Genomic DNA, 230,686 nt, shown 5'->3' with positions numbered 1-230,686 from the left:
GCGCCAATGATTCCAATTTTCCCAAGACCCTTCAGCTGGAAAGTAACATCCTGAAGGGAGTATGCCCCCTCTGCTTCATGCTGAACCTGAATATCCTTCAGCGCTAATCGGCTATGCTCTCCCCAAGATGATGAAGTTGCCACATCATACATCTCATGTTTATCCCTGTTAAATACCACTCGCAGTTGTGAAGAGGAGACAGAACCATTTTCATTTTCACCCAACACTTCAGCTTGATCCAATGCACTTGCATAAGCCTCTGTCTGACGTTGTTCTGCGGCCTTGCCTCGTTCAATCACTTGATTAATCGCTTCGCCAGCTTCCTTGCCATCCAGAGTCGCGTGGTAATCTGCACCCAACATGCGTACGGGCAGGAAATACTCAGGTGCTAGAATTAATACCGTTAGAGCAGGAAACAGGGACATATGTCCTTCCGTAAGCCGGAGTCCGAGACCTACTGCAACGGACGCAACCGACAACATGGTGAAGAAATCCAGTGCAAATGAGGACAGAAAGGCCATACGTAGTGTGGACATCGTTGCTTTTCGGTATCGCTGGCTTACTTGCATGATGGAGCCTTCGTGTGTTTTGCTTTGCCCCAGCGTTTTCAACGTTTCCAGTCCACGCAGTGTATCCACAAAATGATTCGCCAGCGCTTTGTAGGACTTGAATTGTCCATCGATCTTACGCTGAGTCGCCAGACCAATGAGGATCATAAATACGATCAGAATCGGTAGCGTCAGCATTAATATCACACCGGACATCGTATCCAGTTTGAATACATAAAGCAGAAGGACAACAGGTATAAACCCCATGCCCAACATACGCGGGATAAACAGCTCCAGATACGTTTTATATTGGGAAACCCCTTCACGTGCCAGTGTCACCAGATGTCCCGTACCTTCTGTCTTGGCATAACGTGGCCCGAGTCTAAACCATTGTTCCGTCATCTGTTTACGCAGATCGGTTCCGGTTCTCTCCGCATACCGCGTAGTGACAAGTTGTAACCAGAATGACAAGGCATAGCGGGCGGTAAAAGCAGCCAGAAACAGCAGCAGCACCGGATACTGTGACGAAACCGTGGCACCTTCGAACAACGCCGTAATCGCCTGTGCCAGCCATTTGGCCTGCATAATAATCGTCATCGCCTGCAAGAGCACCAGCGCAGATGCCAGTGCGAGTACCGGCCGGATGCCCGGCAGCTTCATTAGCCCGCGTCCCATGTCAGTACTCCAGGTGATGCTGTTCGTTCAGACGTTTGCGGAAAATATAATAACTCCAAATCTGATATCCAAGTACAAACGGTAACAAGGTGCACGCAACAATAGTCATCACTTTTAATGAGTAAGGTCCCGATGCTGCGTTATATACGGTCAGATCAAATGCCGAATTAATGGAACTCACCATAACTCGCGGGAACAATCCGATAAATACGGAGGCAAAAGCAATGGCAATAACCGCACCTGTCATCCCGAAAGCCCAACCTTCTCGTTGCTGACGAATGAAGTAAGCCGCAAGAGCCAGTGCCGTGGCACCAAGCAGAACCATAATCCAGAGCGCCCAGCCACGAACAGCAAACACATCGGTCATCAGATAGGTCAATAATGCGTATATCGCAAGCACTGCAACCAGCGGCATCATTACCTTTTTCGCCAGCCTAAGTGCCCGTTCTCTCAATTCACCTACGGTACGCAAGGAAACAAATAACAGCCCGTGAACCAGACACAATAACGTTACACTCAAGCCACCCATAACGGTGTACGGATTCACAATATCCAGGAAACCGGCATGCATCTGCATGTTCTCATCAATGGGCAGACCTTTCATCAACGTTGCAAAAACAACCCCAAACAGGAATGGCAGTAAGGTACTTGCCACTACGATAATAATGTCCCATGTTTTACGCCAGCGCTGCTGTTTCATTTTACTGCGGAACTCAAAGGCAACGCCGCGTCCAATCAACAACAGCAACACAACCACCAGTGGCAGATAGAATCCGCTGAACAGTGTTGCATACCAGTGCGGGAAAGCAGCAAACATGGCACCGCCTGCGGTCAGCAACCAGACCTCGTTTCCATCCCAGAACGGACCAATCGAATTGATTAATGTACGACGTTCACGATCTGTTTTGGCAATCAGACCCGTAGACATCCCTACCCCGAAGTCGAATCCTTCGAGAAAGAAAAAACCGATAAACAATACGGCAATCAGTACAAACCACAGCTCACTTAGTAACAACGGAATACCCCCCATCTACGCCAAACGGATCGGCAGGCTCATCATGCTCTTCGGACTTATCGACGGCATACGGCCCTGCTTTGATTTTGCGGACAAACAGGAACACCATCACGATGCCAAGAACCGTATACGCCGCAGTAAAGGCAATCGTGGAGAACAAAATCATTCCTGCGGAAACATTAGGTGACACACCTGCTTCGGTCGTCATATACCCGAACACCGTCCATGGTTGCCTGCCGACTTCAGTCATAATCCATCCTGCGGAATTCGCAATAAACGGCAGGGAGATCGCAAAGACCATCAGACGCATAAACCAGGGTTTCGCCACTTCCAGCTTCTTGCGCCAAGCCAAATATGTACCATACATCGCAAGCAGAATCATCAAGCCGCCTGCAGCAATCATGACACGGAAGCTCCAGAATGTGGTTCGCACTGGTGGAATGTAATCTCCGGGTCCATACGTTTGCTGGTACTCGGCATTCAGTTCTTTCATACCTTTGACACTACCGGAAAATTTACTATAAGAGAGATAACTGAGTAATCCAGGGATTTTGATCTCACCGGAGTTCTCCTGTTTATCCGGGTCAATGGAGGCAATAACCGTCCACGGTGCCGGGTCTTCGGTTGTTGTCCAGGTTCCCTCACTTGCAGCCATCTTCATCGGCTGTGTTTCCACCAGATATTGAGCCTGGAAGTGCCCCGAGAAAGCTACACCCAGCGAGGATACGAGACCGATAATAACGGCAATGTTGAAGGATCTGCGGAACACTTCCACGTCTTGTTTTTTCATCAACTTGTAAGCACTAATGCCCGTCACCACAAATGCTCCCGTCATTAAAGCACCAAAAATCGTATGCGGGAATTCAACGAGAAACTGCCCATTGGTAATGAGTGCAAAGAAGTCATTCATCTCCGCCCGGCCATTATTAATGGCGAATCCAACGGGATGTTGCATAAACGAGTTCGCTGCCAGAATCCACACCGCTGACAGGAATGTGCCGACAAATACAAGCCAGATACAGGCCAGATGTACTTTTTTGGACAAACGATCCCAGCCGAATATCCATAAACCGATAAATGTGGACTCCATAAAAAATGCCAGCAAAGCCTCGATCGCCAGCGGCGCACCGAAGACATCACCAACAAAGCGGGAATACTCCGACCAGTTCATACCGAACTGGAACTCTTGCAAGATACCGGTGACCACACCGACGGCAAAGTTGATCAGGAACAACTTGCCCCAGAACTTGGCCATCGTTTTGTAAATCTCTTTTCCCTTCGCAACATACAACGTCTCCATAATGGCTACCAGCAGCACGAGGCCAATGGATAGCGGTACGAAGAAAAAGTGGAAAATCGTTGTAAGTGCATACTGGATACGCGATAGCATAATCGGATCCATACCTTTACCCCTTCTTTCTGTTCGCTTTAGCAAGATACGTAAATGGCTTTGAAGCGGGCTTCTTCGCTGTCTGTCCTCCAAATACGTTGATGAACGTATTGTGCCAGATTACCTAATTTTCACATGTGATAATTATCACTAACTCGTCCCTCTTACGTAAAAAAAGTGACCTCGGTCACACAATAGATAAAATTAAGCCTATTTATCAGGCTTGTTCGTTGCCTGATTGGTCTTGACTGATGCACGTATTCATGGAAGTTGTTCATGTTTGGAGACAAATGCCCATATGTTAGTGTCAGACGGAGATATGTGAAGTGCTGCAACGGCTTTTTTACATACCAAAAATCCCTTGTCAAAGTGTGGTGAGTTACAGATGGAACATGCGGAATCATTAACAGATACTGCTTCAAAGCCAAAACCAAAGCATGCAGAGGACTTGGAGAAGGCAGCCACCGATCTGTCTGTGTCCACAGACATTGCAGTCCAATATGTGCTTTTCCCGCGAAAAGGAGGCTGGTCATCCTTCCCTTACCCGGACATTGCTGCTCTATTTGCAGCTCAAGAAGGTACGATCTTTTATGTCAGCAGCCGTACAGCTGAGGATGAGGAATTGCCAAAGGCCATTCAAGTAATCTCCCTTGCGGAAGCGGAGAAACGACTACAGGAACCTCACACAGCTGCAATCGTTGCACATCCATACTGGCTTATGGCTGTAGCTTCACTACAACCGGAAATATGTATTGCACTATTGCCTGAACCGGTAGGAGATGAAGCAACATCTCCACTCTGGGAGAGCAGTATCTCCAGACTTGTCGGCATTGCCGATCTGGTTGCCACATCCTCGGAAACCCGGTACATGAAGTTGCTCTTCCAAGGTGCCCGTGCCATCTGGCTAGGGGGAGAAGACACTTCACCAGCCGGTTACATCCAATATGACGGTACACGTATTCCACTGCGGGATTATGAGATATTTTTTATGCATGCACTTCAGCAGGCACTGACTGGTAAACCAGACCGCATTACCACGCTTCAATGTCGTGTGCGAGCCGACTACTACAGACAGCTTCGAGCCAAAACAGGTGCTCATGAAACCATCTCGTTTCTTCTGTCCGCATATGAGTATTTACTGGAAGATTCCCGTGCCGCCGCCTCACTCAAGGAAGCATTCACTCATGCTGTCATCAACGGAAGGCAGGATTGTGTGGTGTCTCATTACCGGTTCCTCTCCGCCATCTATGCGAGATCAGGTCAGATTGAAGAAGCTCTGCAGGTGTTTGGCATCAGTGCAAATAACGAGCAAGAACGTCATCATTATGAACAATTGTGCCGCTGGCTTGAAGCCGGAGAAGAACAGTTGGTTCAAGCAGAACTGCTGCGTATCAATGATGATTATGGCAGTGCTCTGCGCGTTCTGGATGAGCTTGGCGGGGAAACGGCAAGGCATTGGAAGTTCCGTATCTATCAGGAAACAGAGTGTGTGGAGGATGCGCTTGCGCTCGTTCATGCCAGTGATATTCAGGATGCGACCAGCCTCCTGCAATATCGACAACTATCCGGGACAGCACTGGCTCTTCGAGGCGAACGTCACGGTGCGGTAAGGCTGTTTCTGGAGACAGCTGCGGAGGATGAAGAGGCCTTGGCCCGGATTATGGAACTGGAGTTGCTGGATCAAGCCGTACAGCAGTTGCTTGGGGAGGTGCCTTAATGATAGACCCGAAGAAGCGCAGAACCCCTGGAAGTAGGCCCGTTATGCATGATTTGCTTCAAACGTCTTCGAGTTCCGAAGCCCAAAGCCCCTCAAGTCAAGTCCATCGCATCGTGAACTCACGGATCGAAGAGGAAACGAATTCTTCCGCGAGCCGGGATGTAGAGATAGACGCGTACGAACAAAACTCTCCCGTACGTCGGGTGCGCAAAAATAAAAACAACAAGCTGACTGCCATGCTTCAGGTACGTAATGAGCAAGGACGTTATCTGGAAGAAGTGTTGCAAAATCTGAGTGAATTCGTGGATGAAATCGTCATTGTGGATGATGCCAGTACAGATGGAACACCGGAAATATGCAGAGCTTTCCCAAAAGTAGTTCGTCTTGATGTGTTAGAGAAGCCACTGTTTGCCGAAGAATGGCGCCTTCGCAACACGTTATGGCAAGCTGCCGTCAGTACAGATCCAGACTGGCTTCTCTCGGTAGATGCCGATGAACTATACAGCGCTGAAGCCAAAAAGGCAATGCGCAAACTCATTGATCAGGACTACGCAGACTGGTTTGCCTTCCGATTCTACGATATGTGGGGTTGCCGAACACATTATCGGGAGGATGAGCTGTGGTCCATGCACAAACGTCACACTGCCTCCCTTGTCCGTTATATGCCGGGCTATCCTTACTTTTACCCGCAACAGAATCACCATGTTCCTCGTCTTCCCGCGTCCTGCACCGTGTTACCAGGGGTATGCACTGAACTGAAAGTTCAGCATCTCGGCTGGGCAGGCAGTTTGGAGGATCGGGTACGCAAATACTTACGTTACAAACGAATTGATCCGCATGGGGAATGGGGCAACCCAGCGCAGTATGAGTCCATTCTGGACCCTGAGCCGCGCCTGCTCCCCTGGAAGGAGGAGTCGTAATATGGGTGTGGTCAGCATACTGACCCATAGTTTTACCGATGGTTACAACCGGGAGTTTGGCCGGGTATTTGGCGGCGGGCTGGAACGTTATATTCTCGATCTATGCAGTGTCATCCGCGGACTCGGACATATTCCCGAGGTACACCAACTGTCCTATTTCGAAGCATTCCAGACCCGAACCGAACAGATCGACGTCTATGGTTACGATTACGACATGGAAAATGTACCGGAAGCTTTTGACCGGATGGCCGCAGCCGCTCGCGGTCCAATCATCTATGCCAGTTGCCTGTGGCAACCCATCACCTATAAACCTGGCAGTCTCGGAATATGCCATGGAATTAATTGGGATCGCCCCCGTCTGCCGCTTGAGACGAAACGCCAGGTTGCCGATCACATTCAGCTCGCGCTGGACGGACTGGTTCGCATCGTTTCGGTAGACTCTCATTTCCAGACTTTCTGCCGGGCAGCTTGTATGTATACCGATTCAGAACAAATTGTGCTGATTCCCAACGCAGTGGACACCTCTTATTTCATCCCGGCTCCGCCAAGGAGGACACTCCCACAGCAAAACGAAGAAGATTGGATGGCTGCTTGGAAAAGAGACACGGCAATGTCGGCTGAAGATGAAGACATCCTTGTTCAGGAATACAAAGAGGATGCAGCAGATCATCTTACAACAGGCCTTAATGATTCAGAGTTATATCGCAGTTCAGGAGAAAAAGCCAGAACGAAGAATTTTAAGCGAGAGCAAAGTGAAGACTCCGGCGCTGATGCTGTTTCTTTCGAAAACGGGTTTGCGGAAATCACTCCTCATCAAGGTCAAGGTCATACGAACAACGCTGTAGATGTACCAGTCCCACGTCCAATACGCATTCTATATCCACGCCGCATTAGTAGCGAGCGCGGTATTATTCCTATGATGCTGGCGGCAGATAAGCTGCTCGGGGCTTTTACAGATGTGGAGGTTGAATTTGCCGGAGAACTGGTCGAAGGCAGTACGGTGGGCAGAGCCTTTCGCTATTGGCAGCGTACACATCCGCATACAGCCCGCATCTACCAGCATACGTACGATTTCAAAGATATTCGTGACGCTTACCATCAGGCAGATATCGTTGTCATTCCTACCCTATTCTCGGAGGGAACCTCCTACGCATGCCTGGAAGCGATGAGCTGCGGTCTTCCGGTGATCGCTTCCAATGTCGGCGGACTCAATGATCTGATTCAGGATGGGTTCAACGGATTGCTCGTACCTCCGGGTGAGCAGGCACTGACTGCCGCGCTCATCAGGCTCGTTCAAGATCGCTCCGAGCGGGAGCGACTTGGCATCTATGCGCGCGAAACGGCGCTGTCTTATGATCTGTCCATATGGCGCAGCCGGTGGAGCAGGGTACTGGAATCTTTTTTAGCTGAAACAGGATTGAAGGAGGCGATTCAAACATGATGGACACACCCGACACCACGGCAATGATGGAATCAAGGTACATCCGGCAAAGCGATCCGAAGACAGACACGCTCGTTTTTCCGCTTCATCCCGCATGGTGGAGCCGTCCTTATGAGTATGAATGGGCAAGGCAATTCGCGCGTTCAAGCGACGTAGTGCTGGATGCAGCCTGCGGTATTTCGCACCCGTTCAAGTTTTGGCTCACGGAACATTGCCGCGAAGTTCACGCATGTGATTGGGATGAACGCATCTTGTCGGAAGAGGCGATTCGTCTAGATATTGCGGCTGATTTTGGCGAACAGGCGGCTCTCCATCTGCCCGAACATTACCTTACCCGGCTTCACCGCGCTCAGGCCAATCTGGCTCAGCTTCCATATCGTCCCGAGCAGTTTGACCGCGTATTCTGCATCTCTGTTCTGGAGCATCTGGACACGGGCACGATGCTGCGGGCTTTTCGCGAATTCGCTCGGGTGTTGAAACCACGCGGACAGTTAATCGCCACTTTTGATGTGCCCGAGATGCGACCGGATTTGCTGGAAACGATCATGGCTGTCACAGGGCTGATGATTGAAGATAAGTTAACTGTGGAAGAGCCTACGGACGCCATCTCCTCGGAGATGTACGGCGCGCCCATCCGCTGTTTCAGAGCTGTCATATGCAAGACGGGAAAGGGATAGTGTCGTTAGTGAGGCACAACATTTTAATACACCTATCTTTACACACGTTATACAGTACTTCATCTGATCTATATAATTTGAACTAAAGATTTTACATAGTCCACTCCGATGACAGAAGAACCTGGAGAGTAGCGGTTATCCCCAGATTTTTTGGATTCCCTTTTCTAAAGGGAAAAATCCGGTGATAAGCATATGCTTCCGATGTAGCTTTCTTACAGAAAGCTTTTAGGCGAGCGCTTCGCTTTTCCAGGTTTTTTCTGTCCTCTCGTTATTGTGTAAAAGAATAGTTCAACTTATATAGCATCTAAATAAGCACTCTCATAGAGGCTTTTGATAAGAAAACGATCGGGTATCCAAACGTAATATGAGGAAACGGTAGTGTTACGGATTGCATAACGAATTGCATAGTTATATGTTTATCCGTCTGAACCAGCAGGCCAAACTTGTGGGAAATGCAGTGTGTGCCGGGATACCCGGCTTTTTTGTTGTGCTGTGAAGTCGGGGCATCCCGGGAGTATCCGGCGCTATGGGTACGCCGGATTACAGGTATACCAGCAGCATGTTGCACTGCTGCTGGAAGGCTGGGGCATGGGCTGCGCCAGAGGCCGTCAGGCGCAGCAGGGTCTGTAGGCCCGGCGGCGGGGTCTTCGCCGGGCGGCCTTGGGCGGCAGCATGCCGTGCCGTGATCCGGGCCGCGTTATCGGCCCAATCACGCGCCAGGCTCTGCCGCCGGGCGAGCAGCGCGAGCGTGCCCGCCAGGAGCGCATGCGCTGCGAGCGCCGGGGCGGGCACTTCGTCCGCGCAGGGCTGCTGCGCGCCGCTAGGCGTGCCGCATAGCGCAAGCAGCCATGCGCGGACGTGAGCGGGCGCGCGCAGCAGCCCGCAGCGGGCCGCAGGCGGGAGCGCTGCAAGCAGCGCCAGCGCGCCGCCCGGCGGCAGGGCCTGCAGCAGGCGCAGCCATGCGGGCCAGGCGCCCACGGCGGCGAGCGCTTGCGCGGGTAGCGCCATGCTGCTCGCGTAAGCGCCGCACGTTGCTGCGCCCTCGTCTTGCAGCAGCGCCTCGGCCGCATGCGCCACCTCCGGCACGGCTACACGCTGGCGCGTTGCCGCCGCACGCCCGGGCACGCCGCGCTCACGCTGCTTGTGGCCCAGCGCCCACAGTGCCAGCGCAGCCTCTGGCCCATGCTGCGCATGCGCTGCCCACAGCCGCAGTGCCGCCCTTGCGGCTGCATCCTCGCCGATCTGGGCCAGCGCCAGCCCCTCGGCAAGTGGCTGCTCGCGCTGCACCGGGCCCAGCGTCCATGCATGGCGCAACAGCCATTCCGGCCGATGCGTCGCCAGCGCGACAGAGACCAGTGCTTGCCACGACGCTAGCGGCAAGCTCCCCCACTCGGCTACGCCAGCAATGGCCTGCGGCCGTCCCGTAGCTGCCCCAAGGAGCAACATTCGCTGCCATGCTACCACGCTACCGGGCTGTATGCACAGCGCTTCCGTATAGGACGCTTCCGCTTCTGCCCAGCGGCCATCCTGTTCATGTGCCATGCCTTCCAACGTTAGGCTGCGGTAGCTTCCGGCACCGGACACCGAGGTATATCTCCCTGCTGTCGATGCGGCGGATTTCGCCTGCTTTAACCATTCTAATGCACGATCTGCACGGTTCTGATCCAGTTCCAACACAGCGGCAAGTTCAAGCAGGTCCGGGAAATCATCATATACCGTTACCCAGTTCTCCACCACAGAGAGCGCCAGCTCAATCTGCCCCAACTCTCTCCACGTATATGCTGTTTTTAGTACCACATCCGAATGATATCCACACGTCGGATCAAGCTTTGCCAGCAGCGGCAGCAGTAATCGAATTGCTTCATCATACTTCGCTTGCTGAAACCACTCTGCAGCCAGCGCATAGAGCAGTTCCTGCTGATCTGGTGTCTGTTGCAGAGCCAGCCGAATCAATCTCATGTTACGCACATCTTTTCGTTTAGTAGCAATCACTTTATCCAAATAACCGTAATGGACAACCTCGATGTCCGAATGATGAATTCCTTGCGGCATCAACGCAAGAATAGAAGAAGCGACTTCCTCATGGATTCTCCCATGAAAAGCAATTCGGGGGTCATTTCGAAATAAACGGCACACCTCGTCCGTTACACGTTCTTCGCCTGAGTTACCCAGCAGACTCGTCACCTTAACCCAATACCCCCAGCTCTCTTCACTCCCCGCTTCGAGCCATTCCATTAGCTCTGACTTTGTCCATAACGTATGCATCCACATTTCATCGGCATCCAGTACCAGAATCCATGTAAAACTTGCGGCAGCAAGTGAAAGATTACGCGCCTGGCTAAAGTCTCCGTTCCACTCTGTACTAATGATGGTTGCATCATATCGCTGAGCAATAGCTACGGAATCATCCGCCGAACCTGTATCCACGATAATGATCTCGTCTATGATTTCACGTACAGAAGCCAGACAACGTTCCAGAAACTCACTTTCATCCCTCACGATCATACATAAGCTGATACCTTCCTTCACCCGTACCCTGCCCTCCTTCCGTCAAAACCCTCCCTGCATATCCTTCGCCTTCCATGTATTGTCCGCCGCTCTTCCGACTCAGCCCTCGAATCCGTCTGCTCCAGGCAACTCCAGCCGAATATGCTGAATGACAGGCCAGTATGCAAGACGCTGCCTTTTCCCAGGCTCCACCTGTTCCTTATCAGACGTCAGTTGCGCCAGATGGTGATCTGCGGCACGAATTAGTCCTTTAACTAGCCAGCTCGTTCCGCTAAGCGTATCCGAAGCTCCTGTAAACGGTTCTCGAATCAACTTTCCGGCATCGATTATCTCCCGTTTAACTTGTTCTCCCTGACTTCTCTCCTTCGCCAGTCTTTTTTCAGTTGCATCATGCACTTCATCCAGCAGTTGCCTCCCCCGTTGAATCAATCCATGCAGCGCCTGCCATCTTCCAGACTGAACACAGCCTTCCAGCATCAGCCCAAGTGCTTGCCATCCGTCGTACAACTCTGCATGGTCTGCGTCCGCCACACCCTCAAGTGTAGCTGCATTCTCCAAGTTCGATCTGTTCCCCATCTCTACTGCGAGCTTTCCCCATCCTGTAGACCCTGACTCTTCCTCAGATGCACTCTCCCTGCCCTCGCCTACCTGTGAGCCGTTCATCAGCCAACGGGTGAAGGCATCCTGGAATTTCATTTCCTTCCCCTCTTTCCCACTCAGCCATTGCAAACGTTCAAGCCAACGGGCAGCCATAGGTGCAAATGAGCCCTTTTTTCGCTTCACCGTTTCGAGTTTCAAACGCGCGCTACTCCAGTCCCCTCGCTGTACATGCAGAACAGCCTCAGCTATAGAACGTTTCTCCCGTTGCTCGCCGGAAGAAGCAGACGGTAACTCCCCGAGCAGTTCAAGCGCCGCATCGTAACAATGGCACTGTTCCAGAATACCTAGTACTTTAGATAAAGCTTCCTCCGAGCTCATGGCAAAACGCGACTCCATCACCGCTGGAATCTGCCCCTCCTGCCCGGATACCCGCATGATTCGAAATAGGCGATACAGTGGCGGTACCAAGCTGGATTTTGCCCGCACCGTTTCCACATAAGCATCGACCGCTCCCTCAAGATCGGCCTTTCCTTCCAGCAAGCGGCCCAGCGTGTACCATGTCTGGTATGTGCCCATGCCTTCCTCTGTGTGAAAAATCGCTGGCGGTGGCCCCTGCTGAACGGCTTTACGAAGCCACATCTCAGCAGCATCCGTATCCCCCACAGCATCCGCACATATCGCCCGATGATGCATCAGGTCTGTGTATTCTGGAAAAAGTTCCAGCGCCGCGTCCACACATTCCAATGCCTCCTGCCAGCGCTCTAAATGCTCCAGACAGCGGACTTCGTATTTCAACAGCAGATGAGCATAACTGGTCACTGCAGGATCGATCATCTTCCGGGCTTTACCGAACGATTCCAGTGCCTGCTCCGCTTCACCCACACGCAAATACTCCACGCCCAAGTTATAGTGATGGAACGGTTGATCTGGCTCTTCTTCCACCGCCTGTTGTAGCAAACGCACGTTGCGATTCACCTTGTCCTTGCGCTCCACAACAACCGTCTGATACCCGTAATGGTGAATCACCATGTCCGTGATATGAAACGCGGCCTCCGGATTTCGCTCACAGATCGCCGCCGCAATCTGCTCATGGATGCGACCTTTGAACCGATGCTCAGGATGACTGCGAAACAAACGTAGCACCGGATTGACCGTTGCGCCCTGCTGACCCGAACCCGTATAGTTATGAATATTTAAAAACAATCCGTCGCATCCGCTGACTTCCGTCCAGCTCCTGATCTGCTCCCGAGCTGTCGCTTCCAGCGCCTCGTCCGCATCAAGAAAGAGAATCCAGTCGCCGGAAGCCTGCTCCAGGCCAGCATTTCGCGCGGCGGCAAAATCATCGCACCACGCAAACTCAACCACCGACGCGCCATACTCCCGCGCAATGGCCACACTGCGATCAGATGATCCAGTATCTACTACAATGATCTCATCCACCACATCCCGCACACTTTCAAGGCAACGTGGCAACATCTCTTCCTCATCCTTGACGATCATGCACAGAGAGATCCGCTCGGCCTGACTCCGCTGTCTCTGATGCTGATGTGCCTGCATGATGATTCCTCCTTTCTTTTGCATGATATACTGTCCGCCAAGGTATCCCCTCCGCTATTCGCAACTGTTTCTCCAAAGCCAGCTGCTGATCCGCAAGCACCCTAACCTCGGAAGAACGATTCCGTTCCTGACGAATTAAACCAAGAGCCATCTGCAAGTAACAGATAGCCGCTCCAGCACGGGCTTCACTGAAATCCGGTTTTTGCTCCAGTGCCTGTTCCAAGAGCGACAGTGCTTGATCCAAATGTCCTTTGGAGTACAGCGTTTCTCCCAAACAGAACAGCCCTTCCGCATCCAGTTCTCCTTCCGTCATACTCTGAATCAGCATCTCGGCGGCAATCATCGTGTATCCATGCTGGTGCAACAGACCCGCATAATTTCGCCGAATCTCTGTTTCTGTCCTCTCAGGATCTGACATGATACGAACCAGTCGCTCATGCAACTGCTGTGCGATGACCAAATGCCCGCTCTGAATCGCACGAGCCACTAACTGCCTTGCGATCATTTGCACAGGTTCACTCCATTGCAGAAGCTGCCCATCCGGTACAGCAGGTACAGGAGCGATAGAAGAACTAGCTGATAGAGCTGCAGGCTTATACTCAAACAGTAATCGGTCCGCTACCTTCCACATTCCCCTCTCTAGAGGAGATACTTTAGCGAAGAAAGATGAAGGCAAACGCCTGCCACTCGCCCAACACGCTAGCGCCCAATCACTTCGCTCATCCGATTGAAGGCTCATATCAGCAGCATCCTCCACTCCTGACGTGATGACAGACGAGAAAGAGGTCCGTTTATGATCCTCTCTATCCGCTTCTCCCCAGCTACTCTGAGCGAGATTCCATGCATCGGTAACTTGGCCTGCACACAACATCCAGTGAAGTTGATCACCTACTGGAATATGAATATGGGATGCCTCACCACCCAGAAGAAGTAGTGCTTGTTTATACGCTCCACAATTAGCGAGGGCATAGAGCATATGCATCAGCACAATCTTCGTTTCCTTTCCCAAAGAGGGATGTGGTCGGTTCATTTGATCTGCATGATCTGTCGTTACATGGATCTGATGTAATCGATGAGCTAGATGAAGCAACCGATCTGCAATGGATTCGTCCGAAACTCCCTGCTGTTGCAGTGCATCCGCCAGCCCCATCCAAGCCGGTCTGTAGGTAGATAGATGCTCCAGGGCAAGCTCATATAGCCGAACCGCTTCCTGCCCGAATCCCCGTTGCTGTGCCAGCCGAGCCATCGATGTATATGCCCGGTAACTGCAAGAGCCTGCTTCTGTCACGTAAAAAGCTTTGACCACGGCTTCACCGCCACCAGACCTTCCGTGATCATTTGGACTGGAGGCACAGGTGCTCGCCCGTGCATAGGCACGATAAGCCCGTTCCTGCAAGCCTTGTCGCTCCAACACTTCACCGTATATCAAATGCAGATCAGCGTATGCAGGGTAACGTTGAGTTTCTGCGGAAAGCAACAGATGTGCTTCTTCGTAACGCTCCAGTTCTACCAGCACTTTGGCCAAATCTCTCACAAGGGTGGAGCGATAGGGAGCTTGCCATTTGGCCCGTTTCAGTGACTCACGAAATGCCTCCACCGCCTGTTCCAAATCACCCAACTGGCAGCGTGTTACGCCCAGATTATACAGGTGAAAAGGATCTGCAGGATGATCGGCAAGCTCCCGCTCGATCAGGCGCAAATTACGCTTGCTCTTATCCCCTTTGGCGATTACGGTAGCGAGATAACCATCATGCCCCAGACGCAAAGGAGCAAGCGGCTCTTCTTCGACTTCTACATCTATTTCTACTTCAACAGCTGCTGAATGATCTACTGTACTTATTTCCAGTGAATCCAAGTGTATACCGCTCTCTCTTATGGACTTGTTTAGGGTAACATCAGAGCTTTGATAGTCCGTGTTTTGGCGAAACAACTGCTCATGAATGCGCCCTGTGTACTGGTAACCGTGATGAGCCCGGAACAGCCGTACCGGATGAGACAGGATCTTGTCCTCTATCCCTTCGCCGTATTGATTTTCGATCGTGATGCGTAATCGGGTGATGCTTTTATGGACGTTTGGCAAAACATTCATCAATTGATCCAAACCTTCGATGACATACTCATCGGCATCCAGACAGAGAATCCATTCGGTCGTTGCCAGGGGCAGGCTAATATTTCGGGCTTTAGCAAAATCATCTTCCCAACTGGCGTGTAGCACTGTCGCACCATATGTTCTGGCCATATCAGGTGTCCGATCGGACGAGCCTGTATCCGTAATGAACCATTCCGAACCCGCTTGCTTCAAGCTGTCCAGACAGCGGGGCAGGTGATGCTCTTCATTTTGCACAATCATATGAATGCCGAGTAACCGGTTCTGCATCCGCAGTGACCTCCAATACAAAAAAATACATGAAGCCCACTTAAAGTGAACTCCATGTACCTATATGACAGCAGAGCAGGTTATGTGCCTTGTCCATTGAAGAACACGTCAATCGTGCTTGGTGCACCGAGCAAGCTTGAGCGATAAGAAAGACGTGTGTATTTCAGGAAACGTTGCGGTACCAGAACATCTACAGAACCGGATAGAATCCCTGTTACCGTAGTCACATCGGTGTACCAGTTGGTTCCGTTCGCACTGATCTCCACTTGGGCATCCACCCTGTTCACACCTGGTCCCCTGTTATACACGAAAAAGGAGTATGTGCCGAATACACTCGTGGTCACAGCAGGTAGCGATGTAAATGTGTTAGCAGTCGGTGTGCCGACAAGTTGGTTCTCCTGAAAACTTTTTTGCGAGATGGAGGTTACGCTGCTCAGTGTACCCGCCGTAATCGTTGCGCCAAGCACGCTGGTAATGGTCCCGTTCAACAAGTTGGTTAACGTTCCGGCTGTGATCGTGGCACCGAGAACACTTGTGAGGGTACCATTCAGCAAGTTCGTCAATGTGCCAGCCGTCACAGTGGCACCGAGCACGCTGGTTATCGTTCCGTTTAACAGGTTCGTCAGCGTTCCGGCCGTCAAGGTAGCACCAAGCACACCGGTAATCGTTCCGGCAGTGATGGTTGCTCCAAGCACACTCGTAATTGTACCTGCTGTAATCGTCGCACCGAGTACATTCGTAATCGTTCCGTTCAACAAGTTCGTTAACGTACCTGCGGTAATGGTCGCGCCCAGTACACTGGTGAGCGTACCATTTAACAGGTTCGTTAAGGTACCTGCCGTCAACGTTGCTCCGAGCACACTGGTTATCGTTCCGGCGGTAATCGTAGCACCTAATACACTCGTAATGGTTCCCGCCGTGATCGTTGCTCCAAGCACATTGGTTATCGTACCGTTCAGCAAGTTCGTCAGGGTACCCGCAGTCACCGTTGCTCCAAGTACACTCGTGATTGTCCCAGCTGTAATCGTCGCGCCGAGCACGTTCGTGATCGTACCATTCAGCAAGTTGGTCAGTGTTCCAGCCGTGATGGTTGCACCGAGTACGCTGTTAATTGTTCCTGCGGTGATCGTTGCTCCGAGCACACTGGTAATTGTACCGTTCAACAGATTAGTTAATGTTCCGGCAGTGATTGTTGCACCGAGGACACTCGTGATGGTACCGTTTAGCAAGTTGGTCAGGGTCCCCGCTGTTACTGTGGCACCTAGCACACTTGTGATCGTTCCAGCTGTAATCGTCGCGCCGAGTACGTTCGTGATGGTACCGTTCAGAATGTTGGTGATTGTACCCGCATTAATGGTAACCGTGGTCAGACCTGAAATGTTGCTGATCGTCCCGTCTAGAATGATACCTACCACATTCCCGCTTGTATCTGTTCTGACGGGCTGAGCCGTACCTGTACTATCCTGACCAAAAATCAGTGTTCTCAAGTTATCCGGATTCGTATTAAACGTTGTAAAGTTAGGCATAAGCCTCGTCCTCCTCCCTGGACAATCTGGGTAATGAAACTACCTTACGAGCATACGCTGTGCCTGAAAATATACATCAAGCCGAGTAGGCTGAGCCGGATCTACAGGCAGGAGCACAAGCCGGGTATAGTGTAGAAATCGCAAGGGAACCAGCGCCTTCGTCTGTCCACCCTCAATGACTTCCTGACTATCCACTGCGTAATCTACGGCATTCGGACTGACCTGAACTTGAACGATCGCTGGATGTTTTCCGCGATTCACCACGCCATAGCTGTACATGCTCAGAGATGAGGTATCCTGCGGCGGGAGGGCATGTTCACCCTGACCTGTCTCTGCTCCAGTGTAGGTATGCTCTGTAAAACAGTGAGTAGCACCAGGGAGTTTCGTGCGTGAGAAAGCACCCTGTTTGAACCTAGGACGGGTAATCCGGGAACAAGGGGGCTTCAGCAGTTTGGCGCGGCGAGAACAACGGGATGGGCGGCGGCTGACATATTTAGTTTTTGGTTTCATTGTCTGCTTGGCTGAGGGTTTCGTTCTCTTCCTGCTTCGCTTGGCTGTTCGACTCATCTCGATTTCCCCTTAAAAAATGTGCTTACGCATCGTATGCCCGGAAGGAAAATACGGGCACGGCATCCGCCGTTATTTGGGAATTCGGATGTAATCCCCAAACGCTTTCTCTTCCTTTTACATATCATGCTAGTAATGAGGACAGGCGAAATAACGCAGTCTATAGGCTTTTTTTCATCTATTCCATGGTTCAGAGGAGGTCAAGCGGGATGACCAATACGAATGTGTTCAACCAGTCCAATGGCCCTTTATTTACACAGCTGACCAACACATTTGCGGCCCCGGGAATTGGAGCAGCTCCAGACACCGGTGCGGCTGCGGCAGGCAGTTTTTTCGCCCTGACCACGAACAATACATTGATCCCCTCCAACCAAAATCTACTTCTGCAAATTTTGAATGCAGCAGGTAGCGGCAGAACGATACGCATTGCGAGCCTCTCAGGAGGGACAACAGCAGCAGCTACACTCGTAGTCTATTCCGGCGGAACCGTGACTGTCGGCAGCACACCCGCGCCTGTCAATACACTGCTGGGCAATGCCAATACCAGCATCGTAACAACAAGGCAGAACACAGGCACACTTGGTGGAACCTTCACAAGCCTGCTCAGTATCCCGCTCACTGCAGGCCTATATGCTTTGGATTTGAATGGCTCCATTGTTGTTCCCCCGGGACAATCGTTATCCATTAGTTTGGGCATTGGTAATCAGACCGGAGCGATAAACCTGTTTTGGTGGGAATTCTAACCGGATTTCAGATCAAAGGTGGTGCACAACGTGCCAAATAATAATGTGTTTAATCCATTAAATCGCCCCGTCTATACGTCGAATACAAACACATATATCTCGCCCGGTATTGTTGCCCCACCCGAGAATAGTGCGGGCAGCACAGGTAACCTGTACAATGCAGGTTCCACTAACTCCACCACACTGGGGTTGCTTGGAGGGAGCGTAACGGCCACTTTGCAACTCGCCAATCCAACCGGAAGCGGCAGAACATTGTATGTTTCCCGTTTGTCTGGTGGAATTACTGTTGCGCTCAATCTGCTGTCCTCGTTCAGCGGCACGTTGACCCTGACTGCAAACGGTACACTCTCATCGCCAAGTACACTTACAGCCGTAAACAGCAATCTGTCCAGCAGTAACACAAGTGTTGCTCTTGTTCGATTTTCTACAGCAGCCCCATCCGGTGCTACCGCTATCATGTCCATGCCTCTGCAAGTTGGTCCATTTCAATCCAACGAGTTCGGTAAATACGTGATCCCTCCTGGTCAGGCCATAAACCTGTCCGTAACCGGATCACTCACTGTTGCCGGCTTGTTAGCCTCCACAACGTATTTCACTTGGTGGGAAGTGTGATAATCTATAGCCGTGCCTCTGTGCAGGCCAAGGAACAGAAATAGCCACATTCGGATGAGTGCCGAATGCGGCTATTTCGTATGTCAGGATATGGAACGATCCAAACAAGCAATTTAGGAGACGCCTTGCTGTGCAGATCCCACCTTTTCACTCGAAGTGGATCTTCTGTTAAGCGACCACAACATACGCTGGAACAGGATGCCTGTCAGACCAATGGCTAGCGTAGCCAGACCGATCATTTGAAAAGTCGGACTTGGTCCCGCCGAGCGGATAATCGCACCGCCTGCCAGCGGGGCAGCGACCAGCACAACGCTGTATAACGAGTTTTGAATGCCGAATACACGTCCTACATAGTCAGGAGAGGTCTCTTTTTGCAGCAAATAATTCATCGTGACCATAAACAGTCCATTCCCCAGACCTGTACACAGGCCCAACATAATAATCCATGCCGTCGACGTATCCGGACCAACCCAGCCGAGTCCCGCAATTCCGGCCCCAATGAGAAAGTAGCCGCCGCCAAGCCCCCACCCGTACCCTAATCTCGGCAATCGGTTTAACAGCAAAATGATAAACACTGCTCCCGCACCTACGGATGAACCGAGCCAGCCGAGCATAGATTCATTACCTGGCTTGATTTCCCGAAACAGAGTCGTAAATTGATATTCGACCATTAGAATAGACATGAGGCCAAGACAGCCAAACACGATGGTATTCCTGACTGTGTGGGTGTGGCGTAAATACTTCCAGCCCTGTTGCCACTGCTTGAAGAAAGTCTCGGGTTCCTTCTGATTCTCTTCGTTATGCTCATCGGTTACTAAAGCTTCTTTCTTCTCTACCAAACGTCGCAAAGGCCATAATACAGCGCCAGATAACAGCCGAGCACTCGCATTGATCAGAATGCAGATTTGTGGAGAGAAAAAGGCCAATACAACCGCACCCAGAAGGGGGCCTGCTATCTTGGCACACTGATTCACAAACCCGTTCAGTGACGAGGCTTGGAACAGCTGCTCCTCTGCCACGATCTGTCGTGTCAATGCCTGCTGGGCAGGAACGTGAAACACACTCATCATCGCACGCAGAGCCAGAAGTGGCAGCAGCCATGCCGGGCTTGGTGCGAATAAAATGCCCACCGTTAGCGCAATGGTAATGCCATCACAGAGAATCATAATTCTCACTTTATGCAGCCGATCAGCGAGAGCACCAGCTACCGACCCAAATAAGATACCCGGTACAGCCATACAGACAGGGATCAGCGCGATAATCAACGGATCGGCTCCCCATCGGTAAGCCACCATGATTTGAATCGCGAGCGCATCGAACCAATCGCCAAAGGTAGCGAGTGCGTAAGCCATAAACAGACGCACAAACTTAAGATTAGTCCAGAGGCTTTTTGAGCTTTTGGTAGCAGATTCACCAGATGAATTATCTGGTGTAGATGAAGGAAATACGTCGTTTCTTGCTGAGTTCACTGGACGAGATGGATTCTCTACATTCGATAAGTGGGGTTCTTCCGTCCTTGATGATTGTTGCTTCATACTTGATTTTCCTCCCTTGATTACAACCAACTTGTAAGATGGATTGCTCCTTGGCTGTAATCATAGAGGGGTTATGTCAGAGGAAGATCAGAGGATTTGGAATCCGTTGATAAAAAGTTAATAATGGTATTTACGATCTGCTGCCCATATACAGGAACACCATACGACTTACCGATCTCTGTATATATCTGCTGATATTTATTGCGAAGTCTTCCCGGGGTTCGATGGTGATCTATATACAGGAGGATCTGATAGGCTGAATTCAGATATAACGGAGCATTGAGCGACATCTTTAATACATCCAGACCGTCATCCATTCGTAGTTCTGCCTCTCGCACCCGTCCCTGTCGAAGTAGCCATAAACCCTCCATCACCTGAAAACGACCAATTTCTCGCAGGTAGGGAGCATCCTTTAATTCAGATCGTAGCGCAGCCAGTTGTTTCTCGGCAGCTTCTCCACTCCCACCCCACAGTTCAACCGATAACGCGGCAAGACCTACGGGTAATTTGAAATAAGTCAGCTGTTCTGCTTCCATTACCCGATATGTCTCTTCCAGCAGCCTCTTGGCTTCCTGATACTGTCCCGTCTCCGCGTAGATATCAATAATATTCAGAATGCGCAGTTCCTGACGATACTCGGCGGGCAACACAGGTGATTGGATCGCTAGCCTGTACAATTCCAAACTATCGGCTGGCTTAATGAGAGCATGCACATAGATCAATAGCCAGTACAAGCGCTCTTCCAAAGGGAAGTCATCTGTGCTCGTCAGCCACTCCAGGTCTCCCTGAATAAAATGCATATACAATTGGTAGTACGGTGAAATCTTCAAGCCAAGTGCTTCCTGCTGGTGAACCAGCATCTGGATTGAATTTCCCTGACCGAACAGATGATATTTGCGAAGCAGTCCATGAATCACTTCCTGCATCTCTGGATCATGAACCGAAGGATTAGAAGGCAACATCGATTTATTCTCCCGTAAAGCAAGCCGATATCCATAACCACGAACCGTATCCAGACTGACTTCATCCCAGCGCTTCAACTTCTTACGGAGACGATAGATGTGATCATCTACGGTGCGCTCCACCGGATATTCTAGCGGCCAGACCCGATCCAGCAGTTGGCTGCGTGTGAAGGCCTTATCTTTGTTTTCGTACAGAAAATGCAAAAGCGCAAACTCCTTCGCCAGCAAGCGAATCGAATCCATTTGCTTAGATACCGTATAGGTTCCCTCATCAAATTGAAGAGACATTCTCGTTCCTCCCTTGTGTGCCCTCATATATGTCATACGTAGATCAGCAATCTGCTTTATCTTTTTTTTCTAATGTATCTATGTATCTCTCAAGTATTTTTCCAATTCTCACTCTTCAACAACATACCATAAAAAAAGCCCCTTGCGATAACGCAAAGGGCCCTGTTTCTCAAGCGATAGTTGTGGATGTGACTTCACATGAATTCAACCTTATCCCAATACTACGCGGTCATCCGCCATTTTTTTGCCGCTGATCCGCTCGAATTCGCCGAGCAGTTCCGGCACCGTAAGTGTGCGCTTACGCTCTTCACTGACATCGAGGATGATTCGTCCTTTGTCCATCATGATCAGGCGGTTGCCTAGGCGAATGGCCTGTTCCATATTGTGCGTTACCATCAGCGTGGTAAGTCTCATCTCGCGGACAAGGGTCTCTGTCAACTCGGTAATCAGCTCTGCGCGAGATGGGTCAAGCGCCGCTGTGTGTTCATCCAACAGCAAAATCTGTGGCTGAGTGAAGGTTGCCATCAACAAGCTGAGCGCCTGGCGCTCACCGCCCGACAGAAGACCCACCTTGGCATTCGGGCGTTTCTCCAGCCCGATTCCCAGTTTCTCCAGCTGCGCGTTAAAGATTTCACGTCTCGCACGGGTCACACCAAAACCAAGTCCGCGTCCCTTGCCGCGTTTGTACGCCATTGCCATATTCTCTTCAATGGACATATGCGGGGCGGTTCCAGCCATGGGGTCCTGAAAGACACGACCGATCCAACTGCTGCGTTTATGCTCTGGAAGATTTCTGATTGAACGGTCGTTGATGAGCACGTCACCCATATCCGGCTTCATGACACCTGAAATAATGTTCATCAGGGTCGATTTCCCAGCTCCGTTACTGCCAATGACTGTTACAAAATCACCCGGATTCATGATCAGATTCACACCAACCAGAGCTGTTTTCTCATCCGTTGTGCCCGGGTTGAACAGTTTGGTGACTTGTGTAATCTCTAACATGTTACATGCCCCCCTTTGCCTGTTGGCCGCCGGAACGCATCAGCTCTTCGGTCCGCTTGCGGGCAAGACTTCGCTGTTTCATGGAACGCTGCATCGTCGGGAAGACGAGTGCAATAATAACGATAACGGCAGTGATCAGCTTCAGATCAGATGTATCGAACCATTCCACCTGCAAGGCAAGTGCAACCACAATCCGATAGATAATGGAACCGACTACAGCTGCCAGCGTCGCCCAGAATACCGTTCTGGCACCCAGAATTGCTTCGCCAATAATGACGGAGGCCAGACCAATGACGATCATGCCAATGCCCATTGTAATATCAGCAAACCCGGATTGCTGAGCAATAAACGCACCAGATAAGGCTACCAGCCCATTAGACAGACTGACACCAATAATGGTTGTTACATCCGTATTCGCACCAAAGCTACGAATCATGCGTTTGTTATCCCCTGTAGCGCGAAGCGCGAGTCCGATATCTGTTTTCATGAACAGATCAAGCATGATTTTAAATACCAGCACAACAATAATGATAATGATCATGACATGTTCGCCTGAAAATGGCGTTTCCACGCCCATAATCGATTTATTCGGTGCGCCAAGAATACGCATGTTGATTGAATACAAAGCGATCATCATCAAAATCCCGGACAGTAGTCCGTTAATTTTGCCTTTCGTATGCAGCAGACCCGTGAGAGCTCCAGCAATCATGCCGCCAGCCATAGCTGCCAAGCAGGCCAGCCAAGGGGAGTAATCATTGGAGATCATGACCGCCGCAATAGCGCCTCCTGTTGTAAAACTTCCGTCTACGGTAAGATCGGGGAAATCCAAAATGCGAAACGTTATATACACACCAAGTGCCATCAGTGCATATAACAGTCCCAGTTCAATGGCCCCTTCAATGGAATTCCAACTTATACTCACACTGCTTCCTCCCTGTCTATCTCTCTATCTGAAAAGAATGAGGCGAACCCAACTGCACGTTCGCCTCACCTCCATCTGCCGAAGTATTGTTTTACTGTTAGGTACTCAATAAATCAATCTGGCCGCTGATTCATTGGTTCATTATTGAATAATATTGTTTGCCTGATCTTTCACTTCGGCCTTCATCTCATCCGTTACTGTAATGCCTTGAGCTTCAGCTGCCTTCAGGTTCAGGATCAGATCCAGCTTGTCCGGAACAGTCACCTTCATATCGCCCGGTTTGGTTCCATTTTTCAAGATGTCCGCAGCCATCTCACCGACTTGGTAACCGTGGTCATAATATTTAAATCCTACGGTTGCAAAAGCACCCTTCTCTACCGTATCCCGATCACTGGAGAAGAACGGAATTTTGTTGCTATTTGCCGTCTGAATGATCGTATCCACAGCACTTACTACAGAGTTGTCGAGTGTAATGTAGAATGCGTCGACTTTACCAACCAGCGAGTCTGTCGCTTGTTTAACTTCCGATGTATTGGTTACTGGCGCTTTAACCAGCTTGATGTTATGTGTTGCCAAAGCCTTCTCGGCATTGTTAGCCATAACAACTGCATTCGGCTCACCTTCATTAATGACCAATCCGACCGTCTTCACATTCGGCAGATTTTTAGCAATAAAATCAGCCAATTGCACGATTGCCTCTGGGTTCGTATCCGATGCACCGGTTACATTGCCGCCCGGTTTGTCCATGTCACTCACGAGCTTCGCACCCAGTGGGTCCGTCACAGCTGCAAACAAGAGCGGCTTGTCCTTCACTTGTTGTGCCAAAGCCAGTGCTGATGGTGTAGCAATCCCGAGTACGAGGTCGTTTTTGGAATCACCCGCAATTTTCTGGGCAATGGACAGGTTATTCGTGGAATCCCCTTGCGCATTGTTATAATCAATCTTGAGGTTTTTGTTCTCTTCAATGCCGGCATCCTTCAGAGCAGCGATGAAACCTTCACGTGTAGCATCCAGCGAGGGATGTTCCACAATCTGGGAGATGGCAATCTGGTAGGATTTCTCTGCGCTTCCGCCCCCTGTTGTGCTGTCTGAACCTTTGGACTCCGAGCCCGCACCACTGTTATTTCCGCAACCTGCCGCTACAATCATCGAAGCAGCCATCATCAATGACATCCAAAACTTCTTTTTCATCTGTAAGAACCCCTCTCCAAATGTTAAAAATGTGGTCTTCCCGGTTACACTCCATCTTGTTTCCCCTCAGGTACGATAGAGCGGAACAAAACAAACGCTTCAACGCATTGTTGCTTTGATCGACAAAAGCAGACAAATCTAGACTTTTGGCATGCGACTGAAGTCCATGCCGTGTTGCTCTTTTATTGTTTTCCTAATATTAAAGGGCATCCCGGCTTCCGTCAATGGTTGAACCGCTTCCATTTTTGTTTCACTCAGATTCGTGATAGAAAACTTTACATTATCAAAAAAAGACAACCCCAAATAATGGGTTGCCTCATTTTTTATATCTACTTTAATCCATAAGCATCGATCTAATACGTTATCTCCATCTACAATTTAAATTTCTCAATCTGTGACCGCAGTTGCTCTGACATATTAGCAAGTTCCGCTGATGAGGAAGCGACTTCCTCCATAGAAGCCATTTGTTGCTGTGCCGCTGCGGAGACATTTTCAGTCTCTGCTGCTGTCTCGCTAGCCGAATCAGCAATGAGGCGAATAGAGCCCACCAGGCTTCCCGTTCCAGAGACAATCTCCTCTGCCGCCGCTGTGACACTACGGATACTGTCAGCGACCTGTTCCACGGACGAGCGAATATTCGTAAACAGCTCACTTGCCACTTCGCCCGCCTGTTTGCCTTGAGCAGCCTGCTCAACGGTTTGCTCAGAAGCACGAAGTGTACGCTCAATCTCCACCTGAATGCGCCCAATAAATCCAGCAATCTGCTCTGCGGATGCAATCGACTGTCCGGCAAGATTACGAACTTCATCGGCCACGACGGCAAATCCCCGGCCAGCCTCACCAGAACGTGATGCTTCAATTGCCGCATTCAGAGAGAGGATATTCGTTTGCCGGGCGATGTTGCTGATTACACCTACAACCTCACCGATAGAGGTGGACAAACTGCTGAGGTTCTGGATCGTACCGGACAACTCACGAATGCCATACTCCATCTCATCCATCTTCCTACCCAGATCATGCATCGCTGTAGATCCATCCGTCGCGAGTACATTCGCTTCCGAAGCAACGGTAGATACATGAGAGCTATGTTCTGCGACACCATTAATCTGCATCGCAATATTTTCCGCTACATCGCTACCATCTTGTACACTTGACGTTTGACGCTCCGAGCCCTCGGCAACCACCATAATAGCCTCCGTAATGCTCTGTGATGCATTGGAACCTTGCTCAGCACCTACGGCTAACTGTTTGGCAGAATCGGTTAATTGTCCGGAGAGATCCGAAACATTCGTCATCAACTGATGTAGTTGCTCACTAGATCTATTAAATGAATGTAGGGCTGTGCTAATATCCGTTTTCCCTTTTACAGGAATGCGATACGTCAGATCGCCTTGTGCCAGTAGATCAATCCCGTGTGTGAGTTGACGAATGGGCTTTACAATTTTTGTCGCGATTAAAATACTGAGTAACAATGCTGCCGCAACGATAATGATTCCTACAGTTAGTACAAGTACGAGCAGATCATTAACCGGTTTTGAAAATTCACTCTCATCCATATATGTAACAACAACCCAGTTCAGTTCTGTTTGAGTCATGTACCCCAATCTTTTAACACCATCTATTTGAAAATCAAATGCAAGATAATTGCCTTTTACCGCTTCAGCAAATGCTTCATTCATATGGGTGTTACCCATATCCGTAATATTACTATTCATAATCTTCGTCTCATCTGGAGAATAGATAAAGATTCCACTCGCTGTCGTCAACACTGCTTGTCCCGTGTTGCCGTGCTTAAATGCAATTACATCTTCGACCAATTCATTAATCTGATATCCAGCTGTATAGAAACCAACCGGTTGACCATCTTTCATAATCGGCGACCCAATGGCAACGCCAAGTTTATTATCTACTACAGAAATCAACGGTTCAGAGACATACGGACGACCCGCCTGAATTTCTTTTACATAAGGCCGGCTCGATAAGTCATATTCTTTACCTGCCGCGTCCATCGCAAACTGTCCTGTTACATCAGGTGAATACAGAATCGTAGTAAACTCAGGATGTTGTTCTTTTAAACTGGAGAGAAATTGCATCTGTTGCTCTTTATTGTCCTCCATTGATGCACCTTGCTCGGCAATCATTCTAACGACGGTTTGTTGCTCTTTCATTTTGATATCCATTTCTTTGGCCAGCAATTTCGTATCTAATACGAGCTGTTTCGTTGAATAACTTTTGACCTGATTCGATGTAGGAACATAGAAGGTAACCGAAAGGACCGCAACACAGACAATAACAATGATCAGGGAAGACAACATGATTTGTCCTGCCGTTTGCCTTAATGAACAAAATGTGAGTATTGAACGAAGAAAACCTGATTTTTTCCGAGCCATAACCTATCCCCTTTTTTTTAGAAGCTATAATTTTTATATTATGTATATCGGTATAATCACGAGTGTTTTTAATCCGAAAAATACCGCTTCTAAAAAAAGTTTTGGATCATAATTCATATAACAAGAAGTTTAACTCACATATGTTCATAATGAGATATGGGTGTGTTTATTCATATCAGAGTGAATAAACGTGTATAAAAACTATGTACAAGTGTTTTTTTAGATAAAAAAAAAAGACTGCTTCGACAATTCGAAACAATCTTATAAATGACCGGCTATGATGACTTCCCCGATACCTCACGAATCTGGTACTTGCACTTCTTGCCGCCATCAGCATAACATTCAGTGCGCTCGACGTCCGCTTGCAATAGGGATCGAAATAGCTCCAGCTCACAACGACAAGCCTGCTTGTACACACTCGCAACCTGCACGATTGGGCAGTTCAGCTCGGTGATGACATACGTACCATCTTCTTCGATAGATGCATCGGCCATATACCCGTTGGCATTCTGAATTCGTGCCAGTTCCTCGACACGTCCGGCGAGATCATGCCCCTCCATCTGCGGCAAGCCGCTGCGAAGCAACTTGTCACGGCGACCTTCGAAAAGGGCATCCACGACTCCACTGCCTGCCGTATCAGACAGTTCATCAAGCAGTTCCAGCGTTAGAGAAGAGTACGACTTCGGGAAATAATTGTCTCCTCGATCCGTCAGATGATATACCGAGGAGGGACGTCCTGCTGTTGCACGAGCCTCACGCACCTCGATCCAGCCTTCCTGCTCCAGTGCTGTCAGATGGCGACGAATCGCCATTCCGGTCAGCCCTAGCTCGGCCGTGATTTCACGAGCCGTCATCGTTCCTTGCTGCTTCAGCATGAACAGAATCCGTTCACGCGTTGTACGTTCTTCTTCACGCTTCATGTTCAGCACCTGCTCTCCTGCTTATGCCTGTACGGGCGCTGCCTCCCGGCAAGCATCCGAGCAAAAGCGGTTATGCGTCTCTTCGCAATCCTCACAGCAGACATGCTGCAGGTTGCAGGTCGGACAATTAATATATCGGTCATGTGTCGTACCACAGTGATAACAGCTGGCGATAACAATATCCTCATCGGTACGGTTGATCGGTACGGAAATCCGCTCGTCAAATACATAACATTTGCCATCAAACAGACGTCCCTGTACTTCGGGATCTTTCCCGTAGGTCACAATTCCGCCTTCCAGTTGGGCAACATCCTGGAAACCTTCCTTGATCATAAATCCAGTCAGCTTCTCACAGCGGATACCGCCTGTGCAGTACGTAATGATCGTCTTGTCTTTCATATCGCCGAGATTCTCGCGAATCCACTCCGGAAATTCACGGAATGATTCGACATCCGGGCGGATCGCACCGCGGAAATGACCGATCTCATACTCATAATCATTGCGTCCATCAATGACGATAACGTCATCCCGTTGCAAATGCTCATGAAATTCCTTCGGTGAGAGGCGTTTACCGCTAATCTCATTCGGATCAAGTTCATCGTCTACGCGGAAAGTCACCAGTTCTGCTTTGTGACGCACAAAGATTTTTTTGAACGCATGCTCTTCCACATCATCAATTTTAAACACCATATCCTTGAACAGCGGATTGGCATGCATGTCCTTCATATATTGCTCTGTCTGCTCCGGTGTTCCTGATACTGTGCCGTTGATACCTTCGGAAGCAATCAGAATACGGCCTTTCACCCCTAGGTCTTTGCAGTATTGCAGATGCTCCTGCGTAAACGTCTCGGGGTCTTCGATCTTCACGAACTTATAATATAAAAGCACGCGATACGCGCTGTTACACATGTATATCACCTGTTCCTCTTCCATGTTGTTGGCCGGTTCCTCCGGCGAGCCACCTACATTGCACCCTGACTTGCAGAAAAAGAAAAGAAACAGCCGCCCGAAACATCGTCTCGAACTGCTGTCTAACCATTCGACTTTATATTCCTGCATACTAGTTTATCGGAAGCGCAAGGACTTAGTCAATATAAATGTATAGAAAGGCATGAAAGATATGGAACACGCCTTCCACGCCGCCACTATACTTTGAATTGGCATCTATTCCGAAATCGTAATAATCGAGGTCACAAAGTGATATTTTTCATTCTCCATCACGGATTGTGACAGCAAAATTTTGTTCCCCTGCGGGCTCCAGGCTAACGAATCAGCCACATTGTCCATCTCTGCGGAGATCTGGAATTGCTCTGCCGATTCCGTGTTGGAAACAAACAATCCTTTTTCGTTATCCTTATCGGAATTAATCGTGTACGCAATCTTGGAGTCGTCACCCGACCAGCTTGTGCCGAAAATCTGCGTGCCTCTGGCGAGTGTGGCCTTCTCATTACCTTCCAGATCGGTGAGCACCAGCGCCCGTTTAGTATCCGCTGTTCTTTTTACAATCGCAAGCCTTGTTCCGTCGTTCGAAGGGATAACCCACTCCACGCTTTTGAGCACCTGTTTGACTTCCCCCGTCTTCGCATCATAGGTGTTCAGTTGACCGTCTTCTCCGGTAATGTAATAGATCATGTTGCCCGACACCTTGATGCTGCGTACATTAAAGTTTCCCGTCTCTACCAATACTTTAGTGGTGCCGTCCAGTGCAGCCGAGATCAGATCTCCTTTCATATTGGAAAAAACAACATGTTCATTATCGAGCCAGGCACCTTCCTGAACAAATCCATCCTCTTTACCCGCAGCAACCGCTTCTCCGCTCTTCAGGTTCAGAATGAAAGGCCAGCCTGTCGTTTCCTCCGTCTGCCAGTAGAACAGATGCTGTCCATCCGGCGATACCTGCGGTGCTCCCAGGTTAACCTCGCTCTCTATAAGCGGTGTATCTGTGCCTTTCGTCAGATCATACATGTACAGGTTGTGCGGATAACGTTCCTCTCCCTCTACACTAACAGGTTTCATGGACGTGTTTTCTTTATCTGTCACAATCGAACTCTCGCTCAACCAAGCGATTCCGCGCATATTAGGTAATTTATCTATTTTCTCAAGTTTGAAATTCTGGTAAACGGACGTGTTCGTGTTATCTTTGACCGTAATGTCTGTGCCTGTTTTTGCACCTTGTGTATTGCCAGACGGCTCTGTGGTGCTTCCACAGGCAACAGTGGTCAATAACGCAACTGCCCCCAGTGCTCCAAACGTGACTTTCATCCATTTCATCATGTCGTGATCCCCCTCAGTTACTTATGCTATACACCCATCATAAAGCCGGCATACTTCCAAAGTTATTCAGACTTGTTTCCAACTTGTAAACTTGTATCTATGTCTTGATCTACAAGCGGGAATACAAGTTGAAATGTCACGCCTTCTTGATGCGCTGGATCGCTCGGTAATAAAGTAATCGTTCCGCCCTGTTTCTCAACAAACTGTTTTACGAGGGATAGACCGAGTCCGGTTCCGCCTGTTTTGCGAGCTCTGTCCTTATTGACGGTGTAAAAAGGTTCAAAAATCTTCTCCCGTGCCTCTTCAGGGATCGGCGTACCTGAGTTATAGATGCGAATTACCGCCTGATGTTCCTCTGTACGCCGCTCATTCTCCACTCGAATGATGCCTCCAGGAACGTTATATTTGATCGCATTGTCCAGCAGGTTGATGAAAATGTGCATCAGACTTTCCCGGTCACTGTGAATGACGGCAGGCTCCAGATCGAGCTCCATGTTCAGTGCAAACTTTTCAACCTTACCTCGCATTCGTCCGCAAGCGTCCGCAAGTAATGCACCGATCTCCACATCCTCCGCCTGATTCTCGAAATCATACTTTTCCAGCGCGGACAGGTGCAGTACCTTCTCCACCATTTCATATAATCTTTCGGTTTCTTTCCCGATATTATTCGTCGCATCATCCAGCAGTTGTGGATCATCCTTGTACATATTTAAGAGCTCCACGTATGCCTTGATGGACGTCAGTGGTGTCTTGAACTCATGACTGATGTTGCCGATATATTGCTTCTGCTGCTGCTCCAATGCTTGCAACTTCTCAATCGCCAGTTGCAGTTTCTGCTGCTCGGCATGCATGGCTGCAATATTTTGCTGAATAGACGTGCTCATATAATAAATCCCTTGTCCCAGCTCGCCTAGTTCATCCTTACGTTTGACCGGGGATTCGGTAATATAGTTCCCTTCTTGAATGGAGGCTGCTGATTTCTTCAATCGGGTAATCGCTACAGCAAAACGGTTGTAGAACAGATAACCTAGAATGAAACTAAGCGCAACCACCGTGATGCCTGCCCATAAGAACAATTGAAGAATCCGCGCGTAGAAGTCCTGATAACTCTGCACGGAGTATTGAATCCAGATGGCACCAATCTGTCCCTCCGGGCCGTCCAGCGGAGCGGCATAAAACAATGTCTCTCCCTGCTCGTGATAGGCAATTTTATTCTTCAATGCGTAATTCAGAGTCTCCTGAACGAGTTCATTCTCACTTGGCGCAAAAGAAGCTCCCACTTGTTTGCCACTCATGTCATATAGTGCAATTGGCAGGCCTGTTGAGTCAGAGAGAGCTTGCGCCAATCTACGTCCATTTTGCTGCAGGAACTGTTCCGGCTCCTGACGAATGGCCTCCGTATAATATGCCTGGCGCACATTCAGATTAATGAGACGCGTCTGTTGCGCGAGAGTACGCTCTACCTGTGATTGCTGATTAAGCTCAATGCCTCGGAGTACGAGGGAACTGAGCACAACCACCGTGAGGATGAGCAATGCGGCCAGAAACACGCTGAATTTTAGCTTGATGCTAACTCTCATACCGTTCCGCCTGTTTCAGGAGCAGTTGCCTTGTACCCAATACCGTATACCGTTTGCAGCATTTGCTGATCGGTATCCCCGATTTTTTTGCGCAAACGCTGGATGTGAATATCTACCGTCCGTGTCCCCCCTGCGTACTCCATGCCCCACACTCGATCCAGCAAATCATCCCGTGTGTACACCCGTTCCGGATTGGACATCAGAATGGTCAGCAGGTCGAACTCCTTGGGCGTTAAATCCAGCTTCTCTTCACCTACCGTCACAGTGCGATGAGCAACATGAATACGCAGGGTTCCATTGACAATTGCTTGGCTCTTGGAGTCGTCCTGCGGTGGGGTACTGCTTTTCTCTACCCGACGCATCAGTGCCTTCACGCGGGCGAGCAATTCGCGGATTTCGAACGGTTTGGTCATATAATCGTCTGCGCCCATTTCAAGACCGACAATTTTATCCACCAGTTCGTTCTTGACGGTGAGCAAAATAATGCCGATATCCTCCCGATCCTCCAGCCTGCGGCAGACGCCATATCCGTCCAGTTTGGGCATCATCACATCCAGAATCATGACTTGAGGATGGAACAAAGCCACCTTCTCCAAGGCCTCTTCGCCATCATTCGCTGTCTCTACTTCATATCCTTCACGCCGCAGTGCGTACGCAATGGCACTGACGATGCTGGATTCATCATCCACAACAAGCACTTTACTATTCATCGGATTCATCCTCTTTATCTGTGTCATTGGTTTATGCGTTTATGTTAACAAGTTCGCGATCATTACGCGATGAAAATTTGGTTGTTCGCATTACCGTATGGATACCTCGCAGTAGGTACGTTGCTCTTCTTCTTTTATACCCCAAAGACGGCAAAAAGAGCCGTTCCACCGATGGATTGGCTCAAAATTTCTCTAATACATGTGGACTGTAACGATGAAATTGACTGATAATATTTAAACTCTAATCATCTTTGTTGGTACCTATTGAACTTACGGATTTCTTCTTCGGAAAGACCGGAGGCTTTCACAATGGCGGACATGTCCACTCCAAGGGCTAACAGCTCACGGGCCATCTCTTGTTTACCTTCCCGTAAACCCTCCAGCCTACCTTTGGCTGTCCCTTCTGCCCGCGCTCCCTCAATCATGGACTTTTCATCGCTCAGGGCCTTCATACGGGCATCATACGCCATACGGGTAGCGGCATCATGACTCAAAAATTCCAGCGTATCCATCGCTTTCTTCAACATCGGTTCATTCATCGCCAGCACCTCCCAGTTTGATATGTCGATCCCTTTCAGAAATAACAGCCAATTCACAAGTCCGCCCTTCTCCAGCGGAATAGGGTGTTGCTCCAGCTTCGTTAACTCCATCACATGGATTTCAATGTCATCCGTCAGGCTAATCCCTGTGTGGTCTTCCCGCAAATGAAACACATTGTGGTAACGTTCATTATCCAAACAGGAGTAGTTCAAAATGTTAATAGTCACACACTTTTTAAGCAGATTATAGTTCTCACCCTTTTTAATCTGGTGGAAGTACATCTCACTCCAATAGAACAGTGTGCGCTTCTCCATATGGTACGGGTTGAACAGCTGCATCTCAATATTAATGAGCTTTCCTTCGACCGTCTTCGCCTTAATATCCAGAATGGACTGCTTATCCTCTGGACTATCTTTATCCGTGTACGTGTTAATAACCGTAATCTCCGTTAAGGGAGCCTCGCCAGTTTCAATAAACGTGCTGTTCAGAAAAGCTAACAAAACATCTTTATTTTGCTCACTTCCAAAAATGCGTTTGAACACAAAATCTACCCGTGGATCAAGCAGTTCCGCCACACATCATCAGCTCCATTCTTCACCAGCATTATACCATAATTCCCATCCTTCCTTTTGTTTAAAAATAATGAACTAAAGTATTTACACAATCCACTCCGATGACAGAACAACCTGGAGAGTAGCGATTATCCCCAGATTTTTTCGATTCCCTTCTCCAAAGGGGAAAATCCGGGGAACAGCGTATGCTTCCGATGTAGCTTTCTTGCAGAAAGCTTTCAGGCGACCGCTCCGCTTTTTCAGTTTTTTTCTGTCCTCTCCGTTAACGTGTAAATGAACAGCTCAACTTATATAGCATCATTTGATTATTCATTCCTCAAACGACAAATTTAACGGCTCGTCCGACATCTCATATTCCGTCTCCATATGCGTCACAGGTGTGTTTAGATCCACCTCTTCGAAGCGGAAGCTGTCCACCCAGACCTTTCCTTTTCCGTTCAGAATCACCCCAAATGAAATCACTGCACTCTCTGCTGGTACATCCAGTACAATGCTGTACTGATTCCATGGCTGCGTACCGGTAATCGGCCGGTCATGCATATTATCAAACTGCAGTACATCCTGCACCTGATTATCCACACGCATCCATAGTCCGCAGAATGCTTCTACACGATCCGTTTTAACAAATCCCGTCAACTTCATTCGTTTACCTACATACTTGTCTGCCTTGAACTGTTGCATCATCGTAGCAAATTCATTTGGTTCCATCGGTGTAACGGCCTTCAAATACCCTGAGGCCTTGCCTTGATGTACCTCGGCAGGATCAAGTCCCATCTCATAGTTTTGCGGGTGACTCCCTGTTAACATCCAACCTTTGATTGCCGTTGTAGTATTCATCTCTATTTCTCCTCCTCTGGTTTTCCCAGTGAATAGTTTAAGATCAAATAATTTGCGAAACCGCCCAGGTGGCATCCCATACATTTTGCGAAAAGCCCGAGTAAACGCTTCCTGACTTTCGAATCCGCAGGCCAGCGATATGTCCAGAATCCCTGCATCCGTAGAACGCAGCGCGGTGGATGCCAGACTCATCCGCCGATGGCGAATGTAATCAACCACCGTCATGCCCACCTCATCCCGGAATACCCGGTGATAATGATAAGGCGATAATGCCGCCTTGGAAGCCACGTCTTCCAGCCCAATCTCTTCATGCAGATGGTTCTCGATGTAGAACAAGCTGTCCTGAATCATCTCCTGATATCGACTCAATTGAAGATGTCCCCCTTCCATATCCTTACTATACGTGTTCACGAAGGAGCCGTTTTGATCATTTTTGCGGAAAATAAAAAAAGAAGAGCCTGATCAGGGACAACCATGTCCCTAACCGACTCTTCATAACTCTCATTTAAATGTGCTTCTCGGCCAAGTACAGCCAGATCAGACTGCCGGAACCGGCTGTACACCAGTCTCTTCTTCTTCATGCTCTACCAGCTCGTGTTTCTCCCAAGCACGGCTCTTCCAGCGGAAGTACATAATGACCGCACGTGTCCATTCATCCGCAGCAATGGCAAGCCACACGCCTGCCAGCCCCATATTCAACTGGAACACCAGCAGATAGCCAAGAGGCAGACTCATGCATACCATAGAGATCAGGCCCATGTATACCGGGAATTTCGCATCCCCTGCAGCACGCAGGGAACCGATAATGACGATATTACACGTACGCCCGGTTTCAAGCACCAGACTGAGCAGCAACACCTGTGCGCCGAGCCTGATAATCTCCGGATTTTCCGTAAAGATGCTCATCAGTGGCACGCGGAAAATGATGATGATCACGTCAATCGCAACGGTAGCCAGAAGCGCCCACTTTACACTGTCGAATACACGTTTGTACGCATCATCCTTGCGCCGAGCACCGACAAGCCGGCCAACGATGATAGATGTTCCCATGCCGATCGCCATACTGAACAGATAAATGTAGCTCGAAATGTTACCTGCATATTGTTTGGTTGCCATCGCTTCCGCGCCCAAATAGGTCACGTACAGCGTGAATACGAGCTGGCAGGAGTGATACACCATCGATTCCATCGCAGAAGGAATACCAATGCGCAGAATTTTGCCAATAAAATTTTTGGACAATTTAATGTAATATTCAAAATCGACACGAACCTCGCTTACACGATACAAGAGCCAGAAAAAGATCAGCAAGCAGACGAAACGGCTACCTACCGTCGAGATCGCTGCCCCTTCCACACCCAGCTTCGGCAAGCCGAAATGTCCAAAGATCAGAGCATAGTTACCAATCACGTGGATGACGTTCATAAATACGGACACATACATCGTTTCCTTGGTATAACCGTGTGTACGAATCGTTGCCGCCAGTGCATTAATGAGGGCCTGCAAGAAAATTCCGCCCCCGACAATGCTGATATAGGAACGAGCATAATCATAAATTTCACCTTGTATATTCAAAAGCGACAGCAAGTGTCCACCAAACACCAGGAAGATCACACTCAGAATCAATCCAACCGCAAGGTTAAGCGTGATGGCATTACCTGTAACCTGAGCTGCTTCAGTCAGCTTTTTCGAACCGATATATTGGGCTACAACAATCGCAGCGCCATGTCCAATAACTTCGAGTACAAGAATCGCAATGGAAATAATCTGGTTGGCTGCACCCACCCCGGAGACGGCATTATCCGATACCGAGCTAAGCATGAGCGTATCCACGCTCCCCATCAACATAAACAAGAAGAGTTCCAGGAATATAGGCCAGGTTAACCGAATCAGCTTCAGATCCTGGGCATCTGAACGGAGAGACTCTTTGGTCGAGGATATTGCTGTCATTTTCTCACCTTTCCAACGTTTGCTTTAATTCATAGGGTATGTTAGCACAGGTGGTTTGAAAATGCAGTAGTTTTGCGAAAATAATTGAAAGTTTTTTGAAATTCCAGAAATAGGAATTATACCGTTTTCATAAAACACGTCTCGCTACTCCTTTCGAGTGGCGCTCGATGATGCCCCCAGGACATAACAAAACCCTCCCAGCACGCGTATTAAGCGATTAGTGGGAGGGCTATATTCTCTTACGTTTATAATCAGTGGAAGCACTGGCAAGCAATTAGCCTTTGACCGAACCAGCCGCAATCCCTTCGACAATTCGTTCACTCAACACCAGGAACGCAATCAGAATCGGCAAAATGCTGATCATCAACGTTGCACCAATGGCACCCCAATCGGTAGTGTACTGTCCAATAAAGTTCTGAACCCCGACGGTCAGCGTTTTGTATGCATCCGAACTAATGAAGGTGTTCACAAAAATAAATTCATTCCAGTCATAGATCATGTTAATGATCGCGGTTGTTGCAATGACCGAAGCCGTCATAGGCAGTACAATGCGGAAGAAGATGCGGTTCACCGAGCAGCCATCCATCACAGCGGCCTCTTCTACCTCTCTCGGAAGCGCATAATAAAATCCCAGCAGAATCATAATCGTAATCGGCATATTAAATGCAATGTAAGAGAGTATGACCGATAACGGATGATCGGTGAGATTTAACTTCAGAAACAGACTGAACAACGGAATCAGCGTAGAATGTACCGGGATCATCAGACCCACCATGAACAGTCCCAGCACCAGTGAACGTCCCTTCCAGCGCATGCGTGTGATCGCAAAGGTGACGAGACTTGCAAACAGCACCGTGAACACCACTGAAACGACCGTAATCCATACACTGTTGAAAAAATATAAGCTGATATTGCCTTCCGTCCACACCTTGACATAGTTCTCCCAACGCGGCGTAGCCGGGAGCGCAAAAGGAGCCATGTCGAATACTTCCTGATTATTTTTCAGTGAAAATAACAGCAACCACACTAAAGGCAAAATCTGAAGCAAAGCCACCAGAGACAGAAGCACATATAACAGGACGTATCCAAGCCTTCTCGCCCATACCGGGCTATGACCTGTCTCCGGGCCAACGGGTAACCGAACAGCCGGTTCCATCTTCAACGGGATGACCTCCTTTCATTATAAGTAAGCGTCAGGAATATTGAATTGTATCTTTGGATGCGGTTGCCTTACGCAGTAACCATGTCACAACCAGACAGATGAGAAGCAGGAAGAAACCTACCGCACTGCCGTATCCAAAGTCAAAACTGCGAAACGCCTGACGATACATGTAGGAGGCCATGACTTCACTGGAGCCATTCGGACCGCCATCTGTCATGACATAGATGAGGTCAAAATATTTCAGTGAGCCAACCACGGCGAGCACCACGGTCACTTTAATCACTTCCGTAATGAGCGGCAGCTTAATCCGGAAAGCAATCTGCCACGGGTTTGCACCATCAATACGCGCAGCCTCGATGAGTGATTCAGGGATATTTTTGAGTGCCGCGTAATAGATCAAAATATAGAAACCTGCATACTGCCACAGAATCGGAACGAACAATGCATACAGCACCAGTGATGGCTCCGCCAGCCAGGCTGGCGGATTGCTAAATCCGATGGCTTCCAGAAAGCTGTTCAGTACACCATTACTGGGGTGATAGATCTTCAGCCATAACTGGGCAATCGCAACGGATGACAGCAACATTGGAATCAGATATATTTTGCGAAAAAAGTTTGCACCCTTGATCTTGCCTGACAGCACGAGTGCAATCATCAGATAACCGATGAGACTCAGCGCAGAGAACAAGGCTAATAAAAAGGTATGATTCGCACTCTGCCAGAACGTACTGTCCTGAAGCAATCTGGCGTAGTTATCCAAACCTATAAACGTCATTGCCCCAATTCCATCCCACTGCATCAAACCGTAATAGCCCGTAAGTACAATGGGGATGTAGACCAGAACCAGGAGCAGAAGCAGCGCAGGAAGCACGTACAGCGCAGCCACCAGGCGGTTCGACATGACTTTGTCCAAGACGTATTCCTCCCTTCAAGCGTTCAAACATTCATATGGTGTACGTGTCGGTGAGGTCTACATCAGTTGCCTTTGTCGATCGCAGCCTGATGATTCTTCACAAAGTCTTCCGGTGTTACTGCTTTACCAAACAGTGCCTGAATCATATCGAGATGCGCCTGAGCAGCAGCAGGTTTCATCTGCACATCTGCAAAGAGGGTCAGGCTGCTCGCCTGATTCAGCTCGTTCAGCAGATCGATGTATAGTTGTGGCAGCTGTACAGCAGCGGTATCCACTTTAGTTGCTGGAATGACTCCAGCTTCAGTCACCGAGCTTTCGCCCCATTTTCCCACAAAGTATTGAATGAATTTCTGCGCTTCGTCCTTCACTTTCGAGTTCTGAGCCGCAAACAATCCTACGCCCGGTCCGCCTACCCAGCTGTTAATGTCGCCTTTGCCGCCGTCAATCGTCGGGAATTTGAAAAATCCAACCTTATCCTTGAAGTCCTGCGGAATGTCCGGGTTCGTTGTAAAGTTTGGCAATTCCCACGTTCCCATCAGATACATAGCCGCTTTTTCATTCATGAATTCGGATTTGCCCTCATCGTTGGACAAGCCGTTAAAACCTTTGTTGAATGCATTCATATCCACCAGCTTCTGCACTTCAGCCGCAGCCTGTGTCAGTGCCGGATCATCAAACTTACCGGAGCCGTTAATGGCTTTCTCCAATGCATCCCCGCCCACACGATTCGCCAGGTACATGTACCAGAGTGACCCCGTCCAGCGGTCCTTGTTCCCCAGTGCAATCGGCACTTCACCGTTATCGGTCAGCGTCTTCACCACGTTCAGGAATTCATCATAGGTGGCTGGTGTCTGCAAATTATATTTTTCAAATATCGTTTTGTTGTAATAAATAGGAGAGATATTCAGCTCAATCGGCAGTGCATACGTTTTACCGTCTACCGCGTAAGCCTCGGTCGTTCCGGCGATAAACTTCTCGCCCAGATCCCCTTTAAGCAAATCATCGAGTGGTGCAAACAGGTTACCCTTCACATAAGGCTCCAGGAATCCCGCAGCCCAGGTTACGCCCACATCGGGAAGTTCATTGGAAGCAGACAGAATTTTCAGTTTGTTTTTGTATTGTTCATTCTCCAGCACTTCCTGCTTGATCGTCACATTTGGGTTATCGGTCTGATACTGCTGGATAATATCGTTGACCAGCTTGTTCTGTTGTGCGGAGCTGCCTGCAGGCCATAGATGCATGAATTTCAGAGTAACCTTGCCATCTCCGCCACTGTCACCGCCGCCTTCATTACTACCGGAATCATTGCCCGCCCCGGAACCTGCATTGTTGCATCCAGACAAAATGACAGCCAGAATCAGCGTCCATGACAGGATCATAGCCAGTGTCTTTCTTTTCATATTTCCAACCCCCAATAGTGGAATTTCGGTTTTTGTAACCGCTTTAATAAAAGTGTAGCATGGGCATCATCCGCCTATAAGGGTAGAATGATTTGGAAAAACTCCACTATTTTGAGTATTCATTCCCTTTTTGTTGAAAGAGTGAACTCTGCTTAATTCCATCTGTTAATCCTTTTCGTTCACAGAGTGACGATATTTACTCGGACTGATATTCTCCAGGCTTTTGAATACTTTGATAAAATATTTATCGGTCTGATAGCCTACTCTCTCCGCAATTTCGGAGATGGGCAGGTTCGTCTGCACTAACAACTCCTTTGCTCGCTGTACCCGTTTGCGCATGAGATATTCGCTGAAATTCAGCCCAACTTGTTCTTTGAACAGCACACTGAAATAACTGGAATTCAGGTGCAGGGAATCGGCAAGCTCACGCATCGTCATCGGTTCACCCAGATGTGTCTCAATATATGCCAAAGCTTCTCCAATCGGTGTATTATCCTGTTGCTCTCTCCGTTCCCGGATGTCTACCAGCTTCGGGTCAACGATGTCTTGCATCGCTTGGATACGTCGTTGCTGCTCATGAAGAAAAAGTGCCTTCTGTACCGTCTGAAGCAGCTGCTCTTTATCAATCGGCTTGAGCAAGTAATCCACCACACCCAGCTTAATCGCTTGCTGCGCATAATTGAAGTCTGCGTATCCTGACATGATCAGCACCGCTGGTTTGCCAGGAAAATGTTGAATAGCTTCCACCAGAGACAAGCCAGACAACTCCGGCATGCGTACATCCGTAATCAACAGGTCAGCCGGCTGGCTTGCAAGCCACTCTCTGGCCTCCACACCACTCGCAACCGTCTGAATCCGATTCTTCCCGGCAGACCATATTTCAAGTGTTTTGCGTATACCTTCTCTTGTACGTGGCTCGTCGTCCACAATCAAAATCGTTTTTTCATGAATCATGTCTAGCCTCCGTTCCCCTCGGAATGCCGAACCGGATCACTGTTCCTTTACCAACTCCGCTCTCGACCGTAAGTTTGGCCTGCTCAGCGAGCTGATCGCCAAAATAAAGCCCGAGACGTTGATGTACATTAATCAACCCGACACCTGCTCCTCTTCCGGGAGCTACGGGCTCACCACCATTTAGTGCCTGTTTAATATTCTGAAGACGTTCCTCGTTTATTCCTGGTCCATTATCGCGCACCTCCACACACACGATATCTGTTATCGATGAAGGTTGTACGCTGATCTTTACCATTCCAGGTTTTAACGTATTCTCGATGCCGTACAGAACGGCATTCTCCACAAGCGGCTGAATCAACAGCTTAGGCATCGGCGTGCTGCGCAACTCCTCGCTCATCCTGATCTCCCACTGCATCCTATCACCCAGCCTCATCTGCATAATGTTCAGATACCGTTCTACATGTTCAAGCTCGTCCGCCAGCGTAACCCATTCATCCTGATGGGGGCTGGAAATGATGTAGCGAAATAACCGAGACATCGCGATAACCATACGCGCCATCTCCTCCTCTCCTTTTTCATCCAGTGACCAGTAGAACGCTTCTAATGTATTGAACAGAAAATGAGGGTTGATCTGGGATTGTAGTGCCTTCATCTCAGCCCGAGACTGCATGACCTCTTTCTCATGCACCACCTGCGTCAATTCATTCTGCCTGTAGACCATCTGGTTATACACCTCGTTCAACTCATTGATCTCCAAGGTAGAACTCACCATGAGGTTAGGTCTCATTGCCCCCGGTTGTGCCCCGCGCATCGCCCGCATCAGCCGGATTAGTGGACGGGTAATCATCGTGGAGAGGAAGAAGGACATGACTAAGAAAAGCACAACGCCGATAATTCCCGATACAAGCAATGCCGTTCTCAGGATTGACACTCCTTCGGTAGTCTCTCGTAGTGGTGTCAGTACAGCCAGTGTCCAGCCGGTTAACTCAGATCGTTGCTTCACCACGATATAAGATTCTTTGCCATTCTGAACAACCGATTCACTGTTCATCACTGCCTGAGGATCGAGATGCACATCCAAATTAGAGGTCACCACTTCACCGTCAACGTCCAGCAGCATGATTGAATCCTGGGAGCCGTCTGCCCCAACCGAATCATTCAGTTGAAAAAAACTGCGTTGCATACGTACAACCACGTATCCCCCGTGCTCAAAGGAACGTTCCAGCAGACTGATTCGCCGAACAGCCAGAAGAATGCTCGGATCGTCGGGATCGGAGCCAGCCCACACCAGTCGACCCTTACCCTCGTCCGCTTTGACAATCCAGTTCCGCTCCAGCCTATGACTTAATGAACGATCATCCATCGGAAAGATACGGCTATAATCTGTCGTGTAGATTTCCATGCTCTGCGCACCATTAATGAAGGATTGGTAACTACCTGCAATCTGCAGTAGCGCCTGCCGCTGATTAAAACTCGCCTTCTGCCCTCGCTTCTCTTCATTCAGCAGACGTTGCACATAAGCATCATCTGCAACCTGAGCGGTCAGGGAATTCACCTGTGCAATCAGTGCATCCAACCTGCCACTGGCCTGTACCGCGGTCTGGTGGATATGCTTCTCGGCATTGTTTTTCAACAAAGCCGCCACACGGTCATAGGCTGTAATGCCTGCGAGCAGCAGGACTATGAGCATGACCATTACAAAACCGACAAAGATCTGATTACGAAGCGAGTTAAAATGCCTTGTTTTCCGCTGCACTATCTAGACGTCCTCCTCTTTCTGCATGTAAAAGAAACCACCATCTCACGCCCGTATGTTACATAACGGGATACACTCGATGCCGGATTCATCTACGTTATTCTGTTAAGGTTATATTGAAGCGCTTGCAAAAGAGCCGACAAATTAAACTCTCTTATGTTTCTTTTCCTCTTAGCGGATCAACCTTTGTTTATCGATTAAATTAACTCATTCAAGATAACATAGTTTTATTTGGGGATCAATGGATTTCAACTGATCTTTAATAGATTAGAACATGATAAGAGGAGGACATGGAGCAATGGAAGATCCACCCCCCACGAAACTCCTTAATATGTAATTATATATAATATTATGAAATATTCTATTATGATAGACAATATGAAAAATGATATCAAATACCTAACTTTCTAAGGAGATTCTTAACTTATGAAAAAAATGAGCCTAAAAAATTGGATTATCATTTTAACACTTACTCTTTTAGCCTCCTCTCTAGTTGCAAATGTTGTTGGGTATAGTTCAAGTAATGGAAGACTAAAAGATTATTTAAATCAACAATACAGTCAGGTGCTGTCAGATTACGAACGCAGCATTCTTTCCACTTCAGATTCAATCTTGTCAACTTTGCAGAGCGCTATAGATAAAAAGAAGATTAGTAAAGAGGAATTATTATTGTTATACAAGAGCTATGAACAGTTAAATCAAAATCAGATTCAATATGCAAACTATGTGCTGATCTATAACTCTCCTGATGGGAAAGAGGCTTTTTCTCTGGACAAGAATGAACCTATTACTCTTAATTATCTTCCTGGTTTTATCTACTTTAATTCAAGCAAAGCTATGTTTGAAAAACTTCTTTTGCAAAGCGAACTAGCTTCTGACTTAGTTGTAACTGCTAGCTTAGATAAGAGTCTAAAACTTGCAAATGAAATCGTTCAATTAAATACAGCCATTTATAAAAAATATATCAATGAAAATTTCGCTCAATTGTCAAACGAGGAGGCAATCATGACCCGGCTATACATACAAAAGGATCTGACCACCTCGTCTGCAAAACTAGCCGATCTTGATGCAGAATTATCTAAATTGAATGACTAAATCCCTTTTAAAAGTCGCCATAACAAAGAGCCGAAACAGGACTAACCTCTGCTTCGGCTCTTTTGCAACCATACATTAGAACATTCGTCACCAATCATTGCTTATATCCATCAATGTTACCCTTTAGGCAGCGCATTACGTAGACGTTTCTCCCGATACCTCTGATAGGCACGAATCAGCATGCCGATGATGATCATTACCACACCGATGTTAATCGCCACATCCGCCAGATTCAATATGCCCCGCCCCGACGGAAACACCAGAAAGTCCGTCACACGAGCATATACAAAGCGATCTATGGCGTTGCCGAGTGCACCGCCGACCATGAAACCTGCCCCGGCCTGCATCCAGAATCCCCGTATCTCACCTTTGCGCCGATAATAGAGCATACCTACGATAAACAGCACGGCAATGACCCCGAATAAACGTGCATTCCCTTGAAACATGCTTCCGGCCATACCGCTATTTTCGTAATGTTGCAGCTGCATCCCTGAATCCCCAAGCCGCATCACTTCGCCAACCTCCATATACATCCGAACTGCAATTTTAGTACCCTGATCCACAAGCGTAACCAGCAACGCGATAAAATAAAACAACATCGTTTTCCCCCTGCCTGCCTAAGCCGCTCTTTATGTTCAATTGCAGAAAAATCATTATAACGTTCTTCTTACTCTACCACAGCGGTTATAACGTCTCCAAATGATCCAGCCTTAAGTCTCTTCTAACATCCGTTAAAATCAGCAATTTACTTCAGGCAGGTAGGACCCTGATCCGCGTCGAATGTAGAGCTTTATCACACATACGAAGGAGATGTCTTTCATTTGAATTCGATTAATCCCGAAATCACTGCAAGACTTGCACAGATGCAACAGGAAGAACAGGAACTGATATGGGATACATTCAACTCCGAAACAGCACTACAACTCGGCCTGTATCTAGTTCAGGAAGCGAAACGCCGCTCACAAGCGGTGACCATTGATATTACGCTAAAGGGACACCGTCTCTTTTTGCATGCGATGGAAGGCACCCACCCCGATAACGAAAACTGGATTCGGCGCAAAAACAACGTGGTCAACCACTTCGGCTCCAGCTCCTGGCATACGGCCTTACGACTACGGAGCGAAAATAAAATATTGGAGCAAGATTACCAACTATCTGACTCCGATTATGTACTGGCTGGTGGCGCATTTCCGCTGATACTAAAAGAGGAAGGGCATGTGGGGACAATCACAATATCGGGTCTGCCTGATGAGGAAGATCATGATCTCGTCACCACAGGCATTCGCTCATTTTTAGAGAGGTAATACATACTCCGTACTCATAACTGCGTGTCCTGGAACGTTGTGCACGTGAAAACCCGCCTTATATGATTGAATAAGGCGGGTTTAGTATTTTTAACTTTTCCGATCCAGAACGCAGTTAAGGAATCAGGATGGCTTTTTATTTTTCATCATGTGATATACATTGCTAAAGCTGCCGGAGAGAATGCCGACAATCGGGAAAATCGCCCAGTTAATGTCCCAGCGCTGGTAGACGAAACCGGTAAAGAGGAAGAACGCTGTCGCGAGTGGCCAAACCACAGCCTCAACGGCTCGCACTGCTCGTGCCTCTTCTCTCTTGGCTGCATTCAGATGCTGATCCTCAAGCAACGTCGTATAGGAACCCTGAATATTACCGTAATAGACAAACAAAAACACACCGATCCCCGCTGTAGCCAAGAGAGTCGATACACCGTAAGCCGCATACGTATCATTCACATAGGCCCCTGCAAATATGAAAACAGGAGACAGGATGCACAGACACACGCCCGTAATAAGAGCCACACGATATGTGAGTGCAAAGCTTACCTTACTGCGCTGGATAGTCATCAACAGGGAACGAGGGAGCTGGAACCCTTTCTCCATATACTCAAACCGTCCCAGCTTCATGCCGCTATAGATGAACATACCCACAGCAACAGCCGCCAGCACAAACATACCACTCATGCCAATTACAGAGCCAATGCCGAACGTACCTTGATCTGATGAAGATCCTAAGCTCTCGAACAGCGTATCCATTAATATGAGAAAAGCTATTCCCGCCGAGGACAGCCACACGCCCAGCCCCGTCCAGAAGCCTGCACTTCGCTTAGCCGCGAGATAGGCCTGAACCTCTTCTTCGGTCAGCACTGGATAGGTTTCCGCAGCATCCTCAGTCTGAATTCCGAGCTCTTCCATCAATTCTTCGATGTTGCCAAACTCAGAGATCACAATGCCAACGGCCTCATTCTCTGATCTGCCCTCCTGTTTTAACTCCAGATACTTATCTTCCATACCCGAAAGAAGCTCCTGTTTCATGCGCTCCACCTCAGGACTTCTCGGCAATCCCGCAAACATATTGTCCAGATATACCATTATTGTCTCCATGTCCGATCACAGCTCCCTGATAAACAGATTAACGACCTCTTGCGTAACCTTCCATTCCTCGCATTTTTCTCTGTAGTAGTCCAGGCCAGCTGGCGTGATCCGGTAATACGTGCGGCGTTTGCCCAGACTTTCATCCTGATAAAAAGATTCAATATATCCGTTTTTTTCCAAGCGGGTAAAGGCCGAATAGAGTGTAGTTTCCTTCATGACATACTTTTCATCGGTTAGCTGCCGGATGTTCTTGGAAATCTCGTATCCGTACGATTCTCCTTCAAGCAACATGTAGAGGATCAGCGTATCATTATACCCCCGTATTACGTCACTGCTAATCACAAAAGGTATTCCCCCTCATTACTTCATCTGTCGTAGTAGTTTGAGTATAGCACAGTTACTACGACAGATGAAGTAGTTTAGTTAAAATAGGCAAAATAAAAATCCGCACCTGGTTAGAGGTACGGATTTAAGAGCTGTAACCTTAGTCTATGCATGTTCAGTCAACCATTTAACAAACGGTTCTCCTGCTCTGCGTTTAACGATGCATTTACTTAATTGCAGACAGCACATCCAGTAGCATGGACTTGAACTTCGGACGATCAATCGCCTCACAGACACGTACATTTGGCGCTTTACCAAAACGTCCGTTGATATCCACCACGCTGTATCCTCGTGTCAATTCTCCTGCCGCTTCAACATCGACATAGTAATGACCAGACTTCGTCATGAGTGACTCTTCTGCAGCTACCGCCATTAACAGGGTATCAGGATGCGTTGTTCCGTTCAATTTATGTACCGACTTGTTGAATTGCATGACCACTTTATTGATCGCAATGAAGAAATCGGAGCCCGAGGTACGGAGTGCTGCAATCTCTGCATGATCGTTATCATCCATAACGGAATATTGAGTACACATCTCCCAGCCAACCATCGTAATAGGGATGCCTGCATGCAGTACAATTTTGGCTGCCTCAGGGTCTACGTAAAAGTTATACTCCGCCGCCGGTGTGATATTGCCCAGTGCATTGTTCGTTCCACCCATGATATATAGATGAGCAATCTCAGGGATAATCGTTGGGTCCTTCTGAATCGCCATCGCAATGTTCGTTAGCGGCGCAATCGCCAGCAGTTCAATCTCCCCAGGATGTGCGTGAACCTTCTCGATAATAAAATCAACCGCATGCCCGCTCTCGGGACGTTGATCCGCCTTGGGGAAATGCGCGCCGCCCATACCGTCATCGCCATGCACATCTTCTACCGTACGATGCTGAGCCTGACCATAGGCCATGAGTGGACGCTCGCAGCCTTTATATACCAGGACCTTGCCGCCGTGTCCGGCAACCTGCACGGTGTACAGTGCATTTTCAACCTCTTGGTCAAACTGCACGTTCCCTCCGGTAATCGTAATGCCTTCCACCTGAAAATGATGCAATGCCGTCAGGATCGCAATCGTATCGTCTCCTGCTGTATCCGTATCAATGATGACTCTTCTCATGCTGCCGCGCTCCTTCTTCTGTATAATATTCGTTCTATATCCGCCAAACGACCTTCGTTTATATCACCATACTTATTCAACGGACATATCTACGCGTAACGTCAGGGTTTATTTTACATCAAAAACGTACCAATGACGATGGAAACGCCGATGATCACGGAGCGTAACAACTGTGCTACCGCCATATTGCCACGCGCAATTTCATCACAGACCTTTATTTTAGGCGTCAAGAAATCAAATATAATATAGACCAGACACAGAATAATGATACCCAGTCCCGACCACAGAAGCATATCCAGCCATGCATGCGTTGAGAACGACACCATACCCACAATAATACACAGACCCAGCAGCTTGCTGCCCATGTACATACCTGCCGCCTCGTTGCCTTTGGCGATCTCCTCACTGTCGTTATACCGGGTCAATTTGCTAAATGCAAAATACCCCACAATCAACACCACTAACAGAATGCCGATCCCCACTGCAACAGTCACGAGGTTCAACCCTAGCTTTTCCATTCCTTCTCCTCCTCATCATTCATTGGTTTACGTACAGCGGCTGCGCAATAATACGCCATATCTCCGGTTACCTTCTCCCCGACCCTGGGCAACATTCCGGCAAAATGTCCACCAATTACGAATACACCGGTTAGCAAATAACCGCTGTATTCGCCATCTTCTGTCTGAATGACAGCCTGTTCCATTGGCACAAGTTGCTGATAGATCTTAGGCTGATTCTCGTAATAGGCGGCGACCTCTTCGTCCTCGTCATCATCCTTATTCAAGACTGCAGGGATGTCCCCCGTGGTGTCTGACTCCGGTTGTTTTTTCAATTTAGAAAGAGAATCTGCTTGATGATCCAGCAAAATAGTCCCCCGGCCCTCGCGCCCCCAATAGCTCTTGGCTACGTAAGGTGCATCGCTCTGCTCAAACGGCTCCGCGGTGAAGTAGGTCGGCAGCAAATACCGTGAAATCACGTCCAACTCTGCCTCGTCAAAAAGCGTAAATCCGCAGTACTCGGGCGTCTGCTCATTCCGCTCGTACAGCGACCAGATGGTAGCCATAAAACCTTTGCTTTGCATCAGCACATGCTGTAAAGGATTCATCAGGCCAAGCTGTCCTTCTCGTACCAGTTCAATCAGAGCAACACCAATGTCTACACCGGTCGTTTCGTCCCGATCCCCAATCAGGTATTCCAGCGGATACAACCGATATAACAATTGAATCTCGCGGCCCTGATGACACAGCGCTTCTCCAGGCACAATCTCAAGCTCCTCCAGCGGAGCATATAACACCTCATATCCAGCCTCACGGCAGCGTTCCATCAGGTAGGTGGTATTCGTACGATCCTCGACATGCTCACCGTAAGAGGTGAATGTGACTGGCCCCTGCAACCCTTGCTCAGCATAAAAGGATAACCACGATCGGAAGCAATCTCGGATACGTGCATCCATATGCACAGAGGGTGCAGTCCATGCCTGGTCTTCTGTCCGTCCGATCAAAATGTGTTCAAGTGCCGCCGATTCAGGAATACCTGTGGGCGTGTCGGTGTTATTTTCAATACATTTCAAACCAGCTTCGCCAATAATCCAGTCCTGACGAGTGATTCCGCCTGTAACAGCCTCCATACGCGCTGCGGGAATCAACCCGGGATGGATACCAAGAGGACTCTCCAGAAACGAATCCGGCATATAACGCTGGATGAAACGCATCACTTTACTATAAATGGCGTCCACTGCCTCTGTCGCGGTTCGTAGCTCTTTCAGTTCTTCCGGTGTATAAACCGTCAATGCGGGCACACAGTACTGTTTGCCGTACATACGATGATATGGGATTTGCTCACCAGCTTCGCTCGCGAAAATCTCTTCATGACTGAACGGCAATGAGTACATTTCCCTCATCCCACCAACCTCCTCCGGATGATGCGGAGAATATTTGCCTGCTTCATGATGTCATTAACCTCCCGAACTTCGGAAAAAGCTGCCAAAGCCGCTCGATTTGGATTTGGTTGAGCTTTTATAAGAGCTACTGCCGTCTTTGCTTCCGCGATAAGAAGATCCGCCGTAATAATAATGACCGCTGCTGGAATCGTACTCGCAGCCTGTATCATATTCGGGATCACATTCGTCATTGCTACTGCCACATCCCGCAAGCACCGCAGGCACAGCCAGCATCAGCGAGAATGCAACCAGTTTCGCTTTGGAGCCTGGTTTGGCGCTTGGAGTAGAGTGTGGTTCAAAGCCTATTTCAGAGCTTAAAATAGATGATGATTCTGATTCTAATGCTTTGCTAGATGCTACTACAGTCTCAGAACTAGACTCTAACGTGAACGCAATTTCATCCCCGATGACATTTCTGGACACTTGCCCGGATACAGGTTTTTGCACCTCTGCTTCCTTCATTACAGATCCACCTCTTTCATGAAAAACAGTACTTTCTTCCGATCCGCATCGAGCACGGAGTACAAAAACTCGTACGTCTTGCCTTCGCGTACCATGTAATGATCCAGCAGCTGTTCGGCCAGTTCCATGGTGTAACCCCAGGATTCCGCAAGCTCCAGTTCCTCAAAGGAACGTCCATTCCACAGCATATATTCCGGGCTGTACATGGAAGACATTTTACACATGCCCAGCGCTGCATCCGCAATAGCAGCACCATGCCCTTCCGGCATCTGCTGGTCATACGCAGTCACATAAATGGCGTGATCCCGCCGATCCTGACACTCATTGGACAGATGGGCCCATAGTTTGTTTTTCATCAGGGTAGCATCCACCAGCTTACGCATAAACAGTTCATCCCGCGTCACTGAAGCCTGTTCAAGCACGCCTGTTTCTGCCTGTTTATCCTCCGACCAACTGCGATACATCAATGAATAATAGATGGTGATTCCCTCCCAATCTGCAAGCTCGTAGGTGAGCCGATTCAATATACACAAACGTATTAAACGCATGAGGAGGAAAAAAGTTACACTATTCGCCGAGACATGTAAAAAGAAACACATTTAATTTATGGTGCTCTTTTAACTATGCTCCAGCCCACACACCAGACTTACTTTACCTACTTATCTGCCTGCCTACTTAACATGCCTTACATGTATTACCTGCTTATCTACCTCCCTTCCCTAACTACCTTACTTCCTATACTCCCTTACTTACCTAACAACCTAACTCCATACTTTCCTAATTTTATCCCCCGCTCATGCGCTAACGATCACCAGAAAGCTTATTTGGCGAAAAAACAGGCTGATCAAATTCTAACGATCAGGAGAAACGTTATTTCGGAGAAAAAACAGTGAAATCGGCTAAAAGCTCCACATTTCTAGCAAATAAGGTCACTGGTGATTGTTAGAATTTTAAATCGCTAAAAAACAGCCAAATAGCGTCTCCTGAGATCGTTAGAATATTCTGATTCACAACCACACAGCAAAGGGCTGCCCCATGTCAGTCAATGCACACCAAATGCATCAACCGTGAGATAGCCCTTTACGTCCTTTGTACTCTAGTCAGTTTCTTTGTGCTCTATTCAGTTTCCTTGCACTCCAGTTAGTTCCCTACAGTTATAGCTATTTACCTTCAACAATCAGCCTAGTATTTACCCCATGGTACGAGTCTTAGATGTTTTACTTGCACGTTTTACTGTCATCTTCACTTCTACGATCACATCTCAGCCCATTGAGCCAATAACTCATCATAAGCTGCGGATAACTGCTCACGCTCGTTCCAGGTTTGCTCCAGCGCTATCGGATCATTGGCTAACGATTCAAGCTGCTGATCAAGTTCCCGAATCTGCGTTTCTATAAGAGCCATCGCCTGCTCCAGTTGCTGAGCAGACCTGTGACTCCCACGATTGCCACCACTTCGGCTTTGATTGTTACTGTGGTCACTATTCCCATTACTGCTATCACTTCGGCTTCGGCTTTGACTGCTACTGCGGTCACCGTTCACACTTCCAACATTCTTGTCCACCCGTCCAGCATCGAGCTCAGTATGAGCTTGCTCCAACAGGATCTCTCCGCTTGCAGATGCAGCATCATGTCCGGCGCCTCCGGCTTTTAGTCGGGCACCTTTGCTCTCTCCCGTCTCTGCTGACTTCCCATTGAGCCCCGTCCCGGTTCCCTTTTCTGTTGCTCTTCTTCCAGTTTTCGATCCGTTTCCAGCGCTACCTGCTCCAAGGTCTTGTGAAACTTCCTTCGCTGCACGAGCCTGCAAATCAAGCTTCTTCTCCCGATATGCTTCGTAATCCCCAAGGTATGTCGTTAACTGCCCGCTTTCCAGTTCCCAGACACGGGAAGCCAGACGGTTCACAAAGTATCGGTCATGTGAGATAGCCAGTACGGTTCCTTCAAAATCAGCGAGCGAATCCTCCAGCGCTTCTCTTGAGGCAATATCCAGATGGTTGGTCGGCTCATCCAGCAGTAATACATTGGGTTTGCGATGTACCAGCAACGCAAGCCTCAGGCGAGTCCATTCCCCGCCGGACAGTTGCCCTACCGAACGGAAAACATCTGCGCCATAGAATAGATATCTCGCCAGAATGCCACGGGCTTCTCCTTCCTCTACGCCTGCTTCCAGACGGAAGTGCTCCAGCACACTCAGCTTTGGATCCTCAGGCTCCTCCTGCTGCGCCAGATATCCCACATCAACGCGCGCGCCCCATTCCAGCTTGCCTGCATCCGGCTGTTCTTCACCCAGCAACAGCTTGAACAGCGTGGTTTTACCGGAACCGTTACGGCCAATCAAGGCCGTTTTGTCCCCGTATTCCAGTAACGCCGAGACGCCTTGTAAAATATCCCGGTCACCGTATCGTTTTTCCACGTCTTCCAGCACAGCTACACGTTTACCTGTCCGATCCGTCGGACGCACATCAAAATCTGCATGACGACGTTCCAGCACAGGACGTTTTATTTGCTCCATCCGCTCCAGTGCTTTGCGCATGGAGGCTGCACGGCGGAAGAACTTTTCGTTACCACCAACACGGCCCCATTCCTCCAGTTGGCGGATCGTTTCCTTCATTTTTTTCATAACCTTCTGCTGCTCCTTGAACTCCTCAAACTGCTTCAGCAGCCGCTGTTCCTTCACCTTCATATATTCGGTGTATCCGCCCGTAGCGATTTCGGCCTCTCCGTCCTCCAGCTCCAGCGTACGTGTCACGACCCGATCCAGAAAATAGCGGTCATGTGAGATCAGAATGACGGTACCCGAATAATCTCGTAAAAATCCTTCCAGCCACTCCACCCGCTCCAGATCCAAATGGTTCGTCGGCTCATCCAGCAATAACAGATCCGGACTGACGATCAGCTGCGAAGCCAGCACCACACGGATCTGCTCGCCACCTGAGAGTGAACCGAACCGCCAGCCGTAATGCGCCTTGGCAATATCCAGGCCATCCGCAACCTGATCAATCCGTGCATCCATTTCGTATCCACCTTCGCGTTCGAACCGCTCCTGCAGTGCTGCGTACCGCTTCAACAGACGCTCCAGTTGCTCTGGATCTGCCGCACAGGCGGGATCGGACATCTGCTGCTCCAATTCGGTCATCTGGGTGCGGCAAGCGATAAGTTCCCGAAAACCAAGGCCCAGTACATCCAGCACCGTGTGGTCATCCATTCCTTCGGGTACTTGGGCGACATAACCGACCCGTGTATCTTTTTTTAGCATCAGTTGGCCTTCATCCGGCTGGCTTATCCGGGCCATCAGACGCATCAAGGTGGTTTTGCCGCTTCCGTTGCGGCCGATCAGGGCCACCTTGTCGCCTTCCATAATTTCAAATGTAATGCCGTCCAGCACCAGATGTGCTCCGTGATATTGTTTCAACTGTTGCGCGCTAATAATGATCATAATAAGGTTCCTCCTATGGATTGGAAGAGCCTAACCGCAACACAAAAAGAGCAGCAGGAGGTTAGCTCCGCGGCTCTTCAGAATTCAAGCAAATATGCTTATCGTCCGAATGAGGTCAAGGCAGGCATCTTCTCGCACATGTTAACTTCCGTATATTCAAAATTGGACAGACTTCTCCCGTTGTTCGAAAAAGTATGAACAATGCCAGCCATAGCAATCGGCAGCTGGCTAATACGGTTGTTAAGCATCTCGTGATTCACCTGTCTTCACCTCCCTTTTTCATAAGTAATGTCAATATATCACAGACGGCTGCACCTCTGCAACCACCTCATGCGCCTAGCATCCCTGTCATTTGCCTGTGCCCACGGTTTTCATTCGCCATTCTCCATCAGTAGTTTTCATTCCCTAACTACTTTTGCTGAATTCCTACGATCTTCCACGGCTCTTCTTCCGATTTTCTACCACTCTTCTACTCGGAAGGCAAATTACCCTAGATAAGTCATCCGAATATCCACGATATTGTGCAAATTTATCTCCACGCGCAGTTCCTCATGCTCATTGATCGCAATTAATGAGTTACCGCTAACACTTAATTTTTTGATGGGATTGGTGTCCTCCAAAAAAATCGCCCACACCAAATGATCTTCTGCATCGGTACAAGCAATGAAGCCTTCATTCCCCATTTGCCCGTCTCCGCCAACGATTTTCCCACCTTGATAATCCACACTTGTCCATGCATCTACCATCGTCCAGCAATCCGGATTGTATTTCACAATACTGTCTATCGTCGTATCACAAACGGGAGAACAATACATGGTTCGCTCGTTGCTGTTAGGGTCAAAATATGTGCGGATATCTAAAATAATGACCGTTCCTTCTGGAAAAGCGATGCAATTTATACCTGGCATCTCTCGCTGTTCAGCGGACCAATGTTCCATGATTAAGCTATTCATCATATGTCCTTTCCTCGGCGCCGAAGCACTAGAGCCGTAATCGCAACCGTAACAAGCGTCAGCAGCCCCGATGTACCTATTGCTGCACCAAGCAGCGCATAGCCAATTGCGTTCCAGCTTTCCATATCGATACTCATCACGATCACACCCGCTCCGCCAAGCAACGTCAGACATGGCAAAATGGACTGAATCCACGTCATCTGACGCCCCTGCGCCCGATACACGATCCATTCGATCAGCAATTGCACCACCCACATCCCAATCGTCCACAAAATAACGATATCCACAAAATCCTCTCCTTATGATTGGATATTCATATCGACCGCTACTTGAGCCAGTCTGCAAAAAAGTTCCGATACCCTTCCTTCATAATCGTTCTTGAAAAGGCACCAAATGCATACTCGCGGTTGTCCTCCGATACACTGCGCGGCGCAGCCGCAGCCATGTTCACCAGTTCAAACCAGTTATCCTCGTTGCCGGCAAAGGCGTGCGTGGATCTGATGTGACCGTAGCAGGCATGTTCGGGCTTCACGACCATTTTCCCCATCGCCATCGCTTCCGTAAGTGGCATCGCAAACGTATCAAACGCCGAACAGCTCCAGTATACCTTGGCCGAGTTCATCAGCGTAAATATCTCATCCTGGGTGAGTGCGAACTTCAGCTTCACGTTACTTGGGATGTCGTATTTCTTCATACTCTCCTGGTAGCGCACACCGCCAAACACCATGTACACTTCCTTGTCCGGATTCTGCCGGGCATATTCCAGCACAAGGTCGGGACGGCGGTTCGCCTCATCCCGCCCGATCCAGAGCACGCGATTATGCACGACCTGACTCGGGTCATAATGGCGGTGCGCCAGCTCTTCGTTGAAGCCAATCGGAATGACGTTCACGTCATGCACGCCGAAATTGCGCCCCAGCTCTCTTTTCAAAAACTCGGTCTGCACAATCGCTTTATCCACCATCGTATAGAATGGCTTCATCATCTCATACCCGGTTAGTGCCGGGTCAGGGAAACTGTGCGGAAACAGAACACTTTTCGGCAAAAACATTTTTAGAAATGTAAATCCCGATACCGTATAGATCACATGCTCAATATTTTGGCTATGAATCTGATCCAGCACGATATCATAGTTCACCAGGTCACCCTTCTCATGCTCGTACCCCGGTAGCCAGTCGTATCCGCTCACATGGCGCTCCGGCGAGATGAACACAACGTCCACACCCAGCTCCAGCCCGATCTGTTTCAGTCGATCCGCGAACACCCGCGGCCCCTGAGCCTCCGTGAATTGAATTTTACGCATAACCAGTCCGACTTTACGCAAACTTTTCACCCCTTATATCCATATTGCACTTCAACCGTCTAATCTTTTATCTTACCTCGTTCAGATGATTCATGCATTGCTCCAGCGTCGTAGCCGTCTCATGCCATTGATTGCGCAGCTGTTCCTGCGGCCACACACAGTCCGGATTCCGTAAATCGCCGTCGATCAGACGTAACATCCAGAGCGAGAATACAATCGCATAAGCATCGTACCACTTAGCAAAAGAAACCGGTTCAACCTGCACGCCAAGGCTCTTCAGCTTGTCCAGATACACCTTCATCACACGCGCCCGAAGCCCCGGCGTCATCGTACGTGGAAAGAGCGGATGCGACAAGTCCAGCAGATGATATACGTCCCACAATGGCATATTCAGGTGAGCATGCTCCCAGTCGAGAATGACCAATCTACCCTCCACCTCGGCTACGTTGCCGGGGTGCAGATCACCATGGCACAGCACCAGCGGTAGCTCGTCCTCTGCCGTGAGGATCAACATGGTGAGTCTGTCCCAGTCCGCTGCAGACAACGTCAGATGCAGTTCGCGTAGCAGTTTATCCGTTGCTGACGGGTACTGCAGCAGTTCATGCAGCATATCCCGAATGGGCGGCTTATGCCCGACTCGCGGCAGGTCTTGGAACGTTGCAACGGGAAGTGCATGCCAAGCCGCCATATGTGCGGCAGCATTCAATATCGTCGATTCGCACAAGTGATGCTCCAGCTGTCCCATGTCCTCGTAGATCATCCAGCTCTGCTCCGGAGTCGCCGCCTGGTCCGAAGCCGCAATGAGCTGCGGATATACGGGTGGCAATTGTGCCATCACATGCTCGTACATCCAGCGTTCCCGTCCATGCTGTGCAGGATTCGTCAGCGGTTTGAAAATATAAGTCTGGCCGGATTGAACAGTAAATCGTTCCACACACCTGCCGTTCATCCCCTTATAGAGAATCTGCCGTGCTGTAACCTGCTTTTCATCTACTGTTCCTTCGGATGTCACCCAGCGCTCTGGAAACATGTTCTCGAAATTCTCTGCATCCTCTATATTTTCCATGCTCTTCATAAACTCACCCTCCTTTCTGTTTAACCGTTCCGTACAGGATTTCTATCCATCATACGTTGCAGATGAACGGCCTGCAAGAGGTGTTTCTTACTGTTAAGCAGAGGGCTATCGCAAGTACATTTTTCTCCCTGTGCCATTCATTCCTTTCCGATCCCTTTATAAACAATGATATAATGGAACGACAGATTGTGAGGGTACTTGAACATTTGCATAGGAGGAACGACCATGAGCATTGTACTGATACCTGAAAAAGTAGATTTCCGCATCTCCACAACCGATCTGAAGGCCATCTATACCGAATCCGGCGGTGTCACTTTACGGATAGATGTGCAAACGCGTGGGGATGTACCTCTAGATCATTATCGAGAAATCGAACTCACTTTCGACACCGTTGCTGAACTGCGCTGCATCACGGTTAATTTCTTCGAGCTACATGCAGGTCAGGTTGAAGGGATCAGCCAGCAAGACGATGTGCTCGCCTTCTGGGAGACTAACGGCTATCATCCCGATCCCGGCTTTTATCAGGTCGTAGATTCACCCATTCTAGAGGAGAAAAGAACACTATTTGATCCCCGAAACCGGCTTGATCTGAAGCATTATCTTGTCGCCGGATATGACAGTTATGTTGAGGTTATTGCCTCATCTTATCAGTTTGCGGTGAAGGATTAGAACGGTTTCCAGAGAATAAAATACTGAGCGCCAGCCGAATCCAATGCATACAAAAAAAGAACCAGGCCGATCATTCGACTTGGTTCTTTTGGTAACTCAAATTGGTTTTGGTTTCTCACACCTATTCAAACACAATTCTCCCTGACGGATGCTCAGGCAAAATCGACGACACCAACTGCCGGACAGCAGGCTGATCCGACTCCAAGATGGAATCCGTGGCATCCCCGGTATAGACCAGCCTTCCCTGATCCATCACGGCGATGCTGTCGCAGATCGTCAGTGCGGCGCGGATGTCATGCGTGATAAACAGATAGGACAGCCCGTACGTTGCTCGTAGATCTGCCAGTAAAGACAGAATTTGTGTCTGATGCACCATATCCAGACTGCTGATCGATTCATCCAGCACGATTAACTTCGGTTTAAGGGCAATGGCTCTGGCGATGTTGACCCGTTGCAATTGCCCTCCGCTGAATTGATGTGGAAGCTTGCTCGCGTCCTGCGGTGTAAGCCCGACCTGCACGAGTAGCTGTTCAATCATGCGCTGTTGTTCCTTGGCAGACAGGCGCTCGTAATTGTCCAGCGGCTCTCCAATAATCTGCGCGGCCGTCATCATTGGATTCACGGCGGAGTAACAGTCTTGGAAAACGACTTGCAAGTCACGACGTAGCCCTTTGAGCACCGTTTTATCCGCTCGATAGATATCCTGGCCTTGAAATAACACCTGACCTTGGCTGGGTCTCTCCAGCCCAAGAATAACTTTGCCCAAGGTGCTTTTACCTGCTCCACTCGTTCCAAGCAGTCCTAAACACATGCCTTCTTCAATCGTAAGTGAAACATCTTCGAGAACAGAAGGGCGCGATCCCGAACGCTCCAGCCAGCTCCGCTTGCCATAGCGATGACTTACTTCATGTACTTGTAACATCCGGTTCTCCGCCTCCTTCCTCGTTTCAATAGTACGTATCCAGACAATGTTGCACACTACTCCACATCTTCTCACCTTTAGCGACCGATGGACAGTTTCGGCCGAGCACTCAATAACATCCGCGTATACTCATGCTGTGGATGATCAAACAATTCGTATACATCTGCCTGTTCGATAATCCGCCCCTTCTGCATAACGGCCACTTCGTCTGCCATCTGTGAGATGACACCCAGATCGTGTGAGATCAGCAAAATAGATGTACCGTGTTCCTTGCGAAGTCGATCCAGTTCCCGTAGCACATTCAACTGATTCACGACATCCAGTGCTGTTGTAGGCTCATCTGCTATAACCAAAGCAGGCCGCAGACACATCGACACGGCAATCATCACTCGCTGCAACATACCTCCGCTGAGTTGGAACGGATATCGTTTCATCAACTTTGCCGGGTCTGGAAGTTTCATATCAGCCAGCGCGGCAATGGCCTGTTCCCGCGCCTCTGCTTTGGACATCTTCTTATGGGTTCGTAATGTTTCAATGAATTGAGAGCCGATCGTATATACGGGGGTAAAAGCATTCATCGGATTCTGCATAATAAATCCGATATCCCTCCCTCGTATGCGCCGCATCTCTTCTTCAGATAAGTTGCTAAGCTCCCGTCCGTTCAGACGAACACTGCCTGACAATTCCATTCTGCGGGGATGAAGCAAGCGCAGTAGCGCATTACAAGTCACCGTTTTGCCGCAGCCACTCTCACCGACAAGGCCGAAGACCTGACCCTTTTTCAAATTCAACTGAACAGGTTCCAGTAACGGGACGGCTCCCTTCGCTGTCTTGAGCTTAACCTCTAGATCACGCACTTCAAGTACAATCTCTGCCTTGTCCATCGTCACATTCCCCCCTTGTTCAGTTTATTTTCACCATTACTTTTTGGAAATGCCGTAACGATCAGATAAGGCTTCTCCCAAAATGTTAAACGTCATCACCACCAGCAGAATGGCTACACCCGGATAGATCATCAGCTCCGGATGACTGCGAATATACCCTGTGCCTTCATGAATCATGGCTCCCCACTCCGCATTAGGCGGCTGAATGCCAAGTCCGAGGAAGGACAGCGCCGAGATATCCATAATCGCCCAGCCCATCTCCAGTGTGCCCATGACCACGATGGGACGTTGCACATTGGGAATGATATGTTTACGGATGATCGTCCAGGTAGAGGAACCACTAATTCGAGCGGCTGCGATAAAGTTCCGTTCCTTCAAGCTAACCACCATGTTTCGGCATATGCGCGCATAATGCACCCACTGTACCATCATGAGCGCCAGCAGAATCTGCATCAGACCTGGACCGAAGATCCCGACGATGCCTAGCACAAGTACCAGTTGTGGAAATGCCAATATGCCTTCACATAAACGCATCAGCACATTGTCAATCCAGCCGCCCAGATAACCGGAGATCGACCCAACGATAAGCCCGATAATCAAAGATGACAGGAAGATCATCGTTGCAAATCCAATCGAAACCCGCGCTCCATAGAGAAGTCTGGAGAGATTGTCCCTGCCCAGATGATCTGTGCCAAGCCAGTGTTCGGCAGAAGGGTCCTTTAACTTCTGTAACAGATTCACTTTGACCGGATCATACGGTGCGATCCATGGAGCCAATAATGCCAAGATGAAGAAAAGCAGCACGATCGTAGCGCAAATCCAAATTATTTTTTTTCCTCGAAATATCGTTCGCCATCGGTTCATCAATGCTCTGCCCGTCCTTTCGCCGAAATCCGCGGGTCCATATACAGCTGCACCAGATCAACGATCAGATTACACACGATGAACAGACACGCCGAAATAAAGACATAACATTGGATCACGGGAATATCTCGGTTGAAGATGGCTTCGACAAAGTAACGTCCGAAACCCGGCCATGAGAAGACCTGCTCTACAATAATTGTTCCTGTTAACAGCCTGCCCATGGTCATGCCCATTCCTGTAATAAACGGGGTAATGGCAATCTTGAGCACATGTTTCAGCATGATAACACGTTCACGTATGCCCCGGGTTCTTGCGTATTGCACATATGCTTCCTGTAATTGCTCGAGTACACTGGTACGCAACATACGGGTGTATAACGCAATCATCACCATAGAGAGCGTAAGCGTAGGCAGCACCAGGTTCTCCCAAGAGCCGCGCCCTTCGACGGGAAGCCAGTCCAGTTTGACCGCAAAAAAGAAAATGAGCAGATACCCGAGCCAGAACTGCGGAATGGAAGCACCAAAATAAGAGATCGCCCGGCTCACCATATCAATCCAGCTATTTTTGTATACCGCCGCCAAAATCCCGAGAGGAATACTCACCAGAGCAGAGAACAGAATGCTCCACAAGGCCAGTTCTGCTGTGGCTGGGAACTTATCTTTGACCTCATCGATCACGGGTTTATTCGTGAGATACGAGGTACCAAAATCCAGCTGGGCCATCCTCTTCAACGTATCCACATACTGAGTGAGCAAAGGCCGATCCAGACCGAATTCATGTCGCTTCTCCGCCAGCAGCTCTGGTGTTGGATAAATATGTGCTGCTGTCAGATACGCTTCGGCTGGATCAACCGGTGAAATATGGATTAGCCCAAACGTGACAAGTGTAGCGATAAAAACGATAGGAATGATCGCGATCATTCGTTTACCTATATAGCCGATCACCAAACTTTCCTCCCCTTTTACCATGCCACACAAGCTCTTGTTGCCTGATGTGTTACGTGTTCATTGCTATGTTTTTGACGTTCATCAACTATGATTATGGATTGCTTAACTGCATCCCCACAAACGGATTTTCATCCCGATTGGCCGGGAAGACAAATTTAGCAATTTTCTTCTGATATACGGCTGTTTTCTTCACATAAGAGATCGGCACAATCGCCGATTGGTCCTGTAAAGTCGTCAGGATGGATGTATACAGTTCCTGACGTTTCTTCTCATCTGTAGAAGACAGTGCTGCATGCACCTGCTCGTCCAGTTCCTTTTTCATCGGCAAAGCAGTTAGTGTCTCGGAGATTCCGAATCCCGGGCTTGCTACGACGTTAATGAAGGAATGTGGATCGTATGGTGCCCCGTAATTGTACCAGAAGTATAGATCGAAATCATTGGCTTTCAGACGTTTAATCTGTACCGTCAGTTCAAGTCCGGTAAGGTTTACTTTAACCCCCAGCTCGCTCCATTCGGCCTGAATGGTTTCACCCATCGCTTTCTGAATCGGATCGGTTTTATCAAAAATCAATTCGAATTCCAGCTTCTGTCCATCCTTCTCACGCACGGTTCCGCCTGCCGGCAACTTCCAGCCTGCTTCATCCAGCAATGCTTTGGATTGCTCCACGTTATATTCGATCGGTTTCAGATCCACATTGGTATATGGATAGTTTTTGGACAGTGCCGTATCAGCCGGTTCTTCCAGACCCGACGTAACGCCTTCCACCATCGCTTTTTTATTGAAGCCCTGTTGAAGTGCCTTCCGCACTCTCACATCAGACAACTTCGGATTCGAAGAGTTAAGCAACAGGTCACGAGTACCTACAGGATCAGACAGTTCGCTTACATATTTATCGTTCTCACGCAGCTGCTGGAACGCATCGAGACTGATCACGCCTTCACCGTAAATCAGATCCAGATCGCCCTTTTCAAAAGCAAGCACACGGGTCTCTGCATCAGGAATGATTTTGACCGTAATCTGATCGAACGCCGGTGCAGTACCCCAGTAATTCGGGTTGCGTTTGAAGACCGCATACTCATCCTGCTTATAATCAGCGAGCATCCACGGGCCCGTACCCACCGGCTCTTTAATGCCTTTGGACGTATCCCCATCATCCGGGAATCCAGCCGCACCCAGGAAACGGAACGGACGAACAACGGACAGATCCTGAAGTACAGGATAATACGGCTCGGTCAGAGTCATACGGAACGTATGGTCATCCACGACCTCTGTCTTGTCCAGCACACTGACGATGCCAAGCCAGCTATGTGTTTTTTTATTTTTCATGATGGAGTCAAAATTCTTTTTCACAATTTCAGCATTAAAAGGTGTGCCATCGGAGAATTTCACCCCTTGGCGCAGCTTGAATGTATATACTTTGCCATCCTCAGAGATGGTCCATGACTCAGCAAGTGCCGGTTCCAGTTTACCATCCTTCTGGTAACTCACCAGTGGTTCATAGATCATGGATTGGGCAAACAATTGGGACGGATTGTACGTATGTGGATTCATTGTACCGATATCCCGTGGCCAAGACATCGTAATCGACTTCGCCGAAGACGCCTGATCTCCCGAAGCAGAAGAAGACGCCGAACTGCTCTCTTTATTACTGCAACCCACGATAAATAACAGCAACAACAGTGTTGTCACCATCATAAGGGTAGTAGAACGTTTGTGTTGTTGTCCTAACATAGATATAAACCCCTTTTCTCTCTTCTCTCATTCTTCACCTGATCATTACCATGATAATGATTCTCATATTCATTAAGAATATGAAGTAGCCTCCCTTTTGTCAACAAAAATCGACATAATATGTATGCCCATTAAATAGCCAAAAAAGCCCTTCCTATAGGATGAGGGGCTTCTTAGGTTCATTTAAGCAAATTTACTGCATATTCTCTGCATATTTCCTTTTCATTTCATATCTATAATCAATTTATTTAGTCATTTCTGGCTAACAGCCCGGATATCATCAAAATACAGTGTACCCGAAACGGGCTGGGCCGGATTAGCTGCATTGATATAAAGGGAGAACTCCTGAATGTTTTTGGCTCTGTTTGCATCAAAAGTTGCATCTGCATTAGCTGTATCCCATGGAGCTGGCTTAAACTCACTAAACGGAATCTCGATCCAGCCTGCTTGTGTTCCCGCTAAAGAAGGATACGCTTCAAAGGAAACGCCACTCGCCTTCACTTGCAGCACCAGCTTCTGGTTTTTGCCATCAGGCACAAGCCACAGTCTCAGCGTATCCCGATCCGACCAGTCTACACTATTCATGGTTCGCGTGACCCCACCATAACCGGAACTGCCGAGCGTATAGTTGTACTGCAAGCCGTACTCTCCTGCTCCCTTCTGCTCCCGAGTGAGTTTGATTTCAATCTTGTCTCCCTGAGCATTAGGCGTATACATATTGCCAAGCGTAGTATCATTGCCAGCATAGCCTTCAAAATCATCCACCAGATCCTTATCCACTACAGGTTCCGGCTTCACATGAATCAGTTGGATATTATCTACATAGATCGGACCAGTATATTTCAAGCCGCTACCTACGATCGACAGCATCATGGACGTTGCAGACGCCGATTTTTCGGGATCATTGAGCAAAATCTCACCAGTATACTTGCCGTACTGAACACCATCAACAGTTACCTTCTCCAGATCGCTTAGCGGAACCGAATTACCGAGGTTATACTTGGTATTCCAATCCTCTGGCAACGTGGCTGCTGCATAGATGGACGGGTTACTACCCGCACCTGCACTTAGCGGAATATACATATCCAGCTTTACTTTGCTGACATCTGCCAGCTTGACTTTCTGTGCGATCGCATCCAGTGTCAGCTTCAATTCCTGCCATGTGTCTGTTTCCTTCTCAAACTTGGCGCCAACTTTCAGCATGCCGCTGCCATTAAACTCGGCTTGATCCAGAGAAGTCAACTCAGCCTGATACCCACCACTGTTAGAAACCCCATTGGTATCACTATCAAAGGTGTACGTATACAGTTTGCTGGCATCGAAGTTGAAGTTCACGGCAACCTCATCCTGCAACACCACTGTACCGTTCCGATAAGCTTTCACATGCAACTTAACGGTCTGTTGATCCAGATCCGAATCTGGCTGCCATACAGCCGTATAATAGTTATCCTTTGCCCCAAACGTCATCTCATGTTCTTCGGTTTCCTGCCCAACCGTATAGACCACACGATCCGCTTGCTGACCAAGCACCCTTGCACGTACCGTCACTTCACTCTCTTTGATCTGCTCCTGGTTCAGCGGGGAAACGATATTCAGTCTTGGCGCACTGGGCTTAGTCGATACGTTCAGATCATATACTCCCTTCAGGCGATCATTAAAAGCGGTATACGGCGCATTGTACAAACGCACAAAGTCGTTCAGCAATTCATGATTCCCCAATCCGCCTGGAGCATTGCGATAAGGGATAAAGACCTGCTCTGTGCCAAAGTTTGCCCAGGTCAGCATGTAAGCCATCCGCTTGGCATCCGGGTCTGATTCCAAAGCTTTGAGCAAATTCGTAAACCAAGACGTATCTTTGTTTCCACTAATTTTCATGCCTTTGGTGCTGTAGCCAAACTCGCTAAGTGTCGCCACTTTTCCCCTGCTGTCCGCAAGTTTGGAGATCATTTTGGCATCCTGCACAAGCTTGGCAAACCAGCCCGCAGAGCCTTCCGTAGAATCGTAAATATCAAACCCGAGAATATCGACATAATCGTCACCTGGATAAGTCTTCAGATATTCACTCTCGCTGCCGTTAAAGAAACCGTTAGGAGAGAAGGCATACAGGAAGTTGTTAACGCCTTTGGTATCTCTCAGGTATTCCACTGTGTAACGGTATAGTTGCACATATTGTTCCTTGGATGTAAAAGCCGCACCCCACCAAAACCAGCTGCCGTTATTCTCGTGGAATGGACGGAACACAACCGGAATATCATTCCCCTTATCGTCCGATAACTGGTGCGCCAGATCGGCTATCTGGTCAAGATAGGCATTGTACTCGGCGTTTTTGTCTCCGCCCGGCAAAATGTGAGAAACGACGGAGCCGCTTGTATCCGTAAATACATTGCCTGTCACAAAGTTTTTCATATGAGCGCTTAGCGTTACAATTCCACCCCGTTCATACGCCTTCTTCATTACCGCTGCAAGCCGGGCTGTATTTTCTTCTGAATTAACCTCTAGAGAACCCGGTTTCTCGTTCCCTTCCAGGCTTAATGTATCCCAGCCGTATACTGCAGGGAATGCACCCACATTGTTAAATATATCGGACTGTGTTCCGTCATTCGCTGTGATGGTCACACCTTCGGTTGTTGCATGCTCCTGCCCAAACAAAATAGCTTGCCCACGTACATTATTCAGGTAAGCAAACAATGATTTGGTAGCTGCTGAAGCATGCTCATCGACCATTTTAACATCGCTGAGGTCAAACGTAGCGGTACTAATTGGAGCTTGATTGTTGTCTGGGGTCACACTGCCTGATCCCGGATTAGATGGATTTGACGGTGTTGTCGTTCCGCCTCCGGAACTTCCACCGCTGTTGCCAACCAAGCTGCTGTTTCCTCCTGTATTTCCACCGGCTGGGCTGTTATTGCTGTTGTTATTGTTGGTCGCTCCGGTATTCGCTTGTGCACCTTTACCTGCCTGAATGGACCATGTACCTTTTTTTAAAGACTGACCATTAAGTGTTACATCAACAGCCTTAACATCTGCATGGCCTACATTGCCCGTCCCGTTAATGGATGAGCCATAGGCTTCCTTGTTCACATGCAATTCTCCCACACTGGAGCCATCATCCAGTTTCAGCACCGTTCGAGCCAGCAGCTCCGTAGCCTGAATGGAAGAGCCTGTTCCAAGTTCCACTGTGGAAGGGTGTAGAGCCTGAAGACGCTCAGCCTTCGTGGTTCCTGTCAGCACCAGTCGCACCTCACCTTCCCGGCGATTCACCACAACGGTACCCAGCGTGGAATCCGCAACGGTGATCGAGTGCAGCCCGCCACCTAGGATATGTGTGATGCCCTTGACAGTGACTTTCGACAGATCCGCTTCTCCTTCCCGAATGCCCGGGGCAATATACAGATTGCCGTTAATGGTTACATTATTCAGCTTCACCCCGGTTCGATTAATGACTACGTTGCCATCAATAGTCTGACCTGCCGAAAGGTCTGATGCATTAATCACCGGAGCAAGGTCTTCCAACCAGGTCAGCATTTCTGCCCGGGTTAACTGTCTCCCGGGTTGGAATGATCCATCCGGGTATCCCTCGATAATTCCGGACAGCGCACGGATGGACGCAAGAGCGTACCCCCTGATTTCGGACTCATCCGTGAAGTGAACGGCTGTTTTCGCTTCTTCTGCCTGCTGCTCCAAGCCAAACGCACGGGCCAGCAGCACGGCGGCATCTTCACGACTGATTTCCTGATCGGGTCTGGCTGTCTGATCAGGATATCCGAGATAATATCCCGCTTCCCGGGCGATGGAAAAATCGGAAGCATACCACTGGCCGGCTTGTACATCCGTAAAGACCCCGTCCGGATCGGGAACATAAAAACCAAAGATTTTATTGAGAACGGTTACAAATTCACTTCGGGTAACACGCTGGTCAGGCCGGAATGATCCATCCGGATATCCACTGATCCGTCCTGCTGATTTCCATTTGTTCACCACAGCTTCAGCCCAATGACCTGACCAGTCCGTTGCTGCCTTTTGCACTGCTTCCGTGCCAGCTCCAGCAGAGATCTCCCCTTGTGCCTGTGCACCGGCATAAGCCGGCAAAGCTGTGGTTCCCAACAATACGGCACTAAGTGCCGTGCTCATGACTACCCGAGTTTTCTTCATCCGAATAACATCCTCCCTGTATATGTGATGTGCAGGTACAGCCCTATTTTTTGTATCCTTATTACAGCTTCAAAAATAACTCCAGCGTCCGGTCCGATAGCCGGGGGATATATTCATGACCATACTCCGGATAAACCAGCAGTTCCTTGGATGAGCGAATCCGGTTATACACCGCGAACTGGGTGGATGGCGGGCAGATGGTGTCTGCAAGCCCGGTAACAAAGAGCACTTTGGCCTTAATCCGGTCAGCCAGATTGGAGATATCGATGTAACCCAGCTTCTCGAAAATGTCATCTTCCCGCTCGTGATTCGGATCAAACCACCGGAAATAGTACACCAGCTCCTCGTAAGCCGAGGTCGAAGCTCCCATCTCCCAAGCATGTCGATAATCGGTCAAAAATGGATACACAGGTACCGCCAGCTTCACACGCGGTTCAAGCCCGGCACAAGCTGTAGCGAGTGCACCGCCCTGAGAACATCCATGCACCCCTACCCGCTCTGCATCGACATGTGGCATCGACATCAGAATGCGCACGGTCTGTACCGTGTCCAGAAAGACGTTGCGGAAATAAAGTTTATCCGGGTCTGGATCGTCAAGGCCTCTAATAATATGTCCGCGAAGGGTTGTTCCTTTTACCTGCAGGTTATCCTCGGAAAGCCCGCCTTGCCCGCGGCAGTCGAGTGCCAGCACCGTAATACCATGAGCCGCATACGCAATCTTGTCAAACCAGTCCCCGCTATCACAAGAATATCCATGGAACATCGCCATGGCCGGGCCCTGGTTTTCTGTAGACGATGCGATTGGCCGAACCAGCTTGGCGTGCACGCGTGCGCCCCCTACGCCGGTAAAATAGAGGTGAAAGCATTCGGCAAGAGGTGAAGTAATCGCCGCCGGTACCAATTCATATTCAAGCGATTGCGCATCAAGCTCCGCAAGCGCACGGCTCCAGTATGCATCGAAATCGTCCGGTTTCGGACTGCTCCCGTTATATTTTTTCAACTGATCCAAAGGCATCTCGCCCATCTGTCCCACTCCCATTCTGTAAAAGCGTAAAGAAAAGACGCATATGAGGATTTCTGTCTGAAATTCATCTTCACATACGCCTTCCGTCTTACTTGTAAAATTTAATTTTCCCCGTTGCAAAAACCCACTATAGTTTGCCTTCCTCGCGGTCGCCAGCGATCACTTCATCCGTTTCTTTGACATAGTCCACGATCTCTTGGACCGTTGTGTAAGCCACACCGACATAGGTATCGGCTGCGCCGTAATAGATGGCAATTCGTCCGGTATCCGCATCATGCAGGGTTGCGCATGGGAAGACAACATTATCAACGAAGCCCTGCTCCTCATACCATTTCTCCGGCGTCAGCACGAAGTTGGAGGAACGATATTTTACTTTGGACGGCTCATCCAGATCCAGAATCACCGCACCCATGCTGTACACAAAACCGTTGCATGTTCCGGTTACACCGTGGTAGAACATCAGCCAACCTTCAGACGTCTCGATCGGAGCGGGGCCACCGCCAATTTTTACGGATTGCCACCAGCCCTGACCGCCTTTGCTCATGACGTGACGATGTTTTCCCCAGTACACCAGATCCGGGCTTTCGCTCAGAAAGATGTCTCCAAACGGAGTATGTCCGCTGTCACTTGGTCTGGATAACATCACGTAGTTATCGTTGATTTTGCGTGGAAACAATACACCATTGCGATTGAATGGCAGCATCGGATTCTCAAGACGGACAAACGTTTTGAAGTCCTCCGTCTTGGCGAGACCCAGGGCCGCACCGTAAAAATCGGTACACCAGATGATGTAATAGGTATCTTCCACTTTGACCAGACGCGGGTCGTATGCGTAGTTCGGCATAAACGGTTCACCTTGTTCGTCTACAAAAGTGATGCGCTCCTCCTCTATCGTCCAAGATAACCCATCTTCACTCGAACCCATGTGCAGGTGTGGACGGCCATTGACTGTCTCGGCACGGAATACACCGATGAATTTCCCCTCATAAGGAACGACTGCACTGTTAAAAATACGGGCAACTCCCTTCACCGGATTACGTGGCACCACCGGATTAGCCGAGTGTCTCCACACCGGGCCTTCCGTTCCTTCCGGCTTATCCTCCCAAGGCATATTTGGCAACGCGTCCCCAACCATGTGTACCTTTTTCGTTTCAGTGACTGTCATATCTCATTTCTCCTTCTAATTGAATGATTTCAAGGAATGGTTTCACGCAATCATTTCACGGAACCTTGCGCAAAACCGTTGTAGATGTATTTCTGAAGCAACAGGAATATAATCATCGTTGGAATAATGGCAATCATAATCCCGGCACTGATGACCTCCCACTGTGATCCGAAGGGGCCCTTGAACTTGAACAGGGCGGTGGATATTACCTGTAGATCGGTTTTTGGCATGTACAGGAATGGCGTGTAGAAATCGTTGTAAATGTTGACACCTTTGACGATAATGACCGTGACAATCGCCGGTTTCAACAAAGGCAATATAATTCTCCAATAGATCGTGAAGTATGAAGCACCGTCCAGCATAGCCGATTCATCCAGCGCGCTGGAGATCGAGCCGAGAAATTGCAGGAAGATGTACACCGCGATAATATCGGTTCCCAGATACATGACAATAGCTGCCCACCGTGTGTTGAACAGGTCGAGGGCGTTAATAATCTGGAAGGTGGCAACTTGTGTCGTTACACTCGGGATGAGGGTAGCCAGCAGAAATGCAGCAACCATGATTTTTTTGCCTTTGAACTTGAAGCGATCCAGAACATAAGCAATCATGGAACCTGTCAACGTTGCACCCACGATGGATATGATTAGAATAATGATTGTATTTTTGAAGCCGACAAGCATGTTGCCATCCACAAATGCCTTGGCATAATTCGCAAAGTTAAGCCAGTTGGCGGGCGGGGCCAGTGGACTGCTATTGGCATACTCGGCATTGGTCTTCAGGGACGCAAACAGGATCACTACGATAGGCAAAAGTGCAATGAACGCCGCCAGAATCAGAGAAACGTATTTGATTATGCTGGCGATGGTATATTTGAATTGATTCACGTTCATTCCTCTCCTTTCATGCTGACACGCTGCACCAGCGTTACAAGAATAACAATCAGGAGCAGCACGACAGCCATCGCTGATGCGAGCCCCAATTTGCCGTATTTAAATGCCAAGTGAACGGTCTGAATAACAAAGGTCATACTGCCGTTGGAACCGTCGGTCATAATATATGGAATATCGAACGCACTGATTGCGCCGCTTATGGCCAAGATCAGGTTAAGTTGCAGAATGCGGGTAATACTCGGCAAAATGATATGGCGAAATTGTTGCCAGCGGTTCGCACCGTCAATATCGGAAGCCTCATACACATCCTTCGGAATCGAAGAAATCGCACCCAGGAAGATGATGAAGTTGAAGCCCATGTATCTCCAGACCGATGCACCCGCGAGGGATACGTTAATAATATTCGGGTTACCCAGCCAGAGCTGGGTGTACTGTCCCAGTCCGACAGCCTGCATCAGCGTATCAAGCGTACCGTCCGGTTTGAAGAAAAAGAGGAAGATAAAACCGATAGCCACGCCATTCAGCAAGTAAGGGAAGAACAGAATGCCTTTAAAGAAATTTTTGCCCCGGATTTTGAAGCTGAGGATCGTGGCAAAATAGAGGGCCAGACCCATCTGTACAAAGGTTGCCACAAAATAATACAAACTGACGATGAATACTTTAAAGTATTCCGGATCGCTAAAAATCCGTGTGTAGTTCTCAAATCCGACATAGTCGAACCTTTTGCTGTATCCATTCCAATCGGTAAAGCTGTATTTGAACATGTTAATGACAGGCAAATAAGCAAACGTAAATAACAGTGCCAGCGGAATAATCGAGAAGGCACAGATAATAAATATGCGTTGTGCTGAGTAACTCCAGCTTGAAATTCTCCAGTATTTCATGCTCCCCACACCTCCCAGCGGTTCAGCCGCCTTGGTTCATACACGCTCCGTATCGCTCCGCGGATGTAACCGCAGGGTGGGCCAAGTGAATACACATGTTTAACAAGTCTTCACCACAATCAATTCATTTGATGGTTTAACTCCCGTGCGAACCTGGCCCAAAAATCCGACAACTACCGGCACCCGTATTACATCTGCTTCATCTGCTCACATCTGTTGTATGAACGCTCGTTTTTCCTATTATTTCGTAACCTCTGCGCGGGCTTTTACCCATTTATCATTCAGGTCTTTCATGATGTCATCATACGATTCGCTTCGGTTACCGATAGCTGCTTCAATAATTCGTTTCTTGAAGTCAGGCTGCCAGAGGCCAATCTCGCCTTCGTTATCGATTTTGTCCATCAATCCCTCTTGCCCCTCTTTAGCCGGAGTTAAAGTAGAGAATTTTACATCTTTATACTGATCCAGAATCGGTGGTAGCTCTGCGCTCTTGTCCGCACTCATGCCTCCACCTTGCTCAACCGCATAGTTGGATTTCGCCAGGAACCAGTCGATCCATGCTTTTGCCGCAGGTTTGTTCTCGCTGTTCACATTCATGCCGATGTTGTAATCCGCGGACAGCGGTACGATTACATCGCTAGCATTAGTCGGGAAGGGTAAGAAACCAATATTTTCTGGTTTATCTGTCATGCCTTGAATCTGTGTAATCGCCCATGATCCGAGAGCCATCGTTGCAATTTTGCCATTGGCCAGATCTGCCTTGGAGCTTTCCCAGTCTGTAGTTGTCGGATCTTTCTCGATCAGGCCATTCTTGGCTGCATCATAGAGTACTTTGTACAGCTCGTAGTGCGGCTTCCCTGGCACAAAGTTCTCATCCGTATTCGGTTGATCCACGTTAACATAGTCTACACTTCCTGCAACCGTTGGCAGGTCCGCCTCCCATTGGGTAAGCGCCCAGCCGGATGCATAGTTCGTATAGAGCGGAATTGCCTTGGTGTTGTCTTTTACCTTCTGAAGTGCTGCCTGGAATTGCTCCGGTGTCTTCGGAAGCTCGGTGATGCCTGCGTCTTTGAAAACTTGTTTGTTATAAATGATACCGGAGAACGTAATAACGGTTGGAATTCCGTATACCTTACCATCCACCATACGTTCTTCAATAGCGGTGTATTTGTCTTTCAACTCATCGTACGTGCCAAGCGGCTCGAAAAAGTCCGGGATATCGGCGATCGGAACACTTGTTGGAATCATAAGCACGTCGCCGTAGTCTTTGGTGCTCATTCGAATTTTCACTTGCCCTTCATAATCAGCCAAGGCCTGAAAGTTCACTTTCACATCCGGATACTCCTTGTTGAATTCGGCCGCATAGTCCTTGAATACGGTATCAACAATATCTGTACGTTGCGTCAAAACGGTAATTTCGCCCTTGATATCCGACGGGTCTGTGCTAATCTCTTCCCCCGCCTGCGAAGACCCACCTCCTGATGAACACGCAGCAAGCAGCGAAGTGATGAGCAGCATCGTCAGCAGCATCATCCAGCCTTTATTTTTCCTCATTTGTTCCGACCCCTTTCTTGATTCCGTTAAGTTATCGTTAAGGTTACAAATTAGATTTTATTATGGTAACGCTTACGTGTCAATTGAATTATTTATTACTTCACCAAAAAAATGAAAGTTATATTTCGTTGACAAGGTAATTTTATAGAACTAATATTACTTTATAAAGTTACCGATAACTTAATTTAATTAAACATGATTTTGCACGGATGAAGGAGCGCTCTGGATGAGTCATAAGATGAATCAGCTTCAAACAGAAATTGCGGAGCATTGGAAGACGAAGATTATGCCGTTCTGGTCTAAGTTAAAAGATGAAGATCATGGTGGATTCTACGGCTGGGTTGGCAACGATCTGCAGATCAATCATCAGGCACCCAAAGGCGGAATCGCTACAGCACGGCAGCTTTGGTCTTTTTCCGCAGCCTACCGGGTAACCGGTGAGGACATCTGGCGGGAGCACGCTGAACACGCCTATCGTTTTCTCACTGGACACCTTATGGACAGGGAACACGGAGGGCTGTATTGGATGGTCGATGCCACTGGTGAAGCGCTGGATACGAGCAAGCATGTGTATACTCAGTCCTTTGGCATATATGCGCTCAGCGAATACTATCGTGCAACCCATGATGCTTCTGCGCTGGACTTAGCGAAAACGCTTTTTGCGCTGATAGAGAGCAAAGGCTTCAACACAGAAGCGCCTGCTTATAAAGAGCAGTTTGATCGCTTCTGGAACGAACAGCCCAATGAAATGCTGAGTGAAAACGGGGTCATTGCGGATTACACGATGAATACGCATATTCATGTGCTGGAAGCCTATACCACCCTATACAGGGTGTGGCCGGACCCACAAGTAAAAGCATCTCTTGAGCGACTGCTCGGAATTCTGTATGAACGGGTATATGACAAGAACACCAGGTTCCTCGGGGTTTTTTTCAACAAAAAGTGGGAATCCATCATTGATCTGCGCTCGTTCGGACATGACATCGAAGCAAGCTGGCTGATTGACGATGCTCTCAAGGTACTGGGACTTGAACATCACCCGCAATATGCCGCCATGGTCACGGATATCGCCTACAACATCCTGAGCGCGGCCGTACAAGCGGATGGTTCACTTATGAATGAACAGGAAGGCAACCATGTGGATACCACGCGTATCTGGTGGGTGCAAGCGGAAGCGATGGTTGGTTTCTATAACGCCTATCAGCGCACCGGGGATTCTAAATTTCTGGAAACGGTCGAACAGTTGTGGAATTATACGCAGACGCACATCGTGGATTCCCGGCCAGGCGGTGAGTGGTACTGGGCTGTGGACGAAAACGGCACACCTGATCATCATGAAATGGCTGGCCCCTGGAAATGTCCGTATCATAACAGCCGATTTTGCATTGAACTCATGGAGAGGATGGGATAAGCATGATACACCCAAAATACAAATCGTTACTGGAACAGCAGGAGCAGCTTTTGTCACGTCAAAATGAGGTGGATTCTTCCTTCTACAATGGCGTTTACCAGCGTTATCGGTATCCGGTCATTACACGCCATCATGTGCCACTGCACTGGAGATTTGATCTAAACGAAACAACGAATCCGTATTTCATGGAGCGTCTGGGCATTAACGCAACACTCAACCCGGGAGCAATCTATCACAACGGCAAATACATCATGGTCGTGCGCACGGAAGGACTGGATCGCAAATCGATCTTTGCCCTTGCCGAGAGCGACAATGGCGTGGACGGATTCCGCTTCACCCGCAAACCGCTTGTCTGGGACGATATCGATGCAGCGGAAACCAATCAATATGACATGCGTCTGGTTCAGCATGAGGACGGCTGGATCTACGGCATCTATTGCTCGGAACGCAAAGACCCGGATGCGCCTGCCTTCGATACCTCCAGCGCTGTTGCACAGGCGGGTCTGGTTCGCACACGTGACCTGACCCGTTGGGAACGCCTTCCGAATATTACGACGAACTCCCCGCAGCAACGGAATGTGGTGCTGCATCCCGAGTTTGTCGATGGTAAATATGCTTTCTACACACGTCCGCAGGATGGATTTATCTCCACAGGCAGCGGTGGTGGTATTGCCTTCGGTCTGTGCGAGGATATCCTGAATCCGGTTATTCACGAAGAGATCATTATAGATGAACGGAAATACCATACGGTGTATGAGGTAAAAAATGGCCAAGGCCCTGCCCCGATCAAAACAGACCGCGGCTGGATTCATATTGCCCACGGCGTACGGAACACCGCAGCAGGTCTTAGGTACGTACTGTACACCTTCGCCACCGCTCTGCATGATCCGGCACGCATCATCGCCAAGCCGGGCGGGCACTTCATTGCCCCTTACGATGACGAGCGCGTAGGCGATGTATCCAATGTTATTTTTTGCAACGGTGCCGTGGTTAATGAGAAGGGTGAAGTCTTTATCTATTATGCATCCAGTGATACACGCTGTCATGTTGCCACAACCACACTGGAGCAATTGGTGGATTACACGTTTAATACTCCTGCTGACCCTTATCGATCCCTGGACTGTGCCAACCAGCGGGGAGACCTGATTGAACAGAACGAACAACTATTGCAAAATCAATGAAACTAACATCGCTCAATCAACCTTGTCCAACCTTCCGGGACTTGCGAAAAATAGTGATGTGAGACCCGGAATGGCTTTATTCCAGGTTGGTAACGATGTATACTAATATGGATTGTTGTTATGTTGGAAGAACGCGCTCATCATAATGACAGCACATTGTACCTAAACCGGCTTGAAGGAGGCGACCAAAGCTGAAGAACAATATCACCATGCGGGATATCGCCGACAGGCTCGGGGTCAGCAGTGTGACCGTCTCGAAAGCGTTGAATGACAAAGAAGGCGTCAGTGGCGAATTAAAGGAAAAGATTAAACAACTTGCCGTCCAGATGGGTTATCGGTATAACGCCACAGCCCGTTCAATGAAGGAAGGCTTAACTCATAATGTTGGTGTAATTATCCCGGAGCGGTTTACCGGTCCTACGCAATCGTTCTATGTACGCGTGTTCCAACGCATTACCAAACATCTGGAGGATCAGGGGTATTACGGTATTCTTCACATTTTGAACAGTGAGGATGAAGAGGAGCTATCCCTGCCCAAACTGTACAGTGACAGCAAGGTTGACGGCTTCATTGTGCTGGGTCAGGTCAGCAAGGAGTATATTGAATTGGTGCAGTCGATGGACGTACCTAAGATGTTCCTCGATTTCTACGATGAACATTCCGATATCGATTCTGTTGTGACGGACAACTTCTATGCCGCGTATGAAATGACAAACTATCTGATCCAGCAGGGACACCGCAGTATTGCTTATGTAGGTAATCTGTATTCGACAAGCAGCATTCAGGATCGTTTTCTTGGTTATTACAAATCTTTGCTTGAGCACCGGATGCCCATGAATCCGGATTTGGTTCTTAATGATCGGGATGAACGAGGTACGTTTATCGAGATCAATCTACCAGAACAGCTTCCCACCGCATTTGTCTGCAACTGTGATCAGGTTGCTCATCTGCTCGTGCAGAAGCTGACTTCGCTGGGTATTCAAGTGCCGGCCCAATGCTCTGTCGTTGGGTTCGACAATGATATCTACGCCATGCTGTCTGAACCTAAACTCACCACAGTTGAAGTAGATATCGAACAGATGGCACGGACGGCTGTTCAATCCATGCTCAAAAAGATCGACAACCCGAACCGTAGCTTCGGTCGCGTCCATGTAAAGGGCAATATCATCTATCGTGAATCAGTAAGTGTTGCACCAGAGACTCAGCCTCAAGTGACAACAACGACACAATAATAATGAAGCAGAAGACCACTGAACATAAAGCCTTTAAGCCATGAACAGTAAATTGAAGGCATTTGGAGCTGAGGCAAGTAACATGGACAAGTAACATTAAAAACAAGCGCCCCCGCAACAACTGCAGGGGCGCTTGTTTTTTACTTATTTTTAATCGTTAGATTGTACGGAGCACTTCACTCAGTAGCTTGTCTTCAGCCAGTTGTCTTTAGACCAAGTTAACTTTCCTGCTCCTGCACCGTTGGAAGCGATGAGACGTGCATTCAGTGTAGATGGATCATCTGTCTGGTAGCTATATGGAAGGGAACCAAAACCATTCCACGAGAACGGTTTGATGACAGCCGGAACAGGTGCAAGTGGACTACCTGCTGTGTCACTATTACCACGGAAGGAACTTCCATCCAGAGAGTAAATCGTATCGAGCACGCTGATTTTTCCGGTGTATGTGGCGTTGGTCGGATCTGTCTGATTGTTGCGTACAGGATACTGCACATCCTTGATTACTGATTTTTCAACTAACACTGCGCCGCTTTCGGTTGAGATAGCCCCATTGCTGGTAATACCGAATTTGTAGCCTTTAGATGCAATGGCTGTGGCCATAGCGTTAGTAATGCGCGCTTGAGCTGAACGGGCATCTGTAGCATCCATGATGATGTTATAGGCGTGGGCATTACCGCCACGCAGACGAGGCATGCGATCCTGAATGTCTTTATACAGGTTATGATGCAGAGTAATCGACAGGTTAGCGTTAGCCGACTCTAGACTGGTCGCACCGACGAGATGCCCTTTTTTCTGCGGTCCAGCGATGGCAATGATATCTTCTTTGCTTAAACCGACCGCACTGCTACGCAGATGGTTATACATTGGATAGGAAGATTTATTGGCTTCCAATTCGTTAATCTGACGGGTAACCCAACTGTTCGCACTACCGTCATCCCCTTTGAAAGTGGACCAGGAGATGGTTACACCGCTGGTTCCCTTTTTCGAATCGACGAGTCCGTCATAGGCTTTGTTAAACGTGCAGTGATCGATCCACACGCCGCTACTGTCCTCCAGAGTAATGTAATCCCAATCGTTTTTGTCATAATCCCCTTTGGTCGATTCATCCCATTCCCAGAGCTCATCGAATTCCAGGTTACGAATAATCACGTTGGAGCTTCGTTTCACCGTGATGGCAGCGTGTTTGATCTTAGAGCCATTAGCCGAGAAAATGGTGAGTCCATTGAAGCCGTCCACCGTAATTTTGCTGACACCCGTCTGCTTCAATACCGGATGTGTCAATGCATCGTTATGCTTGGCAAAAGGTGCAGTCTGTGCGGCGCTAGGAATCTCGTTCCATCCTAGATCGAGATCGTTCATAATTTCAACGACTTTGACACCGGAGTTCTTTTTCAGAGCCAGTGCCAAGTCGGTGGCATTATACACTTTTTTGTACGTGGACGTGCTCGACTCACTGATGATTCCGCCGCCTGTGTTCCCTTGGGAGAAACCGGTCAGATTGTAATCCGCGTTGCCCGCTGCCTGCACACTCGCAGGTCCGGATAATAAGGTGAACCCTAGCGTAAAGGCCAGAGCCGTGCTACATAAACTTCGTACTGTTTTTTTCATCGAATTGATTCCTCCCGATAGTATGATGATGAATGATGAGTTGTCCTGCCTGTCTCTCTGCGGCATGTCATGTCGCAAGTGACATATTCACAATGTAAATGTTGGAAGCGATTACAACAATAATCCTGATTTCACATCCCTGTGAGAACGGCCGACAGGAGGCAAATGGTACCCGAAACAACCTGGCATCGTATCAAGTTAACTTGTATAACGGGGTTTGATGTAGGAATGGGAAATCCGTGAAGAGAATAACACGTGTGCAGATAAATGAAATAAAAAAAGACAGGACCGCATCTAATGCGGACCTGCCCGATTTTACTTTTTGATGGAACGTGTCCAGAAACCGCCATGGAACTGTTTGGGCTCAACGGTGATGACAAAAGCTTTGGGATCGAGAGCCAGAATGGTCTGGTAGAGCAGTTTCTGGTTTTTGCGTTTCGCCAAAATTTCCATAACCAGCCGATCTCCGTCTCGTCCGCTACCAACCCATGAGGTTACACCATACCCTTTATCGCGCAAAGCATTTGCAAGCCCTCCGTCCATCTGGTTGCAAATCACTTTTACGGTAACGTAACCAAGCGCAATTTTCTCCTCAATCCATGCTCCGAGCAGTACTCCAAGCCCGTATCCCACTGCGTATACAATCAGCGCAGACGGCTGGGTCAAATAGCTAAGTACCAGATTCAAGCCCAGTACATAGATTACAATCTCACCCATACTGATCAGGGCAGCGATGTATTTCTGTCCTTTGAGCGTTAAGATCATACGAAGGGTGTAGGCCGATACATATACAATCTGAATCAAAAAGATAAATAACAAAATTTTAAGCAATGACGATCCCTCTTTCCTAGACCTTTTCGATGAATCAGGGCCTTTGTTACGTGTTGCATGGCGAACATTTCCACCTTATTGGAGATGCTTTTAACAACCCAGGCTCATGTATTCCATCATATTCCTCTATCTCCATCATTGGACGTTATGCCCTCTTCCTAAACGGTTTGATGTAAATTTTCAGGCATCTGTCCAGTCTGACGATCCCGGAACTGCCATTATAAAACCGTTTGTATCGATGTTCAACCCGGCGATAGTCCCAGGGGCGTAATAACCGTAGCGCGAATATGATGTATAAATCACACTGGATTTAGGGTGATCCCTTATCTTTCGAGCCATGCAAGAGAAATATTCGAGCCAAAATACAGACGGGATGCAGGTTCTATAAGGAAATCCGTTGCCTTTGGTGAGTACGGGACGAATGAACTTCAAAGGAGGAGTGTTCCATGGAAATATGGCGGGAAATGGAGCAGGAAGGTATGGAAAAGCTTGTTTTTTGCCACGATTCCTCCAGCGGACTTCAAGCAATCATTGCCATTCATAACACAACTCTTGGTCCAGCTCTGGGTGGATGCCGCTACTGGGCCTATACATCCAAAGAAGAAGCAATTCGGGATGCGATAAAGCTAGCCAAGGGCATGACCTACAAAAATGCCATGGCAGGTTTGCCCTATGGCGGAGGTAAGGCTGTTGTCTGGGATGTGACCGGTGCTTCGGAGCAGATGACGACAGGGGAACGGGTCGGTGGGGGCGTGGTGGACTCATTGCAGAGCGATATTTTCGATAGCTTGCTGATAGACTCGAATATAAGCGATATGCTTGGTGGGACGCTGATCGAATCAATTAGGGGAGACACATTGGGTAAAGGGCTAGAGAACTCATCGAAAGATAATGTGCTGGGCAAGATGCTGGCAAACTCAGGAATGGACGAAGCAGGCGAAGCGAACAACGGGATCATAGCGGAGAATTCGGAAGACGAAACACAAACACGAGCACAAGCACAAGACAAAGTGTGGATGGACACAACGAAAGATGGCTCTTTTAGCAGGACGCAAGCAGACTCGTCAGTGAATGGTACGTTTGGCGAAGGTCTGGCAGATCCAGCGAAGAATAAAGAAATTCGTGCATCGCAGTTTCGGGCTCTCGGGCGGTTTCTGGAGCGATTACAAGGTCGCTTCGTGACAGGTCTGGATCTGGGCACAACGGCGGCAGACATGGACCAGATCCGGGTGGAGACGGCATATGTGACGGATACCACGGGTTCCCTTGGCGCACAGGATGACTTCACTGCCGACATGACCGCCTACGGCGTGTACATCGGCATTGTCACCTCTCTGCGCCACCAGGGCGTAGCGGATCTGCAGGGCATTCCCGTTGCCGTCCAGGGACTGGGCAAGGTCGGGCATGCCCTGTGCCGTTACCTGCATGCAGCCGGGGCACGGCTGATCGTGGCAGACGTTGTACCGGAACGGGTACAACGTGCCCTTGTGCAGTTCAGCGGCGCCATTTCGGCCGATCCGGCCCGTATTCACGCCGCTGACTGCAAGGTGTTCGCCCCCTGTGCCCTAGGGGGCGTGATCACCCCGGCGACCGTGGAGGAGCTTCGCTGCTCCATTGTCGCCGGGGCGGCCAACAACCAGCTGAGTGAACGACAGCTGGTTGCTGGCCGCATGCAGGCGCGCGGCATTCTGTACGCGCCTGACTACGTGCTGAGCGCAGGCGGCATTATCAGCACCGCCTGCGAACTGCAGGGAGCTGGGCCTGACCTGATCCGCCAGAAAGTGGCGGGGATAGCAGGCACGCTCAGCAAGGTATTCGCCGAGGCTGCGCGATCTGGAATCTCCACAGCAGATGCAGCCGATCGTCTGGCCGAGGCCATTCTCGAATCAGGCCAGACCGACTAGGCCCATTAAGTCACACTTAAAACATCTCTTTCTTTCAGGTATGAGGAGAGTACTGTTTAAGCATTTTATCCGGAGATTTGCAGAGCTCTTTTTTCTAAACAGTTCCCCACCTCTTACACTTTCACTTTCACTTTCACTTTCATCTCTACATCTACATCTACATCTGCACCTACACCTGCACTTGCATCTGTATCTGCATTTACACTAACTTCTGCACCACTGTTGTCGCCACACTCTAACGATCACAGGAGACGTTATTTGGCCCATTTTGCATGCTGTACCAGGCTAACGATCACCAGACACGCTATTTTGCAAAAGTCAGCTCATTTTCGGCCTAAAACACCCTCTTTTGCAGAAATAAGCTTCCTGGTGATCGTTAGAATTCCTGAGAGCCACTTTTCACCCAAATAAGCTCATCTGTGATCGTTAGAATCACAACACACTTTTTACTCTACCGCACCTAGAGTTACTTGTTGAGTTACTTATCCATCTACTGCACCTAGGATTATTTGTTTGAGTTACTTATCCCCTCTACTACTCGTCAGGTTACTTGTTTGAGTCACTACTACACATTGGTCTACTTGTATGATTTACTTATCCGATTTACCGCGTATTCGGTTACTTACTGTACCCGTTTCACTCGGTTCACCTACTGTATTTACGCTGTTTACTCCGTTTTCTTTATTCAATTTGTTTCCTTTGTTCGCTTCATTTCTTCATTCAGTTCAATTACTTTGTTTGCATACTTACTTCATTTCTTCATTTCCTTCATTTATTTCATTTTAATCTACCCTAATTTTAATCTACCCTACTCCATCCCTTCACTTCTTCCCCCAACGGACCACCCTTTTATGTAACAGAGCCCCGCGTGCGGGTAGTTGCAAGCCGCTCACGGGGCGAAAATAAATACTCACTTCCATCAATCATGCTTAGACCCACTACTTAAAATTACACGGCTTAAGACAGCGACCAGTTCAATCAGGCTAACAACTCTGAAAAAATACCTCGATAGACTTCAGCTTAAATGACCACAGCCGACTTGACCGCTGGTTTCTTCACACGATACAGCAGCGTCCACAACAACATATTCGCCACAATCAAGATCACACCGTACATCCAGACACCTCCAGAGAAAGAACGGAAAAAGACATGAGCACCCCACAGTAAAGCGAACACAGGCAAAGCAGCGAAAATATACCAGCCGTCACTTTGCTGTGCCACACTGAACGATTGGGAGAACGGTGGCTTTTGCAGCATAAACTTGCCGGATACCGGGATCAGCGCTGTAGCTGTGAGCAGAATAATCGCAATGTCCGGCAAAATCCGAAGTCCAAATGTCCATGTGAACATGGCCGCATTCAACAGAAATACCGGTATAAATATGTTGCTTAGAAATGCCTTCAGGGCGCCTCGATATAATATATTTTCATCAGACATCGGCGCGGCGCGAAAGATCCAGGATGCCTTGTACTGACCCGAATACCGTAGCATAATGACTACCGTTACCAACAGGATCAGCATAATATACAAGGTGTACACAAAGGAACTTTGCCTGAATTCTGCCCAGGTCGATGATTGTAAAGCTGTATACCAGAAAATATAAGGCATAACTAACGATAAACCTAAAGATGGGTAAACTTTCAACTTGAACTCCCGTTCATCGCGCATCATGCTGGCCGACAGACGAAAGCAGGCTTGTTCTTCGGTAGAGCGACTGAACAGCTTGGCAACCATACGATCCCACTTTCCCCGGCGGCGACTCGATGTCTGGCCGGAATGAGCCATTTTTTCTAAATACAGCTCGAAGGATGGCATAAGCTTCACATATACGATCAGGCATATCACCGGAACAACAACAGCCAGCGCTGTTAACGTATAGATCCACACCCCGCCATTTCCTGCGAATAACCAATCGTATGCAGCAGCATACCATAGCGGAGGTAACAGCAGTTGCCACCATTCCGGCGTAAAAGCTACTTTAAAATCAATAATATCGAAGGAACGAATGACAAACTGATATCCAATCGCAATCCCCACGGAAAGCAAAATCTGCACCATATTAATCATGTCTTTCAGCTTCTCCCCATCCAGAAACCTCATCATGAACAGATAGATGAGAGATGTGCTCACCAGAATCAGGATGCTGATCAGAATAATCTGTAACAGAAAGAGTAGAAAGAAACCAATCCCGTGCGTAACAAGCCCGGCGATCAGCGGCGCAGCCGTCACTGAACCTGTCAGCAGCACCAGATAGACTCCGGCATGAATGGCTCTCGCCATACCCACCGTTCGCGCATTAACGGGTTTGGTCAAAATAATATTTCTATCCCGGATGTCGAGAAGCACGGATGAAAAATCCGAAATCATCGACGTCATAATCATAAACATCAGCACGCCAAACAGAATGCCCATCTGAAGCATGAATTGTCCTGTATCCCAGACGACAAAGGGAACCATGATTGCTCCCATCAAGGCATACAGCCAGAGAGAGCGAACATACTGGTTACCTTCTTTGTTCTCCTTGCTCTTTGACCTTCCAGCCATAATCGTAGGCACTCTGCGCTGATCCATCTGGAACTTCACCCGTAAAATAAGGCGTAGCACATCATAATCAGCACCCGTCTTGGTAATGATTGGCCGAAAACGATCCAGAACTTGGAGCGTACGAAAATCGGAGGGTTTCGCCATATTAGTTCACCTCCTGCACAATCGACACAAAGCGCTCAGCAATCGCCTTATGTTCATTAAAGCCTGTCAATTGATTAAACACTTCCTCCAGTGACCCTTCCATCGATTGTTGCTGGAGTTGCTTGAACGTGCCATCTGCCACGACACGGCCCTCGGCTATCAATACAATCCGGCTACTGATCTTCTCCACCACATCCATAATGTGTGACGAATAGAAGATCGTTGTGCCTTTTGCGGACAGCTGTGACAAAATCTCTTTCACCACCATCACACTGTTGGCGTCCAGCCCGCTCAGCGGTTCATCCAGAAACAGCAGATCAGGATCATGTAGCAGAGCCGAGATTAACAGCACTTTCTGACGCATCCCTTTGGAGAAAGAGGCAATGCGGGAATGATATGATTTTTCCAGTCCAAAACAATCCATCAGCAGCTTTGCTTTATAATCTGCATCTTCATAAGACAAGCCATATAACTCTCCCGTAAACGTTAAATACTCGGCCGGAGTTAACTGTTCATACAGTTCTGCCACTTCCGGCACATACCCGATTCTACGCTTATATTCCACATCGCCGTCAGCGATATCCTGTCCAAAAATACGAACGTTCCCCACATAACCTTCCACTAATCCAAGCAAAATTTTGACCGTTGTACTCTTGCCAGCTCCATTAGGCCCGATGTATCCGATCATCTCCCCACGATTCACTTCCAGATCGATGCCGTTTAATACATAACGCCCGTTATACCGCATACGTAAGCCTTCAATTGACAGTACTTGTTCTCTAGTCGTTTCCGATCTCATTTGTTCACCAGCCACTTCGTTATCCAGCTCCTTGTCTATACTATTTCTACAATTCTACTAGTTTACCACAGTTTGGATTATAGGATCTATGAACTCTATAGAGTACGAAAAAAAGACACTTCATTCGAAGCGTCTTTCCGCTGATACGATCGGTCTAAGCTATATACCACAAACAGTGATCAGAGTCGAAAATCAATTTCATCTATTTCTTACTTTGCCGCAATTCAACAATTAATCCTCGTCATCAAAATCCTGATCAAACGACAACACCTTACCTGTGTTTGCGTCGATATCAACGTCTGCCTCACCTTGAGCGGTTCTCAGCTCAATCTCATAGACATAGCGACCGTTATCACGGTCCAGTTCAACCTTGGTGACTTTGCCACCAGTCACTTGTTTCAGTGCAATGTTGGAAGCTTGTGCAACCGTCAATTTAACCTGATTGGAGGCAGACGCACTCGAAGAGTTGCCTGTTCCATTATCCCGATAATCATCATCGTCATCGTAGTCATCATCATTAACAACAGCCAAAACCTTACCTGTATAGGCATCCAACCTAACTGTTACATCCGGGTTACCTTTTCGGTCGATCTCGACTTCATAGAACGTTTGACCGTTTCTACGCTCCAGATCCACATCATCCACTTTACCTTCCACTGCTTTCAGCGCTATGGATTTAGCTTGGGATACAGTCAGCAGTTTACCTGTGTTGTTCTGGTTCGCACTCGTGGATTGTGTCACTGAGGCTGGTGCGGATTGTATAGTTTCAGATTGTACTTGTGATGCCGATTGCCCGTTCATATTACCGCTAGCCGCGACCGCTGATCCGCCAAGCAACACCGCTGCGGACAAGCTGCCAATCCAAAGTTTATGTTTGTTCATCATCATCGTTCATCTCCTCGTTATTGTTCTCGTTCTCGTCTACATATTTAGAATAACCTAGGCGAATGAGAGATTAGAGAGAGAAAGATTAGAATTTGATGAGAAAATGAGGAGAGTATTCTTACCCCTTTTCAGAAAATAACATAATAGAAACAACTCTTAATCATCGTCCTTATCCCAAGTTACCGAACGTATGGCACCCGAGATCGCATTCACCTGTACCGTCGCTTCCCGGCCGTCTTCCAGATCGATCTCAACCAGGTAATACGGATTGCCACTGTTCGTACCACGTAGTTCTACATCATCCACTTCGCCAGGAACTCTCGCAAGCGCCTTCTGCTCTGCCTGCTTCTCACTTAGAAACTGTGGCTCTTTATCCGTCCCTCCTGTTGCCGATGACGGAGGTGACTTGATCGCTTTGGAGGAAATAATCTCGCCCGTATATGGATCAAGCGTCAGTTCTTGGCGGCTGTTATCCTTCGCTTTCACCACTGCAGTGTATATAGGACTGCCCTGCTGTTCAACCAGTTCCAGCGATATAAGTTGCTCCCCTGCTCTTTGCTTCAGCAACTCCGCCTTCATCTGCTCACGGCTCCACAACGTCTTCTCTTCAGCCTGCGGACTCGACTCCAGACGTTTGATGGATTGAACAGCTGCCGTAAATGCATCGACCTGCACATCGTATAGACCTGTCTCCGAACGAAGCTGCATCAAATACGTACCGTCTTTCAAGGTAGAATGAATGATCTCCCCTGGATATTGATTCAGCACAGATTGCGCGACTGCATCAGCAGATAACTGCTCACGAGCAGGTCCCCACGGTTTCCACCACACCAGAGCTACAACAAGTACGACAACCAGTATTCCGGCCCCCAACCACAGTAATTTTCGTGACCCTTTACCAGTATGACTTCTTTTGGTATTTTTATCTCCATGCCTAAGCTCATGTTTGTTATCACTTCGTTTCATTTCAGGCCTCTGTTCCTGTTCTGTCATACGCACTTCCCCCTCACATTCTTCCACAACTGATCTGAGTATTCTCGTTGAAACGTTATAACTAGCCTTGTATGTCATCAGTATAGAAGAGAAGAATGAGAATTTCATGAGAGTGAGTTGCCTCGGCTGTCCGATTTGGATCGTGGTAAAATAATACATGCCTCCGTGCCAACACCTTCGGTACTCGTTAGCTCAATCTGTGCTCCGACAGCGCCTGCCAACTCCTTGGCAAGCGACAGTCCGAGACCAGACCCACTGGCACTTCCGCTTCTAGTTCTAGAGACATCGACCTGGTAGAAACGGTCAAACACTTTCTCCAGATCCTCCTGCCGCATACCTATACCTGTATCCACAATCCGTATCCGGCACTGTTCGCCCTGGCTCTCCAGTTTGACTTCGATGGCATCTTCACTATATTTCCGGGCATTATCCAGCAAAATAAACAGTAGCTGCTTCAGCTTGCTCTCATCGCTGATCGCCCAGATGGGGCCTGAAGCGTCGCACCGTACTTCTCGGTGATAAGCTTCGCGGAATGCTCGCGTAGAATCCGTAGCCAACTTCGTAATATCTACGCGTTCCAGTTGTACATTCCATTGCTCCGGCTGCTTGGCCAGGAGCAACAGTTGCTCCGTCAACTCACGCATGCGTACCGATTCAGACAGAATCGCTTCCACAGCTTCATCAAAGACTTCAGGCCGCTCCTTCCCCCGGCGCTTGAGCAGACTGGCGTAACTCTCAATGATCGTCAGCGGTGTTTTTAGCTCATGTGATGCATCCGAGACAAAACGTTCCTGCCGTTCAAAGTTTGATTCCAGCAGGTCCATCATGCGATTAAACGTCTGCCCCATCGTGTTCAGTTCGTCCTTTGATTTTGCCTCCAGCGGAAGTCGCTTGAACTGCCCACTCGCTTGAATATCACTCATTGTACGAGTCATTTGCTGGATCGGTCTTGTCATGCGATTCGCCAAAATTCGGCTGGAGATCACGGCAGGAATCAGGGCAACAATAGTTACGATGACTAGTACTGTACGCAGGGTAGCAAGTCCACTCTCTGTTTCAGCTACACTCTGAGTTACCTGCAGATTTACCACTTCGCCGTCCGGCCAGATTAATGGCATGGATACCCACACATATCCGACCTGATCCACCTGGGTATACTCTGCCTTTTTCTCATTCTCATACTGATAAGATAACTTGCTGAGTTGTTCGGATGCTCCCGTTGTGGTTACTGGTGAACTGCTGCCGTCTTCATGTACAATGCGTAGCATGCCGTTCACGGGCGCATAAGCCCGAAGAAGATCGTCTGGCGGGATGGAGCCAGCGGACTGACGTACTCCTGCGACGATCGATTCGGCTTCTGCTTCGACTCGGCGAATCTCATTATTAATGGATACTCGCTCAAATACAAGGTAGACAGACAGATTCACTGCAATTAACAGCACGGCAAATAGAACCGACGAGTATCCGTAGATTTTACTGCGCAGGCTCATGTTTGCTCCTTCAGGACGTATCCTACGCCCCTTACGGTATGTATTAGAGGTGGCGTGAATCCGTTGTCCACCTTCTTGCGCACATAACGGATATACACGTCCACCACATTGGTATCGCCATAATAATCGTATCCCCACACGGATTGTACGATCTGATCCCGACTGAGCACCTGACGCTGGTTGCGTAGCAAATACACCAGTAGATCAAACTCACGAGGGGTAAGCTCTATGGCTTGTCCATCTCGAAAAACCTCACGCGTCCCTTCATGCAGTTTTAAATCAGCTGCAGTTAACCACGCTGTGTCTGTTTCCTGTTGCTGACCTACTGACTCATGCACCGCTTCCTGCCCTGGGGCATGATTCAATGTTCTGGCAGTAGAAACTGCAGCAAGTCGTAGCGCTGCACGAATTCGGGCCAGCAACTCTTCAATCTGAAAAGGCTTCGTGATATAGTCGTTGGCACCAAGATCCAGACCGGACACTTTATCCTCCACTGAATCTTTCGCTGTCAGCATAAGAATTGGGATAGCTGTATCTCTCGCTCGAATCCGCCGCAAAACCTCAATACCACTTAGGCCTGGCAGCATGATGTCCAATAGAATCAGATCCCATTGTCCTTCACTGTACTTTTCCAGCCCTTCCGTCCCACTTCCTGCCTTCGTGACCTGATACCCCTCGTACTGCAACTCCAGTTCAAGCAACCTTGCAATCTTGGGCTCATCTTCAATGACCAGCACAGCTTCATTCATGCTGATTCCCCCTCACCCGTCATATCCTTCTCCCGCTAGTTTACAACATCTGTTTACAATTTGCCTAAAGCGTCCGATACAGCATGATCTCCAGCTATCAGATCAAAGGCCATCCGATACGTCTTCTCTTCCTGCAAGGAGGCTGCAATTACACGTGCCACATCTTCACGAGCAATGCTACCCGGTTTCAGGTCAGTACCCACGGCCACTCTGCCGGTTCCCGGTTCATTTTTTAGACCTCCGGGACGAATAATGGTATAGTTCAGATCACTGGCGAACAGTGCACGATCCGCAAAATGCTTCGCTACATAATAGGGTTTGATCTCTTCCGGCCATTTACTCCGCTGATCGGCACCATAGGCACTGACCAGAATATATCTGGAAATGCCCTGTTTCTCTGCGGCCTCCATCGTTTTCACTGCACCGTCCAGGTCGATCAACAATGTTTTGTCCGGACCAGTGGAGCCGCCTGAACCAGCTGTAAACACGATGGCATTCTGATCTTTCATCGCTTCAGCAATCTCATCCACGGTACCCTCCAGATCACCCATGACAACTTGTGCTCCAAGTTCCTTCAGTGCGTCTGCCTGCTCCGGCTTGCGAATCATGGCCGTAACCTGATGTTTGCCTTCCTGTGCCAGCTGTTCCACCAGGTGTTTACCAATCTGTCCATTTGCTCCAATCACCAGTACGTTCATTGTTCATTCTCCTCTCAGGTTGCGCAAAAGAGCGATATCATTGCTCCCTGTCTGCTATATTTTTTGTTTATCTTATAGACTTTTAATGTAAAAGCCTTACCTTATCTTTTAAACGAAAGCAGCTGCTTTTAAGCGCTAGCTGAGTCGCTCAACGCTACACGTTTGGCTCCTTGATATATCGCAATACGGTATACCAACATAATTCTTTGGAACGCGCACGTATTGTCCTGCTCATGATAAAGGAGACCCTGCCTCTCTTTCACTATTGCCTTTCTTCGCTCCTATCGGTTTCTAACGTTCCGTATAATATCTGTATAAAGCCTTGTGTTCATACCTGTGAGTATCCCCGTGCTTCGCTTATCATCTGCATGAAGCATCTCTCCTCCTACTTGCTTAGATCATATCAAGCAAGTTCAAGTCCAGAAGAGCATAACAAAAAAAGGACGCCCAATGGGCGCCCTTTAACGTTGGTGTTATAGATTAATAAGCCAGTGCGAACAAGCCATGGATGTGGGACAGGTAACGGATGTTACTTGCTTCTTTCATCATGGTTGCAGGCAGACCTTTCAGACGAGTCTGGTTGCCACCGATCATGCCGACAGCGTCTTTACGACCCAGACTTCCCAGCGTACCGGAGAAGATTGGCGAGAAGGATTCCATTGCGCCACCTTTGAACATTACGCCCAGGTTGTGACCAATGGTTTCACCCATTTGCCAAGCCAGTTGTGCCGTTGGAGGGTAAGGGCGAGCGCCTTCGCTAGGGAAGACTACTGCGCTGTCACCAGCAACAAACACATCTTTGTGAGATGTGGATTGCAGAACTTCCGTTACTTTTGCACGGCCGCGATCCACTTCGATTCCACTGTTGGCAACAACGGCATTACCTTGTACGCCACCTGTCCATACCAGTGTGTTCGTAGGGATGGAGCTACCGTCTTTCAGCATAACTTCGTTTTCTTTCATCTCTGTAATCGCTACGCCAACAATGAAGTTTACGCCGCGTTTTTCGAGACTGGATTTTGCACGATCAACCAGCTCTGGCGGGAAACCTGCCAGGATGGAAGGACCTGCTTCAACCGTGTAGAGGGAGATATCGTTGAAATCGATACCTTTTTCTTTACATACACCTGGAAGAAGATCAACGAATTCGCCGACAAGCTCGATACCTGTCAAGCCGCCGCCACCGATAACAAATGTAGCGTCTGCTTTGTTGCCGGATTGCTTGTATGCATCCAGACGTGCTTCAACATGCGCACGAATACGGTTTGCATCACTAACAGATTTCAGCGTGAAGCTGTATTCCTGCAGTCCCGGAATTCCGAAGTAAGCTGTTTCACTACCCAGAGCAACAACGAGTGCATCGTAAGAGTATGTGGAGCCGCTAGTCATGAGAACTTTTTTCTCGTCCGGCTTGATTGTATCCACCGTATCGATTTTCAGGTTCACATCTTTACCGCGCAGCAATTTTTCAAGCGGGAGAGCAACAGCTTGCTCAGCAATGCTTCCTGCTGCAAGACGGTGCAGTTCCGTAATAATTTGGTGTGTAGGGTAACGGTTCACGACAGTAATTGTCGCTTCTTCCGGAGTCAAGTATTGACGCGCAGTCAGCGCAGTCAACAGACCGCCGTATCCTCCACCCAAGATCAAAATTTGCTTCGACATATCCATCCTCCGTTCTTTCTAAGTCTTAACGTTTCGTTTGTTGACGCTCGTTCAAGATGCTCAAGAAAGATTGAGCAAAACGAAGCGATTGTTGTACGTTTGGATCTTTAAGCATTTTAAGCATAGCGAACAGGCCAACCGAAGATTGTTCGGTTTGTGCACGGTCATTTGCCTCGATGGCAGCAGAAGCTACACCTTTAGCTTTGTCTACAACAGGTTTAGCGAACTCACCCATTGCACTCATTGTGTCGCTGATCAGAACTTTGTCTGTAGCGATACCTTGTGCGAAGTCGTAAGCTTTCGTCATTGCAGTAACCATTTCAGCCAATTTAGGCAGGTTCTCCACCAATACAGTTAAAGACTCCTGTACCTCGGGCTTCATCAGTTGATCCAGTACGTCCAGGGACTGGCGCTCTGCGCCTTCTGTTACTGGCACCTCTTGTTGAGTAGGCGATTGTGACATAAGAGAAAGTCCTCCTTTACTTTGGGATAGAAGTCCGCGACTTTCATGATGCCTGTCAAGCTGAGCCGAACCACAAATACATCAATACACTAAATGTACCAAATTTCACACATTAGGATAAGAGCATCCAGAAAGACCACTCTCTCGCATGCATGGTATGTTGGGTCTGTTGCGCACAACACATGTTGACGCACAAAACGACAAGCAGGCCGAAATCGAACTCTATACCCTTATATTACACCTCTTACACATGAACATGAAAAAGAAATTTTTTACACTTGTGAAGATATTGTGAACATTGTAACAAAATCGATTTTTTTGTCAAGGAGTGTTGGCTTGTCTCGACGGGTCATATTTCTTTTCCAAACGCCACGAGCTACCATATGTGGTATTAAGACATGATCACAACAAACCATATGTACGAAAAGCACATATGAAAGTGCATGTTGAACGTTTTTTCAGGAATGGATTTCCAAAAATCTACCGTTCATGCAACGAATTTGGTCACTTTGGTTATTATGCAGCGACAGCCTCAGCCTTATTCTCCCCGTTCAAACATCTTACTCAAGCAAGTATGAACCTTCTCGAAAGAGAATGCAAAAATTCCACCCTAGGAAGGTGCGCTCACAACCTCAGGTTAGAACCCCTTCTCAAATCTATGTGTAATCGTGAACGTTTAAATTATCCTCAGCCCGGTTAATAAGGACTACACCAGACAACGAAGGAGATGTTCGATATGAGTAATTCAACTGGCGATAAAATTAAAGCAGGCATTAACAAGGCCAAAGGCGAAGTGAAAGATCAGATCGGTAACGCGACGAACAACAAGTCCCTTCAGGCTGAGGGTAAAATGGATAAGGCCAAAGGGGCCGTTCAAGATAAAGTGGCCGATGTGAAAAAACATCACGAATAATGTATTCTGGTTTGCATTCTCGGATCATCTTTACGCACCTTGTGTGAAGATCGCAAGAGTGGCAAACCAGCCTGACCGTCGAAGTTTGGCCTCAATTCGTTCGGATACGCTGAACATCTGAATCCGAATCTGATGACGGGGGCGCAAAAAAAGCCAAGGAAGGTGTCGAACAACCACCCTTCCCTGGCTTTTTTTGTTTTATAACGCTGGTACGGAATACCGTGCCATATCAATGATAAAGCTGCGACTTGTACGTGTTGTATGGTACTCCCGGTTGAATAGTCTAACCCAGTCGGCATGCTCCTGGTACCATTGGAATGTTCTCTCCAGACCCTGCTCCAGTGTAGTCTGGGGATACCAGCCAAACGATGCGCGCAACTTGCCGGAGTGTACAACCAAGCTGGAACCTCTGGATTGCGTAGGCTCCAGTTCCCTGATCTCCTTCGCTGTTGCTGATCGATCGAGTGGTTCCAGTAACATCCCGATCTCTTGCATCGTTGTTCCAATACCGGTAGAGATGTTATAGGTCTGTCCATCTTGGCCATGGGTCATAATCTGCTCGATCGCTCGCAATGCATCATCGATATACAGGAAATCACGTACAGCTGATCCCTGAATATCCAGTGGCAATCCATCCAGCATGCGCCCGAAATTACGCGGGATAATGCGATCAGGAAGTTGCCATGGTCCGTATAAATTGGTCAGACGGAATGTTTTCACCGGAAGTTGATAACATTGAGCGTAGGATTGGGCTAGTGTCTCGCAAGCGACTTTCGAGGCAGAATAAGGGGAGACAGGTGCATAAGGGTCTGATTCGTTGTAAACTCTGCCCCATTCGCCACCGTACACTTCAACGGACGAAGCGAGTAAAAGAGGAATGTCGCGATCGGTAGCATATTGCAGGATAGCTTGTGTACTGAGGGTATTATTGCGAAATACCTCTGCGGGCTGATGATATGAATAGTCGACGTGAGGCATGGCGGCAAGATGAATGATGTAATCTATGTTCGGGGGTAAATGAATATTGTCTTTAGCAAGGTTACACTTGATGAATGGCATGTCGTGCAATGGAGAGCGGTGAACAAGTCTCTGACAGTAGTCATCCTGATCTAGCATAGTGACCTGATGTCCCTTTTGCACCAAAAACTGTGAAAGATTAAATCCAACAAATCCTGAAGCTCCTGTAACCACAATGTTCACACATTTTCCCCCTACTCCTTTTTTTCATCGGGCGCTTTAAAGAGAATGTCTGTATCGAGTATAACCTGAAAACGATACAATTTGTATCATTTTACAAATATTTTTTATTCCTTTATTCCCTGAAAGGTTAATACATGGAAAGAGGTGAACCCAAATGAGAGATCTAAGGCAAGATTATAGCGATATCCAGTCTATGAAATTTCAAGACGACGGAGTCATTCCGAATCATCCACATCTACCAGTACTTCTGTACAAAGGAGTCTGGCGTACCGAACCTACCCGTGCCGAATCCGACTTGAACCGGAATGGATGGGGCAATAGCTGGATCAACGGTGTATACGATTATCATCATTATCACAGCAATGCGCACGAGGTGCTTGCGGTAATGAGCGGATTTGTGAGGTTAATTATAGGCGGTGAGAACGGAAAGAAGGTCTATCTGGAGAGTGGTGATGTGGTTGTATTGCCCGCTGGAACCGGCCATAAACGTCTGGAAGCCAGTCCCGATTTTCGGATCGCGGGAGCTTATCCTGGAGGTATGGGTTACAACACTCGAACAGGCAAACCAGGGGAGCGGCCTGAGGCGTTGCAAGAAATTCTAGAGGTTCCTGTACCGGGCACAGACCCCGTGTATGGGGAAGGCGGGCCTTTAACCAAGCTGTGGCTCAATCGCAGGGTTTGAGTTGTTGTCGTAATGAAAACCATATAAGCAGGGGGAAGATTTTCCGATTGGAGCTACATTCCCCCTGCTATTCGAACACGATAGAAACGCATGGCACGCGGATTACCCTCCACATCGAGCTTGCCTTGAAGCACAAGCTGACGCACCCGGTATTCCCAATCGTATGCCTTGTCTTCTTATGAGGAAATCGATTTTTCTGAAGTCTGATGTATCGGATGTCGTTCATCCTGATCAGGGTTAAACCGGGTGAAGTGACGTTCCAATTTCCGGCTCGCCCACAGAGATAATGCAATGAACAACACGACGCCGATCCAGCGTACCGGATGCTCCAGAAACTGCTCTACATTTGAACCAATATACGTTACAGAGAAAATCATAATACCTTTACCGAGCCCCACCGCAAGCAGGAAGGATAACAATCGCATACGGGCGATACCTGCAGCCACATTAATAATGACAAATGGCCCCACAGGAAAAATGCTAAGCAGGAATACATAACTGAATGCGTTTCTACGAATCCATACCATGCTGCGTTTTACACGCGGTTTGCGTGCCCACTTTTCCACAAAAGCAGACTTCCCGATCTCTCGCACGATCAGGAATGTGACGGTACAGCCAAGCACCATGCCGATCCAGGAGTACAAAAACCCTGCCCACAACCCGTACACCGCTCCGTTCACACCCACAATTAATAACGTTGGAAGCGGTGGTACAAAAGACTTCATAAACGTAAGCAAAATGCCCGGCAATGGACCGAGAGAACGAAACTTCTCCAGCCAGAACCGAATATTTTCCTCCGTGATGTATGACATAATATCAAGGGCTGCTGGTGTCATCCGCATCCATCCAATCTATTCGATCTATAAAAGCAGTACATTAAAAAAACAATTCGACTGCCGCCCTCCAAGTATAACGTACATTAGGATGTCGCATCGTTGTCAATTTGAAGAAATATTTGAATAGGAGAGCACATCAAAAAAGCACACCCTGATCATTCATCCAGGTGTGCTCTACATATAAAAGCTCCTGAAACTTCAGGAGCATAGCTTGTCTATCGCTTATTCCAATCCTGTTTCCTGTATCTCCAGCGCAAGTAGTTCTGCCTGATGGGCTGCATTCCACTCTGGAATGCCCGAACGCATGAATTCGTCCGCATCCATCGCCGCTTTGGATTGATTACACAGATTGCAGGCACATACACAATTGAGCGGTGTTGTATGTCCACCTTTGGCCCGTGGAAGAAGATGATCAATAGTATCTCCATAGGAGCCGCAGAAGTAACAGGTATACTTGTCACGGTCCAGAATAAACCGCTTGAAATCCTTGTTGCTGAACAATCGGCGAATGGTATACCGATTAATCACAACGGCAGCTTTTTCCTTCACCAGTGTAACGGCAAGTTCCATATCCACTTCCTGATGCCAGCGGCGTCCTTTGTCCGTTTTGCCGCGCATGCGCACCATGCCCTGACGGTTGGTCCGGAGCGAAGCCGGATCTTCCGGGTCAATCGCTACCGGCGGCGCGTGATGACGCCGCGGTCGGCCATCCATGCCAGCCCCGTGACTGCGGCTGGCATGCGATGGCTCGCGCCCGGCGGCGGCTGGCTGTGCCTTCGCCGCCGCAGAAGCCTTGCCCGTGCTGGCCTCGCCACGGGCAAGGCCGGGCTCCGGCGCAGGGGCCTCAGCAGCTTCGCTGCGGGCCTGCCCTGCGCCGGGCGCGAGCGCCGCTGCAAGCTTGCGGCGCCGCTTGCGTTTGCGCCGGGCTGCGGGTGGCTCGTCCGCAGCCACAGGCGCTGGCCCTGCTGCCGGGCCTTCCGGCGTAGCCGGCAGCAGGGCTTGGGCCGCCGATGCTTGCTCGGCGGCCGGAACTGCAGCGGCAGCTCGCTTGCGCGTCCGCTGTGCACTGCCCTTGCCATTCGCAGCGGCTACGCCTGGCGAATGCACATCGCCGGGCGGAAGCTCCCCGCCCGGCGGCCCCACATCCACCGCATACAGATTGGTGGATGCCTCACTCTCGCTCTCTGCCTGAGCAGAGGCATGCGCATGTATCACCTCTGACGGCTTCTTTTTCCGCCGTCTTCGGCGTTTTTTCCGCTGGCTGGGCGTATCACTAACCGAAACGATCATACCATCCTTCTCCGTCTGGCCGATCACAGCCCCAGCTTCAGAAGATACCGGACTTGCTAATTCATATGAATTTACCCGGTTCCCCAAATCACGGCCTTGTTCCTTACCTCCGGCTGACCCCTGCAGCGCAATCCGCTCATTCCGTTCCCGTTCATTCTTCACCGGAGATGACACCATGTCTTCCCGAAGGTTGTTGTCCATCCCATCTTGACCACGACGCTCCAGCTTTTCAGATGGAGATGCTTCGGCTACTCGCATATCACGGTTATGTTGCTCTCGTACACCGAGTTGACGACAACGGCGACAGGCTCCGCGTCTGGCTCCGGAACTCGCACGCCTTCCCGTTCTACGCCGAAACTCCGACGCAGGCCGTCGCTCTCCGCAATACATACATGTCTTGGTTTGTCGCGTTTCGTGTTCTGTCTTCCCTTCGCGGAAAGGGGCTGATCCTGTCTCCATGGTTGTCACCTCGGTTCCGAATGAATCCGGTTTCTTTCTATTGTATCACAACTGCTCGCGAACACCCTCATAGCCGTAAGCCTTGTACTCTTCCGACTTAAATTCAGTTATCTGCTCACTGCATTCGTGGAGAATATGCTCCACATATTCCAATATATCTTGCATCGGTTTCCCGCATTGTTCACATCTTGTCATGTATGATCACCTTGATCCTGTTCTCGAAGTTTCTATAAGTTGAACTAAAGCTGTCTACACGGAGCACTACGCCGACAGAATAACCTTCCCATCGCTGTTATCCCCGGATTTTTCTGTCCTCTCCGTTTCTGTGTAAATAAATAGTTCAACTTATATAGTAGTTATTATCTTTCCGCCTTATGATTACCCTTGTATTATGAAAAAGAAACATTCGTTCCCACGATAAACACCCATAGTATCTGCAGAACCCCTGAATCACTTCAGCACAACAAAAAACCATTCTCAAGCTCAACCTAAGGCTGAACCGAAAAATGGCTTTTGAACAGGTATGATCTGACTTCAAGATCAAACATCCACTTGCCCCGAATGTTGTTGCGGTACAAGACGCGGCTTCGGTTTGGGCAAATTACCAAAGATAATCCAGGCATGTGGCAGGAATCGTGCCGCCAGCCCGACCACAATCCATGAAGCGATCAGTGCAATACCAAATCCGGCGGCGTACCACAGATGAATCAACCAGGATACCCCCGTTTGGGGTGGATGCTCACGATAAAACAAAAGGAAAAACGGATGAATCAGATAAATGCCGAAGGATAATGCACCCAGTCGATTTAGCGGTTTGACGATTAGTGCAGGACCTTTGCGGTAGAGCAAGTATGCAATCTGGATAATGACCAGTGCACAGGCAAAGGTATGCACATTCCAGAAAAGCTCATACCATAACGTGTTATAGGTCGCGATTTTCAACCGTAGCAAATAATAAATATATACGTGAGCAAGTCCCGCCGTGATCCACACAACCCACAGCACAATCCATGAAACTACGCGCACTTTAGTTGCATTCGCCCGGCTGATCACAAACCATTGTTTGATCTGCGGGAAATACACGCCCATAAAAGCTCCAAGCATGAAATAGGAGAAATAAGAGAAAGCCCAACTTCCTTTGTTGGGCACCTGGAACCCGTATTTATTACTGACGATGAAGGCCCATTGAATAAAAAGCCCGATCGGAATAGACCACTTTACAACAGAAGGATGTTTCTTCAATAGCCATAGCACGAGTGGGAAAATGAGATAAAATTGCATATTAATAAAAACAAAATATAGATGCGTGTAGGCTTTGCCTGTAAACAGCCTTTCAATAAAAGTAATCAACGACTCATTAAACGGGCGTCCCTGGTAATACAGGTAATGCAGCACAACAAAATACATAATCGAAAACAGGAAGTAAGGCAACAAAATGTAGACAAAGCGCTTCTTGTAAAAATTCGTGACTAATCTCTTGTCTAGCGGACGGGTATAATAATTATAGAACAGCACAAAGCTGCTCAAAAAAATAAAGGTTGGTGTACCATATTTCATGAAAATATTAACAAAGTTGTACAACCAATAATAACTGGAATTGGTCATTTCCAGCGTAGCATTGGAGGTGGAATGTACAAATAGCACACCGATAATCGCCACAGCCCGTACGAGATTTAACTCCGGGATTCGTTCTCTTTTCAGTGTTTGACTCATGGTTTAGAGGTTCTCCTTTATGTATTCGTCAATATGTTAAATATGACTTAGTCCATTAAGCTCTCTATCTATTAAAAGGCATATCGCTTAACATGTGTAGTCCAATTCCTTAATTTTTCTTTAATTTCCAAGAAGTTTTCAGATCATTCACATCGTCAGACATATCAAAAAGACCGCTGTGACGCGGCCTGAGGCTTGTTGTGTCGTTACTCTAACTTTTTTTATTTACCGGTACAAAAATGTTAAACTCAGGTTCATGATCATTGGAATCCTGCTTCATAGGGTACACTTCATAATGCGTAAGCGGTTCATTCGATAGAAAAAGTCCCTGTTCTTCAATCCAAGCATAGATTAAATGATAAGAAGATTCAATGGATTCTCCTTTGATATGGGTGTATTTCACATAATCATGTGCCGGAACTTCAAATTGAACCATTCCCTCCGGGACATTCGGAAATGCCACGTCATCTACCTGGACGGCAACATAGTGGACAAACCCGGTTTCTGTCATATGATACGACAAACCCAATAGCTCATCCGGGTGCATCATATTCTTGATTTCATGCAGGCGACGCTTAAATTCGGTCTGCACCTTGCGAATACCTCCAGCCCCTGCCTCAGCGAACGTTCCCTCCCATTTCAGACCAATCATTGTTGCGGCCTCTTTACCGATCAACTCTGCAGATTGTATTTGTTTCATACACCTCATCCCTTCGTTCAACAATAAAATCGACAATGCCATGTTTTCCTGTTCGAACTCTATCTTATACTAAAACAGTAACAAATTATGTAATTAAATACCATATTTAATTTCATTTTGCACATGTCCTAATTTATATAACAAAAGGCAAGGAGTTTCCTCCCTGCCTTCATTATCATTCAACATTCAGTTTTTCTCCCGACTCGCCAGAATCTGCTTGTACACGTCAATGGCTGCCTGTCTGGAAACTTTCAGATCTACGATCGCATCCTTGCGTGGTTGGTGAATCTCCTTGCTATGCAAATCCTTCAACTCGGGTAGCCACTTGCGAATATAGTCGCCCTGAGCATCATACTTCTCAGACTGCGTAACCGGATTATTCACACGGAAATATGGCGCAGCATTTTCACCCAGCGAGGTGCACCACAGCCAGTTCCCCCGATTCTGGATGTTATCATAATCTTTCAGCTTCCTTCTGAAGTATGCTTCACCCAGCGTGAACGGACACTGAAGGTTTTTCGTCAAAAACATTGCTGTCAGAATGCGGAGCCGATTAGGCATATGCCCAGTCTCGTTCAGTTCTGTCATGGCTGCATCAATAATCGGAATGCCCGTTTCCGCTCTGCACCAACGTTCGAAATGAGTATCTTGAAGAACAGAGAGATCATACACTTTTTCATACGTAAAATAATCTTGCTCATAGACTGCCCTGTACAAGTAGAAATCGCGGAAACAGAGCTGTCTGATCCACTCCCCAGCTTCGGAGATACGCTGTGCAGCATCATACATCTTGCGAATAGATACTGCCCCCACAGCTACATAAGAGCTGAGATGGCTTGGCTCATAGGCCTCGAACTCATCCCGATGATCCCCGTAATCTGCTACTCGTTCGGAAAGAAAACGATCCAGCAACATATGTGGATTCTCTTCATCCCCTGCCTCATCCGAATTCTCCAACAAAGCATGAGGAACCTTCATAGCCTCCGGCCAATCCACATTTCGTTCAGTGACGTCCACGTCTGCAATCGTGATTGCCGATGGTGGATTAGGATGTTCATTCATGAATTCAACCCAGCGTCGATGGAAGGCAGCAAAAACTTTATAGGGTTCTGATTTGCCTGTGAAACTGGCGAAGGCTTTCAGATCAACCAGCAAATGATCCGTCAGTTGGGTGAATGTGATCCCATAGGATTCACAGACTTTACGTATCTCTCGATCCCGTTCCATCGCATATGGCGTCATGTCCCGATGGACGACAATCTCACTGATCTTGTCCTCCATGTGGCTCAGTAACCAATCCACCACTTCGGCGGGTTTGCCATAAGCCACTTGCAGCTGCCGTTTCGCTTTCTTATACATTCTGCCCAGTGTTGCAGCATGACGGAGGAAGTTTGCACCGCTATGCTCCTTCTCCCGGCCTTGCCGGAGCAGGAATGGATCATAGATCAACACATGCAGGCTCTCTTCTTCCTGCTCACGCAAATAATCCAAAGCGCTTAGATCATCTGTACGCAGATCTTTGCGGTGTATGAATAATTTCATGCGCTACACCCCTTCTGCCTAGGGCGTGTCTTGAAACCTACTGAAGTGCATCTTTCACCGCCTTTTCGCCCCCCCTGCTGCGTCGGTTTTCCTTGCTTGGAACGAAAATTCAGCAAAACCTGCCTTCTTCAGAGTTTTCAGACACGCCCTAAATATCCATTGTCTATTGTTTGGTCAGACTTTCGTAGAGTTTGCTCGTTTCAGGCTCGGGCTGATGTCCCAGATCCTCTTTCAAGGTCAATGTAAAGGAATGATACAGTCGCAATATGCCTTGTTGATCATCCATGGAAGCATAGACTTCCATCATTAACCGGCAGATTTCTTCTGAATAAGGCTCACGTTCCTGCAATTCCATTAATAGCTCAATCGCCTGCTCGCCCCGCTTGTGGGACATCTCCCAATGAGCGATATCCATGACAAGTCCCATATACTTACGACGGAGCTCCCTGCTCTTGGATCTGGCCCAATCATAGTCATGCTCCTCCAGATAATCGCCGCGATACAGCAGGGCGACCTGTCTCAGCTCGTTCACATTATCCGAAGTAACAGCTTCATAGGACAAGGCTTGCTCAAATTGTTCAATATCGCTCACCAAGTTACCTTTCAGCAGACGATAACGGTTCATATTGTACTCCAGCTTGCCTGTCATGTTCCATTCCTTCAATAATTTGCGAATCTGATAGACAGAAGTATGTAGCAGTGTCAGCCCTTTATCCTGAGATACATCGGCCCAAAGCTTATCAAGCAGAACCTCCTTGCTTACCCACTCTTCCCGGTGATGAAACAAAAATGCAAATAACTCCTGAGATTTGGTGGTGCGCCATTTATGCTTCTCGGCGCTATGATCCATACTTCTGAATATATCCAGATGTTTAAAAGTCAACAAACCAGGTGCTTTCAATTCCAACTCCTCGGCCTGGGCTTCAGGTTCCGATTCTTGCAACTCCATCGCCGCTGCTGTCTGGGCGTGATAAGACATCGTACCTGCAATACGATCGATGGTCTTGCTAAGTCTGGCAGAACTGACCGGTTTTAATACATAATCCAGAGCATGCAACTCGAATGCCTCCACCGCATGGTCCGCATACGCGGTTACAAATATGATTCGAATGCTTGAATCGAGTTGCTGTATATATTCAGCTGCTTCCAGACCATTAACCTCTGGCATACCAATATCCAGAAATACAACATCCACACGATCAATGGTCAAATAATGAATACCTTCGCGTGCTGTTGAAAAACATTGAACAGGATTAATTCTTCCATCTGACTGCAGCAGGCGCTGCAGATGAAGCTGCGCCGGCTTCTCATCATCAATGACTATGGCTCTCAACGTTCCCCAACCTCCTGCCATGAGAGATTTAATATGGATAGCCGCTATATCGGCTTTGGCTTATTCATGTTAACCATACTTACCCAACCATGAACTCAAAGTCTCATGTAAAATGATTAACCTGGTTCAGCGGAATATGAAATTGAATTTGTGTACCGCTTCCTACATGACTCTGAATATTCAGTCCCTGTCCATAGAGCGACATAAGACGGCGATTGATATTTTGAAGCCCAACACCTCCGGGACCTTCTGTTCGACCTGACTTCACCTGAGCCATACGTTCAGGAGGTATACCCACACCGTCATCCTGTACACGAACGATGACATCGTCACCTTCCTGGAAAATATGAAGCCGCACCGTACCGCCTGCAGCCCTCTCCATAACCCCATGACGAATCGCATTCTCTACAAGTGGTTGAATGGTGAGCGGTGGTAAAAACAACCTTAAATCCGGCTGTACTTCATATTTAACGACAAGCCTGTCTTCAAACCTCGCCTGTTCCAGATGAACGTAGGACTCTACCAATTCGAGCTCTTTGTACAACGGAACCAGTTGATCCCTGTTCTGAAAATCAAAGCTACCTCGCAAATAATGACTCAATTCGATAAGCAGGTCCGTTGCCTTATCGGGATCTACAGCACAAGTTGCAATAATTACATTCAGCGCATTGTAGAGAAAATGAGGTTTAATCTGTGCCTGAAGAAAGGCCATCTCCGCCCGAATCGTATCCTGTACAGAGGTACGCAGGTCGATCAGCGTTCGAACCCGCGCCCGTAATTCACCCGCATCGACAGGTTTACTCAGAAAATCATTTGCCCCCGCCTGGAAGCCATGCCGAATATCCTCGGGTAATCCACGAGCAGTCAGCATCAGAATAGGCAATTCGGACAACGAACGATGCTCCCTAAGCTTGCGACAAAGCTCCGGACCGGACATTTTGGGCATCATCCAGTCGGTAATAACCAGATCTATGGATGGGTGTTGCTCATACAGCTCGATTGCTTTAATGCCGCTGTCTGCTGCAATGACCCGGTAATGCTCCGTAGAGAGCAAGTTCAGAAGCACATGTCGATTTACAGGATCATCATCCACAATCAGAATCGTAGGTTCCCCAACATGATTCCCATCCTGTTCCTGCATTGGACTGGAGTCACTCAAATCCCCGGCAACATAGTCCTTCGCCTTTTTCCCTTGTGTTGTCACATAACGAGCCGGCACGGGGTTGATCTGTTCTTGTAGTAACGGTAATTGTACAATGGGTAACGTAAAATGAAACGTCGATCCGACTCCCGGTTCTGATTCGACCCATATTTCGCCTTCACCCAACTCAACAAGTTTTTTCGTGATGCTGAGACCCAGCCCGGTCCCCTCATAAGCCCGTTCCATCGTTCCATTGCTTTGCTCGTAAGATTGGAAAATATCATGCAGCCTTTCGGATGCAATCCCCACGCCAGTATCCGCAACAGATACTCTGACCTTGTCCCCTTCCACAGAGGCATACAGCCGGATCACGCCATGCTCCGTAAACTTGTAAGCATTGCCAAGAAGGTTATAGAGAATCTGCCGCAACCGATGCTCGTCTGCTTCCACCAACGGTAATGCATCAGGCCACTGCTGAATCAGCACAATGGGCTTGTCATCGAACGTAAACCCCGAAACCTCAACCACTGTTCGAGCGACCGACTCCAGATCAACAGGGACACGATTTAACTCGATTTCACTGTTTTTCAGTTTGGAGAAGTCCAAAATATCATTGACTAGCAGAGATAATCTTTTCCCGGTAGCAGTAATCATGGACAGATTTTTGGCTTGTTTTGGCGTAACAGCTCCTGCCGCTCCTTCCAGCATAGACTCCGCAATGTTAATAATGCCATGTAGCGGTGTCCTCAGCTCATGCGACGTATTCGCCATGAATTCATCCTTGAGGCTGTCAATCACCAGCAAACGCTCCGACAAAGCTTCCACTTCAAGGAATGACTGCGCAAAACGAATAGCTGTAACAAACATCTGAATCAGAACAAATAACAAAAGTTCAAGCAATGCCAGAAAAGCGGTATCAATGGCCACAAATGCCCCGATCGTGAACAACACAACAACCATGATAATACTCATTAGGCCGACCAACGCAAAGTGGCTGTCGTTTGTCCTCTTACGCGACCAAAAGATCATGGTTCGTATCGCATAAAATAACACCGAGAACGAAATAAGCAGCATCGGTGCTTCAAAGGCCGAGAATAGTGTGGTGGGAAAAGTAAGACCTATCAGAGACTGAGCAACAAGCAGAATAAAGCCCAAACGCACAAACCAACCATGGACGGCCCCCGGCACTAACGCAGCCAGATATCGAAGCAAAAAATAATACGAGAATGCTCCGCTGAGAAGTTGAAGTCGAAGCATCACATCATGCGTCAGTAAAGGTATAAATGTGGCCAGCAGCTTCTCACCATGCGTGAGGGCATACAATGCACCCGAGAGGCTGAACAGTCCTAGAAATTGGAGCTCTTTCTCACTGCGGCGCAGCCTGAACAACACGAGAAAAAAAACAGCGGGCAGAATAAATCCAAACAAGGTCATCAGATCCTTGAGCCCGTCCAACTGCTGGCTTCGGAAAATACTAGCCTCATCCCCGAATAAAACAGATGCAACTATACCTCCAGAGGCATAGCTATAATTGGATACCTGAATAATAATGTCAGCTGTATCTCCCTCTATGGAAGTAAAGCCTGTAAAGGGTAGATTCTTTTGACGGTCTGAATCTTTGGTTACCCCAGGAGAACCCATACCCCCTATGAGATTTCCATTAATAAAAATGCGATGTGACATGCGTATATTCTGTGTATGAATCCCATAACGCTTTTGTAAGTGGCTAGGGGTGAGTCGCACTTGCAAGTGATATGTTCCATAACCTTGTCCTTTTCCAAGTGCTGCATTCCATTTGGACGGAACCCGAACATCCATAGGAGCGGACAAGGGTCTGCGGCCTGACATATCCGCTTCAAAATCTTCCGGACCGAGCAGCTTGTCAGGATAGTAGTTCCAGATGCCATTTAACCGAGCGGCACCTTCCTGGCTGAAATCCCATTGACGTAGATCTATACGCCCCTCTATAACCTGAGGATTGTCCCGCTCACTGATCCATACCTGGGCGATCCATCCCAGTGGAAGCAGAACAACACAAATGAAACTTAGCGTCAACATGATCCAGTGTTTTCTCATCTATGTATTCCTTCCACGCTCATTACAGCGACAGATATCACTTTTTGTCGATTTTTTTCTATAGATCCATGTTACACGTTTCCGGTGCTCACGGAAATAGTTCATGAACAGTTTTAGCTCATTTCATAGCAAAAAAATACTTTTAAGGCTTTCTTATGGTAGGGCGGCAGGCCAAAAAGCCCCGAACTATTCTCGCCAGATGGAAACCAGGGAGAAGCCGGGGCTTAGGGATGCTCTTAGGGTAGGGTACGTAGGCACGTAGGATACGCGACGCACATCATACATTTCGTGATATTTGTGTTGGCTGGTTTAAGCTTTATTTGACGGCCTCTGCTAGCTTCTGCACAAGACCGGCCCAACCTTGAGCCATACGTTCACGGATCACCGCATGAGCCTGTCCGAATTCAGTCAGTTTATCCGCATCCCAGCCGCTGTGAATCAATGTAAAATGGGTGCCTTCCGCTTGTTCTGCAAGTTCAAATGTTAACGTCCAATCTTTTCCCCAGCGAAAGCTCAGCTTCTGTTGCGGTTGCACTTCAATTACTTGGCAAGGGGATTGTCCAAAAGGCCCTGCTTCCAGTGTGAATTCATGTCCTTCGACTGGCTCCAAATCGCTGGGCATAAACCACGAACCCAGGCCTTCTGCTGTCGAGACCTTAGGCCATACTTTTTCAAAAGATGCCCTCAATACAAGTTCTTCCTTAATATCCGGTAATGCCGTTGGTGACGACTCCATTCAGGGTTACCTCCTTGACGCTTTTTTCTAACTCAACCTATAATGGGTTTATCTTACATATAAGGTGTGTGATTCCTATGATAGTCTGCTCTGAAAAATCCATTTCCAAACACGGTTGCCGGAAGGGATAGTTCCGCAAGAATTTACCTTCCACACTTCTGTTTTAAACATACTTACTAGTGGAGGTATTATACAATGTCATTCAGTTATTACGGCCCTTTATGCACCAAGGTATACGATATTACCAAGCCCATCGGATACTCCTTGGGAGGCGATATCGAATTTTACAGCAACCTGCTGCAGCATTGCAACGGACGCATTCTTGAAGCAATGTCAGGTTCTGGCCGAATGCTCATTCCATTACTCGAAACAGGGTTGAAAGTTGATGGAGTCGATTATTCAGAAGCTATGGTTAAGTCCTGCCGTTCCCGATGCACCGAACGTAATCTACCTATGCCTGAGCTGTTTGTAGCCGATCTTGAAAATTTGCAGCTTCCCTATCGTTACGAAGCCATTATTATTCCAAGCGGCTCACTGATGCTTATTCAGGATCGTCGTACTTCTATTCGAATCCTGCAGAATCTGTATGATCACTTAGAGGCAGGGGGCAGGTTAATCTTTGATCTCTTTTTGCCTGACGTGACGAAGCCCGCTTCCATTGATACATCTACTGTTCGCTTACCAGGCGGTGACACGATTACCATTGAAGTGAGAACGACCGAAATCAATCTGTTGCACCAGTATAAAACAAACCTGATTCGCTATGAACAATGGCACCAAGGTAAACTCGTGGGCACGGAGATGCAGGAACTCACCTTAAGATGGTATGGTGTGGAGGAGTTACGTCTTGTGCTGGAGAAGATTGGATTCACCGATATCGAAGTCTATACAGACTTTGATCCCGAGCAAGCCCCCACACAATCCAGTCAAAAGTTCGTCTATGAAGCAAGACGCAAGAAATAGTTATATGAGTTTGGTGCACGATTTGAACTACCCATAAGATATGCACCAAATAACGATGGTTCATCAAATTGGCCACCACGAACGCCTTACCAACGATACACTAACAATTCAAGAAAATAGGATGCAGAAATTCTAACGATCACCACGGGCCTTATTTGCCCCTAAACGAGGCTTTCCAAATTCTAACGATCTCCAGTGAGCTTATTTCATCGAAAAACCTGAAAAACAGTTCCCATTGAAGCAAAATAGGCTAAATAACGTCTCTGCTGATCGTTAGAAAATAGGAATGGCTAAATTCGCCTAAATAAGGTTTCTCCTGATCGTTAGCGCTCTCCACGGCCGCTAAGCACTATAGCATGGCTTTCCTAGTACCCGGTGCCCTGCTTCCTGATAGGAAGCGTAAGCCACCACACCATCAATATCCCCGAGAATATTGCTCGGCAATCGCCGCCTGCTCTTTGCTGACACCTAGTTCAAGAGCAGCATGATTGGCCCAGTACGGGTCACGTAACATGCCTCTGCCAATGGCAACCAGATCAGCATCACCGTTGCCGATTACGGCCTGTGCCAGTGCCGCTTCCTCCAACATGCCTACAGCGATTACAGGTGCCTTCAACTCGTCCCGAAAACGACGGGCAAAAGGAACCTGATACCCCGGATAGTTCCCGGGTTTACGCTGACCGGATGGCCCTTCACCGCCCGAGCTGATATGGAACATGTCCACGCCTGCTTCCTGATAGGCACGGCCAATCTCGATGGTATGATCGAGATCATACCCGCCGTCCGCATACTCCACCGCAGAAATTCGCATAATGAGCGGCATGTCAGCAGGCATTTCTTTTTTCACCGCACGAATCACCTCTACACCAAAACGAGACAGATCTTGTCCATACACATCCTCGCGATGATTCATCAGCGGAGAGTGAAATTGGTGAATCAGATAACCGTGTGCACCATGCAGCTCGATTGCATCTACACCCGCTTGAACCGCACGACGCACACCATCTGCGAACTTCTGCACCATCGCTTCCGCTTCTTCGGTGGTCAATGCGCGCGGCTCTTTATATTGTTCTCCCGGAAACGTGACAACAGAAGGAGCAACAGGCTGGGGCGCATCCTCGGCTTTACGTCCTGCATGTGCGATCTGGATCGCCACTTTAGAGCCGTAAGCATGCATTCCGTCTACCAGCTTGGCGAAGGCGGGGATGTGTTCGTCTGACCAAATCCCCAGATCATTGTCTGTAATCCGTCCGTCCGGGTCAACGTCTGTCATTTCAATAATAATAAGTCCTGTTCCACCCACAGCACGGCTCACATAGTGAACCTGATGCCAATCATTCGGGATGCCATCCTTCGCCGTAACCGAATATTGGCACATCGGTGCCATAACGACACGGTTCTGTAACGCTAAGCTTTTATATTGATAAGGTGAGAATAATTGCTCTGTCATTGTTGAGTACAACTCCTATCCATAGTCTATATTTGTAGCTTAGTTGGGTGAACATGTCATCCGCCTGAACTTAATCAGTTTGGTTCCTGATCGGAGAACATCTTCCCGTTTTTACCGTAGTTATCTTTCTCCAAATCCTCTATGAAAATAAAGACCTTACTCGCTTCCACACCCAGCGTATCGCAAGCAACCTCGGTCATTCGTTCGATCAACTGGCGCTTCTGCTCCTTCGTTTTGCCTTCCAGCATCTTCACTGTAATAAATGGCATGATCTAACACATCCTTTCTTCATAGCTATTATGAACCTGAGGTTCAAAAATTCAAGTACGCACTTTTTGGTGCCCTTCCATCCCATTAGCAGAATACCCTTCTCGAAATCAGGTCAAAACATGGTATGATATCGTTACAAACTCACCAAAAGGGATATCCTACCAATAGGATTCCATTTTGAAAGGCTGAAGGAGATGTCACCATCCCGCAAAGCACAAACACATTCTGGAGTGCCTGATATCCTGAATGTGATGTGATCCAATGATAACGTTACACTTGTACAGTCTGGCAGATCATATTCAACCTATATATTACCCATAAAGGAGCGATTTCACTTGAAAGATATATTGATTCAGAGACTTAGCACATACGTACAGATGGATACCCAATCCGATGAAAATAGTGACACCTGTCCATCCACGCCCGGACAATTGGCGCTGGGCAAGCTTCTTGTCGAAGAATGTACCTCCATCGGACTACAAGAAGTCACGATGGATGAGAATGGCTATGTCATGGCAACACTTCCGTCCAATACGGACAAGGATGTGCCTGTCATTGGATTCCTCGCCCATCTCGACACTGCTACCGACTTTACCGGTAAAAATGTAAAACCACAGGTTGTCAAGAACTATGATGGCTCTGATCACGTGCTGAACCGGGAGCTGGACGTTATTTTGTCCACTAAGGACTTCCCTGAACTCCATGAGTACAAAGGACATACGCTGATTACCACCGATGGCACAACATTGCTCGGTGCAGATAATAAAGCAGGGATTGCCGAGATCATGACGGCGATGGCATACCTGATCGAGCACCCGGAAGTGAAACACGGCAAGATTCGGGTTGCTTTTACTCCCGATGAAGAGATCGGCCGCGGTCCACACAAGTTTGATGTCGCTGCCTTTGGTGCTAAATACGCCTACACTGTAGACGGCGGGCCACTAGGGGAACTGGAGTATGAGAGTTTTAACGCGGCAGCAGCCAAGATTACGGTACGCGGTACGAATGTGCATCCCGGTACGGCAAAAGGCAAAATGGTGAATTCACTGAAAATTGCGATGGAATTAAACAGCAAGCTACCTGTAGAGGAAGCACCTGAATCCACCGAAGGTTACGAAGGCTTCTACCACCTGCTGGCGATGGAAGGTGATGTAGAGCTGACGAAGATGCACTATATTATTCGTGATTTTGATCGGGAGAAGTTTGAAGCACGCAAAACCAACCTGTTAAACATTACGGGCGAACTGAAAGCGAAGTATGGAGATAAAAGCGTTACGGTAGAGATAAACGATCAGTACTACAATATGCGCGAAAAGATTGAGCCGGTTCGCCAGATCGTTGATATCGCGCACGAAGCCATGACAAAGCTGGGTATCGAGCCAATTATTCGTCCAATTCGGGGAGGAACAGACGGCTCCCAGCTCTCCTACATGGGCATGCCAACACCGAATATCTTCACAGGTGGGGAAAACTATCACGGCAAGTTCGAATATGTATCGGTAGATAATATGGTCAAGGCCACACAGGTTATTGTGGAGATTGCACAATTATTTGAGCAACACGGGAATGTCTGATCGAAGCAGACGGGATCAAGGTTGATTCATACAGAATAGACAGAACGCAAAAGAGCACCTTCTTCGTTAAAGGGTGCTCTTTGTAGTATCAATTCACTCGTATACATTCCCTCCTGCAATCTCTCGTAGTTCTTCCACGTTCTGAATGACGATTTTACGCCCTACTTTGCGAATAATATCTCGTCTGCACAAGTCCTGAATAACCCGATTGAGATGCCTGTAGCTGGTACCCAGCAGATCAGCAAGTTCCGTCAATTTGGATGTCTGAATCTCCTCTGATGCAGCTGTATCCTGATCAGCCGTAGATAACATATAGCTGGCAAATCTGCTTTCAACAGGATAGAGCATGTTCAGGCTCGACAGATTCGAGAACGTGTACAGCTTGTGTGTCACCTGACTCAGCATAAAATGGAGGAATTTCGGATTCTCCGCATACGTATTCTGAATGACACGGTAGCTGATGGCGAGTAACAAACTGCGATTCACAGACTGCACGATATTGTTCGCTTCTTTTCCATTCACAAGCTCCAAGTCACCCACAAGGGCGAGTGGTGTACTGAATCTGAGCAACAGTGACTTGCCATTCGGCAGTGTTGTGAAGATTTTGAGCTTACCTTCAACGAGAAAATATAAACGTTCAGGACGTTCTCCTTTTTCACAAATAATCTCGCCCTTCTCCGCCTCAAGCAGACGCAGCTCGGCAATTAACGTTTCGTCCAACACCTGATCCAATCCATGCTCCCGGACAAGTTGTCGCATAAGCTCAAAGTTCAACACTTCCTTCATCCAACCCACCTCCAACGTGATCTGTCTGATAAGCAAAATAAATGGACACATGTCCTATATTTCAATTAAATTAGCAACGAATAATTGGCATAAAAACAGTTACAACTAGAACTAATATCCAAGAAAACGCACCACATGGGAAAAAGTTGGAATATCATTTGGAAAATAGTTCGATTTTCATGCAATCAAGCATTCAGGATATCCGATTTTTGTCCGATGAACAATAGAGGTTCTGCAAATTTTCCAATTCACTTTACATTTAAATATTGAGAGGATGATTGAGTTCCATGAGTAACATAAACATTGTTGACGCACTGTTAAAATCCTTGCCTTACATTAGCCTGATCCTGCGGGAGCCAGCAAGCTTGACCGTGTATGACCACGAGAAAGTATTAGATGTGATTATGACAGAGAAGTTCAATCTTGGATTTGAAAAAGGCATGAAACTTATCGATTCCTATCAAAACTATGCTGTTTTGAAAAACGGTCGGGAAGCTACACTCTCTACATTGCCCAAAGAAGTGTTTGGAGTAGAGCTGGATACACTGAACGTTCCCATCTTTGATGATAATAATAACGTTGTGGCTGTATTCTGTGTATCCTATGACCAGTCCAATCAGAATCAGCTTGAAGACATCATTCAAGAGAATCAAGAAATCAATGCCAACCTCGTGGATATGGTGCAGCACGTTGCGGCTCACGCCGAGGAGCTGCAGGCTACCAGCGAGCAGATTTTAGAGAACACACGAATTGCTGTGCAGAACTCGTCCCAGATTAACAAGGTTGCTGGCTTCATTCGTGAAATTTCGGAACAAACCAATTTGCTCGGCCTGAATGCCGCAATCGAAGCTGCCCGTGTAGGTGAAGCTGGTGCCGGATTTGGTGTCGTTGCCTCCGAAGTGCGTAAACTCTCTGTTGATGCGAAACAAGCAACGACCGATATTGATGCCAGCTTGAAAGACGTACAACAAGTGATTCAGCAGATGGAGGTTGAAGTATCCCAGATCGCTGCTTCCTCGCAAGAACAGGCAAATCTGGTTGCATCCTTCACTGATGTCATTGAGAAACTCAATGATACAGGTGCACGCATGAAAGCTCTGTCCGAACAATTGATCAGCTACTCCGTCCAAAAGTAACATAAGAAATAAGAGCAAATCATACACGAACGATCCGCATAAAAACCTTACTGATAGATTGAGGTATGTAATAAACAGGACTTGGAATGCCATCATGGTAGTCCAAGTCCTGTTTTATAGCGCGTTATAACAAGCTTTATTCGTTTGTTGACACTTTGGACGCGCCAAGGATGACATCAATCTAAATCATAAACAATCTTATCCTGTTGCATCCAGCTTTCCTGCACCCGTTACTTCCTCTTCCGACTCCCAGCATTCAATCTCGCCCGGAATATGAATCAGATTACGAGTGAAAACAGGATCACGTCCCTCTGCTTTCTGCCGCTTGTAATCCTTCAAGGCTTCGAAGGTGACTTTGGACAACATAAAGATGGCAATCAAGTTCACGACAACCATCAGACCCATGAACAGGTCAGCTAAATCCCACACCAGTTGCACCTTCGCCACCGCACCAAATACCACCATGCTAATCACAGCAACGCGATAAACCCAGAGCCACACTTTGTTAGACTTTATGAATTCAATGTTTGTTTCGCCGTAATAGTAATTACCAATCAACGTACTGAAGGCAAACAGGAATACCATCACCGCCAGAAAGCCTGAAGCCCACGAACCGATGTGTACACTGAGCGCAGCTTGAGTCAGCTCAATACCACCCAGATCTGAACCCTGATATACCCCGGATAATAAAATAATCATAGCCGTACTTGTACAAATAACCAGTGTATCTGTCAGAACGCCAAACGCTTGGATCAGGCCTTGTTTGACCGGATGAGAGGTATCTGCCGTTGCCGCAGCATTTGGCGCACTACCCATGCCGGCTTCATTCGAGAACAGTCCACGTTTAACACCATTCATCAGCGCAGCACCCAGTGTCCCGCCAGCGACCTGTTCGATGCCGAAGGCATTTTTCACAATCAACGCAATCATTGCTGGAAGTTCTGTGATGTTTGCGAGCACGATAAATGCAGCCACCCCAATATACAACACGGCGAGCACAACCACGATATATTCTGATGCTTTCGCGATCCGTTTAACCCCGCCCATAATGATACCTGCAAAAACAACTGCCATAATAATGCCAACCGTTAAGCGGTCTGTTCCAAAGGAGTTTTGGAATGCTACTGTGATGGTGTTGGACTGTACAGCGTTAAAGACCAAGCCGAACGAAAGGGTGATCAGGATAGCAAAAAGAACCCCCATCCATCGTTTTCCAAGCCCACGTTCCATATAATAGGCCGGTCCTCCGCGGAATCCGCCTTTATCTTTAACTTTGTAGATCTGAGCCAGTGTGCTCTCGACGAAGCTCGAAGCCGATCCGATGATCGCAATAACCCACATCCAGAAAACAGCACCAGGTCCACCAAGGGCTATAGCTAGTGCGATCCCTGTAATGTTTCCCGTACCCACACGTGCGGCCATACTGATACAGAAGGCTTGAAATGGGGAGATTTTACCCGGTTCCTTGCTCTTTGGCTCTCTGAGTACCTTGACCATATCACCGATCATACGGAATTGCATGAACCTCGTTTTTGTCGTGAAATAGACTCCGCAGACGACCAGCAGAATGATTAACAGTTTAGACCAGAGAAAATCATTGAAAAGAACGACAACATCTTGTATTGTTTGCTCCATCGATACGCCCCTTATTATGATGTATTATTAAAAAAGACTACTACATTCGTTTCTTATCCCAGCCCTGTGTCTGACCGAGTGCCGTGCTTGAAACAACTGAACATTTGCAACATTTTACACAACGACAGGTTCAGACTGATGCATGTTACTTATACTACAAGTGCATCTACCGAAATAGACAAATACCTACATGCTTTCTGGACATTTTTTTTGAAAATGTGCCTCTCTCATCCAGTCATTGTCATCTAACCTTACATGTGAGCTTCTATGCAGATTTGCGTTTGGGAAGTATGATAGGAGAGGTGTCTCAGGATACGGAGATAAGCATGATGTAAATAAAACAGGATTTTATGGCGAGACAAACGGCCGTTTAAATAAAGCTTTTTTAGGGAAATACCGTGATGAATTGGAAAGGACGTGAACAATTTGCGTTATTTTATCGTGGATGATGATCCAAGCGTGCGTTCCATGCTAATGGACATTATTGAAGATGAAGGATTGGGTGACATTGCCGGGGAAGCCGAGGATGGAGCCCATATTCATGCCGAATTGCTGGAACTACATAAGGTGGATGTCCTGCTGATCGATCTGCTGATGCCGCATCAAGACGGGATACAGACCGTACGTGCACTTGAAGGAAAGTTCAAAGGCAAGATCGTGATGATCTCCCAGATTGAGTCCAAAAATATGATTGGAGAAGCCTACTCCTTAGGCATTGAGTATTATATTACGAAACCGATTAACCGGCTGGAGATTCTATCCGTGCTTCGCCTTGTGGAAGAGAGATTGCGGATGCAGCAGTCTATAGCGGATATTCAGCGTACACTGCAAGGACTGACGGGTCTACAGACAGGTGAGCGCAAGCAGGTGCAGGCTCCGGACAAAACCATTACTACCACAGGTCATTTTCTGTTGTCCGAGATGGGCATGATCGGGGAGGCTGGCAGCCGAGATCTACTGGACATGCTGGAATATCTCGAACAACTAGAGACGGAGGAACATAAGCTATCACCTTACACCTTCCCTTCGCTCAAAGACATCTTCCAGCAAGTAGCTCAGCGTAAACTAGGAGAGACTGCATCGGCTGCAGACATTACCAAAGAGGTGAAAGCATCGGAACAGCGGGTGCGCAGAGCCATTTTTCAGACACTAAGTCATGTAGTGTCTCTTGGATTGACAGACTATACCCATCCAAAATTCGAGAACTACGCCTCTAAATTTTTTGATTTTACAGAGATTCGCAAAAAAATGCTCGAACTGCAAAACAACGTGGAGCCCTCGCTGTCCCAAACCCGCATTAATACGAAAAAATTCGTGCAGGTGTTGTACCTGGAAGCCAAGCGCATGCTTCATTAAACCAAAAAGGGCATGAACGATCCACCTCCAAAGCTCCCTCACGGTAATGTGAGGTTAGCCCTGACGGTGATCTTCATGCCCTTCCTTGATTGGGGTTGATGTGTTACTCTGTTCGCCCAAACCATACAAATTCATATCATGATACATTGTTGCAATATATAGTTGCATTCCCGTTCTGTTCACTTTCACGTGCGTGTCTGATTCCGGGATACTCGATTATACTCATTAATCAATTCATCTAGTGCCATCGACTGCCGAATGACTTCAGGATGTCCAAGCCTTCCCTTATTATGCTCCACCAGTTTATGAAGGTTATGCCTGGCTTTTTCTATTTTGTTTTTCAAATCCAAACTCATAACCATGGCCCCTGATACCTCCTTCATTTGTGTTCCATTGTAGTGTTTCCTGTCAATCTATAGTTGGATTAACATATGGCATAGGAGACATGGATGTTTTGTATGCTTCTCCAAAATTTGAAAGGGCTAATTTCATTCTAATAGAGATTGGTGAAAAATACCAGATGTAACGCCATGTTGTCACATTCTTCCCACTCTATACGCAGCCTTTGTTTATACTCTTCAAGCCCGAAAAGGCTTTGTGTCATAATTGTGTATTTTATAAAAATAAACCAAAATGCACCCCTCCAATCTCGAACCCCATGGTTGGTGTCCTTCTGAGAATGGAGAGATGCTCTCGGTTATCTCTTATTCATGTCGGATGAAGCTGTCCTGTCTGTTATGCTGACGTATATTTATACATTGGATATCCGTTATTTAATTTGGAATATTAGTTCGTAACTTTCACTTGTATTGTTTCACTTGTTGTCTTCCCATGATCATTGACCCATTCCACTACATATTCATAATCACCGACGGCACGATCTTTGATCTCAACCTTGGCTGTCTGCCCATGAGGAGAAGATGCCGTCAACGGCTGGCTGTCAATCTCCGTACCATTCTCATACAATCGGTATGATGTGGCATTCGTGCCCCACCACATATTCATTGTGATTGTATAGTTGCCATCTCCATCCCAATTGTCGTGGGATAGCTCTGGCTGAGATGGTTCAGCATTGCGAACGGTTATCGTGAGCGGTTGACATTCCGTTTTACCTTTAGCGTTCGTTAGCTCACACGTATATATATAGGTACCATTGGCCCGACCTTGAATGGAAGTGGATGCCTTCTGCGCTGCAGGGGTAGATGCAGATAACTTCTGACGATCTAGCAGTTCTCCGTTCTCATACAGCTTATACTCCGTACCATTGTTCCCCCACCACATGTTCATCGTCACCGTGTAGGTTCCATCACTAAGCCCGTTTCCGTGACCGTTATTGTCTGACAGAACAGGCACTCCGGGAGCACCAGTAGCCTGATCCCCGGCCACTACCGTTATTTCAACGCTCACCTCGGCGATCAGTCCCGCACCATTCTCCGCACGAGCTGTAAAGATATGCTTGCCGACAAGCCCAGCCAGCACAATCTCATCCCCTGACTGCACAGTCTCTCCATCCCAAGTCAGCTCCAGACGTGTAATACCCGATTCAGGGTCTTCAGCCTTCACCTTCACTTGAAGCACATCATCCTCGCTCATCTGCTCCGCTGGCATGCCTGTAATGACTGGAGGTGTGGTGTCTTCCGGCTCTTGCGGGCCACCCACATAGCGAATATTCGGAGCCTTCGGCTGTTCCATGCCTGCACCGAGATAAAAGCTTGTGTGTGGAGGCTGGTTATAAGCAACATTTTGCCATGCTACGCCAAGACGATAGACTGGATCATGCATCAACGTACGAAGACGAACATCGGTCTCATCGGTTGTGGTATAGATCCGTAGCTCGGAGCTGTCTTGACTGCGCCAAATCACTTCCTCACGCCAGTCGCCAAATAAATCGGCTTGTAAGCTTGGATTGGCTTTGGTTCCATTGTTGGAAGCAGCTCCTGTTGCTGTCAGCAGGTTAACCGTAGTCTGATTCTCGTAGTCCCACTTGTCGATTCGAATACCATCCTGCAGTTCACGCAACAGATCGCCGTCCCACCAAATTCCAAAGTTTGTGGAGGAAGGAATCTTCGTTGTGATCAATTCTCCCTTGGCACTATACAGCCCGGTAATCGGAATATGCTGTTCATTGGTAATCGTAGCCGCCCATACCTCAGCTCCCGGATAGTTTGGATCGATATCAGCTGCCATACCGCGCCCCGTGTCCATCCCCGTAAACACTCCCCAAAGCACTTCACCTGTGGCTGCATCTCTCATCTCCATGCCATATTTCGAGCTTCGGTCCTCATGTACCCCGAATACCTCCATCCCCGGACGGGTTGGATCAAGGTCACTCAGATGCATCGCATCTCCATGTCCCAGTCTTGTGTTGTAAAGTGGCTTACCGTCGTCATCAATTGCCATTGCTCCGAATGTAATCTCATCTTTGCCATCACCGTCCACATCACCTACGGATAGGTTGTGATTCCCCTGACCTGCATAGGAACCGTAACCCTCATCGTTCGAGTCAAAACGCCATACCTGACTGAGCTTACCATCCTGAAAATTGTAAGAAGCAAGTACTGTACGCGTGTAATACCCACGGCTAAACATCGCACTCGGATGCTCTCCGTCCAGATAGGCAACAGCCGCAAGGAAGCGGTCTACACGGTTACCGTATCCATCCCCCCATGCAGCAACGTCTCCGCGTGGCGGATCATACTTCACTGTATCCAGTGCCGCCCCGGTCTCTCCATCAAATACGGTTAGAAACTCATCACCCAGAAGTACATAACCGGAGCTGTTACGATGATCTGCATTCGCATCCCCGATGACTTTCCCTTGTCCGTCAACGGTTCCGTCTGCGGTCTTCATCATCAGTTCAGCCCGGCCATCTCCATCAAAATCATAGACCAGAAACGGTGAGTAATGTGCCCCTGCCCGAATATTCGGCCCCATATTGATCCGCCAGAGACGGGTTCCGTCCAGCTTGTAGGCATCCATATATACAATGCCGGTAATTCCGGCCTGAGAATTATCCTTACCGTTATTCGGCGACCACATGAGCACGATCTCGTACTCGCCATCCCCATCGACATCCCCGACACTGGCATCTCCTGCATAGTAGGAATACGGCTGCCCGTCTTTGGTATACGCATCGGCAGGTTTCTGCAGCGGCACAGACAGGTATTGCTCCTGCCATACACCGAACTCTTTCGTCGCCGGCTTCTCTATTCCATTTTCTACCGTCGTAACACGGTATTTAGAACTGTCCGTACCTTCGGCATCCGTATAGTTCGTGCTTCCTGTCAGAGGCTCTGCGTTCAGCTTCACACCATCACGATACAGATTGAAAGCAATCGAATCCGTATCCAGCCCCAGCATGCGCCAGCCAATGTAGTTGCCTTGCCCCGTTTTCACCGCAACCGGTGCACGATCCAAATACTCCATTGCCCGGTTCAGCGTTGTAGCTACCGGAGTTTCAAGCACGCTGGACAGCTCGGATACGCCGCCTGCATTCACCGAGGCCACTTTATAGTAATAAGGAACCGTACTGAGAATGGTGGAATCCTTATATAAAGTTTCCTTGGTTCGATCAATCATCTCATAAGGCCCATTCTGGCTTTTGGAACGGTAAATTTGGTAGAATCGTGCACCAGCAGCTTCATGCCATGTGAAAGAAACATCGTTTTTCCGGATCTCTTGTAACGCCAGCCCGGTAGGTGCTTCCGCTTTCGTTACACTTGGATCAATCGTAGATACATTCAGCGCATTGGACGCGAGCGATTCCGTTCCCGTCTGATCCACCGCTGTTACCGTGTACACATAATCCATGCCAAGTTCGATCTGATTATCCGTATAGGCTGGCTCATCAACTGTGGCAAGCATTTCTGGTTTAGTTGCTCCCGCAGATTGCCGATAGACCTTGTACTGTACATCTCCAGCAGCCGCCTCCCACGACAACACTGCACGGATCGGATCGCTGTTCAGATCGAGTTCATCCAGTTGAAGCCCGGATGGAGACATAAAGGTTGGTGTGATCTCCAATCCATTGAGATGTGCGGTCTGTCCACTGAACACCAGATTCATCTGGCCGTCCTGCACTTGAACATCGTTGATAACCTTCTCAGCTATATTTTGGGCACCCGAGGATACGGTCCCGTAGTCCTTGCCCTCGATATTGATATTCGTTCGTGCGGAGCCGATCCAGTCTCCAATGTAAGCCTTAACCGAATAACTGCCGTTAGGTAAATCCACCTTGAATTCATAACTTCCGCCAAAATAAATGACAAAATCGCGGCGCAGCGCATCCGTGGCATTGCCACGATCCCGATCCGCCATATTCGCCGAAGAGGTCAGGCCGTAGCCCCGCTCCTGCGTGTATAAGGTATTCCTTGTCACTTCGTTATACCCTTCCGCGACCGGAGAGCCAACGGGGCCAAAATCGTATCGATATGCAGCCGACTTCGTTGTGAAGCTCACCTCGTCCGAAGGCTCGGATTCGCCTCGACCATTCACGGCAGTGACACGTACCGTATAGGTTTCACCTTCGGTAAGGCCAGATAAGTTCATGGTTGGAACCGTTGCTGTTCCGGCTAGCGTATACGCAGATGCTGGCTCGGAAGACAGCTTGCGATAGATTTTATAGATATCTGCTGCATCATCTGCTGTCCATTTCAATACAGCACCGGCATTACTGATGCTACCAGTTTTCAGACCGTTTGGCTTCACCGGAACCTCGGCAGGCACTTCAGCATCTTTCACGGCATCGGCCAGCGGAATATCAAGTTCACGCACCGCACCCGCAACCATTCTTGCGATCTGAATGGCACCGTACTCCTGAAAATGAGTATTGTCAGCAACTCCGTTAGGGAACGCCTGATAAATACCCGGTGCAACATGCAGGAACACCGACAGTGTAGCCTCAGGCCCAATCGAGTCATAATATTCGATGCTGAGTTTGCTCAGATCAATTAGTAGCACATTGTTTTCGGACGCTACTTCTTTGGCTGCCTGAACATATTCAGGGAAGGAAACATTGAATTTACCCGTACTCGCATTGAAGTCCCTGCGCCCCATCGGCGTTACCAGAATCGGCGTTGCCCCCCGTTGCCGCACACCGTCTATGTAGGTTTTCAGATAGATTTTGTAATCGGCCGGGGAAGCGTAGCGGTCAGGCACACTGATGGTCGCATCATTATGTCCGAACTGTACAAACAGATAGTCTCCTGGACGGATTACTCTCAGAATTTCATCCAGCCGTCCTTGGAAAATAAACGACTTGGAACTGCGTCCACCAATGGAATGATTTTTGATCTCCACGGTATCGTTAAAAAAGGAAGGAAACATCTGCCCCCAGCCCGCTTGCGGCTCCCAATACGGATTGTAGGTCTGCATCGTGGAATCTCCTGCCAGATACAGAACAGGTTTGCTTCCCGCATCACGCTCAGCTTGCTTGGTAATAACCAATGCATTCAGATTCGCAGCGGTACCGGAAAATACCAGATTCATCTGACCATCCACCAACGCGATGTCAAAGTTCATCTCCAGATACTCGCCTGCCGCCTTGCTGTTCAGTTGCACCTTGTTCATGCTTTCTACATCGATGGCAATCTCTGTAGCTCCGGCTGCATCCCCGGCAACAAGCGAAACAGTATAGTCACCGTTCGGCAAATCCACGTTGAATTGTCCACCTGTAGCAAATGTTGCAAAATCAGACTTGATTGGATCACTCGTTCCACGATCCTGCACCGTCACCTTGGATGCATCCGCAAAACCATATCCCCGTTCCGAGGTATAAACGGCATCCGCTCCCACACCCGTATACCCCTCCGCCACGACTCCTGATCCAAAATCATATCGATAAACGGTTGTTTCCCCAGTATCAACAGCTGAATCCGGTGCTGCCGCACTTACTGCTGTCTTACCATAGAATGCACCCCATCCCAAGCTGGAAATCGTAAATATGAATATCAGCACAATTAAACCGAGTTGCCGCGTCCGTTTTGCAATCATCTACACCCACCCTTTCGTTTCTTCAACATGTTTTTCTGCTGAATTAAATAAAGTAAGCGCTTGCATTTTGTTGATGTACAACCCTCCTACGATTCTTACAACTCTCCCTGTTCCTCTCTGACTCCACGTCCACCTCCCCCTTTCCCACCGCAGTTTATGCCGCCGCTTCCAGGCTCACACCGAACTGCAGATTTGATTTCCCCTCGATACTAACGTTAATGTCCTGGAAATAACATGTAATTATCCGTCTTTTTTCACCACAAACCCGATATATTATCCCCCCATTCAACTGACTGTCACATAAGCAACCGTTTTCCGATGTTTCAGGTAATAATATCCCTTTCCATAACCGGGTCATTCGGTTACAATAGGGCGATATGTGTGTCCGGGTCCGGCGGATGCCAACATGCAGTTTCGAGAATGGCCTACGCAGGCCTATGATTCAGATTTGATATTAATTGGAGGCTTATCAACACCATGCAAACCGAGTCACAGACTAAAGTCAAAATCATAAACGCCGATCCCAGCGCGATGGGATTATTTGGGCTTGCGATTGTAACCCTTGTCGCTTCTTCCCAAAAACTCGGCATTACTGACGGACTTAGCTACGCTATTCCGTGGGCGATCTTCCTGGGTGCTTTCGCCCAACTATTCGCATGTATTCAGGATTCCAAACGCAATAACACTTTCGGCACCACCGCTTTCGGCGCTTATGCCTTCTTCTGGTTCGCCATGGGGGCCAACTGGATGATTAAAATGGGTGTGTTCGGCTCTACACTCGCTGAGCAAACCGATGGCAAGCAGCTTGGATTCGCTTTTGCCGGATACCTGATCTTCACCTTGTTCATGACGATTGGCGCTGTTGAAGCCAACAAAGTGTTGCTTATCATTTTCATTCTCATCGATTTCTTGTTCCTTGGTCTGACATTTGACGCTTTCGGCGTAGCACCACATATCTTCCATACGATCGCTGCATACGCTGAGATGGCGATTGGCATTGTGTCCCTGTATGGTACAGGTGCTTCGGTTCTGAATGCCCACTTCGGTTATACTTTCCTGCCGATCGGCAAACCGTCCGGTATTTTCAGACCTAAGGCTTAATATACAGATTGAAGTTCCACCGCCTGCGCGCCGGTCCGCGCCTGGCGGTTTTTTCGTATTACCTCGTCTCGTACCTCTACATTTGAATATGTTCCTAACCGACACCTATACTATATAAGTTGGACTCAAAGATTTTACACAGCCCACTCCGATGAGAGAATAACCTTACAATCGCTGTTATCCCCAGATTTTTTGATTCCCTTTTCCAAAGGTGAAATCCGGTGATAAAGGCGCAGCCTGTGCTTCCGATGCAGCTTTCTTACAGAAAGCTTGTAGCTTCGCTTTTTCAGGTTTTTTCTCTCTTCTCCGTTAGAGTGTAAATGAATGTTTCAACTTATATAAATAGAAAACCTTCTGAACCCAAGAAGAGCCCACAAGAAATGCTGCATTTAGAAATACAATCATAACAGCCATACTGTAAGGAGGAAGAAACATGAGAGAGATACCGAAACCAACGGAGATGGATCAAACGGAGAGAAAGTATGTACGTGAAACGCGCTGCTTCAAAACGGCACGGGTATTCCCGACAGATGTCAACAATCATAACACCTTGTTTGGCGGCAAGTTGATGTCCTACATTGACGATATTGCCTCTATCGCTGCCTCCAAGTTGTGCAGGGTAAATACCGTTACTGCATCAACCGACTCTGTCGATTTTCTGTACCCGATTAATCCTACGGACTCCGTAACACTTGAATCGTTCGCTACGTGGACTGGCCGCAGTTCCATGGAAATTTTCGTGAAGGTTATTCGTGAGGATCTGATAACAGGGGAGAAAAAAATTGCGGCAACAGCCTTCCTGACCTTTGTGGCCCTGGATGAAAATAACCGCAAACTGATCGTGCCCCGTATTATTCCAGAGACTGAAGAGGAGAAAAAGCTGTACGAGACTGCGCCTGACCGCGCAGCGATGCGGAAACAACGGCGGGAAGAGAGCAAAAAGTTCGCTGACTTCCTGACCGTAACGTATCCTTGGGAATAAGCACAGAACAGTTTAACCGGAGGATGCCGGATAGATCGATATCGTTCTGCTATCCGGCAACTCTCCTCCCATAGAAACACACCACTGTTGATAGAGCCGGAACGCAGCTCCACTTTCTATATACTGCTTAGACATGTATATACCCTGCTCTATGGAAGGGACACGTCCTGCAACATATAGTCGAAAGCCCGCATTTAACAGCACCTGATTTACAAACGTAAGATGGCCATCCCCGCGTAGTACACTCTCCGCCACCTCAACTTGCCTCGCTGCGGTCCAGATCATATCCGGCACAGGCATATCCAGATCGTAGATTGAAGGATCTACAAGTTCAAGCTTCATCTCACCATCCTCCACAGCATATACACGTGTAGGACGATCAATATAGAGATCCTCCGATCCTTCCATACCTTGAATAACATAAGCACGTTGATACTGAAAACGAGTAAGAAGCTTGGCTATTCGATCCAGAAACGTATTATGAAACACTCCAAAAACAAGATAAGGCGAATGATTATAATCGATCAGCTTCTCGGCTGTATTCAGTACCGTTCGAAAACCTAGTTCTTCCCGTAATGGACGAAGTCTGCGTAACGGCTCACACCAGTCTTCCGCAGAAACATACATTACACCTGTATGGAGAGCAGCACTCCGGGCATTTTCCCGGTCGATCTTCCGTGTATCAATCCCTGCCTCTCTCAATACAACAGACAGCGTAACTCCCCATTTAGGTGGTAAAGGTTCACTACCGTGTAGCGTAACCGGTAAACCCGCTGCCGCCAGTACAAATGCCACAGGGTATGTCGCCATAAATGACTTGGTTCGTCCGTCGTAAGGACCCGCACAATCCAAGCTATCCTGAAATACGGAGAAACGCTCCGCACTGTTCCGGCACGCATGGACAAAGGCTTCCATTTCCTCGACATTCTCCATCTTCATCCGCTCAGCCATAAGAAATGCGGCCGTCTGGGCAGGAGAAACTTGCTGTTTCAATATATTCTCGGCAACGTTCAATGCCTCTGCATAATTCAGATCACGTGAGCCTCGTTTGCCACGCCCTACCTCTCTGAGGATCTGAGACATATCCATAGAGCATCCTCCTTCCAATTATGACTGGAGCAGTTGATGTGCTTTCACAATCGCTGTAGCTACATCGACCATCCGTTTGCGTTCATCCATCGCTTTTTTGCGTAACAAATCATAGGCTTCCGATTCGGAGATCTGCTTTAAATCACACAAGATCGCCTTCGCCATATCAATCCATTTCCGATCTTCCAATCTGGACTGCAGTTGCTTTCGCTCTTGCTCCCATTGCTTGCGTTCCATATAACGCCGCGCAGCAAAGTGCAGCGTCCAATGAATCTCCGGCCCAGCCATAGACGGTGTAAGAATGCCATCAAACGAGGTATCAACCTCGCAGTCTTCTACAGAGGAAGATGCTGTATCCGGAGCACACCACCAGAGAAGCGGAGTATCCGACTTCTCCTCACCCAGCCGCTTTACCCAATAAGCCACGTCCGCAAGAGACAAATGCAAGATGGACGCATCGACTTCACGAGCAAGCTTCATCACCTCATCCTCACTGTCCGAGACCTTAACATGATAGCCAACTGCTCCCAGCAGCTTCTCCGGTGTTAGAGGGATTGCTTCGGACGAGCCGGCCTGAATGGGATGTACACGGATGACCAATATGGATCGCATGATGGATCAATCCCTCCTTATATTGATATACAGTACCCACGCTCACTTTTAATACATTACCACATGAAAGCGCTATAATGTCATGTTACCTAACAAAAATCAAGGAATAAACATCTATATTTCAAAATTCCAGGTGCTCTGAAGTATTCGTAAGTAGCATCATGAGATGCATTCTGATCCTCGGTCTGATCCTAATGAATTAAAATGGAACAAATAATGGGTTAATCATGAGTACCATGGCACATTTCCTACATTATATGGCGTTTACGAAGTGATACATGGATTTATTTTCTTATTTTTTGTAATTTAAAGCATATTTTACGTAGCCGATTCAGCTTTTCTTTAAACTCATGTAAACATAATTAACTTCAAATTTCAAATACTTTTTTATGTTAACTATATTGACATGAACAAATCATTCTTTTATAGTTAACCCATAAGAACTCCATAACTGAAGGATCACTCACAGTTACAACGACGTAGCTGGTTGAAACGGCAATGAAGCCTGTTTTGCAAATTCGGAGATAAGGGATGCGTATGTATATGCGCAGTCCTCCGAGGCATGACAGGCTTTTTCGATTTTTAGGAACAGACGAAGGTAGCGTAGTAAACAGAATACAGAAATGGATCTGAGGGGGCTAACCACAATGAGTACAACGAAAAAACTGGTGCTGGTCGGCAATGGTATGGCGGGAATTCGTACAATTGAGCATATTCTGAAACTCGCACCACATGCATATGACATTACCGTCTTTGGCGCAGAGCCGCATCCAAACTACAACCGAATCATGCTATCTTCCGTTCTCGCAGGCGGAACATCCATTGAAGATATCGTGATTAATGATTGGAGCTGGTACGAAGATAACGGTGTCCATGTCTATCCGGGTGACCCTGTCGTGCAGATCGATACGGTACGCAAGGAAGTTGTATCTCAGAATGGGGTCCACGCATCCTATGACGAGCTGATTATGGCGACAGGTTCACAGGCTTTCATCCTGCCTCTTCCAGGCGCGAATAAAGAAGGGGTCATCGGCTTCCGTGACATTAAAGACTGTGAAACGATGATGGCGGCATCCCAAAAGTACCGCAAGGCGGCTGTCATCGGCGGTGGACTACTCGGTCTGGAAGCTGCCCGCGGACTATTAAATCTGGGTATGGACGTAACCGTCATTCATATTAACGGACACTTGATGGATCGAAATCTGGATTTGCCTGCTGGATTAATGCTTCAGCGAGAGCTTGAGGAGCAGGGCATGAAGTTCCTTTTGAACAAACATACGGAAGAGATTACAGGCAAAGGCCGGGTTAAAGCACTTCGCTTCACCGACCAAACGGTGCTCGAGGCAGACCTCGTTGTGATGGCAGTCGGTATTCGCCCGCAGATCGAACTGGCTCGAAACAGCGGTCTGGATGTTAATCGCGGGGTCATCGTGGATGACTATATGCATACCAATATCCCTGGAATCTCTGCTGTAGGAGAATGTGCGGAGCATCGCGGTATTGCCTATGGACTCGTAGCTCCGTTATATGAACAAGGTATGGTTCTTGCCAAACGGCTCGCTGGTGCAGCAACCGAAGGATACGCAGGGTCGGTCACTTCAACAAAGCTGAAGGTTTCGGGAGTCGACGTATTCTCTGCCGGACAATTCAAGGACTCGCCAGACACACGCAGCATTCGCATTCAGGATGATGTAGACGGTGTTTACAAAAAGATGGTGATCAAGGACGGCAAGCTCGTCGGTGCAGTGTTGTTTGGTGATACGACCGATGGCGCATCCCTCTTTTCCTTAATTAAAAGCGGTGAGGACATCAGCGGTCGTGAAAAAGAAATCCTACTCGGCGTGCCTTCTGGCGGTTCCGGTTCCGGCCCGTCTGTAGCCGAGCGCATGGCTGCCATGCCAGATGATGAGATCATCTGTGGTTGTAACGGTGTAACGAAAGCTGCTATCGGTGATGCTGTTCTCAATAAAGGATGTAACACTGTCGGTGCTATCAAATCCTGCACGAAAGCTTCCGCTTCCTGTGGAGGATGTAAACCAATCGTGGAATCACTGCTCACGTATTATGCAGGGGACAATGTTGGCGAGCAGACCAAAGAAGGCATCTGCGGCTGTACTTCCTATGACCGGGATGAAATTGTGGCTCAAATCAAGGAAATGGGCCTGAAAACCGTCAAGGAAGTCATGAACGTGCTTGGCTGGGATGAGCCAGAAGGCTGCTCCAAATGCCGTCCTTCCCTTAATTACTACCTTGGTATGATCTGGCCTACAGAATATGAGGATGAGCGGGTGTCCAAATTCACGAACGAACGTTACCATGCCAATATCCAGAAGGACGGCACGTATTCCGTTATTCCACGAATTTACGGTGGTGTAACGTCCCCGGCAGAACTGATCAAGATCGCAACGGTTGCCGAGAAGTATGATGTACCGATGGTTAAATTTACGGGCGGACAACGACTAGATCTACTGGGTGTACAGAAGGAAAACCTGCCGAAGATATGGGAAGAACTCGACATGCCTTCCGGCTTCGGTTACGGCAAAGCTTTACGGACAGTAAAAACATGTGTAGGTAATACGTTCTGTCGCTTCGGTACACAGGATTCGATCGAGATGGGCATTCGTCTGGAGAAGAAACTCGACAAGATGGTCGCTCCAGCGAAAGTAAAATTGGCCGTCTCCGGATGCCCGCGCAACTGTGCCGAAGCCACCATCAAGGATCTCGGTGTCGTAGCCATCGATGGAGCCTGGGAGCTTCATGTCGGCGGCAATGGCGGTGTAAAGGTACGGGCAGCCGAGCTGTTATGTACGGTGAAAACAGATGCTGAAGTCGAAGAGTGGACTTATGCTTACCTGCAATACTATAGAGAGAACGCAAGATGGAATGAGAGAACAGCGGCCTGGATTGAACGGGTAGGTCTGGATCATGTGAAGGAGGCTCTGGCAGATCGAGACGTACGTCTCGCACTGGTTGAACGTCTGGAAGTGACACTGGGCCACACGGTAGATCCTTGGAAAGAGATTATTGAAGATGAGAAATTGCGTAAAAACTTCACCCCACTGTCCGGTGCAGAACCGGTAGCTCACTAGAAGAGGAGGATCAGCGATGAGTAGATTTCGCATTGGGCATCTGGCCGATATTGATGAAAAAGGGGCTCGTACCTTTCTGATCGAGGATACCGAAATTGCCGTTTTCAAACTGAGCGACGGCAGCCTTCATGCCGTAGAGAATCGTTGCCCTCACAAGGGCGGCAAGCTATCGGAGGGCATGGTCTGCGGAACAGCCGTTCACTGTCCATTACATGACTGGAAGATTGATCTGCGAAGCGGCAAGGTCCATGAACCGGACGATGGTTGCTTGAACACGTACAAAACAGAAGTGGACGGAGATAGCGGGGATATCTATATTACGATTGCAGGTTAACCAAGTGATTAGTGTTACAAGACAATGCTGACAGAAGGAGGGGTGCACGATGGATTTTGTTAAACCTGCAGAAGTATTGCAAGCCATGGTTGACGTTGGTGAACATAAAGCCAAAATGAATCGGGTACAGATGTTGATCCGCGGTTTTCTGGCTGGGGCCATCCTTGCCTTTGCCACTACGCTGGCGTATACTGCCGTGTCTCAAACTTCGCTTGGTTTGGCGGGTGCACTCATCTTCCCGGCAGGATTCGCAATCATTATTCTGCTCGGTCTTGAACTGGTGACAGGAAACTTCGCCTTGATTCCGCTCGCAGTGATGAAGCGCAGAGTCAAACTTATCGATATGCTTCGTAATTACTTTTGGGTAATTATCGGTCACCTGATCGGATGTGCATTTTACGCACTATTATACGGCCTGACGATAACCAAGATGGGTACAGATATGAGTAACCCACTCGTTCAAACACTGATTCAAACCAGCGAAACGAAAACACTGGGATATCAGCATCTGGGCGGGGCAGGCATCGTGCTTGTCATCATAAAGGCCATTCTATGTAACTGGATGGTTGCGCTCGGAGCCGTGATGGCGATGACCTCTACATCTACACTGGGGAAAATCGTGGCGATGTGGCTGCCCATTACGATCTTTTTTGCCCAAGGCTTTGAACACGCCGTTGTGAATATGTTTGTGATTCCGGCCGGCATGATGCTTGGCGCTCATGTCACGATTACAGACTGGTTGCTGTGGAATCAGATTCCGGTGCTGGCAGGTAACTTTTTGGGCGGCGCTGTATTTACAGGTCTCGGTCTGTATTTTGCGCATCACTGGGGAAGCTCGCTTATGCTATCATCTCCGCTGGCAACCATTCAAGGTGGCAGATCAGGGCTAACAGCTCCCAATACGACTTCGAAATGGGGGACACGGTCATGAGCAGAGGGTTGGTAAGTATCATCGGTGCCGGTCCTGGTGATCCCGAACTGATTACAGTCAAAGCCCTGAAACGGATTCAGTCTGCTGATGTTATTATGTACGATCGACTTGTCACGGATGAATTACTTGCTGAGGCGCGGGATGGTGCTCTCCGTATTTACTGTGGCAAAGCTCCCGGGCTTCACTCTATGAGCCAGGAGATGATCGGACGTATGCTGGCTTCTCATGCAGCAGAAGGCAAACACGTTGTCAGGCTTAAAGGTGGTGACCCGTTCATCTTCGGCCGTGGAGGTGAAGAAGCGCTGGTGCTGGCGGATTCTGGTATCCCGTACGAGATTATCCCTGGCATCACTTCGGCTGTGGGTACTTCCGCTTCTTCGCTCATTCCACTAACCCATCGCGGGGTCGCTTCTTCTTTTGCCTGCGTAACGGGAACCGGCAGCGACGGAAGTGTATCTTCTGTTCGCTGGGACCTGCTTGCGCATAGCGTAGATACACTTGTGATTTACATGGGGATAAGCCAGTTATCACAGATACAGCAAGAGTTGCTTTTTCATGGCAAAGCCGGGCATACACCAGCCGCACTAATTGAACGAGGAACAACAAGTGAAGAACGAATTGTCACAGGCACACTTGCCGAACTGCAGACATTAGCTAATATGCATCACATCTGTAATCCAGCTTTAATTATGGTTGGAGAGTCCGTACTCATCCGCGAACAATTACTCCAGATGCAGCGCGCTGCATCTGCTTCAATGACGGGTTAACCTTCAGTTGTACGCAGATCCCGCAGCGGAACGCATTCACATAGTATAATAAGCATGTATTTGCATGTATTTAGTCCGAAAACATACGCTCATTCATCATCCGACCCTTCTGCCCTGGTTCAATCAGCAGACGGGTCGGTTTGATGTTAATAAGAGCTGTCAGCTGCTCCCCCATATAATGGGCGGAATATTTGAACCCCACCTCTGCCCAATGCATAATAACCCCCACGGTTGCGGATACGAGATAACTTAACATAATGTCATAATTGATCACTTGCTCACTGTCTTCAGTTACCAAAATGAAGTCCTGAGTAAGGTAATCCCGGAACACATTGTTGATCCTGAGCGCCATATCCCCATGCATTGTCATGAGCGCCTTGAATTGATCCTGGTGATTTTCAATATATTCAAACACAGGCATAGTCGACGGTAACAGTCCGGTCATATCTACTTCTGTAAGGTTAGCATACGGTGAGGCGTAAGCCTGTCCTAATCCTTGCAGGAAGTCTTCCAGAAGAAATTGCAGTAGCTCCGGTTTGCCGGGAAAATGCAAATAAAAGGTCCCCCGATTATAATCGGCTCGTTCCGTAATATCCCGGATGGTCAGGGCGTCAGCCCCCTTTTCCAATATTAAAGATACCGCCGCAGCGATGATCGCATCTTGCGTTCTTCGTGCTCTCCGATCCTGAGGGTGTTCAATAATCAACACTTCCGCCTCCTTTGTCCATTATTGTAACCTAAATGAACAACGCTTACATCTGTGTTCAGTAGGTGACATTTGCGCTGTCAATGATTATTGTCACATATTTATGTATATCTTAACATTAAGACAGGAACTAAAGACGACAGGTTTTCACCCACTGAATTTATTATTTAATTCCTATGGAGATTACCTGCCCATTATATATTATAAGGAGACGATTCAATCATGAGTACATCCTACACACAAACCGCTGTCATTACAGGAGCTGCCGGAGGAATTGGTAAAGAGCTTGCACGTCGCTTGGCTGAACGTAAAATCAATCTGGTCTTGGTTGATTTGAACGAAGAAGCGATTGCCAAAACGATTGCAGAATTGAATCTCGATCAAGAGCATACCATTGCGGTCAAAGCCAATGTATCAGATGAAGCAGATGTTAAAAATTACGTACAAAAAGCAGTGGATGCATTTGGACGTATCGATTATTTTGCGAATAATGCCGGTATTGAAGGGCCAACGGGTCTAATTGAAGACCTGAGCGTTGAAGCACTTGATACAGTATACAACGTAAATATTCGCGGGGTATTCCTTGGTCTGCAAAACGTCATTCCTGTGATGAAAAAACAAAAATCCGGTGCGATTCTGAATACCTCTTCCCTTGCTGGTCTGATGGGCGCTCCGGCGGTATCTCCATATATTATGTCCAAACATGCCGTTGTTGGTCTCACACGTACCGCTGCTAACGAGTTGGCACCTTTCAACATTCGTGTTAACGCCGTATTGCCAGGTACAATCAACACACGTATGATGCGTCAGATCGAAGCTAACTCCGGCAACGTGGAAGATTACCAATCCGCTACAGTATCTGCCATTCCAATGGGCCGTTACGGTGAACCGGAAGAAGTCGCAGCCGTGATGAACTTCCTGTTGTCCGAAGACGCCTCTTACGTTACCGCATCACTCTACACTGTAGACGGCGGTATGATGGGACAATAATAGGTAATTGTAGTTGTAACACCAACATTATTAGCACACGGACGGGCGTATAGTAGAACCTAAGGGCGTGTACTCTATGCGATTTCCTCAGGCGAGATGCCGTGTAGCGTGTAGCGAAATTTTACTGACATCCGGCCAAGTTGCAAGAGTTTTTTACTTCCACACACATCGCTTATTTGATGCCAAAAGACCTCGACACCACCATTAAGGGAATTCCCTTTGTGAGAAGTTGAGGTCTTTTTATTTTATTCCATAGCTGCGCATTCATCCGGCACTAATCCACTACGCTAACGATTACCACGAAACTTATTTCGGCCATTTCGGCACATTTCCTAATCTAACGATCACCAGGAACCTTATTTCAGTAAAAACACCCTATTTTCATCAAAAATGACCCTCTACTCCGAAAATAACGTCTCTCCTGATCGTTAGATTTAAAAACACTCAAAAAACACCTAAATAGTGTCGCTGGTGATCGTTAGATTTTTAATCCACGTATCCCGCGTGACCTTTGTCCATCAAATAATCCATTTCCGCATCCAAAATACTTTCAACAGTCAGCTCGTCAAGCTTCACATCTTTGCGGCTTAGAATGTAGTCAGACAGATCGTCGCCGTCAATATCGACGTCTTTACCTTTAGCATTCTCATGTGCCTTGTTGATGTAAGCTTGCTCATGCTTCAATACAAGTTCGATATTTGCTTTACTGGCCTTTGTTTTGTCCGCGATATATTGCATCATTTCCTGCTCATTAATTGCGTTGTTGTCTGCCACGTATGTTCATCTCCTTGGTTATCCTTCTTGCTGTCATTGTAGCATAGGTTATCCCATTACGGGCAGAACTTATGCCCGGCCTTTTGTTGCGCCCTTTATGACAATGTGCTCATTTTCGCCAGTTGCCACCTTAGCATCCGCACCTACGATAACCTCACGTAAAACGTTGCCCCCTCCCCCACGACACTTTTGGCGTAAATCTCTCCCTTATGTTGCTCCACAATAGACTTGGCAATCGCCAGACCGAGGCCATGTCCGCCGTGTTTACGCGCTCGGGATGAATCCGTGCGATAGAAACGGTCAAAGATCCGATCCAAATGCTCTGGCGCGATCCCTTCACCCGTATTGAAAACAGTTAGCATGATATCATGGTTCTGCTTCTGGAGCGTAATGTTCACGGCCCCTGTTGGCCCGGAATATTTCACGGCGTTATCGAGCAAGATCAGAACCACCTGTTTGATCTGCTCCGGGTTTCCATGAACCATCAGATCAGGATCAATGCTGTAATCAAGGGAGATATTTTTTTCAAAAATCACAGCTTCCATCGGTAAAATAATACTTTCCACCGCTTCACTCATATTAAACCCGGTATGGATGAGGTTGGAACGTGAGTCCTCCATCTGAGTCAGATACAGCAGATCATTCGTTAGTCCAGACATCCGCTCGGTTTCCGATTTGATATAGTGAAGCCATTTGGCCTGACTTTCGATGGTCTCCTCCTGATTCGCCAGCAAGACATCCGTGTTCGTATTAATGATTGCCAGAGGTGTTTTCAATTCATGGGAGGCATCGGCGATAAACTGTTTCTGTTTCTCAAACGCTTCACGCACAGGCGCAATGGAGCGGTTGGCAAAATAACGGCTTAGGAAGTAAATGACGATCAACATCATCAGTCCAACCACGGTAAACGTGTAGATCAGATTGGTCAGGATACCCTGCTGCGCAGTCACATCCATGAATACGATCATGTGCCCGTCCCCGCTTGGATCAACCACATAGGCCCAGTCCGTGCCATCCAGTGCAAATTGTCCAGTCCACCGACTGCTGTCACCTTGACCGGTTTTCTCCTGATCTACTTTTTGCAGAGCCTGTGTGTAAAACGAGTCCTCCATATCAAACCGCGAATGGGTATCGGTAATCTTCCACTGCTTATCGGTCTGGATCATAAAAGAAACCGACCGGGCAGGAGGTGCGCCGAAATCTCCACCCGGTCCTCGATACCCACCGAAGTTCCCACCACTCATGTCGTTACTGTCGTTGCCCCCGCCCCTACTCGGAGATAAGGGTACAGTTGCCGATCCAGAATTCGATTCAGAATTTACTCCCGACCCCGATCCTGTCCCTGTCCCTACTCCTGCTCCCCCGCTTTGCCCTTCACCTCGTGACTGCTGAGCACCCAAACCAAACGGGCTATGGTAGAAATCAGATACCTTATACAGCTCCATATTCGTCTCGCGTTGCACATTCTGGTACGTAATCGTGTAAATCGTTACAAAAGCCACCAGCATCATAATCGAGATCGACACCAGATTGACAATCAGGAACCGGTTGCGGAGTTTCTTGAACATTAGTTCGTCACCTCAAGTACATACCCTACGCCCCGAATCGTGTTAATACGGACAGCCGAATTCAGGAAGGTTAGTTTTTTGCGTAAAAAAGAGATGTAGACCTCCACGTTGTTATACTCGACATCCGAGTCGAATCCCCATAACTTCTCAATGATCTGCTCTTTGGAGGTGATTGCTTGTTTACGAGTAATCAGCAGTTCCAGCAGCTCGTTCTCTTTCAGGTTCAATTTGATTTCCTTACCTTGAACACTTAGCTTCAACTGGGTCGTATTCAGTTCGATATCGCCAAACTTCACCCCATCCTCGGGGACCACTTCTCCTTTACGTCTTAAGGCCGCCCGAATCCGGGCAAGCAATTCTTCCGTGGCGAAAGGCTTTGCAATATAGTCATCGGCACCGTAATCGAGGCCGGATACTTTGTCCGATAGTTCTCCTTTGGCTGTGAGTAAAATAACCGGAGTATGGTTTCCTTCACTGCGGAGCGTTTTAAGCACCGTTATGCCGTCCATCTCCGGCATCATAATGTCCAGCAGTAACAGGTCGTAGATGCCGCTCTGCGCATAATCCAGTCCTGACCTGCCGTCGTGGACCATGTCCACGGAGTAGTTGTTTTTTTTCAAAATCTGAGATACGGCCTCTGCCAAATGAACCTCATCTTCCGCAATTAAAATTCTCATCCTTTATTCATCCTCTGCTCACGATGGTTTGTATGTTCTCATTCTATCAATTAAACCTTGAATCAACCTTAATAATTGGAACACCCTCACGGTATAGATGAAGGAAAAGAAATGTTAACGCAATGTAAAACGATTTAAGATTCATTCAAGGTTGCTTCGCTAAGATACAGACATGACAGCAACACACAACAAACCAAACATAATCAAAACATACACCAACTCATCCATACCCGAAAGGAATGAACCGCAGTGGCGATTGAAGTATTCAACCGATATGAGAGCAAGTACCTGCTGACCGATGAGCAATACCAGCATTTCTACAACGATCTGCTCCACTACATGGAACTGGACGCCTACAACAAAAAACATGAGTTTTACTCCATCAGTAATCTGTACTTCGATACACCGCAGGATTCACTGATTCGAGCGAGTTTGTCCAAACCGAAATACAAGGAAAAGCTGCGTTTGCGAGCTTATGGTGTACCTGAAGAGAATGCGAAAGTATATCTGGAGATCAAAAAGAAAGTGTTCGGCCTCGTCAACAAACGCAGAACTGCGTTGAAGCTGGATGAAGCTTACGATTTTGTCCGCTCGGGACAAGCGCCAGAGCTGGCCGACTACATGAACCCGCAGGTGCTGGAAGAGATTAAATATTTTCTCAGGCTCTATGACCTTGAGCCCAAAGTGTATCTGGCCTACGAACGCAAGGCGTTGTTCGATAAGAACAGCCGCGACCTTCGGATTACGTTTGACACTAACATTCGCAGCCGCAGATATGATCTGAAGCTGGAACAAGGAGATTACGGTGAACCGCTCGTAAAAGACGGGCGCTGGCTCATGGAAGTCAAAGCCGAGAAAACCGTTCCCATCTGGCTGTCCCAATTACTGTCGGAGCACGGGTTGTACCGGACCGGATTTTCCAAATACGGCAATGAATACAGACATCTCGTAAGAACCACCAATCTGAATTATCAGAACGAACGAGAACTGATCCCGGGTACTGATTTCAATCCTAACGACGCGGCCCCGGCTGCTTCACAAGAAAAATTAATTATAGAAAGAGAGCGTGCACTCTATGCTTGATGCCCTTTTCAGCTCCGCCCTAGACGATTCAACCTTGAGTTTCAGCAGTGCTGTCATCACGATCGGACTTGCCATCCTCCTGGGACTTATCATCAGCCTTACCTATATGAAAACCAACCAGGCCACTTATTCACAGAGTTTTACGCTGACTATGGTTGTGCTTCCCGTGATCGTTGCCATCATTATTCTGCTTATTGGCAGTAACATTGCCCGGGCCTTCAGCCTAGCAGGGGCCTTCTCTATTATCCGTTTCCGCAGCGCTCCCGGTGATCCGAAAGACATTGCTTACGTTTTGTTCACGATGGCATCCGGTCTGGCTTGTGGTGTAGGGGCTTTTGGTTACGCTGTTCTGTTCACCGTTATCCTGTGTGTGCTGATGTTTGTACTGAACCGATTTAACTTTGGCGGGAAAAAGAGTCAACAGAAAACGCTCAAGGTTACCATTCCCGAGAATTTGAGTTATGAAGAGGCTCTGAACGAAGTATTCCATACCTTTAATATCCCATTTGATCTGAAAAAAATCAGAACGACCGAACTCGGCAGTCTGTACGAACTGGTCTATAACGTCACGATTCACGAAAGCGTGAATCAGAAGCAATTTCTCGATGCCATCCGTACCCGGAACGGCAACCTGGATATCTCGTTAACAATGAGTCCAACGACAGAGTATTAAAATTTGGAAGATTAGTTCGCTCGCTTGTTCGATTACCACCATTATGATTTGGAGAGGAACGATATATATGAAGAAAAATACTCAGAAACGTAAAAACATCATTACAGGTAGCAAACTGTGGTCCATCGCCATGATTACCAGTCTGCTCGCGGCATGCAGTGCTCCGGCAACGACAAGCAATACAGCAAATGCAGCCGTCTCCACAACAGGAACAACCAAAATCGTATCCGTCAGCGAGTCTACGTCCGTGAAGTATGCCGATCTGGTCTCCCTCGATGCCGATGATACGAATGTTAGCTGGACTGAAGCGGATTCGACCATGATCAAGCTGAGCGGTACGTCAGCAACTGTAACCGGTTCGGGTGCAAAGGTAGCAAACGGATCAGTTACGATCTCAGAAGCAGGCACTTATGTGCTGAGCGGTGAGCTAACCAACGGCCAAATCGTGGTCAATGTTGCTGATAAAGGCGTGGTACACCTCGTGTTGAACGGCGCAACCATTCATGACAATGACAGTGCAGGAATCTACATTCAAAAGGCAGGCAAAGCGGTGATCACGCTTGAAAAAGGAACCAAAAACGCCGTTTCCGATGGTAAAACATACGTATATGCAGACAGCAGCACCGATGAGCCGGATGCGGCCATCTTTAGCAAAGCCGATCTTACGTTTAACGGTGCAGGTCAGTTGACCGTCACAGGCAACTATAATGAAGGGATTACAAGCAAAGATGATCTGAAAATCATCAGCGGTTCCATTAACGTCAAGGCAGCCGACGATGGCATCAAAGGCAAAGATATGGTTGCCATTCAGTCGGGTACCATTACTGTTGATGCAACAGGTGACGGCATTAAATCGACCAATGACACCGATACCAGCAAAGGGTTTGTCGCGATTGCAGACGGTACCTTTAACATTCAGAGCGGCAGCGACGGCATTCAGGCGGAAACCGCACTTGTCACCGATGGCGGTACGTATAACATCGTGACGGCTGGCGGCAGTGCAAATGCACCTGCCAAGGTCGAAGAAGGCCCCGGCGGTGGCGGCTTTGGCGGAGGCCGCGGTGGCTTCGGTGGTGATGGCGCAATGAATGGCGGCACACCTCCAACCGATATGGGCACACCACCGGATGGTGAACCACCTGCCGATATGCCAGCAATGCCAAATGGTGCTGCGAATGCAGGAAACCAAACTGAGACCAAAACAGGAACCAAGGCTAGCAGCGGTAAAACAACGAACTCCACGAAGTCGGCAAATACCGGTGCGGCTAGCACTACAGCAACATCATCTGAATCCAACGCTGATGCAGACAATGCAACGACGACAACAGAGGAAGAGTCTGCAAGCGCCAAAGCGCTTAAAGCAGGAACCGATCTTACGGTGAATGGCGGAACATACACCATTGATTCTATGGATGATTCCTTGCACAGCAATAGCAATGTGACGGTGAACGATGGGACTTTCAACATTCAGTCTGGAGATGATGGCATTCATGCCGATCAGGCGCTGACCATTAACGGTGGAACAATCAAGATTGCGAAGAGTTACGAAGGGCTCGAAGGAGCAATTATTACCCTGAATGATGGGGATGTAGACGTAACGGCATCAGATGACGGCGTGAACGCCGCTGGTGGTGAGACAACAACGAGCAGCACAACAGCAACTACAACGGGAAAAGCTACAAATAACAGTAGTTCTGCTATCGACACAAACAAATCAGCAGATACAGACACAGCTAACTCCACTGGAACGACGGGTACCACATCCACGTTAGATCAGTCGGCACAAGGTTCGGACGCAAGCCAGCAAACCCGTGGCCCTGGCGGTATGGCGGGCGAATCATCAGGCAATAACGAGTTTCACATCAACGGCGGAACCCTTACCGTAAATGCTGGTGGTGATGGTCTGGATTCCAATGGCTCCATCACAATGACGGGCGGAACGGTTATCGTGAATGGCCCAACGAATAACGGTAATGGGGCACTGGATTATGACGGCACATTTGTAATCAGTGGCGGATATCTGGTGGCTGCGGGAAGCTCTGGCATGGCGCAAGGCACTTCCGATGATTCAACGCAAAATGCAATCGTGATGACATTCCCTGAGACACAAAAAGCTGGAACACTGGTTCATGTTCAGGACAGCAAAGGAAATAATATTCTGACGTTTGCACCAGCCAAAGACTACCAAAACGTAGTCGTTAGCTCACCGGATCTCGCAAAAGATGGATCATATGTCATCTTCTCTGGCGGAACATCAACAGGCAAATCGGTGGACGGACTCTACACTGGCGGTACCTATAGCGGCGGAACACAAATCGTTGCTTTCCAATCCACAAGTAATGTGACTTGGGTGAATGAATCAGGCGTAACGACAGCGCGCTCCGGCATGGGTGGTTTTGGCGGAGGCAATGGACAAGGCGGATTCGGCGGTGGAAGAAATCGTTCCCAATCCGGTACATCTACAGATACAACGGGTACGACAAGCACAACTGGCACTACAGGAACTACGGATTCGGCAAAGTAACTGATGATGTACTTGTGAGCCGAAAGGGCAAGCCTGTCCTGACCTACGCAAATTTAAAAAGTCCGGCTCTGATTTCACAATCAAGGTGAAATCGGAGCCGGACTTTGCTTGTTTTTCACATGGGGAAGATAGGTCATCCAACAGGAACCTGTAAGCCTAACGCGAATATGGATATATATTCTAAAGCGTACTTGGGCTGGTTTCGAAGTTAACCACGGCACCAGCGTAGCTGAGCATACCTTATTCAAGAATATGAAAGGAGTTCGATTGAGATATGCTAGCCCCCGTTTCGCATCGCTCAAGGATGAAATCAGGATATCGATAGCAGCGAAAGCTCAAGTTCAGTCTGAATTAATTTCTAACGATCGCCACGGAGCTTATTTTGCAGTAAAACGTCCTTTTCGGATTCTAACGATCTCCACAAAGCTTATTTCCAAGAAACATGCCAGAAAACGGCCAAAATATAGCTTTTCTACCGAAATAGCGTCACTGGGGATCGTTAGATTTTTAGAATGGTTAAAACCAGCCAAATAACGTCTCTGGTGATCGTTAGAAGTTAGCTGAGACGAAATCAAGATACGGAGAGAAGCATTTTACGTCTATAGAGAAATTCCAACCAGCCCCACTCTCAAAAAGCATACACATACACCTTGGTTCGCAACGCATCGCGGCATGTGATCGTGCGCAGTGGCTCTTTGCCCGGCAATGCAAAACAGACGCTGATCACCTTCGCACCCGGCGGCAGCTCGCGTTGGAACTTGTCCACGAGCCGAGTCATCGCACCCGGAAACAGATAACAGATCACACCATCGGCATGCGCATAGGAACATGTATAGATGCTGCCGCGGATGAAGCGCAGACGTCCCTTGAACGAATGCTGTTGTCCTCCAGCTCGGCGTAGCCCTACACTAAGCCATGTCAGCCATTGTGAAGTCCACAAGGGAATGAGTGAGTTTTCAATGCCCGTCAACCTTTTGCCAGGACAATGCTTCACCACATCCATGCCCAATGTTCCCCATCCCGAACCCGCTTCCATAATATCCGCATAACCCGTTATACGATTGACCTCCTGTATCACTACCTGCCTGACCGGGCGGGATGTCGGCATGGGCGAAATTCCATTTTTCCAGCTTACGATTACGATCCATACAACGGCAATCAAAGTTAACACGGCAATCAGCCATGGAATTAATTGAATAATCATCATGAACTCATCATAACAAAGGGAAGCTTCGGAGGTCTATGACCGTGCAGAAGCTTCCCTTTGTTATGTTTATATTCTTTTAAAAGACCTGATCATCATTACTTGGCAGTACTGTTTAGAGGATATGATGCAATTATTCACCCGTTTCCCCGACATGAGATTTCATGTATACTCCTTTTTTGTACACAGATTTAATCGTAAAATGAATGCCCAGCTTGCGATTCGTGCGGTAGATGAGCGAGTTAATCTCGTCGATACCCACCGGATCACTCTCCAACATACTTCGTTCCGGCCACACCTGAGCAATAATTTGCTCCCTCGTTACAAAATGATCCAGCTCACTGTACAGCAATTTGAACAGTTGATACTCCTTTTTGGACAGCGGAATTTCATCTTCGTTTACCTGCACCGTCTGCAGATGATCCTGTAAACGCACACCCTCACCGAGCAAGTCCGATATACGATATTCTCTCGTCTCCCCGAGATCACCTTCCACCCGAAGGTGAATCAAACCGTTAACCAGTGTCAGGCTGTCGCCTTCGCCAAACGGATATTTCTCATATGGGACGAGGCGTTGCCCGTTAAGTTCGGTTCCATTTTTGCTATCCAGATCCTCGATCCAGAGCTGTTGTTTCGTGTCATAATGAATGCGGCAATGCCGCTTCGATATCATCTGATTATAGATGGACAAGTCCAGTTCACTGACACCTGTGTAACGCCCCACCGTAATCGAGCGGCCCTGGCTCACATAGGCGAATGAACCATCGCTCTCCTGTCCCGGCGTACGAATGACGATTTTTGCCGTCTCCCGCATGTTATTCCCCACCTTTAATGTCACTCGGTCTCTATCTTTTCATTCGAGTACTGATAAATTCATCAGATTTGTTCCATTGTTTGCGTGCCTGCCATTTCATATAGTGATATACAGGAACACCATAGACTTAAACAGGCTTAAACATTCTTTACTCATTCTATAACTATACCAGACGTTGTGCATTTTTTCTCATAACGCCCTGACGGACGCTTTAGCTTATTCAACAAGAGAGGTATTTCCCATGAAGAAAAAAACCATTTTGATATACGTGCTGCTTGCTTTCGCTTTATCAATCACCCTAACCGTGCTGTCACGCGTGAGTAACGATGGCGGTGTATCACCAGAAGGGACATCGGCCTCCGAAATCTCGTGGCTTCGAATGAACAATCAACCTTAAATGTGACAGCTACTCTATTATAAACGCGACTCCTGTGCAAAACGTTTCACGAATGTCATCTATACGAAACATTTGTAGCACGTCCTTCGTTCCACAATATAAGGGGAGGAATTACAGTGAAAAGAAATACCATTCACGCAATCACATGCGCTCTTTTTGCTGCTTTGATCCTTAGCAGTTGTCAAAGCTCTGATCTGCCCAACCCAGCGGAATTAAATAAAACTCCACGAGAGCTGGGGTCATTCTATCCAGATAACATCACTGAAGTAGATTCAATTGAAATCATGAGTGGCAGTGACGGTTCTAGAAAAAGAACGACCAATCCCAAGTTGATTCAAGACTGGATTGAAAAGATTCGACATGTAAAAATTGTCGAGCATCCAGACGCAGAAGACACAACAGGCGTGTTATTTCATGTGACCATGTTCAAACAGGACACCGTCATATTTTATATGACACCTACCGATATGAATCATCAGCCAATCGAGCCACAGGGTGAACTGGCAGACCTCATGACTGAGCTCTACGAAGCCATTCCATAGCTTTTATTGCACTAAAAAGGACTCTGAAATCACTATGATTCCAGAGTCCTTTGACAACGTTCAACGAAGTATACAACGTAGCAAGCACAGCGTTTTCTAATATGATACGTTCAACAACACTCGTTATACGCCTACATCAATGTTGTTCATCATCTGTTTCCTCGGATGTACCTGAGGTACTTTTCTCAGATTCATTGGATCGCGTTGATTGATCTGTTGGATTTATTTTATTCGCTGTAGTGGATATGTTCTGACCCTCACCCTCAACCTTCGCCTGAATCTCCTCCATCCGGCTGGACACCTTCTGATACAGATACGATATACCCAGTAGCAGCAGACCAAAGCTGAAATACGCGATGATTTTGCTGCCCGCCGTCAACAGACTGACATCATAGAACACCATCTTGCCAGTAGCGAACAGTGTTAGACCCAGCCCGAGACGCCGGATCATAACATATTTTCTACGGAACCCGTACGCGATATAGAGAATCGCCAGCACCAGATAGATCAAGCTGAACATCAGCCCCACGTCACCCCACTGGAACTGAATGGTCAGGAACACGGTGATAACGCCGAGCAAGTAGATGCCCGCAATAACGGGATACCACTCGACACTTTTGAACTGACCACGTATTCCCGCAATCAGCAGATCTCGCCCCGCGAAGAATACACCCACGTTAAAAATAATCAGGACAACCAGTCCGACAATTTCGGCCGCCGTATGCTGTTCTACACCTGGCTGCAATGCTGGCATCGTCAAGGTTACCGCCAGTGCAATGCAGCACCCAATGCCATGCAAAAAGAGTGTATATCCCCGCAGGAATGGATCACGAAGCATCTTCACTTTGCCAAGTCCATACGCCAAAGCAATCGTCAGCGCCGCAAACATAAGCAGCTTATAGAACATATATAAGACGAACGTTTCATCCATAGCTCTGATATACAGTTCGTTGGATTCATAGAGCACATATAACCATACATTTACAAGGGTCACATACCTGAAACCTTCCAGGAAACCACGCTCCCACGGGAAGTAATTGAAGCTTCTTCCCATTCCTTCGGAGCCCGTTTCGCGCAGCGCCCAAGCATAATAAAGCGTAATGAGCAGGGTTCCCAGCGTAAGGCTGGAGTATTTTAACATAAAGTACGACTGTTCCCCCACAAAGAATAATGATAACAAATCATACTGCACAAAGAATGTAATACATAGAAGCACGATGCCCCAGCCCGCACGCTCGACTGCCTTAAATTTTCTGAAATGTCCAAACGTAGCCAGTAACACGCCTTCAATCAACCAGCCCATCGACAGCCATTTCGAACCAAACTGGAACGGAACAAACAGAATGGTAAAGGTGAGCGACGTAAGATAGAACAGTAAAATGGTCTGCTTCTCCTGCGCCATATGCCGCTGAACAAACCTCGCAAGTCCGAGATAGACGAGTGCAAAAATAACAGCAAGCAAGCCCTGCGCATCATTCCAGCCCGCCGCATCGAGCAGTACATACAAGACGAGACAGCTCAAGCTCGTATTCATGGCAAGTAAAGCGAAATCCCACCAGGTCAATTTCACCCGATGTTTGAACGGATACGCAAGCGTAATACCCAGATACAGAGCAAAAGTCACCACAGAATACAGCATACCCACCTGTTCACTCGGTGACAGCCATAGCAGAATCAGCATGGACGGCGCATGGAACAAGAAGCTGATATAGTGCACGACCGGCCATCGTTGCCCGAACGAAATGAACACAATGATACCGTTCAGCAGCAACAGATAGATCATTGCGGTATAGACCGCTGTGCCTTCCAGCCCAAACGTGAACAGGTAAGAGAAGAATGGCAAATATCCACCCACAAGACCAAAGGAACAGATCGTCTTGGACTGATACCTTAAAGACAACAAGACGGACACAGCTGACACCAGCACAGATAAACCCAAACCTGTGTACAGCCCAATAATATGCAGCAGGAAATAACTGTAGAATATCGAACCAAATAACACAGATATGCCTCCGCCAAGCAGTCCCATGGCAAATGTTTTTTGTTTCCGGCGAAACAGCCACTCCCCACCTGCTAGCATCAGTGCGCCAAGCAGGAAAAAGCCCGCGCCCTTCATCTCATCGCTAAACCACGTTGAATAGGAGTATCGAAAGGCTGCGCCGACTCCCAGAATCAGGAGCAGTATCGCTACCTTGTTAATCCAGCTCAGCCCGATCCGCATCTCCATCCGATTTTGCTTGATTCGGCGCTGGATCGTTTCCTCGCTCAGCTCCTCCTCTGCCATCTGCTCATAACCATGCTGGATCTGGCCGCGAACTGCCTCAGCTCTCTCCCACACAGCCTGCTTGTGCGATTCGATCCGTGATTTCACCTCGTTTGCCAGATAGGCAATCCGTTCCTTCATCTCAGCCGCATCCTCTTGCAGATGCTGGGAAGCCTGATTGAAGATAGTATTCAGATTAGCTTTGGTTCGATGCTCCAATTCGCTGATATGGTCGTTATGTACTGCCGTTTTGCCTTGAAAATAGGTCTCCATCTTCTCCCGCGATACCCGGATCAGATTCAGCTTCTCGTCCAGCATCTGCTCGGACAACGCCATGCGAAGACGCGCATTTTCCTCTTCCATCTGGCGTGCACGACGTTCCAGTTGTTGCAGTTTAAGTTGCTGCGTTTCCGTCTGCTCCAGCAACTGTTCGTTGCGAACCGTAAGGTCATCGGACTGATACTCCTGTAGTAAGGCTTGATAGTCCTTAGCGAGTTGCCTCTGCTGCTCCTGAACCTGCCTAAGCCGATCCTTAAATTCCTTCATGGACTTCCTCCATTGGTTGTCATAAGATGTTTTCCTATATTTTACTATAGATAGCTCAAAAAAGGGTTTACAGAACAGATACCTTGCTGATACCTTACCGACACTTTGCCGGGTGCCCCAACTCATCCCGCTTCTCTTGACCACTTGAACGAATAGAACACAAAAAAGCCTGGAAGCATAAATTTGCCCAAGGCTTCTTTTATGCTTTCCAGACTATTTGCTTGTTTTATATCCATTTACCCACACTACTACCACGTACATGTTCATACTTATAACTAAACCCTTTAATTCTCCGTCTGCGTTATTGAATCTTGTGTTGACGACTCCGTGCCCTCTTTCTTATCGTCTGATTCCGGCTCAATCAATTGCGTTGTATTCGGATCTAACCAGCTCTTAATCATACCGCGCACATAAGTCAGATCTTCATCAGACAGGTCATAATACCACGTACCGCTACGCATCTTCCCATCACCTTTCAGCATGTAATTGCTGATGGTTGGAATGCTGTCTTTCATATATAGAGACTCGGCAAAATTCACAATAAAGTCCGATTTCATATTCGTTGTAAAATTCGATCCGGCAATCTTGATGATGTCCGGGATTTTGGTCAGATTTTTGACCTCCATCGCACGATTCATGAAGCTATTTAGGAAAATCCGGTGACGCATCGTACGGTTGAAATCGGAATCCTCCCGATAACGTACATATCCAAGCGCCTCTTCGCCGTTATAGATCGGTTTGTTGGCTTGCACGAACAGCTTCTCATGCGCTTTACTTTTATTCTCAATATCTTTCTTAATTGGCAGCTCCACGCCGCCCACCGCATCGACAATGTCTTTCAAACCGTGAAAGTTAATCGCAGCATAGAAATCCACTTTGTTCTCCAGCAGCTTCTCCACCGTATCCATCGCCATCTTGGCTTCGCCGTGGGCATAAGCCGAGTTAATCTTGGACTTCACATCACGGCCCACAATTTCAGTGTAGGAGTCACGCGGAATAGACAACAATAACACTTTATTATCCTCTGGACGCACGACAGAATAGATGATCGTGTCCGAACGGCTTGGCTCATTATCCCGCTGGTCAATGCCCAGCAGCAACAATGAAAAAGGATCGGTATGTTGAACAACAGGCGCATCCTTATCCCCTGCGGCTTTATACGAATCATCCAAAGCTTCCTTCACCGTACCTGAGGCGAACAGGTTAAATGCCAGCACAACGAGTTGTTTCTGATAGATGAATCCGATGCCTCCGAGCACAATCAATAAACTCAGTATGATGATAAGGGGCTTCTTCCATTTTTTCTTCGGTTTCTTCGGCTTCCGTCTAGTTAAATGTGCAGCACTGTTTTCCATCATATCTCCTTTAGTTGCGGTTTCTTCATTCATTTAACTATATTAATAACACGTTTTCAATAGATTACGATATAATCGGCTATACAAATACTGGACACCAAAGGAGCGATGAGAGATGGAGTATCGACGTTTAGGCAACAGCGGTCTGCGCGTATCTGCACTCGGTCTAGGCACAAATGCATTTGGCAAAAGAGCAGATCAGGCCGCCTCGACCCGCATTCTTCATGCAGCGCTGGACCGTGGCATCAACTTTATCGACACCGCCAACATCTATGCTGGCACAGAATCAGAACGCATCATTGGACAGGCACTGGCTGGTCGGCGGGAAAACGCTGTGCTTGCAACCAAAGCCGGTTTGCCCCGGCATGATGGTCCCCATGGGCGCGGTTCCTCGCGCTACCATCTACAGCAAGAGCTGGAACATAGCCTGCGGCGTCTGCAGACGGATTATGTTGATCTGTACCAGATCCATACCTTTGACCCGCATACCCCGCTGGATGAAACACTGCGCACGCTCGACGACATGATTACGTCCGGCAAAGTGCGCTACATCGGCGCCTCCAATTACGCCGCCTGGGAGCTAATGAAAGCCCTCGGCATTAGCGAGATGCGCGGATATGCGCGGTATATCTCCACGCAAACCAGCTACTCGCTCGCCGATCGAACACCTGAGAACGAACTCGTTCCGCTGTGTCTCGATCAAGGTGTAGGCATTATCCCATATTTCCCACTGGCTGGCGGTATCCTGACAGGAAAATACAATGGACAAGCCAGTATTCCGTCCGGCTCCAGAGCAGATACCGACCCGTCGTTCAACCGCTTCTTGCTGGAGCATAATATTCGACTAAGCGAGCAGGTAAGTGCCAAGGCAGAGGCCGCCGGTTGCTCTCCAAGTACACTATCCCTCGCCTGGCTATTAACTCGCCCGGCCGTATCCACCGTAATTGTAGGAGCCACGCAGACGGAGCAGCTGGAGCACAATCTGGCCAGCCTCGATCTCAAGCTTTCGGGTGAATTGCTGACTGAACTGGATCAGCTGAGCGAGGATTTCCGTTATGGCCAGCCATTCGCATCCTACAGACTGGATTAGATTTTAATGACAAATAAACCTTCCAACCTTACATGGTTAGGGAGGTTTATCCATTTTTCGTCATTTTTCGCGCAAGATATATCATGAATCCACTTCATGCAAACGAAAGCATGATGAGTAAAAGTAGTATTATTATTGTTCTGCTCTGTGCCTGATGAATTCTTGCATGATTTCCATATAACCCTCTTTACGATCCGCGAGAAGTTCGAAGAAGTTTTTATCCGATTCCTCCACGAGATTCATGCCTTCAATCGCCAGCCTTGTGCCTTCAGGCGTTGTCGTAATGATATTCGCCCGTGTATCCGTCTGATGACGCTCACGCTTAACGTAACCTCTTTTTTCGAGGGCTCGTAACACTTGGGAGGTAACATTAACGTCTACATTGGCAAAATGAGCAATCTGTACCTGGGTAACTCCCTTGCCTTCCAAGTCACGCTCATTAAGCCATAAACAAGTATGCAATAAAATAAATTGGGGCTGTGTCAGATCAAGGGGCTCTAATACCCTGCGGACTTCCTTCTGCCACATCGTTGTTACCTGCCATAACAGGTATCCGGGACTATCTTGCGGATTCGTGTATCGTGAGCTTTTCATTGTTCTACCTCCGTGATGTACGATCTTGTGCAACAGAGATGTATGTATACATCATACATGGTATAACGAATCTGTTATAATAACGCTTCGAAATACACTTCCGTTGCATCTCTATTCATTCATCTATGAAATAATATAACGATTTATCGTGTAGGAATAAACTGTTTTATCCATTGACCAAATCCCTGCGGATTTCGACTCTGGATCAAGATGGTGCCCTCTCCTCGAAAACGGCAAACCAACCCTTCCCCACTCGTCACACTGGACAACCAGCCTTGGGATGCTTTTTCGATGCGATAATCAACGTAATGAGGCCAGGCCACCAAGTGAGCATTATCTACAATAATCTCTTCGCCAGCAGCCAATTGTATAGGATGTATCGCACCATATGAGGACAGGAACACAGTGCCTCGTCCACTGATTTCAATTATAAAGAAGCCTTCTCCGGAAAAAAGACCTTTTTTCAAATTCTGCATTTTGGTATTCACCTGAATGCCTTCTGTTCCTGCCAGAAATCCGTCTTTCTGTACATAGAGAGAGTACGAGCCATCCAGTTCTACAGCCTCCACACTGCCCAGAGTTGATGGAGATAACAAAATCTCCGCGCTTCCCCCGGCAGCCGTCAATTCCTGAAAGAAAAATTTCTCTCCACTCAACATACGGCCAAATCCAGCGAGCATACCGCCTTCTGCTGATCCTTTGAGTTCAACGGTAGGCGACATGGACACCATGGCTCCACTTTCAGCCTTGAAACGCTCTCCACGCTGTAAATCTACCTTAAGCATAGCAAATGCGCCGTCGTATAGAATTTCGTATTTCACGGTTTCATCAGCTCCCTGTCATTGTCGGTAGTAAAGTCATTGAGTCCATTATCCTCCAGCACGGCTGCTTTGTCGCCATATTCCTTGATGATATGCTGGTCACCCCAATTACATAATGCGGTCAGAATGGGCTCTAAACTCCGACCGTATTCACTCAATTCATACTCTACCTTGGGTGGCACCTGATTGTACACGATTCTTTTTACAATACCGTCATTCTCCAGCTCCCGCAGTTGCTGCGTTAACATCTTTTGGGTGATTGCGGGCATGATACGCTTCAGATCACTGGTTCGTTTCTTTCCATGTGTCAGGTGACAGAGAATAACACATTTCCATTTGCCGCCAATAACCTCCAGCGTTGCTTCGACCGAGATATTATATTTTTTGCGCTCCATCGTTGTCTTCCTCCCTGATGCATCTATGATTTGCTTCCGTTCATGCTAATGTACAGGCACCAAAAAGTACGTAGGGTACTAAAAAGTACGTACTGTTCATGTCATACCGAATAATTCATAATAGCATTTGCCGGTAAGCAAATCTACATTCTAGGAGTTGAACAGGACATGCATCATGAGACAAAACACAGCACTTGGGCGCTACTGGCATTAGCAATCAGCGCTTTTGCAATCGGTACGACGGAGTTTATCAGTGTAGGACTCTTGCCACTGATCGCAAATGATCTTCATATTAGTGTATCTTCAGCAGGGCTAACCGTTACCATATATGCTCTGGGTGTGATGTTCGGTGCACCGATTCTAACATCACTTACATCGGCTATATCACGCAAAACGTTGCTGCTCGCGATCATGTTGGTTTTTATTACCGGTAACACCCTGGCATCATTATCCACCGGGATTACTGTACTTCTTATCGCACGGGTGATATCCGCTCTCGCACATGGCTTGTTCATGTCGATTGGCTCCACCATAGCAGCTGATCTGGTACCAGAAGGCCGCAGAGCAAGTGCTATTGCCACGATGTTCTCGGGACTGACCATTGCAACGGTAACCGGTGTGCCTATCGGTACATTCGTAGGCCAAAATCTTGGCTGGCGGGCAGCCTTTATCCTGATTGCAGCTGTTGGCATCCTTGCCCTGATCGCTAACCTCTTGCTTGTGCCCTCAACGTTACAACGTGGTACACGTACACCCTTTCGGGATCAGGTGAGACTCGTAACACGCGGTCGTCTGATGCTTGCTTTTATCATCACGGCTGTAGGCTATGGAGGCACATTTGTCGTGTTCACATACTTGTCTCCGCTATTGCATGACATCAGCGGTTATTCGGATCAAACGATCGCTATCATTCTGCTGTTATACGGTGTGGCCATTGCCATTGGTAATATGATTGGCGGTAAAGCAGCCAACCGCAAGCCATTGAAGTCACTTCTTGTCATGTTCATTGTGCAAACGATCATCCTTGGCATCCTGTATTTCACCGTTCCATTCAAATGGGCTGCACTGGTGACCATTATGGGCATGGGCTTGCTTGCTTTCATGAATGTACCTGGTCTTCAAGTCGTTGTGGTTACACTCGCAGAAAAGCTTGCACCGCAAGCCAAAGATGTCGCGTCAGCTTTTAATATTGCTGCGTTTAACGGGGGTATTGCTATAGGTGCCTATCTAGGCGGAGTCGTAAATGACTCCATCGGTTTGATCCATACCACATGGGTCGGTGCATTAATGGTGCTCATTGCGGCAATCCTGACAATATGGGCGCAACATCTTGAACAGCAAGTTATGACAAACTCAGACAGGTTGGAACCAAACCCTGTTAAGGTTTGATCTGGAAGAAAAGCACCTTTCTCGTTATAGATCAGAGACCGCTCGAATCCGTATCCGGCCTCATATTATATATCGACAGACTATATACGTTACTATATAGGTTGGGCATTATTTGATCTAGTATGATTTAATTTTGTATCATGAATTGTTGGCTATATCACTTTAAATAGAAATATAAACAGATTTCAAGGAGGATTTCTCATGACAATAGCAAAAAATCTACAATCGACTACAACATTGCATAACGGTGTTCACATGCCTTGGTTTGGCCTAGGCGTATTCAAGGTCGAAGAGGGATCAGAACTGATTGAGGCGGTGAAAAGTGCAATCAAACACGGTTACCGCAGTATCGACACAGCAGCGATCTACGGCAATGAAGCAGGAGTTGGACAGGCCATCGCTGAGGCATTGCAAGAAAACGGGTTAAAGCGCGAAGACCTCTTTATTACCTCTAAGGTATGGAATGCTGATCTTGGATATACGGAAACACTTGCCGCATTTGATACCACGATGAACAAGCTGGGACTGGAAGTTCTCGATCTATACCTGATTCACTGGCCCAAAGCCGGCAAATACAAGGGTGCATGGAAAGCCATGGAGGAATTGTACGCAGCAGGCCGAATCCGTGCAATTGGCGTAAGTAATTTTCAAATTCATCACCTGCAAGATCTCATGCAGGATGCACAAGTGAAACCGATGGTCAACCAAGTGGAGTACCATCCCCGTCTAACACAGGATGAATTGCGAGCATTCTGCAAACAGCATGGCATTCAGCTTGAAGCCTGGTCACCGTTGATGCAAGGTGAGCTGCTGGACAATCCAGTATTAGAAGATATCGCTGCAGCCAAAGGTAAATCTATTGCACAAGTCATCCTTCGCTGGGATCTGCAGAATGGCGTTGTAACCATTCCGAAATCAACCAAAGAACATCGGATTATCGAAAATGCAGCCATTTTTGACTTTACGCTGTCCACGGAAGAGATGGAACAGATCAACTCATTAAACGAGAACGTGCGGGTAGGCCCAGACCCGGATAACTTTGATTTCTAATTCAATTCTTTAAAGTAAGACCACTAACCTATCAAACAAAGTCGATTATTCATCCATCGGCTTTGTTTTTGCTTTCTGCTTCATGATTAAACTGGTCAATGAGTTTATCCAGAATCACCGACTGCTTGATTACTTCAGGATGAAGAAATCCGTTATATTTCTTCGCAAGTTCGTGCAGATGGCTTCTAGCCTGCTCCATTTTCAGATGTATAAGCACACTTTTCCTCATCAAATCAGCCTCTCTGAAACATTGTAGAATCTGATGTCAGAATATAGATTATTAATTTAAAGGCACAAAAGGAGCGCAATTATATGAAATATGACCCAATACACGCCCATCTCTAGCCTTGCTTAGCTTCATAAAACTCTGAACGATCTCTAATTTTTTCGAAAATAGCCAAGCAGGAATTAAGAATTGTGCTACTCCCCATAGCTATGGATAGATTCAAGCCCTCTAACATAAGCTCTGTGGCAGATTGATTATCCTTACTTTCAACGAAGCGATACACGGCCAAATCCCCTAAAAATTGCACGTATTTTTCTTTTATTATCGTCGGTGTATACTCCCCGAATTCAGCTTTTTCCGATTGATAAGGTATATATCCTGCAAATCGTTCCAAAATCGTATCAATATTGAAATGATATATATTCGCTGCCTGGATCATGTGCCATAGAGCAATGAATATCTCACCTTCGCGAGTTGCTATATAATCAGCATATTCATTTATAATCTGCACTTCTCCTGACATCAGACGATACAGGTAAGTATTCGCAATAGCCCATTCTGAGAATTGTCCAATAATCTGCTGAGCTTGCTCGTCTTTCTCTCGAATCCAGCGTTCCCCATTATCATATAGACCTACAAGTTCCAGTGCTCTTTTGTAATCACCGCACTTCTCACTTGCTGTAGCTTGGGCCAGATAGGCGTATAAAATATAATAATAAAGCGGTCTTTCTGTCTCCTTCTTTACTTCTTCCGAACGAACAGAACGGTGTTGCAATTCATATTGTATCGTGGCGATTCGTTGCATCTCTTTGGCAAGTGTATTCACCTTCTCCCATTTATGGGCCATTCCGAATGCATGTGATAACTGCTTTAATGCTTCAAGTTGATCGGTTTCATCCAGCCGGTTCACGTATGTCTCAAACTGAGTTGCCGCTCGTATATTTTTTTCCATATTGTCCCCTAGATCAATTAGAAACAAACGATATTGGCAGCGTGCAAGACGTTCAGAATGCTGATACTTTTCCGCTTCACATACCCCTCGGTATAAAACTGCTGCAGCCATTTTTTTGTTATTGTCAAATAACTCCTCAGCCATTTCAAATAATACGGGAACATAAGCAAGGTCTTCTAGAATACGATTGGTGATATGCTGGATACAATCCACTCGATTCAAATCAGCACAACGAAATATAAACGGCCGTATACGTCTGATGGAGATCAGGGTTGAAAAACACTCGTCTATATAATCATCAAAAAAATAATCTTCAGGTAACCCCATACCCGCGGTAATCGCTATAAGTTGATTCATAGATATGGGTTTATTTCCTTGTAAAATACGGCTGAGCGTCCCTGAATTTATGCCTGATGTCACAGCAAAGTGTGAATGTTTAATATGATTATCCTGTATGTACTGCATCAATTTTTCTCGAATTGAATTTGCACACTCCATCACACACACCTCCACAAACGTACAAGTAATGGGTTGAATCCCCTGTGCATAACTATACCAATTAAGAATCATTCATGGGTCCAAATATTATCCAGCACGTAAAAAAAGCACCAAAGAGGCTGTATCTAAACTCGATTCGAAATTTAGACACAGCCTCGGCTTATTCAAATGGATTCCAGCCATCCTCCCCTGACAAAACGAGGGACAACGTATACTCGGCTGCTTCTTCCTCCGTCAGTACGTGAGACCAAGGCACGCGCACATCTGCACGTCCGGCTCCTGGCCCGGCACTTTTATATTCGGCATAATTAACTGTGGTTTCCGCTTCGACCTTGTTCCAGTTATGCCAGCCTTCCTGTTTCACGTGCGCACCGAGCCAGCAGTTCAGGAAACAAACTTTGGAATGATTACGCCACGGCCTGCCCAGATACACCGATTGCGGAGGGGCATTACTGGTCAGATCACATTCGACAAACACATATCCGTAACGAACATCCTCTGGTGTAGAAGCCGCTGTAATCCAGCCATTCACATGTCCTTCTGCAACCTCCGCTTCCGTCAAGCGACTTTTCGTGAAGATCTCACAACTCTTGAACACAACCGTAGCCGAGCCAAAAATAAAGTCGATATCCCCTTCGATATAACAATCCTCGAAGTACTGTCTTAACTTCCTGCGCTCGGCACCGTCACGAGGCCCGCCGAAATAACTGCGGTCCAGCGGTTGCTCAGGCAATGGTCCGGTAAAGATCGTATCCTGATGACCGATAAAACGGCATCCGCGGAACACAGCACGATCCCCATCCACATAGACTGCTAGCGCCTGTCCTACCTCGCTACCTGGCCCAGCCGAGTTCACGAAAGAGATGCCTTCCGCCTTGAAATCATCAGCCCCGATAAAGGCTGTGTACGAATGGAATGTATGATACTGTGAACCGTCGGGAAATCGCTTGAGTGCATGGTCATCATAGGTGATAATCGTCTGCTCGGCGCCCTCACCAATCAGATGGATGCCCGGCTTATCCATATGCAGCTTCTCAACATACACGCCTGCCTTCACTCGGATCGGAAGGCCGTGAGTACCATGGTCTGGATGAGCATCCACTGCCGCCTGAATGGTTGTATAATCTCCTGATCCGTCAGAAGCAACCGTAATACAGGGAGTAGATGACTCCAACACGAGATCCGCTGCCGAGCGTTGCTCCGTCATGGCAAACGCTCCATTTCCAGTGCGGCCAGCAACAACGGAGCAACTCCCATAAAGGAATCGCTTACAATAGCCTCGCTAACATAGTAGCTGTACGAGCCATCACGATCCAGACTCAATCCTGCTCCGTGGCAGATACCGTTCAACCGAACGCCTTCAGTGGTCTCCTCCATTAACTTGGACGTAAGCCCTTGCCACCCTTTTTCAGCCGCATTTCTGAAGTGAGGTTCCAGATAACGCAAACGTACACCTTTCGCAATTGCATATACAAACATGCTTGAGCCTGAAGCCTCTAGATAGTTTCCTTTGCGGAACCCTTGATCCAGCACCTGGAACCATAGTCCGCTCTCCTGCTCTTGTACTCGTACCAAGGCATTACACATACGCTCAAAGATACCAATAATCGTACCCCGTTTAGGATGATTCAGCGGGAAATGTTCGACACTATCCACGATGGCCATGGCATACCAGCCCATAGCTCGGCTCCAGAAGTGCGGGGAACATCCGGTCAGGGAATCTGCCCAGATCTGCTCCTTCGATTCATCCCAGCCATGGTATAACAATCCGGTACGTGGATCACGTGTCTGGCGCTCGACCAGCAGAATTTGATGAGCTACTTCGTCAAATAACTCTGGACGCTGAAACGTCTTCGCATATTGGGAGAGAAAAGGAGAAGACATGTACAGTCCATCCAGCCACATCTGGAACGGATAGATTTTTTTGTGCCAGAAGCCACCCTCGGATGTACGAGGCTGCCCTGCAAGCTGCGCTGCGAGCAGATGAGCAGCTTCTGCGTAGCGCCCATCCTCGGCATCATCAAGTAATGCAAACAGGTTCTTCCCTTGATTAATCTGATCCAGATTATATTCTTCCAGGGAGTAGGTTCCGATAGATCCATCTGGCTGTACATACAGATCCATATGTCTTTTCATAAAATCGATATATTCCTGCTTGCCGTATTCTTCTCCTGTTCGTGCCATAGCCATTAACGTCATGCCTTCCACGTATGCCCATCGTCCTGAAGGGAATGCATGGAAACCATCCTCGTTACATTGCTGCATAATCGTTGCTGCAATTCGCTCAGACCAGGATAACTGCGTCTGTACCTGCATCGCGTTACCTCCTAGTAGTTTGTATTGGTTCGAATACAATAACGTGCATCGAATCTGTTACTAGCCACTGCTCTCATTCTACTCATTCGTTCTAGGCTATAATTTGAACTAAAGATGTTTACACGCTTACTCCAATGACAGAACAACCTTCCAATCGCTGTTATCACCAGATTTTTTTCGATTCCCTTTTATTAAAGGGAAAATCCGGTGATAAAGGCGAACGCTTCACTTTTTCAGGTTTTTTCTGTCCTCTCCGTTGGTGTGTAAAATAATAACTCAACAGGGATAGTTCTTCATTCAATTATACATTCACTTACTACTTTTAGAGCTGAACTAGCTTTCTATTAAAGCCGGCATTACTGCCGGCACGTTGCTGTTGAATTACGCAGATTCAGCTTCGGCTGGATGACAACCGGCACATCCACCTGCTCGTCACGAATCAGGGATACGATGAGCTCTGCCGCCTGAGCGGCCAGTTCATCCAGCGGTGGACCAATGGTGGTCAATGCCACTTCGGCATACTGCATATCCGGCAGATCGTCATAACCGATAATCGAGATATCACGCGGCACGCTGTAGCCGGCTTCGAGCAACGCCCGAAGTGCTCCCCGTGTCACAAGGTTGTTCAAGCCGATAAATGCCGTGGGAGACTCCGCTCCAAACGTATAGTTCCGGATCGCGAAATACCCATCTTCCCACGAAGAATGCGCGGGCAACACATCGTCCTCATTGAAAATCAGTCCTGTGCGCTGCAAGGCTTCCCGATAACCCTCCAGCTTGACATGCTGCGAGTTACCGATGAATCCAATTCGGCTGTGACCGAGGGATTTCAGATGTTCCACGGCCTTGTACAACCCCTCCTTACGATCAATCTTGATGTAAGGAGAGTTCGGAGCTTCATCTGTACCGAGTACAAAACACGGCATGTTCAAGGTCGCAAACTTTTTCCAAAATGCATCCCGATTGTCCAGCGCATAGTCCCACAGGATACAACCATCGACACGCAGCTGGCTGAACACGTCTACCCCGTCATCGGCTACAACCAGAATCATCTGATACCCTCGCTTCTTCAGCTCGGTATGCAGGCTACCCGAAATGTTGGAGAACAATGGATTGCTCAGTTCGTCCAGCACAAAACCGATGATATTGCTTCTGCCAGTGGAGAGTTGCCGGGCCAGCATATTTTTCCGGTATTGGTGTTTCTCCGCTACCGCGAGCACCTTCTGCTTGGTCGCCGGTTTGATTCGGGGATCATCGTTCAGTGCTTTCGATACCGTGCTGTAGCTCACCCCCGCCAGTTTGGCAATATCTTTAATGGTAATCAAATTGAATCAACACCTCTCATATGCCTGAAACCTGTTTCCTATTTCTGTGCAGCTTTATAGCGATCGTATTGTGCTTGTCTGCCTGCGATCACCTGTTCAACATTCATGCTTTTGAGTGTCTCGATGTACTTGTCGAACTGATCGAGGCTTGCATCACCACTAATAAATTTGAAGTTCATCTCTTCTACATATGTGGTAATGTCAGGCATGGACATGCTCTCTACGCTCGCTTCATCCGGTAAAGCATACACAAACGGGAACGGCTCACGCACATATTTCTCTAATTCTTTGTCCAGCTTCGCATGCCAAGGTGCAACGATCGAATCCGCTGAATCCGTGGACTGGATGTTTGGCAGGTTGACTGGGCCAATTCCGAGCTTTTGGATATATTCATTGTCTTTACCTTTATCCGTGAATTTCTTCACGCCATTCTCTTCTGTATACGTATCATCCTTGATGCCCCAAGTGTAATATGTCTGTGCTTCATCACTGACTGCATAATCCAGGAAGCGGAAAGCCAGTTCCGGATTTTTGCTATCTTTACTGATGCCGAAGATACCACTAACCGGTGTACGTCCGATGTAGAACTGATCTCCATGCGGCCCTTTTAATGGTAGAATGCCTTTGATGATCGGCTCTTCGGGCTTGTAATCCTTGAAGAGCGGGCTGTAAACCATCGACATATACCAGCTGAAGTTAAACGTCGCTCCCGTTACGTCTTGCGAGATCCGTGAAGTAACCTGGTCGCTTGTAGTGCTCGCGTAGTCCACCCCGAGCAGACCTTCCTTGTACAGACCATTCAAGTAAGTCAGGTATTCCTTGTAGGCTGGCTCATAATAGCTGAAGTGCACTTTGCCTTGATCGTCTGCATAGAAATTGTTCGATAGATCAAGTCCAAAGGCTGGACCGAAGGCCATAGGGATAAACTTCGATTCCATGGACAATGGAATCTCATCGGCTTTGCCGTTGCCGTTCGGGTCATCTGTTTTAAATTTGCGCAGCATCGCTGTGAACTCATCAAGCGTAGTTGGCTCAGATAATCCCAGCTTTTTGAGCCAACGCTCATTCACCATGAACACAGGCATGTAGTTACGCGTCAGCGTTTGTTGTGGAACATAATACATTTTACCATCTGGCGTGGTTAAACTGGCTTTCACGGATGGCGACTTTTCATATATTTTTTTGAGATTAACGCCATACTTCTCTACCAGGTCATTAATCGGGATGAACAGACCGCTGTTAATGTACTTCATTAATTGATCCTGATCCGGCAGGTACACGATATCCGGGAGCCCTGTGCCGGCAGCCAGCCTCGGATTGACCGCATCCGCATAGTTTTGAGGAGGGATCAGATCCCAATCTACTTTCACACCCGCATTACTCTCAATTTTCTTAACGATGGCTGCGGTGGACAGATCCACGTTGGTTGTCCATGCGTTCGTTGCCAGGACTGACAGCTTCGCATCCGGTTGATCCGTTACCGGCCCAGCGCCGGTATAATTGAAGGCTTTTTCTGTACTCTCAGGTGTTTTCCCCGCATCGGTTCCTGCACCCGTTCCCCCGCTACAACCCGCCAAACTGATCGCAAGTATCGCCGCAATTACACTTTTTCTTCCTGCCCCTTTGACTTTCATCCATCATTCCTCCTTGGTATGAACCCTTTTGAACTCCCTTGAATGACTTGCTTGAATGACTGTGGTGCTTGGTAATGCACTCTATCCTTTCACGGCTCCGAGGGTAATGCCCTTAACGAAGTACCGTTGGATAAACGGGTAGATCATCACGATCGGCAGAATGCTGACCACGATAGACACATAACGAACTTGCAGCGATGAAACCGCCAGTGCACCGGATGTCATCGTACCGCCCATCTTCTGCATAACTTCTGGCGAAGCCATGATCAGCACCCTTCGCAGGAACATCTGGAGCGGTTGCATATCCTGTTTGCCTAGATACAGTAAGGCTGAGAAAAAATTGTTCCAGTGGAATACGGCGTAGTACAGCGTCAGCACGGCTAGTGTAGGCTTGATAATTGGAACGGCCAGACGATACAACATCGTCATCTCATTCGCTCCATCAATGCTTGCGCTTTCAAAAATTTCATTCGGAATGCCTTCAAAGGCCGAGCGGCAGATCATTACGTTAAACGTAATCACCAGTACAGGTAGCACCATCACCCAACGAGTATTGTACAAACCGAGTGATGTGATCAGCATGTAGACCGGAATGAGTCCACCTGAGAAATACATGGTGAAAGCGATAAAAAAGTTCAGCTTGCGCCGTAGAAAAAACTGCTGTCTCGACAAAGGAAATGCAGCCAGGCAAGTTGCTACAATGTTCAGCAACGTGCCTACAACGGTATACCAGACCGTGTTATAGAAGGACACCCACAGTTCCTTGTACTGCAGTACCATCTTATATCCTGAGAGAGTGAACCCCACAGGCCAGAGCACCACTTTTTGTTTATCGATGGCATCCACCGAGCTGAAGGAAATGCTGACCACGTACAGGAATGGATATAAGGTGACTACAACCGCCAGAATGGTCAGCAGGTAGACGAAGACATAGAATAATCGGTCACTTCTCGATTTTTGCATACAGGCTCTCCTTTGGATCAGTGTTTGTCTTACCAGAGTGACATTTTGGTCAGGCGGCGAGTCAGAGTATTGGCTGCAAAAACAAGGATAAAGGTGATAATGGAGTTGAATAGTCCAATAGCTGTGGCGAATCCATAGTTCTGACCCTCGATCCCCATACGGTACACATAAGTAGACAGTACATCTGCCGTTTCATATGTGGCTCCGTTATAGAGCAGGTATACTTTCTCGAAACCTACGCTCATGATACCGCCGAGCGACAGTAGCAACAGAATAACAATGGTTGGTTTGATGCTTGGCAGGGTTAGATGCCATAACTCCTGGAACTTGTTCACGCCATCAATTTTGCCGGAGTCATACATCTCGGGGTCGATGCCCATAATGGCTGCGATGTAGATGATGGAGCTAAAACCAAAGCTCTGCCAGATGTCTGAACTTGTGAAAATGGTGCGGAACCAGCTGGCATCCATCATGAAGTTTATTTTTTCCATACCGAGTCTTGCGATCAGGGTGTTGATAATACCGTCTGTTGGTGATAGGAAGTTGATAATAATGCCGGCCACCACAACGGTGGAGATAAAGTGAGGAAGATAAGTTACGGTTTGCGCGAAGCGTTTAAAGGTTCGATTCTTAATCTCTACGATGCAGACTGCAAATAGAATGGGGATGGAGAAACCGAACAAGAGTGGCAGAAAGGCCAGTAAAAAGGTATTACGCAATAACCGCCAGAAGTAAATCGAGTTGACGAACTGCTCAAACCAGCGCAGCCCCACCCATTCGCCACTGAACATGCCTTGACCCGGTATAAAGTTGCGAAAGGCAAGCAGTACACCCGGCATGGGCAGATACATGAAGATCAGATAATACAGAAAGATTGGTGAGAACATCAGCAACAGATACTTATCCCGCCGAATCAGACTGAACAGCGTGGACATGCGTTTTTTCAACGTAAACACTCCCCTTCGTTCCAAAATTACAACGTTTGAATTTTTTGATAAAAAAAATCTGTTCCCCTGTAATACATCTGATATTAGGCTAACTCCAATTTTGTAACGACCTATACTATACCGCATAATTACAAGAAAAATCGCATTTATTCAGTCTCGTTCATGCCTCAACTATGCTTTTTCAAATCTTACATCCCCCATAATTACAACGTTGTAATTTTGATTTAAATGTATACGCTTTCATAAACTTTTTCTCATCTTAGCAGAGTCTTGAATGTTTAGCAACAATAAAATCAGGAATACCCTGTAATTTTTATAACGCCATGCCCCGAGGAGCAGACGTGAATATTGCATGGTACCCGCATTGGAAAAAGAAAAAAGGGCAGAAATAGCGTTGCTATTCCGCCCCAACATGTATTACAACGACGTATCATAACTGATTGCGAAATTGCATCGGTGTTACACCCTTAACACGCTGAAACGCTCTGTAGAACTGACTGACATGTGAGAATCCCAGTGCAAAGCTTATTTCCGTCACTGATTCGGTTGTATTGCGCAGACAACGAACGGCTTCCTCCACACGTAAATTCAGTAGATACTGGTACGGCGTTGAACCTGTCAGCATTTTGAACGAGCGCATAAAATGATACCTGCTCTGATGTGCTACCGCTGCCATGGAGTCGATATCCATCGGGTTTGTGAAGTCACTGTGAATATACTCTAATACACGCTGCATATGAGGATCTATGCCCAAATTACTCCCGGTAACTCCAAGGAAATGTGGACGATTATTGCCAGAAAGCAATAGCCCCTCGGGACTCCCGGACCATATGGAACCAGCTTCTCTTGCTTCTATATGCGAATGCTCGGGTCCAGACAATATGCGTTCAAGATACTGCTCTACAGACAGCTCGGTTTCCTGAATGAGCAACGGGTCCGGTTCATCCTCCAGCCCAGTCACATGCCATCCTCGGAACAGTCTGCTGATCTCTGCAGGATCAAAAGCTTGGGTGATCTGTAATTCAGAATGAACTGATCTTGAACCGCGGTCTGCTAATCCTCTTGGTAGATTACGAAACTTGATGACAATGACGGCTGCGTCCGAACCGATCTCAAAAAAGTGCTCCGTCCGGGGATGGGCGATGATTCCGAATCCAGCCTGTAATGTATATGTCTGTTGTTCCTGCACCAGCAAACATTGACCTCTAATGGGCAGGGTTACCTGATACCAGTCATCATGCATATGAGGTTCATTGGCGAACCCGCCAGAAGCTTTCCATAACTCTAAACCATTGAATGTCATATTTAATTCCATCGTTTCTCACCTGCTGACATTATAGCAAATCGTGCTTAGATTCCAAGCACTTTTCACAAAGACAAGCTCTCCAGCTATCTTTTATTATGGATAAAAATATCCGAGGTGATCTATGATGGCTCAAGCCGCCGTAAACAAAATTCAACTAAACCACGCAGCGAACTGGGCCCTTGCAGGGGTGAGTTTCGCCCATCTGCTGAATGATGCCATGCAAACGGTTGTTACGTCAGCCTTCCCGCTGTTCCAACAAGCCATGCATCTCAGCTTTGCACAGATGGGCTGGATTGCCTTTGCACTAAACATTACTGCTTCGGTGCTGCAACCACTGATCGGCTATATATCCGATCGCAAACCCATGCCTATTCTGCTGCCCGGCGGCATGATATTTTCCCTGTTCGGGATTCTGGGCTTTGCCCTTTCGTCATCGTTATGGATGCTACTCGTATCCGCATCGCTGATTGGTATCGGCTCATCCATTCTTCATCCCGAATCCTCACGTGTTGCCCATCTGGCTGCCGGTCGAGGGCGCGGCATGGCACAGTCCATCTTTCAGGTTGGCGGGAATACCGGACAAGCTATTGCCCCCCTACTGGTTGCTTTTGTACTGCTTCCGCATGGTCAGTTACAATTTCTGTGGCTAATGGCCTTTGCACTTATCGGTATCCTTATCCAAGCTTCAGTTAGCCGCTGGTACAAGAATAAGCTGAATGCCGCAAGCCCCCATCGGACACAGTCCGTACAGCACGCACTGCATGAATCAGAAGCAACGCCACCGCCTGTGAGTCGAAGACGAATCTTTATTTCCATGAGCGTTCTCATCCTGCTATTATTCTCCAAGTTTGTTTATATTGCGGCTATGACAGGATACTACGCCTTTTATTACACGGATGTGCATCATCTCCCCCTATCCAAGGCGCAGCTCTGCTTGTTTATCCTTCAATTCGCAGGCATGATTGGAACCTTGCTTGGCGGGCCACTCGCGGATCGTTACGGGCGTAAACCGATGATCTGGTTTTCCATTGCTGGTACCGCTCCGTTCTCACTACTGCTTCCTTATGCAGGCCCTGTCCTGTCTATGGTGCTATGCGGTATCATCGGATTAATCCTGATGTCGGGCTTCAGTGTTATTATCGTATACGCTCAGGAATTGCTGCCGCGTCACATTGGTACAGTATCTGGACTGTTCTTCGGCCTGTCATTTGGTATGGCTGGACTGGGTTCGGTTGTCATCGGTTCTCTGATTGATGTGACCAGCATTTCATTCGTCATCCGGCTGTGTTCTTTTTTGCCCCTGATCGGCGTGTGTGCTGTATTCTTGCGCAATGATCGATCCGCTAAAGCTTAGCAAGCTATTGATACTTCCACAACAGTTCCAATACAATAAGTTGAGAAACGGAGGCGCGATATTTATCAGAGAGAAGGGATGGTTCAATGATCATTGATATACAGCATGTGACCTGGAAAAGAGAATCCCTCACCCTGCTGAATGATGTTAGCTGGCGTGTAAACAAAGGCGAACACTGGGCGCTGCTTGGCCTGAACGGCTCTGGCAAAACAACGCTCCTCAATATGATTACCGGCTACCTGTGGCCTACGGAAGGCAACATCTCGGTACTCGGTCATGAATATGGCAGTGTAGACCTGAGGGAGCTTCGAAAGTCGATTGGCTGGGTAAGTTCCTCCTTGCAAGAGAAACTATACGCTTCTGACCGCACGCAATATGTCGTGATTAGTGGGAAACACGCTACGATCGGTCTATATGACAAACTGGCAGACGAGGATTTGAATCAGGCGATGCACTGGATGCAAACGCTGGGATGCCAGCATCTGTGGGATCGTGAGTATCGCACTTGCTCGCAGGGGGAGAAGCAGAAATTGCTCATTGCCCGTGCCCTGATGGCGAATCCACAGCTGCTCATTTTGGATGAGCCTTGTAATGGGCTTGATCTATTTTCCAGAGAGCGTCTACTGGACAGCATCAGTGAACTGACAGCACGTTCAGACTCACCTTCGCTGATCTATGTAACGCATCATACCGAGGAAATTTTGCCCGTCTTCAGTCACAGCCTTTTGCTCCGTCGGGGTGAAGTTTTTGGGTGTGGATTAACCGCTGATCTCATGACACAGGACGTATTAAGTGATTTCTTTGAAGCCCCAGTAGAAGTAGATCAGCATGGTGAACGAGTTTATGTACGGGCAGCAGCATCTAAAGGTTAGAATTATCTGTATCCAAAAGGAACAGAGTGAGGCGGAATAAACAGCAAAACCCAAAGACTTATCCACATGTGGATAGTTTTTGGGTTTTCTATCCCTATATATTGTGTTATCCACGGTTTTCTGTGTAAAACTTTCGCCAATCTGAGCATAACTTCGATTCTATGTTTGCCTCTTCCTTAGCCTACTTCCGTGCGGAGAGAAACAGAAAAAGCGGAATACGCCGTCTGCGCTGATACGTCTCTTCATTGACGAATTCTGCACGCTTAGGTGCTGATTCACGCAATTGCTCCACTCGGAATCCAGCTTCTTGCAAGGCCATGTAATACGATTCAATGGTACGGTGCATTTTTTGGACGGAACCGCCAAGCCACTGTTGCTCCCGATATCCCTCGACGAAGTATTGATCTACGATCCAATTGGTTCGTGTTCCGGAGGGTTGCAGCGTTGAAGTAATCACCGGGTGCTCTACCGAAAAAACAAAGGTTCCATCTTTTTTAAGTGCCCCATACACTTTACGAAAAAGGCTTTCAACATCCTCGATGTAGTGGATCGCCAGTCTTGAAATGGCAAGGTCATATGAATGTACAGGATACGTCCACTCTTCCAGATAAGATTGCTCAATCCGGGCATTCAATCCCTGAACGGACTTGCGGGCAGCCCGAACCATATTCGTTGAACCTTCAATACCTGTATAAGACAAGCCATTATACCTCTCGCCAAGTAGTTCTACCGCAAATTTTGCGTCACCACAGCCGAGATCGAGAATATGTTTACCCGTAACATCCCCGACCAACTCCAGCATAACCGGTCTCTCCAACGTATCATTGGCGTTATCCTGGCCTTGCCGACGTTCCATATACGTCTCAAATACCTCATTATTATCGTAAAAATCAGAACCTCTTTCACTCATATCTGCACTGACCCCCATTCTATGAGTTATACACTAGTGTGGTTCACCCTGCTGCGGGCTATATTCTGTAAAAGTATACCGGATTAAAGCATCTCTCACCATAAAAAAGCTGCTTGTCGGAGCCCACTCCGCAAACAGCCTTCTACTTTGGTTTGAGTTGTTTAATTCCTAGCCAAATCGCTCGGTCTTGTACCATTTGCTCTCGCGTTTACGAATCTTGTCCATCAGCAGATTGTAGAAGGCCCGGATCGAGATCAGAATAAAGAGCTGAGCATATGTGAAATAGGATACACATGCGTAGATGAAATTCCGGGTGTTGCTCTGCCCGATATCCGCTGCCAGTGCCAGATTGATCTGTAGAACATAGATAAAATACATCAGTGCCCAACCAATGACCAGGTAGACGTATGCGTCCCCGGCAAACTGGAATGGAGAACTGACCTCCGGTTTGAATATTGCGATAACCTGATAAACAAGGTTCACCACAAAAATAATGTCCGACACAATAATAGCCAACATAAACCAGAAGTAACTGACCGCATAGTAGAGAACAAGCAATTTATTGCGCCAGCTGGAACGATTGAACAGATTATGAATGTTATCCAGGACCACCTGGTAGTTCCCCTTGGCCCAGCGTTCACGCTGTTTCATGTATACACCAAGCTGCTCTGGCTCCTGCTGATATGCTTCCGCTTGCGGCGCTAGGGCCACCAACTGGCCCCGGTTCATAATTTCAAACGACAACGCCGTATCTTCCGTAATGGCGGTCACATCCCAGCCACCGATTTCCCGGATTAGGCTTGTCTTAATAATATAATTTGTGCCCGGAATCGTCCCCAGCTTGAACAGCTCCCAAAGCCCGGTGTGGTAGACACGCTGAGACGTTATAATTTCGAGATTAATACATTTGGAGAGGAAGTTTTGACCACGGTTACGTGCTTTGTTTCGGCCAAATACAACCCCGTACTGTTCAGGATTCTCCAGTGATTTTTGTGCGAGGAACATCAGTGAATTTCGCTCTGGAGCAGCGTCTGCGTCAAATATACAGATCCAATCGCCGGTGGCCAGTTCCAGGCCGTCGTTCAGCGCACCGGATTTCCCCCCCGTACCTTTGCGTTCAAGTACCGTGACGTTACGGTGCACATAACTGGTCTGTCCAAGGAACGATTTTAACCGATCGGCTGTGTCATCTGTGCAATTATCTGCAATGACAATCACCTGCACCTTATCCTCAGGATAGTTCAGTCGCAAAATATGCTCCACTGTTGCCACGATGACCAGACCTTCGTTATGAGCAGGTACCATAACCGTGACGTTCGGATAATGATCCATATTTTCCGGAATCTGAATGCCCTTCTTCTCCTGCTTGTGGATAAAACGAATAGCCCCGGCCATAATGACGATCGATTCGAACACAGCGATCCAAATACTGAATATCGACAAGATCAGAATGAAATCAGCCATCCGTTTTCCTCCGATCATACCTTCGAATTACCCTAGAGCGAAATCGGAGCGTGGCAATCGTTAATCCGATGGTAAACACCACAAAAATACAACTGACGGCAATACAGATCGGGATAAACCAGGACATATAATCCATAAGCCTCGCTCCTTTCGGTTAAATATATTCCCCGATTAAATCCGTCTCCGTGTTTCGTTCCAACGCGGCAAGAACAGCGTCCAGATTGTCATACTTGCTGAATTGTTCCTTCTGAAAAACCAGTGCACCTGATTTGATAATGGTCTGGAGCTGGTTCCCCTTTTTATCGAGCACATCCATATCCATAATATTTTTTTTAATCCTACGGGTTAACATCGGTAAGTAATCCACATTGACCATCGGACACAAAATGACAAATCGTCCGCGGTCCACAAAAAATTTGTGATCCTCGTATCGAATTTGCTTCTGAATCGACTGTGAGATCTCAAGCAGGAATTGGGAATACTGAACTGAACCAAGTGACTCCTGCACAAGCGGCAGAAATTCAATCTTAAACATGGCGATGCTGAATCCATAGCAGTCTGAATAACGTCTGGCAAGGTTGCTCTGTTTAACCAATGTATCTCCAAGCGCTTCCTTATTGCCCAGCGTTGTATCCAGATCGATCTCTGGATTGTGATCCTTCATTTGCTCCAGACGTTCAATCACCCGTGCACTACGCACAAGTCTTCTTTTGATATAAGCAGCGATTGCCGTGTTCGCCGGGATAAGTAGCCACCAGGAAAACACGAGCGCATTGGGTTCTGCGAAAGTCACGAGCCACACAAAATAAGTGACCAAGTATACAAATATCAGGACGACGGATACACCAACAGGAAGCAAAAGCCCCGCGGCTAGCGCCCCTAGTGACGCTATGCTAAGTACAACATCCAGCTTGGTGTAGCTTTGATTCATGTACAAGTGGAGATATACAAAGAACTGCTGTACGATGGCGAGACTAATCAAGATTGCGTAACCCCAGGCCAGACGCTGGGTAGGTGCGTTATTTCTCATAGTCCTCCTTCTCTGCATCGAATTTCAGAATGACTCGGTGCCAACACCTCTTTTTTTATAACCAAAACTTCAACAAAAATCGACAATTAAAGACAATAATATAGTAACATATAATCTTGGATTATATAAATAAAAATTTACTTTTTAAGAAAATTATATAAATAAGTTTCACCCAGCAACGGAAACAAGTTATCAAACAGGTGGGTGTTTCCGTCAAATACGTAACCGCCCGGATATCGTGTGTCTTGCCCTCGCAGTGTGATCATATGTTGATACAGCTGCTTTGCCCAATTTGGATCACCTGAGCGAACAGCAAGCAGGATGGATAGACCATATACCGATGCCGATTCATAATCTACGGCTGGTTTCTGTGTTCTACGATCATACTGTCCGGGGAGCTTGCCCCGAGTGCCGAACTCTTTTTTCAGAAAAGCAATCAGCTTATCGGGTTTGTGCCCCATCTCCATCACATGATTGGCAACGATGAGCTGATCAATCAGATTAACTTTGTCATCGTAGCTGTAAGCCCTGGTATTGACATTCATGCTCTTCGGATAGAATAATCCATCGTCAGGCATTTTATGCAGTATATCCTCGTACCTGCTGTAAACGTCCAGACCCAGCATCTGATGGTCTCTCATCGCTTGCAAGGCGAGCAAATCCACATAGACCAGACTTAAGGTGTCCGTGGAATGTCCACTTTTGAAATCATAAAAATCAACCAGGTACCCCTGTTGCTCGGTTCGCTGCGTTAATGTTCGGGAAAGGGCCGATGCGGTCGCCAGTTTGTCTGCTCTGCCTTGATTCCACCTGTCTGCCGCTTGCAACAGAGCCCCCATAATCCGCAGATCGTCACCTAACGCGTTGGTTGCCACATGGGATTTCCCTTGAGGATCAAGCTTCCAGGCGATATAGATGTCGGGCCTGATCACATAGTATGTCTGGAGTTGCTTGTAGGCCTGCTCGAACATATCTTCGTTATCACTTGCCAAAGCATACTGCATCCACAATCCAAGCGACTCCGACAGTGCCTCTCGGCCAGCAACGATGTCCGCTCTCTCCGACGCCGTTTCCTGCAAATAGGTTGCAAGTGTGCCATTCGGATTCGTCATATGTTCCTTAACAAAGGCGACTGTAGGGGACACCTTCTCCATCACAAACCGCTCCCTCCATAGCACTACAATCGCTACAGTTACAACAATCGCAAGTAATATGTACCATGAACGCTTTTTTCGGAAAATAAACTTCACACCATTCCTCCTGACGGGAATATATGACGGAGCAACTGAGCCACTTCTTACATTTTTGGAAGTAGGCCTTATCCACAGTGTGCGCTTAATCATGGATATCCATGTATGGGCGGCGTCCGCCCTTTTTGACAAATTTCCAATCGACCTCAATGTTATGTCTCATCTTCCGCAGCAACTGGATTGCTGTCTCAATCTCTTCCTGTGTCAGACCATCCAACGTTACCTGATCTGAATGCACACCTTCTTTGCGAATGAACTGCCACGCTTCAAGCCCAGCCTCGGTTGGATACAGCACCTTATTCTTCTTATTACCCAATGCCGGCTGTTTGATAATAAAACCGTCCGATTCCAGTTTGCTAATCGCTCTTGCTGCCGTTGTACGATCCACCTTGATCAGTTCAGCCAGCTGATTCGGAATAATACCGGGGTTCTCGCAAATACGGTACAAATACAAATACTGCCCTCGGGACAAGTTCAAATGCTGAAACTCCACATTGCTGATGGAATCCAGACAGCGGGCAATCATGCCAATTTCGCGCAACACTTCCTTAGGCTCGTTCAGTTCATGTACTTCCTGCGATTCATCGTTCGGCTGAGTCGGTTCGTTGGCTAATTTAGGTTCTTTCGGTTCTGTCACAGAGTTCACACTCCTATAAAATTGTTGCATTCGCAACATAATTGATGATATAACTACACTAGTTCAGTGTATCACTTTCAATTCCATTCCGATATTCCATCCGACTAGGTAAAGGAGAACGATTCATGAATATAACTGTTGTTGAAGCAAACACCCCGGAACTGCTTGATGCGTGCTTTGCCATTCGTATGGCCATTTTCGTGGAAGAGCAAGGCGTATCTGCCTCCGATGAATTCGATGCATTTGATGCGCTAGGTACCGAAGCACGCCATATCCTACTCTATGTGGATGGTGTACCTGCCGCCTCCTCCAGACTACGCATCGTAGAGCAAGTAGCCAAGCTGGAACGCATCTGCGTGATGCTGGATTACCGCAAGCATGGCCTAGGCCGTGTGTTAATTAACAAGCTGGAGGAGATGGCTAAGGAGGACGGATTAGAGAAAGCCAAGCTGCACGCACAGGTCCAAGCCTCCGGCTTCTATGAACGTCTTGGCTATGCTCCTGCTTCTGAAGTATTCATGGAGGATGGCATCCCCCATCTGCTGATGACAAAAAAGCTGAACTAAGAGACATGATCTCTCCGTTCGAAATTAGCTTGCAACTCAAAGAAAACGCCTCTATCTTCACTTCGTCAGTGAGTACATAAAGGCGTTTGTTGTGTTTTTTATCCCAAAGCCAGACGGCTGGCATCTGGTTTTGCAGCTGTTTTTACATCTGCTTTAGCTTCCGCATTTTTCATCTGCTTGCTACGTAGCTGTCCGCAAGCCGCATCAATGTCTGTACCATGCTCCATACGTACCGTAGAGTTGATGTTGTTCTTTTTCAACGTGTCATAGAAACCCAAGATGGACTCCTCCGTACTACGCTGATACTGGCTATGCTCATCCACCGGATTATATGGAATCAGATTCACACTGACCATGCTCTTACGACTGGACAGCAGTTCTGCGAGTTCAGCCGCATGTTTCCGCTGATCATTCACATCCCGCAGCAAAATGTATTCAAACATGATGCGTTTGTTTGTTTTCTCCAAATAATAATCCACCGCATCCATCAATTGTTCAATCGGGAATGCCCGGTTGATCTTCATGATATGTGTACGTAGCTCATTATTCGGCGCATGCAGTGAGATCGCAAGGTTCACCTGCAGACTGCTGTCTGCAAATTCCTTGATTTTATCCGGCAATCCGCTCGTGGACACCGTGATTCGCTTCGCTGCGAGAGCTAAACCTTTGCGATCCTTGATCACTTCGATAAAGTTGCTCATATGTTCAAAGTTATCAAATGGTTCGCCAATGCCCATTACCACAACGTTTGTAACGCGCTCACCTTGACCCGCTGCATCCAGATGCCGTTGTACATGCATGATCTGTTCTACAATCTCTCCTGCGGAGAGATCACGGCTCTTCTTGATCAGCCCGCTGGCACAGAAGCTACAGCCAATATTACATCCCACCTGTGTGGTAACACAGACAGTCAAGCCATATTTTTGCCGCATGAGCACCGTCTCGATCAGGTTTCCGTCCTGCAAACGGAGCAGGAATTTCACCGTACCGTCTGCCGACTCCTGCTTCACATGTTCACTTAGTGAATTCATCGTGAAATGCTCAGTGAGCACATCCAAACATTCTTGACGCACATCGGACATGCCGTTAAAATCATGCACCCGCTCCTGGTATAACCACTCCCAAATGCGGGAAGCTCGGGATTTCTTCTGCCCATGCTCGGGCAGCCAACTACGTAATTGCTCTAATGTTAATCCATATATGGATGATTTAATCATGGTATAAACCTCTTTTCGCAAAAAACATATGGCTCATCGGTCGTCTTACCCAAAAAACCTCTACTCTGTATTGTCCCAAAATTAACAAGGGAACACAAGGGCTTTTGCATTTCTTCCAAGAGGTTTTATGCTTGGTAAATCTGCGCAGCCGGTCTAGAAGTGAATAATGCCAGACGTATGCAGCAGAACGAGCAGAACCAGAATAGGTGCAACATAACGAAGCATAAAGAGCCAGATGCGGAACCAGCCTGAGCTCAGACCAGCTGCCTCAGCAGCCGTTTTCCAAAAGTATCCCGCAAAGATTGTAACCAACAACCCACCTACAGGTAACAGAATGTTGGATGCCATAAAGTCCATCCAGTCGAACACACTCTTCGATCCGATCTTCCACTCCGGGAACAGTCCGAGCGACAGCACGGAAGGTAGTCCCACAATGAAGACAGCGAGAGAGATGACCCACACCGCACGGTTACGACTCCAGGAAAGACGCTCCATGAAGTATTTAACGGGAACCTCAAGCAGTGAAACTGCTGATGTCAGCGCTGCGATTGCCAGCAAAACAAAGAACAATCCGGCAAACAGGAATCCTAGCGGCATTGCCGAGAATGCTGCAGGCAGCGCAATGAAGATCAGGGACGGCCCTTGGTCTGGTGCAATGCCAAAAGAGAACGTCGTCGGGAAGATGATCAGTCCCGCGATAAAGGCATAGAGCAAGTCGCCCGCACCAACAGCAACTGTTGCCGCACCCAGGGATTGGCTTTTATCCACATACGAACCATACGTTACGAGGATACCCATACCCAGCGACAGCGAGAAAAAGGCATGTCCGAGCGCAACCAATGCCGACTCCGTTGTAAGCTGGGAGAAGTCCGGATTCAAGAAAAAGGAAACTCCCGCACCTGCCCCTGGCAGCGTAACGGCACGAATCATCAACACAATTAACAGAACCAGCATGGCTGGAATTAGAATTTTGTTAAACTTCTCAATTCCGTTCGATACACCCTTCGCTACAATCCAGCCTGTGATCAGGACAGAAACCAACTGCCATACAATCGGCATATAACCGCCGACAAAACTGCCGAATTGTGCGCCATAATCCGGATTATTAAACAACGTGCCACTGAACGAAGTTACAGCATATTGTAATGTCCATCCTGCGATGATGACGTAGAAGGACAGAATGATAAAAGGCGTTAATACTTGCAGTAAACCAGCCGCTAACCAACCTTTATGTCCACCTGCTTTAATAAAAGCAGTTGCTGCGCTCCCCCGTCCACTTCGTCCAATAGCAAGTTCGGCAAGCAAGACAGGCAAACCAATCAGCAAAAGACAGATAATAAAGAGCAGGAAGAAAGCTGCTCCCCCATTTTCGCCCGTAATATAAGGGAATTTCCACATGTTACCGAGACCTACGGAACTACCGATGGCCGCAAGAATAAAACCGGCACGCGAGAAGCGTTCCCCTTTGCCAGCGTTGTTTGGGTCTAGATCAGACTTACTCAAATTCATTGTATCTACTCCATCACTTTAAAGTTTTCCCGTAATTATATACTACTCGGGGTGTCAGGTCATGCAAAAATCAGTATTTGTCGAAAATTCACCATATTGGAGATGATTTCAGGATGAATTCAGTATTGGAAAATAACCTGAAACTTAACCATCACCCATCAACAATGAACCCTGAGTTAACTTGGGAAAACACAAAAAAAAGATGTTTCAGACAGCTCTTTTTATAGCCTCTGAAACATCCCCTTTTTGAAAGATGGTCTATATATCGCAGGGTATTGTCCCGCATATGTGTATTGTTTTCGCTCGATGCTGTCTAGATTTTGATCTCTAGCAACTCATATTTGATTACACCCATTGGAGCATTGACATGAATCACACTTCCTACTTCTTTGCCCATCAGCTCTTTGCCTAATGGACTCTCATAAGAAATTTTGCTGTTGGATACATCCGCTTCCGCCGGGCCGACCAGTTGATACTCGATCTTTTCAGCAAACTCAAGGTCGTTCAATATCACTGTTGAACCAATACTTACTTTATTGGAATCCATATTATCTGAGCTGATGACTCTTGCTTTGGTTAACATCTTTTCCAGAATCAGAATGCGGGTCTCCATAAATGCCTGATCATCTTTGGCTGAATGATACTCGCTGTTCTCCTTCAGGTCCCCGTAACTGATCGCAAGCTTCAGTCGTTCTGCCAGTTCCTTGCGCTTCACCGTTTTCAGTTCCTTCAGTTCTTCCTCCAGCTTTTCCAAGCCTTCCTGTGTCAAAATCACTTCATCATTAGCCATGTTTTCCATCTCCTAATCCTGCTATCTATCTCTATTCTAACCTATTTCCACTCCAAACGGTTAACATACCCCGGAAAAAGAAACCAAACTATCATTTATCATAAACGTGCACAAAATATATATGTGTACCCTATTTCCACTATGAGTATCATCAGAATTGTACCGGTACAATCATAATAAACTTGTGTGTGCATTTCAGATGCTCACTTATACAATGAATTCAAGGCAGTAGCGTTTGAGGCATTTCCCCTGCAGCCCATGATATGACTTGAGGTGATCGAGATGAATGTTACATTGACTCTAGCTGAAATAAACGCTTATCTGAAACGGATAGGCATAGATACAATCAAGAAACCGACTTTAGAATTCCTTGCCGAGATGCAACAGGCACATATCCATCATCTATCTTGGCAAACGGTCGATATTTTTGCGGGCAGGCCTGCAGGCATCGATCTGCAAGAATCCGTGCAGTTGATCCTGCAAGGACGCAGTGGCTACTGTTTCCATTTGAACGGCGCATTCAGTGTTTTACTTCATTCCCTGGGATATACGGTGCACTGGCACCGCGCGGGCGTTCAGCCGCATGGAGAACAGCCACGTGTGAACTCGTTCCATCTCGGTCTGTCCGTCTCTTTGCCAGATGCGGACCCGAATGTGGAACGTTGGATTGTAGATGTCGGTCTGGGAGGCATGCCTTTTGATCCGCTCCCTCTCCGTTACGGAGCCTATGGACCCGCACCGTTTACGTATACATTGATGCCTTCTTCCGTTGTTCCTGGTGGATGGAGGCTTGAATACGAGCCTAACGGACCAAGCATGGGAGTGGATTATGATCCCGAGGAGCTTACCCGTCTTGAAGAGTTTATTCCCAAGCATGAATTCTACAGCCAATCCGTGGATTCACCCTGGCATAACGCATTTCTGCTCCGTCAGAGAGATACAGGCCACAGCTATGAGCTTAGGGGATGCGTGCTTCGAACGCATGGAATCGAAGGCATTAGCAAGACAGAAATCCGAAATTACAATGAGTGGAAAGACATACTAACCAAGCTTTTCTATGAACCGTTAGTGATTTATACGGAACAAGAGCGTAGGGAGATGTGGGAACGGATACAGATTGCGCATGAAGAATGGAAAAAAACACAACTAGCCTGATCCATTGGAGAAAAACGCGAGATAAGGATAAATATAGAGGAAAGCCTGTCATCTATGCCGAATACAACGTCAGGTGATAAATGATGATAACTATACAAGTACTGCAAGTGCCCTCCGTTATACCTGAACCATATTGGGGTATTTTTCTGTCATCCGTCTCTGAAGAGCGGCGGGCACAGGCTTCACGCTTCATGCATCAAGCAGATGCATATCGGTCAGTGCTAGGTGAAGTGCTGACCCGTGTGAAGTTAAGCAAATTGACCGGCCTAGGACATAGAGAGATTACGTTTACCCGTAACAAATATGGAAAACCCGCCCTTACTCACGATGCTGATGCACAATTTAATGTCTCGCACTCCGGCGATTGGATTGCACTGATTGCTGGAGGTAAAGATGAACTCGGTGTCGATGTGGAGAAAATAGCACCGATTGACCTGCAGATCGCAGAGCGTTTCTTCTCGCCACAAGAGAATACGTATCTGGCAGCACAGCCTGCCGATCAACAGCGGCATACCTTCTATCGCCTGTGGACGCTAAAAGAGAGCTACATTAAAGCTGTAGGCATGGGCTTGTCCATGCCGCTGAGTTCCTTCGCTATTCTGCCCCATGTTCAGCAACATGGAGAGCCTGATTGGAGATGCAACCAAGACGGGCAGATCGTTAGGCATCGCTTCTACAGTCACCCATTGGATGAACAGCATATGTTCGCTGCCTGTGCTACAGAAGGCGATTTGCCAAGCCAGCCCGAGATCGTGACGCTGGAGAGCCTATACGCTGTATTGGTTTAATTTTCAGAGAAAGACCTGTAAAACTTAAAAAAGGAGCGAATCCATCCGGTGGTATAAATCCCCGGCGGTTCGCTCCTTTTATCTGTAAACGCATATAACTGTAACGGTAAGATTAGTCGCGGCTTCGCAGTTTGCTGAGCAGACGAAGGATTTCAATGTACAACCATACCAACGTGACCATCAACCCGAACGCACCGTACCACTCCATATACTTGGGTGCCCCTTGTTCTGCACCACCTTCAATAAAATCGAAATCCAGTACCAGATTAAGCGCGGCAACAATGACAATCACAACCGAGATGCCAATACCAATCAGGCTGTTCTCATGAAGATATGGAACCGTGATGCCGAACAGACCGAGCACAAAGCTAAGCAAATACATAATCATGATACCGCCCGTTGCAGCCACTACGCCTAACTTGAAGTTCTCTGTTGCTTTGATTAACCGCGTTTTATAGGCTGTTAACAGGGCAACAAACACCGCCATGGTTAGCAAGGCAGCTTGTAACGTAATTCCGTTGTACAAGGACTCATAACTTGCCGATAGTGCACCCAGGAACATTCCCTCTGCTACCGCATAGATCGGTACAAGATATGGTGATACCACCGGTTTAAACGAAATAATTAGCGCCAAAATAAAACCGACAATTAACCCGCCATAGGCAAGCGGCATCACTTCTTGTCCTTTGAAAAACATCATCCAGGTTGCAAATGCACTGCCCAGCAAAATGATCAACGTGATGAACGCTTTGTTCACCGTGCCGTTAATCGTCATGTAGTTCTGGTACCGATCCTCTCCATATCCTCTGTTCTCAAACGTGCTGTCCTTAAGTGTAGGATTACCGCTACGACCGATCAACACAATCACCTCTTCTTATGTATTGGGTAAATCTGTGAAACCCATTTTCTAGTGCTACTTCCTTGAAAAGTGAACTTTTTAGCTTCTATATTTGTTACGTAGAACTATATTTGCAAAGGGAATGGAGTTGGATGCAATCCATGGATCACATCCTGTCCACCTGCACACGAACCTAGGACATATGTCCTAAATGCATTTCAAGCTTACGTTCTTGCTTGTGCACCTTAAATAAACTTGTTTACTTACTTATATAGAACTTTGTCTACATTATACTTCGCCCGCATCGTGTTAATGATATAGGTCTCATAAATTTCACGATCCATTGGATCTTCTACCAAACAAACTTCAATCTTTGTGACTTCGTCGCGGTGATTCTTCATTGGAGATACCGTATCTTCAAAATGCTTTTTGATTCGCGGTCTTAATTTTCGCGCTTTCCCGACAAATAACAACTCACCTGCGGCATTATAAAACATGTAAATTCCGCCTTGCTCGCGCGTAATCAGGTGAAAATCAGTAAATCCATAAATGTGGCTTAACTGCGGATTTTCCTGCTTGGTAATGGTCACATCTGGTGTAGGAACCGTAATCTGAATCATCCATTTCACTTCCTTATATTCTATAGAAATACATCCTAACACACATCATAATCCGACACCATTTCGAGTTAAAAGAAGTACAATTCACGGAATTTTCGCTTTTGCGACAAATATTTCAAAAAAAAGGTTAACTTCCCTGATTCAAAGTGGTACTATAGGGGTATGAGGAAGAATTTGGGCACTAAGACATATGTCTTTGTATCCACGCTCGTTTTATAGAGCCTACCATTTTTCATCTTTTTCATACTGAATTCGGTGACGTGCACACGAGAAGAGTACAGTTAGTAAGAACCGTAGCTTTGAAGTAGATTGTAGAATCACCATCTTTACGAAAACCTATTGCAGCAAGCATTGAGTGGCAATAATTAGCCTTTTAAGATTTCTTTTTATTACAGCATCAAGTTTATCATCTAGAATTAGAATAATATAGACAAAGCATATCGCATAGGAAGTAGATCCACTTAGAATTATACAGACAGGTATTTCTAGAGACTAGTCAGAACATTCAACTGTAGCTAGAACAGAATAGTATTACACCCTTAGAATTGAACAGGCTTCACCTCCAGCCCGGCATATGAGCCAGGGCTTTTTCCCGTTGTGCGTACAACTCAGGCCACCTTAGCTACGAAACAGAGGTATCGTGGTTCTTTCTGCTGGGTTTATAATATGGCAAGATACCAGTAGAGGGAGTGATGGGATGTATTCCGATCTGCAATTGACGGAGGACCGCCCTGTATATATACAAGTCAAAGATTATTTGAAACGATTAATGTTAAAAGGCGGTTTGCAACCCAATCAGAAACTGCCTTCAACCCGTGAGCTGAGCACGTTGATGAAGGTAAGCCGAAGCACCATTCTGCTCGCCTACGCAGAGCTTGAAGAAGAAGGGTTGATCTATGCGCTCAAAGGTAAGGGTAATTACGTCAGCACACTTATTGAGACGCAGCAGACCAATGCAATCCATTGGCAACTAGACTGGACGGCAGAGGTAAGTGATTATGCAATCCAGGCAGAGCAATATGATCTGATGAAACATGGCTCAGGAGCCGAGCGCGGCGAAATTTCCTTTACCAGCATCGCGCCGGATGAAAAACTGTTTGATCTTCAAAATGTGAAACGGGCCTTCCTGGATCGCATGTCACTTGAAGGAGAAGTTTTACTTAATTACGGCTACGCGCAAGGATATAAACCGCTCATGAATTATTTGATGAACTACATGGAAAACAAAGGGGTCGACCTTACGGGTAAGGATATTTTGATTACGAACGGGTTTACGGAGGGATTTGACCTGCTCCTTGGGGCATTGCGCAAGAAGAGCGGTAAAGCACTCTGTGAGAACCCTACACATCACACGGCGATCAAAAACCTGAAGTTGCACCAGTTTCAGCTAACCGGTATCGATATGGAACCGGATGGCCTGGATCTGAAGCAGCTAGAGCAACAGCTGGCTGGAAGTGCATATGATCTGGCATATCTTGTGCCCTCGTATCACAATCCGACTGGAATCGTGACTTCGCCTGCAAAACGAACTGAAATTATACGTTTAATGAACGAATATCAAGTTCCGATCATTGAGGATGGATTTAACGAAGAGCTTCGTTATTCCGGCTCCCATGTCTCACCCTTGATCGCCAGTATGGGTAAGGGTAACGGCCTTGTCTATCTCGGCAGCTTCTCCAAAGTATTGTTTCCCGGACTGCGTGTGGGCTGGATTATCGCGGATGCTACTTTGATCGATTATCTGGAAAGCATGAAGCGGGCGCGCAGTATTCATACGTCTACTCTGGATCAGTCTCTGTTATATCAATATTTAAGCAACGGCAATTTTGAAAAATATCTAAAACGGGCTCGTACAGAGTACAAGCGAAAATATGAACTCGCTGTGCATTGTCTCAAAAGGCATCTGCCGATGTGTCAAATATCCGGAGCAGGCGGTTTGCATCTGTTTGTGCAGTTTCCACCAGAAGTGCGAACAAGAGAGTTGCTAGCTGCCTGTAAAGTAAACGGGGTAACCTTTACTCCCGGAGATACCTTTTATCTGGAGCCTGGTCAAGGGCTTCACACCATGCGGCTTGGATTCTCCAGAGTCAGTGACGAGAACATCCGCAAAGGCATCCGTATCATCGGGGAAACCGTTGCGAGCATGATGAGTTGATTTAATAACATTAGGGGAGGATTTTCACATGAAAGTCGGCGTTATTATGGGCGGTACATCTTCAGAGCAGGATATATCCCTGCTCACCGGACAGGAGATGATTGCGAATCTGGACAGAAGTAAATACGAGATCATACCGATTGAGCTGAATTCCAAACGTGATTTGATCGACAAATCGGATGGAATTGATGTAGCCTTGCTTGCCCTGCACGGAAAATACGGAGAAGACGGCACGGTGCAAGGCACGCTTGAATCCCTAGGCATTCCCTATACAGGTTGCGGCGTACTTGCAAGTAGCGTATGCATGGATAAGGACATGTCCAAACAGCTCATGCGGCAAGCAGGGGTACTCACCGGAGACTGGCTTCAAGTGAATCGAATGCAAGATCTGTCCTCTGTGGCTGTCCAGCACTTAACGTACCCGGTGGTCGTCAAGCCCAACTCAGGCGGTTCCAGCATTGGAACACAGATCGTTCATGAGCCATCAGCCCTGCCTGCCGCAGTAGAGGCTGCTCTTGCCTGGGATGACAGTGTAATGATTGAGCAATATATTGAGGGTGAAGAGATTACCTGCGCCATTGTAGACGGTAAAATGCTACCCGTGATCTCGATTCGTGCCAATGCTGCCTTTTTTGATTATGCTGCCAAGTATGATGATAACGGTGCGGATGAGCAGATCGTGCAACTACCTTCTGAGCTACATCAGCGCGTAGAAGCCGCTGCGCTAACCTGTTACAACGTACTCAAATGCAGTGTCTACGCCAGGGTGGATATGCTCATTCGGGATGGAGTACCTTACGTGCTGGAGGTAAACACCTTACCGGGGCTTACCCGAAACAGCCTGCTGCCCAAAAGTGCAGCCGCTGCCGGGATTTCTTTTGCCAAGTTGCTCGACACCATCATTGATCTATCTCTTAAAGAACGCTCCGGGGAGTTGTCACGTGTATGAGTCTAGATGTAAATATTCGGCATAGCACCAAACAGGATTTACAGGACATGGTTATTCTCGTGGATCAACTGGGATACCCCACAACCTACGCCGAGATGCAGGAAAGATACGCTCATATCGCTGCTGATGCCAATTATACAACGTTGGTAGCCGAAGTGCGCGGACGTGTAGTAGGACTGATTGGCATGCAGACATCCTATTCATATGAAAAGAACGGCAGACATTGCCGCATCATGGCACTGGTTGTTCATGAGCATTACCGCGGCTCCGGTATCGGCCGTCAGCTTCTACTCGCAGCTGAGCAGTCAGCAGCCGAACAGCAGGTGGACTCTCTATCGCTAAACAGCGGCAATCGTGCGGATCGTGAAGCCGCGCATGCATTTTATCAGAGGATGGGTTATACGGCTGGCAGCACCGGATTCAGTAAAAATGTCATTCAATGAAATCTAAACAACAAAATATGCCCTTCCAAGCGCTAATGTGGCTCGGAAGGGCATATTTATGTTTCATGATCTTATCCTGACTGATTTAGTACTTGGCAGATTGTGCACCGTCAATCGGAATGATGGCTCCGTTGATAAATGGCGATTCACCGGACAGCAGGAATGCGACCAGACGTCCGACTTCCTTGGGATCACCCAGACGTTTGGCCGGGTTGTCCTTTACAAACTCTTTGGACGCCGACTCCCAGTCATTTGGGTTAATCTGTTTGAATGAACCGATAACCATGTCTGTCAAAATGGCTCCTGGAGCTACTGCATTGATGCTAATACCATGCTCTGCATATTCAATCGCAGCATCCTTGGTCATGCCTGCAACGGCATGTTTACTTGCCCCATAAGCGATCTGATTAGGCACAGCGCGAATACCACCCACGGAGGAGGTGTTGACGATAAAGCCCTCGCCTTGCTTTTTCATCACAGGCAGCACATGTTTTAGGCCATAAAATACACCTTTCAGATTAATGTCGATTACCTTGTTGAACATCTCGGTTTCATAGTTTTCGATCAGGTTCTGCTTGCCCTCAATACCCGCGTTGTTGAAAAAGGCATCGATGCGCCCAAACTTGTCCACGGTATCCCGAACATAGTTCTTAACCGCTTCCTCATCGGCTACGTCTCCCTCGATCAACAGAAACTCAGCTCCGTTCACTTCTTCCGAAATTACCCGCTTGGTCTCCTCCAGTGCCTTCATGTTAACATCCACCAGAGATAGCTTTGCCCCTTCTCGCGCGACCTCTACTGCAGCCGCCCGGCCAAGCCCCGAGCCACCTCCTGTAATCAAGACAACTTTATCGGTGAACCGTTCTGTCATGGTATAGACCTCCTAATGATTTTTTAGATCATCCATACTTCAATACCCTTTTCAAATTGGACTATAACATGGCTTCGGCAACTCATATGCCTCCATTAATTTCTCGATGGGAATCCCATTGATTTTCATTCCTGCCACTTGACAAGCTTCAAGCTCAACACCTGAAAAATCACAGTCGACAAAACGACTGTCTCCCAAATCACAATGTTTCCACTGCATTGGCACACGGTCTGCACCAAGATGTGTATCCTGAAACTGAACCCCGCCCAGTGGCTTTCCCATTGGAGTGGGTGCTGTTAAGTTCAAAATAATCATAGACCTCCCCATCAGATAGACGTCTCCGATTCACATACTGGAAGCCTGTATGCTCCAGCACTTTACGAGAAGCCGGGTTGTACGTCTTCACGATGCCCACAATCCGGTTTAACGACGTATGTTCGAATAGATATGCTGTCAACGCTCGTACCGCCTCCGTGATATAACCTTTGTTGCGGTGATCGCGTGAAATGGCATAAGCTAACTCACGATCAGACGGATCAAGCATATCGTTAGGAAACACACCGCACCAACCGATCAACCGCTGACTTTCCTGATGAATGACCGCAAGCATAATCCGTACATCCTGCGGATCAAACTGTTCATAACTCCCTACAACAAACTGCAAAAATTCACTTAATTGCTCTTCTGTCATCTTCCAATCGGGTAACAGGTCGGTAATTTCAGGCTGATGTGTCAAGGTTGCCAGCGCGGCTTGGTCTTGCAAGGTAAAGGGACGTAACATTACTGAATTAGCAACAATCGTGAAACGATGATTCATATAGAACACCTCTTAGGGATTATTTTGTGATGACACGACAAAAAGGAGCACCTCCAATAGAGGTACTCCCTTGTCGTTTCATCCTTTCAGATCAAACGCCGAAGCTCCTCGTAATGGGTCAAAAAAGGACAGACGTATCCCGTGTTGGTCTAACGGAATTTTTGCGCCTTGTTCTTTTCTACATCATTACGAGAAATCTGGCATTCTCTGAAATCCCCTTTCAATTCACGCATCGTTTATAACGATCCACATTGTATTATGGACGATCAATGAAAATCCAGCCTGTATCTTGTTCTTTTTCAATCGTGGCTCCAAGTGATTCTGCCATGAAACGTAGCGGCACATAAGTCTTGCCGTTTTTGCCAACAAAGGCGGATTCTACCATCGTGACTTCTTGCCCTGCAACAGTTGCTTTCGGAGAATCTACCGTCAGTACGATCTCGTCTCCAGTGATGTCGTCAATGACAACGATCTGTTTCGAGCCTTTCGTCCATTTCACTTCTGCATCCAATTGCTCGGACAGATACCGAAGCGGCACAAAGGTTGTATTTTTGACCGTTATTGCTCCAACTTCTTCGTCTTCCGGATAGAGGAAGATACTTTTGGTTGTAATCTTCATCTCATTTTTCAGGAGTTGGTAGACAAATGAGTTTGGATCAAAATTTCGAAGCACCTGACCCGGTGTAACTTCCCCTTCGGTCAGTTCCATCACACCACGGGAAGCATCCACTTCATCCACAGTGACTACGCCGCCGATATTCCATAGCTCACTGTCTGCGCTAACCGTTACAGAACGCACTGGCAAGTCTTCTGATGCAGGCACAGCCACCTTCAAAGACATCTTTTGTTTGCGAATATCGAGTTTACTATCCAGGAAAAAGTCCATATTCAATTTGGTTTCAGGGCCAAATACTGTTTTCAGCTCCGGTGTATCTTTTAGCAGGTTGTTCAGTTCCTGATCATAGTTCACCAGAATGCTGTCCAAGCCTTCTTTGATCATGGCATAGATGGATGTAACTGCTTCCTCCTTCGATTTTGGCAAGATAGAAGTCATCTCATCGTCTTCCATACCTTCTCCTTCTATACCTTCCAAGCCCATATAACTTTCAAATACAGGGTACAGTACATCATACAAGTCTCCAATCAACTGTTTGAGACCTTGCTCATCCTTAGAAATACTTGTCAGGAACGGCTTAACCATCGCAAGCAGCTCTTCACCGTTAATCTCCATATGCAGCTTGTTCAGAGAAAATGTTTCACCATTAACGGCTTCCTGAACAGGGGTAACGGATATGTTTTTCGGATTGGACAGATGTTTCATGACAAAAGTTAATACCTTTGGAGAAAGCTCTTGCATCTGTTTCTCCAACTCTTTTGTATCTATAGGAAGCAGCATCGTCTCTGCTCCCCCAAGTGTATCCAGAGATATGTAAACCGGTTTCTGTGCACCATCGACATCGATGGTCATGCCCGACTTGTCCATAGACAGATGGAAAGGCAATTTCGTTCCTTCGATGCTCACTGATCCTTTGATCGATGCCGTGTTCGTATCCTTCATCTTGGCATGATCAATGTTGAGTGAAATGGAATTGATTCGTTTAATCATTTCGAGGTCTTCGTCGGTTGCGAATTGTTTGTCCGGTTCTATGTTAATATGCATGGATTGTTTGGTTTCACCGGATTTTACATTGGTGTTATTGACCATGGCTTGGCCAACATCTACTCCGCCCACGGCCTGACAACCTGTAAGAATAACCAGTAACAGGACAAGCGGTACTGCCATCCATTGTCTTAACTTTCGGCTCATAATTGGGATCTCCCCCTTAGCAAAATATGGTTCATTCCTTATTATGAGGGCACTTGGAAGCAATGTAAACGGATACGCATAAAAATAGGCCAAATAGGCCGGAACACGTCCGGCCTTCTGGTTCTTCTATCACTCATATGTCATAACATGCGCGTGGAAACATGCTGTTTCATGTATTATTTTCAGACTATTCCTGCTCCTGATCCTCCGTAGACCCTTCCTCTTCCACTTCATCTGCCGGTGTTACAGGGGTCTCGAATTGATCCGGTTCATCGTCTTGAATCGCTTTGTTCTCTTCGTTCTGATTTTGTGTCATAATCGCTCTCCCTCTCTTCAGCGGAATATCATCAAGGCACTGCCTTGTGTGTATCAATAACCGGATGGCATATGAATCAAACATTGTTCCAAACCATGATTGCACACAGATCGGAATTCATCCCTTTAGAAAGAGCCCTTTCAGAAGACGTAAAAGATAATCCCGTTGCCGTTCTCTACGGTCACTTGAAACAAAGCCTGTATCTGATCAATCGTTTGCACGATCTCCTGAAAAGTCTCCTCTTCGTCCCAACCTTCCATTACGGGATATACCCCTTCAGCAAGCATCTTGTCCAAGCTGAAACGCGTCCTCACATCCTCAGGGGTAAGTTGCTCCAATGCCATATAAGCCTCAAGAACCTGCTTGTTATTAATCAAGAATAGATCCATATCCGAATAGTTCCCCAAATACTGTTGACTAGCGAGCGGCACAACATAACTTAGTGGAGGTTCTCCATCTACGAGGTTACCATTCAACGTAAACTGTAGCATCTGCCACGTTTTATCAATATCCAGATCAACCTGACAATCATGCACACTAACCTCTCCCGATTGAATGGAATTCAACAACTCATCGGTTACTACCACATATCTACCCGACATGCCCATCGCGTTATCCCTCCTGACATTTCCTTCTATTATTCCCCATTAACCGTGCATGTTACATCAGAATCGGGGTAAAAAGGAAAAAGGGCACAATAACGTCACCATACGATGCTCATGTGAGGAGCGTAAATGAACCATTTCCTAAGGAGGATATCCCGATGAAAAAATTTGACTACAGTCTTAATTACGAGGAACTCGATCTGCGCAAGCAGCCTGAATTATATACCGTTGGCCGGGGCGAGCAAGGGGTACTCATGGTGGAACCCTACAAAAGCGAGATTCTGCCGCACTGGCGATTCAAAACACCTGAGATTGCGACAGAGTCATCGGAGAAGATCTATGAACTATTTTTGCAATATAAGAAAAAGGGGGATTTCATTGGCATGGATATGGCTCGCAAGTTTTTACAGATGGGATACACTCGGGCGAGACGTTATACCAATCATAAAGGCGGGCGTAAGTATTCCAAGGATGATGGCTCCATTCTGCCTTATCAGAATGACCCCGTGAAGGCGGAAGCAGCAGCCATTTTCAAAGCACAATGGGAGGTAGCGAAGAAAGATCCCGACTACGTGAAAATGATGAAGAATCATCGGGAAAAGTACGAGTCAGAGGAGGGCTAGGCGCATATCTGAAATCATTGACTTGTGGAAACATATGGTTCAGAATCTATCTTGTTACTGTTTGTTTTCCACCACTATTTTGGAGAAAAGAGGCGCAGCCGACTATGACAGAATCGTTCATACAATTAAACACAGGCCAGAATACCAACATCAAAGAATGCGCTCAGCTTCAGGTGACGATCAAGTGCACATCCGCCCCCTCTGCCTTGGATGTTAGCTGTTTCATGGTAAACGAAGCAGGAAAAGTTCCCTCTGACGACTATTTTGTATTTTACAATCAGGAGGCTGACCCGCATAACAGCGTTCGTTTGCAACAGATAGAGGAATGGCAGTCTACTTTTGTACTGGATACGCATAAATTGCGGCAGGCCTCTGTAGAAAAATGTGTGTTCACGGCTACACTTGATGCGGGACATACATTCGCCGATGTTCGTACATGCCAAGCGGTTGTTCAAGCGGGTTCCCAGCAGATTACGTATGAGATTACGCAGGCCACAGCAGAAACAGCGCTTATTTTCATTGAAATTTACAAGTATCGTGACGGATTCAAAGTTCGGGCCATCGGACGTGGTTTCTTTGGTGGATTACAGCCCCTGGCAGAATCCTTCGGGGTAGAGATTGAAAGTAACGAAGCCTCGGAAGCAGAACAAGCTCTGCTCACAGCACAAGCTGAAGTGGCAGCAGCCTCCTCCCAAACCGCGGCACCCGTTGCTGATCCAATCCCGAGCCCTCCACCACTGAACTTGACCAAAATCGATCTGCTCAAGCATAAAGTAACCCTGTCTCTCCAAAAGAAAAAGGTTGAACCTATTCAGGCACGTGTTGCCGTTGTATTCGATGCCTCCGGTTCTATGTACCATTTGTATCGAAAAGGAATTGTGCAGGAAGCCTTCGAGCGCATATTGGCCATTGCATCCGCATTTGATGATAACGGAGAATTGGATGTATGGTTCTTCGCCAAAGACTTCTTACGTGCCCCTAGCGTTACCGCCAAAGATTTCGAGAATTATATTGAACGTACATATAAGCTGGGTAGCAAAGGAGGTACTAATAACGAACCTCCTGTAATGCAAGATGTCATTCATAAGTACACCATCGAGGAACCCAATGTAAAGATTCCAACGTATATTATCTTTTTTAGCGATGGCGGGGTTAGTCAAAAAGGAAAAATCAAGCAACTGATTACCGAAAGCTCAACCAAAAATCTGTTCTGGCAATTCGTTGGTTTGGGTAGAGCTAATTACGGTATTTTGGAAAATTTCGATGAGATGGAAGGGCGTTTCATTGATAACGCTAACTTCTTCGCACTGGACGACATCTCGAAAATCAGCGATGAAGAATTGTACGATCGTCTGCTCAATGAATTTCCAAGCTGGATCAAGGAAGCTCGGGCCAAAGGCATTCTGGCCTAAAATGTTCATCTTGTATGCTTAATTCAGGCTTATAGTTTTACTTGCAATCTTAGAATCGTGGTCTTAACATGCTGCCTACAATTCGCAGCATGGACTTGCGTGGCATGAGGCGGGAGAACTGTGCTGTCCAGTAATTTCGGGCTCCTGGTACTGCATATGGCTTGCCTTTCTCCAGCGCCCTCATGGCCACGGCCACGACATGCTCAGGTGTATCCCGTTTGCCTACAGAAGCTTCATTAGCACCTACCACATCAAAGAACGGCGTCTCGGTTGAACCCGGACATAATGCCAAAAATTGAACCCCACGCTTCCAGTTTTCTTCATATAACGCCTCTGTAAAAGAAAGTACAAATGCCTTTGTCGCCCCGTACACCGCCATAAACGGATCAGGTTGGAAAGCTGCCGTCGAAGCCACGTTAATAACCGTGCCATTCTCCTTCTCTAACATGCCTGGCAAGAAAAGATGCGTCATGTTTGTCAAAGCTAATACGTTCAACATAATCTCATCCTGTTGCCGGGAACCAGGCAATTGTTCAAAGTATCCATGAGTAGCGAATCCAGCGTTATTGATCAGGATATCAATCTGTAATCCCCGTTTCTGGCATTCCTCATGTACCTTCTGTGGCGCGTCTAATTCGGAGAGATCCGATACGATCACTTCTGCCCTTACTTGATATGTACGTTTGATTCGTTCTGCCAATTGTTCCAGCTTAGACTCCGTTCTTGCTACCAGCACAACATGGTTACCCTTCGAAGCCATTTCGAGTGCAAAAACTTCACCTATTCCTGAAGAAGCTCCTGTAATAAGTGCCCATTGTTGTTGTTTTATCATTTCTCATCCACCCTCTGCATGAATATGAATACGCGTTTTCTATTGGAAACAATGTTTCTATATAGAACCATCGTAACCACTATTCACGATCCTGTCAAATACAATCTGTTTAACTCGACTTCAGAATGTAGTGCTTACTTTCAAGAGTCCAATTCAATTGACGTGATCTGGCGTAAAACAGTAGAATGACCATAAGCAAAGGAAGCGTCGCAGTTTCTGTTTAACAACAATACGGTTATGAGGATGAAATCAATGAAGGATACACATTTGGGTTCCGCGGAATCTGCACATACGGTAACAACCTTTCAGGAAGCCAGGCTGCAGCACTCGGATAATCTTCGGCAAAATATTGTGCATGCCGCTGCGGCTTTATTACAAGAGCATGGACCGGAAGCCGTCACGGTACGCCGCGTAGCTGAACGCATGGAATGCTCCACCAAGATCATATATAACCTTTTTGGCAAAAAAGAAGGGTTAGCCAAACATCTCTATTTAGAGGGATGCTCCGTTATGGCCCAGCGTTTTGAAGCTGTTCCCCGGCAAGCATCGTTCGAACAATATTTCCGTGATCTGGCCTACGTCTACTGGGACTTCGGCATTTCTCAATCCAGCTTCTATCAGCTGATGTTTGGAGGTTCTTTTTCCGAATTCAAACCGGACGGAGAGACGTTACAGGGAACAGCCACTGCACTGAAGCAGGTGTCTGGGTTAGTTGAGGCAGCGATTGAACAAGGAATGATTCAGGTGCAAGATCCCCTGCTTGCGGTGCGTATGATCTGGGCTCCCTTACATGGTGTGATACATCTGTATCTGGGAGGACATATTGAAAACGAAGAAGCCGCCAAAACCCTCTATGATCATACGTTAGCTATGGTTATAGGCTCTCTTGGGAACAAATCTGCGAATGGATAAATACAAGATTGTTGCATGTAGAAACGGTTAAAATTAAACGTAAAAGGAGCCTGTCCGCTCGCGTACGTAATACGCTTAGGACAGGCTCCTTTTTCTTTTGCTACTCTTTTTCGGTGTACTGAATAGATCAATTTAGATTATTTTTATCATCTATAGCCGGCTTAGCGTGCTTCCTGATTCTCCGCTTCCCAGCGTGCAATTTCCTCACGAACTTTCGGCGCTACTTCTTTGCCCAGTAGTTCGATCGCGTGCATAACCTCATCATGCGGCTGTGTACCCAGTGGTGTATGCAACATGAAACGGGTGATGCCAACCTCTTTGCGCAGATAGATGATTTTCTCAGCGACGGTGTCCACATCCCCTACGTACAGCGCACCTTCCAGGCTACGTGCCGCATCAAATGTCTCTCTGCCATAATGTCCCCATCCGCGTTCGCGTCCCAGCTGGTTCATTACCGCTTGTGCAGGGCGGAAAAACTTCTCTACCGCATCATCGGTTGTATCGGCAACAAAGCCATGAGAGTGGGAAGCAACGGTTAACTTGGAAGCATCGTGTCCGGCATGTGCGGCTGCTTTTTTGTACAGCTCCACCAGAGGTGCGAATTGTTTTGGACGACCACCGATAATGGCAAGCACCAGGGGCAATCCGAGCAGACCTGCACGGACAACCGATTCCTGATTACCGCCGCTGCCAATCCAGACCGGAAGCTTCTCCTGCACTGGACGCGGATAGATACCCAGGTTGTTGAAGGAAGGGCGATGTTTGCCTGACCAGGTTACTTTTTCCGACTCCGTCAGTTTCAGAAGCAGATCCAATTTCTCGTCGAACAATTCATCATAGTCGCCCAGATCATAGCCGAACAATGGGAAGGACTCGATGAATGAACCACGCCCTGCCATAATTTCCGCACGTCCATTTGAAATACCGTCCAATGTCGCAAAGTCCTGAAATACACGTACTGGATCATCCGACGACAACACGGTCACCGCACTGGTCAAGCGAATGTTTTTCGTCTGCGAAGCTGCCGCCGCAAGAATGACTGCCGGGGATGAAGCCGCATAGTCCGAACGATGATGCTCCCCTACACCGTACACATCCAGACCCACTTGATCTGCCAAAACGATTTCTTCCACAACATCACGAATACGCTGCGCGTGGCTAATTACTTCTCCTGTATTAACATCCGGGTTTGTTTCCACGAATGTACTAATTCCGATTTCCATCATATGTTCCTCCCTGTGTATGAAGCGATCCGTCGTTCATCTAACCTATTGTAAGTAGATCACCTTTTGTTATTTACCTTTATATTGGACTATTTTGAGCTAAAATACAAGTACCCTCTGTTTCCAGAGGGTACTTTTCTTCTACAACTTCCTTCCGACATACAGCAGATGAGACGAGATTCCCAGAATGGAAGGATCTTTGGCCACCTCAATCAAGTATTGAAGCAGTTCTTGCTCCTCGCCCCGTTCCTTCCAATAGTGCTCCTGTTCATCCGTGATCATTGCTTTAAGGCTGGATGAACCAATCAGCTGAACAGTCTCGAAGCCGTGCTGTTCCATGAACGGCACAACATCCTGCACATGAAAATAGTATGCTCCCGTAAAGCGGCCCTGATCCTGATGATCAAATGTGCCTCTTTCTACAAAATACCGGATCGCATCCATGCTATCATTGGGCCTCCAATGATGCGGCGATTGCAGTGAGTTGATGCTCATCCGCATCCGGGTCTGTACCGCCACAAATACAACGCCTCCCGGCTTTGTTACCCGATAAAGTTCACGCACTGCCGCCTCCCGCGCTTCTTCCTGTTGCAGATGATACAGCGGCCCCAGCATAAGCGCCGCATCATAGGTTTCAACGGCAATCCCGTTCAGATGAGTCGCATCCAATACATGAAATCCCTCAAACTGCTGTGTCAGCCCAAACGCTTCGGCCTTTTCTCGTGCTTGTTCTACGGATGAAGGTGTAAGATCCGATAACGTAATCTGGTATCCCCGTTTGGCGAGTTCCATCGCATATTTCCCTGGTCCAGCACCGTTATCCAGAATCAGACCGCTTGGCGGAAGATGTTCGCGAATATAATGCATGTTAATGATGAATTCAATGGGTTCACGCTCCAGCCTGCCCCACTCATCAAAACCGGAATAATATTGAATAATGCGCTCTCGATCTCTATCCATCTCTTGTGCACCTGCCCTTTTCTCTGGAATTAAGCTTGACAGAACATCAAAAAGACCTGCCACCTCAGCTAAGAGGCGACAGGTCTGACCTTCGCGGTACCACTCTTTTTGTTCATAGACAGGATTACACCAACCTATCCTTCCATAACATCTCATGACCTGATGACGGAGGTTACCCGTCAGGATCTACGTGAATTCAGTTCATCATATCCACCATTTCATTCAGTCCTTCGTTCGCTGAACCAATGAAGACACTTCTACAACTGTTCTTCGATCCTGCCGCTCACAGGTGAGTTGGGGACAGGCTGGACTGTCTCTCACCGAATTGACAGTTCTCTGAACCACGCCATATACCTTAATACTCCTGATCATTGCGTTTGTTATTTTAATTTTACCAAGTATAGTTCTCCTAAATATTTACTGTCAACTCTAAATTCACAATAAACCAGAATAGTTCACTCATTTATAAAATACAAACCGTATTACATCAACCCTTCTTATTTTTGAATCTCTTCCACTAATGGTACAGCTATTTTAGCTTCCGGTTCTTCTATACTGTACATCCATGGATATACAACGGCCGTATCCGATGTATACTTCTCATACCGATCAATGCCCTGATTGTCTCCGTCGCCTGCAAACTGGGTCTTGGTGGGCATACCATAGCTTCGTTCACCCTTTAAGAGCATAAAGGTCTGATTCATCCCCCCGAAATGTGGATCATCACTATACCTCTCCACGTACAAATCCCCGTCCTTAAGGTAATATGTCCAATGGATTGTATAACCGCCAAGTTTTGAATCCACAACTTGTGGCTTCTCACCAATTGAAGGTAAAGTAACCGGCTCGAACTCACCCTCAATATATTGAACTTGATGATGGGCATACAGAGTCATTGGGGTATCCGGATTAATCTTCAGACCTGGGTTTACTTCAAAGCGCAATTCCATTTGATTTGAATGATCTGACGGCCATACGGCACCTTGCAACCGGGTACCATTCACATCCAGATCATATTTCAAATAGGGCAGTTGCAAGATGGCTCGATCCTGAGCAAGAATCACCCGGATTTGTGTCGGCGTAATGATGGCCTCCTTCACGAGTACTCCATCCGATTGCTGGCCCAGAGGGAGATTCAACACTCTTTTGCTCGTGCCGCTAAGCATCTCCGTTTTATCTAATCGTATACCGATATTCAGGGGCTGATCCATTCTACCTTCTTCTTTATGATACGCGAGTACATAAGATGAGGCTTGTTGATTTAACGTATCCAGGTTATAGAACTGTTCTGATATGTATTCACCATGCGCTCCTGGCTTACCGCTTATACTCGGTGCAACCGAATCTAATGTCTGTCCTTTCTGATCATAAATCTTCAAAAAAGGATAAGCATACTCACGGACATCAGACTGGTCAAACGTTAACGATGTAGACAGCATCACTTGATTATCTTTCTCGTTGAACACACTCACTGCAAGTTTACCCAAGCCGTCTTTATGAATATCAAACCCTTGTGACTGCCGCTGGGAAAGATCCAGGTTAATTGCCTGTTCCTCGGGAGCCAACACCTGGACTCCATTTACTGTGAAATCAACATTGGCCTCTTTTGCTGACGGTGTCCACTCCGTTTCAAAATAACCTTTGTATACTCCGTTCGCCTGATCAAAATCATGATAATACCTGCCTTCGATTTGCTTCCCCGTCTCATCCCTAAGGCCGATCGAAGGGAATCTTACCGTATCCCCTTTGTACTTACCGGGGTTCAAGGTATACAAAATAACGGTACGATTATCATCAGTAAAGGCAGTATCGAGTGTTAATGTTACCCCGCCGACTGTCACCGATTGATTCAGTTTCTGTCCAAGTCCATTTTGCAGCGCATTCTGGATACCACTCCGGTGATCCAACAGGTCAAACCAGTCATAGTGGACTGCTGCATATACAGGTGTCGCCATAAGAACAACGGCTGCTGTTCCGATCAGTGTGGTTTTTTTCCATCTCAGGTTCCGACGTACATTTTCTTTCCTCGCTGAAGCATGAAGCTCAGGGCAACGTTCTTGATCCTTTTGGATCTGATCCCACATGGCATTAAAATCGGGATAATGGATATCCGCATCATTTTTCAGATGATGAGACAATCTTTTTTCTGTTTGTTTCACTGTACACTTCCCCTTTCTGATATTGTTTGCTGGCCTTCTCCCATTTTTTCCTCAGCAGACGAATTCCCTTATATATTCTTGACTTCACCGTACCCAGCGGAACTTCCAGCGTTTCGGCCGTTTCCGATAAACTGAATTCGTTCATATAGCGTAGTAGAATGGCTGAACGTATTTTCTCAGGCAACTCCTCAACCCATTGTTCCCAGAGATCCGAATCCTCCGCATGCTGAGCCACCTCGTCAACCGGATCAACCGTTCGTTGCGGCGTGAGCATAAAAAGCCTTTTTTCCCGTTGCTTGGATGCATGCTCTCTTTTCATAAAATTAAGGCAGTGATTCACTGTGATTTTCATCAGCCATGTTTTCATGTATTCTACCTTCCTCCAATCCTGACGGAAGACGGTAACAAAAACGTCGTGGCATACATCTTCCGCATTCTGCGCATGATGGAGCATGTAGTAACACGTCCGGTACACATCTTTGTTGTACATTTCGAACAGTTCTTTTTCAGTCAAACAATTCTCCTCCTTTCTCTGCATCAGCCTTTTCAAATCTATAGACAAAGCCGTTCATTCAAAGGTTCATTCTTCTTCTCTCTTCACAGCCAAAAAAGAACGTTCACTTCCACAGCAATGCAGAAATGAACGTTCTTCATGGATGAAGACAAGTATATTTGAACTCACGTACAGTGCAGTCCCTGAACGACAGCAGCCTAGATCTTTTTCACAAATTCGGACTTCAACTTCATCGCGCCCAAGCTATCGATCTTGCAATCAATATCGTGATCTCCATCGATCAGACGAATATTCTTCACCTTGGTTCCTTGTTTCACGACGAGTGAGCTGCCTTTCACCTTGAGGTCTTTAATGACCGTAACAGTATCCCCATCATTCAGTACATTTCCATTGGCATCACGCACAACTTTGGATTCCTCAGCGTCCCCTTGATCTGCTTCCAAAGACCATTCATGCGCACATTCCGGGCAAACGAGCAAATTTCCGTCCTCGTACGTATATTCCGAATTACATTTCGGACAATTAGGCAAAGTAGACATATGTATAAAACTCTCCATTCTAAAATTGGCTTACATGCAAGTATACGGGATTTGGGCCGTTTGTTCCATACGATGGATCACTGCAACACGGTTTAACTTATATGGAAGGTTCCACCTACACCGAATTTAAACCAAATTTAAACTTGATTCTACCCTTGCTTTAAGGAAATCCGCTTAAAATATAAGTATCCAAACAGTGTAACGAAATCATTTTATAAACCTTACGGACATTGTCCTCTGCTTGTATTTCCATGCCAAAGGAGTTTCTGCTTATGTCATCCTATGTTTTCCCCATTCAGACCGCGTTTATCATCTTTGTCATTGCTTCCATGTTTTTGCTGGTGCCGTGGTTAATCTATGGTTATCGCAAAGACGGCTTCTTCAGCTGGTCTCGGTTTGTCGTCAGCTTTTCTTTTATTTTCTTCCTCATGGCTGCTTACTGCCTGGTGATCCTGCCGCTTCCCGCGACTCGAAATAACTGTGCTGGCCACGCAGCGAATGCGGTGTATTACAACCTTCAACCCTTTATGTTTGTGAAAGACATTATGAGGGAAACACCGATCATCTGGTCTCAACCCTCTACGTGGATCAACATGATTAAGGGCCGAGCTTTCCTGCAAGTGCTGTTCAATGTATTACTGCTCATTCCACTGGGGGTATATATCCGGTATTTCTGGCAAAAGAGGGCGTTCTGGAAACACGCCTTCGTCGCTGGTTTCGGGCTTTCCTTATTTTTCGAAGTCACCCAACTCACCGGGTTATACGGATATTTCAGTTGTCCTTACCGACTGTTCGATGTGGATGATCTGATGTTGAACACCTCCGGTGCAGTTATTGGATTCTTCACAGCCCCGCTGGTGTTGGCTTTGTTCCCGTCACGTGAGAGTATTCAAGCCAAGAGTGAGCAAATCGTGGAGCAAAACCGCGTCTATCCTGTGCCACAGCTGCTCGCACTGCTGATCGATGGTATTGTGGTGGTGATTATCGCCAATCTCATGTCAATCTTCACCTTAACCAATGATATCCAGGATGTAATAAACACGTCCACGGCGATGGTTATTGTTCTGTTCTTTATCCCATGGGTTCAAAGCGGAGTTACACCAGGCTCTGCCGTTCTCCGGTTCCGATATGTCGATCGTCAAACGGGTACTTCGACGCTTTCAACACTATTGAAACGATTGATTGCTATCTATGCTCCGTGGCTTCTGTTAACGGTTATTCAACTGGTAAGTAAATATGCATACCCTAACTATCGAGATGATGTCATTCAGCCTTATCTCGTCTGGATTTCGCTCGGTATCAGCATAGTGTACTTTCTCGTGTATATCATCCTGTTTATCCATGTGTTGGTCGTGATATTCTCGGGTGGAAAACGTTCCTTCTACTTCGACGAAGTCTCCCGTACGCGAGCCTCGCGTAAATAATAAATCAAGTGTACTCTCTCTTACAGGGACGATCACATAGCCAAAAAGGCGGCATCTCATGGTGAATCCATGAGGCCGCCTTTGAATTTTCGGATACCGAATCTGATATCGAAATGGATACTGAAATCTGTAAAGTTGTTGAACTCACTGCATAACATCAGACTTGTGAAATGAAGGATGCCTTACTTAACCCCCAGCAGTTCGCGTTTGGAAGCCTCCGGGTCATGCACAACCTCGATCTCATGGTTGAAAATGAGTGTCGCCCGATCCTCACGATATTCAGGCCATTCGATTCCCGCTGTCTCCGGCTTACCGTTTCTCGCGAAGGAAATCCAGGCATCCTGTACCTTGAGAGACAGTGCTTTAGCCGCTTCATCCGGCACAGCCTTCATGAATTTGAGCGCATCCAGCGTGTTAAATACAAAGAACATCTCAATGCTGTGAATCGCTCTTTTCAGAAGTGGATGCTCTGGCATTACCCAGTCAAAACGGTACATCCACACCGGGGCATGCTTCTGCTGTGCAGATGCATACTGTAGTGCTGATCGCCAGAAGAACATATCGGTCATGACTTGAGCTTGTCCATCCGCTGTCTTCGGATAACTATCCGCGATAGCAGCGCGATTCTCCAGATCCGGCGTCATGAAGTCGACACCCTGCACCATATCAATTTCGTTCGAGAATGGTACATCCGGCTGAATAAATAATGATCCCTCATGCAGCGTTGTTCCGATCAGTACCGGAATATCCTGCGCGAATCCCTCACTTACAGCCTGGAGTGGTATCTGAGGCAAAGTCTCACCATCGAGCACGGGTTGGAACAACAAGGCCATGCCTGCTCCGCTCTGTTGTTTCACCGTTTCTGCCGCCGCCATAATCTGCTCTACCGGAATGCTGTTCAGCTTGGCCAGGCTATCTCGATCTATACCAAGCACCTTTAACATGCCCTCACGCAAAGCCGAAGCTTGCTCAGACGGCATGAGCTGCGAAGCACCACTCTCCATGATGGCACGTTGGAACAGCCCTTTGGCTGCTGGCATCGCCATTAATGCGGCAATACTCATACTACCTGCTGATTCGCCGAACACCGTAACCTGACCCGGATCACCGCCGAAGGCAGTAATGTTATCTTTCACCCATTGCAGCGCAGCTACCTGATCCAGCAGGCCTGCATTGGATACGTAGGAATCACCCAGCGGAGCCATATGCAGGAATCCTAGCGGCCCAAGACGATAGTTAATCGTCACCACGATGACGTCGCCGCGAACAGCCAGCTGTGTGCCATCATATACAGGCAGACTGCCTGATCCGGTTACGAACGATCCCCCGTGAATCCAGACCATAACGGGAAGAGGCTGACTGCTTTCTTTTTCGGGTGCCCAGATGTTCAGATACAGACTGTCTTCCGACTCTGGCGGCTTCTGCCCGCCCATCCACTCTGAATCATGACGCGGTTGTATATTCTCAGGCCCGAATTCGGTCGCCTGTCTGATTCCTTCCCATGACTCGGGCTGTACCGGAGCTCGGAAACGCAGCTCTCCTACTGGCGGCTTCGCATACGGAATCCCCTTCCATACACTTGCACCGTGTAAAAGCTCGCCTTGAACCGTACCATATTTCGTTTGAACCTGAAGTTCTCGCATTCTGCTTCTACATCCTCTCCGTGAATTAAATACATTCATTGGTAACCATGATTAGAGCTTAATTAGGCTAAACATGTGTATATATTTGAGTATAAATCTTCGACATACCTATTTACAACTTTGCCCAGATGAATACATTGAGTCATGTCCTCTTTAGAGTTGGATTAAAAAATTTGATCTAAAAATTCTCCGAATGTATATCCCGTACTATAAAATTTTTCAGCAAGAGCAACTATGCTTTTGAGTAGAAAATTAAAAGTATTAAAAATAATAATGCCTAACACAGATATAATCACAGGTAACATCCATTTTCCATATAAATTCCAGTTCGTATGCCTCAAGGTAAGCCATCCCCTTACCAAAACAGTTATTTCATTCCTCAAAGGATATGTTAATAGTACCTTGTATATCCCAAAAAATACAATATTTAATATTGATGAATTTGCAGTGAAAATTGAGACAAAAACAGAGTCATGTATATACACAACTCTGCTTCAATTACGATTATATCAATCTTCCTCTTTTCACAAAAAAATGATGATTAACGATCAACTACTGGATATCGCACTGTATAGTCAGCGCCTTCAACCCATTTCCCGGCAGTGAAGTCCCGCCCTTTCACAACGACTCGATCCTTGTAAATCTCTACATGCAACCCTTCGCTACCCTCCAAATGTTCATCCTCATCCGTCCATAGATAGGCGACAGAAGAAGCGTTGAACATGGTTGGCAGCTGGCCTGCACCATCATACATCGTATGCGGTGCTTGCAGTTGCCAATGCGTATGCCCGGAGAACAGAATCGCTTGTGGGTACTTGGCCAGCACGGCCTTCAGTTCTGCATCCTGATTCACGCCATACCAGCCTTGGGCCTGAAGCGATCCCGCAACGGTGTCCATCAGGGGTTGGTGGATAAAGAGGAAGATCGGACGATCCAGTGCGGCCTGTTCAGCCAGCTTCGCATCCAGCCATTCCAGTTGTTTAGACGACATCTCACAGTCCTTCGGATGCGGCTGCTCCGTACCAAGGAAGATATAATGATATCCATCGATCCAATGATCGTGGTACGTTCCCTTCATTCCTGTCGCCACTTCAAAATCAATTAAACGCCGATGCCATAATCCCGCAACGGTAATGGTTTCGGCTCTAGCGCATATGTCTGCGTGAATTTCCCCTTCATGTGCGGTCTGCCCTGGTAGCACGAATTGGTTGCCAGCCAGTTGCTGAATCAGCGCCGCTGACTCCTCCGCAGTCTGTTTCACTGGATGCTCTAACTCCGCATCTTGCTCCAGGATCTCCGCTACCTGGCCTTCATTCATCTCAAGCAGAACCAGGGGCGGCTTCTGCCAGATGACTGCACCAATATCATGATTACCCACCGTGAAACGTATCTTCGGCAACTTCTCCGCATATTGCTCCCAGATTCGCTGCCATTCCCGATACTCGCTCGGCAACCCGCGGTCGGTTACATCACCCACATGCATAATGCCACTGCTTCCATGGCTGAAAGAGGCTATATCCGCGAGCGCCTGCTCCAGATGCCGGTTATGAATATGATCTGCCTCGTCCCGTACATGTGTGTCCGTGATCACCTGGAAGGTAGCCAGTGGCTGCTCAGTAGTACTCATTACGAATCACTCCATTTCAGTCCAATAATGCCTATCAAAATAAAACCGATCCATACCATCGACGTCAGTCTCAGTCGTTCACCAAAGAAATAATGCCCCACCACGCCAATCATCGTGATCCCCACGCCTGACCAGATCGCATAGGCCACAGCCAGCGGCATATACTTGACGGCATAATTCAGAAAGGTGAAGCTTGCGGCGTAGCAAACAAACATCATCACGGAAGGCCACAATCTGGAGAAACCATCCGACACTTTAAGTAATATCGTGGCACTCAGTTCCAGACCAATAGCAAGTGCCAGCAACACCCAGCCCAGATAAGTCTGACTACTCGTCATCGGCCTAACCCACCGGAGAGCAATTCATGGAACGTCTGGATTGTGCGATCCGCCAGTTGTATTTTCCCAGACTCACCAATGCCAATCTTGTAGCCTGCTCCTGCAGCTCTCGCCATCTCCATATCTCCGTCCGTGTCGCCAATCACCATGACTTGCTGCGCCTGTACACTGAGTCGCTCACAGGCAAGCAGCAACATATCGGGAAACGGTTTTCCGCGGTCTACCAGATCCGTTCCAATGATGACATCGAAGTATGCGTCCAGCCCCATCCATTGCAGATGTTTGACTGCACTTGCCGTTTCATCGGCTGTCACTACGCCCATTTTCAACCCCTGATTCCGTGACTGCTCCAAAAACTCTCTTACACCGGGCAGCGGATGCGCCGGACGATGTACCTCCATCGCTTCCTCGGCCTGTGCGAGGCATGCTCTTACGATCATTTTGGCTTCTGCCCAGCTGAGTCCTGCACGATATCCATGCCACGTCAGCACGGCATATACTTCATCCATCGTACCCATGGCGAGCGGGCCCCGGACATCATAACCGTTCATCCGTCCCTGTTCATCGTGAAATGTGCCCCAGATCTTTGGAAGATCGGCTTCATCCATCTCTAGACCACGAATAAACAGTTGTTCTCTGAAATCATTCAACACACAATCTGTCCAGAACCCCCACATGCCTGTAAAATCAAGCAACGTCCCATCCTTATCAAACAGAATGGCTTCAACCTGCACCTGTGTTCTATCGACTACTTTATTCTCTTGCATGGACTAAACTCCTTGTCTGTGATCGTAATGAATGGAAAGGGCGGTACATGGTGTACCGCCCTTTTTGCTTAGGCACTAAAGCTTATACATGAGAGAGGATGCAAACTTCATGTATTACAATGAATTATTTTGCAATGCGATCCAGTTCTTTCTGTGCTTTTTCTTTGGCTTCCTTCAGCGCCTGCTCTGCAGGAACATTGTTGATCTGTACTTTATCCGCTGCTTCTTTCAAGGCATCATTAATTTTGCCGCCTGTTGGATCACGGAATGGAGCTGAAGCATGTGCTGCCTGTTGCAATGGTACCGTAATCTGTGGATGCTCTTCGCTAAACTTCTTGAAGTCTGGATCTTGCTGTGCAGATTGGCGTACCGCAATGTAACCTGTGTTCATCGACCATGAAGCGGTGTTCTCGGTTTTGGAGAAATACGTCAGCCATTTATACGCTGCCTGTTGTTGCTCTGGACTAGCTGCTGCCGGAATACCTGCAAGAATTGCACTCGCTACAGGTTTACCTTCGCCAATGCCTTCCCAGCCTGGCTGTTGCATGGCCGCAACGATTTTAAAATCCAGATCGCCTTGGTCACCACTTGAACCGGTGTATCCAGCCGCTTTATTTTTCATCACATCGTCAATGGTCTTGTACCAATACTCCCAGCCTTGACCGCCATATTGAATGCCCATAATTTTGTCTTCGTTGATCCATTTACGGAACAGTTCCCATGTCTCGATCCATTCAGGGGAGTCGATCATCACCGTTTTACCGTCATCACTCAGAATTTTGCCGCCTTTGCCCATAACAGCATCGATCATGTTGTCTCTACCCCACATCGGCTCCCAGCCGTAGAAAGTGGTTTTGCCATTTTCTTTCTTGGACATCTTCGCGGCAGCCTCGGCAAATTTCTCCCATGTCGTCAGGCTTGCCGGGTCAATTCCGTTCTCTTTGAACGTATCCATACGGTAGTACATAATTTGAGTCGTGCCATACATTGGTAAAAAGAACTGCTTGCCATCTACATTCCCTTGTTCCAGGAACGTTTGAATGAAATCGTCTTTTTTGAAGTTCGGGTCAGCCGCGATCATCTCATCCATAGGTGCATAATAACCTTTGCGGGCCCAGTCAATATTGGCACTCAGAACGGCAGCAGGTACTTTCTTGGACGCAATGGCCGCTTGAAGTTTCTGCTCCGTCTCCGTGTAATCGGCTTGTACAATCCCTTTTACAACCACTTCATTCTGCGAAGCGTTGAAAGCATCAATTTTCTTCTTCATATTGTCGCCCAGGTTACCGCCCAGACCATACCAGAACTCAATCTCCACCGGCGCTTTGGCCTGTGTGTCCGTGCCTCCGCTAGCAGCCGCTGTCGCATTCGATTCTGCCGGGGCTTGTGTTCCACAAGCGGTTATTAAAGCGAAGCTTGCGGCGAGTACCAGCGACATGCCACCTTTCCAGCTCAGCTTCAGTTTCTTTTTCAAAGTCATGCCTGACTTGCTCCAATTCATTGTTGTTCCTCCTGTTTTTGGGTGACTTTATTAGACAAAAGGTGAAGCATATCAATTCTTGTTTACGCCAGCCGTCATGTTCACACTCTGCATGATCGTTTTCTGGGTGAACACGAAGAGAATCAGTAACGGTGCGATGGTAAACGCACTTGCTGCCATAATTTGCGGCCAGGCCAGGCCATAAGCTCCGCCCTCCACGAAGAAACTTCGCAACCCGGCAGATACCAGCTGTAGATCAGGATCTTTGGTGATGAGCATCGGCCAGAAATAGTTGTTGTACTGCTCGATGAATGTAATCAGCACCATCACGGCGAAGCTGGAGCGAACGAGCGGCGCAATAATCGTCCAGAGAATGCGGAAATGTGATGCTCCGTCCAGTTGTCCGGCTTCCACGAGTTCATGAGAAACCTGCATAAAGGCTTGACGAATCAGGAAAATGGAGAACACACTGACACAGTTGGATACGATCAGACCTGTGTAGGAATCCAGCAGATTCAGCTCGCTTAACACCAGATAACCAGGCAGATACACTGCCGTGCTGGGAATCATGTACCCTACCAGAATGATGCCGGTTAACGTGCCCTTAAGGCGGAATTTCATATGAGTCAAGGCGTATGCCATCATGCTGGAGTTCACAATCTGGAGCAGACAGATCGCTATGGCGACCCCGGTGCTGTTCAGCATGTACCGTGCAAACGGTGCGGCGTTCCATGCATCCACGTAGTTCTGCCACAGAAATGTCTCTGGCCAGAAGGTCGGCGGGAACTGCCAGATTTCATCATTTGTTTTGAATCCGCTGATCACCATCCAATAGAACGGAAAAGCAGTGCCTAGTGCAATAATAGCAAGTGCCAGATAGCGAAGGATGGCACTGATTTTTACTTTTTTACGGGATGCCTTATGCATCTCTCTGGGCTTCATTTGGCTCGTTTTACTTTTGGGCATGGTCATTGTCATTAGTAGTGCACCAGGCGTCTGCCAAGCAGGAAGGAAACTCCCGATAACAGCACGCAGATCAGAATAATAACTACAGCGATCGATGAAGCTTCTCCGACGTTAAACGATTCAAAAGCAGACTGATAATACATATACAGCAAGGTTCGAGTTGATCCAGCAGGTCCACCTTGAGTCATGACGTTAATCTGGTCGTAAGCCTGTAGCGATTGAATAGTCAGAATGATCGAAAGGAAAAAGGTTGTTGGTGAGATCAGCGGCAACGTAATGCTTCTGAACTTGTCCCAAGCTCCCGCCCCATCAATGGAAGCTGCTTCAAGCAGATCGGACGGCAGATTCCGTAGAGCTACCAGATAGAACACCATCGCCCAACCGATGGACTTCCACAGGGTGACAATCAACACGGCAACCAGTGCCCAGTCCATATCACGGAGCCATCCGATCGGTGATACTCCTACCCAGCCCAGCATCAGATTGGCTAGTCCCACTTGCGGTTCAAAAATCCACGACCATGCGATGGATACGGCAACCGTTGGTGTCACCCATGGTGAGAAGAGTAATGTGCGAAAAATACCGGATGATTTCATTTTGCTATTCATCAGCATCGCTAGTGCAAGTCCTCCCACAATCGTAGGGATCACACTCCCGAGTCCGAATAACAGCGTAACTCTCAAAGATCGATAGAATTCAGAGTTCGTTAGCAGGTACGTGTAGTTATCCAACCCGACGAACAGCTTGTCCGGGCTCATGAAGTCCCAGTCCGTAAAACTGAGATATACGATGTATCCCAGAGGCCCCAGCCAGAAAATCAACAGCGGGATTAAAGCAGGCAACGTGAATAGAACCGCCTCCGACTCCCTCCACAATTTCAAACGCAATTCCCCCACTCCTTATTGTCCAAATTTTCTTTAACAATTGGCAATTTATAGATATATATTGGCCTGTTTAATCTTCTGTACAAAAATGATTGTACATTCGAATTGAAAAATCTATTTCGGGGTTGTGTTAAAATTCGAAGGAGTCATGTAAAATATGAATATGTTCGTGGAAACGTTTATTCTATTGCCGAGGTGACATTGTGGGAAAAGAAATTGCCGGGAACCCGAATCATTTATCGTTACCTGATCGGTCTGTACTAAGGGAGAGAGTCATCGAGGCGATTGCCAATACGATGGATCTCTATGGGGTTAATCATACGTTTGGTAAATTGTATGGTGTGATGTATTTCGAAGACCGTCCGATGACGCTGGAAGAGATGAAGACCTCTATGAATATGAGCAAAAGCAACATGAGTTATGCCGTTCGTTCGTTAACCGAGTCTCAAATGATCTATAAGCTGGACGAGAAAAAGGAGCGCCAGGATCAATATGTGGCGGAGACCGACTTCTTTCGCACGTTTCAAAACTTCTTCGGATTAAAGCTGCAACGGGAAGTGGATGTGATGCTGGAAGGCATCCGCGAGGTGATCCCTGACCTGACAACCATGATTCTAGCGGAACATACAACTGCACAAGAACGGGAAGAGGCATTACGAGATTTGCACAAACTCCAGCATGCAGAGCAATACTATGTCTGGCTTCAAGGATTCGTGGATCGGCTGCGAGAGGGTAAACTGTATGAAAATGGCCCACAAACACCGGAAGATTAAAAATACCCCAGCGAGGTTGAGCGTAAGTTACGGGAATTTGGCTTGGTAAGTTAACTGTAGATATACGAAAGATACTTTTAAAAATGAATATAAGTAAAAGAGCTGTCCCAGCCACTGAATGACTTGGGGACAGCTCTTTTTATCGTTCACACTTTGTACCCTGCTTACTTTCGAGGACTTTGTAATTCTATTGTCTTGAAAAAATTACTTCTGTGCCGCAGCCTCAATATCTGCATATGCCCAGTGGGTTGCTGGCACGTCGCTAAAGGATGGCGTGGCCACTCCCGTCAGCGGTGTACGTTTGAACAGGACGTTCAGCACTTTTACCGCTTCTGCACGGGTCAGCTTGCTGTCTGGTTTGAATGTACCATCATTGTAACCCGTCATCAGACCAGTGGACTGCACATAGGCAATCGCATCGGCTGCCCACAGATCCGCGGCTACATCCGTAAAGGAAGTGGCTTCCGGTGCTGTTCCTGTGGTATCCGTTGTTGTTACAGTGTTCGTTTGTTGCTTCTGCAACCAACGGTACGCGATTGTTGCCATCTGTGCACGCGTAATCGAACCTTCTGGTGCAAACGCTGTGTCACTGAGACCGTTCATGATACCTGCAGCTTGTGCCTTTTGAATCTCACTCGTTGCCCAATGTGTTGCGGCTACATCGGCAAAGGTTGTACCTGCCGCCGTAGCTGTTGCTGTTTCACCCGGCAGATTACGAGCCAGCATTGCAGCCATCTGTGCACGTGTAACGAACGCATCTGGACGGAAATCGGCACCGAAACCTTGGATGTATGGCTGATTTGTCTTTTGAGAAGCTTTCAGCCCATCTACGACAACCAGTGTAAACGTACTGAACTTGTTTACCGTAAACTCAATGCCTTCGCTGTTATTAGCCAGTTTCACGAGTTTGCCTTGTATCAGTTCTTTCGTGCCATCACTGTGTTCAATGTACACAGCCAGGTTATCCAGAATCTGCTGACGAGCTGTCGCATCGGTTGGCAGGCTGTTGCCCAGTGGCAAAGTCAGCGTCACTTCACGGCTCTGCATATTCGTTTCGATCTCAACTGGACGAGCCAGTACACGAACATTCGTATTTGGAGCAACTTGCTGAATTACTTGCTCTTTCTTCGCCCGCTCTTCCAAGTCTTTGCGCTCGGATTCCTTTTTGAGTGGAACCACGCGGAAGTACAAGTCTTGATCGAATCCAGCAATGGACTTCGTTGGAATGGAGATTACAGCATTTTCGGTCGAAATTTCCAGTTTCATCGAACCGTCACTTAGATCTTTGACAGCTGTTTTTGGGACTTCGACCCGTGTCTCGGACACGGCATCTTTCGTATCTGGAATCACAATGCGTGCCGTATTGCTACCCAATTGTTTTGCTTTTTCAACCGATTCCTTGGCAATCGCATCTGTCATTTTGACCAAATCTTTAACCGTACCGTTGGTTTCGGTTGTACGTGTGATTGGGGTTTTGGTCAGGTTGGTGCCGTTAACACCGTTCACATCTACCACGATCTGCTCTTGTTTCGTTGTTGGCGCAGGTGTGGATGTTACTGGTGCGTTTGATCCTCCGCCAGTGTTCCCGCCTCCAGTTGAGGAGTTAGGATCTGTAGGGTTAATTACTGGACTAAAATAACTGTTAAATGCCTTCTGTATTTCTTCATAGCTCTGATAACCTTCAACCGTCTTCTTGCCAAGCATCCATTGAGCAAGCTGACCCATTTTAACTTCATCATCTGCAAAACCAGACATCTTGCTGAAATCCAGAGGAAACTTCTGGGATGGATCTAGTTTTTCTGTGTATTGCTGTACATAGTACAAATATTTCAGTGCTTCTACCGTTCTACCGGTACCATCCGGATTGTTAATGGGCACATAATTCATAAGCATATAAAGTAAAAACCCATAAGAATCATTTTTCAAGGCATCATCATCTTTAGTTAGACGACGGTCGATATAAAGTAACAATTTTTCATCTATACTGGATAATGAGAGATACTTCTGACCAAGCTCATGAATATACTCAAATTGATCAGAAGTCGTATACTGAGGCACGTTACTCAAATGAGTATATAAGGATTCCAAGTGCTGGTTAAATGAAGCGGTATCTGTTTGAAGGTATACCATTAATCCTTTATATCCAATCTCCACAGCAAATTGCACTTGATCCTTTGATTCGTAATTGTTTTTTTCAGGTATGAAACTCTTCACCGCCCGAGCAACAATTAGCTGCTTCTCTGGATGAAGATTTTCAAACCCTTCTGGAAGCTGCAGCCACTCCGGACTTTCAATAATTTCAAGGATTTCTGCTTCAGTTTTACTCGCACGGTCCTCATTCAACTCTTCTAGCGGATCTGTTATTGGATTAAAAAAGCGATTAAATGTTTTTTGTATGGCTTGGTAGTTTACGTACCCCTCTGCTGGGCGCTTGTCTATCATCCATTGTGCGAGTTCACGATAAGTTGAATAATTAAGTGTATCAATCTTATCTAAATTAAGCGAAAACGGCATCATTGTTTCTACTGTATTAGGATCATTGTTATATAAAGTAGACTCTTTCTGCATTAAACGAAGACGAACCAGTGCATTATACATATTCGTTTTATTAGTTGTACTGTTAATAGGATAGTATGTGGACAATGTAGCAGATAGTTGATTACTGTATTCAGATGGGGAAATTCCATCTCTCTTTGTATAAAAAGCTATACGATAAGCATATATTTTTTTATCAATAGATGATAAATCACTATACTTTTTCCCTATCTTATAAACATCTTGAATACTAATATCCATGTTCTCACTAAATACTACGGGCAAGTTGGTAAATTTCCCAAAATAAGCAGTGATCCTTTGCTCGATATCTGTCAAATCCTTCGAAACGAAGAGGTTTCTCGGCTCTATAGCCATATCTAATATATACTGCACTTGATCTTTACTAACGTAATCTTTTGCACCATTAATCAGAGTAACGAATTCAGCTACAGATTCTTTCTCATCATTCGTCCAAAGATTAAAGTCTTCAGGAAGCTGTATTCCCAACTTTGGATCTTGAAGTGCAGCGAGCACCGCGGCGACTTCTTGATTTCTTTTTGCTAAATTCAACGGGTCGAGGGGATTTTGTTCCTCATTGGAAGAGTTCGAGTTATTGTTGCTACCCGTACCCTCTGTAGTTGAACTGCTACTATTATTGTTGTTTTCTTCCGTATTGTTGATATTATTCGACACTTCGTTGTTATTGCTTGTGGACGTATTAGTCGTTGAATCCGATGAATCATTTTCGATTGGTGGATTTGTACTTGTGTTAGAAGTAGAATTATTCTCTTCTGGCGACGCCCCCGCACTCACAACACCAGTTAAGGCTCCCTGCAGCAGCATGAGTGAAACAATTAATACAGTAAATGACTTGCGAATCTTGCCCATGGTTCTCCTCCTCAAATGTACAGCTTGAATAGTTATCTCTCTCTCTGTCGAACAACTAGGCCTATTGTAGTACATATCTCTGAACGGATTCTGAACAAATGGGTAAATTTGGGCTCAAAAATCTGTTTTCAGTGCATAAAACGGCGATTTTCTTTATCTTTTTCGTCATTTTTCAACATTCTCGGTGTATAAAACATTATTCAAGACCTATAAAAAATCCACACTCTCTACATACAAAGGAAAAGACCACCCAATGGGTGGCCCTCAGCCTTATTTCTTGAAATATTACTTCTGTGCCGCAGCTTCAATATCTGCATATGCCCAGTGGGTTGCAGGCACGTCGCTAAAGGATGGCGTGGCCACTCCCGTCAGCGGTGTACGTTTGAACAGGACGTTCAGCACTTTTACCGCTTCTGCACGGGTCAGCTTGTTGTCTGGTTTGAATGTACCATCATTGTAACCCGTCATCAGACCAGTGGACTGCACATAGGCAATCGCATCGGCTGCCCACAGATCCGCGGCTACATCCGTAAAGGACGCTGCTTCTGGTGCTGTTGCTGAAGTACTCGCAGTCACAGCATTCGTTTGTTGTTTCTGCAACCAGCGGTACGCGATTGTTGCCATCTGGGCACGCGTAATCGAACCTTCTGGTGCAAACGCTGTGTCACTGAGACCGTTCATGATACCTGCAGCTTGTGCCTTTTGAATCTCACTCGTTGCCCAATGTGTTGCGGCTACATCGGCAAAGGCTGTACCTGCCGCCGTAGCTGTTGCTGTTTCACCCGGCAGATTACGAGCCAGCATTGCAGCCATCTGTGCACGTGTAACGAACGCATCTGGACGGAAATCGGCACCGAAACCTTGGATGTATGGCTCATTCGTCTTTTGAGAGGCTTTCAGCCCATCTACGACAACCAGTGTAAACGTACTGAACTTGGTTACCGTAAACTCAATGCCTTCGCTGTTATTAGCCAGTTTCACGAGTTTGCCTCGCAACAGTTCTTTCGTACCATCACTGTGTTCAATGTACACAGCCAGGTTATCCAGAATCTGCTGACGAGCTGCCGCATCGGTTGGCAGGCTGTTGCCCAGTGGCAAAGTCAGCGTCACTTCACGGCTCTGCATATTCGTTTCGATCTCAACTGGACGAGCCAGTACACGAACATTCGTATTTGGAGCAACTTGCTGAATTACTTGCTCTTTCTTCGCCCGCTCTTCCAAGTCTTTGCGCTCGGATTCCTTTTTGAGTGGAACCACGCGGAAGTACAAGTCTTGATCGAATCCGGCAATGGACTTCGTTGGAATGGAGATTATAGCATTTTCGGTCGAAATTTCCAGTTTCATCGAACCGTCACTTAGATCTTTGACAGCTGTTTTAGGAATTTCAACCCGCGTCTCGGACACAGCATCTTTGGTATCTGGAATCACAATGCGTGCCGTATTGCTACCCAATTGTTTCGCTTTTTCAACCGATTCCTTGGCAAGCGCATCTGTCATTTTGACCAAATCTTTAACCGTACCATTGGTTTCGGTTGTACGCGTGATTGGGGTTTTGGTCAGGTTTGTGCCGTCAACACCGTTCACATCCACCACGATCTGTTCTTGCTTGGTCGTTGGTGCAGGGGTAGACGTTACTGGTGCAGATGATCCGCCGCCACCGTTACCACTTGTGTTGTTGCCCGGGTTAGGTGTGGAACCATTCCCATTACCGCTGTCACCGTTGGCTGTAAAGATAATTTTCACAGCACGGCCTGGCAACTCATCACTAAACGCTTTATGACGAACCCATACTGTTTTGTTACCGCTAAAATCCAACTTCTGAATGGAAGCCAGATCAATCCAATTCAGTTTGCCATCGAATGAAATTTCCATCGTATCATTCAGACCTGTTATTTCGTTTTTAACGTCGTCCCCTTTTACATTAGGGGCAGTGAAGAAACGATTAATTACATATTGTAAATTACCAATATCCTCATAGCTGTCTTGTTCATCAAGTACCCATTGTGCCAATTCCTTTTGATCTTCCACGCTAAGCTCTGCTCTTTTGGATAGGTCGAGGGCACCCGTACGATTAAAATTATATTTGTCGAAGAAAGCCTCACCCTCCATTTGAGCTTCCATAGCACTTTGGAGCCACTGACTCATTGGATCAATTTTGGTGGCCTTTTCAATAGATTGATACGGGGCAGTCAAAAGCCCTAACACTACCATTGGTTCCACGATATCTCCTTGGTAGAGTCCTTCCAACTTTTCATAGGCCATCGAATACAGATATTTATAAGCAAAAACATTTTTGTCTACTTTATTGGTGAGTTTCAAATATTTTTGGCCAATGCTTCCATACTCTTCTGCTTCTTGGTCGTTAAAGTACTCTGATATATCTACCATCTTTTGTGCAAGTAGATCCAGTTTATTGCTTAAAGCAGTAAGCTCCGTTTGTTCCCAAACAGATTGTGCCAACATGCCAAGTTCAATCATGAGTTGAACCTGATTTTTATTCTCGTAATCTTCACTGACGTATTGGATCAAGAATCCTGCAATGAAATCTCTAACCTGTGGGTTTAAATTTTCGTAGCCGTCAGGAAATTTAATTTCTAAAGCCGGATCTTCCATAGCCTCGCGCATGGCTGTTTTATTTCCACTTTTCCTCGCGGCGTTCAAGACAGACAATACATCCGTGTTATTATCACTGGAGAAAAATTTGTCAAATGCGGTCTGGATTTGAACAAAGGATTCGTACCCCCCATCTGGCCGCTCCGCAATCATGTGATCTGCGAGTGCATTTGACTTTTGTATATCTTTCTTGATTCCATCTATTTTCTCTACATCTATCGGAAAGCTCATTTTAGGATGTTCTAGGTTTTTGTTGTAGTCCGCAATCTCCGATTGAATTTGTCTCAATTGGAACATCGAACCCAACATTTCATTAGTGGTCAGCGCCTTGTTAATTAAGGGGGTGAACCTTGCTTCATCATCGAGAGAAGTTAATAATTTGAATACAGACGACGGACCCTTTTTAAGTTGTAGCTCAAGCATAGCCGCTGTGATACGTTTTTCAATGCCTGAGAATTCAGAATATTTACCAACAAACTGATAAAACATACTGTCAGGGGCAGGTTGATCCAGATAGTTAACTTGTTGCATTTGCTTCGTATATAGTTCATCAAGTGAATTCATTTCATCCGGTCCACCAATGTCATGAATGAATTCAACCGCCTTTAAAGCTAGCTGCACGAGGTATTCAACTTGCGCTTTATTGGCGTACCCTTCACTGGTTGGTGGATCTAAATTAAGTATATAAACTGCGATATCATTCTGATCCTCTGAGGATAATTGCTTGAAATCAGGCGTAGCTATGAAGTTTTTATCGCTCAGTAGTTCAACAGCATCAGCTATAAAGTTGTTTGCGTTGCCTTTTGCTTCTTTTATTAATTCGTTGTACTTTCTCAGCCCTGGTTCAAAAAACGCATCAAATGCTTTTTGCACATCGGATACCGTTTCATATCCATCTTGCTTGTGATCAAGCATCCATTGAGCAAGTTCATTTTTTTCGTCGTCGTTCTTAAGGGTGAACATCTTGTTCATATTAAATACAAATGGTCGGACGCCTTCGGTCACCCCTACTTGTGGAAGATAGGTTAAATATATTATAAAAAGTGAGTCGATCGCCTCATTCATACTGTTGATATCCGTTGCTTTATTTATCTCTTTGTAATCATTAAGTTTCTCATATAACATTGCGAGCTGGCTATTATGGTAGATCGTAACAGAACTGTTTTTGAAAACAATATTGTATAGCAATATATTATCAATAAACATCGTCCAATCCGCACCATTCAGATGCATATAACGAGATGCAGCTTGTGTCCATTCTGCCTTGTCGACACCGGGGAAATAGGAGTTCCACTTCCCTAGCAAATTGTATACATATTCCATTCTTTGGCCTAAGGTCTCAATCTCGAACTGTCCGGGCATTACACTGACGTTATAAATTAGATTAAATGCATATACAGCCTGATTGTCACTATCATATTGCACATCTAGTGGAATCAGCATAATCATGCCTCTTGCAATCTCATTCTTTTGATCTTCGCTTAATGTTGCGTAACCTTGAGGCAGCTGTAACAATTCTCCTTCTTCAAGCAAATGACGAACATTAGCTATTTTTTCGCCAGGGTTGGAATCATCATACCCTTGTCTCTCCATGTTTAAAAGTTCGTATGGGTAAGATCGAGCACTCACCACACCTCCAGGACTTACAATCTGAAGCAACATTACAGCCACCAACAAAAAACTTACGATCTTTCTAAACAAGGCTTCGCTCTCCTCTCATTTCATGTTTGATCCTTATGCCTATATCTTTGGACCTATTTTAGAACACAACAATAAACAGATTCTAAACAAGAAATGATAATAAAAGGAAAAAAATCCACTCCTTAGTTGAAAACAGAGTGGATTCCTTCATATTTTTCGTCAAAATTCATCATTCTCAAAAAAAAAAATTGGTGAAATTCCTGCTTAACCGTCCGGCTTCACCTGATATTCCCTCAGTCTCCCCTCATACACCAGCTTCAACTGCTCGCACTGGCGAAAATCATCCGGTGTCACAAGTGCAGGTAGCTTGTTCCACAGCTTGATCCCTGAGCGTTGCAGAATCTCAGCTACGAACTGTGAGCAAAAATAAGAGTTGCTGAACTCCACCTGTTCCTTAAGTGTAATACCAAGAACCCCCAGCAGGTTGTACATATATTTCTGGCGGCTGCGAATGAAAATGTGCAGCACCCGTTTCATTTTTTCCACTTCACGCTCCGTAACCTGGAGCTCGTAGATGACACATGTCGTATTCGGATATTTACTATACGTCCCTGTCTGGATATCTTCCTTCACAAACCCACCGCTCAGCGGATTGCTCGGATGTTTGCGACCGAAGCTGTACAATTCCGTTAATTCCCGGTCGAACGAGATGGAGGCGTGATTATACGGTGCTTTGGTGTAAGTCTGAATGACTCTTGTAAACAACGTACCTGTATTCGTCAGCAAAATATAAATCGAACGTTCGTCGGTCATCCTCATATTTCCCCTTATCAAGTTGGCACTATTCCTTCATAATAACATAGGTACCCTATAATGGAATCTTACATTGAATAAGCAGGTGATCTTCGTACATGAACAGCTCTCTACTGACATTAACTCTGATTTTCGCAGCTCTACTCGTTATACATATTGTGTACAAAGTGATTGCCAAACTGCAGCCAGACAAGGATTATTCGGGCATTGGGACAAAAATCAAAACCTGGTGGGGCATGCTGGCCATCTTTTGCCTCGCTACCCTGTTTAATCCTATCGTTTCGCTGATCTCGCTCATGGTGCTGGCATTTTTCTCGCTGAAGGAATACTTCTCCATGATCCGTAACACCCGCAAAGCCGACCGCCGTCTATTTCTATGGGCGTATCTCGCAATCCCGGTGCAATTTTACTGGATATACATTGGGTGGTATGGCATGTTCATCATCTTTATTCCGCTCTATGTATTTCTCGTCTTGCCCATGCCACGTCTGATCAACAAGGGAACGATCGGATTCCTGCGTAGTGTCAGCTCCACCCAGTGGGGACTCATGCTCATGGTGTTTGGATTAAGTCATCTCGCTTATTTTCCGTTTGCCTCACCCGAGTACGGATCGAAACTGGTGTTGTTCCTCGTTGTGCTAACACAGCTTAATGATGTGGTGCACTATCTCGTATCTCTGTATTTGGGCAAACGAAAAGTGGTCCCTACAGCCAATCCTTTTATCACTTGGGAAGGGTTTGTGTGTGCATTCCTGGTCACGACGGCGGCCTCCTATTTCATCTATCCCTACCTGACACCATTTGATTGGCCATTTTCGTTGTTTATCGGGGCACTGATTGGCCTTGCCGGATTCTTCGGCAGCCTCACCGTATCTGTGCTGAAACGGGATCTGCTCATCGGGGATGACAACAAGTCGGATGCACTCAAAAAAAGTTATCTCAGCAGGGTCGACAGTCTCACCTACACTTCGCCGGTCATGTTTCACGTCGTTCGTTATTTCTTTGAATTTATGTAGAAACGGTCTATTATTCATCGTAAAAAAACAACTTCTAAGCTAACGATGATGAACATCAAAAAGCAGCCCTATGGCTGCTTTTCCCGTTTTATTTATATCCGTACAATGATTTATGTTTCTCCGTCTCCTGGTCGTTCTTTGCTTACTTCAACTGAATCTCCTTCTCGGCCATCAGCATATTACCCTCATCATTGGTGAATACAAATGTGGCTTTTCCGCGTTCACCCTTCATCTCGTCCGAATAGATAAAGCCTGAAAACTGTCCATTGCCGCTAAAATAAAAGCCGTCCTCTCCGTTCCCGCCATGCTCTATCGCTTCCTGCATCGTATTCACAATCGTTACCGTGTTGGATGTCCAGCGCATTTCCGTTAGGCTGTAACCTTTGGGCACTTGTTTGATCGCAAAATCAAAGCTGTTGCCTTCACTCGGTTTATCCGATTGATCAATGACAATATCAATATCCTCTGACATTGCCGCTGCGTTAGACTGCGTCTGCATCTTGCCCTCTTCACCTTTTGCGCTATTCTGATCATTTTTGTTTTTGGCCTCTGCATTAGGTATAGATCCCTGTCCAGCTTCCTCGATCGGTTGCTTGGATTGCGGGTAAGCGTGCTCCTGTACAGACTCTTTATTATTTTTGGCGCCACAGGCGCTAATAATAATGACCATACATAACACAGCAGTATACAGTGCAGATCTCTTGATCCCCTGTTTCATACTCCATCTTCTCCCTTCGTTCTTCTTGCATAATTCTCACACACAGATTAGAACCTTATTCATCACTACACCATATCGTCCCTCATGAAGCTCCATAATATGTAAATGATTTTAAAATTCCAGACTGCACTTGTTCTTTTGTAGTGATGAGTGTATGAGTTTTCATGCAAAAAGATGGGAATCAGACGTGTATCAATTCTTATCATTAATGTTGGAATTGCGGCAACTCCAGCACCTGTCCTGTCTGAATGGTACCGTGTGACAACTGGTTTGTATCTTTGAGTGCTTCAACATAAATCCGAGTATCCATCTGATCCGGTTTGTTCGCAAGAGATATACTCCACAAGGTATCTCCCGAAGATACAACAACCTGTTCATTCAGTAGCACAGGCTGATCTCCCGCCGATGCCTTGAATACTACACTGCAACCAGCAATGAATACGCTCATCGTAATGAGTAGCTTAATCATCGCCGGGCGTGTGATCTGATCTCGTAGAAAGAGCCTTGAAGCGTGTTTTTCATATGAGAATTCCGGCTTGGTTCTTAGAACCTGCTCAGGTTCATGAATGCTTTTGTACGTGGAATACTTCATTTCCATCTGACCCCCGATTGTTATCTTCCTTTTTCGTCAATCTTCAACTCGCTTGCCTATATAACTTCACTTAACAACATAATTTTTATCTCTCTCTAAAGACAAATAGGCACATATTACTACCTTTTAATCGTATACATAGGTCTATGTTATCACTTCATTCTAAACAAATTCTGAACAATGCTCGGGCCGACTGAACAAAAGTTTCAATTCGAGAATAGATGCCTGATTTTCGGCGATGGGACGTGTGATTCTGCCCTATAATAAGGGAAAGATTGTGATTCTACTGGAGTAAGGACGTGCGGTTTATGATCTCTGCAGATCTAAAGGAACAGTATTACCAGGCATTGATCGCTAAGGATTCAGAATATGAAGGTTTATTCTATGTCGGTGTTAAAACAACGGGGGTGTTCTGTCGTCCCACCTGCCCGGCTCGGAAACCTAAATTTGAGAACTGCGAATTTTATGAAACCGCTCAGCAAGCCCTGCTTGCGTCCTTTCGACCATGCCAGCGATGCCGGCCTTTATCTCACCCCAATCATGTTTCGGATGTGGTTCGCATGCTGGTGGAGGCGGTTGAGAAAGAGCCGGAAAAACGCTGGAAAGGGCAAGATTTCAAGGCACTATCCATTGATGAATCTACTGCTCGCCGTCAGTTCAAAAAAAGATTCGGGATGACCTTTGTCGAATACGCTCGCGCACGGCGTATGGGACTAGCACTGAAACATATTCGTTCAGGGCGCACTGTCATTGATAGCCAACTCTCCACCGGATATGAATCCAGCAGTGGATTCCGGGATGCCTTTTCAAGAATTATGGGAGCCGCACCTACACATGTAGATGACGAACGGGTACTAAAGGCAGCCTGGATCGATACCAGACTTGGCCCCATGATGGCTATAGCGGATGAGCAGGCTTTATATTTAATCGAATTCATTGATCGCCGAGGGCTGGAACGCGAGGTGGAACGCCTGCGCAAGCGCACCGAATCTGCGATTGTACCTGGCACAACAGCACCTATTCAATCTATTGAACGGGAATTAAATGAATATTTCGACGGCAAAAGGACAGCTTTCGACACGGCGTTGTTCTGTTTAGGAACACCATTTCAGAAGCGGGTATGGGATGCGTTATTAGCCATTCCGGCCGGGGAAACGAGATCTTATCAGGAGATCGCAAAAGCCCTTGGAAAACCTTCTGCATGCCGTGCCGTAGCCCAAGCGAACGGGGCAAATCAGCTAGCTATTGTTATTCCGTGTCACCGTGTGATTAACGCAAGTGGTGAATTGGGCGGATATGGAGGTGGACTGACACGGAAAAATTGGCTGCTTCAGCACGAGAGACAGATGTCATTACAGTAGGAATTTTCAGTAACAGCACCTTATCTATTTCTATAAGGGAAGTGAGCCAAAATGAAAAACAACCATTGCACACAGAAAGAAAAAGCTGAACAATTTCATCAATATCATGTGAAGGGACAACCACTCGTACTGGTGAACGTGTGGGATGCCGGGAGCGCGCAGACCATTCAATCTACAGGTGCCAAAGCTATTGCTACGGGAAGCTGGTCTGTTGCCGCCGCTCATGGGGAACAGGATGGTGAAGCCCTTCCGTTCCAATTGGTGCTTGCTAATCTTTCACGTATTACAAAGAGCGTAGATCTGCCTGTAACCATCGATATAGAGGGAGGGTATGGCAGGTCCGTGTCAGAAGTGAAGCAAAACGTGTTGCAAATTATTGAACAAACCCCCAACGAACCTTCACCGAGACATTTGGCAACACTAGGGGTAGCACGAATCAGCTACGGGCCTTATCCTTATCTGCAAGTTATGGAGAACCTGAAAGCACTTGGGCAACGTACTTTAACAGGAGCATAAGGATTATACTGATGAGGTGTGTTCATACCACGCCGTCCCGCACGGACAGAAGATAGGATGTTTCCAGCCTTCACCTGTGGTATAATCCCACTACCTAACAGTAACAGGAGGCACATATGCTTAACGTTGAACAAAAGCTTGAAATTCTGGAGTCGTACCCACAGCTGCAGCGCAAAAATGTTTCTCTGGGTCGTGTGAACTTCCACTACGAGGACAGTGCCTACGAGAAAAAAATTGTAGCACTCCATATTCACCCGAACGGTAACGGCTATATCTATGCAGGGTTATTGCCAAACTACGAGACGGATGCAAAAGGGTTCGTCAATGTTCGGGATTACTCCGAAGCAGATCTGCGTACATTGCTGGATGCAACACTCAAAGCGATGTCTCATAATCCAGACGCAGTTGAAGTGACTGAGAACGTACCATCCCCTAAAGAATCTGCCCCGGTTATCCTGTCATCAGGCGGTGGTATCTGGATCAATGAAGATGGACACACACTTACCTTAAAATATGACAATGATATGTGGTGTGTATATGCTGGTTCGGAGCTGGAGATGGCTTTTGAATCACGTGGCGAGGCTGGCGAGTATCTTGAAGAGGAAGGATTCAAACCACAAACTCAAGCGTAGATTAAAGTACAACCCATAAGAGACGACAAAGAAAAACACGAGGCGAGCATACGTCCTCGTGTTTTTCTTATCCCTCGTGTCTAATTACTGGTGTGATTATTACTGAACATCCTCATTTGCGTTCCCCTAACGGCTTAAACTCTGTAATTCATCACAGTTAGTCTTTGCTGCCTTTGCGTACCAACGGAGCATGCTTCATCATGGGATAGGTGGACAGAAGCAGCGCGCCACCGATTACACCCAGCACAGTGAATACGAGCATTCGATTTTGATAGGCAATCCAGAGCGTGAATTGTCTAATATCTCCAAATGCAATCACCAGCGACAGCACCAGACCAAAGCCAAACAACAGAATCAGGAAATTACGCAGGCCCAGCCGAATCCAGCAAACCGTCAAGAAAACAGATAGACCGAGTACCAAGAGCCCCAGCATCACGTCAATCCACAGATAAGGAAACACAAGATAACTTGACGAATAAAGCATTCCCGGTTGGTACAACGTGACCTGTAGCCATCCCCCGACATTCAGCAGATGAACAACCCCATAGATCACATGCAGAATGATCATTGTGCCCACAACCATACAGGCTCCCATCATATAGAAAGATTTCATGAATTGAATCCGTGTACTGCCCATACCAATGGCCACCGGGTAGAGCGTGATCAGACCAGCAATGGCAAAAGTACAGATTCCTCCATACATCGGCCCAAACAACTGCGAGGCATAACTGACATGAAACAGAAAACCAATCGCGACATAGACTGCTGTCAACCCAAGCGCAATGGATGTAAAGATCAGCATATATAAACGCATGTCATCTAAAATTAGCCGATTCGTTCCTTTTACTGCATTCATGCTCTCACCTCCTCCTGCTTCCGTGTTACATTCACCAGATAATCCTGGAGCATTGCTTTTTCAATGGAAAGCCCATGATGTTGAGCCTTGGCTACCCACTCCTTCGAGTACACATCATCAATCATCACTTTGCCGGTTGTACCCATGCGAGCAGAATCAATAATATTAGCACCTGCAGAGGCTATCTCCACATCTTGAATTAACCCTGTTAGGAGAACCCCGCGTTCGCGCATCTCCTCCATGGGGTGATGATATAACACTTTACCTTGATGTACCACAATCAGGGTTTCACACAAAGGCTGTACCTCTTCGATATGATGTGTTGATATCAGAACCAGACGAGGGTTATCTTCATACGTTTCCAATAATGCTTCATAGAAAAGTTTTCGTTTCTCGGCATCGAGTCCATTCGTAGGCTCATCCATAATCGTCACACTTGCGTTACTGCACAGCCCCAGAATTATTTGAGCGGCTGTCTTCATGCCCTTCGAAAATTTACTCATTTTCTGTTTGGACGGCAGTTCAAAAACATCGATGAGCCGCTTGGCAAGTTGTTGATCCCATTGTGAATGGAAATGTGATCCGATGCTGACCAGATCATTCATTGTCCAGTTTTTACCGAGCGGATGATTCTCCTGGATATAACATAGATGCCCTTGAGCAGACAGATTATTATACGGGTCCTGACCCATAATTTGAATGGCGCCACTGTCAGGGCGGTTGTGTCCGGCGAGCAGACTCATTAGCGTCGTTTTACCAGCACCGTTCCTTCCCCAAATTGCACCAATTACAGGTTCATTCTCATGCAGGGTGACACTGTTCAGAATAGAGGGTTTACTCTTTTGATAGCTGTAACATACCTGCTCCATATGAATCATACTTCACTCTCCTTATCTTTCTTACCGCGAATCAGATCAATAATCATGTCCTCGTCCATCCGAATACGTCTGGCTTCTTCAAGTAAAGGTTTGATGTATTCTTCGTAAAAATGTCGCTTTCGTTCAACAAGCAAGGTTTCTCTGGCTCCCTTGGCCACAAACATTCCCACACCTCGCTGTTTGTATATGATGCCTTTGTCTACCAACTCCTGTAGCCCCTTTCGCGCCGTAGCCGGATTAATATTGTAAAAGCGTGATAGTTCATTCGTCGAGGGAACCTGCTCCTCCACTCTCAATCTGCCTTCCACAATATCATCCATGATCATCATGGCGATCTGATGAAAAATAGGCTGGGATTCATCCAAGGTCGATTTCATCTGTTTCCAACTTTCATACATAATAATGATTTGCGTGTGTCTTATATGGGGGTCAATTTTTTCTTTTCTTAATTAGTTAGTCGGTTAGTTACTCATGTAACTAACTATAGTATACAAGAACATAAATGTAAATAGACCCTTGTTAATTGATCAACTTCTCCACACGGATTCGGTTATATTGGTTCAGGAGAGCGTCAAGGACTACGGATTGTCTGATCACTTCAGGATGAAGCAGACTGCCATATTGCAGTTGTATCTGATGTAGCTGTTGTCTCGCGTCTTCGATCTGTGATTTTAATTCCATACGATCCATAGCACCCCCTCCTTTTGTCATATTTTAGCTTATTATGCCAATCGGTAGTTCAATGAGGGTATGACAGATATGCTCTTCTATGCGTTACTGGACCGTTTATACATACAAAAAAGAACGCCTCTGAGTTATTCAGAAGCGTTCTGTGGCTCAGGCTTATGTCCCTAAACCGTGATCATTCGTTCGGTAGATTGGAGGAGGGGTATCTTCCTTGACTGGAGATGGCCCGGTAACGGTCGGCAGGATGTTCACCGCGATACTACAAGTAACTATCAGCAAAGCCAGTTTTTTCTTCATTGATTTTTTGCACCTCACCAATCAAGATTTTGTATTGCTGTATAGCAGTATCGGACGCGTAATCCCTGTATTGTTCGAATAGTCCGACACTTCTAAGCATACCTCGTCCATCACTAATTTCAATAGCAAATCTTAAGCTATCCAGAACAAAATTTAAACCTTGTGCAAAGTGATCCCTCTTCAGATAATACTTGCCCAATCCAGCCAATAATCGGACGTAACGATCATCCGTAACCTGCTTGCTGACTTTTCCAATTCGGTTCCGTTGCTCCTGATAAGTAAAATGCGGTGCATACTCTTCTAACACATCATCGATATCCATATCGTATCGATTTGCCGCAGTAACAATATCACATAGCGCAGGAAAGATCTCGTTCTCTTTTGTTGAAATGTAGGCCAGATACTGAGGAAGAATTTCGAACTGTCCAGCCATTAATTGATATATATAACGATTCCCTTCAGCCCATTCCTGAAATTGTTGAATAACAACCATTTCTTCATGATCCGGACCTTTGACCCAAGAGGAATCGGTGTATAACGAAACATATTTGAGGGCCATCTCATAGTTGTCTAAATGGAAATACGCACTTCCCGATGCCAAATAAGCATACATAACATAAAAAATGATAGGTCGTTTCGTTTCTTCCGCTTTCTTTCTCCCATTCAATTCATAGTGAATGGTTGCCTTCACCCGCAGTTTCTCTGATAACTCCTGCACCTTACTCCACCGATGAAGTGAGGCAAACGCATTAATCAATTCATTTAATGCATCCAGTTGGTAGCGTTCATCCAGTCGATCCACATAATATTCAAATTGAGCCGCAATAATAACATTCCGCTGCTGATCATTCGACAGTCCGAGCTTGAACAGACGATACTGACAGAGCGCAAGCCGCTCGGAATGTTGCATCTTCTCACTTTCAGCGATTGTTTCATATAAGAGAGTTGCCGGTTTCCATTTACCAGCATGATAGAACTCCTCCGCCACATCAAATAACATCGGGATATACGAAAGATTATCCATCATCAGACGAACGACCTCTTCGATACAGTCCAGCTTATCCAGTTCAGCACATCGATGCAGAAAAGGGCCTAACCTCCGCCAATCCGGCGTTGCGTGCACAAAGCACTCATCAATATACAACTCATAGAAATGGCCCGCTGCAAGCTTCATAGCTACCGTAATACGGTCCAGCTGCTGCATGGAGATAGGTCGATTCTTATTCAAAATGTTGCTGAGTGTGCCAGAATTAATTCCGGACAGCTCTGAAAATAAACTGATCGACATCTGTTCACGCTTCAGATAGCTTGCTAAATGATCGCGTATCGTGGTTGTTGTCGGCTTCAAGGGAACACCACCCTCCAAAATAAAAACACAAAAAGCGAGATTACAGGTACATGCAAAAGTAATTATATGTAATATATACTTGCATTACAATAAAATAATTTCAACTAATTTGTATTAATTACATTTTAATCCTTTTAGAGCGATAAAATATGTATCTATATTTTATATCGAAATGGTCTGTTCTTCCAAGACCCAACTGCACAAAAAAACACGAGCCAGACAGGCTCGTGTCATTTGTCCGAATATCATTACGCATTCAGCGTATTTCACGGTGTTATTCCATACTCAATCTAATGTGACCTAAGGCAGTACATTCCCTGCAGCACGATAGATTTCATACCACTCTGGACGAGTGAGGTGAACCTCACCTGCTTTCACACAATCCTGCAGACGTCCAATATTCATTGTGCCTGTCACAGGTTGCATCTTGGCAGGGTGACGAAGCAACCACGCAATCGCAATGGTCGTATTGCTCACGTCATACTTCGCGGCGATCTCATCGATCTTTGCATTCAATTCCGGGAATTTCTCATTGCCAAGGAAGACACCCTCGAAGAATCCGTATTGGAACGGAGACCACGGTTGAATGGTAATATCATGCAGACGGCAGTAATCCAGAATGCTGCCATCTCTGTTCACCGCAGCGTCATTCTCCATATTCACGTTGATGCCGCTATCGATCATCGTCGTGTTGGTAATACTCATCTGCAGCTGGTTGGCTACCAGAGGTTGTTTGACATATTTTTTGAGCAATGCGATCTGGTTCGGATTCTGGTTGGATACACCGAAGTGGCGCACTTTTCCCTCACGCTCCAACTGATCGAATGCTTCAGCCACTTCCTCCGGTTCAACAAGTGCATCCGGGCGGTGCAAGAGCAACACATCCAGATATTCCGTTCTTAGACGTTGCAGAATGCCATCCACCGAATTCAGAATATGCTCTTTGGAGAAATCAAACATACCCTTGCGAATGCCGCATTTGGATTGAAGAATCAAATTTTCACGAACCTGGGGATTCATCTGCACAGCATCGGCGAAAATCTCCTCACATGTTCCTGTGCCGTAAATATCAGCGTGATCGAAGAAATTCGCGCCTATTTCCATAGCAGAACGTACAAAATGCTCCGCGTCCTTACTGTCTAATGAATTGATTCGCATACAACCTACAGCAACTACAGGCACATCGAGTGCACTGCTGCCCAGTTTAATGGTTCTCAAGATGTTTCCCCTCCATATTCAAAAATAGTTTGTGCGCATGAGACCCTGATACATATCCATATATGTATGTCCATGCCTGTCTTCCGTCTATGATTGTGACATATTTCTGCAATCGGTTTCAATAGACTTTCCCCACATTTATATGGAGAAATGATTTGTTATAAGTAATACCGCCCAGCCTTGGGCAGTAATCGTTAATCTTTTTCCGGCACGATCACCTTCATATAACCAGGCAATACACGGATATCAACCGGTAAAGCAGGGCCTTCCTCTCCATCCACATTCGTACGAATGGTTTCGTCCGAGCGAACATGAACTTCTTTGGCTGTAAAATAGTGCACGTCCTTATGCTCCTTCAGATTGCCGAAGAACAAAGAAGTACCTAAGGTCACGCTGTTAAATACACCGATATTTTGAATCACAAAGCAGTGGATCAGTCCGTCGTCTACCTCTGCATCTGGTGACAATTTTTCGAATCCTCCGACCGAGTTAGTAAGGGCCGCCACAAAAAGCGGTGACTCTCCTTCCCAGAATTGCCCGTCATATTCGATCTTCAGAACGTTTGCCGGTGTGTTTACCAGATCCTTCAATCCTTCTTTCAGATAAGCGAATGATCCCAGCTTTGATTTTTCCTCGGACGAAACAGAGAATAATGCCTCTGCCAAGGAGCCGGCAGCCACCACATTGGCAAACAGTCGCCCATTCACCATGCCGAGATCGACCAACCGGGTCTGTTCCGAACGTAACTGCTCGATCGCTTCCTCCGGGTCTAGAGAGATATGTAACGCTCTTGCAAAATCATTCACCGTTCCCAGTGGAACGATACCTAGAAGAGGACGATGTTCCTGGTCCAGCATACCGTTGATCGTCTCATGTAATGTGCCATCTCCCCCGATCGAGATGACCAGATCACACCCATCTTTGCAGGCATGTAGACCGTAATGGGTAGCATCGCCTTCCCCTTCTGTTTCGTTCACCACTACTGCATATTGACTGGCTTCCAGAATAGCCCGAACCTGGGATACGTAATGCTCTGCTTTTTCCTTGCCTGACGACGGATTGCTAATGATCATTGCTTTCCTCATCGATACATCTCCCTCTCCGCATATAACCTCTGTACATCCTTACCCTTTTCATCAAGAGGTTGAATACAGTGTGATGCAAATATGTTGATCACCATGCAAATTTTTATAATTTACACAAAGTTATGCTGAAAAAGTGCAGGGCATGGCCCTTGTCATATAGAATAAAAGTATAGATAGATAAACGTTATAAAATTACTGTTCCTATAATCCCAAGATGGGTTAATAAGCTAGAGACGTTATGATTTGGAGGGAAGGCATGTAATGAAGAGAATCACACTTGTATTGTTGATATGTATTCTAAGTATAGGTACGGCGGGGCAAGCAATGGCATACACCACCACGGATTCGGATCATTCCCTCATTAAAGATTCTGCGCTAGAGGAAGGACTCAAGCTAATTTTAAATATTCCTGTAGGTGAACCCCTGACATCTAAAGATCTGAAGCAGCTTCGTGTGGTGGATCTAAGCAATGCAGGCATTCAGAGTCTTTCCGGGCTGGAACACGCCGTGAATTTGACCCATCTGCGTCTGTACGGTAATGAAATTACGGATCTCACACCACTGGAACACCTGACGGAGCTTCGCGAGATTGACGTCCGAAACAATTACATTACAACCATTCAGCCTCTTGCTGCATTACAGCAACTGGGACGTCTATATATCAGTAACAATTCGATATCCTCCATTGACGTTGTGCGAGAATTTCCCAGACTACATACACTGCATGCCAGCGGCAATCAGATTTTAAGCCTGAATGCTCTAACAGAGCTGCATTCGCTGAAATGGCTCGAAATCTCAAATAATGATATAACCGATCTTACACCACTTGCGGAACAGACTCAGTTGACGCAATTGAATGTGGCGAACAATCATATTTCGGCACTTGATGCTCTCACAGAGTTGCCAAATACCATGCGTGAGCTGAATGTGGCAGGTAATCATATATCTCGCCTGGCACCCCTGAGCCACATGACAGAATTGCGGAAACTGGATATCTCGGGTAACCAGATCCAGCAACTGATTGACATCGCAACATTAACAAACTTAACGGAGCTGAATGCGGAGTCCAATCAGATCTATAATCTGGAGCCGCTACGCAAGTTAACCAAACTAAACGTCTTGAAGTTATCCAATAACCGGATATGGGATCTGACACCAATCTCGGAATTATCCTTCACACCGGATAACTCAGATGTACAAAGCGTAGACAACATCTCTGCTTCCACTTCTATGTCCTTAAACACACCAAATGTGATGACAGAGGCAACTGATGCCGGGCTTACTGTACATAACAATTATCTGGATGTGACAAGTGGTAGCCACACGATGCAGCTACTCAACCAGATGAATGTCAGAGAGCAGAAACGTACGCCACAGGGGCGTTTTCAACGCCTGATCGAAGGATCTGCCACGGCATATGTGGGCGACCGTGCGTACGAACTGGGGGCGGCTCCTTTTATTAATGAAGGCCGGACGTATGTGCCTCTTCGCTTTGTATCCGAGCATTTAAATGCTCGTGTGAACTGGAACAGCGGTACACGCGAAGCAGCCATTACCCAAGAGGATCAAATCATTCGCTGGGGCGTAAGCAACAAGCAGGTTACCATTAACGATGAACTCATCATGAATGATGCTCCGCTGTTAATGAAGGATGGCAATGCCTATGTTCCCATTCGATTTATTTCAGAGAAGCTTCATACAACCGTTGGATATATCGCCAAGAGTAAAACGATTCTGATCTTTGAAAACAAATAACCATATCCCCGCTGCATTGTTAGCGGGGATTTTTTCTGTATTCTGAGGAATAGGGTATATCACGCTAACTATATGATGAGCCCTTAATTGTGGCCAACATAAGTGTTATGGGTGTAGGGAGCCACTCCCTCCCACTCCATAATGATTCATTTCCAAACGAACCACCTTGGATTAGGGTAAATATTGCACGGATTAGCACATCTGCTTTTGCAGTGGAAGTTGGTATACTAAACGTAATCAAAAGGATTACTCACCAGCCTACGAGGAGGATCATCATATGACATTTACGTTTAACGGATTTTCGACTACACCTACAGAGCCGTGGAACCAGTTATCGTTTTCAGCCACCAATGAAAGCGCTAACTTAAAATTAACCGGTGAACAGCATCAGCTTGTTGAAGGGTTCGGTGGTTGCTTCAATGAGCTTGGTTATTTGGCTTTGGCCCATTTAAGTGACGAGCAGCGACACGAAGTCATGCATTCCCTGTTCCACCCGGAAGGGGAACATCGGTTCACGATCTGTCGCCTGCCGATCGGCGCGAGTGATTATGCAGAGCAGTGGTATAGCCACAACGAAGTAGACGGAGATGTGGCCATGGACCATTTTTCCATCGAACGAGATTTCAAATATCTGATTCCTTATATCAAGGAAGCTTTGAGTTATAACCCGGATTTGCAATTATTCGCATCGCCATGGAGTCCGCCAACCTGGATGAAGTTCCCCAAAGCTTACAACTACGGAACACTGCGCTGGGAAAAGGACATTCTCGAAGCCTACGCTTTGTATTTTGTGAAGTTTGTTAAAGCCTACCGTGAAGCGGGCATTACAATTCATCAGGTACATGTGCAGAATGAAGTGATCGCAGATCAGAAGTTTCCTTCCTGCATGTGGACAGGCGAGCAGCTGCGTGAATTTATCGCTGATTATCTAGGGCCGGCTTTTGACAAACATGGGCTGGACACCGAAATTTGGCTGGGTACGATTAATGCGCCTGATCCGTGGGAAGAACTGATGAAAAAGAAAACAACCGGATTCGATGAATATGCCGGACTGGTGCTCAGCGATCCCAAAGCCTACTCCTATATCAAAGGGGTTGGATACCAATGGGCAGGCAAACATGCCATTCAACGTACCGTAGCAAGTTATCCGGAGCTTCGTTACATGCAGACCGAGAATGAGTGCGGGGATGGGAACAACTCTTGGAACTACGCCAAGCACGTGTATAACCTCTACCAGCACTATTTCAGTAATGGCGTCAACGCCTATATCTATTGGAACATGGTGCTTGAGCCCAAAGGACGTAGCACATGGGGTTGGGAGCAGAATTCAATGATCACTGTTGATCCTGCAAGTAAGGACGTCACTCGTAATCCAGAGTATTATGTCATGAAACATTTTGCTCATCATATCGTTAACGGCGCTCGCCGGCTGGGTCTGTCTGGGGCATGGAGCGGCAAAGCCGTTGCTTTCCGCAACCCGGATAACAGCCTCGTTATCGTTGTTAACAATCCGTTCCCGGATCGCCATGACCTTCACTTGACGTTCGCCGAAGGACACACGGTTCATGTGCAGTTAGAAGCCGATTCCTTTAACAGTATGGTGATTACAGCGAATTAAAACACCGTATGAACGGCAAGAAACGCAAACATGGCATGATACTGATGCAAGCTAAAAGACCTTGTCCCACATCGTAGTGGGACAGGGTCTTTTTTGAGGGGATAATGCATGTTAACTGATTTCAAACGGGTAGAGTGAATCCATTCTGCCTGTAATTGTACTTTTACTAAAGTTTATACAAATGCCGACTCTAAGGTCTGTACCTGGGCTTATGGATTGTTCGCCAGGTAGGTTTTCAGCCACTGCATTGCAGGACGCTCTGTGCCGTTGCTTCTTACCAGGTGGGAACCACTAGTCCAAGTTTGGTTTTCGTTGTAACCCCACAGCGTAACACCTTTAACAGCCGGGTGCTTCCAGAGCACAGGGAACTTCTGTTGGTAACGTTGCAACTGGGTATTGTCATCCCCAGTCATGTCCAGCTCGGATACATACACTGGAAGGCCTGTTGCTTGCAGTTTGTTCAGAACAGTGTTCATCGTGTTCACAGATACGTTGTCCATATTGAAGTAGTGCGCTTGAATACCGATGCCATCAACGAGGCCTCTGTTTTTCAAAAGGTTGATGATTTGGATATATCGATCTGCCTTCGCAGGGTCACCGATAATGCCGTATTCATTGATCAGCAACTTGGAATTCGGGAAGGCTTGTCTTGCTTGTTGGAATGACCAGATGACCCAATCCCAGCCCGTCTGTCCATCTCCACCAATCGCATTGTGGAAGGCTGGCTTTGCATGCAACGGCTCATTGACTACGTCAACAAACTCCGACTGAGAGTAACGTTGTCCTGCAGCTCTGATCCATTGAATTACTTCGTTTCTCTGATCTGTTGCAGAAAGGCCATTCATCCAGTTAGGTGCCTGATTTCCCCAAACAAGGGTGTGGAATTTGAAAGGCATTTTATTGTTTTTCGCATAGTTGTAAGCCATATCTGCCTGGCCCCAGTTCATCACATTACGCGTACCTTCTACCGCACCCCACTTCGTGGAGTTCTCCGGCGTCACCTGATTCCAGTAGGGACTGAAATTGTTTGGTACCTGGTTAGCTATAATATTCCCCAAGAATTTACTGCCTTTAGCCAATCCGGCACTGACACTGCCCACCGCGACTGACGCGGCCAGCACACCTGCCAGAGCAAGTGTACCTACCGTCTTAAACCATTTGGACTTCAACATAATATTCCTCCTTGGTTGGGTTTATTTTATGAAGCGCTTACAAGGACATCATAATGGATAATTTTGGTTTTATACACGTATAAAACATACTATTTACTTTGAAAAGTATACTTCCTATTGCTTTATCTTTTTTCTCTGTTTTACGCAACTGTATCGAACATATATGTTACATCAGCGTTTACATTACCTTGATGTTTCTCTAGTATGGAATGATACATATCATTACAAATATTCAAACACAAAGGGGATTACACATGCGCACACATGGTTTAAAACGTTTTGCTAGTTGGTCATTATCCATTCTATTAGGCACTTCCGTGCTACTCGCGCCGCTCACTGCGGAAGACGCTCACGCAGCCGAAGCAAATCCAGAGACTAAGATTACTTTGCTTGGCACATCTGATATTCATGGTCGCTTTATGCCATGGGACTACGCACTGGACGGCCCTAACCCTGCCGGAAGCATGACACAGCTCTATACGATGGTAAAAAAAGTTCGCGCTGAGAATCCCAACACTATCCTGCTCGATGCAGGAGATATGATTCAGGACAATTCTGCCGAATTGTTCAATGATCAACCCCAGTCACCGATGATGGTGGCCATGAACGAGATGAACTATGATGCCTGGGTTATGGGGAATCATGAATTCAACTTTGGCCTGGATGTGCTGGAGAAAATCTCTTCTCAGTTCAAAGGCCAGGCGCTTGTCGGTAACATTTTCAAAGAAAACGGCGACCGTTACATGCCTGCATATACGATTATTGAGCGCGATGGTATCAAAGTAGGCGTAATTGGTATGAACACCCCGATGATCACCGAATTCGAAAAAGGAACCGATCACCTTGATGGTGTTATTGTTAAAGACCCTGTAGAAGAGACACGCAAAGCCATTGCTGAGCTGAAAGGCAAAGTGGATGTGATGGTTGGTCTCATGCATATGGGACTGGATAACGAGAACGGCGAACCGGGAACCGGCGTCACGGACATCGCCAATGCCAACCCGGAACTGGCTGCTATTTTTGCCGGACATATGCATCAGCTGATTGAATCACAGACGGTAAACGGCGTGCTGATCTCTGAACCCAACAAATATGGTACACACATGTCACGTATTGACCTGACATTTGCCAAAGAGGACGGCAAGGTTGTGTTGAAGAGCAAGGAAGCCAAGGCACTCGCTGTCAAAAAAGCAGACGGCACTTATGAAGTTTCCGATCCTTCTCTGGAAAAAACACTGCATCCGTTCCACGAGTTCGCTCGTGCCGATGCTAATATCGTGGTCGCGGAACTGAAAGGAATGAATCTGGTTCCGGCGGATGAGATCAAAGGCATCCCTGCCGTGCAGATTCAGGAAACGCCGCTGTCTGATTTTTTCACCGAGGTCATGCTCCATTACAGTGATGCTGACGTTGTTGCCCATCAGATTGATAATGACAAAGCCAAGCTGGACGTTGGCCCGATCAAGAAAAAAGATATTGCGTTTAACTACCAGTACACATTTGGTGAAGTGACGGTATATGAAGTGACCGGACGTGATCTGAAGGATTACATGGAATGGTCTGCGGGATACTTTAACTCCACTCGCCCAGGGGATGTAACCATCAGCTTTGATCCAAAGCGACGTGCTTCCAAATATAGCACCGATGATTTCTTTGGTGGTGTAACTTATGAGATCGATCTGACCAAGCCATATGGCAGCCGAATCACGAATTTGAAATACAGTAATGGAAAAGCCGTTCAGGAGGGTGATACGCTCAAACTCGGTATGAATGCTTATCGGATGGAAGCACTCATTGCCAAAGGGGGGGCGCTTGAAGGACGTAAGTTCAAGCAACTCTGGTCCTCCAAGGATGCTTCAGCCTTTGGTGAGATTCAAGGCACGATTCGTAATCTGTCTATCGCATATCTGAAAGGCGTGATGAAAGGTGTCTACGAACCGAAGATTCAGCAACATTGGAAAATCACTGGCGTAGACCTGACTGCACCGGAGCGTGCAGATGTCGTAGAACTTATTAATGCTGGCGTTATGACTGTGCCGACAACGGAAGATGGCAAGTACACCAATATTGCCTCCATTAACATTTTGGATGCTGTAACTTCGGACGAGATTGAAGCTCTCTCTTCCAAAGCAGGGATAGATGCAGCACAATTCAAAGGCGTAAAAACGAAAGGTGCTTTCTACCAGAAGTTGAACAAGGCTCGCAAAGCAGTAGAAGGTAAAGACAATGGTGGGACTGCAACACCCCCTTCGTCCGGGACACCGGCAGCTCCTGCACCGGAAAAACCAGTCACTCCTGCGAAGCCGAAACCAACGCCTGCCCCTGGAGCACCAAAGCCAGGCAACGGGAAACCAGATACAACACAACCAGGCAAACCATCTAAACCTACCGGAAGCAGCAAACCTTCTCCATCTATCTCAGGCAAACAAGCGAAGGTGACAGCCGCTCATCTGAATGTACGTGCGGGTGCTTCTTCTCAAGCCAAAGTGATCACTTCCGTACCGAAAGGTACGATGCTTGAGGTAATCAGCACAGATCATGCCTATGTCTGGGTCAAAGTGAAGGTAAATGGACAGATGGCATACGTTTATGGCAAATATGTAAGCATTTCAAAATAACACTGTATGTATCAAGGCGGTACACCCATGTAATGATGGAGGTATCGTCTTTTTCTTATTATGAGTTCACTTTCGAGGAAGCTCTCTGTGGAATGATACAAATCGTTTCACGTGGAACGTTGCACATCTAACGATCTCCAGAAACGCTATTTAGGCGACTTTACGCGTTTTTATTTTCTAACGATCTCAGGTGGAGCTAGAATAAAAAGTGGACACCCGTTAACGGACGGAAGGATAATAAGGCTAACGGAGGTGTGTCCACATGGGAGAACAACGGCAACGATACAATGAAGAATTCAAGAAACAAACGGTA

The 230,686-nt window shown here is 47.3% G+C and carries 197 protein-coding genes and 1 pseudogene (1 of these 198 cut by a window edge); 55 read left to right on the top strand and 143 right to left on the bottom strand.

Features of this window, described 5'->3' with window-relative positions:
* The 3 genes in view from cydD to BLQ13_RS15695 are tightly spaced (at most 1 nt apart) and all read right to left on the bottom strand, a layout consistent with a single transcriptional unit that may run on beyond the window.
* Positions 1-1,223, bottom strand: partial view of a thiol reductant ABC exporter subunit CydD gene (cydD, locus tag BLQ13_RS15705; protein WP_090921678.1) — the 5' portion only. Its footprint begins 619 nt before the window's first position; 1,223 of the gene's 1,842 nt are visible here — the first part of the coding sequence; the start codon lies at positions 1,221-1,223; the stop codon falls past the left edge of the window.
* A gap of 1 nt (position 1,224) precedes the next feature.
* Positions 1,225-2,253: a cytochrome d ubiquinol oxidase subunit II gene (gene cydB, locus BLQ13_RS15700; protein WP_090921676.1), complete on the bottom strand. Its 1,029-nt coding sequence runs from the start codon at positions 2,251-2,253 to the stop codon at positions 1,225-1,227.
* The gene (locus BLQ13_RS15695; protein WP_090921674.1) at positions 2,225-3,640 is read right to left on the bottom strand and encodes a cytochrome ubiquinol oxidase subunit I; all 1,416 of its coding nucleotides are present in this window, start codon (positions 3,638-3,640) and stop codon (positions 2,225-2,227) included. Before BLQ13_RS15695 ends, cydB begins: the two co-directional genes overlap by 29 nt.
* A 373-nt stretch (positions 3,641-4,013) precedes the next feature.
* On the opposite strand from BLQ13_RS15695, the gene BLQ13_RS15690 reads away from it, so the two are divergent.
* Genes BLQ13_RS15690 through BLQ13_RS15670 form a run of 4 tightly spaced genes read left to right on the top strand, consistent with a single transcriptional unit; the run spans position 4,014 to position 8,383 of the window.
* Positions 4,014-5,345: a hypothetical protein gene (locus BLQ13_RS15690; RefSeq protein ID WP_090921672.1), complete on the top strand. Its 1,332-nt coding sequence runs from the start codon at positions 4,014-4,016 to the stop codon at positions 5,343-5,345.
* A complete protein-coding gene (locus tag BLQ13_RS15685; RefSeq protein WP_090921670.1) occupies positions 5,345-6,265 on the top strand; it encodes a glycosyltransferase in 921 nt (306 codons plus the stop codon). Before BLQ13_RS15690 ends, BLQ13_RS15685 begins: the two co-directional genes overlap by 1 nt.
* A gap of 1 nt (position 6,266) precedes the next feature.
* Positions 6,267-7,706 carry a glycosyltransferase family 4 protein gene (locus BLQ13_RS28895; protein ID WP_244159332.1) on the top strand — a complete coding sequence of 480 codons (1,440 nt, stop codon included), beginning with the start codon at positions 6,267-6,269 and terminating at the stop codon, positions 7,704-7,706.
* Complete coding sequence (locus BLQ13_RS15670) at positions 7,703-8,383, top strand: class I SAM-dependent methyltransferase (protein ID WP_090921668.1); 681 nt, start codon at positions 7,703-7,705, stop codon at positions 8,381-8,383. The genes BLQ13_RS28895 and BLQ13_RS15670 overlap by 4 nt, the downstream gene beginning before the upstream one ends.
* Positions 8,384-8,923: 540 nt before the next feature.
* Here BLQ13_RS15670 and BLQ13_RS15665 read toward each other — a convergent pair.
* From BLQ13_RS15665 to BLQ13_RS15630, 5 genes are all read right to left on the bottom strand, one after another.
* The gene (locus BLQ13_RS15665; RefSeq protein WP_090921665.1) at positions 8,924-10,912 is read right to left on the bottom strand and encodes a glycosyltransferase; all 1,989 of its coding nucleotides are present in this window, start codon (positions 10,910-10,912) and stop codon (positions 8,924-8,926) included.
* 78 nt (positions 10,913-10,990) lie between these two features.
* Complete coding sequence (locus tag BLQ13_RS15660) at positions 10,991-13,048, bottom strand: tetratricopeptide repeat-containing glycosyltransferase family 2 protein (protein WP_167375754.1); 2,058 nt, start codon at positions 13,046-13,048, stop codon at positions 10,991-10,993.
* Complete coding sequence (locus BLQ13_RS28310) at positions 12,975-15,425, bottom strand: glycosyltransferase family 2 protein (protein WP_139168903.1); 2,451 nt, start codon at positions 15,423-15,425, stop codon at positions 12,975-12,977. Before BLQ13_RS28310 ends, BLQ13_RS15660 begins: the two co-directional genes overlap by 74 nt.
* A gap of 80 nt (positions 15,426-15,505) precedes the next feature.
* Positions 15,506-16,951 (bottom strand): DUF6385 domain-containing protein, encoded by a 1,446-nt coding sequence (locus BLQ13_RS28890; RefSeq protein WP_244159331.1) that lies wholly within the window; start codon positions 16,949-16,951, stop codon positions 15,506-15,508.
* Between the two features lie 39 nt (positions 16,952-16,990).
* On the bottom strand, positions 16,991-17,518 hold the full coding sequence (locus tag BLQ13_RS15630; protein ID WP_090921661.1) for a DUF6385 domain-containing protein: 528 nt from the start codon (positions 17,516-17,518) through the stop codon (positions 16,991-16,993).
* Between the two features lie 209 nt (positions 17,519-17,727).
* Here BLQ13_RS15630 and BLQ13_RS15625 point away from each other — a divergent pair, with 209 nt between their 5' ends.
* Positions 17,728-18,261, top strand: a complete 534-nt coding sequence (locus BLQ13_RS15625) for a hypothetical protein (protein ID WP_090921659.1) — start codon at positions 17,728-17,730, stop codon at positions 18,259-18,261.
* A gap of 30 nt (positions 18,262-18,291) precedes the next feature.
* A complete protein-coding gene (locus tag BLQ13_RS15620) occupies positions 18,292-18,873 on the top strand; it encodes a hypothetical protein (RefSeq protein ID WP_090921658.1) in 582 nt (193 codons plus the stop codon).
* A gap of 113 nt (positions 18,874-18,986) precedes the next feature.
* Here the strand turns inward: BLQ13_RS15620 and BLQ13_RS15615 are convergent, their stop codons facing one another.
* From BLQ13_RS15615 to BLQ13_RS15525, 19 genes are all read right to left on the bottom strand, one after another.
* Positions 18,987-20,408 carry an MFS transporter gene (locus tag BLQ13_RS15615; RefSeq protein ID WP_090921656.1) on the bottom strand — a complete coding sequence of 474 codons (1,422 nt, stop codon included), beginning with the start codon at positions 20,406-20,408 and terminating at the stop codon, positions 18,987-18,989.
* Between the two features lie 71 nt (positions 20,409-20,479).
* The gene (locus BLQ13_RS15610; RefSeq protein ID WP_167375753.1) at positions 20,480-21,658 is read right to left on the bottom strand and encodes a winged helix-turn-helix domain-containing protein; all 1,179 of its coding nucleotides are present in this window, start codon (positions 21,656-21,658) and stop codon (positions 20,480-20,482) included.
* A gap of 210 nt (positions 21,659-21,868) precedes the next feature.
* On the bottom strand, positions 21,869-22,663 hold the full coding sequence (locus BLQ13_RS15605) for an ABC transporter ATP-binding protein (RefSeq protein ID WP_090921652.1): 795 nt from the start codon (positions 22,661-22,663) through the stop codon (positions 21,869-21,871).
* A 1-nt stretch (position 22,664) separates the two neighbouring features.
* A complete protein-coding gene (locus tag BLQ13_RS15600) occupies positions 22,665-23,525 on the bottom strand; it encodes an ABC transporter permease (RefSeq protein WP_240036800.1) in 861 nt (286 codons plus the stop codon).
* 201 nt (positions 23,526-23,726) lie between these two features.
* The gene (locus tag BLQ13_RS15595) at positions 23,727-24,776 is read right to left on the bottom strand and encodes an ABC transporter substrate-binding protein (protein WP_090921648.1); all 1,050 of its coding nucleotides are present in this window, start codon (positions 24,774-24,776) and stop codon (positions 23,727-23,729) included.
* A gap of 371 nt (positions 24,777-25,147) precedes the next feature.
* Positions 25,148-27,166 carry a methyl-accepting chemotaxis protein gene (locus BLQ13_RS15590; protein ID WP_090921646.1) on the bottom strand — a complete coding sequence of 673 codons (2,019 nt, stop codon included), beginning with the start codon at positions 27,164-27,166 and terminating at the stop codon, positions 25,148-25,150.
* 275 nt (positions 27,167-27,441) lie between these two features.
* Positions 27,442-28,086, bottom strand: a complete 645-nt coding sequence (locus BLQ13_RS15585) for a helix-turn-helix transcriptional regulator (protein WP_090921644.1) — start codon at positions 28,084-28,086, stop codon at positions 27,442-27,444.
* A 21-nt stretch (positions 28,087-28,107) separates the two neighbouring features.
* A complete protein-coding gene (gene trhO / locus BLQ13_RS15580) occupies positions 28,108-28,995 on the bottom strand; it encodes an oxygen-dependent tRNA uridine(34) hydroxylase TrhO (RefSeq protein ID WP_090921769.1) in 888 nt (295 codons plus the stop codon).
* A 255-nt stretch (positions 28,996-29,250) separates the two neighbouring features.
* The gene (locus tag BLQ13_RS15575; protein ID WP_090921642.1) at positions 29,251-30,360 is read right to left on the bottom strand and encodes a TolB family protein; all 1,110 of its coding nucleotides are present in this window, start codon (positions 30,358-30,360) and stop codon (positions 29,251-29,253) included.
* 62 nt (positions 30,361-30,422) lie between these two features.
* A complete protein-coding gene (locus BLQ13_RS15570; protein WP_090921640.1) occupies positions 30,423-31,940 on the bottom strand; it encodes a sensor histidine kinase in 1,518 nt (505 codons plus the stop codon).
* Positions 31,937-32,650, bottom strand: a complete 714-nt coding sequence (locus BLQ13_RS15565; protein ID WP_090921639.1) for a response regulator transcription factor — start codon at positions 32,648-32,650, stop codon at positions 31,937-31,939. Before BLQ13_RS15565 ends, BLQ13_RS15570 begins: the two co-directional genes overlap by 4 nt.
* Before the next feature lie 245 nt (positions 32,651-32,895).
* Positions 32,896-33,765, bottom strand: a complete 870-nt coding sequence (locus BLQ13_RS15560) for an Rpn family recombination-promoting nuclease/putative transposase (protein ID WP_090921636.1) — start codon at positions 33,763-33,765, stop codon at positions 32,896-32,898.
* A gap of 306 nt (positions 33,766-34,071) precedes the next feature.
* Positions 34,072-34,989 (bottom strand): helix-turn-helix transcriptional regulator, encoded by a 918-nt coding sequence (locus BLQ13_RS15555; RefSeq protein ID WP_090921767.1) that lies wholly within the window; start codon positions 34,987-34,989, stop codon positions 34,072-34,074.
* Between the two features lie 147 nt (positions 34,990-35,136).
* On the bottom strand, positions 35,137-36,546 hold the full coding sequence (locus BLQ13_RS15550; RefSeq protein ID WP_090921633.1) for an MATE family efflux transporter: 1,410 nt from the start codon (positions 36,544-36,546) through the stop codon (positions 35,137-35,139).
* A 274-nt stretch (positions 36,547-36,820) separates the two neighbouring features.
* Positions 36,821-37,702, bottom strand: coding sequence for a carbohydrate ABC transporter permease (locus BLQ13_RS15545; protein ID WP_090921765.1), 882 nt, complete (start codon positions 37,700-37,702; stop codon positions 36,821-36,823).
* A 37-nt stretch (positions 37,703-37,739) separates the two neighbouring features.
* Positions 37,740-38,621, bottom strand: a complete 882-nt coding sequence (locus BLQ13_RS15540; protein ID WP_090921632.1) for a carbohydrate ABC transporter permease — start codon at positions 38,619-38,621, stop codon at positions 37,740-37,742.
* A gap of 62 nt (positions 38,622-38,683) precedes the next feature.
* Positions 38,684-40,021, bottom strand: a complete 1,338-nt coding sequence (locus BLQ13_RS15535; RefSeq protein WP_090921630.1) for an extracellular solute-binding protein — start codon at positions 40,019-40,021, stop codon at positions 38,684-38,686.
* A 165-nt stretch (positions 40,022-40,186) separates the two neighbouring features.
* Positions 40,187-40,975, bottom strand: coding sequence for a response regulator (locus BLQ13_RS15530; RefSeq protein WP_090921628.1), 789 nt, complete (start codon positions 40,973-40,975; stop codon positions 40,187-40,189).
* Positions 40,965-42,731 (bottom strand): cache domain-containing sensor histidine kinase, encoded by a 1,767-nt coding sequence (locus BLQ13_RS15525; RefSeq protein ID WP_090921626.1) that lies wholly within the window; start codon positions 42,729-42,731, stop codon positions 40,965-40,967. Before BLQ13_RS15525 ends, BLQ13_RS15530 begins: the two co-directional genes overlap by 11 nt.
* A 426-nt stretch (positions 42,732-43,157) precedes the next feature.
* Between BLQ13_RS15525 and BLQ13_RS15520 the strand changes: the two genes are divergently transcribed.
* A complete protein-coding gene (locus BLQ13_RS15520) occupies positions 43,158-43,826 on the top strand; it encodes a hypothetical protein (RefSeq protein ID WP_090921624.1) in 669 nt (222 codons plus the stop codon).
* 116 nt (positions 43,827-43,942) lie between these two features.
* Here the strand turns inward: BLQ13_RS15520 and lspA are convergent, their stop codons facing one another.
* Positions 43,943-44,425, bottom strand: coding sequence for a signal peptidase II (lspA, locus tag BLQ13_RS15515; RefSeq protein WP_090921622.1), 483 nt, complete (start codon positions 44,423-44,425; stop codon positions 43,943-43,945).
* 222 nt (positions 44,426-44,647) lie between these two features.
* On the opposite strand from lspA, the gene BLQ13_RS15510 reads away from it, so the two are divergent.
* Positions 44,648-45,130 (top strand): heme-degrading domain-containing protein, encoded by a 483-nt coding sequence (locus BLQ13_RS15510; protein WP_244159330.1) that lies wholly within the window; start codon positions 44,648-44,650, stop codon positions 45,128-45,130.
* 123 nt (positions 45,131-45,253) lie between these two features.
* On the opposite strand, the gene BLQ13_RS15505 is transcribed toward BLQ13_RS15510, so the two are convergent.
* The 13 genes from BLQ13_RS15505 to BLQ13_RS15450 form a co-directional block, all read right to left on the bottom strand.
* A complete protein-coding gene (locus BLQ13_RS15505) occupies positions 45,254-46,231 on the bottom strand; it encodes a permease prefix domain 1-containing protein (protein WP_139168902.1) in 978 nt (325 codons plus the stop codon).
* Between the two features lie 6 nt (positions 46,232-46,237).
* Positions 46,238-46,564 carry a PadR family transcriptional regulator gene (locus BLQ13_RS15500; RefSeq protein ID WP_090921618.1) on the bottom strand — a complete coding sequence of 109 codons (327 nt, stop codon included), beginning with the start codon at positions 46,562-46,564 and terminating at the stop codon, positions 46,238-46,240.
* 208 nt (positions 46,565-46,772) lie between these two features.
* Positions 46,773-47,720, bottom strand: a complete 948-nt coding sequence (locus tag BLQ13_RS15495) for a nucleoside hydrolase (protein ID WP_090921616.1) — start codon at positions 47,718-47,720, stop codon at positions 46,773-46,775.
* A 113-nt stretch (positions 47,721-47,833) separates the two neighbouring features.
* Complete coding sequence (locus tag BLQ13_RS15490; protein WP_090921614.1) at positions 47,834-48,238, bottom strand: DUF350 domain-containing protein; 405 nt, start codon at positions 48,236-48,238, stop codon at positions 47,834-47,836.
* On the bottom strand, positions 48,226-49,620 hold the full coding sequence (locus BLQ13_RS15485) for a glutathionylspermidine synthase family protein (protein WP_090921612.1): 1,395 nt from the start codon (positions 49,618-49,620) through the stop codon (positions 48,226-48,228). The genes BLQ13_RS15490 and BLQ13_RS15485 overlap by 13 nt, the downstream gene beginning before the upstream one ends.
* Positions 49,621-49,674: 54 nt before the next feature.
* On the bottom strand, positions 49,675-50,121 hold the full coding sequence (locus tag BLQ13_RS15480; RefSeq protein ID WP_338060880.1) for a hypothetical protein: 447 nt from the start codon (positions 50,119-50,121) through the stop codon (positions 49,675-49,677).
* Complete coding sequence (locus tag BLQ13_RS28700; protein ID WP_244159329.1) at positions 50,121-50,645, bottom strand: hypothetical protein; 525 nt, start codon at positions 50,643-50,645, stop codon at positions 50,121-50,123. Before BLQ13_RS28700 ends, BLQ13_RS15480 begins: the two co-directional genes overlap by 1 nt.
* 730 nt (positions 50,646-51,375) lie before the next feature.
* On the bottom strand, positions 51,376-53,556 hold the full coding sequence (gene abc-f / locus BLQ13_RS15470) for a ribosomal protection-like ABC-F family protein (RefSeq protein WP_090921611.1): 2,181 nt from the start codon (positions 53,554-53,556) through the stop codon (positions 51,376-51,378).
* A 98-nt stretch (positions 53,557-53,654) separates the two neighbouring features.
* Entirely contained in the window at positions 53,655-53,816 is a 162-nt protein-coding gene (locus BLQ13_RS28565) for a hypothetical protein (protein ID WP_167375752.1), read from the bottom strand.
* 225 nt (positions 53,817-54,041) lie between these two features.
* Entirely contained in the window at positions 54,042-54,512 is a 471-nt protein-coding gene (locus tag BLQ13_RS15465) for a hypothetical protein (protein WP_244159328.1), read from the bottom strand.
* Positions 54,509-54,796, bottom strand: a complete 288-nt coding sequence (locus BLQ13_RS15460; RefSeq protein WP_090921609.1) for a hypothetical protein — start codon at positions 54,794-54,796, stop codon at positions 54,509-54,511. Before BLQ13_RS15460 ends, BLQ13_RS15465 begins: the two co-directional genes overlap by 4 nt.
* A gap of 38 nt (positions 54,797-54,834) precedes the next feature.
* Positions 54,835-55,833, bottom strand: coding sequence for a glycosyltransferase (locus BLQ13_RS15455; protein ID WP_090921607.1), 999 nt, complete (start codon positions 55,831-55,833; stop codon positions 54,835-54,837).
* 46 nt (positions 55,834-55,879) lie between these two features.
* Positions 55,880-56,887, bottom strand: coding sequence for a phosphotransferase (locus BLQ13_RS15450; protein ID WP_090921605.1), 1,008 nt, complete (start codon positions 56,885-56,887; stop codon positions 55,880-55,882).
* 225 nt (positions 56,888-57,112) lie between these two features.
* On the opposite strand from BLQ13_RS15450, the gene BLQ13_RS15445 reads away from it, so the two are divergent.
* A complete protein-coding gene (locus BLQ13_RS15445) occupies positions 57,113-57,556 on the top strand; it encodes a hypothetical protein (RefSeq protein ID WP_167375751.1) in 444 nt (147 codons plus the stop codon).
* A 121-nt stretch (positions 57,557-57,677) separates the two neighbouring features.
* Here the strand turns inward: BLQ13_RS15445 and nikE are convergent, their stop codons facing one another.
* The 11 genes from nikE to BLQ13_RS15390 all read right to left on the bottom strand — a co-directional run bounded on the left by nikE (position 57,678) and on the right by BLQ13_RS15390 (position 72,574).
* Complete coding sequence (gene nikE, locus BLQ13_RS15440; protein WP_090921603.1) at positions 57,678-58,478, bottom strand: nickel import ATP-binding protein NikE; 801 nt, start codon at positions 58,476-58,478, stop codon at positions 57,678-57,680.
* A gap of 77 nt (positions 58,479-58,555) precedes the next feature.
* Complete coding sequence (gene nikD, locus BLQ13_RS15435; RefSeq protein WP_090921602.1) at positions 58,556-59,362, bottom strand: nickel import ATP-binding protein NikD; 807 nt, start codon at positions 59,360-59,362, stop codon at positions 58,556-58,558.
* A 36-nt stretch (positions 59,363-59,398) separates the two neighbouring features.
* Positions 59,399-60,226, bottom strand: a complete 828-nt coding sequence (gene nikC / locus BLQ13_RS15430) for a nickel ABC transporter permease subunit NikC (protein ID WP_090921600.1) — start codon at positions 60,224-60,226, stop codon at positions 59,399-59,401.
* Positions 60,226-61,170, bottom strand: a complete 945-nt coding sequence (nikB, locus tag BLQ13_RS15425) for a nickel ABC transporter permease subunit NikB (protein WP_090921753.1) — start codon at positions 61,168-61,170, stop codon at positions 60,226-60,228. Before nikB ends, nikC begins: the two co-directional genes overlap by 1 nt.
* A 94-nt stretch (positions 61,171-61,264) precedes the next feature.
* Positions 61,265-62,905 (bottom strand): nickel ABC transporter substrate-binding protein, encoded by a 1,641-nt coding sequence (gene nikA / locus BLQ13_RS15420; RefSeq protein ID WP_090921598.1) that lies wholly within the window; start codon positions 62,903-62,905, stop codon positions 61,265-61,267.
* A 252-nt stretch (positions 62,906-63,157) separates the two neighbouring features.
* On the bottom strand, positions 63,158-67,057 hold the full coding sequence (locus BLQ13_RS15415; RefSeq protein WP_090921596.1) for a glycosyl hydrolase: 3,900 nt from the start codon (positions 67,055-67,057) through the stop codon (positions 63,158-63,160).
* A 61-nt stretch (positions 67,058-67,118) separates the two neighbouring features.
* A complete protein-coding gene (locus BLQ13_RS15410) occupies positions 67,119-68,081 on the bottom strand; it encodes an acetylxylan esterase (protein WP_090921593.1) in 963 nt (320 codons plus the stop codon).
* A 127-nt stretch (positions 68,082-68,208) separates the two neighbouring features.
* On the bottom strand, positions 68,209-69,246 hold the full coding sequence (locus BLQ13_RS15405; protein WP_090921591.1) for a glycoside hydrolase family 130 protein: 1,038 nt from the start codon (positions 69,244-69,246) through the stop codon (positions 68,209-68,211).
* A 50-nt stretch (positions 69,247-69,296) separates the two neighbouring features.
* Positions 69,297-70,136 carry a carbohydrate ABC transporter permease gene (locus BLQ13_RS15400; protein WP_090921587.1) on the bottom strand — a complete coding sequence of 280 codons (840 nt, stop codon included), beginning with the start codon at positions 70,134-70,136 and terminating at the stop codon, positions 69,297-69,299.
* A complete protein-coding gene (locus tag BLQ13_RS15395; RefSeq protein ID WP_090921585.1) occupies positions 70,133-71,020 on the bottom strand; it encodes a carbohydrate ABC transporter permease in 888 nt (295 codons plus the stop codon). Before BLQ13_RS15395 ends, BLQ13_RS15400 begins: the two co-directional genes overlap by 4 nt.
* 240 nt (positions 71,021-71,260) lie before the next feature.
* Positions 71,261-72,574, bottom strand: a complete 1,314-nt coding sequence (locus BLQ13_RS15390) for an ABC transporter substrate-binding protein (RefSeq protein WP_090921583.1) — start codon at positions 72,572-72,574, stop codon at positions 71,261-71,263.
* A gap of 226 nt (positions 72,575-72,800) precedes the next feature.
* Between BLQ13_RS15390 and BLQ13_RS15385 the strand changes: the two genes are divergently transcribed.
* The 3 genes from BLQ13_RS15385 to BLQ13_RS15375 all read left to right on the top strand — a co-directional run bounded on the left by BLQ13_RS15385 (position 72,801) and on the right by BLQ13_RS15375 (position 76,398).
* Positions 72,801-73,985, top strand: a complete 1,185-nt coding sequence (locus BLQ13_RS15385) for an AGE family epimerase/isomerase (RefSeq protein ID WP_244159327.1) — start codon at positions 72,801-72,803, stop codon at positions 73,983-73,985.
* Positions 73,986-73,987: 2 nt separating this feature from the next.
* Complete coding sequence (locus BLQ13_RS15380) at positions 73,988-75,166, top strand: glycoside hydrolase family 130 protein (RefSeq protein ID WP_090921581.1); 1,179 nt, start codon at positions 73,988-73,990, stop codon at positions 75,164-75,166.
* Positions 75,167-75,375: 209 nt separating this feature from the next.
* The gene (locus tag BLQ13_RS15375; RefSeq protein WP_090921579.1) at positions 75,376-76,398 is read left to right on the top strand and encodes a LacI family DNA-binding transcriptional regulator; all 1,023 of its coding nucleotides are present in this window, start codon (positions 75,376-75,378) and stop codon (positions 76,396-76,398) included.
* A gap of 180 nt (positions 76,399-76,578) precedes the next feature.
* On the opposite strand, the gene BLQ13_RS15370 is transcribed toward BLQ13_RS15375, so the two are convergent.
* Positions 76,579-78,006, bottom strand: coding sequence for a pectate lyase family protein (locus BLQ13_RS15370; RefSeq protein ID WP_090921577.1), 1,428 nt, complete (start codon positions 78,004-78,006; stop codon positions 76,579-76,581).
* 315 nt (positions 78,007-78,321) lie between these two features.
* Positions 78,322-78,837, bottom strand: a complete 516-nt coding sequence (locus BLQ13_RS15365; RefSeq protein WP_090921575.1) for a DUF2179 domain-containing protein — start codon at positions 78,835-78,837, stop codon at positions 78,322-78,324.
* A gap of 446 nt (positions 78,838-79,283) precedes the next feature.
* Between BLQ13_RS15365 and BLQ13_RS28885 the strand changes: the two are divergent.
* Positions 79,284-79,532: pseudogene (locus BLQ13_RS28885) on the top strand (Glu/Leu/Phe/Val dehydrogenase dimerization domain-containing protein); the annotation flags it as partial.
* A 27-nt stretch (positions 79,533-79,559) separates the two neighbouring features.
* Complete coding sequence (locus BLQ13_RS29095) at positions 79,560-80,741, top strand: Glu/Leu/Phe/Val dehydrogenase family protein (RefSeq protein ID WP_420848944.1); 1,182 nt, start codon at positions 79,560-79,562, stop codon at positions 80,739-80,741.
* 1,020 nt (positions 80,742-81,761) lie between these two features.
* Here BLQ13_RS29095 and BLQ13_RS15355 read toward each other — a convergent pair.
* The 9 genes from BLQ13_RS15355 to BLQ13_RS15315 form a co-directional block, all read right to left on the bottom strand.
* Positions 81,762-83,429: a hypothetical protein gene (locus BLQ13_RS15355; protein ID WP_090921572.1), complete on the bottom strand. Its 1,668-nt coding sequence runs from the start codon at positions 83,427-83,429 to the stop codon at positions 81,762-81,764.
* A gap of 1 nt (position 83,430) precedes the next feature.
* On the bottom strand, positions 83,431-84,228 hold the full coding sequence (locus BLQ13_RS15350; protein ID WP_090921749.1) for an ABC transporter ATP-binding protein: 798 nt from the start codon (positions 84,226-84,228) through the stop codon (positions 83,431-83,433).
* A 231-nt stretch (positions 84,229-84,459) separates the two neighbouring features.
* Positions 84,460-85,116, bottom strand: a complete 657-nt coding sequence (locus tag BLQ13_RS15345) for a PepSY domain-containing protein (protein ID WP_090921570.1) — start codon at positions 85,114-85,116, stop codon at positions 84,460-84,462.
* Between the two features lie 153 nt (positions 85,117-85,269).
* Complete coding sequence (locus BLQ13_RS15340) at positions 85,270-86,106, bottom strand: PepSY domain-containing protein (RefSeq protein ID WP_167375749.1); 837 nt, start codon at positions 86,104-86,106, stop codon at positions 85,270-85,272.
* Between the two features lie 104 nt (positions 86,107-86,210).
* Positions 86,211-87,596 carry a sensor histidine kinase gene (locus tag BLQ13_RS15335; RefSeq protein ID WP_090921566.1) on the bottom strand — a complete coding sequence of 462 codons (1,386 nt, stop codon included), beginning with the start codon at positions 87,594-87,596 and terminating at the stop codon, positions 86,211-86,213.
* A complete protein-coding gene (locus BLQ13_RS15330) occupies positions 87,593-88,345 on the bottom strand; it encodes a response regulator transcription factor (protein WP_090921564.1) in 753 nt (250 codons plus the stop codon). The genes BLQ13_RS15335 and BLQ13_RS15330 overlap by 4 nt, the downstream gene beginning before the upstream one ends.
* Positions 88,346-88,398: 53 nt before the next feature.
* Entirely contained in the window at positions 88,399-89,043 is a 645-nt protein-coding gene (locus tag BLQ13_RS15325) for an SDR family oxidoreductase (RefSeq protein ID WP_090921562.1), read from the bottom strand.
* A 480-nt stretch (positions 89,044-89,523) separates the two neighbouring features.
* The gene (locus BLQ13_RS15320) at positions 89,524-90,705 is read right to left on the bottom strand and encodes an NAD(P)/FAD-dependent oxidoreductase (RefSeq protein WP_090921560.1); all 1,182 of its coding nucleotides are present in this window, start codon (positions 90,703-90,705) and stop codon (positions 89,524-89,526) included.
* Positions 90,706-90,730: 25 nt separating this feature from the next.
* Positions 90,731-91,168 (bottom strand): DUF1641 domain-containing protein, encoded by a 438-nt coding sequence (locus BLQ13_RS15315; protein WP_090921558.1) that lies wholly within the window; start codon positions 91,166-91,168, stop codon positions 90,731-90,733.
* A 736-nt stretch (positions 91,169-91,904) separates the two neighbouring features.
* Here BLQ13_RS15315 and BLQ13_RS15310 point away from each other — a divergent pair.
* Entirely contained in the window at positions 91,905-92,081 is a 177-nt protein-coding gene (locus BLQ13_RS15310; RefSeq protein ID WP_090921556.1) for a CsbD family protein, read from the top strand.
* A 198-nt stretch (positions 92,082-92,279) separates the two neighbouring features.
* On the opposite strand, the gene BLQ13_RS15305 is transcribed toward BLQ13_RS15310, so the two are convergent.
* Positions 92,280-93,281 carry an NAD-dependent epimerase/dehydratase family protein gene (locus BLQ13_RS15305; protein ID WP_208606795.1) on the bottom strand — a complete coding sequence of 334 codons (1,002 nt, stop codon included), beginning with the start codon at positions 93,279-93,281 and terminating at the stop codon, positions 92,280-92,282.
* Between the two features lie 154 nt (positions 93,282-93,435).
* Here BLQ13_RS15305 and BLQ13_RS15300 point away from each other — a divergent pair, with 154 nt between their 5' ends.
* Positions 93,436-93,963, top strand: a complete 528-nt coding sequence (locus BLQ13_RS15300; protein ID WP_090921554.1) for a cupin domain-containing protein — start codon at positions 93,436-93,438, stop codon at positions 93,961-93,963.
* Positions 93,964-94,139: 176 nt separating this feature from the next.
* Here BLQ13_RS15300 and BLQ13_RS15295 read toward each other — a convergent pair whose 3' ends face one another.
* The 9 genes from BLQ13_RS15295 to BLQ13_RS15260 form a co-directional block, all read right to left on the bottom strand.
* Positions 94,140-94,799 (bottom strand): TVP38/TMEM64 family protein, encoded by a 660-nt coding sequence (locus BLQ13_RS15295; protein WP_090921553.1) that lies wholly within the window; start codon positions 94,797-94,799, stop codon positions 94,140-94,142.
* A 222-nt stretch (positions 94,800-95,021) separates the two neighbouring features.
* The gene (locus tag BLQ13_RS29180) at positions 95,022-96,548 is read right to left on the bottom strand and encodes an HNH endonuclease (protein ID WP_420848943.1); all 1,527 of its coding nucleotides are present in this window, start codon (positions 96,546-96,548) and stop codon (positions 95,022-95,024) included.
* A 45-nt stretch (positions 96,549-96,593) separates the two neighbouring features.
* A complete protein-coding gene (locus tag BLQ13_RS28560) occupies positions 96,594-96,743 on the bottom strand; it encodes a hypothetical protein (RefSeq protein ID WP_167375748.1) in 150 nt (49 codons plus the stop codon).
* 345 nt (positions 96,744-97,088) lie between these two features.
* The gene (locus BLQ13_RS15285) at positions 97,089-98,261 is read right to left on the bottom strand and encodes an acyltransferase (RefSeq protein WP_090921549.1); all 1,173 of its coding nucleotides are present in this window, start codon (positions 98,259-98,261) and stop codon (positions 97,089-97,091) included.
* A 211-nt stretch (positions 98,262-98,472) separates the two neighbouring features.
* Positions 98,473-98,961: a GyrI-like domain-containing protein gene (locus BLQ13_RS15280; RefSeq protein ID WP_090921547.1), complete on the bottom strand. Its 489-nt coding sequence runs from the start codon at positions 98,959-98,961 to the stop codon at positions 98,473-98,475.
* A 186-nt stretch (positions 98,962-99,147) separates the two neighbouring features.
* Positions 99,148-100,503 carry a cryptochrome/photolyase family protein gene (locus tag BLQ13_RS15275; RefSeq protein WP_090921545.1) on the bottom strand — a complete coding sequence of 452 codons (1,356 nt, stop codon included), beginning with the start codon at positions 100,501-100,503 and terminating at the stop codon, positions 99,148-99,150.
* Positions 100,504-100,666: 163 nt separating this feature from the next.
* Positions 100,667-101,836 (bottom strand): response regulator, encoded by a 1,170-nt coding sequence (locus tag BLQ13_RS15270; RefSeq protein ID WP_167375747.1) that lies wholly within the window; start codon positions 101,834-101,836, stop codon positions 100,667-100,669.
* 103 nt (positions 101,837-101,939) lie between these two features.
* On the bottom strand, positions 101,940-105,053 hold the full coding sequence (locus BLQ13_RS15265) for an ATP-binding protein (RefSeq protein WP_090921541.1): 3,114 nt from the start codon (positions 105,051-105,053) through the stop codon (positions 101,940-101,942).
* A 316-nt stretch (positions 105,054-105,369) separates the two neighbouring features.
* Complete coding sequence (locus BLQ13_RS15260; protein ID WP_090921539.1) at positions 105,370-105,789, bottom strand: SRPBCC family protein; 420 nt, start codon at positions 105,787-105,789, stop codon at positions 105,370-105,372.
* A 195-nt stretch (positions 105,790-105,984) separates the two neighbouring features.
* Between BLQ13_RS15260 and BLQ13_RS15255 the strand changes: the two genes are divergently transcribed.
* Complete coding sequence (locus BLQ13_RS15255; protein ID WP_090921537.1) at positions 105,985-106,752, top strand: class I SAM-dependent methyltransferase; 768 nt, start codon at positions 105,985-105,987, stop codon at positions 106,750-106,752.
* A gap of 415 nt (positions 106,753-107,167) precedes the next feature.
* On the opposite strand, the gene BLQ13_RS15250 is transcribed toward BLQ13_RS15255, so the two are convergent.
* Both BLQ13_RS15250 and BLQ13_RS15245 read right to left on the bottom strand, forming a co-directional pair.
* Positions 107,168-108,202 carry an NADH:flavin oxidoreductase/NADH oxidase gene (locus BLQ13_RS15250; protein WP_090921535.1) on the bottom strand — a complete coding sequence of 345 codons (1,035 nt, stop codon included), beginning with the start codon at positions 108,200-108,202 and terminating at the stop codon, positions 107,168-107,170.
* A gap of 74 nt (positions 108,203-108,276) precedes the next feature.
* A complete protein-coding gene (locus BLQ13_RS15245; RefSeq protein ID WP_090921533.1) occupies positions 108,277-108,471 on the bottom strand; it encodes a 2-hydroxymuconate tautomerase in 195 nt (64 codons plus the stop codon).
* Positions 108,472-108,807: 336 nt separating this feature from the next.
* On the opposite strand from BLQ13_RS15245, the gene pepT reads away from it, so the two are divergent.
* The gene (gene pepT, locus BLQ13_RS15240) at positions 108,808-110,046 is read left to right on the top strand and encodes a peptidase T (RefSeq protein WP_090921531.1); all 1,239 of its coding nucleotides are present in this window, start codon (positions 108,808-108,810) and stop codon (positions 110,044-110,046) included.
* A gap of 93 nt (positions 110,047-110,139) precedes the next feature.
* Here the strand turns inward: pepT and BLQ13_RS15235 are convergent, their stop codons facing one another.
* A complete protein-coding gene (locus tag BLQ13_RS15235; protein WP_090921529.1) occupies positions 110,140-110,832 on the bottom strand; it encodes a Crp/Fnr family transcriptional regulator in 693 nt (230 codons plus the stop codon).
* Between the two features lie 296 nt (positions 110,833-111,128).
* On the opposite strand from BLQ13_RS15235, the gene BLQ13_RS15230 reads away from it, so the two are divergent.
* Positions 111,129-111,968, top strand: a complete 840-nt coding sequence (locus BLQ13_RS15230) for a methyl-accepting chemotaxis protein (protein ID WP_090921744.1) — start codon at positions 111,129-111,131, stop codon at positions 111,966-111,968.
* A gap of 198 nt (positions 111,969-112,166) precedes the next feature.
* Here BLQ13_RS15230 and BLQ13_RS15225 read toward each other — a convergent pair whose 3' ends face one another.
* Positions 112,167-113,603: an alanine/glycine:cation symporter family protein gene (locus BLQ13_RS15225; RefSeq protein WP_090921527.1), complete on the bottom strand. Its 1,437-nt coding sequence runs from the start codon at positions 113,601-113,603 to the stop codon at positions 112,167-112,169.
* Positions 113,604-114,029: 426 nt separating this feature from the next.
* Here BLQ13_RS15225 and BLQ13_RS15220 point away from each other — a divergent pair, with 426 nt between their 5' ends.
* Positions 114,030-114,959 (top strand): response regulator, encoded by a 930-nt coding sequence (locus BLQ13_RS15220; protein ID WP_090921525.1) that lies wholly within the window; start codon positions 114,030-114,032, stop codon positions 114,957-114,959.
* A 185-nt stretch (positions 114,960-115,144) separates the two neighbouring features.
* Here BLQ13_RS15220 and BLQ13_RS15215 read toward each other — a convergent pair whose 3' ends face one another.
* On the bottom strand, positions 115,145-115,321 hold the full coding sequence (locus BLQ13_RS15215; protein WP_090921523.1) for an aspartyl-phosphate phosphatase Spo0E family protein: 177 nt from the start codon (positions 115,319-115,321) through the stop codon (positions 115,145-115,147).
* Between the two features lie 424 nt (positions 115,322-115,745).
* Positions 115,746-120,950 carry a rhamnogalacturonan lyase family protein gene (locus BLQ13_RS29030; RefSeq protein ID WP_090921521.1) on the bottom strand — a complete coding sequence of 1,735 codons (5,205 nt, stop codon included), beginning with the start codon at positions 120,948-120,950 and terminating at the stop codon, positions 115,746-115,748.
* Positions 120,951-121,427: 477 nt separating this feature from the next.
* On the opposite strand from BLQ13_RS29030, the gene BLQ13_RS15205 reads away from it, so the two are divergent.
* Positions 121,428-122,051, top strand: a complete 624-nt coding sequence (locus BLQ13_RS15205; RefSeq protein ID WP_090921519.1) for an acetate uptake transporter — start codon at positions 121,428-121,430, stop codon at positions 122,049-122,051.
* Between the two features lie 433 nt (positions 122,052-122,484).
* On the top strand, positions 122,485-123,033 hold the full coding sequence (locus BLQ13_RS15200; protein WP_186809692.1) for an acyl-CoA thioesterase: 549 nt from the start codon (positions 122,485-122,487) through the stop codon (positions 123,031-123,033).
* 12 nt (positions 123,034-123,045) lie between these two features.
* Here the strand turns inward: BLQ13_RS15200 and BLQ13_RS15195 are convergent, their stop codons facing one another.
* Together BLQ13_RS15195 and BLQ13_RS15190 are read right to left on the bottom strand one after the other, a co-directional pair.
* Complete coding sequence (locus BLQ13_RS15195; protein WP_090921517.1) at positions 123,046-124,122, bottom strand: anthranilate phosphoribosyltransferase; 1,077 nt, start codon at positions 124,120-124,122, stop codon at positions 123,046-123,048.
* 18 nt (positions 124,123-124,140) lie between these two features.
* On the bottom strand, positions 124,141-124,734 hold the full coding sequence (locus BLQ13_RS15190; protein WP_090921515.1) for an ANTAR domain-containing response regulator: 594 nt from the start codon (positions 124,732-124,734) through the stop codon (positions 124,141-124,143).
* Positions 124,735-125,381: 647 nt separating this feature from the next.
* Here BLQ13_RS15190 and nirB point away from each other — a divergent pair.
* The 4 genes from nirB to cobA are packed head-to-tail and all read left to right on the top strand — an operon-like array spanning position 125,382 to position 129,855.
* Entirely contained in the window at positions 125,382-127,823 is a 2,442-nt protein-coding gene (gene nirB / locus BLQ13_RS15185; RefSeq protein WP_090921513.1) for a nitrite reductase large subunit NirB, read from the top strand.
* A gap of 16 nt (positions 127,824-127,839) precedes the next feature.
* Complete coding sequence (gene nirD / locus BLQ13_RS15180) at positions 127,840-128,157, top strand: nitrite reductase small subunit NirD (protein WP_090921511.1); 318 nt, start codon at positions 127,840-127,842, stop codon at positions 128,155-128,157.
* A gap of 49 nt (positions 128,158-128,206) precedes the next feature.
* On the top strand, positions 128,207-129,088 hold the full coding sequence (locus BLQ13_RS15175; protein ID WP_090921509.1) for a formate/nitrite transporter family protein: 882 nt from the start codon (positions 128,207-128,209) through the stop codon (positions 129,086-129,088).
* Positions 129,085-129,855, top strand: a complete 771-nt coding sequence (cobA, locus tag BLQ13_RS15170) for a uroporphyrinogen-III C-methyltransferase (RefSeq protein ID WP_090921507.1) — start codon at positions 129,085-129,087, stop codon at positions 129,853-129,855. The genes BLQ13_RS15175 and cobA overlap by 4 nt, the downstream gene beginning before the upstream one ends.
* Positions 129,856-129,925: 70 nt before the next feature.
* Here cobA and BLQ13_RS15165 read toward each other — a convergent pair whose 3' ends face one another.
* Complete coding sequence (locus BLQ13_RS15165) at positions 129,926-130,561, bottom strand: TetR/AcrR family transcriptional regulator (protein ID WP_167375745.1); 636 nt, start codon at positions 130,559-130,561, stop codon at positions 129,926-129,928.
* 222 nt (positions 130,562-130,783) lie between these two features.
* Between BLQ13_RS15165 and BLQ13_RS15160 the strand changes: the two genes are divergently transcribed.
* Positions 130,784-131,551 (top strand): SDR family NAD(P)-dependent oxidoreductase, encoded by a 768-nt coding sequence (locus BLQ13_RS15160; RefSeq protein WP_090921503.1) that lies wholly within the window; start codon positions 130,784-130,786, stop codon positions 131,549-131,551.
* 486 nt (positions 131,552-132,037) lie between these two features.
* Here BLQ13_RS15160 and BLQ13_RS15155 read toward each other — a convergent pair whose 3' ends face one another.
* From BLQ13_RS15155 to BLQ13_RS15145, 3 genes are all read right to left on the bottom strand, one after another.
* The gene (locus BLQ13_RS15155; RefSeq protein WP_145333845.1) at positions 132,038-132,292 is read right to left on the bottom strand and encodes a hypothetical protein; all 255 of its coding nucleotides are present in this window, start codon (positions 132,290-132,292) and stop codon (positions 132,038-132,040) included.
* Between the two features lie 176 nt (positions 132,293-132,468).
* Positions 132,469-133,893: a sensor histidine kinase gene (locus tag BLQ13_RS15150; protein ID WP_090921497.1), complete on the bottom strand. Its 1,425-nt coding sequence runs from the start codon at positions 133,891-133,893 to the stop codon at positions 132,469-132,471.
* A complete protein-coding gene (locus tag BLQ13_RS15145) occupies positions 133,893-134,570 on the bottom strand; it encodes a response regulator transcription factor (RefSeq protein WP_090921495.1) in 678 nt (225 codons plus the stop codon). The genes BLQ13_RS15150 and BLQ13_RS15145 overlap by 1 nt, the downstream gene beginning before the upstream one ends.
* 249 nt (positions 134,571-134,819) lie before the next feature.
* Between BLQ13_RS15145 and BLQ13_RS15140 the strand changes: the two genes are divergently transcribed.
* From BLQ13_RS15140 to BLQ13_RS15130, 3 genes are all read left to right on the top strand, one after another.
* Positions 134,820-135,653 carry a polyphosphate polymerase domain-containing protein gene (locus BLQ13_RS15140; protein WP_090921493.1) on the top strand — a complete coding sequence of 278 codons (834 nt, stop codon included), beginning with the start codon at positions 134,820-134,822 and terminating at the stop codon, positions 135,651-135,653.
* On the top strand, positions 135,646-136,326 hold the full coding sequence (locus BLQ13_RS15135) for a DUF4956 domain-containing protein (protein WP_090921491.1): 681 nt from the start codon (positions 135,646-135,648) through the stop codon (positions 136,324-136,326). The genes BLQ13_RS15140 and BLQ13_RS15135 overlap by 8 nt, the downstream gene beginning before the upstream one ends.
* Positions 136,327-136,393: 67 nt before the next feature.
* Entirely contained in the window at positions 136,394-138,850 is a 2,457-nt protein-coding gene (locus BLQ13_RS15130; protein WP_090921489.1) for a carbohydrate-binding domain-containing protein, read from the top strand.
* Positions 138,851-139,478: 628 nt separating this feature from the next.
* Here BLQ13_RS15130 and BLQ13_RS15120 read toward each other — a convergent pair.
* Together BLQ13_RS15120 and BLQ13_RS15115 are read right to left on the bottom strand one after the other, a co-directional pair.
* The gene (locus BLQ13_RS15120; protein ID WP_090921485.1) at positions 139,479-140,057 is read right to left on the bottom strand and encodes an SAM-dependent methyltransferase; all 579 of its coding nucleotides are present in this window, start codon (positions 140,055-140,057) and stop codon (positions 139,479-139,481) included.
* A gap of 130 nt (positions 140,058-140,187) precedes the next feature.
* Entirely contained in the window at positions 140,188-140,868 is a 681-nt protein-coding gene (locus tag BLQ13_RS15115) for an FHA domain-containing protein (protein WP_090921483.1), read from the bottom strand.
* Positions 140,869-141,109: 241 nt separating this feature from the next.
* Between BLQ13_RS15115 and BLQ13_RS28555 the strand changes: the two genes are divergently transcribed.
* A complete protein-coding gene (locus BLQ13_RS28555; protein WP_167375744.1) occupies positions 141,110-141,265 on the top strand; it encodes a hypothetical protein in 156 nt (51 codons plus the stop codon).
* A gap of 116 nt (positions 141,266-141,381) precedes the next feature.
* Complete coding sequence (locus BLQ13_RS15110; RefSeq protein WP_090921481.1) at positions 141,382-141,807, top strand: hypothetical protein; 426 nt, start codon at positions 141,382-141,384, stop codon at positions 141,805-141,807.
* Positions 141,808-141,943: 136 nt separating this feature from the next.
* Here BLQ13_RS15110 and BLQ13_RS15105 read toward each other — a convergent pair whose 3' ends face one another.
* On the bottom strand, positions 141,944-144,616 hold the full coding sequence (locus BLQ13_RS15105; RefSeq protein WP_090921479.1) for a DUF2339 domain-containing protein: 2,673 nt from the start codon (positions 144,614-144,616) through the stop codon (positions 141,944-141,946).
* A gap of 284 nt (positions 144,617-144,900) precedes the next feature.
* Positions 144,901-145,974 carry an LCP family protein gene (locus BLQ13_RS15100; RefSeq protein ID WP_338060879.1) on the bottom strand — a complete coding sequence of 358 codons (1,074 nt, stop codon included), beginning with the start codon at positions 145,972-145,974 and terminating at the stop codon, positions 144,901-144,903.
* Between the two features lie 112 nt (positions 145,975-146,086).
* Here BLQ13_RS15100 and BLQ13_RS15095 point away from each other — a divergent pair, with 112 nt between their 5' ends.
* On the top strand, positions 146,087-147,061 hold the full coding sequence (locus tag BLQ13_RS15095; protein ID WP_090921474.1) for an aldo/keto reductase: 975 nt from the start codon (positions 146,087-146,089) through the stop codon (positions 147,059-147,061).
* Between the two features lie 132 nt (positions 147,062-147,193).
* Here the strand turns inward: BLQ13_RS15095 and BLQ13_RS15090 are convergent, their stop codons facing one another.
* The 3 genes from BLQ13_RS15090 to BLQ13_RS15080 form a co-directional block, all read right to left on the bottom strand.
* The gene (locus BLQ13_RS15090; RefSeq protein WP_090921472.1) at positions 147,194-147,655 is read right to left on the bottom strand and encodes a MarR family winged helix-turn-helix transcriptional regulator; all 462 of its coding nucleotides are present in this window, start codon (positions 147,653-147,655) and stop codon (positions 147,194-147,196) included.
* A 143-nt stretch (positions 147,656-147,798) separates the two neighbouring features.
* Entirely contained in the window at positions 147,799-148,476 is a 678-nt protein-coding gene (locus tag BLQ13_RS15085; RefSeq protein ID WP_090921470.1) for a TIGR00266 family protein, read from the bottom strand.
* Positions 148,473-148,871 carry a winged helix-turn-helix transcriptional regulator gene (locus BLQ13_RS15080; RefSeq protein ID WP_090921468.1) on the bottom strand — a complete coding sequence of 133 codons (399 nt, stop codon included), beginning with the start codon at positions 148,869-148,871 and terminating at the stop codon, positions 148,473-148,475. Before BLQ13_RS15080 ends, BLQ13_RS15085 begins: the two co-directional genes overlap by 4 nt.
* Before the next feature lie 168 nt (positions 148,872-149,039).
* Here BLQ13_RS15080 and BLQ13_RS15075 point away from each other — a divergent pair, with 168 nt between their 5' ends.
* Positions 149,040-150,260, top strand: a complete 1,221-nt coding sequence (locus BLQ13_RS15075) for an MFS transporter (RefSeq protein WP_090921466.1) — start codon at positions 149,040-149,042, stop codon at positions 150,258-150,260.
* 207 nt (positions 150,261-150,467) lie between these two features.
* On the top strand, positions 150,468-151,310 hold the full coding sequence (locus BLQ13_RS15070) for an aldo/keto reductase (RefSeq protein WP_090921740.1): 843 nt from the start codon (positions 150,468-150,470) through the stop codon (positions 151,308-151,310).
* Positions 151,311-151,359: 49 nt separating this feature from the next.
* On the opposite strand, the gene BLQ13_RS15065 is transcribed toward BLQ13_RS15070, so the two are convergent.
* The 9 genes from BLQ13_RS15065 to BLQ13_RS15025 form a co-directional block, all read right to left on the bottom strand.
* Entirely contained in the window at positions 151,360-151,539 is a 180-nt protein-coding gene (locus BLQ13_RS15065; RefSeq protein WP_090921463.1) for an aspartyl-phosphate phosphatase Spo0E family protein, read from the bottom strand.
* 112 nt (positions 151,540-151,651) lie between these two features.
* Positions 151,652-152,986, bottom strand: coding sequence for a helix-turn-helix domain-containing protein (locus BLQ13_RS15060; protein WP_090921461.1), 1,335 nt, complete (start codon positions 152,984-152,986; stop codon positions 151,652-151,654).
* A 160-nt stretch (positions 152,987-153,146) separates the two neighbouring features.
* A complete protein-coding gene (locus BLQ13_RS15055; RefSeq protein WP_090921458.1) occupies positions 153,147-154,193 on the bottom strand; it encodes a pectinesterase family protein in 1,047 nt (348 codons plus the stop codon).
* A complete protein-coding gene (locus tag BLQ13_RS15050; RefSeq protein WP_090921456.1) occupies positions 154,190-155,302 on the bottom strand; it encodes a glycoside hydrolase family 88/105 protein in 1,113 nt (370 codons plus the stop codon). The genes BLQ13_RS15055 and BLQ13_RS15050 overlap by 4 nt, the downstream gene beginning before the upstream one ends.
* A gap of 356 nt (positions 155,303-155,658) precedes the next feature.
* Positions 155,659-156,627: a LacI family DNA-binding transcriptional regulator gene (locus tag BLQ13_RS15045; protein WP_090921454.1), complete on the bottom strand. Its 969-nt coding sequence runs from the start codon at positions 156,625-156,627 to the stop codon at positions 155,659-155,661.
* A gap of 38 nt (positions 156,628-156,665) precedes the next feature.
* On the bottom strand, positions 156,666-158,261 hold the full coding sequence (locus tag BLQ13_RS15040) for an extracellular solute-binding protein (protein WP_090921452.1): 1,596 nt from the start codon (positions 158,259-158,261) through the stop codon (positions 156,666-156,668).
* 81 nt (positions 158,262-158,342) lie between these two features.
* Entirely contained in the window at positions 158,343-159,224 is an 882-nt protein-coding gene (locus BLQ13_RS15035) for a carbohydrate ABC transporter permease (protein WP_090921438.1), read from the bottom strand.
* A 29-nt stretch (positions 159,225-159,253) separates the two neighbouring features.
* Complete coding sequence (locus BLQ13_RS15030; RefSeq protein WP_418792713.1) at positions 159,254-160,171, bottom strand: ABC transporter permease; 918 nt, start codon at positions 160,169-160,171, stop codon at positions 159,254-159,256.
* Positions 160,172-160,601: 430 nt separating this feature from the next.
* A complete protein-coding gene (locus BLQ13_RS15025) occupies positions 160,602-161,486 on the bottom strand; it encodes a helix-turn-helix domain-containing protein (RefSeq protein WP_090921422.1) in 885 nt (294 codons plus the stop codon).
* Between the two features lie 115 nt (positions 161,487-161,601).
* On the opposite strand from BLQ13_RS15025, the gene BLQ13_RS15020 reads away from it, so the two are divergent.
* A complete protein-coding gene (locus tag BLQ13_RS15020) occupies positions 161,602-162,831 on the top strand; it encodes an MFS transporter (RefSeq protein WP_090921420.1) in 1,230 nt (409 codons plus the stop codon).
* 86 nt (positions 162,832-162,917) lie between these two features.
* Positions 162,918-163,703 (top strand): ABC transporter ATP-binding protein, encoded by a 786-nt coding sequence (locus BLQ13_RS15015; RefSeq protein ID WP_090921418.1) that lies wholly within the window; start codon positions 162,918-162,920, stop codon positions 163,701-163,703.
* Positions 163,704-163,884: 181 nt separating this feature from the next.
* Here BLQ13_RS15015 and BLQ13_RS15010 read toward each other — a convergent pair whose 3' ends face one another.
* From BLQ13_RS15010 to BLQ13_RS14990, 6 genes are all read right to left on the bottom strand, one after another.
* Positions 163,885-164,613, bottom strand: coding sequence for a class I SAM-dependent methyltransferase (locus tag BLQ13_RS15010; RefSeq protein ID WP_090921416.1), 729 nt, complete (start codon positions 164,611-164,613; stop codon positions 163,885-163,887).
* Between the two features lie 168 nt (positions 164,614-164,781).
* On the bottom strand, positions 164,782-166,077 hold the full coding sequence (locus BLQ13_RS15005) for a glycosyltransferase family 2 protein (protein WP_090921414.1): 1,296 nt from the start codon (positions 166,075-166,077) through the stop codon (positions 164,782-164,784).
* Positions 166,070-166,213, bottom strand: a complete 144-nt coding sequence (locus BLQ13_RS28550; RefSeq protein WP_167375743.1) for a hypothetical protein — start codon at positions 166,211-166,213, stop codon at positions 166,070-166,072. Before BLQ13_RS28550 ends, BLQ13_RS15005 begins: the two co-directional genes overlap by 8 nt.
* A gap of 18 nt (positions 166,214-166,231) precedes the next feature.
* Entirely contained in the window at positions 166,232-167,107 is an 876-nt protein-coding gene (locus tag BLQ13_RS15000) for a diguanylate cyclase domain-containing protein (protein ID WP_090921412.1), read from the bottom strand.
* A 137-nt stretch (positions 167,108-167,244) separates the two neighbouring features.
* Complete coding sequence (locus BLQ13_RS14995) at positions 167,245-168,357, bottom strand: glycosyl hydrolase family 8 (RefSeq protein WP_090921410.1); 1,113 nt, start codon at positions 168,355-168,357, stop codon at positions 167,245-167,247.
* A gap of 85 nt (positions 168,358-168,442) precedes the next feature.
* Complete coding sequence (locus BLQ13_RS14990; protein ID WP_090921736.1) at positions 168,443-168,883, bottom strand: MarR family winged helix-turn-helix transcriptional regulator; 441 nt, start codon at positions 168,881-168,883, stop codon at positions 168,443-168,445.
* A gap of 236 nt (positions 168,884-169,119) precedes the next feature.
* Here BLQ13_RS14990 and BLQ13_RS14985 point away from each other — a divergent pair, with 236 nt between their 5' ends.
* Positions 169,120-169,560, top strand: a complete 441-nt coding sequence (locus tag BLQ13_RS14985; RefSeq protein ID WP_090921408.1) for a GNAT family N-acetyltransferase — start codon at positions 169,120-169,122, stop codon at positions 169,558-169,560.
* A 98-nt stretch (positions 169,561-169,658) separates the two neighbouring features.
* Here the strand turns inward: BLQ13_RS14985 and rlmN are convergent, their stop codons facing one another.
* From rlmN to greA, 3 genes are all read right to left on the bottom strand, one after another.
* Entirely contained in the window at positions 169,659-170,777 is a 1,119-nt protein-coding gene (rlmN, locus tag BLQ13_RS14980; protein WP_090921406.1) for a dual-specificity RNA methyltransferase RlmN, read from the bottom strand.
* 153 nt (positions 170,778-170,930) lie between these two features.
* Positions 170,931-172,286, bottom strand: coding sequence for a sodium-dependent transporter (locus BLQ13_RS14975; RefSeq protein WP_090921404.1), 1,356 nt, complete (start codon positions 172,284-172,286; stop codon positions 170,931-170,933).
* A gap of 313 nt (positions 172,287-172,599) precedes the next feature.
* A complete protein-coding gene (gene greA / locus BLQ13_RS14970) occupies positions 172,600-173,076 on the bottom strand; it encodes a transcription elongation factor GreA (RefSeq protein WP_090921402.1) in 477 nt (158 codons plus the stop codon).
* 282 nt (positions 173,077-173,358) lie between these two features.
* On the opposite strand from greA, the gene BLQ13_RS14965 reads away from it, so the two are divergent.
* Both BLQ13_RS14965 and BLQ13_RS14960 read left to right on the top strand, forming a co-directional pair.
* Entirely contained in the window at positions 173,359-174,231 is an 873-nt protein-coding gene (locus BLQ13_RS14965) for an arylamine N-acetyltransferase family protein (RefSeq protein WP_090921401.1), read from the top strand.
* An 80-nt stretch (positions 174,232-174,311) separates the two neighbouring features.
* Complete coding sequence (locus BLQ13_RS14960; protein ID WP_090921399.1) at positions 174,312-175,019, top strand: 4'-phosphopantetheinyl transferase family protein; 708 nt, start codon at positions 174,312-174,314, stop codon at positions 175,017-175,019.
* A 112-nt stretch (positions 175,020-175,131) separates the two neighbouring features.
* Here BLQ13_RS14960 and BLQ13_RS14955 read toward each other — a convergent pair whose 3' ends face one another.
* Both BLQ13_RS14955 and BLQ13_RS14950 read right to left on the bottom strand, forming a co-directional pair.
* Positions 175,132-175,878, bottom strand: coding sequence for a Bax inhibitor-1/YccA family protein (locus BLQ13_RS14955; RefSeq protein WP_090921397.1), 747 nt, complete (start codon positions 175,876-175,878; stop codon positions 175,132-175,134).
* 242 nt (positions 175,879-176,120) lie between these two features.
* The gene (locus BLQ13_RS14950) at positions 176,121-176,477 is read right to left on the bottom strand and encodes a nucleotide excision repair endonuclease (RefSeq protein WP_090921395.1); all 357 of its coding nucleotides are present in this window, start codon (positions 176,475-176,477) and stop codon (positions 176,121-176,123) included.
* A 697-nt stretch (positions 176,478-177,174) separates the two neighbouring features.
* On the opposite strand from BLQ13_RS14950, the gene pdxR reads away from it, so the two are divergent.
* The 3 genes from pdxR to BLQ13_RS14935 are packed head-to-tail and all read left to right on the top strand — an operon-like array spanning position 177,175 to position 180,024.
* Positions 177,175-178,632, top strand: coding sequence for a MocR-like pyridoxine biosynthesis transcription factor PdxR (gene pdxR, locus BLQ13_RS14945; protein WP_090921393.1), 1,458 nt, complete (start codon positions 177,175-177,177; stop codon positions 178,630-178,632).
* Positions 178,633-178,660: 28 nt separating this feature from the next.
* Positions 178,661-179,581, top strand: coding sequence for a D-alanine--D-alanine ligase (locus BLQ13_RS14940; RefSeq protein ID WP_090921391.1), 921 nt, complete (start codon positions 178,661-178,663; stop codon positions 179,579-179,581).
* Positions 179,578-180,024 (top strand): GNAT family N-acetyltransferase, encoded by a 447-nt coding sequence (locus BLQ13_RS14935; RefSeq protein WP_139168899.1) that lies wholly within the window; start codon positions 179,578-179,580, stop codon positions 180,022-180,024. Before BLQ13_RS14940 ends, BLQ13_RS14935 begins: the two co-directional genes overlap by 4 nt.
* 85 nt (positions 180,025-180,109) lie before the next feature.
* On the opposite strand, the gene BLQ13_RS14930 is transcribed toward BLQ13_RS14935, so the two are convergent.
* The 5 genes from BLQ13_RS14930 to BLQ13_RS14915 all read right to left on the bottom strand — a co-directional run bounded on the left by BLQ13_RS14930 (position 180,110) and on the right by BLQ13_RS14915 (position 184,443).
* The gene (locus BLQ13_RS14930) at positions 180,110-180,895 is read right to left on the bottom strand and encodes a glucose 1-dehydrogenase (protein WP_090921389.1); all 786 of its coding nucleotides are present in this window, start codon (positions 180,893-180,895) and stop codon (positions 180,110-180,112) included.
* A gap of 199 nt (positions 180,896-181,094) precedes the next feature.
* A complete protein-coding gene (locus BLQ13_RS14925) occupies positions 181,095-181,712 on the bottom strand; it encodes a GNAT family N-acetyltransferase (protein ID WP_090921257.1) in 618 nt (205 codons plus the stop codon).
* Between the two features lie 256 nt (positions 181,713-181,968).
* Positions 181,969-183,519 carry a copper amine oxidase N-terminal domain-containing protein gene (locus tag BLQ13_RS14920; protein ID WP_090921211.1) on the bottom strand — a complete coding sequence of 517 codons (1,551 nt, stop codon included), beginning with the start codon at positions 183,517-183,519 and terminating at the stop codon, positions 181,969-181,971.
* A gap of 187 nt (positions 183,520-183,706) precedes the next feature.
* Positions 183,707-183,835 carry a hypothetical protein gene (locus BLQ13_RS29025; RefSeq protein WP_261769298.1) on the bottom strand — a complete coding sequence of 43 codons (129 nt, stop codon included), beginning with the start codon at positions 183,833-183,835 and terminating at the stop codon, positions 183,707-183,709.
* A 140-nt stretch (positions 183,836-183,975) separates the two neighbouring features.
* Positions 183,976-184,443, bottom strand: a complete 468-nt coding sequence (locus tag BLQ13_RS14915; protein WP_090921209.1) for a DUF1877 family protein — start codon at positions 184,441-184,443, stop codon at positions 183,976-183,978.
* A gap of 155 nt (positions 184,444-184,598) precedes the next feature.
* On the opposite strand from BLQ13_RS14915, the gene BLQ13_RS14910 reads away from it, so the two are divergent.
* On the top strand, positions 184,599-185,063 hold the full coding sequence (locus BLQ13_RS14910; protein ID WP_090921207.1) for a DUF4385 domain-containing protein: 465 nt from the start codon (positions 184,599-184,601) through the stop codon (positions 185,061-185,063).
* 104 nt (positions 185,064-185,167) lie between these two features.
* The gene (locus tag BLQ13_RS14905; protein ID WP_090921205.1) at positions 185,168-186,475 is read left to right on the top strand and encodes a VWA domain-containing protein; all 1,308 of its coding nucleotides are present in this window, start codon (positions 185,168-185,170) and stop codon (positions 186,473-186,475) included.
* A 49-nt stretch (positions 186,476-186,524) separates the two neighbouring features.
* Here BLQ13_RS14905 and BLQ13_RS14900 read toward each other — a convergent pair whose 3' ends face one another.
* Positions 186,525-187,307, bottom strand: a complete 783-nt coding sequence (locus BLQ13_RS14900) for an SDR family NAD(P)-dependent oxidoreductase (RefSeq protein ID WP_090921203.1) — start codon at positions 187,305-187,307, stop codon at positions 186,525-186,527.
* Between the two features lie 252 nt (positions 187,308-187,559).
* Between BLQ13_RS14900 and BLQ13_RS14895 the strand changes: the two genes are divergently transcribed.
* Positions 187,560-188,219: a TetR/AcrR family transcriptional regulator gene (locus tag BLQ13_RS14895; protein WP_090921201.1), complete on the top strand. Its 660-nt coding sequence runs from the start codon at positions 187,560-187,562 to the stop codon at positions 188,217-188,219.
* Between the two features lie 161 nt (positions 188,220-188,380).
* Here BLQ13_RS14895 and BLQ13_RS14890 read toward each other — a convergent pair whose 3' ends face one another.
* The 5 genes from BLQ13_RS14890 to BLQ13_RS14870 form a co-directional block, all read right to left on the bottom strand.
* Entirely contained in the window at positions 188,381-189,442 is a 1,062-nt protein-coding gene (locus BLQ13_RS14890; protein WP_090921199.1) for an LLM class flavin-dependent oxidoreductase, read from the bottom strand.
* Positions 189,443-189,583: 141 nt separating this feature from the next.
* Positions 189,584-190,402 (bottom strand): class I SAM-dependent methyltransferase, encoded by an 819-nt coding sequence (locus BLQ13_RS14885; RefSeq protein WP_090921197.1) that lies wholly within the window; start codon positions 190,400-190,402, stop codon positions 189,584-189,586.
* Positions 190,403-190,899: 497 nt separating this feature from the next.
* On the bottom strand, positions 190,900-192,561 hold the full coding sequence (locus BLQ13_RS14880; protein WP_090921195.1) for a DUF4179 domain-containing protein: 1,662 nt from the start codon (positions 192,559-192,561) through the stop codon (positions 190,900-190,902).
* Positions 192,518-193,075 (bottom strand): RNA polymerase sigma factor, encoded by a 558-nt coding sequence (locus tag BLQ13_RS14875; RefSeq protein ID WP_090921194.1) that lies wholly within the window; start codon positions 193,073-193,075, stop codon positions 192,518-192,520. The genes BLQ13_RS14880 and BLQ13_RS14875 overlap by 44 nt, the downstream gene beginning before the upstream one ends.
* Positions 193,076-193,272: 197 nt before the next feature.
* On the bottom strand, positions 193,273-193,614 hold the full coding sequence (locus tag BLQ13_RS14870; RefSeq protein WP_090921192.1) for a zinc ribbon domain-containing protein YjdM: 342 nt from the start codon (positions 193,612-193,614) through the stop codon (positions 193,273-193,275).
* Between the two features lie 272 nt (positions 193,615-193,886).
* On the opposite strand from BLQ13_RS14870, the gene BLQ13_RS14865 reads away from it, so the two are divergent.
* Positions 193,887-195,038: a VanZ family protein gene (locus tag BLQ13_RS14865; RefSeq protein WP_090921190.1), complete on the top strand. Its 1,152-nt coding sequence runs from the start codon at positions 193,887-193,889 to the stop codon at positions 195,036-195,038.
* A 182-nt stretch (positions 195,039-195,220) separates the two neighbouring features.
* Here the strand turns inward: BLQ13_RS14865 and BLQ13_RS14860 are convergent, their stop codons facing one another.
* From BLQ13_RS14860 to BLQ13_RS14830, 7 genes are all read right to left on the bottom strand, one after another.
* A complete protein-coding gene (locus tag BLQ13_RS14860) occupies positions 195,221-196,681 on the bottom strand; it encodes a carboxylesterase/lipase family protein (protein WP_090921188.1) in 1,461 nt (486 codons plus the stop codon).
* Between the two features lie 541 nt (positions 196,682-197,222).
* Entirely contained in the window at positions 197,223-198,308 is a 1,086-nt protein-coding gene (locus tag BLQ13_RS14855) for a metallophosphoesterase family protein (RefSeq protein WP_090921186.1), read from the bottom strand.
* Positions 198,308-198,646 carry a DMT family transporter gene (locus BLQ13_RS14850; RefSeq protein ID WP_090921184.1) on the bottom strand — a complete coding sequence of 113 codons (339 nt, stop codon included), beginning with the start codon at positions 198,644-198,646 and terminating at the stop codon, positions 198,308-198,310. The genes BLQ13_RS14855 and BLQ13_RS14850 overlap by 1 nt, the downstream gene beginning before the upstream one ends.
* On the bottom strand, positions 198,643-199,413 hold the full coding sequence (locus BLQ13_RS14845) for an HAD family hydrolase (protein WP_090921182.1): 771 nt from the start codon (positions 199,411-199,413) through the stop codon (positions 198,643-198,645). Before BLQ13_RS14845 ends, BLQ13_RS14850 begins: the two co-directional genes overlap by 4 nt.
* 124 nt (positions 199,414-199,537) lie before the next feature.
* Positions 199,538-200,914, bottom strand: coding sequence for an ABC transporter substrate-binding protein (locus BLQ13_RS14840; RefSeq protein WP_090921180.1), 1,377 nt, complete (start codon positions 200,912-200,914; stop codon positions 199,538-199,540).
* A 51-nt stretch (positions 200,915-200,965) separates the two neighbouring features.
* A complete protein-coding gene (locus BLQ13_RS14835) occupies positions 200,966-201,820 on the bottom strand; it encodes a carbohydrate ABC transporter permease (protein WP_090921732.1) in 855 nt (284 codons plus the stop codon).
* A 50-nt stretch (positions 201,821-201,870) separates the two neighbouring features.
* A complete protein-coding gene (locus BLQ13_RS14830) occupies positions 201,871-202,746 on the bottom strand; it encodes a carbohydrate ABC transporter permease (protein ID WP_090921178.1) in 876 nt (291 codons plus the stop codon).
* A 200-nt stretch (positions 202,747-202,946) separates the two neighbouring features.
* Here BLQ13_RS14830 and BLQ13_RS14825 point away from each other — a divergent pair, with 200 nt between their 5' ends.
* Positions 202,947-203,516, top strand: a complete 570-nt coding sequence (locus tag BLQ13_RS14825) for a GbsR/MarR family transcriptional regulator (protein WP_090921176.1) — start codon at positions 202,947-202,949, stop codon at positions 203,514-203,516.
* 204 nt (positions 203,517-203,720) lie between these two features.
* On the opposite strand, the gene BLQ13_RS14820 is transcribed toward BLQ13_RS14825, so the two are convergent.
* The 3 genes from BLQ13_RS14820 to BLQ13_RS14810 all read right to left on the bottom strand — a co-directional run bounded on the left by BLQ13_RS14820 (position 203,721) and on the right by BLQ13_RS14810 (position 212,006).
* Positions 203,721-206,939, bottom strand: coding sequence for an S-layer homology domain-containing protein (locus tag BLQ13_RS14820; RefSeq protein ID WP_167375741.1), 3,219 nt, complete (start codon positions 206,937-206,939; stop codon positions 203,721-203,723).
* A gap of 285 nt (positions 206,940-207,224) precedes the next feature.
* A complete protein-coding gene (locus BLQ13_RS14815) occupies positions 207,225-211,253 on the bottom strand; it encodes an S-layer homology domain-containing protein (RefSeq protein WP_090921172.1) in 4,029 nt (1,342 codons plus the stop codon).
* A 204-nt stretch (positions 211,254-211,457) separates the two neighbouring features.
* On the bottom strand, positions 211,458-212,006 hold the full coding sequence (locus BLQ13_RS14810; RefSeq protein WP_090921169.1) for a hypothetical protein: 549 nt from the start codon (positions 212,004-212,006) through the stop codon (positions 211,458-211,460).
* Between the two features lie 98 nt (positions 212,007-212,104).
* On the opposite strand from BLQ13_RS14810, the gene BLQ13_RS14805 reads away from it, so the two are divergent.
* Complete coding sequence (locus tag BLQ13_RS14805) at positions 212,105-213,022, top strand: phosphatidate cytidylyltransferase (protein WP_090921168.1); 918 nt, start codon at positions 212,105-212,107, stop codon at positions 213,020-213,022.
* Positions 213,023-213,164: 142 nt separating this feature from the next.
* Here the strand turns inward: BLQ13_RS14805 and BLQ13_RS14800 are convergent, their stop codons facing one another.
* Complete coding sequence (locus BLQ13_RS14800; RefSeq protein WP_090921166.1) at positions 213,165-213,740, bottom strand: hypothetical protein; 576 nt, start codon at positions 213,738-213,740, stop codon at positions 213,165-213,167.
* A 205-nt stretch (positions 213,741-213,945) separates the two neighbouring features.
* On the bottom strand, positions 213,946-214,332 hold the full coding sequence (locus tag BLQ13_RS14795; protein ID WP_167375740.1) for a LysM peptidoglycan-binding domain-containing protein: 387 nt from the start codon (positions 214,330-214,332) through the stop codon (positions 213,946-213,948).
* 308 nt (positions 214,333-214,640) lie between these two features.
* On the opposite strand from BLQ13_RS14795, the gene BLQ13_RS14790 reads away from it, so the two are divergent.
* The 3 genes from BLQ13_RS14790 to BLQ13_RS14780 all read left to right on the top strand — a co-directional run bounded on the left by BLQ13_RS14790 (position 214,641) and on the right by BLQ13_RS14780 (position 216,841).
* A complete protein-coding gene (locus BLQ13_RS14790) occupies positions 214,641-215,693 on the top strand; it encodes a bifunctional transcriptional activator/DNA repair enzyme AdaA (protein WP_090921164.1) in 1,053 nt (350 codons plus the stop codon).
* 51 nt (positions 215,694-215,744) lie between these two features.
* Complete coding sequence (locus BLQ13_RS14785; RefSeq protein ID WP_090921162.1) at positions 215,745-216,209, top strand: isocitrate lyase/phosphoenolpyruvate mutase family protein; 465 nt, start codon at positions 215,745-215,747, stop codon at positions 216,207-216,209.
* Positions 216,210-216,325: 116 nt separating this feature from the next.
* Positions 216,326-216,841: a hypothetical protein gene (locus tag BLQ13_RS14780; protein ID WP_090921160.1), complete on the top strand. Its 516-nt coding sequence runs from the start codon at positions 216,326-216,328 to the stop codon at positions 216,839-216,841.
* A gap of 157 nt (positions 216,842-216,998) precedes the next feature.
* On the opposite strand, the gene BLQ13_RS14775 is transcribed toward BLQ13_RS14780, so the two are convergent.
* The 7 genes from BLQ13_RS14775 to BLQ13_RS14745 all read right to left on the bottom strand — a co-directional run bounded on the left by BLQ13_RS14775 (position 216,999) and on the right by BLQ13_RS14745 (position 223,210).
* Entirely contained in the window at positions 216,999-217,697 is a 699-nt protein-coding gene (locus BLQ13_RS14775; protein ID WP_090921158.1) for a hypothetical protein, read from the bottom strand.
* Positions 217,694-218,575, bottom strand: coding sequence for an ATP-binding cassette domain-containing protein (locus BLQ13_RS14770; RefSeq protein WP_090921156.1), 882 nt, complete (start codon positions 218,573-218,575; stop codon positions 217,694-217,696). The genes BLQ13_RS14775 and BLQ13_RS14770 overlap by 4 nt, the downstream gene beginning before the upstream one ends.
* Positions 218,572-218,952 (bottom strand): GntR family transcriptional regulator, encoded by a 381-nt coding sequence (locus tag BLQ13_RS14765; RefSeq protein WP_090921154.1) that lies wholly within the window; start codon positions 218,950-218,952, stop codon positions 218,572-218,574. The genes BLQ13_RS14770 and BLQ13_RS14765 overlap by 4 nt, the downstream gene beginning before the upstream one ends.
* A gap of 142 nt (positions 218,953-219,094) precedes the next feature.
* A complete protein-coding gene (locus tag BLQ13_RS14760) occupies positions 219,095-219,265 on the bottom strand; it encodes an aspartyl-phosphate phosphatase Spo0E family protein (RefSeq protein WP_090921152.1) in 171 nt (56 codons plus the stop codon).
* Between the two features lie 256 nt (positions 219,266-219,521).
* Positions 219,522-220,907 (bottom strand): helix-turn-helix domain-containing protein, encoded by a 1,386-nt coding sequence (locus tag BLQ13_RS14755; RefSeq protein ID WP_312027583.1) that lies wholly within the window; start codon positions 220,905-220,907, stop codon positions 219,522-219,524.
* 300 nt (positions 220,908-221,207) lie between these two features.
* The gene (locus BLQ13_RS14750; RefSeq protein WP_090921150.1) at positions 221,208-222,125 is read right to left on the bottom strand and encodes an aldo/keto reductase; all 918 of its coding nucleotides are present in this window, start codon (positions 222,123-222,125) and stop codon (positions 221,208-221,210) included.
* A 194-nt stretch (positions 222,126-222,319) separates the two neighbouring features.
* A complete protein-coding gene (locus tag BLQ13_RS14745) occupies positions 222,320-223,210 on the bottom strand; it encodes a diacylglycerol/lipid kinase family protein (RefSeq protein WP_090921148.1) in 891 nt (296 codons plus the stop codon).
* A 261-nt stretch (positions 223,211-223,471) separates the two neighbouring features.
* On the opposite strand from BLQ13_RS14745, the gene BLQ13_RS14740 reads away from it, so the two are divergent.
* On the top strand, positions 223,472-224,965 hold the full coding sequence (locus BLQ13_RS14740) for a leucine-rich repeat domain-containing protein (RefSeq protein WP_090921146.1): 1,494 nt from the start codon (positions 223,472-223,474) through the stop codon (positions 224,963-224,965).
* 277 nt (positions 224,966-225,242) lie between these two features.
* Positions 225,243-226,583 (top strand): glycoside hydrolase family 30 protein, encoded by a 1,341-nt coding sequence (locus tag BLQ13_RS14735; protein WP_090921144.1) that lies wholly within the window; start codon positions 225,243-225,245, stop codon positions 226,581-226,583.
* Positions 226,584-226,792: 209 nt separating this feature from the next.
* Here BLQ13_RS14735 and BLQ13_RS14730 read toward each other — a convergent pair whose 3' ends face one another.
* The gene (locus BLQ13_RS14730) at positions 226,793-227,755 is read right to left on the bottom strand and encodes an endo-1,4-beta-xylanase (RefSeq protein ID WP_090921142.1); all 963 of its coding nucleotides are present in this window, start codon (positions 227,753-227,755) and stop codon (positions 226,793-226,795) included.
* 254 nt (positions 227,756-228,009) lie between these two features.
* Here BLQ13_RS14730 and BLQ13_RS14725 point away from each other — a divergent pair, with 254 nt between their 5' ends.
* A complete protein-coding gene (locus tag BLQ13_RS14725) occupies positions 228,010-230,373 on the top strand; it encodes a 5'-nucleotidase C-terminal domain-containing protein (protein ID WP_090921140.1) in 2,364 nt (787 codons plus the stop codon).
* The last annotated feature ends 313 nt before the right edge of the window (positions 230,374-230,686 follow it).

Source organism: Paenibacillus polysaccharolyticus (genome assembly GCF_900102085.1).
GTDB classification, from domain to species: domain Bacteria; phylum Bacillota; class Bacilli; order Paenibacillales; family Paenibacillaceae; genus Paenibacillus; species Paenibacillus polysaccharolyticus.
Note: the sequence above shows the minus strand (reverse complement) of the source record. Positions and strands in the feature narration are given on the sequence as shown.

Excerpts from the sequence above, each read along its gene's own strand:
- cydB (WP_090921676.1), bottom strand. The coding sequence starts at position 2,253 with ATGGGGGGTATTCCGTTGTTACTAAGTGAGCTGTGGTTTGTACTGATT.
- BLQ13_RS15695 (WP_090921674.1), bottom strand. The coding sequence starts at position 3,640 with ATGGATCCGATTATGCTATCGCGTATCCAGTATGCACTTACAACGATT.
- BLQ13_RS15690 (WP_090921672.1), top strand. The coding sequence starts at position 4,014 with ATGGAACATGCGGAATCATTAACAGATACTGCTTCAAAGCCAAAACCA.
- BLQ13_RS15685 (WP_090921670.1), top strand. The coding sequence starts at position 5,345 with ATGATAGACCCGAAGAAGCGCAGAACCCCTGGAAGTAGGCCCGTTATG.
- BLQ13_RS28895 (WP_244159332.1), top strand. The coding sequence starts at position 6,267 with ATGGGTGTGGTCAGCATACTGACCCATAGTTTTACCGATGGTTACAAC.
- BLQ13_RS15670 (WP_090921668.1), top strand. The coding sequence starts at position 7,703 with ATGATGGACACACCCGACACCACGGCAATGATGGAATCAAGGTACATC.
- BLQ13_RS15660 (WP_167375754.1), bottom strand. The coding sequence starts at position 13,048 with ATGCAGGCACATCAGCATCAGAGACAGCGGAGTCAGGCCGAGCGGATC.
- BLQ13_RS28310 (WP_139168903.1), bottom strand. The coding sequence starts at position 15,425 with ATGCAGAACCGGTTACTCGGCATTCATATGATTGTGCAAAATGAAGAG.
- BLQ13_RS28890 (WP_244159331.1), bottom strand. The coding sequence starts at position 16,951 with ATGCCTAACTTTACAACGTTTAATACGAATCCGGATAACTTGAGAACA.
- BLQ13_RS15630 (WP_090921661.1), bottom strand. The coding sequence starts at position 17,518 with ATGAGTCGAACAGCCAAGCGAAGCAGGAAGAGAACGAAACCCTCAGCC.
- BLQ13_RS15625 (WP_090921659.1), top strand. The coding sequence starts at position 17,728 with ATGACCAATACGAATGTGTTCAACCAGTCCAATGGCCCTTTATTTACA.
- BLQ13_RS15615 (WP_090921656.1), bottom strand. The coding sequence starts at position 20,408 with ATGAAGCAACAATCATCAAGGACGGAAGAACCCCACTTATCGAATGTA.
- BLQ13_RS15610 (WP_167375753.1), bottom strand. The coding sequence starts at position 21,658 with ATGTCTCTTCAATTTGATGAGGGAACCTATACGGTATCTAAGCAAATG.
- BLQ13_RS15605 (WP_090921652.1), bottom strand. The coding sequence starts at position 22,663 with ATGTTAGAGATTACACAAGTCACCAAACTGTTCAACCCGGGCACAACG.
- BLQ13_RS15600 (WP_240036800.1), bottom strand. The coding sequence starts at position 23,525 with ATGGCACTTGGTGTGTATATAACGTTTCGCATTTTGGATTTCCCCGAT.
- BLQ13_RS15595 (WP_090921648.1), bottom strand. The coding sequence starts at position 24,776 with ATGAAAAAGAAGTTTTGGATGTCATTGATGATGGCTGCTTCGATGATT.
- BLQ13_RS15590 (WP_090921646.1), bottom strand. The coding sequence starts at position 27,166 with ATGGCTCGGAAAAAATCAGGTTTTCTTCGTTCAATACTCACATTTTGT.
- BLQ13_RS15585 (WP_090921644.1), bottom strand. The coding sequence starts at position 28,086 with ATGAAGCGTGAAGAAGAACGTACAACGCGTGAACGGATTCTGTTCATG.
- trhO (WP_090921769.1), bottom strand. The coding sequence starts at position 28,995 with ATGTGTAACAGCGCGTATCGCGTGCTTTTATATTATAAGTTCGTGAAG.
- BLQ13_RS15575 (WP_090921642.1), bottom strand. The coding sequence starts at position 30,360 with ATGATGAAATGGATGAAAGTCACGTTTGGAGCACTGGGGGCAGTTGCG.
- BLQ13_RS15570 (WP_090921640.1), bottom strand. The coding sequence starts at position 31,940 with ATGAGAGTTAGCATCAAGCTAAAATTCAGCGTGTTTCTGGCCGCATTG.
- BLQ13_RS15565 (WP_090921639.1), bottom strand. The coding sequence starts at position 32,650 with ATGAATAGTAAAGTGCTTGTTGTGGATGATGAATCCAGCATCGTCAGT.
- BLQ13_RS15555 (WP_090921767.1), bottom strand. The coding sequence starts at position 34,989 with ATGGAAGGGGGACATCTTCAATTGAGTCGATATCAGGAGATGATTCAG.
- BLQ13_RS15550 (WP_090921633.1), bottom strand. The coding sequence starts at position 36,546 with ATGACAGCAATATCCTCGACCAAAGAGTCTCTCCGTTCAGATGCCCAG.
- BLQ13_RS15545 (WP_090921765.1), bottom strand. The coding sequence starts at position 37,702 with ATGGAACCGGCTGTTCGGTTACCCGTTGGCCCGGAGACAGGTCATAGC.
- BLQ13_RS15535 (WP_090921630.1), bottom strand. The coding sequence starts at position 40,021 with ATGAAAAGAAAGACACTGGCTATGATCCTGTCATGGACGCTGATTCTG.
- BLQ13_RS15530 (WP_090921628.1), bottom strand. The coding sequence starts at position 40,975 with ATGATTCATGAAAAAACGATTTTGATTGTGGACGACGAGCCACGTACA.
- BLQ13_RS15520 (WP_090921624.1), top strand. The coding sequence starts at position 43,158 with ATGAAAAAAATGAGCCTAAAAAATTGGATTATCATTTTAACACTTACT.
- lspA (WP_090921622.1), bottom strand. The coding sequence starts at position 44,425 with ATGTTGTTTTATTTTATCGCGTTGCTGGTTACGCTTGTGGATCAGGGT.
- BLQ13_RS15505 (WP_139168902.1), bottom strand. The coding sequence starts at position 46,231 with ATGGAGACAATAATGGTATATCTGGACAATATGTTTGCGGGATTGCCG.
- BLQ13_RS15495 (WP_090921616.1), bottom strand. The coding sequence starts at position 47,720 with ATGAGAAGAGTCATCATTGATACGGATACAGCAGGAGACGATACGATT.
- BLQ13_RS15490 (WP_090921614.1), bottom strand. The coding sequence starts at position 48,238 with ATGGAAAAGCTAGGGTTGAACCTCGTGACTGTTGCAGTGGGGATCGGC.
- BLQ13_RS15485 (WP_090921612.1), bottom strand. The coding sequence starts at position 49,620 with ATGAGGGAAATGTACTCATTGCCGTTCAGTCATGAAGAGATTTTCGCG.
- BLQ13_RS15480 (WP_338060880.1), bottom strand. The coding sequence starts at position 50,121 with ATGAAGGAAGCAGAGGTGCAAAAACCTGTATCCGGGCAAGTGTCCAGA.
- abc-f (WP_090921611.1), bottom strand. The coding sequence starts at position 53,556 with ATGATCATTATTAGCGCGCAACAGTTGAAACAATATCACGGAGCACAT.
- BLQ13_RS15465 (WP_244159328.1), bottom strand. The coding sequence starts at position 54,512 with ATGATGAATAGCTTAATCATGGAACATTGGTCCGCTGAACAGCGAGAG.
- BLQ13_RS15450 (WP_090921605.1), bottom strand. The coding sequence starts at position 56,887 with ATGAAGAGCATGGAAAATATAGAGGATGCAGAGAATTTCGAGAACATG.
- BLQ13_RS15445 (WP_167375751.1), top strand. The coding sequence starts at position 57,113 with ATGAGCATTGTACTGATACCTGAAAAAGTAGATTTCCGCATCTCCACA.
- nikE (WP_090921603.1), bottom strand. The coding sequence starts at position 58,478 with ATGTTACAAGTACATGAAGTAAGTCATCGCTATGGCAAGCGGAGCTGG.
- nikD (WP_090921602.1), bottom strand. The coding sequence starts at position 59,362 with ATGGACAAGGCAGAGATTGTACTTGAAGTGCGTGATCTAGAGGTTAAG.
- nikC (WP_090921600.1), bottom strand. The coding sequence starts at position 60,226 with ATGAACCGATGGCGAACGATATTTCGAGGAAAAAAAATAATTTGGATT.
- nikA (WP_090921598.1), bottom strand. The coding sequence starts at position 62,905 with ATGTTAGGACAACAACACAAACGTTCTACTACCCTTATGATGGTGACA.
- BLQ13_RS15415 (WP_090921596.1), bottom strand. The coding sequence starts at position 67,057 with ATGAAGAAAACTCGGGTAGTCATGAGCACGGCACTTAGTGCCGTATTG.
- BLQ13_RS15410 (WP_090921593.1), bottom strand. The coding sequence starts at position 68,081 with ATGGGCGAGATGCCTTTGGATCAGTTGAAAAAATATAACGGGAGCAGT.
- BLQ13_RS15405 (WP_090921591.1), bottom strand. The coding sequence starts at position 69,246 with ATGACAGTCACTGAAACGAAAAAGGTACACATGGTTGGGGACGCGTTG.
- BLQ13_RS15400 (WP_090921587.1), bottom strand. The coding sequence starts at position 70,136 with ATGAACGTGAATCAATTCAAATATACCATCGCCAGCATAATCAAATAC.
- BLQ13_RS15395 (WP_090921585.1), bottom strand. The coding sequence starts at position 71,020 with ATGAAATACTGGAGAATTTCAAGCTGGAGTTACTCAGCACAACGCATA.
- BLQ13_RS15390 (WP_090921583.1), bottom strand. The coding sequence starts at position 72,574 with ATGAGGAAAAATAAAGGCTGGATGATGCTGCTGACGATGCTGCTCATC.
- BLQ13_RS15385 (WP_244159327.1), top strand. The coding sequence starts at position 72,801 with ATGAGTCATAAGATGAATCAGCTTCAAACAGAAATTGCGGAGCATTGG.
- BLQ13_RS15380 (WP_090921581.1), top strand. The coding sequence starts at position 73,988 with ATGATACACCCAAAATACAAATCGTTACTGGAACAGCAGGAGCAGCTT.
- BLQ13_RS15375 (WP_090921579.1), top strand. The coding sequence starts at position 75,376 with ATGCGGGATATCGCCGACAGGCTCGGGGTCAGCAGTGTGACCGTCTCG.
- BLQ13_RS15370 (WP_090921577.1), bottom strand. The coding sequence starts at position 78,006 with ATGAAAAAAACAGTACGAAGTTTATGTAGCACGGCTCTGGCCTTTACG.
- BLQ13_RS29095 (WP_420848944.1), top strand. The coding sequence starts at position 79,560 with ATGACGACAGGGGAACGGGTCGGTGGGGGCGTGGTGGACTCATTGCAG.
- BLQ13_RS15355 (WP_090921572.1), bottom strand. The coding sequence starts at position 83,429 with ATGGCGAAACCCTCCGATTTTCGTACGCTCCAAGTTCTGGATCGTTTT.
- BLQ13_RS15350 (WP_090921749.1), bottom strand. The coding sequence starts at position 84,228 with ATGAGATCGGAAACGACTAGAGAACAAGTACTGTCAATTGAAGGCTTA.
- BLQ13_RS15345 (WP_090921570.1), bottom strand. The coding sequence starts at position 85,116 with ATGATGATGAACAAACATAAACTTTGGATTGGCAGCTTGTCCGCAGCG.
- BLQ13_RS15340 (WP_167375749.1), bottom strand. The coding sequence starts at position 86,106 with ATGACAGAACAGGAACAGAGGCCTGAAATGAAACGAAGTGATAACAAA.
- BLQ13_RS15335 (WP_090921566.1), bottom strand. The coding sequence starts at position 87,596 with ATGAGCCTGCGCAGTAAAATCTACGGATACTCGTCGGTTCTATTTGCC.
- BLQ13_RS15330 (WP_090921564.1), bottom strand. The coding sequence starts at position 88,345 with ATGAATGAAGCTGTGCTGGTCATTGAAGATGAGCCCAAGATTGCAAGG.
- BLQ13_RS15325 (WP_090921562.1), bottom strand. The coding sequence starts at position 89,043 with ATGAACGTACTGGTGATTGGAGCAAATGGACAGATTGGTAAACACCTG.
- BLQ13_RS15320 (WP_090921560.1), bottom strand. The coding sequence starts at position 90,705 with ATGTCGAAGCAAATTTTGATCTTGGGTGGAGGATACGGCGGTCTGTTG.
- BLQ13_RS15315 (WP_090921558.1), bottom strand. The coding sequence starts at position 91,168 with ATGTCACAATCGCCTACTCAACAAGAGGTGCCAGTAACAGAAGGCGCA.
- BLQ13_RS15310 (WP_090921556.1), top strand. The coding sequence starts at position 91,905 with ATGAGTAATTCAACTGGCGATAAAATTAAAGCAGGCATTAACAAGGCC.
- BLQ13_RS15300 (WP_090921554.1), top strand. The coding sequence starts at position 93,436 with ATGAGAGATCTAAGGCAAGATTATAGCGATATCCAGTCTATGAAATTT.
- BLQ13_RS15295 (WP_090921553.1), bottom strand. The coding sequence starts at position 94,799 with ATGACACCAGCAGCCCTTGATATTATGTCATACATCACGGAGGAAAAT.
- BLQ13_RS29180 (WP_420848943.1), bottom strand. The coding sequence starts at position 96,548 with ATGGAGACAGGATCAGCCCCTTTCCGCGAAGGGAAGACAGAACACGAA.
- BLQ13_RS28560 (WP_167375748.1), bottom strand. The coding sequence starts at position 96,743 with ATGACAAGATGTGAACAATGCGGGAAACCGATGCAAGATATATTGGAA.
- BLQ13_RS15285 (WP_090921549.1), bottom strand. The coding sequence starts at position 98,261 with ATGAGTCAAACACTGAAAAGAGAACGAATCCCGGAGTTAAATCTCGTA.
- BLQ13_RS15280 (WP_090921547.1), bottom strand. The coding sequence starts at position 98,961 with ATGAAACAAATACAATCTGCAGAGTTGATCGGTAAAGAGGCCGCAACA.
- BLQ13_RS15275 (WP_090921545.1), bottom strand. The coding sequence starts at position 100,503 with ATGAAATTATTCATACACCGCAAAGATCTGCGTACAGATGATCTAAGC.
- BLQ13_RS15265 (WP_090921541.1), bottom strand. The coding sequence starts at position 105,053 with ATGAGAAAACACTGGATCATGTTGACGCTAAGTTTCATTTGTGTTGTT.
- BLQ13_RS15260 (WP_090921539.1), bottom strand. The coding sequence starts at position 105,789 with ATGGAGTCGTCACCAACGGCATTACCGGATATTAAGGAAGAACTTGTA.
- BLQ13_RS15255 (WP_090921537.1), top strand. The coding sequence starts at position 105,985 with ATGTCATTCAGTTATTACGGCCCTTTATGCACCAAGGTATACGATATT.
- BLQ13_RS15250 (WP_090921535.1), bottom strand. The coding sequence starts at position 108,202 with ATGACAGAGCAATTATTCTCACCTTATCAATATAAAAGCTTAGCGTTA.
- BLQ13_RS15245 (WP_090921533.1), bottom strand. The coding sequence starts at position 108,471 with ATGCCATTTATTACAGTGAAGATGCTGGAAGGCAAAACGAAGGAGCAG.
- BLQ13_RS15235 (WP_090921529.1), bottom strand. The coding sequence starts at position 110,832 with ATGAAGGAAGTGTTGAACTTTGAGCTTATGCGACAACTTGTCCGGGAG.
- BLQ13_RS15225 (WP_090921527.1), bottom strand. The coding sequence starts at position 113,603 with ATGGAGCAAACAATACAAGATGTTGTCGTTCTTTTCAATGATTTTCTC.
- BLQ13_RS15215 (WP_090921523.1), bottom strand. The coding sequence starts at position 115,321 with ATGGTTATGAGTTTGGATTTGAAAAACAAAATAGAAAAAGCCAGGCAT.
- BLQ13_RS29030 (WP_090921521.1), bottom strand. The coding sequence starts at position 120,950 with ATGATTGCAAAACGGACGCGGCAACTCGGTTTAATTGTGCTGATATTC.
- BLQ13_RS15205 (WP_090921519.1), top strand. The coding sequence starts at position 121,428 with ATGCAAACCGAGTCACAGACTAAAGTCAAAATCATAAACGCCGATCCC.
- BLQ13_RS15200 (WP_186809692.1), top strand. The coding sequence starts at position 122,485 with ATGAGAGAGATACCGAAACCAACGGAGATGGATCAAACGGAGAGAAAG.
- BLQ13_RS15195 (WP_090921517.1), bottom strand. The coding sequence starts at position 124,122 with ATGGATATGTCTCAGATCCTCAGAGAGGTAGGGCGTGGCAAACGAGGC.
- BLQ13_RS15190 (WP_090921515.1), bottom strand. The coding sequence starts at position 124,734 with ATGCGATCCATATTGGTCATCCGTGTACATCCCATTCAGGCCGGCTCG.
- nirB (WP_090921513.1), top strand. The coding sequence starts at position 125,382 with ATGAGTACAACGAAAAAACTGGTGCTGGTCGGCAATGGTATGGCGGGA.
- nirD (WP_090921511.1), top strand. The coding sequence starts at position 127,840 with ATGAGTAGATTTCGCATTGGGCATCTGGCCGATATTGATGAAAAAGGG.
- BLQ13_RS15175 (WP_090921509.1), top strand. The coding sequence starts at position 128,207 with ATGGATTTTGTTAAACCTGCAGAAGTATTGCAAGCCATGGTTGACGTT.
- cobA (WP_090921507.1), top strand. The coding sequence starts at position 129,085 with ATGAGCAGAGGGTTGGTAAGTATCATCGGTGCCGGTCCTGGTGATCCC.
- BLQ13_RS15160 (WP_090921503.1), top strand. The coding sequence starts at position 130,784 with ATGAGTACATCCTACACACAAACCGCTGTCATTACAGGAGCTGCCGGA.
- BLQ13_RS15155 (WP_145333845.1), bottom strand. The coding sequence starts at position 132,292 with ATGATGCAATATATCGCGGACAAAACAAAGGCCAGTAAAGCAAATATC.
- BLQ13_RS15150 (WP_090921497.1), bottom strand. The coding sequence starts at position 133,893 with ATGTTCAAGAAACTCCGCAACCGGTTCCTGATTGTCAATCTGGTGTCG.
- BLQ13_RS15145 (WP_090921495.1), bottom strand. The coding sequence starts at position 134,570 with ATGAGAATTTTAATTGCGGAAGATGAGGTTCATTTGGCAGAGGCCGTA.
- BLQ13_RS15135 (WP_090921491.1), top strand. The coding sequence starts at position 135,646 with ATGCTTGATGCCCTTTTCAGCTCCGCCCTAGACGATTCAACCTTGAGT.
- BLQ13_RS15130 (WP_090921489.1), top strand. The coding sequence starts at position 136,394 with ATGAAGAAAAATACTCAGAAACGTAAAAACATCATTACAGGTAGCAAA.
- BLQ13_RS15120 (WP_090921485.1), bottom strand. The coding sequence starts at position 140,057 with ATGATGATTATTCAATTAATTCCATGGCTGATTGCCGTGTTAACTTTG.
- BLQ13_RS15115 (WP_090921483.1), bottom strand. The coding sequence starts at position 140,868 with ATGCGGGAGACGGCAAAAATCGTCATTCGTACGCCGGGACAGGAGAGC.
- BLQ13_RS28555 (WP_167375744.1), top strand. The coding sequence starts at position 141,110 with ATGAAGAAAAAAACCATTTTGATATACGTGCTGCTTGCTTTCGCTTTA.
- BLQ13_RS15105 (WP_090921479.1), bottom strand. The coding sequence starts at position 144,616 with ATGAAGGAATTTAAGGATCGGCTTAGGCAGGTTCAGGAGCAGCAGAGG.
- BLQ13_RS15100 (WP_338060879.1), bottom strand. The coding sequence starts at position 145,974 with ATGATGGAAAACAGTGCTGCACATTTAACTAGACGGAAGCCGAAGAAA.
- BLQ13_RS15095 (WP_090921474.1), top strand. The coding sequence starts at position 146,087 with ATGGAGTATCGACGTTTAGGCAACAGCGGTCTGCGCGTATCTGCACTC.
- BLQ13_RS15090 (WP_090921472.1), bottom strand. The coding sequence starts at position 147,655 with ATGAAAAGCTCACGATACACGAATCCGCAAGATAGTCCCGGATACCTG.
- BLQ13_RS15080 (WP_090921468.1), bottom strand. The coding sequence starts at position 148,871 with ATGGAGCGCAAAAAATATAATATCTCGGTCGAAGCAACGCTGGAGGTT.
- BLQ13_RS15075 (WP_090921466.1), top strand. The coding sequence starts at position 149,040 with ATGCATCATGAGACAAAACACAGCACTTGGGCGCTACTGGCATTAGCA.
- BLQ13_RS15065 (WP_090921463.1), bottom strand. The coding sequence starts at position 151,539 with ATGAGGAAAAGTGTGCTTATACATCTGAAAATGGAGCAGGCTAGAAGC.
- BLQ13_RS15060 (WP_090921461.1), bottom strand. The coding sequence starts at position 152,986 with ATGGAGTGTGCAAATTCAATTCGAGAAAAATTGATGCAGTACATACAG.
- BLQ13_RS15055 (WP_090921458.1), bottom strand. The coding sequence starts at position 154,193 with ATGACGGAGCAACGCTCGGCAGCGGATCTCGTGTTGGAGTCATCTACT.
- BLQ13_RS15050 (WP_090921456.1), bottom strand. The coding sequence starts at position 155,302 with ATGCAGGTACAGACGCAGTTATCCTGGTCTGAGCGAATTGCAGCAACG.
- BLQ13_RS15040 (WP_090921452.1), bottom strand. The coding sequence starts at position 158,261 with ATGAAAGTCAAAGGGGCAGGAAGAAAAAGTGTAATTGCGGCGATACTT.
- BLQ13_RS15035 (WP_090921438.1), bottom strand. The coding sequence starts at position 159,224 with ATGCAAAAATCGAGAAGTGACCGATTATTCTATGTCTTCGTCTACCTG.
- BLQ13_RS15025 (WP_090921422.1), bottom strand. The coding sequence starts at position 161,486 with ATGGAATTAAATATGACATTCAATGGTTTAGAGTTATGGAAAGCTTCT.
- BLQ13_RS15020 (WP_090921420.1), top strand. The coding sequence starts at position 161,602 with ATGGCTCAAGCCGCCGTAAACAAAATTCAACTAAACCACGCAGCGAAC.
- BLQ13_RS15015 (WP_090921418.1), top strand. The coding sequence starts at position 162,918 with ATGATCATTGATATACAGCATGTGACCTGGAAAAGAGAATCCCTCACC.
- BLQ13_RS15010 (WP_090921416.1), bottom strand. The coding sequence starts at position 164,613 with ATGAGTGAAAGAGGTTCTGATTTTTACGATAATAATGAGGTATTTGAG.
- BLQ13_RS15005 (WP_090921414.1), bottom strand. The coding sequence starts at position 166,077 with ATGGCTGATTTCATTCTGATCTTGTCGATATTCAGTATTTGGATCGCT.
- BLQ13_RS28550 (WP_167375743.1), bottom strand. The coding sequence starts at position 166,213 with ATGGATTATATGTCCTGGTTTATCCCGATCTGTATTGCCGTCAGTTGT.
- BLQ13_RS15000 (WP_090921412.1), bottom strand. The coding sequence starts at position 167,107 with ATGAGAAATAACGCACCTACCCAGCGTCTGGCCTGGGGTTACGCAATC.
- BLQ13_RS14990 (WP_090921736.1), bottom strand. The coding sequence starts at position 168,883 with ATGATTGCCCGCTGTCTGGATTCCATCAGCAATGTGGAGTTTCAGCAT.
- BLQ13_RS14985 (WP_090921408.1), top strand. The coding sequence starts at position 169,120 with ATGAATATAACTGTTGTTGAAGCAAACACCCCGGAACTGCTTGATGCG.
- rlmN (WP_090921406.1), bottom strand. The coding sequence starts at position 170,777 with ATGATTAAATCATCCATATATGGATTAACATTAGAGCAATTACGTAGT.
- BLQ13_RS14975 (WP_090921404.1), bottom strand. The coding sequence starts at position 172,286 with ATGAATTTGAGTAAGTCTGATCTAGACCCAAACAACGCTGGCAAAGGG.
- greA (WP_090921402.1), bottom strand. The coding sequence starts at position 173,076 with ATGGCTAATGATGAAGTGATTTTGACACAGGAAGGCTTGGAAAAGCTG.
- BLQ13_RS14965 (WP_090921401.1), top strand. The coding sequence starts at position 173,359 with ATGAATGTTACATTGACTCTAGCTGAAATAAACGCTTATCTGAAACGG.
- BLQ13_RS14960 (WP_090921399.1), top strand. The coding sequence starts at position 174,312 with ATGATGATAACTATACAAGTACTGCAAGTGCCCTCCGTTATACCTGAA.
- BLQ13_RS14950 (WP_090921395.1), bottom strand. The coding sequence starts at position 176,477 with ATGATTCAGATTACGGTTCCTACACCAGATGTGACCATTACCAAGCAG.
- pdxR (WP_090921393.1), top strand. The coding sequence starts at position 177,175 with ATGTATTCCGATCTGCAATTGACGGAGGACCGCCCTGTATATATACAA.
- BLQ13_RS14940 (WP_090921391.1), top strand. The coding sequence starts at position 178,661 with ATGAAAGTCGGCGTTATTATGGGCGGTACATCTTCAGAGCAGGATATA.
- BLQ13_RS14935 (WP_139168899.1), top strand. The coding sequence starts at position 179,578 with ATGAGTCTAGATGTAAATATTCGGCATAGCACCAAACAGGATTTACAG.
- BLQ13_RS14930 (WP_090921389.1), bottom strand. The coding sequence starts at position 180,895 with ATGACAGAACGGTTCACCGATAAAGTTGTCTTGATTACAGGAGGTGGC.
- BLQ13_RS14925 (WP_090921257.1), bottom strand. The coding sequence starts at position 181,712 with ATGAATCATCGTTTCACGATTGTTGCTAATTCAGTAATGTTACGTCCC.
- BLQ13_RS14920 (WP_090921211.1), bottom strand. The coding sequence starts at position 183,519 with ATGAGCCGAAAGTTAAGACAATGGATGGCAGTACCGCTTGTCCTGTTA.
- BLQ13_RS29025 (WP_261769298.1), bottom strand. The coding sequence starts at position 183,835 with ATGACACAAAATCAGAACGAAGAGAACAAAGCGATTCAAGACGATGAA.
- BLQ13_RS14915 (WP_090921209.1), bottom strand. The coding sequence starts at position 184,443 with ATGGGCATGTCGGGTAGATATGTGGTAGTAACCGATGAGTTGTTGAAT.
- BLQ13_RS14910 (WP_090921207.1), top strand. The coding sequence starts at position 184,599 with ATGAAAAAATTTGACTACAGTCTTAATTACGAGGAACTCGATCTGCGC.
- BLQ13_RS14905 (WP_090921205.1), top strand. The coding sequence starts at position 185,168 with ATGACAGAATCGTTCATACAATTAAACACAGGCCAGAATACCAACATC.
- BLQ13_RS14900 (WP_090921203.1), bottom strand. The coding sequence starts at position 187,307 with ATGATAAAACAACAACAATGGGCACTTATTACAGGAGCTTCTTCAGGA.
- BLQ13_RS14895 (WP_090921201.1), top strand. The coding sequence starts at position 187,560 with ATGAAGGATACACATTTGGGTTCCGCGGAATCTGCACATACGGTAACA.
- BLQ13_RS14890 (WP_090921199.1), bottom strand. The coding sequence starts at position 189,442 with ATGGAAATCGGAATTAGTACATTCGTGGAAACAAACCCGGATGTTAAT.
- BLQ13_RS14885 (WP_090921197.1), bottom strand. The coding sequence starts at position 190,402 with ATGGATAGAGATCGAGAGCGCATTATTCAATATTATTCCGGTTTTGAT.
- BLQ13_RS14870 (WP_090921192.1), bottom strand. The coding sequence starts at position 193,614 with ATGTCTACTTTGCCTAATTGTCCGAAATGTAATTCGGAATATACGTAC.
- BLQ13_RS14865 (WP_090921190.1), top strand. The coding sequence starts at position 193,887 with ATGTCATCCTATGTTTTCCCCATTCAGACCGCGTTTATCATCTTTGTC.
- BLQ13_RS14860 (WP_090921188.1), bottom strand. The coding sequence starts at position 196,681 with ATGCGAGAACTTCAGGTTCAAACGAAATATGGTACGGTTCAAGGCGAG.
- BLQ13_RS14855 (WP_090921186.1), bottom strand. The coding sequence starts at position 198,308 with ATGAGTACTACTGAGCAGCCACTGGCTACCTTCCAGGTGATCACGGAC.
- BLQ13_RS14850 (WP_090921184.1), bottom strand. The coding sequence starts at position 198,646 with ATGACGAGTAGTCAGACTTATCTGGGCTGGGTGTTGCTGGCACTTGCT.
- BLQ13_RS14845 (WP_090921182.1), bottom strand. The coding sequence starts at position 199,413 with ATGCAAGAGAATAAAGTAGTCGATAGAACACAGGTGCAGGTTGAAGCC.
- BLQ13_RS14840 (WP_090921180.1), bottom strand. The coding sequence starts at position 200,914 with ATGAATTGGAGCAAGTCAGGCATGACTTTGAAAAAGAAACTGAAGCTG.
- BLQ13_RS14835 (WP_090921732.1), bottom strand. The coding sequence starts at position 201,820 with ATGCATAAGGCATCCCGTAAAAAAGTAAAAATCAGTGCCATCCTTCGC.
- BLQ13_RS14820 (WP_167375741.1), bottom strand. The coding sequence starts at position 206,939 with ATGGGCAAGATTCGCAAGTCATTTACTGTATTAATTGTTTCACTCATG.
- BLQ13_RS14810 (WP_090921169.1), bottom strand. The coding sequence starts at position 212,006 with ATGACCGACGAACGTTCGATTTATATTTTGCTGACGAATACAGGTACG.
- BLQ13_RS14805 (WP_090921168.1), top strand. The coding sequence starts at position 212,105 with ATGAACAGCTCTCTACTGACATTAACTCTGATTTTCGCAGCTCTACTC.
- BLQ13_RS14800 (WP_090921166.1), bottom strand. The coding sequence starts at position 213,740 with ATGAAACAGGGGATCAAGAGATCTGCACTGTATACTGCTGTGTTATGT.
- BLQ13_RS14795 (WP_167375740.1), bottom strand. The coding sequence starts at position 214,332 with ATGAAGTATTCCACGTACAAAAGCATTCATGAACCTGAGCAGGTTCTA.
- BLQ13_RS14790 (WP_090921164.1), top strand. The coding sequence starts at position 214,641 with ATGATCTCTGCAGATCTAAAGGAACAGTATTACCAGGCATTGATCGCT.
- BLQ13_RS14785 (WP_090921162.1), top strand. The coding sequence starts at position 215,745 with ATGAAAAACAACCATTGCACACAGAAAGAAAAAGCTGAACAATTTCAT.
- BLQ13_RS14780 (WP_090921160.1), top strand. The coding sequence starts at position 216,326 with ATGCTTAACGTTGAACAAAAGCTTGAAATTCTGGAGTCGTACCCACAG.
- BLQ13_RS14775 (WP_090921158.1), bottom strand. The coding sequence starts at position 217,697 with ATGAATGCAGTAAAAGGAACGAATCGGCTAATTTTAGATGACATGCGT.
- BLQ13_RS14770 (WP_090921156.1), bottom strand. The coding sequence starts at position 218,575 with ATGATTCATATGGAGCAGGTATGTTACAGCTATCAAAAGAGTAAACCC.
- BLQ13_RS14765 (WP_090921154.1), bottom strand. The coding sequence starts at position 218,952 with ATGAAATCGACCTTGGATGAATCCCAGCCTATTTTTCATCAGATCGCC.
- BLQ13_RS14760 (WP_090921152.1), bottom strand. The coding sequence starts at position 219,265 with ATGGATCGTATGGAATTAAAATCACAGATCGAAGACGCGAGACAACAG.
- BLQ13_RS14745 (WP_090921148.1), bottom strand. The coding sequence starts at position 223,210 with ATGAGGAAAGCAATGATCATTAGCAATCCGTCGTCAGGCAAGGAAAAA.
- BLQ13_RS14740 (WP_090921146.1), top strand. The coding sequence starts at position 223,472 with ATGAAGAGAATCACACTTGTATTGTTGATATGTATTCTAAGTATAGGT.
- BLQ13_RS14735 (WP_090921144.1), top strand. The coding sequence starts at position 225,243 with ATGACATTTACGTTTAACGGATTTTCGACTACACCTACAGAGCCGTGG.
- BLQ13_RS14730 (WP_090921142.1), bottom strand. The coding sequence starts at position 227,755 with ATGTTGAAGTCCAAATGGTTTAAGACGGTAGGTACACTTGCTCTGGCA.
- BLQ13_RS14725 (WP_090921140.1), top strand. The coding sequence starts at position 228,010 with ATGCGCACACATGGTTTAAAACGTTTTGCTAGTTGGTCATTATCCATT.